Origin of the sequence: Pseudomonas vanderleydeniana (assembly GCF_014268755.2) — a bacterium.
In the GTDB taxonomy this organism is placed as follows: Bacteria; Pseudomonadota; Gammaproteobacteria; order Pseudomonadales; family Pseudomonadaceae; genus Aquipseudomonas; species Aquipseudomonas vanderleydeniana.
This window is the reverse complement of the sequence record NZ_CP077093.1, coordinates 114,344-341,179: the sequence shown is the minus strand read 5'-3', so window position 1 is coordinate 341,179 and position 226,836 is coordinate 114,344. Positions and strand designations below refer to the sequence as shown.

General features: G+C 63.6%; 211 protein-coding genes and 2 pseudogenes (2 of these 213 only partly in view). 111 read left to right on the top strand and 102 right to left on the bottom strand.

Going from position 1 to position 226,836, the window contains the following annotated elements:
• From HU752_RS01575 to HU752_RS01530, 10 genes are all read left to right on the top strand, one after another.
• Positions 1–527, top strand: partial view of a DUF7844 domain-containing protein gene (locus tag HU752_RS01575; protein WP_186689106.1) — the final stretch only. Its footprint begins 1,435 nt before the window's first position; 527 of the gene's 1,962 nt are visible here — the last part of the coding sequence; its start codon lies beyond the left edge, outside the window; the stop codon is at positions 525–527.
• A gap of 574 nt (positions 528–1,101) precedes the next feature.
• Positions 1,102–2,409, top strand: a complete 1,308-nt coding sequence (locus tag HU752_RS01570; RefSeq protein WP_186689103.1) for a CitMHS family transporter — start codon at positions 1,102–1,104, stop codon at positions 2,407–2,409.
• A 69-nt stretch (positions 2,410–2,478) separates the two neighbouring features.
• The gene (locus tag HU752_RS01565) at positions 2,479–3,249 is read left to right on the top strand and encodes a TerC family protein (RefSeq protein WP_186689101.1); all 771 of its coding nucleotides are present in this window, start codon (positions 2,479–2,481) and stop codon (positions 3,247–3,249) included.
• A 210-nt stretch (positions 3,250–3,459) separates the two neighbouring features.
• Positions 3,460–5,118, top strand: a complete 1,659-nt coding sequence (locus HU752_RS01560; protein WP_186689099.1) for a Na/Pi cotransporter family protein — start codon at positions 3,460–3,462, stop codon at positions 5,116–5,118.
• A gap of 55 nt (positions 5,119–5,173) precedes the next feature.
• A complete protein-coding gene (locus HU752_RS01555) occupies positions 5,174–6,550 on the top strand; it encodes a M16 family metallopeptidase (RefSeq protein ID WP_186689097.1) in 1,377 nt (458 codons plus the stop codon).
• Positions 6,551–7,111: 561 nt separating this feature from the next.
• Complete coding sequence (locus HU752_RS01550) at positions 7,112–8,143, top strand: DUF5924 family protein (protein WP_186689293.1); 1,032 nt, start codon at positions 7,112–7,114, stop codon at positions 8,141–8,143.
• A 64-nt stretch (positions 8,144–8,207) separates the two neighbouring features.
• Positions 8,208–9,353 carry an ABC transporter permease gene (locus HU752_RS01545; protein WP_186689290.1) on the top strand — a complete coding sequence of 382 codons (1,146 nt, stop codon included), beginning with the start codon at positions 8,208–8,210 and terminating at the stop codon, positions 9,351–9,353.
• Complete coding sequence (locus HU752_RS01540) at positions 9,350–10,153, top strand: ABC transporter ATP-binding protein (RefSeq protein ID WP_186689289.1); 804 nt, start codon at positions 9,350–9,352, stop codon at positions 10,151–10,153. The genes HU752_RS01545 and HU752_RS01540 overlap by 4 nt, the downstream gene beginning before the upstream one ends.
• A gap of 1 nt (position 10,154) precedes the next feature.
• Positions 10,155–11,093, top strand: coding sequence for an MlaD family protein (locus HU752_RS01535; protein WP_186689286.1), 939 nt, complete (start codon positions 10,155–10,157; stop codon positions 11,091–11,093).
• Positions 11,090–11,722: an ABC-type transport auxiliary lipoprotein family protein gene (locus HU752_RS01530; protein ID WP_186689284.1), complete on the top strand. Its 633-nt coding sequence runs from the start codon at positions 11,090–11,092 to the stop codon at positions 11,720–11,722. The genes HU752_RS01535 and HU752_RS01530 overlap by 4 nt, the downstream gene beginning before the upstream one ends.
• Positions 11,723–11,881: 159 nt before the next feature.
• Here HU752_RS01530 and HU752_RS32005 read toward each other — a convergent pair.
• The 6 genes and pseudogenes from HU752_RS32005 to HU752_RS01505 form a co-directional block, all read right to left on the bottom strand.
• A pseudogene (locus HU752_RS32005) lies at positions 11,882–11,959 on the bottom strand (spore maturation protein); the annotation flags it as partial.
• 219 nt (positions 11,960–12,178) lie between these two features.
• A complete protein-coding gene (locus tag HU752_RS01525; protein ID WP_186689281.1) occupies positions 12,179–13,408 on the bottom strand; it encodes a nucleoside recognition domain-containing protein in 1,230 nt (409 codons plus the stop codon).
• A 351-nt stretch (positions 13,409–13,759) separates the two neighbouring features.
• Positions 13,760–15,061, bottom strand: a complete 1,302-nt coding sequence (gltP, locus tag HU752_RS01520; RefSeq protein WP_186686998.1) for a glutamate/aspartate:proton symporter GltP — start codon at positions 15,059–15,061, stop codon at positions 13,760–13,762.
• A gap of 670 nt (positions 15,062–15,731) precedes the next feature.
• Positions 15,732–16,199, bottom strand: coding sequence for an inhibitor of vertebrate lysozyme family protein (locus HU752_RS01515; protein WP_186686996.1), 468 nt, complete (start codon positions 16,197–16,199; stop codon positions 15,732–15,734).
• 2 nt (positions 16,200–16,201) lie between these two features.
• A complete protein-coding gene (locus HU752_RS01510; protein ID WP_017902664.1) occupies positions 16,202–16,366 on the bottom strand; it encodes a DUF1328 domain-containing protein in 165 nt (54 codons plus the stop codon).
• 89 nt (positions 16,367–16,455) lie between these two features.
• Entirely contained in the window at positions 16,456–16,740 is a 285-nt protein-coding gene (locus tag HU752_RS01505) for a hypothetical protein (protein ID WP_186686993.1), read from the bottom strand.
• A 418-nt stretch (positions 16,741–17,158) separates the two neighbouring features.
• Here HU752_RS01505 and algB point away from each other — a divergent pair, with 418 nt between their 5' ends.
• Positions 17,159–18,505 carry a sigma-54-dependent response regulator transcription factor AlgB gene (gene algB / locus HU752_RS01500; protein ID WP_186686990.1) on the top strand — a complete coding sequence of 449 codons (1,347 nt, stop codon included), beginning with the start codon at positions 17,159–17,161 and terminating at the stop codon, positions 18,503–18,505.
• A gap of 10 nt (positions 18,506–18,515) precedes the next feature.
• Positions 18,516–20,291, top strand: a complete 1,776-nt coding sequence (locus HU752_RS01495) for an ATP-binding protein (protein WP_186686988.1) — start codon at positions 18,516–18,518, stop codon at positions 20,289–20,291.
• A gap of 168 nt (positions 20,292–20,459) precedes the next feature.
• Here the strand turns inward: HU752_RS01495 and HU752_RS01490 are convergent, their stop codons facing one another.
• The 7 genes from HU752_RS01490 to HU752_RS01460 all read right to left on the bottom strand — a co-directional run bounded on the left by HU752_RS01490 (position 20,460) and on the right by HU752_RS01460 (position 27,888).
• Positions 20,460–22,076 carry an EAL domain-containing protein gene (locus tag HU752_RS01490; RefSeq protein WP_186686979.1) on the bottom strand — a complete coding sequence of 539 codons (1,617 nt, stop codon included), beginning with the start codon at positions 22,074–22,076 and terminating at the stop codon, positions 20,460–20,462.
• Between the two features lie 76 nt (positions 22,077–22,152).
• The gene (locus HU752_RS01485; protein ID WP_186686977.1) at positions 22,153–22,935 is read right to left on the bottom strand and encodes an N-acetylmuramoyl-L-alanine amidase; all 783 of its coding nucleotides are present in this window, start codon (positions 22,933–22,935) and stop codon (positions 22,153–22,155) included.
• 99 nt (positions 22,936–23,034) lie between these two features.
• The gene (locus tag HU752_RS01480) at positions 23,035–25,215 is read right to left on the bottom strand and encodes a GGDEF domain-containing protein (RefSeq protein ID WP_186686975.1); all 2,181 of its coding nucleotides are present in this window, start codon (positions 25,213–25,215) and stop codon (positions 23,035–23,037) included.
• Between the two features lie 19 nt (positions 25,216–25,234).
• Positions 25,235–26,092, bottom strand: coding sequence for an endonuclease/exonuclease/phosphatase family protein (locus tag HU752_RS01475; RefSeq protein WP_186686952.1), 858 nt, complete (start codon positions 26,090–26,092; stop codon positions 25,235–25,237).
• Between the two features lie 12 nt (positions 26,093–26,104).
• Entirely contained in the window at positions 26,105–26,755 is a 651-nt protein-coding gene (locus HU752_RS01470) for a thiol:disulfide interchange protein DsbA/DsbL (protein ID WP_017902581.1), read from the bottom strand.
• 192 nt (positions 26,756–26,947) lie between these two features.
• The gene (locus HU752_RS01465; RefSeq protein ID WP_186686942.1) at positions 26,948–27,553 is read right to left on the bottom strand and encodes a c-type cytochrome; all 606 of its coding nucleotides are present in this window, start codon (positions 27,551–27,553) and stop codon (positions 26,948–26,950) included.
• A 44-nt stretch (positions 27,554–27,597) separates the two neighbouring features.
• Positions 27,598–27,888, bottom strand: a complete 291-nt coding sequence (locus tag HU752_RS01460) for a c-type cytochrome (protein WP_186686940.1) — start codon at positions 27,886–27,888, stop codon at positions 27,598–27,600.
• Between the two features lie 201 nt (positions 27,889–28,089).
• Between HU752_RS01460 and yihA the strand changes: the two genes are divergently transcribed.
• Positions 28,090–28,734: a ribosome biogenesis GTP-binding protein YihA/YsxC gene (yihA, locus tag HU752_RS01455; RefSeq protein ID WP_186686938.1), complete on the top strand. Its 645-nt coding sequence runs from the start codon at positions 28,090–28,092 to the stop codon at positions 28,732–28,734.
• Between the two features lie 638 nt (positions 28,735–29,372).
• Here the strand turns inward: yihA and polA are convergent.
• The gene (gene polA / locus HU752_RS01450; RefSeq protein WP_186686935.1) at positions 29,373–32,177 is read right to left on the bottom strand and encodes a DNA polymerase I; all 2,805 of its coding nucleotides are present in this window, start codon (positions 32,175–32,177) and stop codon (positions 29,373–29,375) included.
• 74 nt (positions 32,178–32,251) lie between these two features.
• On the opposite strand from polA, the gene HU752_RS01445 reads away from it, so the two are divergent.
• Together HU752_RS01445 and HU752_RS01440 are read left to right on the top strand one after the other, a co-directional pair.
• Positions 32,252–32,542 carry a DUF2782 domain-containing protein gene (locus tag HU752_RS01445; RefSeq protein WP_186686932.1) on the top strand — a complete coding sequence of 97 codons (291 nt, stop codon included), beginning with the start codon at positions 32,252–32,254 and terminating at the stop codon, positions 32,540–32,542.
• Between the two features lie 59 nt (positions 32,543–32,601).
• A complete protein-coding gene (locus HU752_RS01440) occupies positions 32,602–33,552 on the top strand; it encodes a homoserine kinase (protein ID WP_186686929.1) in 951 nt (316 codons plus the stop codon).
• 138 nt (positions 33,553–33,690) lie between these two features.
• On the opposite strand, the gene HU752_RS01435 is transcribed toward HU752_RS01440, so the two are convergent.
• Positions 33,691–34,620 carry a zinc ABC transporter substrate-binding protein gene (locus HU752_RS01435; protein ID WP_186686926.1) on the bottom strand — a complete coding sequence of 310 codons (930 nt, stop codon included), beginning with the start codon at positions 34,618–34,620 and terminating at the stop codon, positions 33,691–33,693.
• Between the two features lie 57 nt (positions 34,621–34,677).
• Between HU752_RS01435 and zur the strand changes: the two genes are divergently transcribed.
• The 4 genes from zur to HU752_RS01415 are packed head-to-tail and all read left to right on the top strand — an operon-like array spanning position 34,678 to position 37,483.
• The gene (gene zur / locus HU752_RS01430; RefSeq protein WP_186686913.1) at positions 34,678–35,160 is read left to right on the top strand and encodes a zinc uptake transcriptional repressor Zur; all 483 of its coding nucleotides are present in this window, start codon (positions 34,678–34,680) and stop codon (positions 35,158–35,160) included.
• Entirely contained in the window at positions 35,160–35,948 is a 789-nt protein-coding gene (znuC, locus tag HU752_RS01425; RefSeq protein ID WP_186686911.1) for a zinc ABC transporter ATP-binding protein ZnuC, read from the top strand. The genes zur and znuC overlap by 1 nt, the downstream gene beginning before the upstream one ends.
• Positions 35,941–36,729: a zinc ABC transporter permease subunit ZnuB gene (gene znuB, locus HU752_RS01420; protein WP_186686909.1), complete on the top strand. Its 789-nt coding sequence runs from the start codon at positions 35,941–35,943 to the stop codon at positions 36,727–36,729. Before znuC ends, znuB begins: the two co-directional genes overlap by 8 nt.
• A gap of 37 nt (positions 36,730–36,766) precedes the next feature.
• Positions 36,767–37,483, top strand: coding sequence for a PA5502 family lipoprotein (locus HU752_RS01415; RefSeq protein WP_186686906.1), 717 nt, complete (start codon positions 36,767–36,769; stop codon positions 37,481–37,483).
• A 675-nt stretch (positions 37,484–38,158) separates the two neighbouring features.
• Here HU752_RS01415 and katE read toward each other — a convergent pair.
• Positions 38,159–40,297, bottom strand: a complete 2,139-nt coding sequence (katE, locus tag HU752_RS01410; protein ID WP_186686904.1) for a catalase HPII — start codon at positions 40,295–40,297, stop codon at positions 38,159–38,161.
• Between the two features lie 253 nt (positions 40,298–40,550).
• Here katE and HU752_RS01405 point away from each other — a divergent pair, with 253 nt between their 5' ends.
• From HU752_RS01405 to HU752_RS01395, 3 genes are all read left to right on the top strand, one after another.
• Entirely contained in the window at positions 40,551–41,558 is a 1,008-nt protein-coding gene (locus tag HU752_RS01405) for a methionine ABC transporter ATP-binding protein (protein ID WP_186686902.1), read from the top strand.
• Positions 41,558–42,232 carry a methionine ABC transporter permease gene (locus HU752_RS01400; RefSeq protein ID WP_017902568.1) on the top strand — a complete coding sequence of 225 codons (675 nt, stop codon included), beginning with the start codon at positions 41,558–41,560 and terminating at the stop codon, positions 42,230–42,232. Before HU752_RS01405 ends, HU752_RS01400 begins: the two co-directional genes overlap by 1 nt.
• A 90-nt stretch (positions 42,233–42,322) precedes the next feature.
• Positions 42,323–43,096 (top strand): MetQ/NlpA family ABC transporter substrate-binding protein, encoded by a 774-nt coding sequence (locus HU752_RS01395; RefSeq protein WP_186686901.1) that lies wholly within the window; start codon positions 42,323–42,325, stop codon positions 43,094–43,096.
• A 291-nt stretch (positions 43,097–43,387) separates the two neighbouring features.
• Here the strand turns inward: HU752_RS01395 and HU752_RS01390 are convergent, their stop codons facing one another.
• Entirely contained in the window at positions 43,388–44,242 is an 855-nt protein-coding gene (locus tag HU752_RS01390; protein WP_186686899.1) for a LysR family transcriptional regulator, read from the bottom strand.
• A gap of 144 nt (positions 44,243–44,386) precedes the next feature.
• On the opposite strand from HU752_RS01390, the gene HU752_RS01385 reads away from it, so the two are divergent.
• Complete coding sequence (locus HU752_RS01385; RefSeq protein ID WP_186686898.1) at positions 44,387–44,812, top strand: VOC family protein; 426 nt, start codon at positions 44,387–44,389, stop codon at positions 44,810–44,812.
• A 135-nt stretch (positions 44,813–44,947) separates the two neighbouring features.
• On the opposite strand, the gene HU752_RS01380 is transcribed toward HU752_RS01385, so the two are convergent.
• Genes HU752_RS01380 through HU752_RS01360 form a run of 5 tightly spaced genes read right to left on the bottom strand, consistent with a single transcriptional unit; the run spans position 44,948 to position 48,862 of the window.
• The gene (locus HU752_RS01380) at positions 44,948–45,583 is read right to left on the bottom strand and encodes an SCO family protein (protein WP_186686887.1); all 636 of its coding nucleotides are present in this window, start codon (positions 45,581–45,583) and stop codon (positions 44,948–44,950) included.
• The gene (cyoE, locus tag HU752_RS01375) at positions 45,580–46,479 is read right to left on the bottom strand and encodes a heme o synthase (RefSeq protein ID WP_186686884.1); all 900 of its coding nucleotides are present in this window, start codon (positions 46,477–46,479) and stop codon (positions 45,580–45,582) included. The genes HU752_RS01380 and cyoE overlap by 4 nt, the downstream gene beginning before the upstream one ends.
• Complete coding sequence (locus HU752_RS01370) at positions 46,467–47,546, bottom strand: COX15/CtaA family protein (RefSeq protein ID WP_186686882.1); 1,080 nt, start codon at positions 47,544–47,546, stop codon at positions 46,467–46,469. Before HU752_RS01370 ends, cyoE begins: the two co-directional genes overlap by 13 nt.
• A 10-nt stretch (positions 47,547–47,556) precedes the next feature.
• A complete protein-coding gene (locus HU752_RS01365) occupies positions 47,557–48,150 on the bottom strand; it encodes a PA_0111/PP_0108 family redox-active disulfide protein (RefSeq protein ID WP_186686880.1) in 594 nt (197 codons plus the stop codon).
• Entirely contained in the window at positions 48,116–48,862 is a 747-nt protein-coding gene (locus tag HU752_RS01360; RefSeq protein ID WP_186686878.1) for an SURF1 family protein, read from the bottom strand. Before HU752_RS01360 ends, HU752_RS01365 begins: the two co-directional genes overlap by 35 nt.
• Positions 48,863–48,933: 71 nt before the next feature.
• Between HU752_RS01360 and HU752_RS01355 the strand changes: the two genes are divergently transcribed.
• Entirely contained in the window at positions 48,934–49,137 is a 204-nt protein-coding gene (locus HU752_RS01355; protein WP_186686876.1) for a twin transmembrane helix small protein, read from the top strand.
• A 13-nt stretch (positions 49,138–49,150) separates the two neighbouring features.
• Here HU752_RS01355 and HU752_RS01350 read toward each other — a convergent pair whose 3' ends face one another.
• Genes HU752_RS01350 through coxB form a run of 4 tightly spaced genes read right to left on the bottom strand, consistent with a single transcriptional unit; the run spans position 49,151 to position 53,419 of the window.
• Positions 49,151–50,047 (bottom strand): cytochrome c oxidase subunit 3, encoded by an 897-nt coding sequence (locus HU752_RS01350; protein ID WP_186686874.1) that lies wholly within the window; start codon positions 50,045–50,047, stop codon positions 49,151–49,153.
• Between the two features lie 34 nt (positions 50,048–50,081).
• A complete protein-coding gene (locus tag HU752_RS01345) occupies positions 50,082–50,630 on the bottom strand; it encodes a cytochrome c oxidase assembly protein (protein WP_186686872.1) in 549 nt (182 codons plus the stop codon).
• Positions 50,631–50,646: 16 nt separating this feature from the next.
• Complete coding sequence (ctaD, locus tag HU752_RS01340) at positions 50,647–52,236, bottom strand: cytochrome c oxidase subunit I (protein ID WP_186686870.1); 1,590 nt, start codon at positions 52,234–52,236, stop codon at positions 50,647–50,649.
• A gap of 55 nt (positions 52,237–52,291) precedes the next feature.
• Positions 52,292–53,419 carry a cytochrome c oxidase subunit II gene (coxB, locus tag HU752_RS01335; RefSeq protein ID WP_186686869.1) on the bottom strand — a complete coding sequence of 376 codons (1,128 nt, stop codon included), beginning with the start codon at positions 53,417–53,419 and terminating at the stop codon, positions 52,292–52,294.
• A 360-nt stretch (positions 53,420–53,779) separates the two neighbouring features.
• On the opposite strand from coxB, the gene HU752_RS01330 reads away from it, so the two are divergent.
• Positions 53,780–54,430 (top strand): hypothetical protein, encoded by a 651-nt coding sequence (locus HU752_RS01330; protein WP_186686867.1) that lies wholly within the window; start codon positions 53,780–53,782, stop codon positions 54,428–54,430.
• A 158-nt stretch (positions 54,431–54,588) separates the two neighbouring features.
• Here the strand turns inward: HU752_RS01330 and HU752_RS01325 are convergent, their stop codons facing one another.
• The 3 genes from HU752_RS01325 to HU752_RS01315 form a co-directional block, all read right to left on the bottom strand.
• Positions 54,589–56,127 (bottom strand): SulP family inorganic anion transporter, encoded by a 1,539-nt coding sequence (locus HU752_RS01325; RefSeq protein WP_186686865.1) that lies wholly within the window; start codon positions 56,125–56,127, stop codon positions 54,589–54,591.
• A gap of 176 nt (positions 56,128–56,303) precedes the next feature.
• Positions 56,304–57,035 carry a carbonic anhydrase gene (locus HU752_RS01320; RefSeq protein ID WP_186686862.1) on the bottom strand — a complete coding sequence of 244 codons (732 nt, stop codon included), beginning with the start codon at positions 57,033–57,035 and terminating at the stop codon, positions 56,304–56,306.
• 253 nt (positions 57,036–57,288) lie between these two features.
• A complete protein-coding gene (locus tag HU752_RS01315) occupies positions 57,289–58,347 on the bottom strand; it encodes a PA0069 family radical SAM protein (RefSeq protein WP_186686859.1) in 1,059 nt (352 codons plus the stop codon).
• Between the two features lie 171 nt (positions 58,348–58,518).
• On the opposite strand from HU752_RS01315, the gene HU752_RS01310 reads away from it, so the two are divergent.
• Positions 58,519–59,169 carry a phosphatase domain-containing protein gene (locus HU752_RS01310; protein ID WP_186686857.1) on the top strand — a complete coding sequence of 217 codons (651 nt, stop codon included), beginning with the start codon at positions 58,519–58,521 and terminating at the stop codon, positions 59,167–59,169.
• On the opposite strand, the gene HU752_RS01305 is transcribed toward HU752_RS01310, so the two are convergent.
• The 3 genes from HU752_RS01305 to prlC form a co-directional block, all read right to left on the bottom strand.
• Positions 59,146–61,380, bottom strand: coding sequence for a M3 family metallopeptidase (locus HU752_RS01305; RefSeq protein ID WP_186686852.1), 2,235 nt, complete (start codon positions 61,378–61,380; stop codon positions 59,146–59,148). The two genes, HU752_RS01310 and HU752_RS01305, sit on opposite strands and share 24 nt — an antisense overlap.
• Before the next feature lie 106 nt (positions 61,381–61,486).
• Positions 61,487–61,768 carry a YheV family putative zinc ribbon protein gene (locus HU752_RS01300; protein ID WP_186686850.1) on the bottom strand — a complete coding sequence of 94 codons (282 nt, stop codon included), beginning with the start codon at positions 61,766–61,768 and terminating at the stop codon, positions 61,487–61,489.
• Positions 61,765–63,864, bottom strand: a complete 2,100-nt coding sequence (gene prlC, locus HU752_RS01295) for an oligopeptidase A (RefSeq protein ID WP_186686847.1) — start codon at positions 63,862–63,864, stop codon at positions 61,765–61,767. The genes HU752_RS01300 and prlC overlap by 4 nt, the downstream gene beginning before the upstream one ends.
• Positions 63,865–63,918: 54 nt before the next feature.
• Between prlC and HU752_RS01290 the strand changes: the two genes are divergently transcribed.
• Positions 63,919–64,467, top strand: coding sequence for a gamma carbonic anhydrase family protein (locus HU752_RS01290; protein WP_186686844.1), 549 nt, complete (start codon positions 63,919–63,921; stop codon positions 64,465–64,467).
• Positions 64,468–64,495: 28 nt separating this feature from the next.
• Positions 64,496–65,140, top strand: a complete 645-nt coding sequence (locus tag HU752_RS01285) for an HAD family hydrolase (protein WP_017902545.1) — start codon at positions 64,496–64,498, stop codon at positions 65,138–65,140.
• Between the two features lie 243 nt (positions 65,141–65,383).
• Here the strand turns inward: HU752_RS01285 and HU752_RS01280 are convergent, their stop codons facing one another.
• Entirely contained in the window at positions 65,384–66,463 is a 1,080-nt protein-coding gene (locus HU752_RS01280) for an aminopeptidase (RefSeq protein WP_186686842.1), read from the bottom strand.
• A gap of 133 nt (positions 66,464–66,596) precedes the next feature.
• Between HU752_RS01280 and HU752_RS01275 the strand changes: the two genes are divergently transcribed.
• A complete protein-coding gene (locus tag HU752_RS01275) occupies positions 66,597–67,010 on the top strand; it encodes a PA0061/PA0062 family lipoprotein (protein ID WP_186686840.1) in 414 nt (137 codons plus the stop codon).
• A 3-nt stretch (positions 67,011–67,013) separates the two neighbouring features.
• Here the strand turns inward: HU752_RS01275 and HU752_RS01270 are convergent, their stop codons facing one another.
• Together HU752_RS01270 and HU752_RS01265 are read right to left on the bottom strand one after the other, a co-directional pair.
• Positions 67,014–67,253: a DUF1161 domain-containing protein gene (locus tag HU752_RS01270; protein ID WP_186686838.1), complete on the bottom strand. Its 240-nt coding sequence runs from the start codon at positions 67,251–67,253 to the stop codon at positions 67,014–67,016.
• 185 nt (positions 67,254–67,438) lie between these two features.
• Positions 67,439–67,870 (bottom strand): OsmC family protein, encoded by a 432-nt coding sequence (locus HU752_RS01265; RefSeq protein WP_186686836.1) that lies wholly within the window; start codon positions 67,868–67,870, stop codon positions 67,439–67,441.
• Between the two features lie 218 nt (positions 67,871–68,088).
• Here HU752_RS01265 and HU752_RS01260 point away from each other — a divergent pair, with 218 nt between their 5' ends.
• A complete protein-coding gene (locus HU752_RS01260) occupies positions 68,089–69,096 on the top strand; it encodes an LLM class flavin-dependent oxidoreductase (protein ID WP_186686834.1) in 1,008 nt (335 codons plus the stop codon).
• Between the two features lie 53 nt (positions 69,097–69,149).
• Here HU752_RS01260 and HU752_RS01255 read toward each other — a convergent pair whose 3' ends face one another.
• Both HU752_RS01255 and HU752_RS01250 read right to left on the bottom strand, forming a co-directional pair.
• Entirely contained in the window at positions 69,150–69,383 is a 234-nt protein-coding gene (locus HU752_RS01255; protein ID WP_186686832.1) for a DUF1161 domain-containing protein, read from the bottom strand.
• Between the two features lie 135 nt (positions 69,384–69,518).
• Complete coding sequence (locus tag HU752_RS01250; RefSeq protein ID WP_017902537.1) at positions 69,519–69,734, bottom strand: dodecin; 216 nt, start codon at positions 69,732–69,734, stop codon at positions 69,519–69,521.
• A 161-nt stretch (positions 69,735–69,895) separates the two neighbouring features.
• Here HU752_RS01250 and HU752_RS01245 point away from each other — a divergent pair, with 161 nt between their 5' ends.
• On the top strand, positions 69,896–70,222 hold the full coding sequence (locus tag HU752_RS01245) for an ElaB/YgaM/YqjD family protein (protein WP_017902536.1): 327 nt from the start codon (positions 69,896–69,898) through the stop codon (positions 70,220–70,222).
• 6 nt (positions 70,223–70,228) lie between these two features.
• Here HU752_RS01245 and HU752_RS01240 read toward each other — a convergent pair whose 3' ends face one another.
• On the bottom strand, positions 70,229–71,122 hold the full coding sequence (locus HU752_RS01240; RefSeq protein WP_186686830.1) for a LysR family transcriptional regulator: 894 nt from the start codon (positions 71,120–71,122) through the stop codon (positions 70,229–70,231).
• 110 nt (positions 71,123–71,232) lie between these two features.
• Here HU752_RS01240 and trpB point away from each other — a divergent pair, with 110 nt between their 5' ends.
• The 5 genes from trpB to HU752_RS01215 all read left to right on the top strand — a co-directional run bounded on the left by trpB (position 71,233) and on the right by HU752_RS01215 (position 76,327).
• Positions 71,233–72,453, top strand: a complete 1,221-nt coding sequence (trpB, locus tag HU752_RS01235) for a tryptophan synthase subunit beta (protein WP_017902534.1) — start codon at positions 71,233–71,235, stop codon at positions 72,451–72,453.
• Entirely contained in the window at positions 72,453–73,262 is an 810-nt protein-coding gene (trpA, locus tag HU752_RS01230) for a tryptophan synthase subunit alpha (RefSeq protein WP_186686827.1), read from the top strand. The genes trpB and trpA overlap by 1 nt, the downstream gene beginning before the upstream one ends.
• 244 nt (positions 73,263–73,506) lie before the next feature.
• A complete protein-coding gene (locus tag HU752_RS01225; protein WP_186686825.1) occupies positions 73,507–74,493 on the top strand; it encodes a hypothetical protein in 987 nt (328 codons plus the stop codon).
• Between the two features lie 95 nt (positions 74,494–74,588).
• Complete coding sequence (locus HU752_RS01220) at positions 74,589–75,695, top strand: hypothetical protein (protein ID WP_186686823.1); 1,107 nt, start codon at positions 74,589–74,591, stop codon at positions 75,693–75,695.
• 173 nt (positions 75,696–75,868) lie between these two features.
• Complete coding sequence (locus HU752_RS01215) at positions 75,869–76,327, top strand: anti-virulence regulator CigR family protein (protein WP_186686822.1); 459 nt, start codon at positions 75,869–75,871, stop codon at positions 76,325–76,327.
• 87 nt (positions 76,328–76,414) lie between these two features.
• On the opposite strand, the gene HU752_RS01210 is transcribed toward HU752_RS01215, so the two are convergent.
• Complete coding sequence (locus HU752_RS01210) at positions 76,415–76,741, bottom strand: DOPA 4,5-dioxygenase family protein (RefSeq protein WP_186686820.1); 327 nt, start codon at positions 76,739–76,741, stop codon at positions 76,415–76,417.
• A gap of 38 nt (positions 76,742–76,779) precedes the next feature.
• On the bottom strand, positions 76,780–77,730 hold the full coding sequence (locus tag HU752_RS01205; RefSeq protein WP_186686817.1) for a choline sulfate utilization transcriptional regulator: 951 nt from the start codon (positions 77,728–77,730) through the stop codon (positions 76,780–76,782).
• A 115-nt stretch (positions 77,731–77,845) separates the two neighbouring features.
• Between HU752_RS01205 and betC the strand changes: the two genes are divergently transcribed.
• The 3 genes from betC to HU752_RS01190 all read left to right on the top strand — a co-directional run bounded on the left by betC (position 77,846) and on the right by HU752_RS01190 (position 82,161).
• Positions 77,846–79,360, top strand: coding sequence for a choline-sulfatase (betC, locus tag HU752_RS01200; RefSeq protein WP_186686814.1), 1,515 nt, complete (start codon positions 77,846–77,848; stop codon positions 79,358–79,360).
• Between the two features lie 18 nt (positions 79,361–79,378).
• Positions 79,379–80,299 carry a choline ABC transporter substrate-binding protein gene (gene choX, locus HU752_RS01195; protein ID WP_186686811.1) on the top strand — a complete coding sequence of 307 codons (921 nt, stop codon included), beginning with the start codon at positions 79,379–79,381 and terminating at the stop codon, positions 80,297–80,299.
• A 293-nt stretch (positions 80,300–80,592) separates the two neighbouring features.
• Entirely contained in the window at positions 80,593–82,161 is a 1,569-nt protein-coding gene (locus tag HU752_RS01190; protein WP_186686800.1) for a SulP family inorganic anion transporter, read from the top strand.
• Between the two features lie 415 nt (positions 82,162–82,576).
• On the opposite strand, the gene aroE is transcribed toward HU752_RS01190, so the two are convergent.
• Positions 82,577–83,398 carry a shikimate dehydrogenase gene (gene aroE, locus HU752_RS01185; RefSeq protein ID WP_186686798.1) on the bottom strand — a complete coding sequence of 274 codons (822 nt, stop codon included), beginning with the start codon at positions 83,396–83,398 and terminating at the stop codon, positions 82,577–82,579.
• 283 nt (positions 83,399–83,681) lie between these two features.
• On the bottom strand, positions 83,682–84,593 hold the full coding sequence (gene hemF / locus HU752_RS01180) for an oxygen-dependent coproporphyrinogen oxidase (RefSeq protein ID WP_186686796.1): 912 nt from the start codon (positions 84,591–84,593) through the stop codon (positions 83,682–83,684).
• 168 nt (positions 84,594–84,761) lie between these two features.
• Between hemF and HU752_RS01175 the strand changes: the two genes are divergently transcribed.
• Complete coding sequence (locus HU752_RS01175; RefSeq protein ID WP_186686794.1) at positions 84,762–85,739, top strand: NADPH:quinone reductase; 978 nt, start codon at positions 84,762–84,764, stop codon at positions 85,737–85,739.
• 455 nt (positions 85,740–86,194) lie between these two features.
• Here HU752_RS01175 and tsaC read toward each other — a convergent pair whose 3' ends face one another.
• The 3 genes from tsaC to HU752_RS01160 all read right to left on the bottom strand — a co-directional run bounded on the left by tsaC (position 86,195) and on the right by HU752_RS01160 (position 89,021).
• Positions 86,195–86,752 carry an L-threonylcarbamoyladenylate synthase type 1 TsaC gene (tsaC, locus tag HU752_RS01170; protein WP_186686579.1) on the bottom strand — a complete coding sequence of 186 codons (558 nt, stop codon included), beginning with the start codon at positions 86,750–86,752 and terminating at the stop codon, positions 86,195–86,197.
• 38 nt (positions 86,753–86,790) lie between these two features.
• Complete coding sequence (gene dprA / locus HU752_RS01165; RefSeq protein ID WP_186686577.1) at positions 86,791–87,894, bottom strand: DNA-processing protein DprA; 1,104 nt, start codon at positions 87,892–87,894, stop codon at positions 86,791–86,793.
• A gap of 104 nt (positions 87,895–87,998) precedes the next feature.
• Complete coding sequence (locus tag HU752_RS01160; RefSeq protein WP_186686567.1) at positions 87,999–89,021, bottom strand: LysM peptidoglycan-binding domain-containing protein; 1,023 nt, start codon at positions 89,019–89,021, stop codon at positions 87,999–88,001.
• Between the two features lie 151 nt (positions 89,022–89,172).
• Here HU752_RS01160 and def point away from each other — a divergent pair, with 151 nt between their 5' ends.
• The 5 genes from def to HU752_RS01135 all read left to right on the top strand — a co-directional run bounded on the left by def (position 89,173) and on the right by HU752_RS01135 (position 94,018).
• The gene (gene def / locus HU752_RS01155; RefSeq protein ID WP_186686565.1) at positions 89,173–89,679 is read left to right on the top strand and encodes a peptide deformylase; all 507 of its coding nucleotides are present in this window, start codon (positions 89,173–89,175) and stop codon (positions 89,677–89,679) included.
• A gap of 149 nt (positions 89,680–89,828) precedes the next feature.
• Positions 89,829–90,773, top strand: coding sequence for a methionyl-tRNA formyltransferase (gene fmt / locus HU752_RS01150; protein ID WP_186686563.1), 945 nt, complete (start codon positions 89,829–89,831; stop codon positions 90,771–90,773).
• A complete protein-coding gene (gene rsmB, locus HU752_RS01145; RefSeq protein ID WP_186686560.1) occupies positions 90,770–92,080 on the top strand; it encodes a 16S rRNA (cytosine(967)-C(5))-methyltransferase RsmB in 1,311 nt (436 codons plus the stop codon). Before fmt ends, rsmB begins: the two co-directional genes overlap by 4 nt.
• Positions 92,081–92,117: 37 nt before the next feature.
• Positions 92,118–93,491 carry a Trk system potassium transporter TrkA gene (trkA, locus tag HU752_RS01140; protein ID WP_186686557.1) on the top strand — a complete coding sequence of 458 codons (1,374 nt, stop codon included), beginning with the start codon at positions 92,118–92,120 and terminating at the stop codon, positions 93,489–93,491.
• A 203-nt stretch (positions 93,492–93,694) separates the two neighbouring features.
• Positions 93,695–94,018 (top strand): tetratricopeptide repeat protein, encoded by a 324-nt coding sequence (locus tag HU752_RS01135; RefSeq protein ID WP_186686554.1) that lies wholly within the window; start codon positions 93,695–93,697, stop codon positions 94,016–94,018.
• On the opposite strand, the gene HU752_RS01130 is transcribed toward HU752_RS01135, so the two are convergent.
• The 3 genes from HU752_RS01130 to HU752_RS01120 all read right to left on the bottom strand — a co-directional run bounded on the left by HU752_RS01130 (position 94,005) and on the right by HU752_RS01120 (position 95,813).
• Positions 94,005–94,250 carry a PilZ domain-containing protein gene (locus HU752_RS01130; RefSeq protein WP_017902513.1) on the bottom strand — a complete coding sequence of 82 codons (246 nt, stop codon included), beginning with the start codon at positions 94,248–94,250 and terminating at the stop codon, positions 94,005–94,007. The genes HU752_RS01135 and HU752_RS01130 overlap by 14 nt on opposite strands.
• A gap of 74 nt (positions 94,251–94,324) precedes the next feature.
• Complete coding sequence (locus tag HU752_RS01125) at positions 94,325–95,212, bottom strand: lysophospholipid acyltransferase (RefSeq protein ID WP_186686552.1); 888 nt, start codon at positions 95,210–95,212, stop codon at positions 94,325–94,327.
• Positions 95,213–95,249: 37 nt separating this feature from the next.
• Positions 95,250–95,813 carry a DNA-3-methyladenine glycosylase I gene (locus tag HU752_RS01120; protein ID WP_186686549.1) on the bottom strand — a complete coding sequence of 188 codons (564 nt, stop codon included), beginning with the start codon at positions 95,811–95,813 and terminating at the stop codon, positions 95,250–95,252.
• Between the two features lie 82 nt (positions 95,814–95,895).
• Between HU752_RS01120 and glyQ the strand changes: the two genes are divergently transcribed.
• The 4 genes from glyQ to HU752_RS01100 are packed head-to-tail and all read left to right on the top strand — an operon-like array spanning position 95,896 to position 100,300.
• A complete protein-coding gene (gene glyQ / locus HU752_RS01115; protein WP_186686546.1) occupies positions 95,896–96,849 on the top strand; it encodes a glycine--tRNA ligase subunit alpha in 954 nt (317 codons plus the stop codon).
• Complete coding sequence (gene glyS, locus HU752_RS01110; protein WP_186686543.1) at positions 96,846–98,903, top strand: glycine--tRNA ligase subunit beta; 2,058 nt, start codon at positions 96,846–96,848, stop codon at positions 98,901–98,903. Before glyQ ends, glyS begins: the two co-directional genes overlap by 4 nt.
• Before the next feature lie 9 nt (positions 98,904–98,912).
• On the top strand, positions 98,913–99,446 hold the full coding sequence (gene gmhB, locus HU752_RS01105; protein ID WP_054056417.1) for a D-glycero-beta-D-manno-heptose 1,7-bisphosphate 7-phosphatase: 534 nt from the start codon (positions 98,913–98,915) through the stop codon (positions 99,444–99,446).
• Between the two features lie 59 nt (positions 99,447–99,505).
• Positions 99,506–100,300, top strand: coding sequence for a lysophospholipid acyltransferase family protein (locus HU752_RS01100; RefSeq protein WP_186686540.1), 795 nt, complete (start codon positions 99,506–99,508; stop codon positions 100,298–100,300).
• A gap of 222 nt (positions 100,301–100,522) precedes the next feature.
• On the opposite strand, the gene HU752_RS01095 is transcribed toward HU752_RS01100, so the two are convergent.
• From HU752_RS01095 to HU752_RS01080, 4 genes are all read right to left on the bottom strand, one after another.
• On the bottom strand, positions 100,523–100,831 hold the full coding sequence (locus tag HU752_RS01095) for a DUF2845 domain-containing protein (RefSeq protein ID WP_186686537.1): 309 nt from the start codon (positions 100,829–100,831) through the stop codon (positions 100,523–100,525).
• Between the two features lie 43 nt (positions 100,832–100,874).
• A complete protein-coding gene (locus HU752_RS01090; protein WP_186686535.1) occupies positions 100,875–101,981 on the bottom strand; it encodes a hypothetical protein in 1,107 nt (368 codons plus the stop codon).
• A 297-nt stretch (positions 101,982–102,278) separates the two neighbouring features.
• The gene (locus HU752_RS01085; RefSeq protein ID WP_186686526.1) at positions 102,279–103,901 is read right to left on the bottom strand and encodes an MFS transporter; all 1,623 of its coding nucleotides are present in this window, start codon (positions 103,899–103,901) and stop codon (positions 102,279–102,281) included.
• A 225-nt stretch (positions 103,902–104,126) separates the two neighbouring features.
• Positions 104,127–105,764, bottom strand: coding sequence for a GMC family oxidoreductase (locus HU752_RS01080; protein WP_186686523.1), 1,638 nt, complete (start codon positions 105,762–105,764; stop codon positions 104,127–104,129).
• A gap of 134 nt (positions 105,765–105,898) precedes the next feature.
• On the opposite strand from HU752_RS01080, the gene HU752_RS01075 reads away from it, so the two are divergent.
• Positions 105,899–106,786 (top strand): LysR family transcriptional regulator, encoded by an 888-nt coding sequence (locus HU752_RS01075; protein WP_186686521.1) that lies wholly within the window; start codon positions 105,899–105,901, stop codon positions 106,784–106,786.
• A 56-nt stretch (positions 106,787–106,842) separates the two neighbouring features.
• On the opposite strand, the gene gyrB is transcribed toward HU752_RS01075, so the two are convergent.
• The 4 genes from gyrB to dnaA are packed head-to-tail and all read right to left on the bottom strand — an operon-like array spanning position 106,843 to position 113,072.
• Positions 106,843–109,260: a DNA topoisomerase (ATP-hydrolyzing) subunit B gene (gene gyrB / locus HU752_RS01070; RefSeq protein WP_186686520.1), complete on the bottom strand. Its 2,418-nt coding sequence runs from the start codon at positions 109,258–109,260 to the stop codon at positions 106,843–106,845.
• A 4-nt stretch (positions 109,261–109,264) separates the two neighbouring features.
• Positions 109,265–110,368, bottom strand: a complete 1,104-nt coding sequence (gene recF / locus HU752_RS01065; RefSeq protein WP_186686519.1) for a DNA replication/repair protein RecF — start codon at positions 110,366–110,368, stop codon at positions 109,265–109,267.
• 35 nt (positions 110,369–110,403) lie between these two features.
• Positions 110,404–111,507: a DNA polymerase III subunit beta gene (dnaN, locus tag HU752_RS01060; protein ID WP_186686518.1), complete on the bottom strand. Its 1,104-nt coding sequence runs from the start codon at positions 111,505–111,507 to the stop codon at positions 110,404–110,406.
• Positions 111,508–111,545: 38 nt separating this feature from the next.
• On the bottom strand, positions 111,546–113,072 hold the full coding sequence (gene dnaA, locus HU752_RS01055) for a chromosomal replication initiator protein DnaA (RefSeq protein ID WP_186686517.1): 1,527 nt from the start codon (positions 113,070–113,072) through the stop codon (positions 111,546–111,548).
• Positions 113,073–113,638: 566 nt separating this feature from the next.
• Here dnaA and rpmH point away from each other — a divergent pair.
• From rpmH to HU752_RS00945, 22 genes are all read left to right on the top strand, one after another.
• Positions 113,639–113,773, top strand: a complete 135-nt coding sequence (gene rpmH, locus HU752_RS01050; protein WP_080635311.1) for a 50S ribosomal protein L34 — start codon at positions 113,639–113,641, stop codon at positions 113,771–113,773.
• 16 nt (positions 113,774–113,789) lie between these two features.
• A complete protein-coding gene (gene rnpA, locus HU752_RS01045; protein ID WP_217838500.1) occupies positions 113,790–114,191 on the top strand; it encodes a ribonuclease P protein component in 402 nt (133 codons plus the stop codon).
• Positions 114,184–114,429: a membrane protein insertion efficiency factor YidD gene (gene yidD, locus HU752_RS01040; RefSeq protein WP_039792602.1), complete on the top strand. Its 246-nt coding sequence runs from the start codon at positions 114,184–114,186 to the stop codon at positions 114,427–114,429. The genes rnpA and yidD overlap by 8 nt, the downstream gene beginning before the upstream one ends.
• A 2-nt stretch (positions 114,430–114,431) precedes the next feature.
• Entirely contained in the window at positions 114,432–116,108 is a 1,677-nt protein-coding gene (gene yidC / locus HU752_RS01035) for a membrane protein insertase YidC (protein ID WP_186686514.1), read from the top strand.
• Between the two features lie 81 nt (positions 116,109–116,189).
• Positions 116,190–117,560 carry a tRNA uridine-5-carboxymethylaminomethyl(34) synthesis GTPase MnmE gene (mnmE, locus tag HU752_RS01030; RefSeq protein ID WP_186686512.1) on the top strand — a complete coding sequence of 457 codons (1,371 nt, stop codon included), beginning with the start codon at positions 116,190–116,192 and terminating at the stop codon, positions 117,558–117,560.
• A 654-nt stretch (positions 117,561–118,214) separates the two neighbouring features.
• The gene (gene mnmG, locus HU752_RS01025) at positions 118,215–120,113 is read left to right on the top strand and encodes a tRNA uridine-5-carboxymethylaminomethyl(34) synthesis enzyme MnmG (RefSeq protein ID WP_186686510.1); all 1,899 of its coding nucleotides are present in this window, start codon (positions 118,215–118,217) and stop codon (positions 120,111–120,113) included.
• Positions 120,110–120,754 (top strand): 16S rRNA (guanine(527)-N(7))-methyltransferase RsmG, encoded by a 645-nt coding sequence (rsmG, locus tag HU752_RS01020; protein WP_186686507.1) that lies wholly within the window; start codon positions 120,110–120,112, stop codon positions 120,752–120,754. Before mnmG ends, rsmG begins: the two co-directional genes overlap by 4 nt.
• 18 nt (positions 120,755–120,772) lie before the next feature.
• Positions 120,773–121,567, top strand: coding sequence for a ParA family protein (locus HU752_RS01015; RefSeq protein ID WP_017902425.1), 795 nt, complete (start codon positions 120,773–120,775; stop codon positions 121,565–121,567).
• 9 nt (positions 121,568–121,576) lie between these two features.
• Positions 121,577–122,449 carry a ParB/RepB/Spo0J family partition protein gene (locus tag HU752_RS01010; protein WP_186686504.1) on the top strand — a complete coding sequence of 291 codons (873 nt, stop codon included), beginning with the start codon at positions 121,577–121,579 and terminating at the stop codon, positions 122,447–122,449.
• A gap of 148 nt (positions 122,450–122,597) precedes the next feature.
• On the top strand, positions 122,598–123,005 hold the full coding sequence (locus HU752_RS01005) for a F0F1 ATP synthase subunit I (RefSeq protein WP_186686500.1): 408 nt from the start codon (positions 122,598–122,600) through the stop codon (positions 123,003–123,005).
• 16 nt (positions 123,006–123,021) lie between these two features.
• Positions 123,022–123,894: a F0F1 ATP synthase subunit A gene (gene atpB, locus HU752_RS01000; protein WP_186686497.1), complete on the top strand. Its 873-nt coding sequence runs from the start codon at positions 123,022–123,024 to the stop codon at positions 123,892–123,894.
• A gap of 148 nt (positions 123,895–124,042) precedes the next feature.
• Positions 124,043–124,300, top strand: coding sequence for a F0F1 ATP synthase subunit C (gene atpE, locus HU752_RS00995; protein WP_002555987.1), 258 nt, complete (start codon positions 124,043–124,045; stop codon positions 124,298–124,300).
• Positions 124,301–124,352: 52 nt separating this feature from the next.
• Positions 124,353–124,823 (top strand): F0F1 ATP synthase subunit B, encoded by a 471-nt coding sequence (locus tag HU752_RS00990; protein ID WP_186686494.1) that lies wholly within the window; start codon positions 124,353–124,355, stop codon positions 124,821–124,823.
• A 12-nt stretch (positions 124,824–124,835) separates the two neighbouring features.
• On the top strand, positions 124,836–125,372 hold the full coding sequence (locus tag HU752_RS00985) for a F0F1 ATP synthase subunit delta (RefSeq protein WP_017902419.1): 537 nt from the start codon (positions 124,836–124,838) through the stop codon (positions 125,370–125,372).
• Between the two features lie 21 nt (positions 125,373–125,393).
• Positions 125,394–126,938, top strand: a complete 1,545-nt coding sequence (atpA, locus tag HU752_RS00980) for a F0F1 ATP synthase subunit alpha (RefSeq protein ID WP_017902418.1) — start codon at positions 125,394–125,396, stop codon at positions 126,936–126,938.
• A gap of 50 nt (positions 126,939–126,988) precedes the next feature.
• Positions 126,989–127,849 (top strand): F0F1 ATP synthase subunit gamma, encoded by an 861-nt coding sequence (gene atpG / locus HU752_RS00975; protein ID WP_186686491.1) that lies wholly within the window; start codon positions 126,989–126,991, stop codon positions 127,847–127,849.
• A gap of 27 nt (positions 127,850–127,876) precedes the next feature.
• On the top strand, positions 127,877–129,253 hold the full coding sequence (gene atpD, locus HU752_RS00970) for a F0F1 ATP synthase subunit beta (protein ID WP_017902416.1): 1,377 nt from the start codon (positions 127,877–127,879) through the stop codon (positions 129,251–129,253).
• A 45-nt stretch (positions 129,254–129,298) separates the two neighbouring features.
• On the top strand, positions 129,299–129,724 hold the full coding sequence (locus HU752_RS00965) for a F0F1 ATP synthase subunit epsilon (protein ID WP_010447599.1): 426 nt from the start codon (positions 129,299–129,301) through the stop codon (positions 129,722–129,724).
• Between the two features lie 113 nt (positions 129,725–129,837).
• The gene (gene glmU / locus HU752_RS00960; protein ID WP_186686489.1) at positions 129,838–131,205 is read left to right on the top strand and encodes a bifunctional UDP-N-acetylglucosamine diphosphorylase/glucosamine-1-phosphate N-acetyltransferase GlmU; all 1,368 of its coding nucleotides are present in this window, start codon (positions 129,838–129,840) and stop codon (positions 131,203–131,205) included.
• 371 nt (positions 131,206–131,576) lie between these two features.
• On the top strand, positions 131,577–132,344 hold the full coding sequence (locus HU752_RS00955; RefSeq protein ID WP_186686479.1) for a DeoR/GlpR family DNA-binding transcription regulator: 768 nt from the start codon (positions 131,577–131,579) through the stop codon (positions 132,342–132,344).
• Positions 132,345–132,355: 11 nt separating this feature from the next.
• The gene (gene glmS / locus HU752_RS00950; protein ID WP_186686476.1) at positions 132,356–134,191 is read left to right on the top strand and encodes a glutamine--fructose-6-phosphate transaminase (isomerizing); all 1,836 of its coding nucleotides are present in this window, start codon (positions 132,356–132,358) and stop codon (positions 134,189–134,191) included.
• Between the two features lie 419 nt (positions 134,192–134,610).
• Positions 134,611–135,882, top strand: coding sequence for a carbohydrate porin (locus HU752_RS00945; RefSeq protein WP_186686473.1), 1,272 nt, complete (start codon positions 134,611–134,613; stop codon positions 135,880–135,882).
• Here the strand turns inward: HU752_RS00945 and HU752_RS00940 are convergent.
• A complete protein-coding gene (locus HU752_RS00940; protein WP_186686470.1) occupies positions 135,879–136,832 on the bottom strand; it encodes a LysR family transcriptional regulator in 954 nt (317 codons plus the stop codon). The two genes, HU752_RS00945 and HU752_RS00940, sit on opposite strands and share 4 nt — an antisense overlap.
• Before the next feature lie 140 nt (positions 136,833–136,972).
• Here HU752_RS00940 and HU752_RS00935 point away from each other — a divergent pair, with 140 nt between their 5' ends.
• Positions 136,973–137,497, top strand: coding sequence for an NAD(P)H-dependent oxidoreductase (locus HU752_RS00935; protein WP_186686467.1), 525 nt, complete (start codon positions 136,973–136,975; stop codon positions 137,495–137,497).
• A gap of 34 nt (positions 137,498–137,531) precedes the next feature.
• Entirely contained in the window at positions 137,532–137,834 is a 303-nt protein-coding gene (locus tag HU752_RS00930; protein WP_186686464.1) for a DUF1330 domain-containing protein, read from the top strand.
• A 3-nt stretch (positions 137,835–137,837) separates the two neighbouring features.
• On the opposite strand, the gene HU752_RS00925 is transcribed toward HU752_RS00930, so the two are convergent.
• Entirely contained in the window at positions 137,838–138,242 is a 405-nt protein-coding gene (locus HU752_RS00925) for a hypothetical protein (protein WP_186686461.1), read from the bottom strand.
• Positions 138,243–138,682: 440 nt separating this feature from the next.
• Here HU752_RS00925 and HU752_RS00920 point away from each other — a divergent pair, with 440 nt between their 5' ends.
• Positions 138,683–139,087, top strand: a complete 405-nt coding sequence (locus HU752_RS00920; protein WP_186686458.1) for a hypothetical protein — start codon at positions 138,683–138,685, stop codon at positions 139,085–139,087.
• Positions 139,088–139,322: 235 nt separating this feature from the next.
• Here HU752_RS00920 and HU752_RS00915 read toward each other — a convergent pair whose 3' ends face one another.
• Complete coding sequence (locus HU752_RS00915) at positions 139,323–139,820, bottom strand: type II toxin-antitoxin system PemK/MazF family toxin (protein WP_225920200.1); 498 nt, start codon at positions 139,818–139,820, stop codon at positions 139,323–139,325.
• A gap of 16 nt (positions 139,821–139,836) precedes the next feature.
• Here HU752_RS00915 and HU752_RS00910 point away from each other — a divergent pair, with 16 nt between their 5' ends.
• The 4 genes from HU752_RS00910 (at position 139,837) to HU752_RS00895 (ending at position 144,468) form a co-directional block, all read left to right on the top strand.
• Positions 139,837–140,652 carry an alpha/beta fold hydrolase gene (locus tag HU752_RS00910; protein ID WP_186686456.1) on the top strand — a complete coding sequence of 272 codons (816 nt, stop codon included), beginning with the start codon at positions 139,837–139,839 and terminating at the stop codon, positions 140,650–140,652.
• Between the two features lie 76 nt (positions 140,653–140,728).
• Positions 140,729–141,631, top strand: a complete 903-nt coding sequence (locus HU752_RS00905; protein WP_186686445.1) for a LysR family transcriptional regulator — start codon at positions 140,729–140,731, stop codon at positions 141,629–141,631.
• Between the two features lie 139 nt (positions 141,632–141,770).
• Positions 141,771–142,400 (top strand): glutathione S-transferase family protein, encoded by a 630-nt coding sequence (locus HU752_RS00900; RefSeq protein WP_186686443.1) that lies wholly within the window; start codon positions 141,771–141,773, stop codon positions 142,398–142,400.
• Between the two features lie 22 nt (positions 142,401–142,422).
• Positions 142,423–144,468, top strand: coding sequence for a 2Fe-2S iron-sulfur cluster-binding protein (locus tag HU752_RS00895; protein ID WP_186686440.1), 2,046 nt, complete (start codon positions 142,423–142,425; stop codon positions 144,466–144,468).
• A gap of 201 nt (positions 144,469–144,669) precedes the next feature.
• Here the strand turns inward: HU752_RS00895 and HU752_RS00890 are convergent, their stop codons facing one another.
• Complete coding sequence (locus HU752_RS00890) at positions 144,670–146,172, bottom strand: aldehyde dehydrogenase family protein (protein WP_186686430.1); 1,503 nt, start codon at positions 146,170–146,172, stop codon at positions 144,670–144,672.
• Positions 146,173–146,264: 92 nt separating this feature from the next.
• Positions 146,265–146,891, bottom strand: a complete 627-nt coding sequence (locus HU752_RS00885) for a LysE family translocator (protein WP_186686427.1) — start codon at positions 146,889–146,891, stop codon at positions 146,265–146,267.
• A 148-nt stretch (positions 146,892–147,039) separates the two neighbouring features.
• Here HU752_RS00885 and HU752_RS00880 point away from each other — a divergent pair, with 148 nt between their 5' ends.
• Complete coding sequence (locus HU752_RS00880; RefSeq protein ID WP_186686584.1) at positions 147,040–147,522, top strand: Lrp/AsnC family transcriptional regulator; 483 nt, start codon at positions 147,040–147,042, stop codon at positions 147,520–147,522.
• Here HU752_RS00880 and lpdA read toward each other — a convergent pair.
• The 8 genes from lpdA to HU752_RS00840 form a co-directional block, all read right to left on the bottom strand.
• Entirely contained in the window at positions 147,519–148,919 is a 1,401-nt protein-coding gene (lpdA, locus tag HU752_RS00875; protein WP_186686424.1) for a dihydrolipoyl dehydrogenase, read from the bottom strand. The genes HU752_RS00880 and lpdA overlap by 4 nt on opposite strands.
• 448 nt (positions 148,920–149,367) lie before the next feature.
• The gene (locus tag HU752_RS00870) at positions 149,368–150,300 is read right to left on the bottom strand and encodes a phosphatidate cytidylyltransferase (protein WP_186686421.1); all 933 of its coding nucleotides are present in this window, start codon (positions 150,298–150,300) and stop codon (positions 149,368–149,370) included.
• A 1-nt stretch (position 150,301) separates the two neighbouring features.
• The gene (locus HU752_RS00865) at positions 150,302–150,922 is read right to left on the bottom strand and encodes a lysophospholipid acyltransferase family protein (protein WP_017903007.1); all 621 of its coding nucleotides are present in this window, start codon (positions 150,920–150,922) and stop codon (positions 150,302–150,304) included.
• Between the two features lie 9 nt (positions 150,923–150,931).
• Positions 150,932–151,387 carry a hypothetical protein gene (locus HU752_RS00860; RefSeq protein WP_186686419.1) on the bottom strand — a complete coding sequence of 152 codons (456 nt, stop codon included), beginning with the start codon at positions 151,385–151,387 and terminating at the stop codon, positions 150,932–150,934.
• The gene (locus HU752_RS00855) at positions 151,377–152,738 is read right to left on the bottom strand and encodes a phosphatase PAP2/dual specificity phosphatase family protein (protein ID WP_186686416.1); all 1,362 of its coding nucleotides are present in this window, start codon (positions 152,736–152,738) and stop codon (positions 151,377–151,379) included. The genes HU752_RS00860 and HU752_RS00855 overlap by 11 nt, the downstream gene beginning before the upstream one ends.
• Positions 152,735–154,492, bottom strand: a complete 1,758-nt coding sequence (locus tag HU752_RS00850; protein ID WP_186686413.1) for a bifunctional alpha/beta hydrolase/class I SAM-dependent methyltransferase — start codon at positions 154,490–154,492, stop codon at positions 152,735–152,737. Before HU752_RS00850 ends, HU752_RS00855 begins: the two co-directional genes overlap by 4 nt.
• A 55-nt stretch (positions 154,493–154,547) precedes the next feature.
• Positions 154,548–155,168 carry a CDP-alcohol phosphatidyltransferase family protein gene (locus tag HU752_RS00845; RefSeq protein ID WP_186686410.1) on the bottom strand — a complete coding sequence of 207 codons (621 nt, stop codon included), beginning with the start codon at positions 155,166–155,168 and terminating at the stop codon, positions 154,548–154,550.
• Between the two features lie 237 nt (positions 155,169–155,405).
• Positions 155,406–155,744, bottom strand: coding sequence for a hypothetical protein (locus HU752_RS00840; protein WP_186686407.1), 339 nt, complete (start codon positions 155,742–155,744; stop codon positions 155,406–155,408).
• 683 nt (positions 155,745–156,427) lie between these two features.
• Here HU752_RS00840 and hflK (HU752_RS00835) point away from each other — a divergent pair.
• From hflK (HU752_RS00835) to cfaB, 5 genes are all read left to right on the top strand, one after another.
• Positions 156,428–158,380 (top strand): protease modulator HflK, encoded by a 1,953-nt coding sequence (gene hflK, locus HU752_RS00835; RefSeq protein WP_186686404.1) that lies wholly within the window; start codon positions 156,428–156,430, stop codon positions 158,378–158,380.
• Complete coding sequence (gene hflC, locus HU752_RS00830; RefSeq protein WP_437182319.1) at positions 158,377–159,450, top strand: protease modulator HflC; 1,074 nt, start codon at positions 158,377–158,379, stop codon at positions 159,448–159,450. Before hflK (HU752_RS00835) ends, hflC begins: the two co-directional genes overlap by 4 nt.
• Positions 159,447–160,505 carry a protease modulator HflK gene (gene hflK / locus HU752_RS00825; protein ID WP_186686401.1) on the top strand — a complete coding sequence of 353 codons (1,059 nt, stop codon included), beginning with the start codon at positions 159,447–159,449 and terminating at the stop codon, positions 160,503–160,505. The genes hflC and hflK (HU752_RS00825) overlap by 4 nt, the downstream gene beginning before the upstream one ends.
• Complete coding sequence (locus HU752_RS00820; RefSeq protein WP_186686398.1) at positions 160,502–162,412, top strand: cation-translocating P-type ATPase; 1,911 nt, start codon at positions 160,502–160,504, stop codon at positions 162,410–162,412. Before hflK (HU752_RS00825) ends, HU752_RS00820 begins: the two co-directional genes overlap by 4 nt.
• Before the next feature lie 842 nt (positions 162,413–163,254).
• The gene (cfaB, locus tag HU752_RS00815) at positions 163,255–164,439 is read left to right on the top strand and encodes a C17 cyclopropane fatty acid synthase CfaB (protein WP_186683753.1); all 1,185 of its coding nucleotides are present in this window, start codon (positions 163,255–163,257) and stop codon (positions 164,437–164,439) included.
• Positions 164,440–164,447: 8 nt separating this feature from the next.
• On the opposite strand, the gene HU752_RS00810 is transcribed toward cfaB, so the two are convergent.
• Positions 164,448–164,867, bottom strand: coding sequence for a hypothetical protein (locus HU752_RS00810; RefSeq protein ID WP_186683752.1), 420 nt, complete (start codon positions 164,865–164,867; stop codon positions 164,448–164,450).
• A 121-nt stretch (positions 164,868–164,988) separates the two neighbouring features.
• Positions 164,989–166,428 (bottom strand): cardiolipin synthase, encoded by a 1,440-nt coding sequence (gene cls, locus HU752_RS00805; RefSeq protein WP_186683751.1) that lies wholly within the window; start codon positions 166,426–166,428, stop codon positions 164,989–164,991.
• Between the two features lie 130 nt (positions 166,429–166,558).
• On the opposite strand from cls, the gene HU752_RS00800 reads away from it, so the two are divergent.
• Positions 166,559–167,074 carry a DUF3617 domain-containing protein gene (locus HU752_RS00800; protein WP_017903020.1) on the top strand — a complete coding sequence of 172 codons (516 nt, stop codon included), beginning with the start codon at positions 166,559–166,561 and terminating at the stop codon, positions 167,072–167,074.
• A gap of 211 nt (positions 167,075–167,285) precedes the next feature.
• Here HU752_RS00800 and thrS read toward each other — a convergent pair whose 3' ends face one another.
• The 8 genes from thrS to folE2 are packed head-to-tail and all read right to left on the bottom strand — an operon-like array spanning position 167,286 to position 174,864.
• Positions 167,286–169,178: a threonine--tRNA ligase gene (gene thrS / locus HU752_RS00795; RefSeq protein WP_186683750.1), complete on the bottom strand. Its 1,893-nt coding sequence runs from the start codon at positions 169,176–169,178 to the stop codon at positions 167,286–167,288.
• Between the two features lie 31 nt (positions 169,179–169,209).
• Positions 169,210–170,547 (bottom strand): dihydroorotase, encoded by a 1,338-nt coding sequence (locus HU752_RS00790; RefSeq protein WP_186683749.1) that lies wholly within the window; start codon positions 170,545–170,547, stop codon positions 169,210–169,212.
• A gap of 2 nt (positions 170,548–170,549) precedes the next feature.
• Positions 170,550–171,110, bottom strand: coding sequence for a gamma carbonic anhydrase family protein (locus HU752_RS00785; RefSeq protein WP_186683748.1), 561 nt, complete (start codon positions 171,108–171,110; stop codon positions 170,550–170,552).
• A complete protein-coding gene (gene hisI, locus HU752_RS00780; RefSeq protein ID WP_186683747.1) occupies positions 171,107–171,541 on the bottom strand; it encodes a phosphoribosyl-AMP cyclohydrolase in 435 nt (144 codons plus the stop codon). Before hisI ends, HU752_RS00785 begins: the two co-directional genes overlap by 4 nt.
• Entirely contained in the window at positions 171,538–172,425 is an 888-nt protein-coding gene (locus tag HU752_RS00775) for a metal ABC transporter substrate-binding protein (protein ID WP_186683746.1), read from the bottom strand. Before HU752_RS00775 ends, hisI begins: the two co-directional genes overlap by 4 nt.
• An 11-nt stretch (positions 172,426–172,436) precedes the next feature.
• On the bottom strand, positions 172,437–173,303 hold the full coding sequence (locus HU752_RS00770) for a metal ABC transporter permease (protein WP_189656674.1): 867 nt from the start codon (positions 173,301–173,303) through the stop codon (positions 172,437–172,439).
• The gene (locus HU752_RS00765; protein ID WP_186683745.1) at positions 173,303–173,971 is read right to left on the bottom strand and encodes a metal ABC transporter ATP-binding protein; all 669 of its coding nucleotides are present in this window, start codon (positions 173,969–173,971) and stop codon (positions 173,303–173,305) included. The genes HU752_RS00770 and HU752_RS00765 overlap by 1 nt, the downstream gene beginning before the upstream one ends.
• On the bottom strand, positions 173,968–174,864 hold the full coding sequence (gene folE2, locus HU752_RS00760) for a GTP cyclohydrolase FolE2 (RefSeq protein WP_186683744.1): 897 nt from the start codon (positions 174,862–174,864) through the stop codon (positions 173,968–173,970). The genes HU752_RS00765 and folE2 overlap by 4 nt, the downstream gene beginning before the upstream one ends.
• A 131-nt stretch (positions 174,865–174,995) precedes the next feature.
• Between folE2 and HU752_RS00755 the strand changes: the two genes are divergently transcribed.
• Complete coding sequence (locus HU752_RS00755) at positions 174,996–176,228, top strand: N-acetylmuramoyl-L-alanine amidase (RefSeq protein ID WP_186683743.1); 1,233 nt, start codon at positions 174,996–174,998, stop codon at positions 176,226–176,228.
• Positions 176,229–176,524: 296 nt separating this feature from the next.
• Here the strand turns inward: HU752_RS00755 and HU752_RS00750 are convergent, their stop codons facing one another.
• The gene (locus tag HU752_RS00750; protein ID WP_186683742.1) at positions 176,525–176,914 is read right to left on the bottom strand and encodes a glutamine synthetase; all 390 of its coding nucleotides are present in this window, start codon (positions 176,912–176,914) and stop codon (positions 176,525–176,527) included.
• Between the two features lie 124 nt (positions 176,915–177,038).
• Between HU752_RS00750 and dksA the strand changes: the two genes are divergently transcribed.
• Genes dksA through HU752_RS00735 form a run of 3 tightly spaced genes read left to right on the top strand, consistent with a single transcriptional unit; the run spans position 177,039 to position 179,332 of the window.
• A complete protein-coding gene (dksA, locus tag HU752_RS00745) occupies positions 177,039–177,443 on the top strand; it encodes an RNA polymerase-binding protein DksA (RefSeq protein WP_186683741.1) in 405 nt (134 codons plus the stop codon).
• A 27-nt stretch (positions 177,444–177,470) separates the two neighbouring features.
• The gene (gene zigA, locus HU752_RS00740; protein WP_186683740.1) at positions 177,471–178,682 is read left to right on the top strand and encodes a zinc metallochaperone GTPase ZigA; all 1,212 of its coding nucleotides are present in this window, start codon (positions 177,471–177,473) and stop codon (positions 178,680–178,682) included.
• Positions 178,682–179,332 carry a DUF1826 domain-containing protein gene (locus HU752_RS00735; RefSeq protein WP_186683739.1) on the top strand — a complete coding sequence of 217 codons (651 nt, stop codon included), beginning with the start codon at positions 178,682–178,684 and terminating at the stop codon, positions 179,330–179,332. Before zigA ends, HU752_RS00735 begins: the two co-directional genes overlap by 1 nt.
• Before the next feature lie 159 nt (positions 179,333–179,491).
• Here the strand turns inward: HU752_RS00735 and HU752_RS00730 are convergent, their stop codons facing one another.
• Complete coding sequence (locus HU752_RS00730; protein ID WP_186683763.1) at positions 179,492–179,848, bottom strand: NADH:ubiquinone oxidoreductase; 357 nt, start codon at positions 179,846–179,848, stop codon at positions 179,492–179,494.
• Positions 179,849–179,883: 35 nt separating this feature from the next.
• Here HU752_RS00730 and HU752_RS00725 point away from each other — a divergent pair, with 35 nt between their 5' ends.
• Positions 179,884–180,858 carry a CobW family GTP-binding protein gene (locus HU752_RS00725; RefSeq protein ID WP_186683738.1) on the top strand — a complete coding sequence of 325 codons (975 nt, stop codon included), beginning with the start codon at positions 179,884–179,886 and terminating at the stop codon, positions 180,856–180,858.
• A 4-nt stretch (positions 180,859–180,862) separates the two neighbouring features.
• On the opposite strand, the gene HU752_RS00720 is transcribed toward HU752_RS00725, so the two are convergent.
• Positions 180,863–181,267 (bottom strand): DUF3301 domain-containing protein, encoded by a 405-nt coding sequence (locus HU752_RS00720; protein ID WP_186683737.1) that lies wholly within the window; start codon positions 181,265–181,267, stop codon positions 180,863–180,865.
• A gap of 114 nt (positions 181,268–181,381) precedes the next feature.
• Here HU752_RS00720 and pdxY point away from each other — a divergent pair, with 114 nt between their 5' ends.
• The gene (gene pdxY, locus HU752_RS00715) at positions 181,382–182,254 is read left to right on the top strand and encodes a pyridoxal kinase PdxY (protein ID WP_186683736.1); all 873 of its coding nucleotides are present in this window, start codon (positions 181,382–181,384) and stop codon (positions 182,252–182,254) included.
• Between the two features lie 114 nt (positions 182,255–182,368).
• On the opposite strand, the gene HU752_RS00710 is transcribed toward pdxY, so the two are convergent.
• A complete protein-coding gene (locus HU752_RS00710; RefSeq protein WP_186683735.1) occupies positions 182,369–182,854 on the bottom strand; it encodes an acyl-CoA thioesterase in 486 nt (161 codons plus the stop codon).
• A gap of 282 nt (positions 182,855–183,136) precedes the next feature.
• On the opposite strand from HU752_RS00710, the gene HU752_RS00705 reads away from it, so the two are divergent.
• The gene (locus HU752_RS00705) at positions 183,137–184,900 is read left to right on the top strand and encodes a cation:proton antiporter (protein WP_186683734.1); all 1,764 of its coding nucleotides are present in this window, start codon (positions 183,137–183,139) and stop codon (positions 184,898–184,900) included.
• A gap of 33 nt (positions 184,901–184,933) precedes the next feature.
• Here the strand turns inward: HU752_RS00705 and HU752_RS00700 are convergent, their stop codons facing one another.
• The 3 genes from HU752_RS00700 to uvrD form a co-directional block, all read right to left on the bottom strand.
• A complete protein-coding gene (locus tag HU752_RS00700; protein WP_017903741.1) occupies positions 184,934–185,341 on the bottom strand; it encodes an SMI1/KNR4 family protein in 408 nt (135 codons plus the stop codon).
• Between the two features lie 133 nt (positions 185,342–185,474).
• Positions 185,475–186,350: a Tim44 domain-containing protein gene (locus HU752_RS00695; RefSeq protein WP_186683733.1), complete on the bottom strand. Its 876-nt coding sequence runs from the start codon at positions 186,348–186,350 to the stop codon at positions 185,475–185,477.
• 348 nt (positions 186,351–186,698) lie between these two features.
• Positions 186,699–188,882, bottom strand: a complete 2,184-nt coding sequence (uvrD, locus tag HU752_RS00690; protein WP_186683732.1) for a DNA helicase II — start codon at positions 188,880–188,882, stop codon at positions 186,699–186,701.
• A 262-nt stretch (positions 188,883–189,144) separates the two neighbouring features.
• Between uvrD and HU752_RS00685 the strand changes: the two genes are divergently transcribed.
• The 3 genes from HU752_RS00685 to HU752_RS00675 all read left to right on the top strand — a co-directional run bounded on the left by HU752_RS00685 (position 189,145) and on the right by HU752_RS00675 (position 193,378).
• Positions 189,145–192,024, top strand: a complete 2,880-nt coding sequence (locus HU752_RS00685) for a putative bifunctional diguanylate cyclase/phosphodiesterase (RefSeq protein ID WP_186683731.1) — start codon at positions 189,145–189,147, stop codon at positions 192,022–192,024.
• A gap of 209 nt (positions 192,025–192,233) precedes the next feature.
• Positions 192,234–193,100 carry a transcriptional regulator HexR gene (hexR, locus tag HU752_RS00680; protein WP_186683730.1) on the top strand — a complete coding sequence of 289 codons (867 nt, stop codon included), beginning with the start codon at positions 192,234–192,236 and terminating at the stop codon, positions 193,098–193,100.
• An 86-nt stretch (positions 193,101–193,186) separates the two neighbouring features.
• Positions 193,187–193,378, top strand: a complete 192-nt coding sequence (locus HU752_RS00675; protein WP_186683729.1) for a PA3496 family putative envelope integrity protein — start codon at positions 193,187–193,189, stop codon at positions 193,376–193,378.
• Here HU752_RS00675 and HU752_RS00670 read toward each other — a convergent pair.
• Positions 193,320–194,282, bottom strand: a complete 963-nt coding sequence (locus HU752_RS00670) for a LysR family transcriptional regulator (protein WP_186683728.1) — start codon at positions 194,280–194,282, stop codon at positions 193,320–193,322. The two genes, HU752_RS00675 and HU752_RS00670, sit on opposite strands and share 59 nt — an antisense overlap.
• Before the next feature lie 316 nt (positions 194,283–194,598).
• On the opposite strand from HU752_RS00670, the gene HU752_RS00665 reads away from it, so the two are divergent.
• From HU752_RS00665 to HU752_RS00650, 4 genes and pseudogenes are all read left to right on the top strand, one after another.
• The gene (locus tag HU752_RS00665; RefSeq protein WP_186683727.1) at positions 194,599–196,014 is read left to right on the top strand and encodes an acetyl-CoA carboxylase biotin carboxylase subunit; all 1,416 of its coding nucleotides are present in this window, start codon (positions 194,599–194,601) and stop codon (positions 196,012–196,014) included.
• A gap of 11 nt (positions 196,015–196,025) precedes the next feature.
• Positions 196,026–197,834 carry a sodium-extruding oxaloacetate decarboxylase subunit alpha gene (oadA, locus tag HU752_RS00660; protein ID WP_186683726.1) on the top strand — a complete coding sequence of 603 codons (1,809 nt, stop codon included), beginning with the start codon at positions 196,026–196,028 and terminating at the stop codon, positions 197,832–197,834.
• A 168-nt stretch (positions 197,835–198,002) separates the two neighbouring features.
• Positions 198,003–198,494, top strand: a pseudogene (locus HU752_RS00655) (HipA domain-containing protein); the annotation flags it as partial.
• Positions 198,491–198,769, top strand: a complete 279-nt coding sequence (locus HU752_RS00650) for a helix-turn-helix transcriptional regulator (protein WP_186683725.1) — start codon at positions 198,491–198,493, stop codon at positions 198,767–198,769. The pseudogene HU752_RS00655 and the gene HU752_RS00650, both read left to right, overlap by 4 nt.
• 54 nt (positions 198,770–198,823) lie before the next feature.
• On the opposite strand, the gene HU752_RS00645 is transcribed toward HU752_RS00650, so the two are convergent.
• From HU752_RS00645 to HU752_RS00630, 4 genes are all read right to left on the bottom strand, one after another.
• Entirely contained in the window at positions 198,824–200,074 is a 1,251-nt protein-coding gene (locus HU752_RS00645) for an autotransporter outer membrane beta-barrel domain-containing protein (protein WP_186683724.1), read from the bottom strand.
• Between the two features lie 163 nt (positions 200,075–200,237).
• Positions 200,238–200,915, bottom strand: coding sequence for a GNAT family N-acetyltransferase (locus HU752_RS00640; protein WP_186683723.1), 678 nt, complete (start codon positions 200,913–200,915; stop codon positions 200,238–200,240).
• Between the two features lie 16 nt (positions 200,916–200,931).
• Positions 200,932–201,378 (bottom strand): GNAT family N-acetyltransferase, encoded by a 447-nt coding sequence (locus HU752_RS00635; RefSeq protein WP_186683722.1) that lies wholly within the window; start codon positions 201,376–201,378, stop codon positions 200,932–200,934.
• 9 nt (positions 201,379–201,387) lie between these two features.
• Positions 201,388–202,011: an FMN-binding negative transcriptional regulator gene (locus HU752_RS00630; protein WP_186683721.1), complete on the bottom strand. Its 624-nt coding sequence runs from the start codon at positions 202,009–202,011 to the stop codon at positions 201,388–201,390.
• Positions 202,012–202,101: 90 nt separating this feature from the next.
• Here HU752_RS00630 and pdxR point away from each other — a divergent pair, with 90 nt between their 5' ends.
• The 3 genes from pdxR (at position 202,102) to HU752_RS00615 (ending at position 208,506) form a co-directional block, all read left to right on the top strand.
• On the top strand, positions 202,102–203,652 hold the full coding sequence (pdxR, locus tag HU752_RS00625; protein WP_186683720.1) for a MocR-like pyridoxine biosynthesis transcription factor PdxR: 1,551 nt from the start codon (positions 202,102–202,104) through the stop codon (positions 203,650–203,652).
• 43 nt (positions 203,653–203,695) lie between these two features.
• Complete coding sequence (locus HU752_RS00620; RefSeq protein ID WP_186683719.1) at positions 203,696–204,907, top strand: YeeE/YedE family protein; 1,212 nt, start codon at positions 203,696–203,698, stop codon at positions 204,905–204,907.
• A 173-nt stretch (positions 204,908–205,080) separates the two neighbouring features.
• Positions 205,081–208,506, top strand: a complete 3,426-nt coding sequence (locus HU752_RS00615; protein ID WP_186683718.1) for a dermonecrotic toxin domain-containing protein — start codon at positions 205,081–205,083, stop codon at positions 208,504–208,506.
• 41 nt (positions 208,507–208,547) lie between these two features.
• On the opposite strand, the gene HU752_RS00610 is transcribed toward HU752_RS00615, so the two are convergent.
• From HU752_RS00610 to aspA, 9 genes are all read right to left on the bottom strand, one after another.
• Entirely contained in the window at positions 208,548–209,648 is a 1,101-nt protein-coding gene (locus HU752_RS00610; protein ID WP_186683717.1) for a polyamine ABC transporter substrate-binding protein, read from the bottom strand.
• Between the two features lie 12 nt (positions 209,649–209,660).
• Positions 209,661–210,692 (bottom strand): histone deacetylase family protein, encoded by a 1,032-nt coding sequence (locus tag HU752_RS00605; RefSeq protein WP_186683716.1) that lies wholly within the window; start codon positions 210,690–210,692, stop codon positions 209,661–209,663.
• A gap of 159 nt (positions 210,693–210,851) precedes the next feature.
• Positions 210,852–211,844, bottom strand: a complete 993-nt coding sequence (locus HU752_RS00600; protein ID WP_186683715.1) for an AraC family transcriptional regulator — start codon at positions 211,842–211,844, stop codon at positions 210,852–210,854.
• Between the two features lie 80 nt (positions 211,845–211,924).
• Positions 211,925–212,197, bottom strand: coding sequence for a type II toxin-antitoxin system RelE family toxin (locus HU752_RS00595; protein ID WP_017902220.1), 273 nt, complete (start codon positions 212,195–212,197; stop codon positions 211,925–211,927).
• A complete protein-coding gene (relB, locus tag HU752_RS00590) occupies positions 212,181–212,405 on the bottom strand; it encodes a type II toxin-antitoxin system RelB family antitoxin (protein ID WP_186683714.1) in 225 nt (74 codons plus the stop codon). Before relB ends, HU752_RS00595 begins: the two co-directional genes overlap by 17 nt.
• Positions 212,406–212,501: 96 nt before the next feature.
• Positions 212,502–212,903, bottom strand: coding sequence for a DUF6124 family protein (locus HU752_RS00585; RefSeq protein WP_186683713.1), 402 nt, complete (start codon positions 212,901–212,903; stop codon positions 212,502–212,504).
• Positions 212,904–213,464: 561 nt separating this feature from the next.
• Positions 213,465–213,920: an SgcJ/EcaC family oxidoreductase gene (locus HU752_RS00580; RefSeq protein WP_186683712.1), complete on the bottom strand. Its 456-nt coding sequence runs from the start codon at positions 213,918–213,920 to the stop codon at positions 213,465–213,467.
• A gap of 484 nt (positions 213,921–214,404) precedes the next feature.
• On the bottom strand, positions 214,405–215,838 hold the full coding sequence (locus HU752_RS00575; RefSeq protein ID WP_186683711.1) for an alanine/glycine:cation symporter family protein: 1,434 nt from the start codon (positions 215,836–215,838) through the stop codon (positions 214,405–214,407).
• 431 nt (positions 215,839–216,269) lie between these two features.
• Positions 216,270–217,694 (bottom strand): aspartate ammonia-lyase, encoded by a 1,425-nt coding sequence (gene aspA / locus HU752_RS00570; protein WP_186683710.1) that lies wholly within the window; start codon positions 217,692–217,694, stop codon positions 216,270–216,272.
• Between the two features lie 180 nt (positions 217,695–217,874).
• Here aspA and HU752_RS00565 point away from each other — a divergent pair, with 180 nt between their 5' ends.
• The 5 genes from HU752_RS00565 (at position 217,875) to HU752_RS00545 (ending at position 221,675) form a co-directional block, all read left to right on the top strand.
• The gene (locus HU752_RS00565) at positions 217,875–218,792 is read left to right on the top strand and encodes a LysR substrate-binding domain-containing protein (protein ID WP_186683709.1); all 918 of its coding nucleotides are present in this window, start codon (positions 217,875–217,877) and stop codon (positions 218,790–218,792) included.
• 329 nt (positions 218,793–219,121) lie between these two features.
• Positions 219,122–219,613 carry a 5-(carboxyamino)imidazole ribonucleotide mutase gene (purE, locus tag HU752_RS00560; RefSeq protein ID WP_186683708.1) on the top strand — a complete coding sequence of 164 codons (492 nt, stop codon included), beginning with the start codon at positions 219,122–219,124 and terminating at the stop codon, positions 219,611–219,613.
• Between the two features lie 11 nt (positions 219,614–219,624).
• Positions 219,625–220,707, top strand: a complete 1,083-nt coding sequence (locus tag HU752_RS00555; RefSeq protein WP_186683707.1) for a 5-(carboxyamino)imidazole ribonucleotide synthase — start codon at positions 219,625–219,627, stop codon at positions 220,705–220,707.
• A 106-nt stretch (positions 220,708–220,813) separates the two neighbouring features.
• Positions 220,814–221,059 (top strand): GlsB/YeaQ/YmgE family stress response membrane protein, encoded by a 246-nt coding sequence (locus HU752_RS00550; RefSeq protein ID WP_017901751.1) that lies wholly within the window; start codon positions 220,814–220,816, stop codon positions 221,057–221,059.
• Between the two features lie 79 nt (positions 221,060–221,138).
• Positions 221,139–221,675: a DUF3299 domain-containing protein gene (locus HU752_RS00545; protein WP_186683706.1), complete on the top strand. Its 537-nt coding sequence runs from the start codon at positions 221,139–221,141 to the stop codon at positions 221,673–221,675.
• Positions 221,676–221,988: 313 nt separating this feature from the next.
• Here HU752_RS00545 and HU752_RS00540 read toward each other — a convergent pair whose 3' ends face one another.
• Complete coding sequence (locus tag HU752_RS00540) at positions 221,989–222,891, bottom strand: D-hexose-6-phosphate mutarotase (RefSeq protein WP_186683705.1); 903 nt, start codon at positions 222,889–222,891, stop codon at positions 221,989–221,991.
• 55 nt (positions 222,892–222,946) lie between these two features.
• Positions 222,947–223,348, bottom strand: coding sequence for an acyl-CoA thioesterase (locus tag HU752_RS00535; RefSeq protein WP_186683704.1), 402 nt, complete (start codon positions 223,346–223,348; stop codon positions 222,947–222,949).
• 544 nt (positions 223,349–223,892) lie between these two features.
• Here HU752_RS00535 and HU752_RS00530 point away from each other — a divergent pair.
• The 3 genes from HU752_RS00530 to HU752_RS00520 all read left to right on the top strand — a co-directional run.
• Positions 223,893–225,182 carry an MFS transporter gene (locus HU752_RS00530; protein ID WP_186683703.1) on the top strand — a complete coding sequence of 430 codons (1,290 nt, stop codon included), beginning with the start codon at positions 223,893–223,895 and terminating at the stop codon, positions 225,180–225,182.
• 159 nt (positions 225,183–225,341) lie between these two features.
• Entirely contained in the window at positions 225,342–226,334 is a 993-nt protein-coding gene (locus HU752_RS00525; RefSeq protein WP_186683702.1) for a phosphate ABC transporter substrate-binding protein PstS, read from the top strand.
• A gap of 448 nt (positions 226,335–226,782) precedes the next feature.
• Positions 226,783–226,836, top strand: the beginning of a protein-coding gene (locus HU752_RS00520) for an ABC transporter permease subunit (protein ID WP_186683762.1). Its footprint extends 1,980 nt past the window's final position; 54 of the gene's 2,034 nt are visible here — the first part of the coding sequence; its start codon is at positions 226,783–226,785; its stop codon lies beyond the right edge, outside the window.

Sequence of the window (226,836 nt, the reverse complement as noted above, 5' to 3'; positions counted from 1 at the left end):
AAGTGCTGAAGCAGCACCTGCCGATCAAACAGGAGACCGTCGAGGACTGGCTGACCCTGCGCCCCGAGGAACGCCGCCCGTGGTTCGCCCAGGCCGACCTGCGCACCAGTGCCGCCTTGCTGCTGCTGGAGCAGGCGGGCTATCGCCGGCAGTTGCTGCTGGCCCAGGACGAGGTCAAGCAGAAGTACCTCGGCGGGCGTGACATCCAGGACAGCGGCATGGACCAGGCCAACCGCACCCTGCAGGCGATCCTCGCCAACAGCGGCTTCCTCAGCCGCCCGGCGGAACTGCTGGGCAGCGGCGGCTACGGCCTGCCACAGCCGGGCGAGTGGCAGCGCCTGGAAGCCGAGAGCGCCCAGCGCCAGCAGCAGTTGCAGCGCCTGACCGGCGACCTCGACAAGGAAGTGCGCAAACTGCTCGACCCGGCGCGCGAAGCCGAGATCGAGGCCAGCGAAGCCAACCTGAAGATGGTCGGCGAACACCTGCGCAGCCTGCACAAGGCGGCGGGCGGCCTCGAACTGCCCTGATCCGGAAGCGGTGGTGGCCGTTGCGCCCCTTTCGCGAACAAATCCTGCTTTCATGGTGATCGGGCCTATGTGGCGAGTGGGCTTGCCCGCGCTCGGCTGCGAAGCAGTCGCAAGCCCGGCAAAGCCGGTTTTGCCTGGTACACCGCGTGGGTCGACTCCAGGGCCGCTCCGCAGCCCAGCGCGGGCAAGCCCGCTCGCCACATAAGCCCCACTGCCATACAAACCCGCTCGCCACAGTAATCTTGTCAGACACCCATGCCATGAGCGCCGCCAACCCTGTGGGAGCAGGATTCATCCGCGAAAAAGGAGACACCCTTCAGAAACCAACCTTCAGCCACGAAAGCTGGCTGAAAGCTTCCCCCATTAGCATCGCCTCACCACCGGCAACCAGACCGGTCGGCCGGGTCGTGCCCCACAGGCGCGCCCAAGGCCCAATCAACAACAACAATGGTGATACCGATGTCCGCTACGACCCGCCTGTTCGCTGCAAATCCGCCCGTAACGCCCGCGCCCGCCCTGCGCTGACCCCAGCCGCTTCGCCTTTCCCTAGCCGCGTTACGCCCGGAGTACCCCCATGCTGACTTTCCTTGGCTTCGCCATGGTCATTACCTTCATGTACCTGATCATGACCAAGCGCCTCTCGGCGTTGATCGCCCTGATCATCGTACCGATCCTCTTCGCCCTGTTCGGCGGCTTCGGCGCCACCATCGGCAAGATGATGATCGAAGGCATCACCAAGCTCGCGCCGACCGGCGTGATGCTGATGTTCGCCATTCTCTACTTCGCCCTGATGATCGACTCCGGCCTGTTCGACCCGGCCGTGCGCAAGATCCTCAAGCTGGTCAAGGGCGACCCGCTGAAGGTCTCGGTCGGCACCGCCGTGCTGGCCCTGGTGGTCTCGCTCGACGGTGACGGCGCCACCACCTACATGATCTGCGTCGCCGCCATGCTGCCACTGTACAGCCGCATCGGCATGAGCCCACGGATCATGGCCGGGCTGATCATTCTCGCCGGCGGCGTGATGAACATGACCCCCTGGGGCGGCCCGACCGCGCGCGCCGCCAGCGCGCTGCACGTCGACCCGTCGGACATCTTCGTGCCGATGATCCCGGCGATGTGCGCCGGCGTGCTGGCGATCCTGCTGATCGCCTACTTCTACGGCAAGCGCGAGCGGGCCCGCCTGGGCGAGCTGCACATCCTCGGCGACGACATCGACCACAGCGAAATCAGCGTCTCGCAGTTCCCCGAGGCGCGTCGGCCGAAACTGATCTGGTTCAACGGCGCCCTGACCCTGGGCCTGATGTGCGCGCTGATCGCCGGGCTGCTGCCACTGCCGGTACTGTTCATGGTCGCGTTCAGTATCGCCATGATCGTCAACTATCCCTGCCTGCAACAGCAGAAGGACCGCATCGCCGCCCACGCCGGCAGCGTCCTGGCCGTGGTCGGTTTGATCTTCGCCGCCGGCATCTTCACCGGTATCCTGTCCGGTACCGGTATGGTCGACGCCATGTCCAAGAGCCTGCTGGCGGTGATTCCACCGGCGCTCGGCCCGTACCTGGCGGTGATCACCGCACTGGCGAGCATGCCGTTCACCTTTTTCATGTCCAACGATGCGTTCTACTATGGTGTACTGCCGGTCCTGGCCGAAGCCGCCAGCCACTACGGCATCAGCGCGGTGGAAATGGCACGTGCCTCGATCGTCGGCCAGCCCGTCCACCTGTTGAGCCCGCTGGTCCCGTCGACCTACCTGCTGGTGGCACTGGCCGGCATCGAATTCGGCGACCATCAGCGCTTTACCCTGAAATGGGCGGTACTGGTCTGCTTGTGCATACTGGTAGGAGCACTGCTGCTGGGGACATTCCCGCTCTTCGGCAGTCTATAAAGACAACGATTCACCGCCCGCCCGGCAAGCACCACCAGGCGGGCCCAACACTCGAGCAAAGGAACACACATGGATTGGCTGACCAACCCGGAAATCTGGGTTGCCTTCTTCACCCTGACCGCCCTGGAGATCGTCCTGGGCATCGACAACATCATCATGATCTCGATCCTGGTCAGCCGCATGCCCAAGCACATGCAGCAACGCACCCGGATCTTCGGTCTGGCCCTGGCGATGATCACGCGGATCATGCTGCTGCTGTCGATCACCTGGGTCATGCGCCTGACCGACGATCTGTTCGTGGTCCTCGGCCAGGGCATCTCCGGGCGCGACCTGATCCTGTTCTTCGGTGGCCTGTTCCTGCTGTGGAAAAGCTCCCAGGAGATCTACCACGGCCTCGAGGGCGAGGATGAAGAGGCCGGTGAAGGCCCGGCAGGCAAGGGCGGCAACTTCCTCTACACCATCATCCAGATCGCGATCATCGACATCGTGTTCTCCCTGGACTCGGTGATCACCGCCGTGGGCATGGTGTCCTTCGTACCGGTGATGGTCGCGGCAATCATCGTCGCGGTACTGGTGATGATGCTGGCCTCGAAAACCATCGGCGACTTCATCGACAAGCACCCGTCGCTGAAGATGCTCGCCCTGTCGTTCCTGATCGTGGTCGGCACCGTGCTGATCGCCGAAGCGTTCGACGTGCACGTGCCGAAGGGCTACGTCTACTTCGCCATGGCGTTCTCCCTGGCGGTCGAGGCGATCAACATCAAGATGCGCACCGCGATCGCGAAAAAGAAAGCCCAGCAGGATCCGGTGAAACTGCGCAAGGATGTTCCGGGTCAATAGACCCGACGCGCCAGCGAAACAGCAGGAAGGGGCCGCATGGCCCCTTTTTTTTGTCTGTTCTTCATGACAGTTTTGTTTCAGGAGCGCCGGCAACCATGCGATGCTGGCGCTTGTCCCGATAGCCGGCTAAAGCTTAAGGACAAGACGTAGACAAGCACGCGAGACATCCAACTTGCCCCCTTGGGGCACCAGCATCCCAGGGGGCCCACCATGCTGACCCTGCTCAATCTGCTTTCCGCCGTGACCCTGCTGATCTGGGGCACGCACATCGTCCGTACCGGCATCCTGCGGGTCTACGGCTCCAACCTGCGCCAGGTGATCGGCCAGAACATGGCCAGACGCCCACTGGCGTTCATCGCCGGTATCCTGGTCACCGCCCTGGTACAAAGCAGCAACGCCACGGCGATGCTGGTGACCTCCTTCGTCGGCCAGGGCCTGATGGCACTGACCCCGGCCCTGGCGACGATGCTCGGTGCCGACGTCGGTACCGCACTGATGGCCCGGGTACTGACCTTCGACCTGTCCTGGCTGTCACCGCTGCTGATCTTCCTCGGGGTGATCTTCTTCCTCTCGCGCAAGCAGACCCGCGCCGGGCAGCTTGGCCGCGTCGGCATCGGCCTGGGGCTGATCATCCTCGCCCTGCAGCTGATCGTCGAAGCCGCCGCACCGATCACCCACGCCCAGGGCGTCAAGGTGGTCTTCGCCTCGTTGACCGGCGACATCCTGCTCGATGCCCTGGTCGGCGCGCTGTTCGCGATGATTTCCTATTCCAGCCTCGCCGCCGTGTTGCTCACCGCGACCCTGGCCGGCGCCGGGGTGATCGGCCTGCCAGTGGCGATCGGCCTGGTGATCGGCGCGAACATCGGCAGCGGCGTGCTGGCCTTCCTCGGCACCAGCATGCAGAACGCCGCCGGCCGCCAGGTGGCGCTCGGCAGCCTGCTGTACAAACTGATCGGCCTGCTGTTGATCATTCCGGTGCTCGGCCCGCTGGTGCACTGGCTCGACGGCCTGGACTTCCGCCCCCAGGAGTTGGTGATCGGCTTCCACCTGCTCTACAACACCGTGCGCTGCCTGATCCTGCTGCCCAGCGTCGGGCCAATGGCACGGCTGTGCAGCTGGCTGCTGCCGGAGCGGCCGGAGGCCAACGGCAAGCTCAAGCCGCGTCACCTCGACCTCGCGGCCCTCGACACGCCTGGCCTGGCACTGTCCAACGCCGCCCGCGAAACCCTGCGTATCGGCGACCTGATCGACAACATGCTCGACGTCATGCTGGATGTGCTGCGCGGCAAGCAGACCACCGTGTCCATCGAGATGCGCCGCCTGAGCGACGACGTCGAGGTGCTCTACAACGCGGTCAAGCTCTACCTGGCGCAGATGCCCCGCGAGGACCTGGGCGAACAGGACAGCCGGCGCTGGGCGGAAATCATCGAGCTGGCGATCAACCTGAAGCTGGCCGCCGACCTGGTCGAGCGCATGCTGCGCAAGGTCCAGCAGCAGAAGACCGCCAAGCGCCGCTCGTTCTCCGAGGACGGCCTGGAAGAGCTGGCCGGCCTGCACAGCCAGCTGATCGACAACCTGCGCCTGGGCCTGTCGGTGTTCCTCAGTTCCGATGCGGAAAGTGCCCGGCAACTGCTGCGGGAAAAACGCCGGTTCCGCGCCCAGGAACGGCGCCTGGCCCACGCCCACGTCAGCCGCCTGCAGCGCAAGATCGTGCAGAGCATCGAGACCAGTTCCCTGCACCTGGAGCTGATTGCCGACATGAAGCGCCTGAATTCGTTATTCTGCAGCAGTGCCTACGTGGTCCTGGAAACCTCCGAGACCGGGGCGCTGGCCTCGGAAGAAACGGCCGATATCACTCACTCGCCTTGAACGTCCACGGCTCGACCGTTGTCTGTGCGTAGGAACCTGTCCGCGGAAGTTGGTTATGCGTTGCCTGCTGTTCGTTTGCCTGCTGTTCACGCTGCTCCCCGCCCAAGCCCTTGATCGTTTCCAGGTCGAGGGCTATCAATTGCCCAACGGCCTGCAACTGCTGCTCAAGCCGGGCAGCGAACGCGGGCACGTGTCGATCCGCCTGGTAGTGGGTGTCGGCTTCGACGACTTCGCCTGCGCCGACAAGGAACTGCCGCACCTGCTCGAACACCTGCTGTTCAGCGGCATCGACGCCGGCGGCGAAGGTGGCCTGGAGGAGCGCATGCAAGCCCTGGGCGGCGAGTGGAATGCCTATACCAGCGACGCCGATACCACCTTCGTGATCGAGGCGCCGGCCAGCAACCAGCGCAAGATTCTCGACCTGCTGCTCGCCGTGCTGACCAAGACCCATTTCAGCGATGCCGATATCGCCGCCGCCAAGCAGGTGGTCGAACGCGAGGACGGCGGGCACTACTCGCACCTGCAACGTTGGCTGGACATCCAGGAAACCGGGCATCGCAGCAGCGAACAACTGGCCGTCGAGCTCGGGCTGAAATGCCGCGAGCGGGCCGGGGTAGCGCACCTGAGCCGGGAGCAACTGGAGGCGGTGCGCAAGAACTGGTACGCGCCGAACAACATGACCCTGATCATGGTCGGCGAACTCGACCGCCTGCTGCCGGCCTACCTGGATCGGGTATACGGCGCACTGGAGCCGGTCGAACCCAACGACCACCTGCCGCTACCGCAGATCCTTCACCACGGCGCCGCCCAGCGCGACCTGATCCGTGGCTGGGTCGGCAATGGCGCGAAGATCCACTGGCTGTTTCCCGAACCGGTGCTGGAAGACCAGCCCGACGCGGCCATCGACCTGCTCAAGGATTACCTGGACTGGGCGCTGTATCGCCAACTGCGCCTGGCCCACAGCCTGTCCTATGGGCCCTGGAGCGAGCGTGAGGTGCTCGGCGGCGTCGGTTTCTTCAGCCTCAATGCCGATGTCGAACGGGACAATCTCGACCAGGCCAGGCAGGTACTGGCCGACCTGAAGGCGCAGTTGCTCAGGGACGGTCTCGACCCGGCCACCTTCGCCCGCCTGCAGCAGGCCGCGATCGCCCGCCAGGCCTGGGCGGTGCAGGGTAACAGCGCGCTGGCCGACTACTACTGGGGCGCCCTGGGCGATTACGAGGACGGCCACTTCAGCAACCCGGCCAAGACCCTGCAGGCGGTGACGCTCAAGCAAGCCAACCAAGCCCTGCGCAAGCTGTTCGAACAGCCGGGCTACCTGCGGATCGAGAAGCCGCTGCTCAGCTATGACCAGTTGATGTGGCTGGGGGTGGGGCTGCTGGCCTTGCTGATCATGATCCCGCTGGGTTGGCGAGCCTGGCGCCGGCGCTAACAGCACCTCCATGTCCGATCGTTCCCATGCTCCGCGTGGAATGCCTCCCTGGACGCTCGGCGTCTGCTCTTGTGACGCAGAGCGTCACAGGCTGCGTTCCCACGCGGAGCGTGGGGACGATCAGGCAAGGGGGACCGCCAGGCAGCGGGATTGCTCCCATCCCTTGCGTTAAAACTGTATTGTCCGATCGTTCCCACGCTCAGCGTGGGAATGTCTCCCTGGACGCTCGGCGTCTGCTCCTGTGACGCGGAGCGTCACAGGCTGCGTTCCCACGCGGAGCGTGGGGACGATCAGGCAAGGGGGACCGCCAGGCAGCGGGATTGCTCCCATCCCTTGCGTTAAAACTGTATTGTCCGATCGTTCCCACGCTCAGCGTGGGAATGCCTCCCTGGACGCTCGGCGTCTGCTCCTGTGACGCAGAGCGTCACAGGCTGCGTTCCCAAGCGGAACGTGGGAACGGTCAGGCAAGGGGGACCGCCAGGCAGCGGGATTGCTCCCATCCCTTGCGTTAAAACTGTATTGTGTCGGGCCATTTCGCCCGCCAGTCCAGTGAACCGCCGCATGACCCAGCTGACCCTCCTCATCCAACGCGTCCTCGAACTGATGAAGCGTTACCCGGGAGCCATCGCCGCCTTCGGTTTCTGCTCGGGCATCGCCAGCTTCATCCTGATCGACCGCCAGCAGAGCAAGGCCAGCCTGATCGCCATCGTGCTGTTGCTGAGCTGGGTCTGGCTGATGCTGGAAAACACCCTGACCCAACTGTTCAGCCGGCTGTTCAAGCGCGAAATCCCCGAACCGCTGCTGCGCTACGCAACGCAGCTGATCCACCAGGAAAGCCTGTTCTTCGTCCTGCCATTCTTTTTCATCACCACCACCTGGAACAGCGGCCAGCTGATCTTCACCAGCCTGCTCGGCGCGGCGGCGCTGGTGTCGATCACCGACCCGCTGTACTACAAGTGGCTGGCGCCCAAGCGCTGGCTGCTGCTGGGCCTGCACACCCTGACGCTGTTCGCGGCGATGCTCACCGCATTGCCGATCATCCTCCACCTGACCACGGCGCAGAGCTACAAGCTGGCGCTGGGCACCGCGCTGCTGCTGTCGATCCCCAGCCTGGCGGTGAGCCTGCCCCTGCGCAGCCTGCGTGGCTGGCTGATGCTGGTCAGCGTCACCCTGGCCATCGGCGGCGCCGGTTGGCTGCTGCGTTCCTGGGTGCCACCGGCGACCCTGTGGATGACCGAAGTGGCGGTGACCACGCAACTGCAGGACCGTACCCCCGGCGCCAGCCTGGAACAGGTCGACGCCGCCCAGGTGCGCAGCGGCGGGCTCTATGCCTATACCTCGATCAATGCACCACGCGGCCTGGACGAACGGATCTACCATGTCTGGGAATTCAACGGCCGCGAGGTCGACCGGATCGCCCTGGATATCCATGGCGGGCGCAAGGAGGGTTACCGCGCCTGGACGCACAAGCAGAATTTCCCCGCCGACCCCAGCGGCAGCTGGCTGGTCCGGGTGCTGACCGAGGACGGGCAGATGCTCGGCGTGCTGCGTTTCGAGATCACCGCCCCGGCAAAGACCGCACAAGGGTCCTAGTGATTTGTCAGACTCTCGTGCTATTACAGAGGTTTGCGTAAACACCTGTTAAGCCCGGAAGCCCATGATCATCAGCACGATGGCCGGCAATGCCCAGCTGGACACCTCGACGAGCCCCGCGCGCCTGCGGATCAGTGGCGACTGGACGCTGGCCCACTACAACGCCCTGAAACGCCGCAGTGCCGAGCTGCTCGGCCAGTACGACGCGGCGACCACCGTCGACCTCGATCAGCTGGGCGCCCTCGACACCGCTGGCGCCTCGCTGCTGGTGGAACTGCTGGGTGCCCAGCGCCTCGGGCAATTGGCCGAGCACAGCGAACACCTGTCCGCCGCCGACCGCGCACTGTTGCAGACCGTCTACTGCTCGCTGGCCGACTTCTGCGTACCGGTCAAGGAACCGGAGCAGGCCGCCGGCATGCAACTGCTCGAACGCATTGGCCGAGCCGTCGACAAGGTCTGGCAGGACACCCGGCAACTGCTCGGCTTCGTCGGCCTGATCCTCGAGACCCTCGCTCGCGGCCTGCTGCGGCCGTCGCGCTGGCGGCTCACGCCGATGGTCGCGCATATCGAGCAGACCGGTCTCGACGCCGCACCGATCATCGCCCTGCTGACCTTCCTGGTCGGCGCCGTGGTGGCGTTTCTCGGCGCCACGGTGCTGGCCAGCTTCGGCGCCAGCATCTTTACCGTGGACCTGGTGGCCTTCTCCTTCCTGCGTGAGTTCGGCGTGCTGCTGACCGCCATCCTGATGGCCGGCCGCACCGCCAGTGCCTTTACCGCGCAGATCGGCTCGATGAAGGCCAATGAAGAGATCGACGCCATTCGCACCCTCGGCCTGGACCCCATGGAACTGCTGGTGCTGCCGCGGGTGCTGGCGCTGCTCGTCGCCCTGCCGATGCTGACCTTCCTCGCCATGCTCTGCGGGATCATCGGCGGTGGCGTGGTTTGCGCACTGTCGCTGGGCATCTCGCCGGCGATGTTCCTGTCACTGCTGCAGGCCGACATCGGCATCCAGCATTTCTTCGTCGGCCTGGTGAAAGCACCGTTCTTCGCTTTCCTGATCGCCGCCGTTGGTTGCCTGGAAGGCTTCAAGGTCAGCGGCAGCGCCGAATCGGTCGGCGCCCACACCACCTCCAGCGTGGTCCAGTCGATCTTCATCGTCATCGTGCTCGACGCCGTCGCGGCGCTGTTCTTCATGGAGATGGGCTGGTGAGCCGGGTAGTGCGGGCGCCGAGCGAAGCGGTGATCCAGGTCCGCGGACTGTGCAACCGCTTCGGTGCGCAGAGCGTGCACGAGAACCTCGACCTGGACCTGTACAAGGGCGAGATCATGGCGGTGGTCGGCGGCTCCGGTACCGGCAAGTCGGTGCTGATGCGCAGCATCATCGGCCTGCGCCAGCCCAGCGACGGGCAGGTGCGGGTATTCGGCCAGGACCTGACGAGCCTGCCGGAACAGGCAAGATCCCAGGTCGAGCGGCGCTTCGGCGTACTGTTCCAGCAGGGTGCGCTGTTTTCCTCCCTGACCGTGGTCGAGAACGTCGCCCTGCCACTGATCGAGCACGCCGGCCTGAATCGTGCCGACGCCGAACACCTGGCCTGCGTGAAGCTGGCGCTGGCCGGCCTGCCGCTGTCGGCCGCCAACAAGTACCCGGCCTCGCTGTCCGGCGGGATGATCAAGCGGGCCGCCCTGGCCCGTTCCCTGGCACTGGACCCGGACATCCTGTTCCTCGACGAGCCCACTGCCGGCCTCGACCCGATCGGTGCGGCCGCCTTCGACCAACTGATCCTGACCCTGCGCGATGCCCTCGGCCTGAGCGTATTCCTGATCACCCACGACCTCGACACGCTCTACACCATCACCGACCGGGTCGCGGTGCTGGCGCAGAAACGCGTGCTGGTGGCCGACGCCATCGACCGGGTCGCCGAAACCGACGACCCCTGGATTCACGAATATTTCCACGGCCCACGTGGCCGCGCCGCCTATGACGCGGCAACAGCGCTCAAGGAGGGATGAGATGGAAACCCGTGCCCATCATGTGATGATCGGCCTGTTCAGCGTACTGGTGGTGCTCGGTGCACTGCTGTTCGGCCTGTGGCTGGCCAAGTCCAGCGTCGACACCGCGTTCAAGGACTACGAAGTGGTCTTCAACGAGGCGGTCAGCGGCCTGTCCCGCGGCAGCCCGGTGCAGTACAGCGGGATCAAGGTCGGTGACGTGCTGCAGCTGAGCCTCGATCCGAAGGACCCGCGCCGGGTGCTGGCGCGCATCCGCCTGGCCGGCGACACCCCGATCAAGGAAGACACCCGCGCCAAGCTGGCCCTGACCGGGATCACCGGTACCTCGCTGATCCAGCTCAGTGGCGGTACGCCGCAGAGCCCCGAGCTCAAGGGCAGGGACGGCAAGCTGCCGGAGATCATCGCCAGCCCCTCGCCGATCAGCCGCCTGCTCAGCGACAGCAGCGACCTGATGAGTGGCATCAACGTGTTGCTGCACAACGCCAATGAGCTGTTTTCCGCGGAAAACGTCGAGAATGTCAGCAAGACCCTGGACAACCTGCAGCAGACCACCGGGGCCATCGCCGGCCAGCGCGACGACATCCGTCAGGTGCTGCAGCAGATGACCGTGCTCAGCAGGCAGGTCAGCGGCACCCTGGAGCAGACCTCGCAGCTGATGCGCAACGCCAACAACCTGCTCGACAAGCAGGGCACCCAGGCGCTGGGCAGTGCCGAGCGCGCCATGCAGTCGCTGGAGCGCAGCAGCGCGACGCTCGACAAGCTGCTCGCTACCAACCAGGACTCGGTCAACAGCGGCCTGCAGGGGCTCAACGAGCTGGCGCCGGCGATCCGCGAACTGCGTGAGACCCTGAGCAGCCTGAAGACCGTTTCGCAGCGCCTGAACGCCAACCCCAGCGGCTACCTGCTGGGCCGTGACACGAACAAGGAATTCACCCCATGAGGCTTGCCCATCGCGCCCTGAGCCAACTGACCCTGATCGCCGGCCTGGCATTGGGCAGCGCCTGCTCGATCCTGCCCCAGGCCGAGCCGGTGGACGTCTATCGGCTGCCGACCACGCAGGGCAGCGCCACAGCTTCAGCGGTACAGCCGGTCGAGTGGTCGTTGCGGATTGCCAAGCCGATCGCCGGCGAGGCGCTGAACAGCCCGAATATCGCCGTGATCCCCCAGGGCAACCTGCTCAGCCACTACAAGGCCTCGCGCTGGAGCGACCCGGCGCCAGTGCTGCTGCGCAACCGCCTGCTCGATGCGTTCCAGCGCGATGGCCGGGTGCGCCTGCTGAGCACTGACGACAGCAACCTGCGCGCAGACTTCGAACTGGGTGGTGAACTGCAGGCGTTCCAGACCGAGTACCGCGGGCAGGACGCCGAGGTGGTGATCCGCTTCGATGCACGGCTGGTGCGTGACAACGACCAGCGGATTCTCGCCAGCCGGCGCTTCGAAGTGCGCCAGCCGCTGGGCGACAAGCAAGTGCCGGGCGTGGTGGCCGGCTTTGGCCAGGCCGGGGACAAGCTGACCACGCAGGTGATCGGCTGGGCGGTGCAGCAGGGCCAGATTTCAGCTAAACGCTGAAGACTCCTGTGGCGAGCGGGCTTGCCCGCGCTGGGATGCGCAGCAGCCCTAAAGCCAGACACCTAGCTCGGTCAGATACACCGGGTTTTCTGATGTTGGGGCTGCTTTGCAGCCCAGCGCGGGCAAGCCCGCTCGCCACCAAAGCCAGCGTTGGCCCCAGCCAAAGAACCAGTAGCAGACCCCGATCGCCGCAACCACCCCGGCCAGTTCCGCCAGCAGGGCACAGCCCACCGCATGGCAGCCGCAAATCGGCTACCGCGTTGTATCAGGCAGGACATGCATGCTGGTGTCAGGGCCGCTTCGCGGCCCAGCGCGGGCAAGCCCGCTCGCCACTCAGTCAGCCAACCAGTTAGCCGTTAGCCGTTAGCCGTTAGCCGTTAGCCGTTAGCCGTTAGCCGTTAGCCGTTAGCCAGCATCCTACAAGGAATGAGGTGAAACCTCACACCACGGCAGGCCTCAGCCAAAGAACCAGTAGCAGACCCCGATCGCCGCGACCACCCCGGCCAGTTCCGCCAGCAGGGCACAGCCCACCGCATGGCGGGCGCGCTGGATGTTCACCGCGCCGAAATACACGGCCAGCACATAGAAGGTGGTCTCGGTGCTGCCCTGGATGGTCGCCGCCGCCAGGGCCGGGAAACTGTCCACGCCCTGGGTCTTCATGGTTTCGATCAGCATCGCCCGGGCGGCACTGCCGGAGAACGGCTTGACCATCGCCGTCGGCAACGCGTCGACGAAACGCGTGTCCCAGCCGGCCCACTGCACCAGGTGACGAATGCCGTCGAGGCCGAAATCCAGCGCCCCGGACGCCCGCAACACACCGATCGCACAGAGCATCGCCACCAGGTACGGCAGCAGGTTCTTCGCCACGTCGAAGCCTTCCTTCGCGCCTTCGACGAAGGCCTCGTAGACCTTGACCTTGCGCAGGGCACCCACCACCAGGAACAGCATGATCAGGCCGAACAGCGTCAGGTTGCCGAGGATCGACGACAGGCTCGCCAGCGCCGTGGCCGACAGACCGGCCAACACCGCCATGAAGCCACCGAGGAGCAACGCCCCTGGCACCAGGTAGGCCAGCACCACCGGGTCCCACAGGCGCAGGCGCTGCATCACCGCTACCGAGAGCAGGCCGACCAGGGTCGAGGCACTGGTCGCCAGCAGGATCGGCAGGAACACCAGGGTCGGGTCCGGCGCCCCCTGTTGGGCGCGGTACATGAAGATGGTCACCGGCAACAGGGTCAGCGACGAGGCGTTGAGTACCAGGAACAGGATCTGCGCGTTGCTCGCCACGGTCTGGCTCGGGTTGAGCTCCTGCAGCGCGCGCATGGCCTTCAGGCCAATGGGCGTGGCGGCGTTGTCCAGGCCCAGGCCGTTGGCGGCGAAGTTGAGGGTGATCAGGCCGATGGCCGGGTGGCCGCGTGGCACTTCCGGCATCAGCCGGCTGAACAGCGGGCCGAGGGCCTTGGCCAGCCAGTCGACGATCCCGGCCTTTTCGGCGATGCGCAGGAAACCGAGCCAGAGGGTCAGGGTACCGAACAACAGGACCATGACCTCCACCGAGAGCTTGGCCATGGCGAAGATGCTTTCGACCATGCTGGCGAAGATCGCGTGATTGCCACCCACCAGCCATTGCGCTAGCGCCGAGACGGTCGCCACCACGAAAAAGCCAAGCCACAGGCCATTGAGCATCGGGAAAACTCCTTGAAGATGCGGCGAATGATAGCGGTAGGGCCAGAAACAACAAACCCCGGAGAGTCCGGGGTCTGTCATTCGATCAGAGATGATTCGATCGTTCCCACGCTCTGCGTGGGAACGCATCCCTCGATGCTCCGCGTCGCCAAGCTGAAGCGGAACGCGGAGCGTCCGGCGAGGTGTTCCCACGCAGAGCGTGGGAACAATCGGCGTCAATCAGGCCTTTCGATCGTTCCCACGCTCTGCGTGGGAATGCATCCCTCGACGCTCCGCGTCGCCAAGCTGAAGCGGAACGCGGAGCGTCCGGCGAGGTGTTCCCACGCAGAGCGTGGGAACAATCGGCGTCAATCAGGCCTTGCTGCGCCAGTGCGGCAGCGAGTTCCAGTAGCGCTCGCCCTTGGCATCGTCGTACAGGCCTTCCCAACGGGCGATGACCAGCGCGGCCAGGGCGTTGCCAACCACGTTCAGGGCGGTACGCGCCATGTCCATGATGCGGTCGACACCGGCGATGAAGGCCAGGCCTTCCAGCGGAATGCCGACGCTGCCCAGGGTGGCCAGCAACACCACGAAGGAAACGCCCGGTACCCCGGCGATGCCCTTGGAGGTGACCATCAGGGTCAGCACCAGCAGCAGTTGCTGGCTGATGGACAGGTCGATGCCGTAGAGCTGGGCGATGAAGATCGCCGCGATGCTCTGGTACAGGGTCGAACCGTCGAGGTTGAACGAGTAGCCGGTCGGCACCACGAAGCTGCAGATGGCCTTTGGCGCACCATAGGCTTCCATCTTCTCGATGATCCGCGGCAGGGCGGTTTCCGAGCTGGCGGTGGAGTAGGCCAGGATCAGCTCGTCCTTGAAGATGCGCATCAGCTTGATCACCGAGAAGCCGAACAGGCGGGCGATCAGGCCGAGCACGACAAAGGCGAAGAAGATCACCGCGACGTAGACCAGCACCACCAGCTTGGCCAACGGCAGCAACGAGGCGAAACCGAAGTTGGCCACGGTCACGGCGATCAGGGCGAACACACCGATCGGCGCGTAGTTCATGATCATGTGGGTGACCTTGAACATGGTTTCCGAGACGCCCTGGAACATCTTCACCAGCGGGTCGCGCAGTTCGGCCTGCAGGCTCGACAGACCGAGGCCGAACAGGACCGAGAAGAAGATGATCGGCAGCATTTCGCCACGCGCCATGGCAGCGATGACGTTCGACGGGATCAGGTTGAGAATGGTCTCGATGAACGCATGCTCATGCTGGACTTCGGCCACGGTGGCCTTGTACTTGGAGATGTCCACGGTGCCCAGGGTGCTCATGTCGATGCCGGCACCCGGATGGACCACGTTGGCCAGCACCAGACCGACGAGGATGGCGATGGTGGTGACGATCTCGAAGTAGATGATGGTCTTCAGACCGATGCGTCCCAGTTGCTTCGCATCACCGACGCCGGCGATGCCGACCACCAGCGAGGAAATGACGATCGGGATCACGATCATCTTGATCAGGCGGATGAAGATATCGCCTGCCGGTTGCAGCACGTTACTGATCCACCAGGCCTTCTCGGCACTGAAATGGTTGAGCAGCGCACCGAGTGCAATCCCCAGTACCAGACCGATGAGGATCTGCCAGGCGAGGCTGAGCTTTGCCTTCTTCATATTATTACCCTTGCTTCAAGTGGACTTGGGCAAATGCGTCCTGCCAGCACGCCCAGGCATGCGGGAAGACCCCATCTGCCCTCCATGGAAGGTCACCCCCAGCGAGCCGAAAGCTCTCTGGCTGGCGAAAAAAGGCGCAACTATTGCGGCGCAGGGGAGGCACGTCTAATGCCGTAAACGACTACCCCATGCCGAATCGGCATAAGTTTTGTCCGACAATAGGTCAGCCAGAGGGGGCTTGAAGAAGACATTTCGGCCGCCATGATGGCCGTAATCCGGCCATCACAGAGTGATTAGTATCATTCCGAAGAGGAGTAAACCCGCCTTTGGGTTCTCGAAAAACCTTACAAATTCGGGCTTTGACCTGGGTCATTGGAAAAGGTTTTTCTGGATGTACGGTCGCATCGACGAATGGATCCGATACTAATCCGCACTTAATGTCTGAACGACATAAGACGACAGCAGTGGTAGACCACAGGGACCGCCCTGCAATCTACCGACTGCCGCCTTCACCTGACCCGGCCCTTGCGCAGGCACTCCCTGTACCCGTAGGTCGCTCCGATCCTGCAACAATCAGAGCATCCCGGCCCCCTGGTCATGCATTCGCCGTCCTCGGGCGATGCAGGGGTAGAAGCTCTCGACGAGCTCCTGCTCTTTCAATCCGCCGAACTCAGTACCAGTTCGGGTCCTTCTTCAGTTGTTCCTTCAACAGCCCCTGCATGCCTTCATCCGGCTTGCCGAGGAAGCGGTAGTCGGCGTGGCGGGTCGGCGACTTGTCGGCCGGCAGGCCCGAAGGCACCTCCACCAGCATCGCGTAGGCGTGCTGCTTGTCGAGACTGAAGGCCACGATCAGGCGCTTGTTCCGGCAAGTATCAGCGGCTTCGCACAAGGGACCGACCAGATACTTGTCGCCGTCTTCCTCGACTGCGTTCATCTGTTCGGAACTGCCCGACAGGTTCATCACCCATTCCGGCAGGCGCTCTTCCTTCTGTACGACCTTCTGCCAGGCCTCGCGATACTCGGGAGCCGAACTCAACAGCTCGTTGACCCGCGACTGCCCGTCGTTGGCGGCCAGCGCCGCGGCGCCACTGCCCAGCAACAGGGCAGCGACCACGGCTTTCAGGGTTGGCTTGAACATGTTCAGCCCCGACCGCGACGACCGAACAGGAACGACGCGATGAACATCACCAGGAACACGACAAAGAGAATCTTGGCGATGCCTGTGGCGGTACCGGCGATACCACCGAAGCCCAGTACGGCGGCGACAATGGCAATGATCAGGAATGTGATAGCCCAACTCAGCATGATGACTCTCCTTACCTTGGTCCTGCGATTTTTGGCTTTTTTGCCTTTTACTGCTTACCGCGCCAGGCCCGGGGGCTGGCACCTGTTGCCTAGAACACCCAACGCTCCTGCCGTGGCAGTTCGTCCAGCGGTTCGGCTTGGTCCACTGGCGTCAGGCGATAGTCCACCGGGGCGCTTGCGGCGCTGCCGATGGCACTGAAATGGGTTTGCACGGGAGCCTGGAAGAACACACGCTGCGGCTCGACCGCTGGCTGGGTCCAGCGCATGAAGGCCTGGCCGACGACCAGGGTGATCAACAATGCCAGGAGCGCGAACAGCCCTTGCTGTACGTGGAGCGGCGAGATACGCAATGACGCGGCAAGTTGGCGATTCATCCTGAAACTCCTCCGACACAGTCTTTTGTCTTTATTCCGGACTGGATCGGCGCACTGCCGATCCAACCTTGCGTAAGAGGGATATTGCAGAGCGCATGCCAATTTTTTTGTCAGAAAAAACTCAATAAAATCATATAGTTATAAACACATATCGACTTGTGTGGACAGCATCCTGCACGATCGCCCGGTTTACCATCGTGCACAATGCACGACAGGCCCGCCGCACTCGGCCTAAGATGCCGGAGTCGCCACGCGGAAAATCCGCAGGAATTTGCCGGAGTGTCGGTTGTCGGAAGCGTAGGGCGACAAAAAATTCCCCAAATCAGCGGGTTAGCAGACAGCGGAAGGCCGGCTTCTGCAGGCTGCCCGGCTCGTCCGGGACCATCGGGAACATTCATCTATAAAAGGAGCGCGGGTCATGGAATCAGCCCCGGAACACCAAGGCCGTATTCTGCTGGTGGACGATGAGTCCGCCATCCTTCGCACCTTCCGCTATTGCCTGGAAGACGAGGGCTATAGCGTCGCCACCGCCAACAGCGCGGCCCAGGCCGACGCCCTGTTGCAACGCCAGGTGTTCGACCTGTGCTTCCTCGACCTGCGCCTGGGCGAGGACAACGGCCTGGATGTGCTGGCCCAGATGCGCATCCAGGCACCGTGGATGCGGGTCGTGATCGTCACCGCCCACTCCGCCGTCGACACGGCCGTCGACGCGATCCAGGCCGGCGCCGCGGACTACCTGGTCAAGCCGTGCAGCCCCGACCAGCTGCGCCTGGCCACCGCCAAGCAGCTGGAAGTGCGGCAACTGTCGGCCCGCCTCGAAGCGCTCGAGGGCGAAGTGCGCAAGCCCAAGGACGGCCTCGACTCGCACAGCCCGGCGATGATGGTGGTGCTGGAAACCGCCCGCCAGGTCGCCGGCACCGACGCCAACATCCTGATCCTTGGCGAGTCCGGCACCGGCAAGGGCGAGCTGGCCCGGGCCATCCACGGCTGGAGCAAGCGCGCGAAGAAATCCTGCGTCACCATCAACTGCCCGTCGCTGACCGCCGAGCTGATGGAAAGCGAACTGTTCGGCCACAGCCGCGGCGCCTTTACCGGCGCCAGCGAGAGCACGCTGGGGCGAGTCAACCAGGCCGATGGCGGGACACTGTTCCTCGACGAGATCGGCGACTTCCCGCTGACCCTGCAGCCCAAGTTGCTGCGCTTCATCCAGGACAAGGAATACGAGCGGGTCGGCGACCCGGTGACCCGCAGGGCCGACGTACGCATCCTGGCCGCCACCAACCTCAACCTGGACGACATGGCACGTGAGGGGCGCTTCCGCGAGGACCTGCTCTACCGGCTCAATGTCATCACCCTGCACCTGCCGCCCCTGCGCGAACGCAGCGAAGACATCCTGACCCTGGCCGACCGTTTCCTTGCACGCTTCGTCAAGGAGTACGCCCGGCCGGCCCGGGGTTTCAGCGAGGAGGCCCGCGAGGCGCTGGTCAACTACCGCTGGCCGGGCAATATCCGCGAACTGCGCAACGTCATCGAGCGCGCCAGCATCATCTGCCCGCAGGAACGAGTGGAGATCAGCCACCTGGGCATGGGCGAGCAACCGGTCAACAACGCTCCGCGCATCGGCGCGCCGATGAGCCTGGACGAACTGGAGAAAGCCCATATCGGCGCAGTACTGGCCACCAGCGACACCCTGGACCAGGCCGCCAGGACCCTGGGCATCGATGCCTCGACGCTGTACCGCAAACGCAAACAGTACAACCTGTGAGCCGTACCCCATGAAGCTTGCGATGAAGTTGCGCACCCGTCTGTTCCTGAGCATCTCGGCGCTGATGACCGTGGCCCTGCTGGGGCTGCTGCTGGGGATGGCCAGCGTGGTGCAGATGAGCAGGAGCCAGGAGACACTGATCCGCGACAACTTCATCACGCTCGACCTGGGGCTCAAGCTGCGCCAGAGCCTGGGCGACCAACTGGTCATCATGCTCCGCGACAACCCGGACCAGGCCGCCTTGCAGGCCGCAGAGCAGACCTACCGGCAGTTGCTGGACGAAGGTGTCGAACACGAACAGGAACGCAGCGTACGTGGCGGATTCGCCCAGGCGCGGATCGACTACGAAAACTTCCTGCAGGCCTTCGACTCCCGCAGCAAGACGACCAGCAACAGTGACATCACCGAGCGCTTCAACACCCTGCGCAACGGTCTGCTCAGCGCGCACAAGCAGGCCCTGGCGGATATCAGCAGGGCGGAAAGCGGCGCCCGCAGCAGCGCCATGCTGATCGCCGGGCTGCTCGGACTGGTCGCCCTGGCGGTACTGATCATCGGTTTCATCACCGCCCATGGCATCGCCCAGCGTATCGGTGCTCCCATCGAGGCGCTGGCCAAGGCGGCGGACCGGGTCGGGCAAGGCGACTTCGAAGTCACCCTGCCGATCTCCTCGTCCACCGAGATGAACCAGCTGACCCGGCGCTTCGGCCTCATGGCCGAGGCCCTGCGCCAGCATCAGGCAACCAATGTCGATGAGCTGCTGGCCGGCCAGCAGCGCCTGCAGTCGGTGCTCGACAGCATCGATGACGGCCTGCTGATGATCGACCGCCAGGGCCGCCTGGAACACCTCAACCCGGTAGCCCAGCGCCAGCTCGGCTGGGACGCCGCGCGCCTCGGCCAGGGCCTGGGCGAAGCCCTCGGCCGGCCGGAACTCGACGAGCAACTGAGCCTGATCCTGCGCGGCGGTAGCCTGGAACGGGCACCGGAAGACCTTGAGGTCGAAGTCGATGGCGAGTCCCGCCTGCTGACCTACAGCCTGACGCCGGTCAGCCATCCCCAAGGCCACATTCTCGGCGCGGTGATGGTGTTGCGAGACGTCACCGAACAGCGTGCCTTCGAACGCGTGCGCAGCGAATTCGTCCTGCGCGCCTCCCATGAGCTGCGTACGCCGGTAACCGGCATGCACATGGCGTTCGGCCTGCTGCAGGAGCGCGTGCACTTCGACAGCGAGTCGCGTGAAGCGGACCTGCTGAACACGGTCAACGAAGAAATGCAGCGGCTGATGCAACTGATCAACGACCTGCTGAATTTCTCGCGCTACCAGAACGGTCTGCAGAAGCTCACGCTGGTCCCGTGCGACATCGGCCAACTGCTGGATAAGGCCCGCGAGCGTTTTCAGCAACAGGCCCAGGGCCTGGACATCGACCTGCAGATCGAGATCCAGCCGCCGCTGCCACGCCTGCATGCCGACCCCGGGCAACTGGAGCGGGTACTCGACAACCTGATCGACAACGCCATGCGCCACACCGCCCGCGGCGGGCAGATCCGCCTGCAGGCCCGGCGTCATGGCGAACGGGTGATCGTCAGCGTCGAGGACAATGGCGAAGGCATCGCCTACGGCCAGCAGGGACGGATCTTCGAACCCTTCGTCCAGGTCGGACGCAAGAAGGGTGGAGCCGGCCTGGGCCTGGCCCTGTGCAAGGAAATCGTCCAGTTGCACGGCGGGCGCATGGGGGTCTATTCACGGCCGGGGCAGGGCACCCAGTTCTACATGGCGTTACCGGTCTAGGCTGTGTACGAAATTGTTTGAAACGCAGGTTAGGCAAGGCAAAAACCGGCGAGGAACGGCCGGGGTCGCGCCCGACTTTACTGGAGTAAATGAGCATTCCGAGCCGGTTTTTAACGCCGCATAACCAAGTTTCAAGCGATTTCGTACATAGCCTAGCAAGGACAGGAGTCAGGCCTCGTCATCCAGCCGGCGGACACCCAGGCGTCGCCCGCGAGTGATCATCTCGACGAACTGCATGGCCGTCAGCGCCTGGGCGAACAGCCAGCCCTGCCCGTAGCTGACGCCTTCGCTGCTGAGCAGCATCGCCTGGGACTCATGCTCGATCCCCTCGGCAATCACCCGTAGCTGCAGGGCATGGGCCATGCGGATGATATGCGGTGCCACACCGCTGCTGGCCGCATCATGGCCGAGGGCGTCGATAAAGGCCTTGTCGATCTTCAGGCAGTCCACAGGCAAGGTCTGCAGGTAGGCCAGGCTGCAGTAGCCGGTACCGAAGTCATCGATCAACACCTGGTGCCCGACACTGCGCAGCGCCTGCAGGTTGTCCCGCGCCACCACCACGTCGATCAGGCCGCGCTCGGTGACCTCGAAGGCAATCTGTCGGGGTGCCACCCGATAGGCCCGCAGCAGCCGGCTGATCACCTCGCCGACGCGCGGCACCATCACGTCGCAGGCTGCCAGGTTGACCGAGATGTACAACTGCGGATTGGCCCGTAGCAGCGGCCCGAGTTGTTCCAGCAGGCGCTGCAGGACAAAATCGGTGATCTGGCGGATCTGCCCGGTGTCCTCCGCCAGCGGAATGAACAGGTCGGGGCTGGTCAGCGTGCCGTCCGGACGACGCCAGCGGACCAGTGCCTCGGCGCCGACGCACTGCCGGCTGCGCAGGTCGAAGATCGGCTGGTAGAACACCTGCAGCTCACCCCGGCGCAGCGCCCCCTGCAACTCACCGTTGAGCGACTGGCGCTGGCGAGCCAGTTGCAGGACCAGGCCGCCGATGCAGGCGGCAACCACCAGGCTGGCCGGCAACAGCCACCACCACAGCGGGTTGAAGCGCAGTTGCATCGCACTGCGCGGTGCAACCATCACCAACTGGTACTCGGGGGTGCTGGTAGGCATGCGATAGATCAGTTCCCGATCGGTGATCAGCAACGGGTCACGCCCGCGGCTGGTCCAGCCTTGCGGCGGCCAGGCCTGCAACGGTCCCAGGACCGGGATCGCCCGCCGACCATGATTGACCACCACCAGCAGGCTCGCGTCGGGCGGCAGTTCGACGACATCACTCAGGTGGCCCCGCGAGGTCGAGACCCGGAAGTTGCCACGCCCGAGCATCAGTGCCGCCAGGTTGTCGTTCGGCTCGGTCGAGGTATTGAGCCAGTAGCTGTAGGTGGGGCCGCGGATGTCCGGCTCGCGGTAAGAGAGCTGCGAATCCTGGCGCGGCCAGTTGGAACAGGACTCGGTGGGATCGGTGTAGAAGGCGGAGTAGATGAACCGGTAACTGAAGCTCAATTGCTGCAGGGTCTCGATCATCTGCCCACTGCAACCTCGCAGCGGCTGCGCCTCGAGCACATCGAGGCCTTCGCGCAACTGGCCAAACAGTTGCTCCAGGCGCTCGAGGAAACGCTGGCCCTGGGCATTCATCTGTTCGCTTTCCTGCTGCCGGACCTGGTGCACCACCACGGCCAGGCTGCCGCCCAGCAGCAGCAAGGCACTGAGCGAGGCAGCCAGCAATGCCTGCGACCAGGGACGATGAAACCAGGCGGGCAACGTCTCACGGGTGGCCGGCATCGTGGAATATCCGAAGGATTACCAATGAGTTATAGCAACTGATTGGCAAGATCGCCCGGACCGTCCGGCGGTGACGTTATTTTGACCGATTGAGGACCTGGAGGATCGCCGCACTCTGCGCATCGGCCACGCCATCGAAGCGCGCCGGACGGAAATGCATCTGGAACGCCGCCAGCGCATGCCGCGTGCCCTGATCCCAATCCCCCGTCTGCGGCGTGGTGGTGTAGCCCAGGTAACGAAGCTGCTGCTGGAACCAGCTGGCCGTCGGCAACTGGTAGGCATACACCTGCTGCTGGGCGACCACTGCCCGCTCATCCGGCCAGACGCCCAGGCCCTCGGCGGCCAGGCGTTTCCAGGGAAACAGCGGCCCCGGGTCCTGCTTGCGCATCGGCGCGATATCGCTGTGGCCGATCACATGGCGCGGCTCGATGTTGTTGCGCTTGACGATGTCCTTGAGCAGGACGATCAGCGCCTGGATCTGCGCTTCGCTGTAGGGGTACCAGACACGCCCGGCGGGCGTGTCACGGAACCCCGGGTTGACGATCTCGATGCCGATGGAGCTGGAGTTCAGCCAGGTACGGCCTTGCCACTCGCTTTCGCCGGCGTGCCAGGCACGCTGGTTTTCGTCCACCAGCTTGTAGATGGTCGCCGGGTTGTTGTCGCCGATCAGGTAGTGGCTGCTGACCTGGCCATGGGTCAGCAGGCGCAGGGAGTTTTCCATGTTCGCCGAGGTGTAGTGGACGATGACGAACTGCGCGCGGCTGTCGTGGTTGACCGAAGGGTGGCTGGTGTCGAGGCGCGGGCCGCTGGCGCAGCCCGCGAGCAACAGGCCCGCGATAAGGAGAGGGAGCAATTTCATGACGGAAACGAAAACCAGGGCAGTAACGCTCTAGCATAACGTACCCGGGCCTTCGACACCGGCCCAGGCAAGATTCCGTGACAAAAAGACAGCTGCGGTTCAGCCCAGCTCCACCCGGTTGCGCCCAGCGTTTTTCGCCCGGTACAGCGCCTCATCGGCTCTTTTGAGCACATGATCGCTACGCTCGCCGGCCTTGAACGCCGAAACCCCCAGGGACACGGTGATGGTGACCCGCTCTCCCCTGAAGTGGAACGGGCAGGCCTCGATGGACGCCCGCAGGACCTCGGCCAGCTTGAGGCCAGCCGCCACCGGCGTCGCCGGCATCAGCAGGACGAACTCCTCGCCACCGAAACGGGCGATGAAATCCGTACCGCGCAGATTCTTGCGCAGCACCGTGGCAATGATCTTCAGCACCTTGTCGCCGGCCAGGTGCCCGTAGCTGTCGTTGATGCGCTTGAAGTGATCGAGGTCGAGGATGGCGATCAGCAGGGTGTTGCCATGCTGCTGCCACTGCGCGACCTCGTGATCCAGGCGCTCGCCCCAGGCGGCCCGATTCGGCAGGCCGGTGAGCGGGTCGATCAGGGCCTTCTGCCGTTGCTCCTCGAGGTGATCGCGATAGCCCTGGGCTTCCTGCTCCATGTGCGCCACGCGCTCGGACAGGCTCTGCAGGCGCGCGGCGACTTCCTGTTCGCGGATGTCGCGCTCCTGCTGATGCTTGTCCATGGTACCCAGCAGGTCTTCGAGACGGTTTTCCAGCACGTGCTTGAGGCTGTCGAGGTCCGCTGCGGCCTGGACGCTGCTCTGCAGCACATCGACATGCTCGCGCAATTGGCTATGCAGGTCGTCGGCTGCCGAACGGCCCTCGGCATGGCCTTCACTGGCGGCTCGCAGGTTGCTCTGGAAGGATTCAAGGCGTTCGTTGAGTTGCTTGAGGTAGACCTCGAACTCATGCTGGCCGCTGTCGTTGATCGCCAGCATCAGCACCGCCAGGTCATCGAGGATCGGCAGCAGTTCGTACCAGTTCAACCCATGTTCGAGGCGATGTCGCATACCCTCGGCATGCGGCCGATGGCGTTCGGGCAACGACAGCTCGTCCAGCAGGCCAAGCAGCGTCGACTCGATGTGCTCGGCCACCGAACTGTAGGAAGGTTCCGGGGATTCAGGCAGGGCATAGAGCACGTCCTGCTCGTTGTCCTCGGGATGCACCGCGGCCAGGGCTTCGGCCATCACCGGCGGCAGAGGCAGGCTGTCGAGGAAGGGCAGGGCGGTCGCCGGGGTGACCGCTTCGGGCTGCTCGGTGAGTTCAGCCTTGGGCTCGGGTACGGGCTCGGTCGCACTCCGTGGCGCCTGCGCGGTATCGGCCTGCGCTGCCGTTTCGGGCACAGGCTCCGGCGCGCCCGCTGGCACGTCCGGTTCGGCAATCTGCGCCACGGCCTCCGGCTCGGCCGCGACCACGGGCGGTTTGTAGGTCGCGACCTCGGCAGGTGCAACCACCGGCGCAGTCTCGGCAACGGCTTCGACAACCGTCGCAGCCGGAACGGGGGCCTCAACCGTCGACGCCACCCCCTCGACTGCGGGAGCGGGCTGGACGACCGGCGCAGCGGCCGGCGCCAAGTTCTGCGCGAGCGGCGCGGCAGGCTCGTGCGGCTCGTCGTCTTCATCCTCGTCCGCGGGGACGGGAGCTGGCGCAGCAGGCGGGACCACTCCAGCCTGGGTCACGACCGGGGCACCTTCAGGACTCGCCTCGGCATTCTCCTTCGAACCGAACAGGCGCTGCAGCAGGCCGGGACGGGCGGCTTCGGCAGGATGGTCGAGTTCCGTCAGGGCCTTGCCCTGCAGGTTGCTCAGTTCGCTGAGCAACAGGGGAATCTCACGGGCCTGGCTGACCCGGCCATCGAGCTGCTTGGCAAAATTCTTCAACGGCCGGCGCACATCGCGTGGCAGGGGCAAGGCCTGCAACTGGGTCACCAGCGCCGTCAGCGCCGTCCCCATCTGTTCGACCCGGGTCTCGCGCCGCTGCTCGGAATCGAGCACGGCCTTTTCCAGGCGTGGCAGCAGGTTGGCCAGGGCCGCATCCATGTCATCGGTGCGGATCACCTCGCGCATTTCCTTCATGCACTGGTCGACCGCCTTGTCGGTGCCTTCGGCCGCCAGGGTACTGCGCACCAGCCCGCGCCGGAGCAAGTCGAGACGAGCGTCCCAGCGCCGTTCGAGCTTTTCCTGTTGTTCGATGCTTTTAAGGTACTTCTCTTTCCAGCGCTGGGCTTCTTCGCTGCTCATTGCAGGGTGTCCGTGAGATTCAACGACTCAAGACGGGCAACGTATCAGAACCGATGGAACCTGGCAGGCGAATTTCAACGGCAACCGGCAAATGGTCGGAAATAGGCTGGTCCAGCACCTGGACCCGCTCCAGCGCCAGGCTCGGGCTGAGCAGGATATGGTCAAGGCAACGCTGTGGTCGCCAGCTCGGAAAGGTCGCCTCGACCTGCGGTGCCAGCAGCCCCAGGTCGCGCAACGGCGAGTGTTGCAGCAGGTCGGCAGCATGGGTGTTCATGTCCCCCATCAGCACCTGGTGCTTGAAACCACCGATCAGCTCGCGGATGTACGCCAACTGCCGGGTCCGCGTACGGGCGCCCAGAGCCAGGTGCATCATGACCACCACCAGCGCCTGCGGACCTTCGCCGAAACGCACCAGGATCGCCCCGCGACCGGCTGGCCCGGGCAACGGATGATCCTCGATCGCCCAGGGACGCAGGCGGCTGAGCACACCATTGCTGTGCTGGGCCAGGCGGCCGAGATTGCGATTGAGCTGCTGGTACCAGTAGGGAAAGGCGCCGAGCTGCGCCAGGTGTTCGACCTGGTTGATGTAGCCCGAGCGCAGGCTGCCCCCGTCGACCTCCTGCAGGGCCACCAGGTCGAAGTCACCGAGCAGGTTGCCGATTTTCTGCAGGTTGTCGGCCCGCCCGGTGTGCGGCAGCAGGTGCTGCCAGCCACGGGTCAGGTAGTGTCGATAGCGCTGGGTGCTGATACCGACCTGGATGTTGAAGCTGAGCAGCCTCAGGCGGTTGTCCGCCGGCAGGCCGCTGGATTGCAGGTGGTGTTCGTTGACCTTCGGCTGATGAAGGCCAACGATGCGTTCCGATCCCCAGCGAGCCATGGCCGGGGCGCCTTACTTGCCGGCAGTCGCGCCAGCCGCTCGCTCCTTGGCGATCAGTTGGTCGGCGACGTTCAATGCGGCCTCGGGCCCGCCAGCGGTGCCCAGGTCAAAGCGATACTTGCCGTTGACGATCATGGTCGGTACGCCACTGATCTCGTACTTCTTGGCCAGCTCGCGGGCGGCAACGATCTTGCCCTTGATGGCGAAGGAGTTGTAGGTGGCCAGGAATTTCTCCTTGTCGACACCCTGGGTGGCGACGAAGTCGGCCATGTCTTCAGGTTCGAGCAGCTTCTTGCCTTCCTTCTGGATGGCGTTGAACACCGCCGAGTGCACCTTGGTCTCGACGCCCATGGCGTCCAGGGTCAGGAACAGTTGGCCGTGCTTGTCCCATGGGCCACCGAACATCGCCGGAATGCGCACGAAGTGCACGTCGGATGGCAGTTTCTCGATCCACGGGTTGATGGTCGGTTCGAAGGCGTAGCAATGCGGGCAGCCGTACCAGAACATCTCGACCACCTCGATCTTGCCTGGCTCCTGCACCGGCACCGGGGTCTTGAGTTCGACATAGGTCTTGCCGGCTTCGAGCGGCACGTCCGCGGCCTGGGCCGTCATGCCGAACAGGCTGGCGGTGACGAGTGCGGCGCTGAGGATCAGATTACGCATGCTTTACTCCTGGGTATTTAGAAGTCGCCTCCGTCGCGACCTGTATTTCTGACAGACCGAGCGGGCTCTTGGTTCGATTAGTTTAACGGCAGCGGCCACAAAAAAGGGCGGCCAAGGCCACCCTTTTATCCTTGCAACCAAGGATTAATCGATTATTAACGCGGGCCCGCCGCGTCAATCCTCGCGCAGACCTCAGTGCAGGCCCTGCACGTAGCTGGAAACGGCCTCGATGTCCTTGTTGCTCAGCTTGGCGGCGATGCTCTGCATGATCTTGGTGTCGCCGTCGTTGGTACGCACGCCTTCGCGGAAGTCGGTGAGCTGCTTGGCCACGTACTGGGCGTGCTGGCCACCCAGGTGCGGGAAGCCGGCAGGGGCGTTGCCCGCGCCATTGGGCGAGTGGCAGCCGGTGCAGGACGGCATGCCCTGGTCGAGCTTGCCACCGCGGAACAGTTCTTCACCACGGGCCACGAGTTTTGGATCGGCTGCGCCGACGCTGCCCTTCTGGCTGGAGAAGTAGGCGGCGATGTCGGCGATGTCCTGATCGCTGAGGTTGGTCAGCAAGCCGGTCATTTCCAGGACGGTGCGCTTGCCGGACTTGATGTCGTGCAGCTGCTTCTCCAGGTAACGCTCACCCTGGCCCGCCAGTTTCGGAAAGTTGGGCGCCATGCTGTTGCCATCAGGACCATGGCAGGCGCCACAGACGGCGGCCTTGCCCTGGCCGGCGGCGGCATCGCCGGCGGCATGGGCGAGACCGGTGATCCCCAGGGTCAACAGCAGACTCACGATCAATTTGTTCATCAGCTAATCCAATACGGCTAAGGGTTAAGAGTTATGGACCGGGCTCACTCGCTCATCCACTGGATGATGCTTCGGTAATCCTCGGTACTGCAGTCCATGCACAAACCACGCGGCGGCATCGCCTTGAAACCCTGAGTCACGTGTTGCACCAGCACATCCATGCCTTGGGCCATTCTTGGCTTCCAAGCGGCCTGATCGCCCTTCTGTGGGGCCATCGGCAGCTGTCCGGCATGACAGGCACTGCAAACACGGTTGTACACGGCTTCCGGATCCTGTGCAGCCTGAGCGCCGTGAAGCGGGATCAGGACACTGGCAGCTAGCAGCCATCTGTTCATGATCGGAACGTTCCAGTCACGAACTTCAGGGTTGGGAACGTGCCGCGTTCTAATGCGCAGCCTAGGTCAATCGCTCCCGTATGCGTCATCCTACGTTGGGACAAAGCACACACTAAATCTGCGGCATTATATACTGGCGTCCATGAAACGGAAACGACACAGCTTGTCGCGCCTCCCGGCACCGCCCACATTGGAAATCCCATGCAACTCAAAAATCCCATTCTCGGCCTGTGCCAACAGTCCACCTTCATGCTCAGCGCTGCCAAAGTCGACCAGTGCCCGGACGACGCCGGCTTCGAAGTGGCCTTTGCCGGCCGTTCCAATGCTGGCAAATCCAGTGCACTGAACACCCTGACCCACGCCAGCCTCGCGCGCACCTCGAAGACCCCGGGTCGCACACAGCTGTTGAATTTCTTCAAGCTAGACGATGAACGCCGTCTGGTCGACCTGCCGGGCTACGGTTATGCAAAAGTTCCGATCCCGCTCAAGCAGCACTGGCAGCGTCACCTGGAGGCTTACCTGGGCAGCCGCGAGAGTCTCAAGGGCCTGATCCTGATGATGGACGTGCGCCACCCGATGACCGACTTCGACCGGCTGATGCTCGACTGGTCGATCGCCAGCGGCATGCCGATGCACGTCCTGCTGACCAAGGCCGACAAGCTGACCTACGGCGCGGCGAAAAACACCCTGCTCAAGGTCCAGTCGGAAATCCGCAAGGGCTGGGGCGGCACGGTGACCATCCAGCTGTTCTCGGCGCCCAAGCGCATGGGCCTGGAAGAGGCATACACCGTGCTGGCCGGTTGGCTGGGGTTGATGGAGGACGGGAGCGAGGAAGAGGCGGAGTAACGTCGCGCAAGGTAGGGGGAGGATGGCCGCCTGCGGCGGTTCGCGGATAAATCCGGCTCCCACGGGATTTGTGTCGCACGTCCATTTTGTGGGAGCAGGATTTATCCGCGAAGACTTGGGTGGCCTTGATGCCCTGCTCGCGGATGAATCCGGCTCCCACGGTCGTCACACAGGCCACCACGGACTCTGCGGCGCACGCCAAACGGCCTGTGGTGCGTTCAGGCAAGGCGAAAGCGCGGCTCGAAAGCGGAGTTTAGTGGTCTAAATGAGCATTTCGAGCCGCGCTTTCAACGCAGCATGAACGCATCACAGACCGTTTGGACAAAAAAAACCCCGGACTTCGTATGGGGAGGGGAAGTTCGGGGTCCAAGTTCCGGACCGCTAGGGCGGGGTCCAGAATATCTGCCAACACTTAACACAACATAGGAGCATCGAAGGGCTTCACCAGCCATTCAGTAACTCTGAGTAGCCGGGTGCCGATTTAGTTCAAAAATCTTCAAAAACTATTTGGCATAGCCACTGAGGATTTCAGAACCAAAGCCCTTCGCGGGGGTGCAAGGCTTGCGGGCCTGTTCGCGGCGGTGCGGCGTCCCGACAAGCCCGCGAACCGCCGCAGGCGGCCATCCACGGCAACCGAATCAGTGCGCCTCGTCCCAGTTGTTGCCCACGCCCACTTCGACCAGCAGCGGCACATCCAGCTGCGCCGCACCACTCATGTGTTCGCGGATCTTCTCGCTGACCTCGGCCACCAGGTCCTCACGTACCTCCAGCACCAGTTCGTCGTGGACCTGGAGGATGACCTTGGCGTCCAGGCCGGAACCGGCCAGCCAATCGTCGACCTTGACCATGGCCTTCTTGATGATGTCCGCCGCAGTCCCCTGCATCGGCGCGTTGATCGCCGTACGCTCGGCTGCCGCGACCTCCTGCGGCTTGTTCGAGTGGATATCCGGCAGATACAGGCGACGACCGAACAGGGTCTCGACGTAACCCTGTTCCGAGGCCTGGGCCCGGGTGCGATCCATATACTCGCGAACCCCCGGGTAACGGGCGAAGTACACGTCGATGTAGGCCTTGGCGGTCTTGGTGTCGACGCCGATGTCCTTGCCCAGCTTCTGCGCACCCATGCCGTAGATCAGGCCGAAGTTGATCGCCTTGGCGCTGCGTCGCTGATCGGAAGTGACCTCGCCCAGCTCGACCTTGAACACTTCGGCCGCAGTGGCGGTGTGCACGTCGAGGTTGTCACGGAAGGCGTTGAGCAGCCCTTCGTCCTTGGACAGGTGCGCCATGATCCGCAGCTCGATCTGCGAATAGTCCGCCGCCAGCAGCTTGTAGCCCTTGGGCGCGACGAACGCCTGGCGGATGCGCCGGCCTTCGGCGGTACGCACCGGAATGTTCTGCAGGTTCGGGTCGCTGGAGGACAACCGGCCGGTCGCCGCCACCGCCTGGTGGTAGGAAGTATGGATACGCCCGGTACGCGGGTTGATCTGCTCCGGCAGGCGGTCGGTGTAGGTGCTCTTCAGCTTGCTCATGGAGCGGTACTGCATCAGCACCTTGGGCAGCGGATAGTCGTCCTCGGCCAGCTTGGCCAGCACCTCTTCGGCGGTGGACGGCTGGCCCTTGCCGGTCTTCTTCAGTACCGGCAGGCCGAGCTTCTCGTAGAGGATCACGCCCAGCTGCTTGGGCGAGCCGAGGTTGAATTCCTCGCCGGCGATCTCGAACGCCTGGCGCTCCAGTTCGGCCATCTTGTCGCCCAGCTCGATGCTCTGCACGCCGAGCAGCTCCTTGTCGACCAGCGCGCCCTGGCGCTCGATACGCGCCAGCACCGGCACCAGCGGGATCTCGATGTCGCTCAACACGCAGGCCAGGCTCGGGATTGCGGCCAGCTGTGCGTGCAGCGCCTGGTGCAGGCGCAAGGTCACGTCGGCGTCCTCGGCGGCATAGTGGCCGGCCTGTTCCAGGGGGATCTGGTCGAAGGTCAGCTGCTTGGCGCCCTTGCCGGCGATGTCCTGGAAGCTGACGGTGTCGTAGCCCAGGTACTTCTTCGCCAGGCTGTCCATGTCGTGCCGGGTCGCGGTCGAGTTCAGCACGTAGGATTCGAGCATGGTGTCGAAGGCGATGCCACGCACGGTGATACCGCACTCGGGGTCGCCGCCGATGGCGCAGTTGGCGAGGATGTTCATGTCGAACTTGGCGTGCTGGCCGATCTTGAGCTTCTGCGGGTCTTCCAGCAGCGGCTTCAATGCCAGCAGCACGCGGTCGCGGTCCAGCTGCTCCGGCGCGCCGATATAGGAATGAGTCAGCGGGATATAGGCCGCTTCGTTGGCCTGCACCGCGAAAGACAGGCCGACCAGCTGTGCCTGCTGGGCGTCGATCCCGGTGGTCTCGGTATCGAAGGCGAACAGTTGGGCGTCCCGCAGTTTTTTCAGCCAGGCCTCGAAGCGTGCCTGGTCCAGGATGGTTTCGTACTGCGGCTCGGCAGCGACCGGCGCGGCCGTTTCCGCAGCCGCGTCCTCGACCACCGGCTTGGCCGCGGCGGCCGCAGCTTCCTGCAGCCCCGCACGCTTGGCCTCGCGCTGCAGCTCGTCGAGCCAGCCCTTGAACTCCAGCGAGGCGTACAGCTCGAGCAACTGGTCCCGGTCCGGCTCGCGCAAGTGCAGGTCATCCAGGCCGACCTCCAGTTCGACGTCGACCTTGATGGTCGCCAGCCGGTAGGACAGGAAAGCCATTTCCTGGTGTTCGAGCAGCTTGGCCGGCAGGGTCTTGGCCCCGCGGATCGGCAGGGTCGGCACCAGGTCGAGGTTGGCGTACAGCTCCTTGAGGCCACCGTTGACGCCGACCAGCAGAGCCACGGCGGTCTTCTCACCGACGCCCTTGACCCCGGGGATGTTGTCCGCCGAGTCCCCCATCAGTGCCAGCAGGTCGATGATCTGCTCGGGCGCGACGCCGAACTTGGCCTTCACGCCCTCCACGTCCATGGACGTCTCGGACATGGTGTTGACCAGCGTGATGTGGCCGTCGACCAGCTGCGCCATGTCCTTGTCGCCGGTGGAAATCACCACCGGCCGGTCCGCCGCCGCGCTGCTGCGCGCCAGGGTGCCGATCACGTCGTCGGCCTCCACGCCCTCCACGCACAGCAGCGGGAAGCCCATGGCGCGCACGCTGGCGTGCAGCGGCTCGATCTGTACGCGCATCTCGTCGGGCATGCTCGGCCGGTTGGCCTTGTAGTCGGCGAACATCTCGTCGCGGAACGTCCCGCCCTTGGCATCGAACACCACGGCGAACGGGCTGTCCGGATACTGCTTGCGCAGGCTGCGGAGCATGTTCAGGACGCCCTTCACCGCGCCGGTCGGCACACCCTTGGAGTTGGTGAGCGGCGGCATCGCGTGAAACGCGCGGTACAGGTACGAAGAACCGTCCACCAGGACGAGGGGAGCTTGGCTCATGAGTATGATCAACCTTTTCGGCGGGTCCAGCGGTAGAATGATGGGACCGTTGACGACAAAGGGACAAGGTTATCATGCGTACGCTCAATCGATTGTTGTTGGCCGGCCTGTTTGCAATCACTCCGTTGGTGGCGATCGCCGCGGATGACGCGCCTGCAGCCGATCCAGAAGTAACCATTCGCACGGAAGGCGATAAAACCATCCAGGAATACCGGCAGAATGGCTTTCTGTACGCCATCAAGGTCACCCCGAAAGGGGGCAAGCCATACTTTCTGGTACGCGCCGACGGAACTGATGCAAACTTTATCCGCTCGGATCAGCCCGATATGCTGATTCCGTCATGGAAGATCTTCGAGTGGAAGTAACCCTTTAACCCTAATCGGCGCCGGCTCGATCGCGGCGCCCGGACTGGCAGCTCTTAAACATGTCTGTGTTCACCCCGCTGGCTCGACCCGAGCTGGAAACCTTTCTCGCCCCCTACGGGCTCGGTCGTCTGCTCGATTTCCAGGGAATTGCCGCCGGCAGTGAAAACACCAATTTCTTCATTAGCCTGGAGCAGGGCGAGTACGTCCTGACCCTGGTCGAACGCGGCCCGGTGCAGGAGATGCCGTTCTTCATCGAACTGCTCGACGTGCTCCACGACGCCGACCTGCCGGTGCCCTACGCCCTGCGTACCACCGATGGCCAGGCCCTGCGCGAGCTGGCCGGCAAGCCGGCGCTGCTGCAACCGCGCCTGGCCGGCAAGCACATCAAGCAGGCCAACGCCCAGCATTGCGCCCAGGTTGGTGAACTGCTCGGCCACCTGCACCTGGCGACCCGTGAGCGGATCATCGAACGCAAGACCGATCGCGGCCTGGACTGGATGCTCGAGGAAGGCAACAAGCTCAAGTCGCACCTGGAGCCGGCCGCCCACGACCTGCTGGAAACCGCCCTCGCGGAGATCGAGCGCTGCAAGGAAAAGATCCTCGCGTTGCCACGGGCCAACCTGCATGCCGACCTGTTCCGCGATAACGCCATGTTCGAAGGCACGCACCTGACCGGCCTGATCGACTTCTACAACGCCTGCTCGGGGCCGATGCTGTACGACGTGGCGATCTCGCTGAACGACTGGTGCTCGGATGACGACGGCCTGCTCGATGGCCAGCGGGCGCGGGCGTTGCTAGGTGCGTATGCGGCGTTGCGGCCGTTCACCGCGAGCGAGGCCGAGCTATGGCCGACCCTGCTGCGGGTGGCTTGCGTGCGTTTCTGGCTGTCACGGCTGATCGCCGCCGAGTCCTTTGCCGGACAGGACGTGCTGATTCACGATCCGATGGAGTTCCAACTGCGCCTGGCGCAGCGCCAGCAGGTAAGTGTGCCGCTGCCGTTCGCGCTCTGATCGACAGAAGGATCTTTGGCGCCCTTCGGGGCCCTTTCGCGGGCAAGCCCGGCTCCTACAGTAATGTGGCGTACACCCATTCTGTGCACGACACCGTACTGTAGGAGCCGGGCTTGCCCGCGAAGAGGCCGGCCCTGCCTACAAGGACTCCAGGCAACCCGCCAAATCGTTACCGAGTTTTTCCAAAACCTGCTCATAGCCATGGGCAGCCGCTGGCGTATAACCGCCCAACGCATCCAGCTCCGCCAGTTTCACCGGCAACCCGGACACCAGCGTCTCGGCCAACCGCGGCCGCAGCGGCGGCTCGCTGAACACACAGGTCTTGCCGACTTCCTGCAGCCGCGCGCGCATCGCCGCGACATGCTGGGCCCCCGGCTGCACCTCGGCGGCCACGCTGAACACCCCGGCGTGCTTGAGGCCGTAGGCGGCCTCGAAATAGTCGAAAGCCTCGTGGAACACGAAGTACGGCTTGTTCGCCACACCGGCCAGGCGCGCCTTGAGCCGCGCATCCAGGGCATCCAGGCGCCCGGAGAAGGCTTCGGCGTTGTGCCGGTAGCGCTCGGCGTTGGCCGGATCGGCCTTGGCCAGGTCGTCAGCCATGCGGGCGGCTATCACCCGCGCATTGACGGTCGACAGCCACAGGTGCGCATCGAGCGAGCCCGGACGGTGGTCGTGGTCATGCTCGTCGGTATCTTCAGCATGGGAGTGGCTATCTTCGGCGAATCGGCGGAGTTTCATGCCCGGAAGATCCTGCACCGCCACGGTCGGCAGGCTACGGCCCTTGAGTACCCGCGGCAGGAAGCTCTCCATGTCCGGGCCGATCCAGTACAGCAGCTCCACCGACTGCACCTTGCGCACATCGGACGGACGCAGCGCGTAGTTGTGCGGCGAAGCGCCCGGCGGCAGCAGCACTTCAGGCGTATCGACGCCGTCTTCCACCGCGGCGGCGATCAACTGCAGGGGCTTGATGCTGGTCAACACGCTGACCTGGGCCTGGGCAGGTCCAGTCACGAACAAACCGGCGCTTATAGCGACAAAAAAGGCAAAAAGACGGGGCACGATGGACACTCAAGGCGGCAGGAACAGGTAACATAATAACGTCTCTCACAACAATCGTCGCCGCTCATGCCTAAAACCCCTCTCGCCAGCCGACCCCACGATCACTCTCACTGCGTGCACAGCGCGCTGTCCGAGGCCGATGCCCTGTGTGCGCGCCAGGGCCTGCGCCTGACCGCCCTGCGGCGGCGGGTGCTGGAGCTGGTCTGGCAGAGCCACAAGCCATTGGGCGCCTACGACATCCTTGCCGTGCTCAGCGAACAGGACGGCCGCCGCGCCGCGCCGCCGACGGTGTACCGCGCGCTGGACTTCCTGCTGGACAACGGCCTGGTCCACCGCATCGCCTCGCTCAACGCCTTCATTGGCTGCAACAACCCGGAACACGCCCACCAGGGCCAGTTCCTGATCTGCCGCAACTGCCACGCCGCCATCGAACTGGAGCAGAAGAGCATCAGCGATGCGATCGTCCAGGGCGCCCGGGACGTCGGTTTCGTCGTCGAGGGCCAGACCGTGGAAGTGGTCGGCCTCTGCTCGGGTTGCCAGGGGGCCTGATGAGCACTGCGCTGATTCGCCTCGACCAGGTCGGCGTCACGTTCGCCGGGCAGGACGTGCTGGACAACATCCACCTGAGCGTCGAGCCCCGGCAGATCGTCACCCTGATCGGCCCCAACGGCGCCGGCAAGACCACCCTGGTGCGGGCCGTGCTCGGCCTGCTCAAGCCGACACGCGGCAGCGTCTGGCGCAAGCCGAAATTGCGCGTCGGCTACATGCCGCAGAAGCTGCACGTCGACCCGACCCTGCCGCTGTCGGTACTGCGCTTCCTGCGCCTGGTGCCGGGCGTCGACCGCGCCCGGGCGCTGGCGGCCCTCGGCGAAGTCGGCGCCGAGCAGGTGATCGACAGCCCGGTACAGAGCATTTCCGGCGGCGAGATGCAGCGCGTGCTGCTGGCCCGTGCGTTGCTGCGCGAACCGGAACTGCTGGTGCTCGACGAGCCGGTGCAGGGCGTCGATGTCGCCGGGCAGGCCGAGCTCTACAGCCTGATCACCCGCCTGCGCGACCGCCATGGCTGTGGTGTGCTGATGGTCTCCCACGACCTGCACCTGGTGATGAGCACCACCGACCAGGTGGTCTGCCTCAACCGCCACGTCTGCTGCTCCGGGCATCCCGAGCAGGTCAGCGGCGACCCGGCCTTCGTCGAGCTGTTCGGCAGCAACGCGCCGAGCCTGGCGATCTACCACCACCATCACGACCACGCCCATGACCTGCATGGCACGGTGGTCAGCGAAGAGGCCGCACCGGCCCACGTCCACGTTCACGGAGATGGCTGCAAGCATGGCTGATTTTCTGCTCTACGCCCTGCTTGCAGGCCTGGCCCTGGCACTGGTGGCGGGCCCGTTGGGATCATTCGTGGTCTGGCGGCGCATGGCCTATTTCGGTGACACCCTGTCCCACGCCGCCTTGCTCGGCGTGGCCCTGGGCTTTCTGCTGGACATCAGCCCGACGCTTGCAGTGACCGTTGGCTGCCTGCTGCTGGCAGTGCTGCTGGTCACCCTGCAACAGCGCCAGCCACTGGCCTCCGACACACTGCTGGGGATTCTCGCGCCGAGCACGCTGTCGCTCGGCCTGGTGGTGCTGAGCTTCATGCATGAAGTGCGCATCGACCTGATGGCCTACCTGTTCGGCGACCTGCTGGCCATCAGCAGCACCGACCTGGCCTGGATTCTCGGCGGCAGCGCGGCGGTGCTGGCGCTGCTGGTCGCGCTGTGGCGGCCGCTGCTGGCGATCACCGTGCACGAGGAACTGGCCACCGTCGAGGGCCTGCCGGTGGCGACGCTGCGCATGGCGCTGATGTTGCTGATCGCGGTGGTGATCGCCGTGGCGATGAAGATCGTCGGCGTGCTGCTGATCACCTCGCTGCTGATCATCCCGGCTGCGGCGGCCCAGCGACATGCCCGTTCGCCCGAGCAGATGGCCCTCGGCGCCAGCTTCCTGGGCGTTCTTGCCGTGTGCGGCGGGCTGGCGCTTTCGTGGTTCAGGGACACCCCCGCCGGGCCATCCATCGTGGTGGTTGCGGCCGGCCTGTTTCTGCTGAGTTTTGTCCTGCCACGCAGAGGGGTGTAGACTTGCTCGTTTTTTGCGCAATTAGAGAGTCGCAGGAATGAAGCTTTCCGCCTCCCGTTATCTGCTCCTTGCCGCATTTTCCCTGCTGTTGGGTGCCTGCCAGAGCACCCCGCCGGCCGACACCGCCGTACCCGATGCGCGGGCCACGGCGATTGCCGCGCTGGAACAGAGCATCAACAGCAACGAACTGGCCACCGCCGAGGACCAGCTGGCTGCCTTGCAGGCGCAGTCCGCGGACGACCCGCAGTTGGTCCAGTACCAGCGGCAACTGGCCGAAGCCTACCTGCAGCGCAGCCAGATCGTGCTGCAGAAGGGTGACGTCAATGCCGCTGCCACCGCCCTGAGCCGCGCCCGCGCGCTGATGCCCAAGGCCCCGGCGCTGACCGGTGGTGTCAACGGCGCCATCGCCCAGGCACGCAAGGCCGAGCTGGAGAAGGCCGAGGCCGAGCTTCAGGCTGCCGAAGCCAGGCCGGCGGCCAGGCTGATCGACCCGAGCGCCGAAAGCAGCACCATCGCCCTGAACATCCAGGACATCGCGCTGCTGCGCAAGCAGATGGATGCGCTGGCGGCGGACGCGGTCAATTACCAGTGCGCGGTGACCTTCCAGGTACCACGGACCCAGGATTACCCGTGGCTTGCGACCCTGCTGGGCAAGCGGGTGAAGAAGCTCGATCCGAACTTCGACCTGAAGATCGACAAGCAGATCGACCGCAAGGTGAAGGCCCAGGTCGTGCTGAGTCCGCGCAAGCCCTGAGATCGCCGAGCGCCAGCAAGCGGAGCGCCGCCCGGCCGCCTCCCACAAAAGCTCGCGTGCTCTGCAGGACTGTCGATCGTTCCCACGCTACGCGTGGGAACGCAGCCCATGTCGCTCTGAGTCACAAGAGCGGACGCTGAGCGTCCGGAGAGGCATTCCCACGCGGAGCGTGGGAACGATCGGCGCCGTAGCAGCCCGGCTTGCCCGCGAATCAGCTGTCAGGCCAGCACGGCCTTGGCCCGTTCCTCCCGCTCCCAGACCCGATGCCCGCCCTGCGCAGCAATGAAAGACTTGAGTGATCGATCGTACCCACGCTCCGCGTGGGAACGCAGCCCGTGTCGCTCTGCGTCAAAAGAGCGGACGCCGAGCGTCCGGAGAGGCATTCCCACGCGGAGCGTGGGAACGATCGGCGCCGTAGCAGTCCGGCTTGCCCGCGAATCAGCTGTCAGGCCGGCACGGCCTTAGCCCGTTCCTCCCGCTCCCAGACCCGAGACCCGGCCAGCGCCGCGATGAAGGCCTTCAACGCCTATCGATCGTACCCACGCTCCGCGTGGGAACGCAGCCCGTGTCGCTCTGCGTCACAAGAGCGGACGCCGAGCGTCCGGAGAGGCATTCCCACGCGGAGCGTGGGAACGATCGGCGCTGTAGCAGTCCGGCTTGCCCGCGAATCAGCTGTCAGGCCGGCACAGCCTTTGCCCGTTCCTCCCGCTCCCAGACCCGGTGCCCGGCCAGCGCCGCGATGAAGGCCTTCAACGCCTTGGCATCACTGCCCACTACCAACCCCGCGTCCGCCTGTAGGTGCAGCTTCTCAAGCAACGGCTCGGCGTCCCCATGCACGGCGATCGGCTTGAGGTGCTTGTAGGCCTCCAGCAGGTAATGCAGCGCCACGCCGTTACCGCCGAGCGCCTTGACCGACTCGGCCCCGCCCGGCACGTACACCGCATCGAACGCCACCGACGGCAGGCCCTCCATCGAGGCATCCACCGCCAGGCTAGCACCGCCAGCCATGGTAATCGCCGCCGACGTCGGGCCAAGCAGCCGCGCATGGGCACCTTCCGTTTCCAATAGCTTCTGCACTGCCTCGATCGCCGCACCATCGACGCCATTCGCCGCAAGAATCGCCACCTTGCGTGTCTTGATATTCCCGGCCAGCAGGTTCGCCTGGCTCAGCGCCGGCGATTGCTCCAGCGCGGTCTTGCGCGGCGCCACCGTACCCGCCTGCGGCGCCGGCAGCCCGAGGTTGGCGGCAACCCGCGCGGCCAGTTCCAGGTCGATGTTGGCAAGAATCTCGTTCACCTGCCGGGCGCGGATATGTTCACGCTCGACCTTGCCCAGCTCGAAACTGTAGGCGGCGATGATGTGCTCCTTCTCGGGCTTGCTCATGCTGTTGAAGAACAACCGGGCCTGGGAGAAGTGGTCGGAGAAGGACTCGCTGCGCTGGCGGATCTTGGCCGCATCGATCCGCTCGGGATAACTCTCGAAGCCACCGTCGCGGGCCGCTGGAGGGGTTTCCCGGGGCCAGCCGCCATCGATCGAGTTGGGCTCGTAGGACGCCCGCCCCCGGTCGATCACCGAACGGTGCTGGGCATCGCGCTGGCTGCTGTGGAAGGGCGCCAGCGGCCGGTTGATCGGCAACTCATGGAAGTTCGGCCCACCCAGGCGGCTGATCTGGGTATCGGTGTAGGAAAACAGCCGGCCCTGCAGCAGCGGGTCGTTGGAGAAGTCGATCCCCGGCACGATGTGCCCGGGGCAGAAGGCGACCTGCTCGGTTTCAGCGAAGAAGTTGTCGGGATTGCGGTTGAGCACCATCTTGCCCAGCGGCGTGATCGGCACCAACTCCTCGGGAACCAGCTTGGTCGGGTCGAGGATATCGAAGTCGAAACCGTGCTCGTCCTCCTCGGCGATGACCTGCACGCCCAGCTCCCACTCGGGGTAGTCGCCGCTTTCGATCGACTCCCAGAGGTCGCGCCGATGGAAATCGGTGTCCTTGCCCGCCAGCTTCTGCGCTTCGTCCCAGACCAGCGAACAGGTCCCGACACTGGGCCGCCAGTGAAACTTGACGAAACGCGAACCGCCCTCGGCATCGACCAGGCGGAACGTGTGCACGCCAAAGCCCTGCATGCTTCGCAGGCTGCGTGGAATCGCCCGGTCGGACATCGCCCAGATCACCGCGTGGGCCGACTCCGGCACCAGCGAGACGAAGTCCCAGAAGGTATCGTGGGCCGAGCCGCCGGTGGGGATTTCGTTATGCGGCTCGGGTTTTACCGCATGGACGAAGTCGGGGAACTTGATCGCGTCCTGGATGAAAAAGACCGGCACATTGTTGCCGACCAGGTCGAAGTTGCCTTCCTCGGTGAAGAATTTCACCGCAAACCCGCGAATGTCGCGCACCGTGTCGCCGGAGCCCCGCGGCCCCTGTACCGTGGAGAAGCGCACGAACACCGGGGTCTTGCGCCCGGGGTCCTGGAGAAAGCCGGCCTTGGTCAACGCCGCGTGGCTCTCGTAGGCCTGGAAGTAGCCATGGGCGGCGGTGCCCCGCGCATGCACGATGCGCTCGGGGATCCGCTCATGGTCGAAATGCGTGATCTTTTCACGCATGATGAAGTCTTCCAGCAGTGAAGGCCCGCGTGCGCCGGCTTTCAGGCTGTTCTGGTTGTCGGCGACCTTGACCCCCTGGTTGGTCCGCAGTGCCTGCCCGGTGGCGTCGGAGCGAAACGGCTCCAGGCTTTGCAGCTTGTCATTGGTGTTGCCGCGATCCAGCGTATCGGTTCCAGCCAGTTGGCTCTGGGTGGCCGTAGGTTTCTTGGTACTCATCAGACAGATTCCTCGGTTACGGTCGCCGGAAACATGCCGTTAATCGGCAGGATCCCGGGATCAGGATTCGACATGCCTAACGAGTGACTGCCCGTGCTCCAAGGCCGTTCCTTTTTTCTGACCACTGATCGTGTTATTGCCAAATTGCAGGTTGCATGCGAAATAAATGCTAATAGCCTCTATACGGACAGGCTAAAATGCGCGCCCGGCTAACCGCTGACCCCTTTCCATTGCGCCCCACAAGGTTCGCTACGTGATCGAGTTTCATAACGTCCATAAAACCTACCGGGTCGCCGGTAAGGAAATTCCCGCCCTGCACTCGACCCACCTGCGTGTCGAGGCTGGCCAGGTGTTCGGCCTGATCGGCCATTCCGGCGCCGGTAAAAGTACCCTGCTGCGCCTGATCAACCGCCTGGAAGCGCCCAGCGGCGGCAAGATCGTCGTCGACGGCGAAGAAGTCACCGCGCTCGACGCCAATGGCCTGCGGCGTTTCCGCCAGCAGGTCGGGATGATCTTCCAGCACTTCAACCTGCTGGCCTCCAAGACCGTCGCCGACAACGTCGCGCTGCCGCTGACCCTGGCCGGTGAACTGTCCCGCCGGGAGATCGACCAGCGCGTCGCCGAACTGCTGCAACGCGTCGGCCTGGCCGACCATGCCAAGAAGTACCCGTCGCAACTGTCCGGTGGGCAGAAGCAGCGCGTCGGCATCGCCCGCGCCCTGGCGACCAAGCCGAAGATCCTGCTGTGCGACGAGGCCACCAGCGCCCTCGACCCACAGACCACCGCCTCGGTCCTGCAACTGCTGGCCGAGATCAACCGCGAACTGAAACTGACCATCGTCCTGATCACCCACGAGATGGACGTGATCCGCCGCGTCTGCGACGTGGTCGGCGTGATGGACGCCGGCGTGATCGTCGAGCAGGGCCCGGTGGCCGAGGTGTTCCTCCACCCCAAGCACCCGACCACCCGGCGTTTCGTCCAGGAAGACGAGCAGGTCGACGAGAACGAGCAGCGCAACGACTTCGCCCACGTACCGGGGCGCATCGTGCGCCTGACCTTCCAGGGCGAGGCCACCTACGCGCCGCTGCTGGGTACGGTGGCCCGCGAAACCGGCGTCGACTACAGCATCCTGGCCGGGCGCATCGACCGCATCAAGGACACCCCGTATGGGCAACTGACGCTGGCCATCACCGGCGGCGACCTGGACGCCGCCTTCGCCCGCTTCACCGCGGCTGACGTCCATATGGAGGTACTGCGCTGATGGACCTGTTCCTGAGTTTCTTCGCCAACATCGACTGGTCGGACATCTGGGAGGCCACCGGCGACACCATGATGATGCTCGGCGGCTCGCTGCTGTTCACCGTCCTGCTCGGCCTGCCGCTGGGCGTGCTGCTGTTCCTGTGCAGCCCGCGCCAGTTGCTCGAGCACAAGCCGACCTATTCGGCGCTGTCGTTCGTGGTCAACGTGGTGCGTTCGCTGCCGTTCATCATCCTGCTGATCGTACTGATCCCCACCACCGTGTTCCTCACCGGCACCTCGCTGGGCGTGGCCGGCGCCATTCCGCCGCTGGTGATCGGCGCCGCACCGTTCTTCGCCCGCCTGGTGGAGACCGCGCTGCGCGAGGTCGACCGCGGCATCATCGAGGCGACCCAGGCCATGGGCGCGACCACCCGCCAGATCGTCTTCAATGCGCTGCTGCCGGAAGCCCGTCCGGGTATCCTGGCGGCGATCACCGTGACCACCATCACCCTGGTAGGCTATACCGCCATGGCCGGCGTGGTCGGTGCCGGCGGCCTCGGCGACCTGGCAATCCGCTATGGTTACCAGCGGTTCCAGAACGATGTGATGCTGGTCACCGTGGTCATGCTGGTGGTGCTGGTGCAGGTCCTGCAGACCATCGGCGACAAGCTCGTGGCGCGGTTCTCCCGCAAGTAACGGGCAACACCCCAAAACGCTTTCGCAACCTACTGATCGCCGGCCCCGGGGCCGGCAGATGCCAAGCGGCATCCCACATGGAGTCGTTCGATGAAAAAACTGATCGCTGCCTTCGCCGCCGTCGCGGCGTTCTCCGCTCACGCAGCGGAAACCCTGAGCGTGGCCGCCAGCCCGGTACCACACGCGGAAATCCTCGAATTCGTCAAACCAACCCTGGCCAAGGAAGGCGTGGACCTGAAGATCAAGGTCTTCACCGACTACGTGCAGCCCAACGTACAGGTGGCCGAGAAGCGCCTGGACGCCAACTTCTTCCAGCACCAGCCGTACCTGGATGAGTTCAACAAGTCCAAGGGCACCCACCTGGTCAGCGTTGCCGGTGTGCACATCGAGCCGCTGGGCGCCTACTCCAACAAGTACAAGAAGCTCGAAGACCTGCCCGGTGGCGCCACCGTGGTGATCCCGAACGACGCCACCAACGGTGGCCGCGCGCTGCTGGTGCTGGAGAAGGCCGGCCTGATCAAGCTCAAGGACGCGCACAACATCCTGTCGACGCCGAAGGACATTGCCGAGAACCCGAAAGACCTGAAGTTCCGTGAACTGGAAGCGGCGACCATCCCACGCGTGCTGACCCAGGTCGACCTGGCGCTGATCAACACCAACTACGCGCTGGAAGCCAAGCTCGATCCGGCCAAGGACGCGCTGTTCATCGAAGGCAAGGACTCGCCGTACGTGAACATCCTGGTAGGCCGTCCGGACGACAAGGATTCGGATGCCATGAAGAAGCTGGTTACCGCGCTGCACAGCCCGGAAGTGAAGGCGTTCATCCTCGAGAAGTACAAGGGCTCGATCGTTCCGGCGTTCTGACCTTTGCCTTGTGGCGAGCGGGCTTGCCCGCGCTCGGCTGAGAAGCAGCCGCAAAACCGATCACTCTGCTCCACATGACACACCGCGATCATCGGTTTGAGGGCTGCCTCGCAGCCCAGCGCGGCGGTGCGGCGTTCCGACAAGCCCGCTCGCCACGACACCGCTCATGCCGATCGTTCCCACGCTCCGCGTGGGAATGCAGCCGGTGACGCTCTGCGTCACAAAAGCGGACGCCGAGCGTCCAGGGAGGCATTCCCACGCCGAGCGTGGGAACGATCAGCGCGGGCCGTTTCAGGCCTGCAGGCACTCCAGCAGGCAATCCAGGGCCGGCTGGCGCTGGGCGCGACGCAATACCGCGATCAGCTGACGCTCGAAGGTCAGCTCACCCAGCTCGATGACCCGCAACTGATCCACGCGCTGCAGCCAAAGCCCGGCCCTGGGCACCAGCGACACTCCCAGCCCGCATTCGACCATCCGCGCAATCGCCTCGATCTCGTCCAGCTCCAGCACATCACGCACCTGGATCCGTTGCTCGCGCAGGAACTGGCTGACCAGCCGCCCACCGAACGAACCCCGGTCATAACGCACGAACGGCTGCTCGGCGAGCAGTTGCCGCGGGTCGTCGCCCGCGACCTGCCGGGGCGCGATCAATACGAAGGCCTCGCTGGCCAGGGGAATCGCCAGCAACTCCTTGGGCAGTTCGAACGGCGGCTTGATCAGCAACGCCAGGTCCAGTTCCCCGGCGTCGATCTGGCTCAGCAGGTTGAGCGAGACCCCGGGGACCAGCTTCAGGTCGACCCGTGGCGCCGCCTCGCGAAACCTCGGCAGGGCCTGTGGCAGCAGGCCGGTCTGTACCGTGGCAATGGCGCCGATGCGCAGCTCGCCCTGCCACTCCGCCGCTGCGGTCGGCAACGCCATCGCGCCATACAGGCTGAGGATCTGCTCGGCCAGCGGCAGCGCATGGCGCCCGGCGGCATTCAGCACGGCCGCTCGACCGCTGCGGTCGAACAGGCGTACGCCGAGGTGCTGCTCCAGCACCCGCATCTGCGCGCTGACCGCCGACTGGGTCAGCCCCAGCTGCTGCCCGGCGGCGACGAAGGTGCCCTCTCGGGCCACGCGGATGAAAGTCTTGAGTTCTCGCAGCATCGGGCTCGTCCGGCGGTGGAAGGGAACAGATCGGGGAGGGCAGGATACGACAAAATAATTTGGGCTCGCCGGCAAGAATATGCGCTTTTCAACAAAATAATCGTCTCTAGACTGAAAGCTCACTTCTTACGGTTGGTATCCGCCATGGCGCTTTCTCCCTTTCATCTGGCAATTCCTGTCCATGACCTGGCTGCGGCCCGGCGCTTCTACGGTGAGGTGTTCGGCTGCCCGGAAGGGCGCAGCAGCGACCACTGGGTCGACTTCGACTTCTTCGGCCACCAGTTGGTGATCCACTACCAGGCCCGGACCGCCGCCCAGGAACAGGCCATGAGCAACCCGGTGGACGGCCACGACGTGCCGGTCCCGCATTTTGGCGTGGTGTTGGGCTGGGAAGAATGGGAAGCGCTGGCCGAGCGGCTGCGTGCCCGGCAGACCCGGTTCGTGATCGAACCCTACGTGCGCTTCAAGGGCCAGGTGGGCGAGCAGGCGACCATGTTCCTGCTCGATCCCTGCGGTAATGCGCTGGAGTTCAAGGCGTTCAAGGATATCGGGCAGTTGTTCGCGAAATAGCCTGGCGGTGGCCTTTGGGGCCTCTTCGCGGGCAAGCCCCGGCTCCTACAGGGTTTGTGTCGTACCTGGACTCCGCGCCCGCCCCCAACTGTAGGAGCAGGGCTTGCCCGCGAAGAGGCCCTCAAGGCCACAGCACTAGTTGCGCTTGAGCATGCTCGGCAACTGCGCCACCAGCTTCTGGTTGTTCAACGGCGCACGGATGAAGCCACGCTGGTTGCCATCAGGCCCGACGATCGCAAGGTTGCCGCTGTGGTCGACCGTGTAGTTCGGCTTGCTGGTGTCGGCCGGGATGAACGGGATGCTCACCGCGTTCGCCAGCTTCTGCAGGTCCTCGATCGAACCCGCCGTCAGCCCGCGAAACTGCGGATCGAAATAGCCCAGGTACTGCTTGAGCTGCTTGGGGTTGTCCCGGTTGGGGTCGACGCTCACCAGGATGACCTGCAGCTTGTCCACCGCCTCCTTGGGCAGCTCGCTCTTGATCTGCCGCAGCTGCGCCAGGGTGGTCGGGCAGATGTCCGGGCAGAAGGTGTAGCCGAAGAACAGCAGCGTCCACTTGCCCTTGAGCTGGTCGACCTGCACCGGCTGGCCGTCCTGGTCGGTCATCTTCACGTCCGGCAGCGTACGGCTCTGCGGCAGCAGGATGATGCCGGCATCGATCAGGGCGGTGGTATCGCCCTGGCCCTTGCCATTGAGCACCTTGTTGACGGTCAGCCCCAGGACCAGGGCCACCAGGGCGACGAGGATGAAGACGGTTTTCTGGATTCGAGTCATAGATTCAACAGTAGGTAGTGATCGACGAGCAGCGCGATGAACAACAGGAACAGGTACCAGATAGAGTACTTGAAGGTGTCGATCGCCGCATGCGGCCGGCTGCCACGGTACAGCAGCCAGGCCCATTGCAGGAAGCGCGCGCCCAGCGCCAGGGCACAGACCAGGTAAAGCGTGCCGCTCATGTGGATCACGAAGGGTAGCAGGCTGACCGCCAGCAGGGCGAAGGTGTACAGCAGGATGTGCACCTTGGTGTAGTGCTCGCCATGGGTCACCGGCAGCATCGGGATGTCGGCCTTGGCGTACTCTTCCTTGCGATGGATCGCCAGGGCCCAGAAGTGCGGCGGGGTCCAGGCGAAGATGATCAGCACCAGCAGCAGCGGCTCGGCGCTCATGTGCCCGGTGGCCGCGACCCAACCCAACAGTGGCGGGGCCGCGCCGGCCAGGCCGCCGATGACGATGTTCTGCGGCGTGGCACGCTTGAGAAAGCCGGTGTAGATCACCGCGTAGCCAAGCAGCGAAGCCAGGGTCAGCCAGGCCGTCAGCGGATTCGTGAAGGCCAGCAGCAGGGCCTGGCCGAGCACCGCCAGCAGTAGGGCGAAGGCCAGTGCCGCCGGTGGCGAGACGCGCCCCTCGGCAAGCGGGCGCTTGTGGGTCCGGGCCATCACCGCATCGATGCGCCGGTCCACCACATGATTGACCGCCGCCGCACCGGCCGCGCACAGGCCGATGCCGAGGTTGCCGAACACCAGCACCGGCCACGGCACCCCGGCGCGAGTGGCGAGAAACATGCCGACCACTGACGTGATCAGCATCAGCACCACCACCTTGGGCTTGGTCAGTTCCAGATAGTCGCGCCAGATCGCCTGGCGCCGCCGTTCACCGGTCACAGTCGCCATGGCATCTCTCCCTTGATGGTGATGGGCCCGTGCACCACGCCACGCGGGCTGAATCGCCAGCGGGCGGGAGCCTGCCGGCGTACCCGGACCAGGGCGGTCCGGGCGTGGTAATTGATCAGTACCAGGGTCAGCAGCAGTATCGCGCCGCCAGCGTTGTGAGCCACGGCCACCGGCAGCGGCAGGTGGAAATACACGTTGCTCAGGCCCAGGCCAATCTGCGCCGCCAAGGCACACAGCAGCAACCCGGCCAGGCGGGTCATGCCGACCACCCGCAGTTGCCAGGCCAGCCCCAGCAGCACCAGGGTCACCAGCAGCGCCCCGACGCGGTGAGTCAGGTGGATCGCCGTGCGGGCCTCGCTGTCGAGCTGGCCGCCCAGGTAGTTCGGGCCGATGTGCTGGGTCAGGTGGAAGCCGTTGGCGAAGTCCGCCGCCGGCCACCACTGGCCGTGACAGGTCGGCAGGTCGATACAGGCCACGGCGGCATAGTTGGAGCTGACCCAGCCACCCAGGGCGATCTGCAGGATCACCAGCAGCAGCCCGGCCGTCGCCCAGCGTTGCAGGCGCCGCGGCACCGCCAGCGCCGGCAGCACGCCGGACAGGCGCAGGGTCAGCAGGAACAGCAGGCTCAGGGTGGCGAAGCCGCCGAGCAGATGGCCGGTCACCACCTGCGGCCAGAGCTTGAGGGTCACCGTCCACATGCCGAACGCGGCCTGGGCGAACACCACGGCCAGGAGGAACAGCGGCAGTTTCAGCGGTTGCCCTTCACGCCGGCGTTCCATCCAGGAACGGGCCGCCAGGACGATGATCGACAGCGCCAGGCTGCCGGCGAAATAGCGGTGGATCATCTCGTTCCAGCCCTTGTGCGCCTCCACCGGCGTATCGGGGAAGTGCCGTTCGGCATGCGCCAGCTGGGCTTCGCTCTTGGGCACGCTGATGAAACCGTAGCAGCCCGGCCAGTCGGGACAGCCGAGGCCGGCATGGGTCAGGCGGGTGTAGGCGCCGAGCAGCACGACGATCAGCGCGAGCAGGGTGGCAAACAACGCGAGGCGGAATCCGGGCTTGGCCATGCCGTTCTCCTTAGCCGATGTTCGACAGTTTCAGCAGTTGGCGCAGGTCATTGAGCAAGTCCTTGCCCTTGACCCGGGCGTCATAGCGCAACACCAGGTTGCCGTGGGGATCGATGATCCACAGTTGCGGCCCGGTGCTGCCCCTGGCCTCCCGGGTGTAGGCCGGCAGGTCGAGGCCATAGCGCTGCAGTTGCGGGTATTCGCGTTGCAACTTGGCGGCATAGTCGCCGGCCAGCGGCTGCGCGGTCGCCAGCGCGTGGCTGGCCCGCGCGGCATCGCGCCCCAGGCCGATATGGATCTGTCGTGCCAGGTAGACCAGTTGCTGGCAGTCCACCGAACAGTCCTGCGGCGCGGTCACCAGCATCTGCCAGCGGGTTTCGTCGGCCTGCACGCCGAGGTCGGCACGGCCCTGGCCGTTGCCGATCAGCTCGCCGTGGTAACTGCGGCTTTCCGGGACCCAGAACTGCAGCTTGTACATGCCGGTGGCGAGGATCATCGGGCCGACGACCATGAGCACGATGAGGATCAGTTGCCAGCGACCCCGGGCGCGCGCTCCCGGCTGGCGGGGTTCAGTGGTGTCGAATCGATTCATGGCCGCTCCCATGCGGTTTCTCCCTTGCGTTATGCCATCCGAGGTAGAGATAGAGACCGAGCAGCGCCAGGGCCATGGCGAACCACTGCACGGCATAGCCGAGGTGCTTTTCCGGGCCCATGCCTGGCGCCACCACCGGCCAGCCGGTCTCGTAGCTGCCAGGGCCGGGCTCCTGGCGCAGTTCGTAGGTGAAGCCTTCGCGCCCCAGCTCCTTCCACAGCTTGTCCGGTTCGATCGCGGTCACCAGCCGCGGCCAGGTGGCATCGGCCGGATCGGCATGCAGCTGAAAGGTCGCGCCCGGCGCCACGTAGACCCAGGCATCGATATTGAGCACCTGCTCCGGCGTGCTGAACACCGGCGGCGTGCGCCGTTGCGGCCAGGGCAGCCAGCCACGGTTGACCAGCAGCCAGAGCCCGCTGGCCTGGTCATGAAACGGCTGGATCAATTCGACACCGACCTGGCCGTTGTGGATGCGGTTGTCCAGCAGGTAGCTGTGCTGGTCATCGAACTGGCCGCGCAGGCGCACCCGGCGAAAAGCCGGATCGGCACTGCCGTGCAGTTGCCCGACACTCAGTGGCTCGGCCATGCGCCGCTGGGCGTAGCTCTCCAGCAGCAGGCGCTTCTCCTCGCTGCGGTGCAGTTGCCAGAACCCCAGCGACACCAGCACCGGCAGCAGCAACAGCACCACCAGCGTCGGGGCCACGCCAAAGCGGAAGCGCCTCATGCTGGCGCCCCCTGGACGGCAAGCGGGCTCGCTATACTCAAATACATGCGCATCTCCCCCGGAGTCTCACCATGCTCAAAGCGGCGATTGTCCTGATGCTGATTGCCACGGTGGTCAGTCTGTTCAGTGGCCTGTTCTTCCTGGTCAGGGACGAGGGTCCATCCCATCGCCTGCTGACCGCGCTGACCATTCGTGTCGGCCTGGCCGCTGCGACCCTCGCGTTGATCACCTGGGGGTTCTACAGCGGCCAACTGGTCTCCAGCGCCCCCTGGTAGGCGGGCGCCGCGTTCACAGCACGTAGACGAAAACGAACAGGCCGATCCAGACCACATCGACGAAGTGCCAGTACCAGCTCGCCGCCTCGAAGCCGAACTGGTGCTCGGCATCGAAGTGCCCGCGCAGGATGCGCATCAGCATCACGAACAGGATCAGCGTGCCGATGGTCACGTGCGCCCCGTGGAAGCCGGTGAGCATGAAGAACGTCGCACCGTAGATGCCCGAGCCGAGGGTCAGGCCCAGTTCGTGGTAGGCGTGCAGGTATTCCTTGGCCTGGAAGCCGAGAAACGCCAGCCCCAGCAGCACCGTCAGCGCCAGCCAGGCCTTCAGGGCGCCGCGGTGACCCTTTTTCAGCGCATGGTGGGCGAAGGTCACCGTCACGCTGGAGCTGACCAGCAGCACGGTGTTGAGCAGCGGCAGGCCCCAGGGGCTGATCGTTCCCTTGGGTGCGGGGAAGAGTTTCGGATCCGGGTTGTTCAGCAGCGGCCAGGCCTTCTGGAATTCCGGCCAGAGCAGGTGCGCCAGGCCCTTGGCACCGCCTTCACCAGCCAGCCACGGCACCGACATGTGCCGCACGTAGAACAGTGCACCGAAAAAGGCGATGAAGAACATCACCTCGGAAAAGATGAACCAGCTCATGCCCCAGCGGAACGACCGGTCCATCTGCGCGCTGTACAGACCGGCACGGCTCTCGCGGATCACCGCGCCGAACCAGCCGAACAGCATGTAGGCCAGCAGCAGGCCGCCGACGAAGAAGATCAGCGGGCCATGGGATTCCGGGCGCGCCGCCTTCAGGTCATTGAACCAGGTGCCCAGGCCGTAGACGGTGATCAACATGCCCAGGGTGGCAATGATCGGCCACTTGCTCTGGGCGGGGACGTAGTAATGCTCGTGGGTGGGGGTCGCCATTTTATTGTTCTCCTTGTCGGGCACGCCGACTGGCCTACCCGCCCGTGTGGGCCACGGGTGGGTTGCGGGCGGTGATGTCGAACAGCGTGTAGGCCAGCGTCAGGTGCTTCACGTCCTTGGGCATGTCGCGATCAACGATGAAACGCACCGGCATCTCGATCCGCTCGCCGGGCTTGAGCGTCTGCTGGGTGAAGCAGAAGCACTCGGTCTTGTGGAAGTACACCGCCACGTCGCCTGGCGAAATGCTCGGGATCGCCTGGGCCTTCATCACCCGGTCGGTAGGGTTGTAGGCGACGAAGATCATCTCGTTCACCGCACCGGGGTGAACGTCGATCCGGTCGGCCTTGGGATAGAACTCCCAGACCATGTCCACCGCGTTGGTGGAGAGAAACTGCACGCCGACCTGGCGTGACGCATCCACCACCTGTTCACCCTCGTACTGGCCGGCGGTCTTGCCATTGATGCCGAACGCCTTGCACATGACGTCGTAGATCGGCACCAGGGCGAAGCCGAAGGCGAACATCGCCACCACCACCAGCAACAGCCGGGTGATCAGGCGCTTGAGTGAAACCGAATCGCTCATGGGACGATCCTCCCCGTCACTTCACTTCCGGTGGCGTGGTGAAGGTGTGGTACGGCGCCGGCGAAGGAATGCTCCACTCCAGGCCCTCGGCACCATCCCACGGCTTGGCCGGTGCCGCCGGGCCACCACGGATGCACTTGATGACGATGAACAGGAACAGCAACTGGGTGGTACCGAACATGAAGCCGCCAATTGACGAGACCATGTTGAAGTCGGCGAACTGCAGGTTGTAGTCGGGAATCCGCCGCGGCATGCCGGCAAGGCCCACGAAGTGCATCGGGAAGAAGGTCAGGTTCATGCCGACGAACGACAGCCAGAAGTGCAGCTTGCCCAGGGTTTCGTCGTACATGTGGCCGGTCCACTTCGGCAGCCAGTAGTAGGCCGAGGCGAAGATGCCGAAGATCGCCCCCGGCACCAGCACGTAGTGGAAGTGCGCCACCACGAAGTAGGTGTCCTGGTACTGGAAGTCCGCCGGGGCGATCGCCAGCATCAGCCCGGAGAAGCCACCGATGGAGAACAGGATCACGAACGCCACGGCGAACAGCATCGGCGTCTCGAAGGTCAGCGAGCCCTGCCACATGGTGCTGACCCAGTTGAACACCTTCACCCCGGTCGGCACCGCGATCAGCATGGTCGCGTACATGAAGAACAGTTCGCCCACCAGCGGGATGCCGACCACGAACATGTGGTGCGCCCAGACGATGAACGACAGGAAGGCGATGCTCGCCGTGGCGTAGACCATCGAGGTGTAGCCGAACAGCGGCTTGCGCGAGAAGGTCGGGATGATCGCGCTGACGGCACCGAAGGCCGGCAGGATCATGATGTACACCTCGGGGTGACCGAAGAACCAGAACACATGCTGGAACAGCACCGGGTCGCCGCCGCCGGCGGCACTGAAGAAGCTGGTGCCGAAGTGGATGTCCATCAGCATCATGGTCACGCAGCCGGCCAGCACCGGCATCACCGCGATCAGCAGGAAGGCGGTGATCAGCCAGGTCCAGACGAACAGCGGCATCTTCATCAGCGTCATGCCCGGGGCACGCAGGTTGAGGATGGTCGAGACCACGTTGATCGCGCCCATGATCGAGCTGATGCCCATCAGGTGGATGGCGAAGATGAAGTAGGTGACGCTTTCCGGTGCGTAGGTGGTCGACAGCGGCGCATAGAAGGTCCAGCCGAAGTTCGGCCCGCCACCGGCGGTGAACAGGGTCGAGACCAGCAGGCCGAACGCCGCCGGCAGCAGCCAGAAGCTGAAGTTGTTCATCCGCGGCAGGGCCATGTCCGGCGCGCCGATCATCAGCGGGATCATCCAGTTGGCGAGGCCGACGAAGGCCGGCATCACCGCGCCGAAGACCATCACCAGGCCGTGCATGGTGGTCATCTGGTTGAAGAACGCCGGCTGCACGATCTGCAGCCCGGGCTGGAACAGCTCGGCGCGGATCACCATGGCGAACGAGCCGCCGATCAGGAACATGGCGAAGCTGAACCACAGGTACAGCGTGCCGATATCCTTGTGGTTGGTGGTCAGCACCCAGCGCATCAGGCCCTTGGCGGGACCGTGGGCGTGGTCACCGGCGTGACCATGGTCATCGATCACAGCACTCATGTCCTGTCTCCTGCAGAGGTTTGAACCCGGCGGCCGGGGAACGCGATAGGCCCGGTCATTTGCTTTCTGCCTGTTTCAGCGCCAGCACGTCTTTCGGCGTGACCATGTCGCCCTTGTTGTTGCCCCAGGCGTTGCGCTCGTAGGTGACGACCGCGGCGATATCGACTTCCGACAGTTGCTTGCCGAAGGCCGCCATGGCCGTGCCAGGCTTGCCGTAGAACACCCGATGCAGATGGTCTTCCTTCGGCCCGGTGGCGATCGGCGAACCCTTGAGCGCCGGGAACATCGGTGGCAGGCCCTGGCCCTCGGCCTGGTGACAGGCCACGCAGGTCGTGTGATAGATCTTGTCGCCACGGGCCACCAACTCGTCGAGGGTCCATTCCTTGCTGGTCAGTTCCTTGAGCTTGGCGGCCTCGGCCTTGCGATCGGCCAGCCAGGCATCGTAGTCGGCACGGGACTTCACCTCGACGACGATGGGCATGAAGCCGTGGTCCTTGCCGCACAGTTCGGCGCACTGGCCGCGGTAGATGCCGGGTTTGTCGACCTTGGTCCAGGCCTCGTTGACGAACCCGGGGATGGCGTCGCGCTTGACCGCGAACGCGGGCACCCACCAGGAATGGATCACGTCGGCGGCGGTCACCAAAAAGCGCACCTTGACCCCGGCCGGCAGTACCAGCGGCTGGTCGACCTCGAGCAGGTAGTGCTCGCCCTTGGCCGTCTGGTTGTGGATCTGTTCCTGGGGCGTGGCCAGGTTGCTGAAGAACTCGACGTCCTGGCCCAGGTACTTGTAGTGCCACTTCCACTGGTAGCCGGTGATCTGGATGTCCACGTCCGATTCGCTGGTGTCGTACATCCTGATCAGCGTGGCGGTGGCCGGAATCGCCATGGCCACCAGGATCAGCAGCGGCACGATGGTCCAGAGGATCTCCACCGTGGTGCTTTCATGGAATCGGGCGGCGACCTGGCCGGTGGAGCGGCGATGGATGATCATCGACCAGAACATCGCCCCGAAGACGATGACGCCGATCACCACGCAGATCCAGAAGATGGTCATGTGCAGGTCGAAGACCGCGTGACTGACCTCGGTCGCCCCCTGCGTCATATTCGTGGTCCAGGCCGCTTGCGCCTGGCTGAATAACGACCACAACAGCAGGCCCATCCAGACCCGTGGATGTCGCATCATTGCGCGTTCCCCTTATCGTTCTTGTTATCCCGTCGGCTTTCACCTGGGGCAAAGGGGAATGGTCGGACTACGCACGCGGACCATTCGGTCTTGCCGATACATAAAGCCGGACGTCATCAGCTAACTCCGTACAAAACCGAGTATAGACAGCGACCGGGACCACGCAACGCGATAGAAAAAATGAACCTGTCATTTTGCTGAACGCCACGAACGGCGTGGCCTGGAGCGGAATGATGGCAAATCAATATAACGCAGACATATAACCATGAAATAATTATTACAAATACGTCTTAACAGCTTTTATAACCCAGCTACCTTATGGTCTCCCTTTTTCCCTTTGTAATACCCATTGGAGTCTTCATGAACACCGCCGCATTGCGCGAGCAAATACAAAAAGCCCATCAACACGAAGCCGAAACCGGCCAACTGACCCGACAACTGGAAGTTCAACTGCCACACCTGCACCCTGCCATCCAATTACCGGAGATAGATGCCACGGGAGTCATGACCCGCTTTGTAACCGCCTACATCGACCTGGTCCCCGACCTGCTGGATGCCGCCAACTCGGTCGCCCGCGAAGCGGGTATCGAGTCGCAGATCAAGCCGGTACTGAAAATCGCCGAGCAGTTCTTCCTGCAACCACCGAGCATCCTCGAAGGCCATGTCGGCCTCGACAGCCTGCTGGACGAGGCGTACCTGGCGCATCGCCTGGTGGAGGAAGTGAATGACCTGTACATCGTGCATTTCGGCCAGTCATTGATCCCGTTGAACACCACCGTGGCCAACCTGATCGCCCACCAGTTGATCGGCGAAGCATTCGCCAACCAACTGGATGAAGCGGTGCATCACGCTGTCGATGAAATGCTCGACGAAGAGAGCTTTGCGCTCGAGTCGGTGGAAGCCTACCGCGACCGCCTCAACAGCCCGGACACGGAAGCGGCGTGGAAACGCTGGCCTTGCCTGTCCCGCCAACTGGGCGTCGAGCTGGAACTGGAACAGCCCGCCGCCTGACCTTGCCGCTGCGCACCGTGGGTCTGTACGAAATGCTTTCGAGCGAAGGCCAGGCAAGGCGAAAACCGGCGAGCAAGCGCAGTTGACTGGAGTCAATGAGCATTGCGAGCCGGTTTTCAACGCAGCCTGGGCGAGCACAGATGTATTTCGTACAGAGCCTAAGTTGTCGACCCGATACCGGTCGTGGTGCGCAGGCGACCCTCCAAGCGCCGTTTCAATCGACGCGATTCGATCACCAGCCGCGAGCCCTTGGCCGCGTTGGCGCGCCCCCATTCCTCGAGCAGTTCCAGGCAGGAATGGTCGATGTAGGTCAGATTGTTCAGCGGCACGTGCACCGTGGTTCCCGGCGGCACCTGCGACAATACCTGGGTCAGTGCCGGTACCTTGAGAAAGGTCGCCGCCCCGGTCAGGCGCAGTTCCTGTTCCCCTTCACCCGGCAGGTCGACCAGGCTGACCTTCAGTCGCGAAGCCTTCCAGGCCAGTTTCGCCAGGGTCAGGCCGAAGCCGATCAACACCCCCGTCAGCAGGTCGGTGAAAACGATCGCCAGGGCCGTCGCGGCATAGGTGAACATCGGCATCCGGCCATAGCGTCCCAGGCTACGGAAGACCTTGAGGTCGACCAGCTTCAGCCCGGTGAACACCAGCACGCCGGCCAGGCTCGCCACCGGAATACTCTGCAGCACACTCGCCAGCAGCAGCACGAACGCCAGCAGCCAGAGGCCATGGAACATGGTCGACAGCCGGGTGCGGGCACCGGCCTGGACGTTGGCCGAACTGCGCACGATCACCCCGGTCATCGGCAACGCGCCGAGCAGGCCACAGAGCATGTTGCCAACCCCCTGTGCCGACAGCTCGCGGTCGAAATCGGAGCGCTGTCCGTCGTGCATGCGGTCGACCGCCGCCGCCGAGAGCAGGGTCTCGGCACTGGCGATGAAGGCCACGGCAAAGGCGGCGATCAGGATTGCCGGATCGGCGAGGTTGAGCAGGTCGGCCGGGCGCAGCCAGTCGATGGCCTCGGCCAGGTTGTCCGGTACCTCCACGCGCCGCACCGGCAAGGCCAGGCCGATGCTCACCAGTGTCGCCAGGCCTACGCCGAGCAGGGCACCCGGTACGAAGCGCAGGCGCTGCGGCTTGAACTTCTCCCAGCACCACATCACCAGGATCGTCAGCAGGCCCAGCAGGCCGGCCTGCCAGCCGATACCGTCGCCGACCATCGGCAGCGCCTGGCCCAGGGCCTGGGGAAAGCCCAGCAGGTTGGCCAGACCCGAAGGCAGGGGCGAGGCATCGAACATCACATGGATCTGCGAGAGCACGATCAGCACGCCGATCCCGGCGAGCATCCCGTAGACCACCGCCGGCGCCGTGACCCGGAACCAGCACCCCAGGCGCAGGCGCCCGGCCAACAGTTGCAGCAGCCCGGCCAGCAGCAGGATCGGCCCGAGCATGGCGAGGCCGTGCTGGCGCACCAGCTCGAACACCAGCACCGCCAGGCCCGCCGCCGGACCGCTGACCTGCAGCGGCGAACCGGCCAGCCAGCCGACCACCAGGCCACCGATGATGCCGGTGATCAGGCCCTTGGCCGGCGGCACGCCGGAGGCGATGGCGATCCCCATGCACAGCGGCAGGGCGACCAGGAACACCACCACGGAAGCCAGCAGCTCCCGGGGTAAAACAGCTTTCAGTTGCGCAGCACGCATGACGAATCTCCTGAGGTTTTCTTCAGGCATGGCAAAGCCAGACCGCTCTGTGGCAGTCATGGCAGAACCCTATCGATTGGGAAAAGCTTTAGGCTTAAGTGCCCCGTCCCGGCAATATCGATCCCCTCTGACGGCGCCAAATGCCGTCAAAAGGGCGAATATTGGCGGGAAAAGGTCTAGAAACGGGCCTTTGGCGTCGCGCTGGGGATTGGATGGGTGCCATCCAGGGGCAGGAAATCACCCCGATCCGCGTCGTAGGCTTTGATTTCGCTGGTTTCGATGTTGTAGACCCAGCCATGGATGAACAGATGGCCACTGGCGATGCGCGAGGCCACCGAAGGGTGGGTGCGCAGGTGCTGCAGTTGGGCGATCACGTTTTCTTCGGTCACCACGTGCATGCTTTCACGCTCGTCGGCGCAATTGCAGTTGTCGTGGACCATGGTCCGCGCCACTTCGGCATGCTGCAGCCAGGCCTTTACCGTGGGCATCTTTTCCAGGGTGTGGGGATTGAGCACCGCGCGCATGGCGCCACAGTCCGAATGGCCGCAGATGATGATGTGCTGCACGCCGAGGGCCAGCACGGCGTACTCGATTGCCGTGGACACACCACCGTTCATCTGGCCGTAGGGCGGCACGACGTTGCCGACGTTACGGGTGACGAACAGATCGCCAGGACCGGTCTGGGTGATCAGTTCGGGAACGATGCGCGAGTCGGCGCAGGTGATGAACATGGCCCGGGGAGCCTGGGCCGTGGCGAGTTTCTTGAAAAGCTCTTCCTGCTGCGGAAAGACTTCATGGTGAAAACGCAGAAAACCATCGACGATATGTTGCAATGCTGCATCGGCGCTTTCGGTCTCGGGGAGCACTGAAGCCGACGCAGCCAGCGGCTGTTTATCCTTGTCACTCATGATTCATCCTCTTTTCTGGCGGATTTAAGGGGATTTTCCTGATTTGGCTTGCTCAGGGCCAGCGTTCTTCGGGTCAGTACGCCCGATTCCTTGAACACTACCTGCAAAAAGGCAGGCCCGGTCACCATAACCGTGGAAACTTAACTCAAACTGAATCAGAGGCTCTAGGACGGGCGTTCCACATCGCCCCAGGGCACTCTGGCGGCGTCCTTGCGATGAGAAATTCCAGGGTATTGCTCCTTCAAAGCTTACGTCAGAGCAGCGACATCTGCGCTCCCGGCGGGCAGAAAAGGCTGCAGTCGAGGTTGAACCCTTCCCGTCGATCCAGCCCCAGTCGCTTGAGCGCCCTGGCGAAACGCTGGGCCAGCAGGTCGGCGAATGGCCCTTCGCCACGCATGCGCGCACCAAAGCGGCTGTCGTAGAGTTCGCCGCCACGGCTCTGGCGAATCAGGCTCAGGACATGCGCCGCCCGTTGCGGGTAGTGTGCCGCCAGCCACTCCTCGAACAGCGGCGCCACCTCCAGCGGCAGGCGCAGCATCATGTACGCCGCACTCCGGGCCCCTGCGGCATGCGCTTGGGCCAGCAGGCTTTCGAGTTCACTGTCGTTGATCATCGGAATCATCGGCGAGCACAGCACGCCGACCGGGATACCCGCCTCGCACATCACCCGGATCGCCCGCAGGCGAGCCTTGGGTGCGGCGGCACGGGGTTCGAGGATGCGCTTGAGTTCGTCGTCCAGGGTGGTCAGGCTGATCATGACCGCCACCAGCCGTTGCCGGGCCAGCTCCACCAACAGGTCGAGGTCGCGCAGGATCAGCGCCCCCTTGGTCACGATCGTCACCGGATGCCGGTAGCGCAACAGCACTTCGAGGGTCTGCCGGGTGAGCCGGTGCTCGCGCTCGATCGGCTGGTACGGATCGGTGTTGGAACCCAGGTTGATCGGCGCGCAACGGTAGCCAGGCTTCGACAGTTGCTGCTCGAGTACCGTCGCCGCGTTGCTCTTGGCGATCAGGCGGGTCTCGAAATCCAGCCCCGGCGACATGTCCCAGTAGGCATGGCTGGGCCGGGCATAGCAGTAGATGCAGCCATGTTCGCAGCCGCGATAGGGGTTGATGGAGCGGTCGAAGGGCAGGTCGGGCGAGGCATTGCGGGTGATGATGGTCTTCGCCGTCTCGATGCGCACCTCGGTGCCCTGGGTCGGCGGCACCTCCTGGTGCCAGCCGTCGTCCTCGATCACCGAGCGGTTCGGCGCGAAGCGGTTGTGCGGATTGCTCGCGGTGCCACGGCCGCGCGGCGGGAGAGGGGTGGACATCGGCAGAACCCTTTGACTGTATTTATATACAGTAATCGAGCGAACTCGATCTGCCTAGCACCGCCCGGCGGCTCACCCAGGCAACAAAACTTTGACATGAACCTCACAGGCTTTTGATCCGTCGCCGGTCATGCTGCGTGTCAGTCTCCCCTCTCTCTCGGGTCATCTGTCATGTCCATCACTCGCACACTCTCGATCCTGTGCATCGCCCTGAGCAGCCTGTTCCTGGTCGCCCAGGCCCAGGCCGCCGACAGCGGTTTCGTCCGCCCGCCGCAGTGGGCTCAGCCGGTCGGCGACAAGTACAACCTGAACCAGATGAGCCCGACGCTCTACCGCAGCGCCCTGCCGGACGCCGATGCCCTGCCGATCCTGGAGAAGCTGAAGATCGGCACGGTGATCAACTTCCTGCCGGAGTCGGACGCCAGCTGGCTGTCGACCCCCAACGTGAAGCAGGTGCAATTGCCCTATCGCACCAACCACGTCGATGACGCCGACGTGCTGGCCGCCCTTCGGGCGATCAAGGACGCGGAAGGCAAGGGCCCGGTGCTGATGCACTGCAAGCACGGTTCCGACCGTACCGGCCTGATGGCCGCCATGTACCGGGTGGTCGTGCAGGGCTGGAGCAAGGAGGACGCGCTGGCGGAAATGACCCAGGGTGGGTTCGGCGAAAGTTCCCACCACAAGGACGGCATTCGCTACATGATGAAGGCCGATATCGACAAACTGCGTACGGCCCTGGCCAATGGCGATTGCAGCACCAGCCCGTTCGCCACCTGCAATGTGCAGAACTGGTTCAAGTCAGCTTCGACCGACACCCACTGAGTTCGGCGCCGGGGCGGCACTCGCCCGCGGCGTCTTCAGCGCGGAACCGAACATCATGGCCGCCCAGGCCGGCACCGAGCGGGGCTGGACCGGCTGTGCGGGGTCGCTTCCGGTACCGCTGTCCCGGTCATCGGTTTCCCCGCTCTGTACCTTGGCCAACCGCTTCATCAGGTCGACGAACGCCGGGTCGCTCGAGTCGCGCATGGCGGCTTTCGCCGGCCGTCCCAGGAAGGCCGCCACGGAATCCGTCAGCGCGCGGGTGGCCGCCGGCGCGAACAGCTCGGCGCGTAGGCGACGCCCCTCCACCGCATCGAACAGGCCTTTTTCCTCGAAGCGGGCAAACACCTCCGTCGCCAGCTCCAAGCCCCAGAGATAAGTGAAATAGCGCGCTTCGTAACCCGTGACCAGGTGGGTGAAGGAGTAGATGAAGCGCTCGTGCATGGGTCTGGGCCAATGGGCGAGGTTTTCCTTCATCAACAGGCGGATGTGCTCGGCATCGACCGGCTGGAGCAGGTGCAGGAAGAAGTCCGCCCCCGAATACATCAGTTGCGCGCTGTCGTGCAGCCAGGCCTGGCTTTCCAGGAAGATCCGCAGGCGCCGGGCCTGGTCGGCGGACAGACTGGCTCCGGTCTGGTGATGACGGCTCATGTCGACCAGGAAATCGACGCTGTAGCTCCAACGCTCCATCAGCCGGGAGAAGAATTCCCGGACATCCAGGCCCGAATGCTCGATACACGACAGTTGCCAGGTTTCCGAGGGGTCGAGCAACTGGTGCAGGCAATGTCCGAACTCATGAAACAGCGTGCGCAGCTGCCCATGCTTGAGCAACACCGGCTCGTCGGTGCCATTGGCTGGCAGGGCACAGGACAGCACCGCCACCGGCACCTTCACCTCACGCCCTTCGACCGACAGCAGGCGATGCCCGAGGGAAAAGGTGGAGGCGGACTTGAACAGCTTTTCAGCGCGGTTGAACAGGTCGAGGAACAGATAGCCGAGGGTTTGCCCGCCCTCGCGAACCTCGAAGGTGCGAATGCTCGCGTGCCAGGTGTCGACCTCCTGGCGCTCGACGAACTCGATGCCGAACAGCCGCGTGGGCAGGTCCAGCATCTTTTCCAGGACCCGTTCGAGCCTGAAATGGCTGCGGAACTCGTCCTCACCCAGTGCTCCGCCGTTGAGGCGTACCTGCTGCCCGTAGAACGAGTAGTCCCAGGGCTTTACCGCCGAATCGGGGGCCAGCGCGACCAGCTCCGCTCGCTGCGTGATCCAGTCGGGAGCCTTGTTCGCGATCTGCTGGTGCAGGAACCACAGCACACGGGACGTATCGCGTACCGACAGGCGTTGCAGGGCCAGTTCGGCGGAACTGCCAAAGCCCAGCATCCGCGCCTGTTCCAGGCGCAGCCTGAGCAACTGTTCGAGCACGACGCTGTTGTCGAAGGTCTTGCAGTCCGGCAGGCCCTGGTCGGAGGCCAGGGCCCCACGACGCTGGTAGAGCTTCTCGCGCAAGGCCGATGCACGGGCATCGGTCATGATCGTCCTGACCAGTTCCGGATCGCTCATGTCGACCTGCCAGCCCAGCAGCGTCTTGTCCCGATAGCGGGCCATGGCCGCCTTGTCGTGGGCGGACACTCCGTCCAGCAGCGCCTCCTCCTCTACACCGATCTGCCAGCTGGCACAGCGGGAGGCGGCGGCGACATTACTGAGAAAGCGCTGGCGCAGCTCATCGATCGTCTCGCCCAGTTCCCGGAACCGCTGGCGTTGCTCGACCGACAGTTCCTGGCCCATCAGGCGATAGCGTTGCAGGACCCTCTCGAGCAGCACCTGCCGCGGACGGCTGAAGTGCCTGGCCTGCGCACTGGTCGCCAGCTTCCGATACAGGGCATGCAATTGCGCGTTGCCCCAGAGCAATTGATCGAACTGCACCTCGATCCGCGAACAGCGCAGGAACGCCTTGTTCCACTTGTCCCCGGAGCGCGACCGTGACAGGGCCAGGAGCGTGCCGACATACCAGGCCATGCGCGCACCGAGCACGTCGAGCGGCACCACGAAGTCGTCCCAGGTGGGCAGCTCGCGCTGGCTGATGAGGATGGCCTGGATCGTGCTGCGGGCCTCGTTGCGCACCTGCAGAAACGCCGGGACCAGGTGATGGGCACGCACGGACGAGTAGGGCGGCAGTTCGCCGCAATGGTGCAGCAGCGGGTTGTAGATACCCATGGTTCACTCCTTGAAAGACGCGGCCCCGGAAGGGGCCACTCAAGGAGCGAGCCTATGTGGCATGAGCCTGGCGCTGGACCTACATAGATAGGGCCGGCGGCGCGGATTACTCGCTCGGCTTTTTCAGCTTGGGATTGGGGAAGAACTGCACGGTCTGGACCGTCTTGTCGGCGACCTTCGCCGCCGGCGTGTTGACCCGCGTGCCAAGTTCCTTCGGAACCGACAGCCCCTGCTCGTTGAGCGTGTCGGCATAGCCGCACGCCACGCACTCGCGGTGCGGGACATCGTCCTCGCTCCACATCATCAGCTTGTCCTGCTCGCTGCACGCCGGGCAGACCGCCCCGGCGATGAAGCGTTTCTTGGTCTTGGTCACGACTACCTCACTCATGCCGCCGCGTCCTCGCTCAGGCCGCTGTGGCGCAACAGTGCGTCAATCGAAGGCTCACGGCCACGGAAGTCGACGAACAGCACCATCGGCGCCTGGGAGCCACCGCGGGCCAGGATCGCTTCGCGGAACGCGCGACCGGTCTGGGCATTGAGTACGCCTTCCTCCTCGAACCGCGAGAAGGCATCCGCCGACAGCACTTCGGCCCACTTGTAACTGTAGTAGCCGGCCGCGTAGCCACCGGCGAAGATGTGCGCAAAGCTGTTGGGGAAGCGGTTGTAGGCGGGTGGGCGCATCACCGAGACCTCGTCGCGTACCGCCTCGAGCACCTGCGCGACGCTGCGACCGTCGCCATGGGTGGCGTGCAGGTCGAAGTCGAACAGCGAGAACTCAAGCTGGCGCACCATCATCAGGCCAGACTGGAAGTTCTTCGCCGCGAGCATTTTCTCCAGCAGGTCCTGCGGCAGCGGCTCGCCGCTTTCGTAGTGGCCGGAAATCAGCGCCAGGCCTTCCGGCTCCCAGCACCAGTTCTCCATGAACTGGCTTGGCAGTTCCACCGCGTCCCAGGCCACGCCGTTGATGCCGGAAACGCCGGCGTGCTCGACGCGGGTCAACAGGTGATGCAGGCCGTGGCCGAATTCGTGGAACAGGGTGGTCACTTCATCGTGGGTCAACAGCGCCGGCTTGCCGCTGTCGGCCGGAGCGAAGTTGCACACCAGGTTGGCCACCGGGCTTTGCAGCACGCCGTCGGCGGTGCGCCGACGGTCGCGGGCGCCGTCCATCCAGGCACCACCGCGCTTGTTCGCGCGGGCATACAGGTCGAAGAAGAAACGGCCGACGTGCTGGCCGTTCTCCTTGATCTCGAACAGGCGCACGTCAGGGTGCCAGGTGTCGAAACCGGTCTGCTCGGTGATCTCGATGCCGTAGAGTTTCTGCACGATGGCGAACAGGCCGCCGAGCACCTTGTCGATCGGGAAGTAGGCGCGCAGGGCTTCCTGCGACACGCTGTAGCGCTGCTCGCGAAGCTTCTCGCCGTAGAAGCCGCTGTCCCAGCTCTGCAGTTCGGCGCAGCCCTGCTCGGCGGCATAGGCCTTGAGCTGTTGCAGGTCCTGGGCGGCGAACGGCTTGCTGCGCTTGGCCAGGTCGCGCAGGAAAGTCAGCACCTGGTCGCTGGAGTCGGCCATTTTGGTCGCCAGGCTCAGCTCGGCGAAGCTGGCAAAGCCCAGCAGTCGGGCCAGTTCCTGGCGCAGATCGAGGATTTCGGCCATCACCGGGCCGTTGTCGAACTGGCCGGCATTCGGGCCCTGGTCCGAGGCACGGGTGCAGTAGGCGGCGTAGACCTCTTCGCGCAGGGCACGGTCTTCGGCGTAGGTCATCACCGCGTAGTAGCTGGGGAATTCCAGGGTGATCAGCCAGCCATCGAGGCCCTTGGCCTGGGCCGCGGCGGCCATCTGCGCCTTGGCCGAGGCGCTGAGGCCGGCGAGGCCCGCCTCGTCGGTGATGTGCTTGGTCCAGGCCTGGGTGGCGTCGAGCAACTGGTTGGAGAAACGGCTGCCCAGTTCCGACAGCTTGCTCTGCACCTCGGCATAGCGCTTCTGCTCAGCTTCGGGCAGGTCGATACCGGACAGGCGGAAGTCGCGCAGCGAGTGTTCGAGGATGGTTTTCTGCGCCACGTCGAAGCCGGCGGCCTCAGGGCTGTTGGCCAGGGCTTCGAAGGCCTGGAACAGCTCGCGGTTCTGGCCCAGCTCGGTGGAGTAGGCGCTCAATGCCGGCAGGCAGGCCTCGTAGGCTTCGCGCAGCTCCTGGCTGTTGCACACCGCGTTGAGGTGGCTGACCGGGCTCCAGGCGGCGCCCAGGCGGTCGTTGAGTTCGTCCATGGCCAGCACCAGGCCGGCCCAGCTCGGATTTTTCCCCTGGCTTTGCAGGATGCCTTCGATGGCCTTGCGGTTGTCGGCGAGGATCTGCTCGATGGCCGGTTGCACGTGCTCGGCACGGATCGCCGAGAACGGCGGCAGGTCGTAGGACTGCAGAAGCGGGTTGTTCGCGCTCACGGTGGACACCTTGGCTGAAAAAACATGTAGGAACAAAGATGGGGTCATCTTAATTACAATCAATGCCCACCGCAGCTATCAGCAACAGAGAGAGTGCCTATCGTGACCCTTCGCACCTACCAGAACCACACGCCGTCCCTGGGTTCCAGGGCTTTTGTCGACAACTCGGCGGTGGTGATCGGCGATGTCGAGATCGGCGACGACAGTTCGGTCTGGCCATTGACCGTGATCCGTGGCGACATGCACCGCATCCGCATCGGTGCGCGCACCAGCGTGCAGGACGGTTGCGTGCTGCACATCACTCACGCCGGGCCCTTCAATCCCGAGGGTTTCCCGCTGCTGATCGGCGATGACGTGACCATCGCCCACAAGGTCATGCTGCACGGTTGCAGCATCGGCAGCCGGATCCTGATCGGCATGGGCAGCATCGTCATGGATGGCGCGGTGATCGAGGACGAGGTGATCGTCGGCGCCGGCAGCCTGGTGCCGCCAGGCAAACAGCTGGCCAGCGGCTTCCTCTACGTCGGCAGCCCGGTGAAGCAGGTGCGGCCGCTGACGGACAAGGAAAAGGCCTTCTTCACCTACAGCGCCTCCAACTACGTAAAGCTCAAGGACCAGCACATCGCCGAAGGCTACGACCGCGCCGACTGATCATTTTTTGTACGGACTGGGACATTTCATGCACTACCAGACGATTCTGTTCGACCTCGACGGTACCCTGACCGACCCGCGCGAGGGCATCACCCGCTCGATCCAGTTCGCCCTGGCCAAACTGGGCATCGACGAGCCGGACCTGGGCAAGCTGGAACACTTCATCGGCCCGCCGCTGCTGCAGGCATTCATGCAGTTCTACGGTTTCGACGAGGCCAAGGCCTGGGAAGCGGTGAACTTCTACCGCGAACGCTTCAAGGTCACCGGCCTCTATGAAAACCGCGTGTTCGACGGCGTCGTGCCGCTGCTGGAAACCCTCGGCGGACAAGGGCGCACGCTGTACATCGCCACCTCCAAGCCCTGGGTCTTCGCCCGCGAGATCGCCCGGCACTTCGACTTTGCCCGGCACTTCAAGGTGATCTACGGCAGCGAACTGGATGGCACGCGCACCGACAAGGTCGAGCTGATCGCCCACCTGGTCGCCGAGGAAGGCCTGGAGCCGGGCAATACGCTGATGATCGGCGACCGCAAGCACGACCTGATCGGCGCCCGCCGCAATGGCCTGGCCGCGGCGGCGGTGGGGTATGGGTTCGGCAGCTTCGAGGAACTGAGTGCCGAGCAACCGGAGTATCACTTCCAGACGCTGGAGGAACTGCACCGGGCGTTCCTGTAACGCGTCGCCCTTTTCGCGGGCAAGCCCGCTCCCACAATGACCGCGCGTTCCTGTAACGCCACGGCACCGTGGCTCTTGCAGATTCCTGTGGCGAGCGGGCTTGCCCGCGTTGGGCTGCGGAGCGGCCCTGAATCCAGGGCATTCGGTGTGTCAGGCAAGTCTTGGTTACCAGGTTTGGGGGCGCCTTGCGCCCCAGCGCGGCGGTGCGGCGTCCCGACAAGCCCGCTCGCCACACATGCCCGCTCATCTCAATCGAGCGTGCTGGCGGCCATCCATCAACTTTTGCAACGCCGCCCGGCGCTCATCCGCCGGCAGACCACCCAGCTTCTCGACCGCCGTGAAAAACGCCGGCCAATCGCCGTTGACCTGTTTGAACAACGCGGCAAACGCCGGCACCCACTGGTCATACAGCCCGAACGGCAGCAGCTTGGCATTGTTCAGCGGGGTATTGATCCAGCCGTCGTAGCGCTTGTCGCCGGCCCATTGTGTCGCCTGCAAGCGCCGGTATTCCTGGCGCAGCCGCTCGAACTCGGCGGCCTTGCGCGCGCGCATCTGCTCGGCCGGCAGCGGTAGCGCGTAGAGCGCCTGCAAGCGCTTGCGGGTCTCCAGCACCAGCGTGATGAACTGATCCTTCTGCTGCGTCTCGTTGCCCAGGGTCGTCGGCAACCCCCGTGCCGCACGCCATTGGCGGGTGCCTTCCTGCTCGACGAAGTTGGCGTAGGACTCGTTGAACTCGGTGTCGTCCTTCACATAGAAACGCTGGTGCGCCAGCTCATGGAAGATCAGCGTTGCCAGGCGCTCCTCGCCCCAATTCATCATCGAACTGAGGATCGGGTCGTCGAACCAGCCCAGCGTCGAGTAGGCCTCGACCCCGCCGATGTAAACGTCCAGGCCCTGCTGGCGCTGCACGGCGGCCTCGCCACGAGCCGCACCCTGGCTGTAGTAGCCGCGATAGGCGACACAGCCGGCGATGGGGAAACAGTGGCTTTGCGGCGTCAGGGAAAACTCCGGCGTGGCGAACACATTCCACACCACATAGGGTCGCTTGATATCGGCATACAGCCGGTAACTGCGGTTGTCCGGCAGGTGCAGGTGTTCGCTGGCAAAGGCCCGCGCCTGCTGGGCATGGAGCAGGTGTTCGCGCAACGCCTGCGGCCGGCTGGGGTCGGCGATCACCTCGGCCACCGGTTCACGGGCGCGCAGGAGACCCAGTTGCCCGCTGGCCAGCTGGCTGTAGTAGTCCAGGCTGCTGCAACCCCCCACGAGCAGCAGCAGACCTGCCAGCCCAAGGCGTAGAATGGGAACGAGTGGCCGGTGCGGCATGCGGATCATCCAGTCGGGGTGTGCGGCAAGACTATCGCGTGGAACGAAAAATGTTCCATGAATGATTCGCCATCCTCGGGCGCAAGCGTCGATCACAGGTATGCTGAGCCCCTATCACCGAGCGAATTCCATCATGCGCAAGCTGCTTACCTTCCTTGTCCTCGCCAGTCTCGGCGGCTGTGCCGGACCATTGCCGGCGGTCGACCCAAACATGGCCTGGATCGACCTGGGCACGCATACCGGCACCCTGGTCATGGCCGAAACCCTGGACAAACAGCGTCTCGACGACGGGCGCTTCTTCCAGGTGTCACCGGGAGCCCATGAACTGACCGTACGCTTCGACTACGACGTGTACATCGGCGGCATGGCGATGAACACCGATCCGCTGCAGCGGATCTGCTACATCAGCATGAGCTACCCGAACTTCGAGGCCGGCCGGCGTTATCACCTGGAGGGTGTTGCCCTTGGCTTCCAGGCCAGTGCCCGGCTATACGACGACAAGGGCGTGCAGATCGCCTCGGATGAGCGGGTGATCTGCATCCCGTAGGGATCAGGCGTCGTTCTTCTGGTAGATGATCGCCTTGGTGCCGTTCTCGCAAGTGCCAACCACCATGGCGACATCATGCTTCTCAGCCTCCTCCCGGGAGACGATTTCCAGGGTGTAGGAGGGCACGGCGTTGGCCTGGATCTTCACCTCGATCTCACTCTTCAACTCCTGGCAGTCCTTCGGGGCCGCCAGTGCCTGCGCCGCCAGTACGCAACAGAAAATACCCAGGGCAATACGTTTCATGATCAGACTCCTTCTGGCGGCAACGCGTCGCAAGGGCGTACGCAATCAGTTGCCGCATGCTGATTCGACCACAAACCGCAGAACCAAGTTCTGACTCGCCTCACAACCTGAAGCAGAGGCAGTCATTGTGGGAGCCGGCTCCCACAGGATTGACTGCCTCCATAACGGCAGGGCAGGGCTGCGGATCAGCCCAGCAGCGTCGCGTCCAGGCTGATCTTCGCGTTCAGCACCTTGGACACCGGGCAGCCTTCCTTGGCCTTCCGGCTCAGTTCATCGAACTGCTGCTGGCTGGCACCGGGGATCTTCGCCTTGAGGATCAGGTGTACCGCGGTAATGGCGAAACCGCCATCGACCTGGTCCAGCGTCACCTCGGCGTTGGTATCGATGCTGTCGGCCTTGAGCCCGGCCTCGCCGAGGATCATCGAAAAGGCCATGGAAAAGCAGCCGGCATGGGCCGCGCCGATCAGTTCTTCCGGGTTGGTGCCACGTCCACCCTCGAAACGCGCCTTGAAGCCGTAGGGTGCCTCGCGCAGCACGCCGGTTTCGGTGGAGATGGAGCCGATGCCGGTTTTCAGGTCGCCTTCCCAGTGAGCCGATGCTTTCTTCTTGATACTCATCACAGCCTCCTAAAGAGCCGGCGCAGGTTCGCGCCAGACGAAAATTTTGAGGATAGTCGGTACCTCAAAGTTCATCTTGTAGGAGTTGTCTTTGATTTCTGCAGGCTAAAAATTCAGACTGCTCTTGAAACTCGGGTATATGCCCATATTGCCCAGAGCATCGACAGGTCCTTCGCCGCGCCTCGCAAACCTGTCCCTCAAAAAGGAGTAACAGGCTTATGAAGCGCTTGTCCGACGTCAAGTTTTCCACCCTCGACCTGGTGCCCGTGCGCCAGGACGGCGGCCCCGCACAGTCGCTGCGCAACTCGCTGGACCTGGCCCGGCACGTGGAGAAATGCGGCTTCACCCGCTTCTGGGTGGCCGAGCACCACAACATGGACGGTATCGCCAGTTCGGCCACCTCGGTGCTGTTGGCCTACCTCGCCGGCGGCACCTCGAGCATCCGCGTCGGCTCCGGCGGGGTGATGTTGCCCAACCACGCGCCGCTGGTGATCGCCGAACAGTTCGGCACCCTGGAGAGCCTCTATCCGGGCCGGATCGACCTCGGCCTGGGCCGCGCGCCCGGTTCCGACCAGATGACCGCCCACGCCCTGCGCCGCGAGCGTTCGGGCAGTTCCGACGACTTCCCGGAAGACGTCGCCGAGCTGATGAAGTACCTCGGCCCGCGCACCCCCGACCAGCGTGTGATCGCCGTGCCCGGTACCGGCACCCAGGTCCCGGTCTGGCTGCTCGGTTCGAGCCTGTTCAGTGCGCAACTGGCCGGCGAGCGCGGCCTGCCGTACGCCTTCGCCTCGCATTTCGCCCCGCGCTACATGCATGAGGCGATCCGCGTCTATCGCAACCACTTCAAGCCCTCGGACGTCCTCGACAAGCCCTACGTGATGCTCGGCGTACCGCTGGTGGCGGCCGACACCGACGAGCAGGCCGACTACCTGGCGACCTCGGTCTACCAGCGCATCCTCGCGCTGATGCGTGGCCAGAGCCTGGTGCAACGACCTCCGGTGCAGAGCATGGACGGCCTGTGGCTGCCCCATGAGAAAGAAGCCGTGTCCAGTTTCCTCGGCCTGGCGATGGTCGGCAGCCCACAGAAGATCCGTGCCCGCCTGGAAGTACTGGTCGAACAGACCCAGGCCGACGAGCTGATCTTCACCTGTGACCTGTACGAACACGCCGATCGGCTGCACTCCTACGAGCTGCTGTCGCGGGTGATGAAGGGCGAAGCCTGATCGACGCCCAAGAAAAAGCCGGCGCCTTGCGCCGGCCCTGATCCTGCTCGCGCTTACTTGCGCTTGTAGGTGATGACCTTGGTGCCGCCTTCACAGGTAGCTACCACCTTGCCATCGGCGCCTTTCTCGCCGGTGGCGCGGTCGAGGATCTGCAGTGCATAGCCGTGCACGCCCTTGGCCTCCAGCTTGTCCTTGATCTCCCTTTCCAGCTCTTCGCATGGCTTTCCGGCCGCAAGGGTCGTTCCCGCGATACTCAACAAACCCAGCGCCAACATCAGCTTCTTCATCGGTCACATTCCCTGGTCGGATCAAAAAAAGTGCGTCGGCTTTTGGGCGACGCACATGAGGCTTGATGGAGCCCTCTGTATAGCAATCATTATGGCAGTCGGCCAGTGCACTAGTTCACATTGGCCAGCATTTGCTCAACTGTTGGCGATCTTGAACCCGACCTTGAGCGTCACCTGGAAGTGCGCCGCCTTGTTGTCACGGATGTGGCCGCGGGTGTCCACGACCTCGAACCACTCCAGGTGCTTGAGGCTCTTGCCGGCCTCGGCCAGGGCGTTGTTGATCGCTTCCTCGATGCTGTTGGGCGAGGAACCGACCAGTTCGATCTTCTTGTAGGTGTGATGGTCACTCATGCTGTTCTCCTTGGGCTTTAAGGCTTCAGGGACAGCCTAGCAGTGATTCTCCAGGGGGCCGGAACCAGGGCCCGAACAGCGGTTTGCAGATTTTCTGCACTTTCTCCAACCGGTGCAGTCGGACCTCTCATACGCCATCCATCACTGAGAGGAGAGCCGATATGGCCAGTTCATCGTTGCGTAAAGCTGCACTGCAAAGCATGGAAGCGGAGATCGAGAGCCTGCTCAAGTCCCTGGAAAGCCTGAAGGACGACGCTTCGGACGAGTCGCGCAAGACCCTCAAGGCGCTCAGGAGCAACGCCGAGAGCGCCCTGCGGCACTCGCGCCATCTGCTCAGCGACGCCTACGAGGAGGTCAAGGTCAAGACCCGCGAGACCGGGATCGCCACCCGCGACTACGCCCAGGAACATCCCTGGACCACGGCCGGCGTGGCCGTCGGTGCCCTGGGGCTGCTGGCGGCCTACCTGCTGTGCAAGCGCGGGGATTGAGTCCCTTCAGGCGCCGTTGTCCAATTCGGCCTTGAGCCACTGCGCCAGCTGCAGGGCGCGCCCGTCCACGGCGCGCCCCGGCAGCCACAAGGCCAGTCGCCCGGGGGTTTCATTGAAACCCCACGGTGCGACCAGCCGACCCGCGCGCAAGTCGTCCGCTACCAGCGCCTGTGGCGCGATCGCCACGCCAAGCCCGGCCACTGCCGCTTCCAGCAGGTAGTACAGGTGCTCGAAACCCTGCCCATACTTCAAGTCGGCCACGTCGACACCCTTGCCTTGCGCCCAACTCGGCCACGCCTGCGGCCGTGAAGTGGTATGCAGCAGCGGCTCGCCCACCAGCGCGCGGGCCGGCGCCGTGCGCAACGCCTCATAACGGGAAAAGTGCGGGCTCATCACCGGGCCGATCCGCTCGCAGGCCAGCTCGTGCACCTGCATGTCCGCCGGCCATGGCGGCTCGGCGAACAGCAGCAGGGCATCGAGACCCGGCTTGCGCGGGTCCAGGTCACCTTCACCGGCCGACAGGTGCAGGCGCAGGTCCGGCAGGTCGGCGTTCAGCCGCCCGAGCCGCGGGATGAACCAGCGCGCCAGCAGGCTGCCGGAACAACCGAGGACGAACGGCGCATCGCTAGAATCGCGGGTCAGCTCGGCACAGACCGTGCGCAGCCGCTCGAAGGCCTCGGCGCTGGCATCGCGCAGACGGATACCGGCATCTGTGAGTTTCAGGCCACGCCCATCCTTGACGAACAGGCTCAGCCCCAAATGCTCCTCAAGCACCTTCAACTGCCGGCTGACCGCGCCATGGGTCACGTGCAGCTGTTCGGCAGCCTGGCTGACGCTGTTCAGGCGGGCGGTGGCCTCGAAGGCGCGCAAGGCATTGAGCGGGGGCAGGTCGCGGCTCATGATATCTGTGAGTTTTCCTGACAGGTTGTGGCGATCTTATCGGTTTTCATCCGCGCCTGTCGTGGTTAGAGTGAACCCATTGTTCATTCTCTCACCACCTGGAGCCTCCCATGACCCAGTCCACCCTGCGCAGCGGCCCCGATGCCAATGGCCTGTTCGGCGCATTCGGCGGCCGCTATGTGGCTGAAACCCTGATGCCACTGATCCTCGACCTGAACCGCGAGTACGAGGCCGCCAAGGCCGACCCGGCGTTCATCGAGGAACTGGCCTACTTCCAGCGCGACTACGTCGGCCGTCCGAGCCCGCTGTACTTCGCCGAACGCCTGACCGAACACTGCGGCGGCGCGAAGATCTACCTCAAGCGCGAAGAGCTGAACCACACCGGCGCGCACAAGATCAACAACTGCATCGGCCAGATCCTGCTGGCGCGACGCATGGGCAAGAAACGCATCATCGCCGAGACCGGCGCCGGCATGCACGGCGTGGCCACCGCCACCGTGGCCGCGCGTTTCGGCCTGCAGTGCGTGATCTACATGGGCACCACCGACATCGAGCGCCAGCAGGCCAACGTGTTCCGCATGAAACTGCTGGGCGCCGAGGTGATCCCGGTGGTCGCCGGCACCGGCACCCTGAAGGACGCGATGAACGAAGCGCTGCGTGACTGGGTGACCAACGTCGACAGCACCTTCTACCTGATCGGCACCGTCGCCGGCCCACACCCGTACCCGGCCATGGTTCGCGACTTCCAGGCGGTGATCGGCAAGGAGACCCGCGAGCAGCTGCAAGCGAAGGAAGGGCGCCTGCCCGACAGCCTGGTGGCCTGCATCGGCGGCGGCTCCAACGCCATGGGCCTGTTCCACCCGTTCCTCGATGACACCAGCGTCGAAATCATCGGTGTCGAAGCGGCCGGCCACGGCATCGAAACCGGCAAGCACGCCGCCAGCCTGAACGGCGGCGTACCGGGCGTACTGCACGGCAACCGGACTTTCCTGCTGCAGGACGACGACGGCCAGATCATCGACGCCCACTCGATCTCCGCCGGCCTGGACTACCCCGGCATCGGCCCGGAACACGCCTGGTTGCACGACATCGGCCGCGTCCAGTACACCTCGATCACCGATGACGAAGCGCTGGCCGCGTTCCACCAGTGCTGCCGCCTCGAAGGCATCATCCCGGCGCTGGAAAGCTCCCACGCCCTGGCCGAAGTCTTCAAGCGCGCGCCGAACCTGCCCAAGGATCACCTGATGGTGGTCAACCTGTCCGGTCGCGGTGACAAGGACATGCAAACCGTCATGCACCACATGCAACAGTCCCAGCAGGAGAAACACTGATGAGCCGCCTGCAAGCCCGCTTTGCCGAGCTGAAACAACAGAACCGCGCCGCCCTGGTGACCTTCGTCACCGCCGGCGACCCGGGCTACGACACCTCCCTGGCGATCCTCAAGGGGCTGCCCAAGGCCGGTGCCGACGTGATCGAGCTGGGCATGCCCTTCACCGATCCAATGGCTGACGGCCCGGCGATCCAGCTGGCGAACATCCGCGCCCTGGCCGCCAAACAGAACCTGGCGAAAACCCTGCAGATGGTTCGCGAGTTCCGTGCCGAGAACAACGATACCCCGCTGGTGCTGATGGGTTACTTCAACCCGATCCACTACTACGGCGTGGCACGCTTCATCGAAGAGGCCAAGGCCGCCGGTGTCGATGGCCTGATCGTGGTCGACCTGCCGCCGGAACATAACGGCGAACTGTGCGACCCGGCCCAGGCCGCCGGCCTGGACTTCATCCGCCTGACCACCCCGACCACCGACGACGGCCGCCTGCCGACCGTCCTGAACGGCAGTTCGGGCTTCGTCTACTACGTCTCGGTCGCGGGCGTGACCGGTGCCGGTTCGGCCACCCTGGAACACGTCGAGGAGGCGGTCACCCGCCTGCGTCGCCACACCGACCTGCCGATCAGCATCGGCTTCGGCATCCGTACACCGGAACAGGCTGCGGCCATCGCCCGCCTGGCGGACGGCGTGGTGGTCGGCTCGGCGCTGATCGACCAGATTGCCAAGGCCGAGACCGGCGAACAGGCCGTCGACGGCGTGCTGAGCCTGTGCGCGGCACTGGCGGAAGGCGTGCGCAGCGCGCGCCACTGATCCAGCGAACATTCGCGACCCCCAGGGGCTTCAGTGCTACGGCACCGAGGCCCTTTTTTGTGGGCGCAATAATCCTTTGCCTACCCCGTGTTCAGAGGTGCTAACCGATTCAGCGGCAATGGGCGTTTAATGGAAGTGCACACGCCTTCAAGCGCCAACCATTCGACGCGCGTACCGCCCTTTTGAACGGCGGATCGCGCCAGTACCCAGGTACTGGATCGTCTTGATCTCAGAATGGGCCCTCATGATGCATCCCTTCGCCCCCCTATCAGGTCTCCCAACCCTTTTCCCTGGGCTGTTGCAGAGCGAGCACGCGGGAAAAGCCTCAAAGATCAGCCTGCAGATACAGGCTGGAAAAAACGCTCCCGATCAGAGGGAATCCAACAAGCAGCTTGGAGTTCTCAGACAGCTACATGCAGATATGAAAGACCTCAAGGATCCGCTGCAAAAGATCGTCCTCAAACATCGACTGGAAAAGGTCGAAAACCAGCCCGGGAAAGCCTTCCTGCATTACTCGAGGAAAAATGATGAGTGGATCGTCAGCGGTAGCCTCAGCTTTTCCAAAAAACTGGCTATGAGACTGGGACTCAACGATGGTGGATATTCGAAAGCGCCCTTCAACCCGAAGTCGCACAACATTGCCAGCCCTGGCCAGAGAGTGCGGCTTGAGGATATGGTCGAGCGCTTGGAGAAGAGTCAACGACAGACCCTGAACCAAATCAATTTTGATGAAATGCTCAACTCCGGAGCTGTAGGGGACGATGACGACGAACCGCCACCGTTCATACCAGACCCGCCACCTGAAGCCGCCAGCGTCCTGAGCCCTGTCGCACCGCAAAACCCGGTCCCCAAAGCGCTGGCGCCCCCCAAACCACCCCGAAAACCCAAGCCTGACGCTTGCGTCCAGGTCATCCTAAACGAACCGCCAGCGGTGGTTCCTGACCGACCTGACAACGGGATAAGCCCTGGAAACGCCACAGACCGAGCGTTCGATGAACTATTCAACTCAGACCCAACGCTTGCCCAGATGTCTGCCGCCGCGATAGAGAAGAAATTTTATGAAACATTCAAAGACGAACTTAGTCCACGCTTGACAGATATTCTGAAAGAGAAAAATTCGACCCAGGTCGATTTCGTCGACGACAGACGGGTAATAAACAAAGGTAAAGTCAGTGAACTTACCTCCTTCTGGAATTCAAACCCATTTAACCGGGCCGCTACCAAAACATAACTCACCAGAGTCTGCCAGGACACTCAGGAAGTGGGCCATTCTCGACAGGAATGGCCTGTTGCCAGGTTATTTTAATTCTGCACACAGGAGAAGGCATGCCATTCGGAATCGGAAACAGGAATGTTCAGAACATCCTGAACGCTCCCAACGATCTTCATAAATGCCAGAAAAAGATTAACGGATTGGTCGACGGGCTTGCTCATGTTCACAACCGGGAAAGGATATTTCGTGAGCAGGAGCAGCGTATAACCGAGCACCAGGCGATCGCCAACGAATTGAAAACAGCCATCGAACATTACAAATCACATTGCAGCAGATACCGAAAATTCACGTCATTCTGGAAGTTGAGTGAAAATAAACGGCCTTTCGTGCGCCATAAGGACGATCACATATATATAACACCACGAAAAGGGGTGAAAATCTATTGGGCTGAGAAATACGACAAGATTTTCAATAAAAAAACTACAGTCGCACCCTCAGAAAAATATGACGGCGGCTACAACCAAGCCTCTGCCAAGATAACCAAGCTTAACGAGTACATCGGTGCAAGGATCAACAGTGTCGGCAAACGAACGGACATCACGATATTGGAAGAGATATCGAACGTCGACATCCAGCGCAAGGCCCTGGAAAGCAACATCGTCAGTATGAAAAAATATCAGGATGCTCTGGATGAAACCTATGTACAGCAACAAAAATATCAGGATCGGGTAGAAATAAAAAAGGCAATGACGAAATCCGCCTTCGAGCTTTTCATCAAGCCGGGGGCGGTCGACTACATCAACAAGGAGACGAGTAAGAAACCGGCTTTTCCGGAAAATCTCAAGAATATTTCCCATAAGGATCTGACCCGACTCCTGAATGATGGTTTTTCAGAACAGGTCTGCGAACGAACCGACTCCTATCGCTACGAAACGTTCATGTCCGAGAAGGAAATCGCTCTCTATAAAAACCGGCTGGTGGATAAGGGATCCGTGCCCATCAACAAGTTTCTACCGGTAGATCCGGCGCCCTCTGGCAGGGCAGGTGCCAACGTTGTCCTTGTCATCGAAGGCAACCCCAGCGAAGCGCAGGCCGGCGAGACCCGCTACAAGGTGTTCCGCCAGGGCTGCCGATACATCACTACCTCGATAGTGGATGGAGGCGACGGCAAGACTCATATTCACCTGCAACAAGTACGAAGTTCAGCCTCCGGAAGTTGAACCACAGAGTCTGTTCTTGCGGCATGGAAAGGTGCTTTAGCAGCGAGAGTAAAGTTCCTGATACAAAGGAATCTATGCCTGCCCACGCAGACTAAGCCAGTGAGACCCAGGAGGTTTGAAGCCCCTTCTTCGAACCTCCTTCCGCTGTATTGGCTGTAGTGAGGAAAGCCACGATGAAAATGTCCAAACGCCTGGTCGCCGGCCTTGGTGTGTTGATGCTGGGTGCCAGTTCGCTGTTGCAGGCGGCGCCACAATACGATGGCCGTGGTCCGGACCACGACCGCGGTGGCTACGATCACCCGGATCCGGGAAGAGGGCCGGACAGGGGGCCCGACCGTGGCCCGGGCGAGCCCAACTGGCGGCGTCCACCGCAGGACTTCGGGCCGGTGCGGCAGATCATCCATGACCACCGTGAACACTTCACCCGGGGTGCACCGCCACCGCCCGGTATCCATATCGTGCGCGGCCAGCCGCTGCCCCACGGCTATTACGGTGAGCGCCTGGACCCACGTGCCGTGGCGCGCCTGCCGGCCTACCACGGCTATGAATGGCGCCGGGTCGGTGGCGATGTGGCGCTGATCGCGATCGGCACCGGGATCGTCTATGAAGTGCTGAACAACGTGTTGTACTGATCCCGCGGATTGGCGGCGGTGACAGGACCGTTATCGCCAGCAAGCCGGCTTGCTGGCGAATCCGCCGAAGGCGACCATTCCTACCGATCAGAAGATCGACAGATCCAACGGCCGCACCGCGCCCATCCAGATGGCGTGGTCGCGGTGATCCGCCAGGTCATCGCCTGTCAGCGGGTGAGTGAACACCACCAGGCCCTGGCGATTGAGCGCCAGCCACGGCACGACGGCACCGAACTGCTCGGCATCGAACGCCAACTGGCAGCTCCAGTCCGGATGCGGCCCCACCAGCCGCTCATGCACCCGCCCCATCTTCAGCGCAAACGTCGCCGCTGCCCGCTCGCACAGCTCCCGGGCCTGGGCGAGGGTCGAGGCATCGAAGTAGACGTGGGCGTGATAACCCTTGATTGCTTGCATACCGCTCTCTTTCGTCGATTCTGACTGATCGCCCCACGCTACACCGCAATCGACGGCAAGCCCAGCCCAACCAGTGATTGCGCACTGTTGGCCTGCTCGGCCATCAACCAGTCGAAGAAACGCTGGATCAATGATCCGCGCCGTTTGCGCGGCGGCAGCACGACGTAGTAGCCGAAGGTCGACAGCACCGTCTGGTTGATCGGCCGGCACAACAGGCCCTGCTCCAGCAGGTTATCCACAAGGTGGCGCCAACCGATGGCCACGCCCTGGCCGCCGATCGCCGCCTGGATCAGCAGGGTGTAGTTGTCGAAGCGCAATTGTCCCGGTGCCGGTGCGCTGGTCAGGCCCAGCTCGCGAAATACCCCGCTCCAGTCGAACCAGTGGCTGCTGCTCTCACCCTTGAGGTGCAGCAGCGGAAACTCCAGCAAGGCTTCGGTCGCCAGCGGCCGTTGGCGGCCGTGGAGCAATTGCGGGCTGCACACCGGGAACACTTCCTCGCTGAACAGCCAGTGGCTTTCGCCCTGCTTGAAGCGGCCCTGACCGAACAGCACGGCCACGTCGATATCGGTACGCAGCATGTTGTGGCTGCGTTCACTGGTGACCAGGCTGACGTCGACCAGCGGATTGGCCGCGTGGAAGCGGTGCAGGCGCGGCATCAGCCAGTAGGCGGCAAAGGCGAAGTCGGTAGCGACCTGCAGCACCTCATGCCGGCTGTGGGCGGTCACCGCGCTCAAACCGCTGTCGATACTCTCGAGCCCGGCCTGGACCTGCTCGAACAGCAGCGACCCGGCCTCGGTCAGCTCGATGCCGCGGTAGATGCGGTCGAACAGCCGCGTCGCCAGCTGCTCCTCCAGGCGCTTGATCTGCTGGCTGATCGCCGGCTGGGTGGTACCCAACTCCACCGCCGCGGCGGTGAAGCTGCGATGACGGGCCGCCGCTTCGAACACCCGCAGCAGGTCGAGGGACAGGTCACCCAGCGCATCAAACATAAGCTGTACTTATCCTAGTCATTGTGTGGCGTGGGCTTTACCGGCAACAGGTGCTGGCTACATCCTCGATCGCAGCACTATCGCATAACAATTGACTATGGAACGCCGCGATACCATGAAGCGCAAGAACATTCTCTTCATCATGGCCGACCAGATGGCCGCCCCGCTGTTGCCACTCTACGGCCCGTCGCCGATCAAGCTGCCGAACCTGAGCCGGCTGGCGGCCCAGGGCGTGGTCTTCGACGCCGCCTACTGCAACAGCCCGCTGTGTGCACCCTCGCGCTTCACCCTGGTCAGCGGCCAGTTGCCGAGCAGGATCGGCGCCTACGACAACGCCGCCGATTTCCCCGCCGACGTCCCGACCTATGCCCACTACCTGCGCCGCCTGGGTTATCGCACCGCGCTGTCGGGCAAGATGCACTTCTGCGGCCCCGACCAGCTCCACGGCTACGAGGAACGCCTGACCAGCGATATCTACCCGGCCGACTACGGCTGGGCGGTGAACTGGGACGAGCCGGACGTACGCCCCAGCTGGTACCACAACATGTCCTCGGTGCTGCAGGCCGGGCCCTGCGTGCGCACCAACCAGCTGGATTTCGATGAAGAGGTGGTGTTCAAGGCCCAGCAATACCTGTTCGACCACGTGCGCGAAGACGGTGACCGGCCGTTCTGCCTGACCGTGTCGATGACCCACCCGCATGACCCGTACACCATCCCCAAGGCGTTCTGGGACCTGTACCGCGACGAGGACATCCCGCTGCCGCACACGCCGGCCCAGGACAGCCTCGACCCGCACTCGCAACGCCTGCTCAAGGTCTACGACCTGTGGGACAAGCCACTGCCTGTGGATAAGATCCGCGACGCCCGCCGTGCCTATTTCGGTGCCTGCAGCTACATCGACAGCAACGTCGGCAAGCTGCTGCAGACGCTGGAAGACGTGGGCCTGGCCGACGACACCATCATCGTGTTCTCCGGCGACCACGGCGACATGCTCGGCGAGCGCGGGCTCTGGTACAAGATGCACTGGTTCGAGATGTCCGCCCGGGTACCGCTGCTGATCAGCGCACCGGGGCAGTTCGCCGCCAACCGGGTTGGCGCCGCGGTATCCACCGCCGACCTGCTGCCGACCCTGGTGGAACTGGCCGGCGGCAGCGTGCAGGCCGACCTGCCGCTCGACGGTCGCTCGCTGCTGCCGCACCTGACGGGCGAGGGCGGGCACGACGAGGTGTTCGGCGAATACATGGCCGAAGGCACCGTCAGTCCGTTGATGATGATCCGCCGCGGCGCCTACAAGTTCGTCTACAGCGAAGACGATCCGTGCCTGCTCTACGATATCCACAACGATCCACGCGAAGAGGAAGAACTCAGCCAGTCACCGCTCCACCAGACGCTGTTCAACGACTTCCTGGCCGAAGCCCGGGCGAAATGGAATATCCCGGCGATCCACCAACAGGTGCTCGCCAGCCAGCGACGCCGGCGCTTCGTCGCCGACGCCCTGACCCTCGGAAAGCTGAAGAGCTGGGACCACCAGCCGATGGTAGACGCCAGTCAGCAATACATGCGCAACCACATCGACCTCGACGATCTGGAGCGCAAGGCTCGTTATCCACAACCCTGCCAAAATCAATAACGAACAGAAGGGGAAGCCATGAAGAAGTTATCCACAATCCTCTGCGCCGGACTGCTGGCCGCGAGCAGCCTGGGCGCCTACGCCGACCCGGCCTGCGACACGGTGAAGATGGCCGATCCGGGCTGGAGCGACATCGCCGCGACCAACGCCATCGCCAGCCTGCTGCTCGACAGCCTGGGCTACAAGGCCAAGGTCGACACCCTGGCGGTGCCGATCACCTACGGCGGGCTCAAGGACGGCCAGGTCGACGTGTTCCTCGGCAACTGGATGCCGGCGCAGCAGGGCTTCTACGACAAGTTCATCGGCAGCGGTGACGTCACCCAACTGGCGAAGAATCTCGAGGGCACCGAATTCACCCTGGCGGTCCCGGATTATGTGTGGGACGCCGGCGTGCATGACTTCGCCGACCTGCACAAGTTCGCCGACAAGTTCGACAAGAAGCTCTATGGCATCGGCTCCGGCGCGCCGGCCAATGCCTCGCTGGCGCAGATCATCAAGAACAACGAGTTCGACCTGGGCCAGTGGAAACTGGTGGAGTCCAGCGAGCAGGCGATGCTGGCCGAGGTCGGCCGGTCGATCAAGAAACAGAAGTTCGTGGTGTTCCTCGGCTGGACGCCGCATCCGATGAACGTGCAGATCAAGATGCACTACCTCAAGGGCGGCGAGAAGTACTTCGGCGATACCGGCAGCGTCTACACCGTAACCCGCAAGGGTTATGCACAGGCCTGTCCGAACGTCGGCAAGCTGTTTTCCAACCTGGGCTTCACCCTCGACATGGAAAACAGCATCATGGCCGAAGTCGCCAACAAGAAGCTGAGTAACGCCGATGCGGCCAAGGGCTGGATCAAGGCCAACCCGGCGGTGCTGGACAAGTGGCTGGACGGGGTGAAGACCGCCGATGGCCAGGATGGACTGGCCGCGGTGAAGGCCAAACTCTGAGCTTCATTCAAGTGCACCGATCGTTCCCACGCTCGACGTGGGAATGGCTCCCTGGACGCTCGGCGTCCGCCCTTGTGACGCAGAGTGTCACGGACTGCATTCCCACGCGGAGCGTGGGAACGATCAAACCTGTGGGAGCCGGACCTGTGGGAGCCGGATTTATCCGCGAAAAAGCCCTTGAGATCGCTAAAAAGTTTCGCGGATAAATCCGGCTCCCACAGGTTCCGCATCCACAACTCAAGTGTCGGCCTGGCAAACTGTCCCCGACACCGACTCATCCAACCGAGAGACCCATGGGCTGGACCAACCGCCACGCATTCCTGCCATTTCTCAGCTGGCTGCCCAGGCAGACCCGCGCCAGCGTCAGCCGAGACCTGATCGTCGGCCTGAGTGGCGCCATCCTCGCCTTGCCGCAATCGGTCGCCTACGCCCTGATCGCCGGTCTGCCCCCGGCGTACGGGCTCTACGCGGCGATTGTCCCGGTGTTGATCGCCTGCCTCTGGGGTTCGTCCTGGCACCTGATCTGCGGCCCCACCGCGGCGATCTCCATCGTCCTGTTCGCCAGCGTCAGCCCGCTGGCCGTCCCCGGCAGCCAGGACTACATCACCCTGATCCTGCTGCTGACCTTCATCGCCGGGATTTTCCAGTGGCTGCTGGGCATGCTGCGCTTCGGCGCGCTGGTGAACTTCGTTTCGCATTCGGTGGTGCTCGGCTTCACCCTCGGTGCCGCCGTGGTCATCGCCCTCGGGCAATTGCCCAACCTGATGGGGATCGATGTTGCCAGCCAGGCCACCGCGCTCAACGGCCTGCTGGCGCTGATCCAGCATCTCGGCGAGCTGGACCGGCCCTCGCTGGCCCTGGGCCTGGGCACGCTGGTGGTGGGCCTGGTGCTCAAGTCGCTGCTGCCGCGCTGGCCCACGCTGCTGATCACCCTGGTGCTGTCCAGCCTGCTGGTCTGGCTGTGGCCCGGGATGTTCGGCCACGTACAACTGGTCAAGGGCTTCGCCGGGCGCCTGCCGCCGTTCAGCCCGCTGCCACTGGACCTGGAAGCGTTCCTGCGGCTGCTGCCCAGCGCGGTCGCCGTGGGCATGCTCGGCCTGGTGACGAGCCTGTCGATCGCCCGTTCGTTGTCCACCCGTTCGCAGCAGTTGCTCGACGCCAACCAGGAAGTCCGGGCCCAGGGCCTGTCGAACATCGTCGGCAGCCTGTTTTCCGGCTACCTGTCCGCCGGTTCGTTCACCCGCGCCGCCCTCAGCTACGAGGCCGGGGCCTGTTCACCGCTGGCCGGGGTGTTCTCGGCACTGTGGGTGGCGCTGTTCGCGGTGTGCGGCTCGGCGCTGATCGCCCACATCCCGATTCCGGCCATGGCTGGCAGCATCCTGCTGATCAGCTGGGGGCTGGTGGATCATCGCGGCATCCGCGCGCTGCTGCGGGTCAGCCATGCGGAATTCGTGGTGATGGCGCTGACCTGCGTCGCGACCCTGCTGCTGGAGCTGCAGACGGCGATCTACGCCGGTGTGCTGGCCTCGCTGTTCTTCTACCTCAAGCGCACCTCGCAACCACGGGTACAGCATTGGCGCGATGGCGACGAGGAAGTGCTCAGGGTCGGCGGGTCGATCTTCTTCGGCGCCAGCCATTACCTGCAGGTGCGCCTGCAGCGGCTCAAAGGTCCCCGAGTGGTGATCGAGGCGCAGCAGATCAACTTCATCGACTATTCCGGGGTCGAGATGCTGCACCAGGAAGCACGCCGGCTGGCCCGGGAGGGCCGCAGCCTGACGCTACGCAAGGCGCGGGCGCAGGTGGTCGAGGAACTGGTCAAGCTCGAGGGTGTGGATAAGTGCCCGATCCGCTTCGAGGATTGAGTCCTTCCACTAACGAGTCGGGCAATTAACGAGACTGTATGGCGGACGCAGTCCTATGGCGAGCGGGCTTGTCGGAACGCCGCACCGCCGCGCTGGGGCGCAAGGCGCCCCCAAACCCTGAGCATGCGGTGCATCAGGCAAACCGGGGCGTCAGGTTTTAGGGCCGCTTCGCGCCCCAGCGCGGGCAAGCCCGCTCGCCACAAAAGCCCATTCACAAAAAGAGCCTACTCACCCGAGGTTTCTCCGCCCTGGAGGGCCTTAGGCTGTGTATGAAATTGCTTGAAACGCAGGTTAGGCAAGGCAAAAACCGGCGAGGAACGGCCGGGGTCGCGCCCGACTTGACTGGTTGTCAATGAGCATTCCGAGCCGGTTTTTAACGCCGCATAACCAAGTTTCAAGCGATTTCATACATAGCCTAGGCGGCCAGCAGGCGCCGCAGCTCGGCCAGTACCGGCGCTGTATCCGGGCGCACGCCACGCCACAGCTCGAAAGCCACCGCCGCCTGCTCGGCGAGCATGCCCAGGCCGTCCAGCGCGACCGCCGCGGACCGCTCGCTGGCCCAGCGGCAGAATGCGGTTGGCTCCTTGCCATACATCATGTCGTAGCAGACGGTCTTGCCGGGCTCGACCAGGCTCGACGCAATCGGCGGTACATCGCCGGACAGGCTGGCCGAGGTGGCATTGATGATCAGGTCCACCGGCTCCTGCAACCAGTCGAAACCACTGGCGGACACCGGCCCCAGGTCAGCGAACAGCTCCGCCAGCAACTCGGCCTTCTCGACGGTGCGGTTGGCGATCACCAGCGAAGCCGGCTGCTGCGCCAGCAGCGGCTCCAGCGCCCCGCGTACCGCGCCACCGGCGCCGAGCAGCAGGACACGCTTGCCCTGCAGGCTGAAGCCGGCGTTGACCTCCAGGTCACGCACCAGGCCGGCACCGTCGGTGTTGTCGCCCAGCAGGCTGCCATCGGCCAGCTTGCTCAGGGTGTTCACCGCCCCGGCACGACGCGCCCGATCGGTCAGGCTGTCAGCCAGGCGGAACGCCTCTTCCTTGAACGGTACGGTGACGTTGGCTCCACGGCCTTCCTGGAAAAACGCCCGGGCACAACCGGAAAAATCGTCGAGCGGCGCCAGCAGCGTGCTGTAGTCCAGTTGCTGGCCGGTCTGCTCGGCGAACAGACGGTGAATCAACGGCGACTTGCTGTGGCCAATGGGATTGCCGAAGACAACGTAACGATCCATCAAACAGGGTCCTGTGTGGGCTGGCAGGCAGCGGTCAGATCAGTAGGGTGGGATTCTATCGTTGCAGGCACAGCTTGGGGGGCCCTTGTTCGCGGATGAATCCGGCTCCCACAAGGCTGGAGGCAGCCACCAGTTCCGTATGCGGCACAAAGCTGTGGGAGCCGGATTCATCCGCGAACAGGGCCCCCAAGGCCGCTTATCAATGACAAACCAAAGACAGCCTGCTTCCATGGGCATGGTGCCTGACCGGCGACAGCGATCGCACCATCCCGCAGGATACCGGCTAGAGCGCCAGCCAATCGCGATCCTGCAGGAAGTACTCGGTCAGCCGCGCCTCTTCGCTGCCCGGCTCGGCCTTCCAGTCATAGCCCCAGCGCACCTGCGGCGGCAGCGACATCAGGATCGACTCGGTACGCCCACCCGATTGCAGGCCGAACAGGGTGCCACGGTCGTACACCAGGTTGAACTCCACGTAACGCCCCCGGCGGTACTCCTGGAACTCGCGCTGCTGCTCAGTCCAGGCCTGCGCCTTGCGGCGCTGCACGATCGGCAGGTAGGCCTCGATGTAGGCATCGCCGATCGCCCGCATGAAGGCGAAGCAAGTGTCGAAATCCCACTCGTTCAGGTCATCGAAGAACAGTCCACCGATACCCCGTGGCTCGTTGCGGTGCTTGAGGTGGAAGTAGCTGTCGCACCAGGCCTTGTAGCGCGGATAGACGTCGGCCCCGAACGGCGCGCAGGCCTGCTCGGCGACGCGGTGCCAGTGCACGCAGTCTTCCTCGTTGCCGTAGTAGGGCGTCAGGTCGAAACCGCCACCGAACCACCAGACCGGCTCCTCGCCTTCCTTCTCGGCAATGAAGAACCGCACGTTCGCATGGGAAGTCGGCACGTGGGGGTTGTGCGGGTGAATCACCAGCGACACGCCCAGCGCCTCGAAGCCGCGCCCGGCCAGTTCCGGCCGGTGGGCGCTGGCCGACGGCGGCAGGCCGGCACCGAAGACGTGGGAGAAATTCACGCCGCCTTTCTCGATGACCTGCCCATCGGCGATCACTCGGGTCCGGCCACCGCCACCGGCAGGGCGGGTCCAGGCATCCTCGACGAAACGCGTACCGCCGTCCTCGGTTTCCAGCGCAGCGCAGATACGGTCTTGCAGGTCGAGCAGGTAGGCCTTAACGGCCTCGGTGCGGGTAGTCATGGCATCACCTTGGATCGGGCAAAGCTACGCGGCACGTCGGACGGCCGCCGGCAAAGGGCCCGTAGCATAACACCGCGCCCGTGACAGTCGCAGTTGACGAAGATCAAGCGAAGGAGTCCGATAGGCAGTCCTCAGGCTTTGCAATGAATCAGTTCAAGGAGTGTATCGATGGCCAAGCGAATCCAGTTCCGTGCCCATGGTGGCCCCGAAGTCCTCGAGTATGTCGACTACACCCCTGCCGAACCGGGGCCGCAGCAGGTGAGGGTACAGAACAGGGCCATCGGCCTGAATTTCATCGACACCTACTGGCGCAGTGGCCTGTACTCGCCGCCGAGCCTGCCTTCCGGGCTGGGTGGCGAAGGCGCGGGGATCGTCGACGCGGTCGGCAGCGAAGTGACCCGTTTCAAGGTCGGCGACCGGGTCGCCTACGGCACCGGTCCGCTGGGCGCCTACAGCGAGTTTCACGTGCTGCCGCAAGCGCACCTGGTCAAGCTGCCGGAGCAGCTCAGCTTCGAACAGGCCGCCGCGGTCATGCTCAAGGGCCTGACCGTGCAGTACCTGCTGCGCCAGACCCACGAACTCAAGGCGGGTGAAACCGTGCTGTTCCACGCTGCCGCCGGCGGTGTCGGGGCGCTGGCCTGCCAATGGGCCAAGGCCATCGGCGCCAAGCTGATCGGCACCGTGAGCTCGGCGCAGAAAGCCGCCTATGCCAAGTCCCTGGGGGCCTGGGAAACCATCGACTACAGCCATGAGGACGTGGTGAAGCGGGTACTGGAGTTGACCGACGGCAAGAAGGTCCCGGTGGTCTACGATGGGGTCGGCAAGGACACCTGGCTGACGTCGCTCGACTGCCTGTCGCCACGCGGCCTGCTGGTAAGCTTCGGCAACGCCTCGGGCGCGGTGGAAGGGGTCAACCTGGGGATTCTGTCGGCCAAGGGCTCGCTGTACGTGACCCGGCCGACCCTGGGCACCTATGCCAGCAACCCGCAGCAGTTGCAGGCGATGGCTGACGAGTTGTTCGGGCTGGTGATCGGTGGGCAGTTGAAGATCGAGATCGGCGCGCGGTATGGGTTGGCCGAGGCGGCGAAAGCGCAGATCGAGCTGGCGGGACGGCGGACGACCGGCTCGACGGTGTTGCTCCCCTGAGATAGAGGCGCCGTGGGGAGCAGGCACGCCCTGTAGCAAGCGCGCTTTGTGGCGAGCGGGCTCGCCCGCGCTGGGGGCGCAAGGCGCCCCCAAAGCCTGGGTACACGGTGTGTCAGGAAAAACGAGGCGGTAGGTCTCAGGGCCGCTTCGCGCCCCAGCGCGGCGGTGCGGCGTTCCGACGAGCCCGCTCACCACAAAAGCGAGCTCACCGTTGACTGCGTGTACACACGCTACGACGAGCGTGGGCAGGCGAGCCCTGTAGCAAGCGCGCTTTGTAGCGAGCGGGCTTGCCCGCGCTGGGGCGCAAGGCGCCCCCAAAGCCTGGGTACACGGCGTGTCAGGAAAAACGAGGCGGTAGGTCTCAGGGCCGCTTCGCGCCCCAGCGCGGCGGTGCGGCGTTCCGACGAGCCCGCTCACCACAAAAGCGGGCTCACCGCTGACTGTGTATACACATGCTACGAAGGGCGTACGACCTTGCCCGTCGCCAGGTCGCGGATCAGGCTCGGGTTCTTGCGCCCACCCAGGTGACCGCCCAGCACCAGGTCCAGCTGCCCACGGAAGTACTGCTCCACCCGCAGCCGGGTCCTGGCCGCCGGCCGGCCCTGGGGGTTGGCGGAGGTGGAGATCAGCGGCCCGACCAGCGAGCACAGGTCACGCACCAGCGGGTGATCGCTGACCCGCACGGCCACGGTATCGTGAAGGCCGGTGACCCACTCCGGCAGCAGGTCCTGGTGCGGCACCAGCCAGGTGTTGGGCCCCGGCCAGGTACTGGCCATGCGATCGATCCACTCCTCGGGGAAATCCTCGAACAGGAAGTCGAACTGGCGGATGTTGTCCGCCACCAGGATCAGGCCCTTGTCCACCGAACGATTCTTCAGCGCCAGCAACCGATCCACCGCCTCTTCGTTCCAGGGATCGCACCCCAGCCCCCAGACCGCTTCGGTTGGATAGGCAATCACCGCTCCTGCGCGAACTTCTCGTGCGGCTTCTTGCACACGCCAACTCTTGACCATTGCTTGCTCTCCGGATTCAACGCTGCCCGCAGTTTACCTCAGGTCGGGCTGCGAGCTAACCAGCGTCCACCATCATTGGCCACCCGGCCCTCCAGCTCCAGTTCGGTCAGGCCCGCCAGCACCCGCGCCAGGCTCCAGCCACAGGCCCGGGCCAGCGCTTCGCTGGTCTGCGGCGCGGCATGCAACAGGGCCAGCAGCGGGTGGATTGGGGCCTCGGGCAGCACGCTGGACGGCATGCGCTGCCAGCCGCGCAGGTTCTGCAGGATGTCATCGACCGTTTCCACCAGCACTGCGCCATCGCGGATCAGCTGGTGGCAACCGCGCGCGCCGGGATGGTGGATGGAACCGGGGATGGCATAGACCTCGCGCCCCTGTTCCGCCGCCAGCCGGGCGGTGATCAGCGAGCCACTGCCGACGCTGGCCTCGACCACCAGTACGCCGAGGGACAAGCCGCTGATGATCCGGTTGCGCCGTGGAAAGTTGCCAGGCTGCGGCGGGGCGTCCAGGGGAAACTCGGACACCACGGCGCTGCCCTGGGCAATCATGGCCTGCGCCAGGCTGCGGTGCCGCTGTGGATAAAATTTCTCGAGCCCGGTCCCGAGCACGCCCACCGTCCGCCCGCCGACGTCCAGGGCAGCCTGGTGGGCGGCACCGTCGATGCCCAGGGCCAGGCCGCTGGTGATGACAAAACCGGCGGCGGCGAGGCTGCGTGAGAAGGCGGCGGCGGTGTCAATGCCCGGTCGGGAAGCCCGCCGGCTGCCGACCAGTGCCAGTTGCGGCTTGTCCAGAATGGTCGGATCACCGGCGACGAACAGCAGTGGCGGGGCGTCATCCAGTTCGGCCAGCAGGGCCGGGTAGGCGGCCTGGTCCCACATCAGCAAATGCTGCTCCGGACGCTCTAGCCAGGCCAATGCAGCGCTGGCCCCATCGCGCACGGACGGGCTGCGGCGCGCCTCGGCACTCCCTGCGGGCAACCCCAGCGACCGCCAGGCGGCGGCCGGGGCGCTCAGGGCGCAAGAGGCCGAACCAAAGGTGTCGATCAGTTGAAGAAAGCGCCGGGGGCCGATTTCCGGCAGGCGATGCAGACGCAGGCGGGCTTCCAGCTCCGCCGGCGACAGGGTGTTGCACACAGACCGTGACATCCACTCATCCTTGATCCGAGGCGGTCGTGCACAAGCCTGGACAAGCTGTGGATAACTCTGTGAGTAACCTGTTCGGCAAGCTGCCGCAGACGCTGCGGCAAGCGTTACGGATTGCGTACCTTGTCCTGCACTGCCAGCGACCGCGTGGCATTGAGTACCAAACCATAGCTGAGCTTTTCGTAGGTGCGGAACACCATCAGCAGGCCGGAACGTTCGTCGGGAATCTTCACCGGTTGCCCGGTGACCCGGTCGCGAACCGTCTCGCCGGTCTTGAACACCGCGAGAACATTGCCTTCGGCCAGCCCGTCGCGGCGTCCCTTGTCGATCGTCACCACGTCCATGACGCCGATCTGTGTAACACCTCGTGGCACATCTATGATCACGCCGTTGACCTGAGACTGGGGCGCACTCGGCATGAAGGTCGAGGTGATCGGCCGCTCCTCGCTGACGAACAGCCGGTCGCCGAGGCGCACTTCCTCGGTGGTGCGACGCAGCGTCAGGGTGCCGACATCGCCCTCGGTGGCCAGCAGCTCGCCGGTACCGATGTCATCGGCGTTGATGCCGAGGAATTCCTTGGTCTGCGGGTCGGTGTAGACCTTGCCCTGGCGGAACAGGCCATACACGTTGTGCGTCGGGTCGAAGGCGCCACGCGCGTAGATCCGGTCGCCCATGCCGCTGAGTACCCGCTCGTTGTTGCCGGCCAGGATGTACGGCGCGCGCTTGAACTCCTCGACGCTGTCGACGATGCGGTTGCTCAGCAGGAAGGCGTTGATCTTCTCCAGCGGAATGCTCGGAATCGCCTCGGCCACCGGCGAGCGGCGCACCTGCGGCGACAACTTGATGGTCCCCCGGGACGCGCCACGCTCGACCACCAGCCGTGGCTGGCCGTCGACGAACTGCAGGGTCAGGGTGTCGCCGGGGTAGATCAGGTCGGGGTTGGCGATCTGCGGATTGGCATGCCAGATCTGCGGCCACTTCCACGGTTCGCGGAGAAACTTCCCGGAAATGTCCCAGAGCGTGTCACCGCGCACCACGGTGTAGCGCTGTGGATAACCATCCTTGAGTTGCACTTGCGCCTGCGCGACACCGGTAAAGGCCAGCAGCAGGGCGAGTAGTGTTTTCCTCATGCAGTGAATCCCTTTATCATGTGTCTTCGCGTGAAACGCCAGAGCCCCGCGGCTCGCTCCCAGGGAGAACGTTTTACAACGGTAGCCGATCCCGCCGTGACGTTTCGGCAGCCGTCTCTGACTTTACCTCACATGTGCAGCAAATACGCCTATGGCCATTTTAAACATCCTCGAATTTCCAGACCCGCGCCTGCGCACCATCGCCAAACCCGTGGCCGAGGTGGACGACAAGGTTCGGCAACTGATCGATGACATGTTTGAAACCATGTACGAAGCCCCGGGCATCGGCCTTGCCGCGACCCAGGTCAACGTGCACCAGCGTATCGTGGTCATGGACCTGAGCGAGGATCGCAGCGAGCCACGGGTGTTCATCAACCCCGAGTTCGAACCGCTGACCGAAGAGAAGGACCAGTACCAGGAAGGCTGCCTGTCGGTGCCGGGCTTCTACGAGAACGTCGATCGCCCGACCCGCGTGAAGATCAAGGCGCTGGACCGCGACGGCAAGCCGTTCGAACTGGAAGCCGATGGTCTGCTGGCGGTGTGCATCCAACACGAATGCGACCACCTCAACGGCAAGCTGTTCGTCGATTACCTGTCGACGCTCAAGCGCGACCGGATCAAGAAGAAGCTGGAAAAGCAGCACCGCCAGAACGCCTGATCCCATCCTGTGTAGGAGCGTGGCTTGCCCGCGAAGCTTTTAGCGCTCTCAAGGGCCCATTCGCGGGCAAGTCGGATCGCCGCACCGCCACCTCCTACAGAAAGCGACATTATGACAATGTCCCGTCCTCTCTCAAGCGAGCCCTATCCATGACTGAGCCACTGCGCATCGTCTTCGCCGGCACCCCCGAATTCGCCGCCGAACACCTCAAGGCCCTGCTCGACAGCCCCCATGAGATCGTCGCCGTCTATACCCAGCCGGACCGGCCGGCAGGACGCGGGCAGAAGTTGATGCCGAGCCCGGTCAAGCAGTTGGCGCTGGAACACGGCATCACCGTCCTGCAACCGCCAACCCTGCGCAATGAAGACGCCCAGGCCGAGCTGGCGGTGCTCAAGCCGGACCTGATGGTGGTGGTCGCCTATGGCCTGATCCTGCCGCAGGTGGTACTGGATATCCCGCGCCTGGGTTGCATCAACAGCCACGCCTCGCTGCTGCCGCGCTGGCGCGGTGCGGCGCCGATCCAGCGCGCGGTGGAAGCCGGCGACGCGGAAAGTGGCGTGACCGTGATGCGCATGGAGGCCGGCCTCGACACCGGGCCGATGCTGCTCAAGACCGTCACCCCGATCAGTGCCGAGGACACGGGTGGCACCCTGCATGACCGCCTGGCCGAACTCGGCCCACCGGCAGTCATCGAGGCCATCGCCGGCCTGGCCGCCGGTACGCTGGTCGGCGACGTACAGGACGACAGCCTGGCCACCTACGCCCACAAGCTGAACAAGGATGAGGCGCGCATCGACTGGCAGCGCCCGGCCGTCGAGCTGGAACGGCTGATCCGTGCCTTCAACCCATGGCCGATCTGCCATAGCAGCCTCGACGGCGAAGCCCTGAAAGTGCTGGCCGCCAGCACCGCCGAAGGCCAGGGCCAGCCGGGCGAAATCCTTGCCGCGAGCAAGGACGGCCTGATCGTAGCCACCGGCCAGGGCGCGCTGTGCCTGACCCGCCTGCAATTGCCCGGCGGCAAGGCGCTGAATTTCAGTGACCTGTTCAACAGCCGCCGCGAGAAATTCGCCCTCGGTACGGTACTCGGCCAATGAACCCGCGCCTGGCCGCCGCCAAGGCACTGGCCGCCGTCCTCAGCGGCAAGGCCTCGCTCAACAGCTCCCTGCCGGCGCAGCTGGACAAGGTCGAGGCCCGCGATCGTGGCCTGACCCAGGACCTGGCGTTCGGCGCCGCCCGTTGGCAGCCACGGCTGTCGGCGCTGGCGGCCAAGCTGCTGCAGAAGCCTTTCAAGGCCGCCGATGCCGATGTCGAGGCGCTGTTGCTGGTTGGCCTCTACCAGTTGCTCTACACCCGCATCCCGGCCCACGCCGCCATCGGCGAGACCGTCGGTTGCGCCGACAAGCTGAAAAAACCCTGGGCCAAGGGCCTGCTCAATGCCGTGTTGCGCCGCGCGCAGCGCGAAAGCACCGAGCTGCTGGCCGAGCTGGAACGCGACCCGGTGGTGCGTACCGCCCACCCGCGCTGGCTGCAGAAATCGCTGAAGGCGTTCTGGCCCGAGCAGTGGGAAGCCATCTGCGCCGCGAACAACGCCCACCCGCCGATGATCCTGCGGGTCAACCGCCGCCATCACAGCCGCGACGCCTACCTCAAGCTGCTGGGTGACGCCGCGGTCGCGGCCCGGCCGTGCACCTACAGCCGCGACGGCATCGTCCTCGACGAAGCCTGCGACGTGCGCAACCTGCCAGGCTTTGCCGAGGGCTGGATCAGCGTGCAGGACGAGGCCGCGCAACTGGCCGCCGACCTGCTGGACCTGGCGCCCGGCCAACGGGTGCTGGATGCCTGCTGCGCGCCAGGCGGCAAGACCTGCCATATCCTCGAAGCCCAGCCGCAACTGGCCGGGGTGGTCGCCGTCGACCTGGAGGCCAAGCGCCTGCTGCGGGTACGCGAAAACCTCGACCGCCTGGGGCTGGAGGCCGAACTGATCGCCGCCGATGGCCGCGACACCGCCAACTGGTGGGACGGCAAGCCGTTCCAGCGCATCCTGCTCGACGCGCCCTGTTCGGCCACCGGCGTCATCCGCCGCCACCCGGACATCAAGCTGACCCGCCAGGCCGACGACATCGCCGCCCTGGCCAGCCTGCAGGGTGAATTGCTGGACGCGATGTGGGCGACCCTGGAAGTCGGCGGCATCCTGCTCTACGCCACCTGCTCGACCCTGCCGACGGAAAACACCGAAGTGATCGAGGCATTCCTGGCCCGCACCTCCGGTGCCCGCGAGCTGGACATTGCGGGCAGCTTCGGCGTCAAGCAGCCCCATGGCCGGCAACTGCTGGCACAGGAAGGTGGCCACGATGGTTTCTACTACGCCAAACTGATCAAGATCGCCGCCGCACGCGGCTGAGCGGGTCGAACGGAGCCACAGGGATGAAAGCCACCCGATGAAAATCATCATTCTCGGCGCCGGACAGGTCGGCGGCACGCTGGCCGAACACCTGGCCAGCGAGGCCAACGACATCACCGTGGTCGACACCGATGGCGAGCGCCTGCGCGACCTCGGCGACCGCCTGGACATCCGCACCGTGCAGGGCCGCGCCTCGTTCCCGACGATCCTGCGCCAGGCCGGCGCGGACGACGCCGACATGCTGGTGGCGGTGACCAACAGCGACGAGACCAACATGGTCGCCTGCCAGGTCGCCCATACCCTGTTCCACACCCCGACCAAGATCGCCCGGGTGCGCGAGTCGGCCTACCTGACCCGCACCGAGCTGTTCGACAACGACGCGATCCCGGTGGACGTGCTGATCAGCCCGGAACAGGTGGTCACCAACTACATCAAGCGTCTGATCGAAACCCCCGGCGCCCTGCAGGTGATCGACTTCGCCGAGGGCAAGGCCCAGCTGGTGGCGATCCGCGCCTACTACGGCGGCCCGCTGGTCGGCCAGCAATTGCGCCAGTTGCGCGAACACATGCCCAACGGTGACACCCGGGTGGCGGCGATCTTCCGCCGCGACCGGCCGATCATGCCCCGCGGCGATACGGTGATCGAGGCCGACGACGAAGTGTTCTTCATCGCCGCCAAGGCACACATCCGCGCGGTGATGAGCGAAATGCGCCGGCTCGACGAAAGCAACAAGCGCATCGTCATCGCCGGCGGCGGGCAGATCGGCGAGCGCCTGGCCGAGGCGATCGAAAGCCGCTACCAGGTGAAGATCATCGAGATGAATGCCGCCCGCTGCCGGCAGCTGTCCGACACCCTCGACAGCACCGTGGTGCTGCAGGGCAGTGCCTCGGACCGCGACCTGCTGATGGAAGAGAACATCAACGATGCCGACCTGTTCCTGGCGCTGACCAACGACGACGAGGCCAACATCATGTCCTCGCTGCTGGCCAAGCGGATGGGCGCGAAGAAGGTCATGACCATCATCAACAACCCGGCCTATGTCGACCTGATCCAGGGTGGCGACATCGACATCGCCATCAGCCCGCAACTGGCGACCATCGGCACCCTGCTGGCCCACGTGCGCCGTGGCGATATCGTCAGCGTGCACTCGCTGCGCCGGGGTGCGGCGGAAGCCATCGAGGCGATCGCCCATGGCGACATGAAGTCGAGCAAGGTGATCGGCCGGGCCATCGAGGACATCGCGCTGCCACCGGGCACCACCATCGGCGCGATCATCCGCGACGAGGAAGTGCTGATCGCCCACGACGACACGGTGATCCAGGCCGGCGACCATGTGATCCTGTTCCTTGTGGATAAAAAGCATATCCGCGACGTGGAGAAGCTGTTCCACGTGGGCTTGAGCTTTTTCTGACATCCTTATGATAAGCCGCCCCCAATTTGTGGCGAGCGGGCTCGCCCGCGCTGGGCCGCAAAGCGGCCCCAAACCCAGGCTACACGGTCTTTCAGTTAAACCAGCGTAAGCTGGATTTGCGGCTGCCTTGCAGCCGGGCGCGGGCAAGCCCGCTCGCCACAAAAGCTCTTTCGCCCTTAGTCATCGTCAACAGGAGGATCGCCATGCTCGAATCACTGGAAAAGATGCTCGCCAAGGGTGTGGATAACCCGCTGCTGCGCTTCGGCCTGGGCAAGGGTTACCTGGACCTCGGCGACCACGCCAAGGCTGCCGGACACCTGCAACGCTGTGTCGTCCTCGACCCCAGGTATTCGGCCGCCTGGAAACTGCTGGGCAAGGCCCAGCAGGGCGCTGGTGACCTGGCTGCGGCAAGGCTGGCCTGGGAACAGGGCCTGGAGGCCGCCCGCGGCCATGGCGACAAGCAGGCGGAAAAGGAAATGACGGTGTTCCTGAAGAAGCTGGAAAAGGCCGCGCTCAAAGATCAATGAAGCGCAGGCCGATGCCTTCGGCGTCGACCCGGATCACTTCCATGCGAATGCGCGGCGCAGCCACCGGCAGGTCCTGCACCTGGCCATAGACCACCGCCCCGGTGGGCAGCCGCGACAGCCCCGGATGCTGCACGTCCACACCCTGGCTGGACAGATTGCGTGTACGCCCCAGGCATTCGCCGATGCTCGGGTGCTGGATCTTGATACGCAGGTAATTCTTGTTTTCGGACATCTTTGCGCCCTTGGATAGATCGCTGTGGATAACATCGCCGTGACGTTATCCACAGACCCTGCCGATAAGTTGCTTCAGTACCAGCGCTGCTCGCCCGCCGGGCGCTTCTTGAAGCGTTTCATGCTCCACATGTACTGGCTCGGATAGGCCCGTACGTATCGCTCGACCACCTTGCTCATCGCCGCGGCCGAGACCTCGGCGTCGGTGCTGTACATCTCTTGCGGCGCCGCTTCGAGGATCACCTTGAAGCCCGAACCGTCGGGCAGGCGCAACGCGTGCAGGAACACCCCGACCGCCTTGCCGCCGGCGAGCATGTTCGGCACGAACTTGCTGGTCAGGGCCAGGGTGCCGAGGAACGGCACGAATACCCCGGCGGATTCGGCCGGTTCCGGGTCGGCGGGGATGCCGACCGAGCCGCCCTTGCGCACTTCCTTGATGACGCTGAGAATGCCTTCCTTGGTCGAGGCCGCCACTCGGTTGCCCAACTGCACCCGCTGCTTGCGCAGCAGCTCGTCGACCGCCTTGAGCTTGGGCGGACGATAGAAAATGATCGGTTTGCACTGGCTGCAGTAGAAGTGATTGAGCACTTCCCAGTTGCCCAGGTGGCTGGTGATACCGACCACGCCCTTGCCCGAGGCGAGGGCGTCCTTGAGCACGTCGAGACCCTCGACCTCGCGCACCAGCGCGATCGAGCGCTCGGCCGGCCAGATCCAGGCGCAGGCGCTTTCGGTCAGGGACTTGCCGATGTCCTTGAGACTCTGACCGACCAACTGTTCGCGAGCGACCGGATCGAGTTCGGGAAAACACTTGGCCAGGTTGATCCGCACCACCTCGCGGGAACGGTTGGGCAGCTTCCACATCACCCAGCCGATGGCCGCGCCGACACGCTGCACGGCACGCCAGGGCAGCATCGCGAACAACCGCAACGCCCCCACCAGCATGGCGCCTTTAAACTTTTCCACAGGTCACTCCCGGTGTGCTTGGCTAATCGTCAGCCGGCTATTGTAGCCGTGGCGCGGCCAGCGCGGCATAGCTATCACAATCGGTGGTATGGTCCATGACCATGCCCGAGGCCTGCATGAACGCGTAGCAGATGGTCGGGCCGACGAAACCGAAGCCGAGCTTCTTCAGCGCCTTGCTCATCGCCTCGGCCTCGGCGGTGACGGCCGGGACCTCGCTGCGGTCCTTGAAGTGATGGATCTGCGGCGTGCCGCCGACGAAGGACCAGAGCAGGCTGACCGGGTCTTCCAGGGTCAGCCAGACGCGGGCGTTGCGCCGGGCCGCCTCGAGCTTGAGGCGATTGCGCACGATCCCCGGGTCGAGCAGCAGGTTTTCCAGGTATTGATCGCTCATTTCGGCGACTTTGCGCACATCGAAACCGAACAGCACCTGGCGGTAATGCTCGCGTTTCCTGAGGATCGTGATCCAGGAAAGCCCGGCCTGGAACCCTTCGAGCAAAAGCAACTCGAACAGTCGCTGCCCATCGCGCAGCGGTACGCCCCACTCCCGATCGTGATAGTCCTTGTACAGGGGATCATCGTTGCACCAAAAGCAGCGTGGCATAAGGCTCCAGGGAGGCGGAGGCGCGACCGAATCGGGTATACTCCCGCCTTTTGAATCGCAGCCCAAGTAACAGGTGAATTTCGTGAGCCAGCCTACGCCAGCCGTGCGTACCTTCCAAGACTTGATTCTCGCCCTCCAGCAATACTGGGCCGAGCAAGGTTGTGTGGTACTTCAGCCCTACGATATGGAAGTAGGCGCCGGGACTTTCCATACCGCTACGTTCCTGCGCGCCATCGGCCCGGAAACCTGGAACGCCGCGTACGTGCAGCCAAGCCGCCGTCCGACTGACGGCCGCTACGGCGAAAACCCGAACCGCCTGCAGCACTACTACCAGTTCCAGGTCGTGCTCAAGCCGAACCCGGACAACTTCCAGGAGCTGTACCTGGGCTCGCTCAAGGCCGTCGGCCTCGACCCGCTGGTGCACGACATCCGTTTCGTCGAGGACAACTGGGAATCGCCGACCCTCGGCGCCTGGGGCCTGGGCTGGGAAGTCTGGCTCAACGGCATGGAAGTCACCCAGTTCACCTACTTCCAGCAGGCCGGTGGCATCGAGTGCTACCCGGTGACCGGCGAAATCACCTACGGCCTCGAGCGCCTGGCGATGTACCTGCAGGGCGTGGATTCGGTCTACGACCTGGTCTGGGCCGACGGTCCGTTCGGCAAGGTGAGCTACGGCGACGTGTTCCACCAGAACGAGGTGGAGCAGTCGACCTACAACTTCGAACACGCCAACGTCGAGAAGCTGTTCGAACTGTTCGATTTCTATGAAAGCGAAGCCAAGCGCCTGATCGAACTGGATCAGCCGCTGCCGTTGCCGAGCTATGAAATGGTCCTCAAGGCCTCGCACACCTTCAACCTGCTGGACGCACGCCGGGCCATCTCGGTAACCGCGCGCCAGCAGTACATCCTGCGTGTGCGCACCCTGGCGCGTTCCGTCGCCCAAGCCTATCTGATGGCACGTGCCAAGCTGGGCTTCCCGATGGCAACCCCGGACCTGCGTGATGAAGTGTTGGCTAAGTTGGAGGCGGCACAATGAGTGCGCAAGATTTTCTGGTAGAACTGGGCACTGAAGAACTGCCACCCAAGGCCCTCAATACCCTGGCCGAGGCCTTCCTCGCCGGTATCGAGAAAGGCCTGCAGGCCGCCGGCCTGAGCTTCGAAGCCAAGCAGGTCTACGCCGCGCCACGCCGCCTGGCGGTGGTGCTCAAGCAACTGCAGACCCAACAGCCGGACCGCAGCATCAACCTCGACGGCCCGCCACGCCAGGCCGCCTTCGATGCCGAGGGCAACCCGACCCAGGCCGCCCTGGGCTTCGCCAAGAAGTGCGGCGTGGAACTGAGCGAAATCGACCAGAGCGGGCCGAAGCTGCGCTACAGCCAGAACATTCCCGGCAAGCCGACCGCCAGCCTGCTGCCGACCATCGTCGAAGACTCGCTGAACGACCTGCCGATTCCCAAGCGCATGCGCTGGGCGGCGCGCAAGGAAGAGTTCGTGCGGCCGACCCAGTGGCTGGTGATGCTGTTCGGTGACCAGGTCATCGACTGCACCATTCTCGCCCAGAAGGCCGGTCGCGAATCCCGTGGCCACCGTTTCCACCACCCGGAAAACGTCCGCATCGGTTCGCCGGCCAGCTACCTCGACGACCTGCGTGCCGCCTATGTGCTGGCCGACGCCAACGAGCGTCGCGAGTTGATCAGCAAGCGCACCACCGAGCTGGCGACGATGCAGGAAGGCACCGCGATCATGCCGGCGGACCTGCTCGACGAAGTGACCGCGCTGGTCGAATGGCCCGTGCCGCTGGTGTGCTCGTTCGAGGAACGTTTCCTCGACGTGCCACAGGAGGCCCTGATCACCACCATGCAGGACAACCAGAAGTATTTCTGCCTGCTGGACGTCGATGGCAAGCTGCTGCCGCGCTTCATCACCGTGGCCAACATCGAGAGCAAGGATCCCAAGCAGATCATCGCCGGTAACGAGAAGGTCGTGCGCCCACGCCTGACCGACGCCGAGTTCTTCTTCAAGCAGGACAAGAAGCAGCCACTGGCCGACTTCAACCAGCGCCTGCAGAACGTGGTGTTCCAGGAGAAACTGGGCAGCGTCTACGACAAGGCCGAGCGCGTGTCGAAGCTGGCCGCGTTCATCGCGCCACGCATCGGCGGCGACGCCCAGCGCGCGGCCCGTGCCGGCCTGCTGTCCAAGTGCGACCTGGCGACCGAGATGGTCGGCGAGTTCCCGGAGATGCAAGGTATCGCCGGCTACTACTACGCCCTCAATGACGGCGAGCCGGAAGACGTCGCCCTGGCGCTGAACGAGCAGTACATGCCGCGTGGTGCCGGTGCCGCCGAACTGCCAAGCACCCTGACCGGTGCCGCGGTGGCGATCGCCGACAAGCTCGACACCCTGGTCGGCATCTTCGGTATCGGCATGCTGCCAACCGGCAGCAAGGACCCCTATGCGCTGCGTCGTGCCGCCCTGGGCGTGCTGCGCATCCTGATCGACAAGAAGCTCGACCTCGACCTGATCGAGACCGTAGCCTTCGCGGTCAATGCGTTCGGTGCCAAGGTCAAGGCCGCGGGCCTTGCCGACCAGGTACTGGAGTTCATCTTCGATCGCCTGCGTGCCCGTTATGAAGACGAAGGCATCGACGTCGCCACCTACCTGTCGGTACGTGCCCTGAAGCCGGGCTCGGCCCTGGACTTCGACCAGCGCGTACAGGCGGTGCAGAAGTTCCGTCAACTGCCGGAAGCGGCGGCCCTGGCCGCGGTGAACAAGCGCGTATCGAACCTGCTGAGCAAGGCCGAGGGCAGCATTGCAGCCACGGTCGAGGCGAAGTACTTCGACAACGCCAACGAGTTCTCGCTGTACTCGGCGATCCAGCAGGCGGACCAGGCGGTCCAGCCGATGGCCGCCGCGCGCCAGTACAACGAGACGCTGGCACGCCTGGCCGCGCTGCGCGAGCCGGTCGACGCGTTCTTCGAAGCGGTGATGGTCAATGCCGAAGACGCCAGCGTACGAGCCAACCGCTACGCGCTGCTGGCGCGCCTGCGTGGCCTGTTCCTGGGCGTTGCCGACATTTCGCTGCTGGGCTGAGGACGCGACTTGAAGCTGCTGATACTCGATCGCGACGGTGTGATCAACCAGGACTCCGACGCCTACATCAAGTCGGTGGAGGAGTGGATTCCGATCCCCGGCTCGATCGAGGCCATCGCGCAGTTGAGCAGGGCGGGCTGGACGGTTGCCGTGGCGACCAACCAGTCCGGCATTGCCCGCGGCTACTACGATCTCGCGACCCTGGACGCCATGCACGAGCGCTTGCGCTCGCTGGTGGCACAACAGGGTGGCGAACTCGGGTTGGTGGTGTACTGCCCGCATGGTCCGGACGAGGGCTGCGATTGCCGCAAGCCCAAGCCGGGCATGCTCAGGACCATCGCCGCGCATTACGGCGTCGAACTGGCTAGGCTATGGTTTGTCGGCGACAGCCTCGGTGACCTGGAAGCCGCCAGCGCCGTCGATTGCCAGCCAGTCCTGGTAAAGACCGGCAAGGGCGAGAAGACCCTGGGGAAAACCCTGCCGGTGGGCACCCTGATCTTTGACGATCTGGCGGCCGTCGCGGCTGAACTTATCCACAACTAGCGCCTTTCTGACTTCCTGATCAAGGATGGTCCGGGGGTTCACTTATTAACAGGCGGGCAATGCCCGCAACGGTAAATGTCGCCATGTCGATCCTGCAGGCCATCAGAACCTTTTTCTTTTACCTGCTGTTGGGCACCAGTTCGCTGCTGTGGTGCTCCCTGAGCTTTTTCGTCGCGCCGTTCCTGCCGTTCAAGGCGCGCTACCGCTTCATCAACGTGTACTGGTGCCGCTGCGCACTGTGGCTGACCAAGGTATTTTTGAATATCCGGGTCGAGGTGAAAGGTGCGCACAACGTTCCCGAACGGCCCTGCGTGATTCTGTCGAACCACCAGAGCACCTGGGAAACGTTCTTCCTGTCGGCCTACTTCTCGCCACTGAGCCAGGTGCTCAAGCGTGAATTGCTCTACGTGCCGTTCTTCGGCTGGGCCATGGCCATGCTGCGGCCGATCGCTATCGACCGGGACAATCCGAAGGAAGCACTCAAGCACGTGGCAAAGAAGGGCGATGAGCTGCTCAAGGACAACACCTGGGTACTGATCTTCCCGGAAGGCACCCGCGTGCCCTACGGCACCGTCGGCAAGTTCTCCCGCGGTGGCACGGCCCTGGCGGTGAACGCCGGGCTGCCGGTACTGCCGATCGCCCACAACGCCGGCAAGTACTGGCCGAAGACCGGTTGGGCGAAAAAGCCCGGCACCATCACCGTGGTGATTGGCGCTCCGATGTTCGCTGAAGGCACCGGCCCACGAGCCATTGCCGACCTCAACGAAAGGGCACAGACCTGGAATGAAAACGCCCAGCGCGAGATGGGCTCACTGCCGCCGGCGACGGCTGCAGAAGCACCGGGCGCGGCCTGACCGATCTGTGGATAACTTGTGCACAAGATTTTGATATTTCTTGAAATAGTCTCGTAAGTAGATGATTTAACTACTTATTTCTATGTATGACTGTTCAGCGGAAATCGTGCATAAGTTTTTCCAAGCAATAAAAAATGCGCTGCTCATACCCTCCATGAGCTCGTAGGGTCCTGTGCCTTGCGTCCACTGAGCGCGACCTCCCCGAAGTGGTTTCGAAATCTGCTATAGACGCCTGGTCTCAACCTTGACCAGGCGCCCATCGATGAACCTGAGGAAGCTGCGCGCCCCATTTTCCGGTCCATAGACCCAAGTCTCGACCGTGACCGAATTTCTCACCGGATTGCCATTGGGCAGACGCGCGGGTTCAGTGACCTGGCGGTCGGCAGGTTCCCCACACTTCTTCAAGACCTCGAACGAGGTATCTCCCTCGCTGATCAGGCCATTGCTACAGCGCAGAGTGGCAGCATTGGCCTGATTGAGCCCCAGCGCTATGCCAGAGAGCAGGACAAGGATAAGACTAGCGGTGTTCATGCATCACCATTTCGGGAGAAGCCGCGAGCTGTGCAATCCGATCTCAGCCCGCCGAGCTGATTATCTGCAAGAGTGTTGTCAGTGAAGCGGATTCTGCGGATGTGAGTGTTACAGAGCTATTTGTCCCAGAAGCGGATACGGCTTGCTGGAGACTGCTTCCAGACAAACGAGTCCCATCAAAAGTCGCTGAAAAATTCCTTGTGTTTCCAGCCGCAGTGATGGCAGCAAGCAGAGAGGTGATATTTGCATGTTCTGCAGAGTTGACTGAAATCGCTGTATTTGCACCTGATGCCTCAACCGCTTGCTGAAGATGATTGGACGTAAGCTGTGCACCATTGAAATCTGCACTGAAGAACTTGTTGTGTCCTGAAATCTGTAAAATAGAGAGCAGCGTATTTATATTTACGGCTTGAGCGGTGTTAACATGAACTCTAACCAATGATCCTGCTGCAGCGACTGCCTGCTGCAAGTAATCAGAGGTTAATTGTGCCCCATTGAACTCAGCGGAGAACTGTTTGGAATTTCCGGCAGCCTGGATAACAGAAAGAAGATATCCAATATTAATTGCTTGGGCTGTGTTAGTCGAGATACGTGTGCGAATACCTGAGCTCTCAACGGCGAGCTGAAGTTGATTACCCGTGAGTTGTGCGCCATTGAAGGTAGCGAAAAAATTCTTAATATCTCCAGCAGTATTCAAAAGTGATAGCAGTGCAGATATATTTACCGCTTGTGCTGTGTTAACACCTATTCGAACCTGCTCACCTGCCAGTTCAACAGCTCTCTCCAGGTTTCTCCCGGTAAGTTGAGCACCATTGAATATCGCAGATAGCCGCTTGCTATTCCCTGCTGCTGAAATAACTTCCTCTAGTACATTCAGGTTAACGGCTTGAGCAGTATTTATTGAAATTTCAACATTAGTACCCGCAGCGGCTACTGCTTGCTGAAGGTTGTTGGATGTTAATCCAGCTCCATTGAAACCTACATCTAATAATTTACTGTTTCCTGCCGAAACCATGGCAGCAAGAAGCGTGTTTATATTGACTGCATGCGCACCCTCGATACTGATAGAGGTATTTATGCCTGAAGCACCAATCACTTGCTGAAGGACGTTAAGATTAACAGCATTGGTAAAAACCACATTCAGTTTCATTTCATGCCCCCATATCAACCGCTAAGCTGATATTAATGGTTAACGGCTTTGATTTTCGCCGCACTCGGGGAGCGTATTAAATATCTGGCAGGGGAGCCTGTAGGATGGTTTTGGTCTTCTCGTGAGTTATTTCGAGGTGAATTGACTTAAATTCCTATGCCTAACATATGAGCTTTCTAACTACCTATTGACTCAAATAGGAGAAATCATGAAGCACTCCGTATTTTCTAGGGATATCCCGGCGAAGCACAGAGGGTGACAGGTGACGGATACAGCGTCGTCACCTGTCGAAGCATTTCAGACCTTGTCGATGTCCACATCCCGGGTTTCTTTCAGGCAGAACAGCCCGACCACCAGGCTGATGCCGGTGATCAGCACCGGGTACCAGAGGCCGTAGAAGATATCCCCGGTGTAGACCACCAGCGCGAACGACACGGTGGGCAGGAAGCCGCCGAACCAGCCATTGCCGATGTGATAGGGCAGGGACATGGAGGTGTAGCGGATCCGGGTCGGGAACAGCTCGACCATCACCGCTGCCAACGGACCGTAGGTCATGGTCGCGATCAGGATCAGCAGGACGATCAGGAACACCACCATCGGTTCGTTCACCGCAGCCGTTTCGGCCTTGGCCGGGTAGCCGGCCTGGTTGATCGCCGTACGCATCGCCGCTTCATCAAAGCCGCTGATTTTCTGCTCGCCGACCCTGACGGTCACTTCGCTGCCCGACGCTGCGGACTGGGAGCTATAGGGCAGGCCCTGCTTGACCAGGAAGGTCTTGACCTTGTCGCATGGGCTGTCGAAACGCGCCTTGCCCACCGGGTCGAACTGGAAGGTGCAGCTGGCGGGGTCCGCCGTCACCACGATCGGTGCCTGGCGACTGGCGGCGTCGATCTGCGGGTTGGCGTAATGGCTCAGGGCCTTGAACAGCGGGAAGTAGCAGACGGTCGCCAGCAGCAGGCCGACCATCAGGATCGGCTTGCGCCCGACCTTGTCCGAAAGCCAGCCGAACAGCACGAAGAACGGCGCACCGATCACCACGCTGATGATCAGCAGGGTATTGGCCTGGCCCGGGTCCATCTTGAGCATCTGGGTCATGAAGAACAGCACGTAGAACTGTGCGGTGTAGAAGGTCACCGCCTGCCCGGCATTGATGCTGAACAGCGCGGTCAGGACGATCTTCAGGTTCTGCCAGGAACCGAAGGACTCGCGGATCGGCGAGCGGCTGGCCTTGCCCTGGGCCTTCATTTTCACGAACGCCGGCGACTCGTGCATGCTCATGCGGATCCAGGTGGAAATCGCCAACAGGACGATCGACAGCAGGAACGGCAGGCGCCAGCCCCAGGTCTCGAACTGGTCGCCGCTGATGTAGCGGCTGGCCAGGACCACCAGCAGCGACAGCAGCAGGCCGAGGGTGGCCGTGGACTGGATCCAGCCGGTGTGGAACCCGCGCTTGCCGGCCGGCGCGTGCTCGGCCACGTAGGTCGCGGCGCCACCGTACTCGCCACCCAGCGCCAGGCCCTGGAGCATGCGCAACAGCACCAGGATGATCGGTGCGGCGATGCCGATGCTGGCGTAGGTCGGCAACAAGCCGACGGCGAAGGTCGACAGGCCCATCAGGATGATGGTCATGAGGAAGGTGTACTTGCGGCCGATCATGTCCCCCAGCCGACCGAACACCAGCGCGCCGAACGGCCGCACCAGGAAGCCGGCGGCGAAGGCCATCAGGGCGAAGATGAACGCGGTGGTGTCGTTGACCCCGGCGAAGAACTGCTTGCTGATGACGGCCGCCAGGGCGCCGTAGAGAAAAAAGTCATACCACTCGAACACCGTCCCGAGGGATGACGCGAAAATGATCTTGCGCTCTTCCTTGCCGCTACTGCTGGAGACAGACGCCGACTGTTGCTGGATGTAGTCCGACATGAGTGATGTCCTCGGCCTCGTGGGCCACAGTGATTATTCTTGTTGTTCCACTGTGGATTCCGGCTGACTGCCACCGGGATCCGTGTCTTGCCTTGTTACTGATCTTCCTTGTGACCCCCATCACGATGAACGCCACGGTGTTGTAGGAGCGGGGCTTGCCCGCGAATGAGCCCTTGAGATCGCTAAAAGCTACGCGGGCAAGTCGGATCGCCGCACCACCTGCTTCTAGAGGATTGTGGATAACTGCGGCGTGCGCGCCTGCACATCCGCCAAAATCATCTGCGCGGCCTTCTCGGCAATCATCACCGTGGGCGAGCAGGTATTGCCCGAAGTGATCTGCGGCATGATCGAGGCATCGGCCACCCGCAGGCCCGGTACGCCATGTACCCGCAGGCGGGCGTCGACGACATCCTGCACACCATTGCCCATGCGGCAGGTGCCCACCGGGTGGAAGATGGTGGTGCCGATCTTCGCAGCCGCTTCGTGCAACTGCTCCTCGCTCTGCAATGCAGGGCCGGGCAGGTATTCCTCGAGGGCGAAGCGGCGCAGGGCAGGGGAGGCGACGATGCGCCGGGTCAGGCGGATCGACTCGGCGGCGACCTTCAGGTCCTCGGGGTCGCTGAGATAATTCGGGTCGATCAGCGGCGCGGCGCCCGGATCGGCGGAACGGATATCGATCCGTCCACGACTCTGCGGGCGCAGGTTGCACACTGAGGCAGTGAACGCCGGGAACCGGTGCAATGGTTCGCCGAAACGCTCCAGCGACAGGGGCTGCACGTGGTACTGCAAGTTCGCCGAAGCCTGTTCCGGACTCGATTTGACGAACGCCCCCAACTGGCTCGGCGCCATCGCCAACGGACCGCTGCGGTCGTAGAGATAACGCAGGCCCATGCCGGCCTTGCCCCACAGGCTGTTGGCCATCTGGTTGAGAGTGCGGGCATTGCTCAGCTTGTAGATCAGCCGCAGTTGCAGGTGATCCTGCAGGTTGCCACCCACCCCCGGCAGCTCATGGCGAACCCCGATCCCCAGGCTCTGCAGCAATGGCCGCGGGCCGATTCCGGAACGCTGCAGAATCCCCGGTGAGCCGACCGAACCGGCACACAGGATGATTTCCCGACGGGCCGGGAACAGGTGCTCTTCGCCTTGCCAGCGCGCCAGCACCGACGTGGCGCGACCGTGTTCCAGGTTGATCCGGTCGACCTGCACGCCGGTACGGATGGTCAGGTTGGGGCGCTTGAGCACCGGCCGCAGGAAGGCCTTGGCCGAATTCCAGCGCACTCCGGAACGCTGGTTGACCTGAAAGTATCCACAGCCCTGGTTATCCCCGGTGTTGAAGTCACTGACACTGGCAATGCCGTTTTCCGCGGCCGCCTCGCGGAACGCATCGAGAATCGGCCAGGAGTAGCGCTGCTGTTCCACGCGCCACTCGCCTGCGTCGCTGTGGAATTCGCCAGTCCCGGCAAAGTGGTTTTCGCTGAGCTTGAACAGCGGCAGCAGATCGTTCCAGGCCCAGCCCGGGTTGCCCTGTTCGGCCCAGTGGTCGTAGTCATTGGCCTGGCCGCGCATGTAGATCATGCCGTTGATCGAGGAGCAGCCACCGAGCACCTTGCCCCGTGGATAACTCAGGCTGCGGCCTTGCAGGCCGGGTTGCGATTCGGTCTTGAAGCACCAGTCGGTGCGCGGGTTGCCGATGCAGAACAGGTAGCCGACCGGGATGTGGATCCACGGATAGTTGTCGCGACCACCGGCTTCGAGCAGCAGCACATTGTTGTCCGGGTCGGCGGACAGCCGATTGGCCAGCACGCAGCCAGCGGGCCCGGCACCGACGATCACGTAGTCATAGGGCAAATGGGCAGATGCCATCGAGGACCTCGCCTTTATTGTTCTTGTATCAGCCCATGTTATTGATTAGTTTCGGGATGAAAACCTTCGTTTTTGCGCAAGTGCTGTGCGTTTTCAAGCAGGACCGTTAAACCCACGATGCACAAGGAAGCCCCATGTTCGACTGGAACGATCTGCGGTTTTTTCTCGAGCTGCAACGCAGCGGGCGCCTGCTGACGGCGGCCAAGCGGTTGAACACCACCCACAGCACCGTGGCCCGGCATATCGAGACCATCGAGCAGAGCCTCGGTACCGCGCTGTTCGTCCAGCATGCCCAGGGCTACGAGCTGACGCCCGCCGGCCAGGCCCTGCTCAAGCACGCCGAGGCCATGGAGAACGTCGCGCTGCTGGCCCAGGAGGAGATCACCCAGGCCATCGCGCCGCTGGGCAAGATCCGCCTGGGGGTCACCGAAGGCATCGGCATCATGTTTCTCACCTCGCGCCTGGGCGCCCTGTTCGAGCGCTATCCGGGGCTGGAAGTGGAGCTGGTGGCGGTGCCGCGCTTCGTCAGCATCCTCAACCGCGAGGCCGAGATCAGCATCCACCTCGACCGCCCCCACGCCGACATGCTGATCACCCGCAAGCTCACCGACTACCGCCTGGCGCTCTACGCCAGCCCGGCGTACCTGGCCCGGGCTCCGCGACTGAAAAACCGCGACGATCTTTCGCAGCACCAGTGGATCGGCTATGTCGATGACCTGCTGTTCAGCCAGGAGCTGCTGTTCCTCGATGACTTCTGCCGCTCACCGAACGTGACCCTGCGCAGCACCAGCGTGGTCGCCCAGCAGATTGCCGCGCGCGCCGGCCTGGGCATCGCGGTGCTGCCCAACTACATGGCCAAGGACGACCCGGAGCTGGTGCGGGTACTGCCGCAGGAAACGATCCAGCGCAGCTACTGGATCAGTACCCGCCGCGAATTGCACAAGTCGGTGCGGCTACGGGTGGTGTGGGATTTTCTACTGGAGCTGTGTGCTAGGGAGCAGGGGATGTTGTTGTCTGATTGAGACAATAGAAAAAGCCCGCTTACGCGGGCTTTTCCTGAGCAGTGGACCGCCTGGAATCAGAAGTCCAGGTTGGCCACCGACAGGGCGTTGCTTTCGATGAAGTCACGACGTGGTTCGACCGCATCACCCATCAGGGTGTTGAAGATCTGGTCCGCGGCGATGGCGTCTTCGATCGTCACTTTCAGCATCCGGCGCACGGTTGGGTCCATGGTGGTTTCCCACAGCTGATCCGGGTTCATCTCACCCAGACCTTTGTATCGCTGGATGGTGTGACGCTTGGTGCTTTCGCCCATCAGCCAGTCCAGGGCTTCCTTGAACTCGGTCACGGCTTTCTTGCGTTCACCACGCTGGATGTAGGCGCCTTCGTCCAGCAACGAGCCCAGTTGCGTACCCAGGGTGACAACGGTCTTGTAGTCGTTGCTGCCGAAGAAATCACGGTTGAAGGTGACGTAGCTCGACAAGCCATGGGAGATCAGTTCGACTTCCGGCAGCCACAGGTTACGCTCACGATCTTCACGCAGGCTGGCCTTGTAGACCAGGCCGGACTTCTCGCTCGAACGCAGGCGGGCGTCGTACTGGGTCAGCCACTCCTGCATGGCGGCCTGGTTGCCCAGTTGCTCCAGGCTCACCGCCGGCAGGTAGAGGAAGTGCTCGGTCAGCTCCTGCGGGTAGATACGCGACAGGCGCTTGAGGGTCTTCATCACCATACGGAAGTCATTGACCAGGCGCTCCAGCGCTTCGCCGGAAACGCCTGGGGCGTCTTCGCCCAGGTGCAGGCTGGCATCTTCGAGAGCCGACTGCGTCATGTACTCTTCCATGGCGTCGTCGTCCTTGATGTACTGCTCCTGCTTGCCTTTTTTCACCTTGTACAGCGGTGGCTGGGCGATGTAGATGTAGCCGCGCTCGATCAGCTCCGGCAACTGACGGAAGAAGAAGGTCAGCAGCAGGGTACGGATGTGCGAACCGTCGACGTCAGCATCGGTCATGATGATGATGTTGTGATAACGCAGCTTCTCGATGTTGTACTCTTCGCGGCCGATGCCACAGCCCAGGGCGGTGATCAGCGTGCCCACTTCCTGGGACGAGATCATCTTGTCGAAACGGGCCTTCTCGACGTTGAGGATCTTGCCCTTGAGCGGCAGGATCGCCTGGGTACGACGGTTGCGGCCCTGCTTGGCGGAACCGCCCGCGGAGTCACCCTCGACCAGGTACAGTTCGGAAAGGGCAGGGTCCTTTTCCTGGCAGTCGGCCAGTTTGCCCGGCAGGCCGGCGATATCCAGCGCGCCTTTGCGGCGGGTCATCTCACGCGCCTTGCGCGCCGCTTCACGGGCACGGGCAGCGTCGATCATCTTGCCGACGACCAGCTTGGCTTCGTTCGGGTTCTCCAGCAGGAAGTCGGAGAAGTACTTGCCCATTTCCTGCTCGACCGCACCCTTGACCTCGGACGACACCAGCTTGTCCTTGGTCTGCGAGCTGAACTTGGGATCCGGCACCTTGACCGAAATGATCGCGGTCAGGCCTTCACGCGCATCGTCACCGGTGGTGGCGACCTTGTGCTTCTTCGCCAGGCCTTCCTGCTCGATGTAGTTGTTCAGGTTACGGGTCAGTGCGGAACGGAAGCCCACCAGGTGGGTACCGCCATCGCGCTGGGGAATGTTGTTGGTAAAGCACAACAGGTTTTCGTTGAAGCTGTCGTTCCACTGCAGGGCGATTTCCACGCCGATGCCATCTTCACGCTGGACGTTGAAGTGGAACACCTGGTTGACCGTGGTCTTGTTGGTGTTCAGGTATTCAACGAAGGCACGCAGGCCGCCCTCGTACTTGAACATCTCTTCCTTGCCGGTGCGCTCGTCGCGCAGCAGGATGCCGACGCCGGAGTTGAGGAAGGACAGTTCACGAATCCGCTTGGCCAGGATATCCCAGCTGAAGTGGATGTTCTTGAAGGTCTCGGCGGAAGCCTTGAAGTGGATCTGGGTACCGGTGGTCTCGCTGTCGCCAACGATGGCCATCGGTGCCTGGGGAACGCCATGGACGTAGGTCTGTTCCCAAATTTTGCCACTGCGGCGAACAGTCAGTACCAGCTCTTCGGACAGGGCGTTCACTACCGACACACCGACACCGTGCAGACCGCCGGATACCTTGTAGGAGTTATCGTCGAACTTACCACCAGCGTGCAGCACGGTCATGATGACCTCGGCCGCAGAAACGCCTTCTTCCTTGTGCACATCGACCGGAATGCCGCGACCGTTGTCGCGAACGGAAATCGACTCGTCCGGGTGGATGGTCACGCAGATGTCGTCGCAGTAGCCAGCCAGTGCTTCGTCGATGGAGTTGTCGAGCACCTCGAACACCATGTGGTGCAGACCGCTACCATCGTCGGTGTCGCCAATGTACATACCGGGACGTTTGCGTACGGCATCCAAACCTTTCAGCACCTTGATGCTGTTCGAGTCGTACGTATTTTCTTCGCTCATGCCTTCACTCCCGATGGTCGTGGGTCTGGGTGATACAGCCCTGTTCCACGTGGAACAGCGCAACTGGCGTTTCCGTCTGCCAGCCTTCCCTCAGTAATTCGTGGTCTACACAGGTGATGAATACCTGGCAGCGTAATTCTTCAAGCAAACGACATAGTGCGCGGCGATGCTGGTCGTCGAGTTCCGACGGCAGGTCATCCACCAGATAAATACATTGTCCACGCCGGGCCTGGCTGACCAGGTGCCCTTGGGCAATGCGCAGTGCGCAGACCACCAGTTTCTGCTGACCCCGCGACAGAATGTCTGCGGCGTTGTGGGCGCCCAATCGAAGGCGCAAGTCAGCTCGCTGTGGTCCGGCCTGGGTATGCCCCATCTGCTGGTCCCGCTGCAGGGAGGAGGCGAGCACGGCGCTCAGTTCTTTTTCCTTGTCCCAGCCACGGTAATAGCTCAGCGTCAGCCCCTCGAGTTCAACCAGTTCACTCAAGGTCTGCTCAAAGACCGGTTTCAAGGCTTTGATATAGGCGCGACGGTATTCATCGATTTCGGCACTGGCCAGGCACAGTTCCCGGTCCCAGGCCGCTTGCGAAGCGGCGTCAAGTGTACCATGCCGCAGCCACGAGTTCCGCTGCCGCAGGGCCTTCTGCAGGCGCTGCCAGGTTGACATGAAGCGGGGTTCCACGTGGAACACACCCCAGTCGAGGAACTGTCGGCGAATCTTCGGCGCACCTTCCAGCAGGCGGAAGCTGTCGGGGTTGATCAATTGCAGGGGCAGGATTTCCGCCAGCTGGGCGGCGCTCCTGGCGTTCTGCCCGTCGATGCGAATCTGGAACTCCCCTTGGCGATCACGGGATATCCCCAGCGCGCTGTTTCCTCCTTCGGCCAGCTCGACCTGGCCGAACACCGTGCAGGCCAGTTGCTCATACTGGATCACCGGCAGCAGGCGGGTACTGCGAAACGAACGGGCCAGCCCCAGCAGGTGGATAGCTTCCAGCACGCTGGTCTTGCCACTGCCATTGGCGCCGTAGAGGATATTGATACGCGGGGAGGGGGAGAAGGTCACCGGGTGCAGGTTGCGCACCGCGGTGACCGAAACACGACTGAGAGACATCTAGCGTGTGCTGAACATAGGAAGGCGGGAAACGATCACAGGCGCATCGGCATGACGACGTAGGCCGAGTCATCGTTGTCCGATTCCTGCAGCAGCGCACTGCTGTTGGAGTCGGACAGGATCAGGCGAACCTGCTCGGTGGTCATCACGCCCAGTACGTCCAGCAGGTAGCTGACGTTGAAGCCGATTTCCAGGGAGCCGCCGTTGTAGTCAACGCCCACTTCTTCTTCCGCTTCTTCCTGCTCGGGGTTGTTGGCCTGGATCTTCAATTGGCCGCTAGCCAGTTGCAGGCGAATACCACGGTACTTCTCGTTGGACAGGATCGCGGTCCGGCTGAAGGCTTCGCGCAGTGCCTGACGATCGCCCAGTACCAGCTTGTCGCCGCCTTTTGGCAGGACACGCTCGTAGTCCGGGAACTTGCCGTCGACCAGCTTGGAGGTAAAGGTGAACTCGCCGGTGGTGGCGCGGATGTGGTGCTGGCCCAGAACAATGGCGACATTGCCTTCCGGCTCAGTCAGCAGGCGGGCCAGTTCCAGGATACCTTTACGTGGCACGATCACCTGGTGACGATCCGGCTGGCCGATGTCGGCCTGCATGGAGCACATTGCCAGGCGGTGGCCGTCGGTGGCCACGGCGCGGATCACGCCAGCGGACACTTCCAGCAGCATGCCGTTGAGGTAGTAGCGCACGTCCTGCTGGGCCATGGCGAAGCTGGTGCGCTCGATCAGGCGGCGCAGCTTGCTCTGCTCCAGGCTGCAGGTCAGCGAACCCGGGCCTTCCTCGACCGTTGGGAAATCGTTGGCTGGCAGGGTCGACAGGGTGAAGCGGCTGCGACCCGCCTTGACCACCAGTTTCTGCTCGTCGACCTTGATGTCGATCAGGGCGTCGTTCGGCAGGCTCTTGCAGATGTCCATCAGCTTGCGTGCCGGTACGGTGATCTCACCGGGCTCGGCAGGCTCTTCGAGCTGGACGCGACCGACCAGTTCGACTTCAAGGTCGGTACCGGTCAGCGACAGTTGCTGGCCTTCGACGACCAGCAGCACATTGGAGAGCACCGGCAAGGTCTGGCGGCGCTCGACGACGCCTGCGACCAGTTGCAGGGGTTTCAACAGGGCTTCGCGTTGAATGGTGAAATGCATGGTCTAGTCCCTTGCCTTAATAAGCTGCGCTGCAATTCTCAAGTGGTCAGTGTACGCAGCAGGTTCTTGTAGTCCTCGCGGATGTCCGCGTCGGATTCCTTTAGTTCGTTGATCTTGCGGCATGCATGCAAGACCGTGGTGTGGTCGCGTCCACCAAAGACATCGCCGATTTCCGGCAGGCTGTGGTTGGTCAGTTCCTTGGACAGGGCCATCGCGACCTGGCGCGGACGAGCCACCGAGCGCGAACGGCGCTTGGACAACAGATCGGAGATCTTGATCTTGTAGTACTCGGCCACGGTCCGCTGGATGTTATCCACAGACACCAGCTTGTCCTGCAGGGCCAGCAGGTCCTTCAGCGATTCGCGAATCAGCTCGATGGTGATCTCACGACCCATGAAGTGCGAGTGGGCGATTACCCGCTTCAGGGCACCTTCCAGCTCACGAACGTTGGAGCGGATGCGCTGGGCAATGAAGAACGCCGCATCATGCGGCAGCTCGACCTTGGCCTGGTCGGCCTTCTTCATCAGGATCGCCACGCGGGTTTCCAGCTCGGGCGGCTCGACCGCAACGGTCAGGCCCCAGCCGAAACGCGACTTCAGGCGTTCTTCCAGGCCTTCGATTTCCTTCGGATAGCGGTCACTGGTGAGAATCACCTGTTGGCCGCCTTCGAGCAGGGCGTTGAAGGTGTGGAAAAACTCTTCCTGGGAACGCTCCTTGCGGGCGAAGAACTGAATGTCGTCGATCAGCAGGGCGTCCACCGAACGGTAGAAGCGCTTGAATTCGTTGATGGCGTTCAGTTGCAGCGCCTTGACCATGTCGGCGACGAAACGCTCCGAATGCAGGTAGACCACCTTGGCATTCGGATTCTTCTTCAACAGGTGGTTACCCACAGCGTGCATCAAGTGGGTCTTACCCAGGCCGACGCCCCCATACAGGAACAACGGGTTGTAGCCGTGCTTGGGATTGTCCGCCACCTGCCAGGCCGCGGCGCGGGCCAGCTGGTTGGACTTACCCTCGACGAAATTCTCGAAGGTGAAGGTGCGGTTCAGGTAGCTGGTGTGCTTGAGCGCACCCTCGACCTGGACGGTGCGTTGTTCGGAACGCGTCGGCGCCTGCTGCGAAGCGGCACCCGCCATCGGATCGAAGCTCTCGCGGGACGGTTCTTCGCTGGCCTCGGCCGCTTCCTTCTGCACTGCAGCCGGAGCAGGAGGCGTCACCACTGGAGCGGCTGGCGCCGTAGCTGCGGCTGCAGCGGCACTGGCCGCCTGGGCTTGCGCAGCGGCCAGGGGAGCGTTCGGTGCGGCACGCGGAGCGGAACTGCGCTTGCTGCCTATTAATAAGGAAAGGGCAGGCGCCATGCCATTGCCATGCTCGTTCAACAGTTCGAGCAAACGTCCCAGGTACTTTTCATTCACCCAGTCGAGCACAAAACGGTTCGGTGCATAGACACGCAACTCGTCGCCTTCGGCTTCGACCTGTAGTGGACGGATCCAGGTGTTGAATTGCTGGGCAGGCAGCTCATCACGCAGAAGCTCCACGCACTGCTGCCAAAGTTCCACTGACACGGATATCCCCTAAGTTGAAAGCCGGTGAGGCAAAAACAAGCGGCCATTGTACCGGCAGGCCGAGCACTTATCCACACGTCGATTGCAGGGAGCACCCGGGGAATCAACATCTTATCTGTGAACAAGGCGACCAGTGGTATGTGAATAAGCCCTGTGGATAACCGCCCTTGAGGTCGTTGTACAAGTGGGATCGAAAGGCTGTGGGTAATCCGCCTGTGGATAACAGCCTTTTCCACCCACAACTTATTCGCGGGCGCAGCACAGGCAAGGCACCGTTTCCCCACCGTGTTGTCATTCTCTGTACAGTAGGCGTTTCCTGGCCTCAAGCTACTTATCCACAGATACCTGCGGGCTAAGCTTTTATAAGCTTTACAGAAAAGCTTTAAATAATTCGCTTCTTTATTTCTATGTCTGAAGCCCGTGTTGATCAAGCCTGGAGACACGAAATACCTATAGGAAGGAAAAGCTGGTTGGAAATTGACCTGCGGGCTTGCTTTCTCTAGAATCGCCGGTCTCTTAAAACGGGGGCCATTCCGGCCCGTTGTGACGAACCAGGTAGCAACGCCATGAAACGTACTTTCCAACCCAGCACTATCAAACGCGCCCGCACCCACGGTTTCCGTGCTCGCATGGCAACCAAGAACGGTCGTGCCGTCCTGTCGCGCCGCCGCGCCAAAGGTCGTGCCCGTCTGTCGGTTTGATAATCCGGCTTTGGTGGTGAGTCAGGACTTCAGTCGGGAAAAGCGTCTGCTTACTCCACGACATTTCAAGGCGGTCTTTGACTCCCCTACCGGCAAGGTTCCGGGGAAAAACCTCCTGCTCCTTGCGCGCAACAACGACCTCGATCATCCCCGCCTGGGGCTGGTTATCGGTAAAAAGAGCGTCAAGCTCTCCGTTGAGCGCAATCGCCTCAAACGTCTGATGCGCGAATCGTTCCGTCTGCACCAGGATTTACTGGCAGGCTGGGATATAGTTATCGTCGCGCGCAAAGGTTTGGGGGACGTAGAAAACCCCGAATTGATTCAGCATTTCGGTAAGCTGTGGAAACGCCTGGTTCGTAATGCACCAGCTGCCGCAGTCAAGACCGGTTCTGCAGGGGTAGACAGTCCAGATGCGTAAACTGGCACTCGTTCCGATCCAGTTTTACCGCTATGCCATTAGTCCCCTGATGGCCAGTCACTGTCGTTTCTACCCCAGTTGTTCCTGCTACGCGTACGAAGCCATCGAAACTCATGGACTCCTGCGCGGTGGCTGGCTGACCTTTCGTCGTTTAGGTCGCTGTCATCCGTGGAATGCCGGTGGTTATGACCCGGTTCCACCTATTCCTACCTCCCGTTCTTCTTCGATGGCCGAGTAATCATGGATATCAAACGCACGATCCTGATCGTCGCCCTGGCAATCGTGTCCTACGTCATGGTTCTGAAATGGAACCAGGACTATGGCCAGGCTGCCCTGCCGACTCAGAATGTTGCCAGCACCACCGTTTCCGGTCTGCCGGACTCCGCAACCGGCAGCAATGCCGCCAGTGATGACATTCCACGAGCCACCAATGACACCAGCGCTCCTGCCGAAGCGCCGCTGGCTGTCAGCAAGGACCTCATCCAGATCAAGACGGATGTCCTGGAACTGGCCATCGATCCGAAAGGTGGTGATGTCGCGCAGCTCAAGTTGCCGAAATATCCACGTCGCCAGGATCATCCGGACGTTCCGTTCCAGCTGTTCGACAACGGTGGCGAGCGTACCTACCTGGCACAAAGCGGCCTGATCGGTACCAACGGTCCGGACTCGAATGCCGCAGGTCGTCCCCTGTATGCTTCCGAGCAGAAAAGTTATCAACTGGCCGACGGCCAGGACCAACTGGTCGTCGACCTGAAGTTCAGCGCGAACGGCGTCAACTACATCAAGCGTTTCACCTTGAAGCGCGGCCTGTACGACGTAACCGTTTCCTATCTGATCGACAACGAAAGTGCCCAGCCATGGTCGGGTGCGATGTTCGCCCAGCTCAAGCGTGACGCCAGCTCCGATCCGTCCTCGAGTACTGCCACCGGCACCGCGACCTACCTGGGCGCCGCGCTGTGGACAAGTTCCGAGCCGTACAAGAAAGTGTCGATGAAAGATATCGACAAGGGCCAGCTGAAAGAAACCGTGCAAGGTGGCTGGGTCGCCTGGCTGCAGCACTATTTCGTGACCGCGTGGGTTCCTGCCAAGGGCGACAGCAATGTCGTGACCACCCGCAAGGACAGCCAGGGCAACTACATCATCGGTTACACCGGCCCTTCGCTGAACGTTGCGCCAGGCCAGAAAGCCGAAGTCAGTGCCGTTCTGTACGCCGGTCCGAAGATCCAGTCCGTGCTGAAGCAGTTGTCCCCAGGCCTGGAACTGACCGTCGACTACGGCATCCTGTGGTTCATCGCCCAGCCGATCTTCTGGCTGCTGCAACATATCCACAGCCTGCTGGGTAACTGGGGCTTCTCGATCATCGTGCTGACCATGCTGATCAAGGGCCTGTTCTTCCCACTGTCGGCTGCCAGCTACAAGTCGATGGCCCGCATGCGTGCCGTTGCTCCACGACTGGCGCAGCTCAAGGAACAGTTCGGCGACGATCGGCAGAAGATGTCGCAGGCCATGATGGAGCTGTACAAGAAGGAGAAGATCAATCCACTGGGCGGCTGCCTGCCGATCCTGGTGCAGATGCCGGTTTTCCTTTCGCTGTACTGGGTGCTGCTGGAAAGCGTTGAAATGCGCCAGACTCCGTTCATCCTGTGGATTACCGACCTGTCGATCAAGGATCCGTTCTTCATCCTGCCGATCATCATGGGCGCCACCATGTTCATCCAGCAGCGTCTGAACCCGACTCCGCCGGATCCGATGCAGGCCAAGGTGATGAAGCTGATGCCGATCATCTTCACCTTCTTCTTCCTGTGGTTCCCTGCAGGTCTGGTGCTGTACTGGGTTGTGAACAACTGCCTGTCCATCGCCCAACAGTGGTACATCACCAGCCGTATCGAAGCCGCTACCAAAAAAGCCGCTGCCTGACATACGCTGTGGATAACCACTCAAGACGCCCCCTAGTGGGGCGTTTTGCTATCTGCCACTTTTTGCTTGAGGCCCGCCTCCATGAACGTCCCTCGGGAAACCATCGCCGCCGTTGCCACCGCACAGGGTCGTGGCGGTGTCGGTATCGTCCGTATTTCCGGGCCGCTGGCGCAGGCTGCGGCACTGGCCATCAGCGGTCGCGAGCTGAAGCCACGGTTTGCCCACTACGGCCCGTTCCACGGTGAAGCCGGCGAGGTGCTCGACGAAGGGCTGGCGCTGTACTTCCCCGGGCCGAATTCATTCACCGGCGAAGATGTCCTGGAACTGCAGGGCCACGGCGGCCCGATCGTACTCGACATGCTGCTGCAGCGCTGCCTGCAACTGGGTTGCCGGTTGGCGCGACCGGGTGAATTCAGCGAACGCGCGTTCCTCAACGACAAGCTCGACCTGGCCCAGGCCGAAGCGATCGCCGACCTGATCGAGGCCAGTTCCGCCCAGGCTGCACGCAATGCCATGCGTTCGCTGCAGGGGGCGTTTTCCCAGCGTGTGCATAACCTCACCGAACAGTTGATCAGCCTGCGTATCTACGTCGAGGCGGCCATCGACTTCCCCGAGGAGGAAATCGACTTTCTCGCCGATGGCCATGTCCTGGCGATGCTCGATGCGGTGCGCGAGGAGTTGTCCACAGTGATTCGCGAAGCCGGGCAGGGCGCGTTGCTGCGTGACGGCATGACCGTGGTCATCGCCGGCCGGCCGAATGCCGGCAAGTCGAGCCTGCTCAATGCCCTGGCCGGGCGCGAAGCTGCGATCGTCACCGAGATAGCCGGGACCACTCGGGATATCCTCCGTGAACATATCCACATCGATGGCATGCCGCTGCACGTGGTCGACACCGCTGGCTTGCGCGATACCGACGACCATGTGGAAAAGATCGGGGTGGAACGTGCACTCAAGGCCATTGGTGAAGCAGACCGTGTATTGCTGGTGGTTGATGCCACGGCTCCCGAAGCGGTGGATCCTTTCGCCCTGTGGCCGGAGTTTCTCGAACAGCGGCCGGATCCGGCCAAGGTCACCCTGATCCGCAACAAGGCCGACCTGAGTGGCGAGAGGATTGCCCTGGAAGTCAGTGAGGATGGCCACGTCACGATCAGCCTCAGCGCCAAGGCGGCAGGCGAGGGCCTGGAACTGCTGCGTGACCATCTCAAGGCCTGCATGGGTTATGAACAGACTGCCGAGAGCAGCTTCAGCGCCCGGCGCCGACACCTGGAAGCCTTGCGTTTCGCCAGTTCGGCGCTGGAACACGGTCATGCCCAACTGACCCTGGCGGGAGCGGGTGAACTGTTGGCCGAGGATTTGCGCCAGGCGCAGCAGTTCCTGGGCGAAATCACCGGCGCATTCAGCTCCGACGACCTGTTGGGGAGAATTTTCTCGAGTTTTTGTATCGGGAAATGACAGCCATGCAACAGCATGGTTATCCACAATTCGCGATAGGCTTCTGCCTCGCGGTGAGCCGGGACGGTAGGTTCCACCCGGCTTCGCTGTCCTTCCTGCACCCGGTGACGGGTACTCGCACCGCCACCTGCGCGCTATCCCTGCCTGACCCCGTTATCAGCCATTTCTTGCGCTGACACACCACCTTTCCTTCGATCGATCCCGGCCACGGGAGGTTTTCCCCTGTCCGATCGTCGCCTCCCGGGCGATTTTGTGTGGATTAAGCCCTGTGAATAACCGTGCCTCAGCTCAGTTGATAACCGGGCCTGAAAACTGAGGATTAACCCGTCTGTGGATAACGACCACTTTAATCCACAGGCTTACACCGGTTATCCAAACCCCTCATGAGCACATGATCACAGAGTTATGAATCTCTGTACAGCTTGATAAATATGGCCTACAGCCCCTTATCCACAGATAGGGGGTGCCCTAAGAATAAACATAAAAACAAGGTTTTAATACATTTCCTTCTTTTTGATTTCTATTGCTCATGCTTATCCACAACTGGTTAAATTTTGTGCAAAGGGTTCTTTAGGAAGGGCGAATTCCCTATACTTGGTCATTCAGTCCAAATTTCTCTTATTTACCTACCTGGAAGCAGGCACGAGGTGCGTGGTGGATTTCCCTTCCCGTTTTGAAGTGATCGTCATCGGCGGCGGTCATGCCGGTACCGAGGCAGCACTAGCATCAGCACGCATGGGGGCAAAAACCCTGTTGCTGACGCATAACGTGGAAACCCTCGGTGCCATGAGCTGCAACCCGGCCATTGGTGGCATCGGTAAAAGCCATCTGGTCAAGGAAATCGATGCCCTCGGCGGCGCGATGGCGATCGCCACGGATAAGGGCGGCATCCAGTTCCGTGTCCTCAACAGCCGTAAAGGCCCTGCTGTACGTGCTACTCGTGCACAGGCCGATCGTGTGCTGTACAAGGCCGCTATCCGTGAAATCCTGGAGAACCAACCGAACCTGTGGATATTTCAGCAGGCTGCCGATGACCTTATAGTCGAGCAGGACCAGGTCCGCGGTGTCGTGACCCAGATGGGCCTGCGTTTCTTCGCCGACTCCGTGGTATTGACCACCGGCACCTTCCTCGGCGGACTTATCCACATCGGTTTGCAGAACTATTCCGGTGGCCGCGCCGGCGATCCGCCGTCGATTGCCCTGGCTCATCGCCTGCGTGAACTGCCGCTGCGTGTCGGCCGTCTGAAAACCGGTACGCCGCCGCGTATCGACGCGCGGTCTGTGGATTTCTCGGTAATGACCGAACAACCGGGCGATACGCCGATCCCGGTCATGTCGTTCATGGGCAACAAGGAACAGCATCCACAGCAAGTCAGTTGCTGGATTACCCACACCAATGCCCGCACCCACGAAATCATCGCGGCGAACCTCGACCGTTCGCCGATGTATTCCGCTGCCGGAGAAATCGAGGGCATCGGCCCACGCTACTGCCCGTCGATCGAGGACAAGATCCATCGTTTCGCCGACAAGGCGAGCCACCAGGTGTTCATCGAGCCGGAAGGCCTGACCACCAACGAGCTGTACCCGAACGGGATATCCACATCCCTGCCGTTCGACGTGCAGTTGCAGATCGTCCAGTCGATCCGCGGCATGGAAAATGCCCACATCGTTCGCCCGGGCTACGCCATCGAATACGACTACTTCGATCCACGTGACCTCAAGTACAGCCTGGAAACCAAGGTGATCGGCGGCCTGTTCTTCGCCGGCCAGATCAACGGCACCACCGGTTACGAAGAAGCCGGTGCCCAGGGCCTGCTGGCCGGGGCCAACGCCGCACTGCGCGCCAAGGGCAAGGACAGCTGGTGCCCGCGTCGCGACGAGGCGTACATCGGGGTACTGGTCGACGACCTGATCACCCTCGGTACCCAGGAGCCGTACCGGATGTTCACCTCGCGTGCCGAGTACCGCCTGATCCTGCGTGAAGACAACGCCGACCTGCGCCTGACCGAGAAAGGTCGCGAGCTCGGTCTTGTGGATGACGTGCGCTGGGCGGCGTTCTGCAAGAAACGCGAAGGCATCGAGCTGGAAGAACAGCGCCTGAAGAGCACCTGGGTTCGTCCGGGTACCGAGCAGGGCAACGCCATTGCCGAGAAATTCGGTACGCCGCTGGCTCATGAATACAACCTGCTGAACCTGCTGAGCCGTCCGGAAATCGACTACGCTGGTCTGGTCGAAGTGACCGGGCAGGGCGCGGAAGATCCACAGGTCGCCGAACAGGTCGAGATCAAGACCAAGTACGCCGGCTACATCGATCGCCAGCAGGACGAGATCGCTCGCCTGCGGGCCAGCGAAGACACCCGCCTGCCTGTGGATATCGATTACTCGACCATTTCCGGCCTGTCGAAGGAAATCCAGAGCAAGCTCGGCGCGACCCGTCCTGAGACCCTGGGCCAGGCTTCACGTATTCCCGGGGTGACGCCGGCGGCGATTTCCCTGTTGATGATTCACCTGAAAAAACGCGGCGCCGGCCGTCAGTTGGAGCAAAGCGCTTGAGTTCGTTGGTCACCACGCAACATGCCGAAGAATTATCCACAGGGGCTCGCCAGCTTGGCGTCGAGCTGACCGCGACCCAGCACGAACAGCTGCTGGGTTACCTGTCCCTGTTAATCAAGTGGAACAAGGCCTACAACCTGACCGCCGTGCGCGACCCGGACGAAATGGTCTCGCGGCACCTGCTCGACAGTCTGAGCGTGATGTCCTTCATCGAGGACGGGCGCTGGCTCGATGTCGGCAGCGGTGGCGGCATGCCCGGCATTCCGCTGGCGATCCTGTTCCCCGGCTCGCAGGTGACCTGCCTGGACAGCAATGGCAAGAAGACCCGCTTCCTGACCCAGGTCAAACTCGAACTCAAACTGGATAACCTGCAAGTTATCCACAGTCGCGTCGAAGCCTTCCAACCTGCACAACCGTTCACCGGTATCATTTCCCGGGCGTTCAGCAGCATGGAAAACTTCACCAACTGGACCCGTCGCCTGGGTGACCGCGACACACGCTGGCTGGCAATGAAGGGCGTCCATCCCGCGGATGAGCTGGTAGCATTGCCGGCAGACTTCCACCTCGATAGCGAACACGCCTTGGCCGTACCCGGTTGCCAAGGCCAACGTCATCTGCTGATACTGCGCCGCACGGCATGATTGGGAACACAAGCAAGAATGGCTAAGGTATTCGCGATAGCGAACCAAAAGGGTGGCGTGGGCAAGACCACCACCTGCATCAACCTCGCAGCATCCCTGGTGGCGACCAAGCGCCGGGTGCTGTTGATCGACCTCGATCCACAGGGCAACGCCACCATGGGTAGCGGTGTGGATAAACACGGCCTGGAAAACTCCATCTACGATGTGCTGATCGGCGAATGCGATCTGGCGCAGGCCATGCACTTCTCCGAGCACGGTGGTTATCAACTGCTGCCGGCCAACCGCGACCTGACCGCGGCCGAAGTGGTGCTGCTGGAAATGCAGATGAAGGAAAGCCGTCTGCGCAGCGCCCTGGCGCCGATCCGCGAGAACTACGACTTCATCCTGATCGACTGCCCGCCGTCGCTGTCGATGCTGACCCTCAATGCCCTGGTTGCCGCCGATGGCGTAGTTATCCCCATGCAGTGCGAGTACTACGCGCTCGAAGGTCTGAGCGACCTTGTGGATAACATCAAGCGCATTGGCGAGCTGCTCAACCCCGAGCTGAAAATCGAAGGTCTGCTGCGGACCATGTACGACCCACGTCTGAGTTTGATGAACGACGTTTCCGCACAGCTCAAGGAACATTTCGGTGACCAACTGTACGACACCGTGATTCCCCGCAACGTCCGCCTGGCCGAAGCCCCGAGCTACGGCATGCCGGCGCTGGCGTACGACAAGCAATCCCGTGGCGCCGTGGCCTACCTGGCCCTGGCTGGCGAGATGGTTCGTCGGCAGCGCAAAAATTCACGCGTCGCCGCACCGGCAACCTAAGGAGTCCCCATGGCCGTCAAGAAACGAGGACTCGGACGCGGACTGGACGCTCTGCTGAGCGGTCCGACCGTCAGCGCGCTGGAAGAACAGGCCGTACTGGCCGACCAGCGCGAACTGCAACAATTGCCACTGGACCTGATCCAGCGCGGCAAGTACCAGCCGCGCCGCGACATGGATCCCCAGGCACTGGAAGAACTGGCGAATTCGATCAAGGCCCAGGGCGTCATGCAGCCGATCGTGGTGCGCCCGATCGGCAGCGGCCGCTATGAGATCATTGCCGGTGAGCGTCGCTGGCGCGCCAGCCAGCAGGCCGGGCAGGAAACCATTCCGGCCATGGTCCGCGATGTGCCGGACGAAACCGCCATCGCCATGGCCCTGATCGAGAACATCCAGCGCGAAGATCTCAACCCGATCGAGGAAGCCCTGGCCCTGCAGCGCCTGCAGCAGGAGTTCCAGCTGACCCAGCAACAGGTCGCCGAGGCTGTGGGTAAGTCCCGCGTGACCGTGGCCAACCTGCTGCGCCTGATCGCGCTGCCGGAAGTGATCAAGACCATGTTGTCCCACGGCGACCTGGAAATGGGTCATGCCCGTGCCCTGCTCGGATTGCCGGATGATCGGCAGGTCGAAGGGGCGCGACACGTTGTCGCACGCGGCCTCACCGTACGTCAGACCGAGGCCCTGGTTCGCCAGTGGCTGAGCGGCAAGCCGGCCCCGGTCGAGCCACCCAAGGCCGACCCGGACATCAGCCGCCTCGAACAGCGGCTGGCCGAGCGTCTAGGCTCTGCGGTGCAGATTCGTCATGGACAGAAGGGGAAGGGTCAGTTGGTGATCCGCTACAACTCGCTCGACGAGTTGCAAGGTGTCCTCGCACATATCCGCTGAAACATTTCCTCATGTAGCGCGCAGTCGGAAAAGACTACCCGGCAGTTGAATAGGGGCTGAACCGCCCCTATACTCTGCGCGCATTTTGTCGGCACAATTTATGCCAAGTTATTGATTTGTGGCGGCCGACCCTTGAGGAGCGCAAGTGATGGAAAACCGCAGGCCAAACAGGTTGCCGTTCCATCGCTTGGCGGTATTTCCGGTTTTATTGGCTCAATTGGTCGTATTGCTGGTAGCTGCAGCGGCGCTTTGGCAATGGCGGGGTGTCGTTGCCGGATACTCGGGACTCTGCGGAGGCCTGATAGCATTGCTCCCCAATGCGTATTTTGCTCACAGGGCCTTTCGGTTTTCCGGCGCCCGAGCAGCCCAGTCCATCGTTCGGTCTTTTTATGCCGGCGAGGCGGGCAAGTTGATTTTGACGGCAGTGCTGTTCGCACTGACGTTTGCAGGTGTGAAGCCACTGGCGCCGATCGCGGTATTCGGCGTCTTCGTGCTGACTCAATCGGTCAGCTGGTTCGCACCCCTGCTAATGAAAACAAGACTTTTGAGACCTTAGGGCGTTTGAGGCAAACATGTCAGCAGAATCCGCTTCGGGCTATATCCAGCACCACTTGCAGAACCTGACCTTCGGTCAGCTACCTAACGGCGGCGGTTGGGGCTTTGCCCATTCCGCAGCAGAAGCCAAGGCCATGGGCTTCTGGGCATTCCACGTGGATACCCTGGGCTGGTCCGTGGCCCTGGGCCTGATCTTCATCCTGCTGTTCCGCATGGCGGCGAAAAAGGCGACCTCCGGTCAGCCGGGCGCCCTGCAGAACTTCGTTGAAGTACTGGTCGAATTCGTCGACGGTAGCGTCAAGGACAGCTTCCATGGTCGCAGCCCGGTCATCGCACCGCTGGCCCTGACCATTTTCGTCTGGGTGTTCCTGATGAACGCCATCGACCTGGTACCGGTGGACTGGATCCCGCAACTGGCTGCGCTGATCTCCGGCAACCACGAGATTCCGTTCCGCGCCGTATCGACCACCGACCCGAACGCCACGCTGGCCATGGCTTTCTCGGTATTCGCACTGATCATTTTCTACAGCATCAAGGTCAAGGGCATCGGCGGCTTCATCGGCGAACTGACCCTGCACCCGTTCGGTAGCAAGAACATCCTGGTCCAGGCGCTGCTGATCCCGGTCAACTTCCTGCTGGAATTCGTGACCCTGATCGCCAAGCCGATTTCCCTGGCACTGCGTCTGTTCGGCAACATGTACGCCGGTGAGCTGGTGTTCATCCTGATCGCCGTGATGTTCGGCACCGGCCTGCTCTGGCTGAGCGGCCTGGGCGTTGTCCTGCAATGGGCGTGGGCGGTGTTCCACATCCTGATCATCACCCTGCAGGCGTTCATCTTCATGATGCTGACCATCGTCTACCTGTCGATGGCGCACGAAGAAAACCATTAAGACCGGTCTCGGCCAGTCTGATGTCTCTCCCGGTCAAACGGGAGAGGGCCTCAAGCGGGAAACCGCGGCCAGGCCCGCTGAAACGATTTGTTTTACCGCTTTAAATTAAAAAAACCTAAACCATACGACGTAAAAGTCGGGAGGAAAGATGGAAACTGTAGTTGGTCTAACCGCTATCGCTGTTGCACTGTTGATCGGCCTGGGCGCACTGGGTACCGCAATTGGTTTCGGCCTGCTGGGCGGCAAGTTCCTGGAAGGCGCTGCTCGCCAGCCAGAAATGGTTCCAATGCTGCAAGTTAAAATGTTCATCGTGGCCGGTCTGCTCGACGCCGTTACCATGATCGGCGTTGGTATCGCTCTGTTCTTCACCTTCGCGAACCCCTTCGTTGGTCAACTCGCTGGCTAATCACTCGAATTTTCGAGTTGATTGATGGACAACGAACGAGCGAGGTGTTGGCGTGAACATTAATGCAACCCTGATTGGCCAGTCCGTTGCGTTCTTCATTTTTGTACTGTTTTGCATGAAGTTCGTGTGGCCTCCGGTCATCACGGCGCTGCACGAACGTCAGAAGAAGATCGCGGATGGATTGGACGCTGCCACCCGTGCAGCTCGCGACCTGGAGTTGGCCCAAGAGAAAGCGGGCAACCAACTGCGCGAAGCGAAAGCACAGGCAGCCGAGATCATTGAGCAAGCCAAGAAACGTAGCAATCAGATCGTCGAAGAGGCTGTTGAAAAAGCCCGCGTCGAAGCTGAGCGCGTGAAGGCTTCGGCTCAGGCCGAGATCGAGCAGGAACTGAACAGCGTCAAAGACGCGCTGCGCGCCCAACTGGGTAGCCTGGCCGTCGGTGGTGCCGAGAAGATCCTGGGCGCCACAATCGATCAAAACGCGCACGCGGAGCTGGTTAACAAACTGGCTGCTGAAATTTAAGCGAGGGCGATCATGGCAGAACTGACCACGTTGGCCCGACCTTACGCTAAGGCGGCCTTCGAGCACGCTCAGGCCCACCAGCAACTGGCCAATTGGTCAGCCATGCTCGGCCTGGCAGCAGCGGTGTCGCAAGACGACACCATGCAGCGCGTGCTCAAGGCCCCGCGACTGACGAGCGCAAACAAGGCCGCCGCGTTTATCGACGTGTGCGGCGACAAGTTCGATGCCAAGGCACAGAATTTCATCCACGTCGTTGCCGAAAACGACCGTCTCCAGCTTCTGCCGGAGATCTCCGCCCTGTTCGACCTGTACAAGGCCGAGCGGGAGAAGTCGGTAGACGTGGAAGTCACCAGTGCTTTTGCATTGAACCAAGAACAGCAAGACAAACTCGCCAAGGTTCTCAGTGCACGACTCGACCGGGAAGTGCGCCTGCAAGTTGCGGAAGATGCATCCCTCATCGGGGGTGTTGTCATTCGCGCCGGCGACCTGGTTATCGATGGCTCAGTTCGCGGCAAACTCGCGAAACTGGCCGAAGCATTGAAATCTTGAGTTTGAAGGGGCAGCAGAGCAATGCAGCAACTCAATCCTTCCGAAATAAGTGAAATTATCAAGGGCCGCATCGAAAAGCTCGATGTGACCTCCCAAGCCCGTAACGAAGGCACCGTCGTCAGCGTGTCTGACGGTATCGTGCGGATTCACGGTCTGGCCGACGCTATGTACGGCGAAATGATCGAGTTCCCGGGCGGCGTCTACGGCATGGCCCTCAACCTGGAGCAAGACTCCGTGGGTGCCGTGGTACTGGGCGCGTACACGACTCTGGCTGAAGGCATGAGCGCCAAGTGCACTGGCCGCATCCTGGAAGTTCCGGTTGGTAAGGAACTGCTGGGTCGCGTTGTCGACGCACTGGGCAACCCTGTCGACGGCAAAGGTCCGCTGAACAACACCGAGACCGACGCGGTCGAGAAAGTTGCTCCAGGCGTGATCTGGCGTAAGTCGGTAGACCAGCCTGTACAGACTGGCTACAAGGCAGTCGATGCCATGATCCCGGTAGGCCGTGGCCAGCGTGAGCTGATCATCGGTGACCGTCAGATCGGCAAGACCGCCATGGCGATCGACGCCATCATCAACCAGAAGAACAGCGGTATCTTCTGCGTATACGTCGCCGTTGGTCAGAAGCAATCGACCATCGCCAACGTGGTTCGCAAGCTGGAAGAAAACGGCGCACTGGCCAACACCATCATCGTTGCCGCCAGCGCTTCCGAATCGGCTGCCCTGCAGTTCCTGGCTCCGTACTCCGGTTGCACCATGGGCGAATACTTCCGCGACCGCGGTGAAGACGCCCTGATCGTTTATGACGATCTGTCCAAGCAGGCTGTGGCCTACCGCCAGATCTCCCTGCTGCTGCGTCGTCCACCAGGACGTGAAGCGTACCCAGGTGACGTGTTCTATCTCCACTCCCGTCTGCTGGAGCGCGCATCCCGCGTTTCGGAAGAGTACGTCGAGAAGTTCACCAACGGCGCAGTGACCGGCAAAACCGGCTCCCTGACCGCTCTGCCGATCATCGAAACCCAGGCTGGCGACGTTTCCGCGTTCGTTCCGACCAACGTGATCTCCATCACCGACGGTCAGATCTTCCTGGAATCGGCCATGTTCAACTCGGGCATCCGCCCTGCAGTGAACGCCGGTGTTTCGGTATCCCGTGTAGGTGGTGCCGCTCAGACCAAGATCATCAAGAAGCTGTCCGGTGGTATCCGTACCGCCCTGGCCCAGTACCGTGAACTGGCGGCATTCGCCCAGTTCGCTTCTGACCTGGACGAAGCGACCCGTAAGCAACTTGAGCATGGTCAGCGCGTTACCGAGCTGATGAAGCAGAAGCAATACGCGCCAATGTCGATCGCCGACATGTCGCTGTCGCTGTATGCCGCTGAGCGTGGGTTCCTGACCGACGTTGAAATCGCCAAGATCGGCAGCTTCGAGCAAGCGCTGATTGCTTACTTCAACCGCGATCACGCCGATTTGATGGCCAAGATCAACGTGAAGGGTGACTTCAATGACGAAATCGACGCTGGCCTGAAGGCTGGTATCGAGAAGTTCAAGGCCACCCAAACCTGGTAAGCCGCAGCGGGAGCCGCAAGGCTCCCGCTTGCTAACCTGATAGGTGTTACATGGCAGGCGCAAAAGAGATTCGCAGTAAGATTGCGAGCATCAAAAGCACGCAAAAAATTACCAGCGCCATGGAAAAAGTGGCGGTCAGCAAAATGCGCAAGGCACAAATGCGCATGGCTGCTAGCCGTCCTTATGCGGAGCGTATCCGCCAGGTAATTGGGCATCTGGCCAACGCCAACCCGGAATACCGCCACCCGTTCATGATCGACCGCGACATCAAGCGCGTCGGTTACGTCGTGGTGAGCAGTGACCGTGGTCTGTGCGGCGGCTTGAACACCAACCTGTTCAAGGCCCTGGTCAAGGACATGGCGGTAAACCGCGAAAAAGGCGTCGAGATCGATCTGTGTGTCGTGGGTAGCAAGGGTGCGGCCTTTTTCCGCAACTTCGGCGGTAACGTCGTTGCAGCTATCAGCCACCTGGGTGAAGAGCCGTCGATCAATGACCTGATCGGCAGCGTGAAGGTGATGCTGGATGCCTACCTGGACGGCCGTATCGACCGCCTGTCCGTGGTATCCAACAAGTTCATCAACACCATGACCCAGCAGCCTACCGTGGAGCAGTTGATTCCACTGGTGGCAACCCCGGATCAGGATCTCAAGCATCACTGGGACTATCTGTACGAACCGGACGCCAAAGAGCTGCTTGACGGCCTGATGGTGCGCTACGTGGAGTCGCAGGTGTACCAGGCGGTGGTCGAGAACAACGCTGCTGAACAAGCGGCGCGGATGATCGCGATGAAGAACGCTACCGACAACGCCGGTGATCTGATCAGCGACTTGCAGCTGATCTACAACAAGGCGCGTCAGGCTGCGATCACCCAAGAGATCTCGGAAATCGTCGGCGGCGCTGCCGCGGTTTAACGGTTCAAATATTCAGAGGATCCAGCTATGAGTAGCGGACGTATCGTTCAAATCATCGGCGCCGTCATCGACGTGGAATTTCCACGCGACAGCGTACCGAGCATCTACGACGCCTTGAAGGTTCAAGGCGCCGAAACCACCCTGGAAGTTCAGCAGCAGCTGGGCGACGGCGTGGTACGTACCATTGCGATGGGTTCCACCGAAGGCCTCAAGCGTGGCCTGGACGTGAACAACACTGGCGCAGCCATCTCCGTACCGGTCGGTAAAGCGACCCTGGGCCGGATCATGGACGTGCTGGGCAACCCGATCGACGAAGCTGGTCCGATCGGCGAAGAAGAGCGCTGGGGTATCCACCGCGCCGCTCCTTCCTTCGCAGAACAGGCTGGTGGCAACGAGCTGCTGGAAACCGGCATCAAGGTGATCGACCTGGTTTGCCCGTTCGCCAAGGGTGGTAAGGTTGGTCTGTTCGGTGGTGCCGGTGTCGGCAAGACCGTAAACATGATGGAACTGATCCGTAACATCGCCATCGAGCACAGCGGTTACTCCGTGTTCGCCGGTGTGGGTGAGCGTACTCGTGAGGGTAACGACTTCTACCACGAGATGAAGGACTCCAACGTTCTGGACAAAGTGGCACTGGTCTATGGCCAGATGAACGAGCCACCAGGGAACCGCCTGCGCGTAGCCCTGACCGGCCTGACCATGGCCGAGAAGTTCCGTGACGAAGGTAACGACGTTCTGCTGTTCGTCGACAACATCTACCGTTACACCCTGGCCGGTACCGAAGTATCCGCACTGCTGGGCCGTATGCCTTCGGCAGTAGGTTACCAGCCGACCCTGGCTGAAGAGATGGGCGTGCTGCAAGAGCGCATCACTTCGACCAAGCAAGGTTCGATCACCTCGATCCAGGCCGTATACGTACCTGCGGACGACCTGACCGACCCGTCGCCAGCGACCACCTTCGCCCACTTGGACGCCACCGTCGTACTGTCCCGTGACATCGCTTCCCTGGGTATCTACCCAGCGGTAGACCCACTGGACTCGACTTCGCGCCAGCTGGACCCGAACGTGATTGGCAACGAGCACTACGAAACCGCTCGCGGCGTTCAGTACGTGCTGCAGCGCTACAAGGAACTGAAGGACATCATCGCGATCCTGGGTATGGACGAGCTGTCGGAATCCGACAAGCAGTTGGTATCCCGCGCTCGTAAGATCCAGCGTTTCCTGTCGCAGCCGTTCTTCGTGGCTGAAGTCTTCACCGGTGCATCGGGTAAATACGTTTCCCTGAAAGACACCATTGCTGGCTTCAAAGGCATCCTCAACGGTGACTACGACCACCTGCCAGAACAAGCGTTCTACATGGTTGGCGGCATCGAAGAAGCGATCGAGAAAGCCAAGAAACTGTAATCCCGGCGCCCGGCAACGGGCGCTAATTTAGGTTGAGGCAATCAGATGGCTATGACAGTCCATTGCGATATCGTCAGTGCGGAAGGGGAAATTTTCTCCGGACTGGTCGAGATGGTGATTGCACACGGTGCACTGGGTGACCTGGGTATTGCCCTGGGCCACGCACCGCTAATCACCAATCTCAAGCCGGGTCCGATCCGCTTGATCAAGCAGGGCGGGGAAGCCGAGGTGTTCTACATCTCCGGTGGTTTCCTCGAGGTTCAGCCGAACATGGTCAAGGTTCTTGCCGACACCGTGCAACGTGCTGCCGACCTGGACGAAGCCTCCGCTCAGGAAGCCGTCAAGGCTGCCGAGAAGGCCCTGAATGAAAAAGGCGCGGACTTCGACTACGGTTCCGCTGCTGCACGTCTGGCCGAGGCCGCAGCTCAGCTGCGTACCGTCCAGCAGATCCGCAAGAAGTTCGGCGGCTAAGCCACCGCTTGTTGCGCGATTGATTAAAAAGGGTAGCCTCGGCTACCCTTTTTTCTTTTCCGATATTCATCACCTGGTCACACCCGCTGACCACCCAGGATTGGTAGCCAGTCATGTCTCTCGAAATCGTTATCCTTGCTGCAGGCCAAGGCACCCGCATGCGTTCGGCGTTGCCGAAGGTACTTCATCCGGTCGCCGGCAATTCGATGCTTGGACATGTTATCCACAGCGCCCGCCAATTGAATCCACAGCGCATTCACGTGGTGATCGGCCACGGTGCGGACCAGGTGCGTGAACGACTGGCAGCCGACGACCTGAATTTCGTCCTGCAGGACAAGCAACTGGGCACCGGTCATGCCGTGGCCCAGGCTGTTCCCTTCATCACCGCCGACACCGTGCTGGTGCTCTACGGTGACGTGCCGCTGATCGAAGTGGAAACCCTGCAGCGCCTGCTGCAGCACGCCACCCCTGAGCAGGTGGCCCTGCTGACCGTCGAGCTGGCCGATCCGACCGGCTATGGCCGTATCGTGCGTAACGCCGAGGGCAAGGCCTGTGCGATCGTCGAGCAGAAGGACGCCAACGAAGCACAACGCGCCATCACCGAAGGCAACACCGGCATCCTCGCACTGCCGGCCCAGCGCCTGGGTGACTGGATGAGCCGCCTGTCGAACAACAACGCCCAGGGCGAGTACTACCTGACCGACGTGATCGCCATGGCGGTCGCCGACGGCCTGGTGGTGGAAACCGAACAACCCCACGATGCGATGGAAGTGCAGGGCGCCAACGACCGCCGGCAACTGGCCGAGCTCGAGCGCCACTACCAGAAGCGTGCGGCCCTGCGCCTGATGGCCCAGGGCGTGACCCTGCGTGATCCGGCTCGCTTCGACGTGCGTGGCGAGGTCACCGTGGGGCGTGACGTGCTGATCGATATCAACGTGATCCTTGAGGGGAACGTGGTGATCGAAGACGACGTGGTGATCGGCCCGAACTGCGTGATCAAGGACAGCACCCTGCGCAAGGGCGTGGTCCTCAAGGCCAACACCCACCTCGACGGCGCGATCATGGGCGAGGGCAGCGATGCCGGGCCATTCGCCCGCCTGCGGCCGGGCAGTGTGCTGGGCGAGCGTGCCCATGTGGGTAACTTTGTCGAGCTGAAGAACGCCGTGCTGGGCAACGACACCAAGGCCGGCCACCTGGCCTACCTGGGCGATGCCGAGATCGGGGAGCGGACCAACATCGGTGCCGGTACCATCACCTGCAACTACGATGGTGCCAACAAGCACAAGACCGTGCTGGGTGACGATGTGTTCATCGGGACCAACAACTCCCTGGTTGCCCCTGTGGATATCTCCAATGGCGCGACCACGGCGGCGGGTTCGACCATCAACCAGAACGTCGAGGCAGGCCAACTGGGAGTGGCCCGTGCGCGCCAGCGCAATATCGACGGCTGGAAACGGCCGGTGAAGATCAAGAAGAGCTGAATTATCCACAAGCGTTTCCGAGGTTGTGGAAAGAGAGGGCTACCGTGGGTAGCCCTCTGTGTTTGTGGGTAAACTCCTTGTCCTGGCGTGTGGATAACTTCCCTTGTGGGAGCGCCGCCCGGCCTTCTCCCACAATGACCGCGCCAGGCTCGGAGGACCGCGCCCCTCTGTAGGAGCGTGGCTTGCCCGCGAACAGGCCCTCAAGTCTTGCCCACAACCATAGAGTCTCCCACAGGGGCGGATTGGAGAGCCGGTTGGCAGCAGTGGAAAAGTTACCCACAGCCCATTCGTTGACAACCTTTCACTTGACGAAGTTTCGATTTCAGGTTTTTATTGCCATCATTATCTTTCGAATCGAAACTTAACCAGTCATGTCGAAACGTAACACCCCGCAACGTCGCCACAGCATTCTTGCCTTGCTCAATGAACAGGGCGAGGTGAGCGTGGACGAGCTGGCCAGGCGCTTCGAAACTTCCGAGGTTACGGTTCGCAAGGATCTGGCCGCACTCGAAAGCAACGGCCTGCTGCTGCGCCGTTATGGTGGCGCGATCAGCATGCCCCAGGAACTGGTCAGCGACCTCGGTCACTCGGTCTCGAAGTACAAGCAGGCCATCGCCCGGGCTGCGGTCGGCCGCCTGCGCGAACACGCACGGATCATTATCGACAGTGGCAGCACCACTGCCGCGATGATCCCCGAGCTGGGCCTGCAACCCGGCCTGGTGGTGATGACCAATTCGCTGAATGTCGCCCGCGCCCTCAGCGAACTGGAACACGAACCGGTGCTGCTGATGACAGGTGGCACCTGGGATCCGCACTCCGAGTCCTTCCAGGGCCAGGTCGCCGAGCAGGTCCTGCGTTCCTACGACTTCGACCAGTTGTTCATCGGTGCCGACGGCATCGACCTGGAGCGGGGTACCACCACCTTCAACGAATTGCTCGGCCTGAGCCGGGTGATGGCTGAGGTGGCCCGTGAAGTGGTGGTCATGGTCGAGTCCGACAAGATCGGACGGCGCATTCCCAACCTGGAGCTGCCCTGGGGCAGCTTCCACACCCTTATTACCGATGAACGCTTGCCCCAGGAGGCACGCGAACAGATTCAGGCCCGCGGCATTCATTTGATCTGCGCGGCCGTCAGCTAGGAGAGAAGAGCATGTGCGGAATTGTCGGTGCAGTTGCTGAACGTAATATCACGGCCATCCTGGTCGAGGGTCTGAAGCGCCTGGAATACCGTGGCTACGACAGCGCCGGTGTGGCGGTCTTCACCCACAACGGTACGCTGGAGCGCACTCGCCGCACCGGCAAGGTCAGCGAGCTGGACCAGGCCCTGGCCGGCCAGCCACTGGCCGGTCGCCTGGGTATCGCCCACACCCGCTGGGCCACCCACGGTGCGCCGTGCGAGCGTAACGCCCACCCGCATTTCTCCGGTGCCGATATCGCCGTGGTGCACAACGGCATCATCGAGAACCACGAAGTTCTGCGTGAACAGCTCAAGGGCCTGGGCTACGTCTTCACCTCGGACACCGATACCGAAGTGATCGCCCACCTGCTGAACCACAAGCTCAAGGACCTGGGCGACCTGACCAAGGCCCTCAAGGCCACGGTCAAGGAACTGCACGGCGCCTACGGCCTGGCCGTGATCAACGCACAGCAGCCGGATCGCCTGCTGGCCGCCCGCAGTGGCAGCCCGCTGGTGATCGGCCTGGGCCTGGGCGAGAACTTCCTCGCCTCCGACCAACTGGCCCTGCGCCAGGTGACTGACCGTTTCATGTACCTGGAGGAGGGCGATATCGCCGAGATCCGCCGTGACAGCGTGCAGATCTGGGATATCAACGGCCAGGCCGTCGAGCGCGAAGCCGTGCAGTATCGCGATGGCGCGGAAGCAGCCGACAAGGGCGAGTTCCGCCACTTCATGCTCAAGGAGATCCACGAGCAGCCTTCCGTGGTGCAACGCACTCTGGAAGGCCGGCTGAGTCAGAACCAGGTACTGGTCCAGGCGTTCGGCCCGCAGGCCGCCGAGCTGTTCGCCAAAGTGCGCAACGTGCAGATCGTCGCCTGCGGCACCAGCTACCACGCCGGCATGGTCGCGCGTTACTGGCTCGAAGGCCTGGCCGGCATTCCGTGCCAGGTCGAAGTCGCCAGCGAGTTCCGTTACCGCAAGGTCGTGGTGCAGCCGGACACCCTGTTCGTCTCCATCTCCCAGTCCGGCGAAACCGCCGACACCCTGGCTGCCCTGCGCAATGCGAAAGAACTGGGCTTCCTCGGCAGCCTGGCGATCTGCAACGTCAGCATCAGCTCGCTGGTACGTGAGTCGGACCTGACCCTGCTGACCCAGGCCGGTCGCGAAATCGGCGTGGCTTCGACCAAGGCCTTCACCACCCAACTGGTCGGCCTGCTGCTGCTGACCCTGGCCCTGGGCCAGGTCCGTGGCACCCTGGGCGAAGGTGTCGAAGCCGAGCTGGTGGAAGAACTGCGTCGCCTGCCGACCCGCCTGGGCGAAACCCTGGCGATGGACGCCAAGGTCGAGAAGATCGCCGAGCTGTTCGCCGACAAGCACCACACCCTGTTCCTCGGTCGTGGTGCCCAGTATCCGGTGGCGATGGAGGGGTCGCTCAAGCTCAAGGAAATCTCCTACATCCACGCCGAAGCCTATCCGGCCGGCGAGCTCAAGCACGGCCCACTGGCGCTGGTCGACAACGACATGCCGATCGTCACCGTGGCGCCGAACAACGAGCTGCTGGAAAAGCTCAAGTCCAACCTGCAGGAAGTCCGTGCCCGTGGCGGTGAACTGATCGTCTTCGCCGACGAACAGGCCGGAATGAGCAATGGCGAAGGCACCCACGTCATCACCCTGCCGCACATTCACGACACCCTGGCGCCGATCCTCTACACCATCCCGCTGCAACTGCTGTCGTACTACGTGGCCGTGCTCAAGGGCACCGACGTCGACCAGCCGCGCAACCTGGCGAAGTCGGTGACGGTGGAGTAAGAAGGCTGTCGCTTTAGAGAATCAACGCTGTCGCAGGAGCCGGAGAGGTTTGCTCTCCGGCCACCTGTCCTGTCCCCTGTTCGTATCTCGCCAGATGCGGTTACGCATTCAAACGAGATGACGCTTCGTTCATGTTTCGCCGCACGCCCGGGGCGCCTTTATCCACGACGCGATCATACTTTCGTCGGAAAACCTGACCATCCTGAATCAGCGCAAATGAAACTTTTTCAGGAATTTCCCACCTGATTCAATGTTTTATCCGAACTTTTCGCGGGTTGATCCTTTGGACAACAGGCGCTTCTGAAAATGTACGAACCTGTTAATTCAATTTGCACGGGCATAAACTGCGCCGCCTTGCGCCTGCCAGTGGCTGGCAGGGCAGCCCGTTCACTGCTTTGAATCCAATCCGAGATACCGCAATGCCCCTCCCAATTAGACACGCCCCGACTGCCCTGCTGCTGGCACTGGCCAGTAGCACTGCCATGGCCGATGGTGAACCGCTGTACAGCGGCGCCATGACCGGTGACTGGGGCGGCCTGCGCCACCAACTCGAGGAAGATGGCGTCAGGTTCACCGGTGACTACACCGGCGAAACCGCCTACAACGCCAACGGTGGCCTGCGTCGCTCGACGCGCTACTCGCAGAACATCAAGCTCGGCGTGCAGTTCGACCTGTCGAAACTGTACGGTTGGGAAAATGGCGGCAGGGTCCAGTTGACCATCAACGACCGTCGCGGCAACAGCGCTTCGGAAGATCTGGTCGGTAACCGCCTGCCGATCCAGGAAAACTACGGTGGCCTGTACACCCGTCTCACGGAGCTCAGCTACGAGCGCACCCTGTTCACCCCGGCGCTCAACGTCAAGCTCGGCTACATGGCCATGGGCAACGACCTCGGCGGCCTGGACAGCGGCATCCTGTGCAACTTCATGAACGCCGGCTTCTGCGGCCACCCGCTGAACATGTCCGGTGGCAGCGGCTGGACCAACTACCCCAACGCCCACCTGGGCGCGCGGGTGAAGTACGACCTGTCGCGGTCCTGGCAACTGCGCGTGGCGGCGTTCAACGTCGACCCGCAAAGCAACGGCAACTCCAGCCGTGCCTGGCACCTGGGGCCCAAGCACACGACCGGTACCGTGCTGCCGGTGGAGCTGGTGTACAAGCCGCAGGGCGAACTGCCGGGTGAGTACAAGCTCGGTTACTACTACGACAGCTCCGACGTGAAGCGCATCGGCAGCAGCAAGGAAGTGTCCGGCCGCAGCGGCCATTACCTGCTGGCCGAGCAGGCGGTGTGGAACGATGCCGGATCGCCAGGCCGCAGCCTGCATGTCTTCGGTCAGTACTCGGCGTCGAGCGAGGCGGCTTCGCCGTTCACCAAGTGGTATGGCGCCGGCGTGGTGCTGTACAAGCCGTTCGAAGGTCGCCCGCGCGATACCGTGGCCCTGGGCTATGGTCGTGCCGTGCCCAACCCGCGCAGCCGCGACCTGCTGGAAGACGCGGCATTCAATGCCGGCCAGCCGTTCCCCAACATCGACAACGCCGAGCGGTTGATCGAGCTGAGCTACGGCTACCAGGCCACCCCGTGGCTGATCCTGCGCCCGGATGTGCAGTACATCATCGAGCCGGGGGCCTTCTCCGGGAAGGACATCGATAACGCACTGGTCTTCGGCCTGCAGGTCAAGGCCACGTTCTAAGCCTGATAGTCCTTCAGGGCCGCGAGCGGTACGTGCAACTCCTCGAGTTGCGCGAACCGCTCGAGCAGGTACTCCACCGTGACCCGCACACGCGGCGCGACCAGCGCGCGGTGCGGATACTGCAGGGTCATCTCGAAGCTGCCGGGGTGATGCACGTCCAGCAGCAGCACCTTGAGCTGGCCGCCCAGCAGGTACTTCCAGGCATGGTGCACGCCAATGTTGGCGATGCCGGCACCGGCCACGCACGCTTCCACAATCGCTTCCGGGGATGAGAGCTTCATCACGGCCGAACCGATGTCCTGGGTGATGATGCTGCCGTCACGGTTCCTGAAATCCCAGGGTACGACACGACCGCCAAGGAAACGCCGGGTGAGCAGCTGGTGGCGGGCCAGGTCGGCCGGGGTTTGCGGGATGCCATGGCGGTCGAGATAGGCGGGCGCTGCCACCAGCACCAGATTGAAGTCACAAATCGGCCGGGAAACCAGCGACGAATCGGGGATGCGTCCTCCCCTCAGGGCGATGTCATAGCCATCCTGGACGAGGTCGATGACACGATCGTCGAAATCCACTTCCACCGACAGGCCCGGGTACTTCTCCAGCAGGCCGGGTAGCACCGGGGTCAGTTGCTCACGCCCGAAACCGACGCTGGTCGAGATCCGCACGCTGCCCATGGGCGTTGCACTATGGGCAATGGCTGCCTGGGTGGCCGAGTCAAGGGCTTCGAGTCCTATCCGGGCCTGGTGCAGGAAGGCTTCGCCTTCTTCAGTCAGTTTCATGGTTCGCGTCGTGCGGTTCATCAAGCGCACGCCCAGGGCTTTTTCCAGCCCGGCAATGTTCTTGCCCACCGCCGCCGAGGAGATACCCAGCGCCCTGGCCGCTCCCGCGAAACTGCCGGCATCGGCCGCCTGAACGAAGGACAGAATGGCGCGTACACGCTGCGAGGAATCCATGGGGGGTCGATACCTGTGTGGGTTTACCGGTATTGGCAACCTTGAGTTGCATAATCATAAACCCAGTGACGCATTCTCGTATTGAATGCGTACGACGAGAATGAGCCCATCACTTACCTGGATGGACCACACGACTCGTCATGAAAACACTCGTCATCACTTCCCACCCTTATCCCGATCAGTCACGCGTCATCAAGGCCCTGCAGGACGCTGCGGTGACGCTTCCCGAGGTGACCCTGCGCAACCTGGAATCGTTGTACGGCCAGAACCTGGGCGGTTTCGACCTGGCGGCCGAGCAGAAGGCCTATGAGGCAGCCGAGCGCATCGTGTTCCTGTTCCCGATTCACTGGTTCAATCTGACGCCGATGCTCAAGGCCTACCTGAACGAGGTCTGGACCTATGGTTGGGCTTTCGGTCCGCAAGGGCAGGCCCTGCAGGGCAAGAGCATGCAGGTCGTGGTCTCGACCGGCGCCACCGCCCATACGTTCTCCCACCAGGGGCTGGTGCAAAGCACGATTGAAGAAGTGCTGACGCCGATGAAGGCCACCGCGCTCTACGTTGGCATGAACTACCTGCCGCCGCTGGTTTTCCACGAAGTGGTGGGCGCATCGCCGCAGCAAGTCGAAGGCTTCCAGCAACAACTCACCGAAATGCTCGTGGCCTGAGCGGGCCGGGAAAACGACTGAAGAGGAAAGAGCGATGGCAATCGAACAGCCCGGCTACCTGGTTGGCAACTTCACCATTACCGATCCGCAACTCATGGCCGAATATGGTGAGCAGGCCAGGCCATTGGTCCACCGGCATGGTGGTGTCATGACCCTGATGAATCACGATCTCGAGCCGGACGAGGGCGAGGCGCAGCCTGTTCTGGTGATCATCCGCTTCCCCACGTTCGAGGAGGCGAGGGCTTTCTACCAGGCACCGGAATACGCGCCGCTCAAAGCGCTGCGGCTCAAGGCCACGACTGGCGGGTTTCTTGCGCTGGTACCGGGGCTTGAGTGACTGCTAGCGCACCTGGGACTCGCCGCAACCGCGGTAGTCCCGATCCCCGACCTTGAGCAGCACGGTGGCTTCGAACTTCCTGCCGCTCATGTCGTCGGTGCAAGTGCTGCGGTCAATCAGCACCTGGATTTCGGTGCCGTCCGCCGCGTTGCCAAAAAAGCCGTCCGGGGTCGATTCGGTCTTGGCGACGTCGGTTTTCTGTTGGCCGTAGTTCATCTCCAGATGCAACGGTGGCGTTTCGCCCATGCCCACTTCGACGACCCAGCCCGGCTCGTTGCCGGTCGCCCGAAAACCGCCCTTGCGGGGCTCGGCGGTCGTTGCAGAAGCCCCACTGCTCGAAGATACCGATTGCTCGCAGCCGGCCAGCGACAGCAGCAAGGCGGCGCAGAGAAGTCCTGAGTAGTTCATGGAGACGATTTCGGTGCTGTAAAGGTACGAGGGTAGCTCAGCCAGCCAGTCCTGGCCGAAAACGAAGGTTTCAAAGTGTTAATGGATGGGCAGCGACTTATCCACAACTCGTCGGCTGACCTACTGATTCAGCTTGGTTTTGCCTACAATGCCGTCGGCTCTGGCTGACTTGTTGATCAGTCAGCCCGCCCTTTAGGCTCTGGTTCTCGTTGCCAAATCAACGAGCGGGTTTAGCGACCCGGGTGAATCAGAGCGTCGTGGTGCCAAGACTCCATTCAGGCAGTTTCATGTCCGAAGGAATGCTCTATGGCGGCTGTGTACGGGAGACCTTCGGGTCTGCCGGTTCTTTGGTTCCCGGTTCGCTAACCTGTGCACAGCTGCCACCCTCATTCGTTTAGCGACGTCTGGTGGCGGTTCACGAACCAAAGGAGCCGAACTTCATGAAAACCAAGATCGTTCCAGACCCGCCCCACACGTCTGTACTGGATGAAAAATGCGCCGTGGTACGCGATGTCATCGGCCGTTGCATCGACTATCTCGCCCCCGAGTCCGATCCCTCACAGCCCCCGCGCTTCGGCGTGATCGACAAGACCGCCGCACCGCCCACCGATTATCTCAACGCCCACAAGCTCCCGGTCTTCACGGTCCGTGAGGGTGTCGACGTAGAAGTGGCGCTGCAGCATGTGTCATTCCTGCTCAAGGCCGCCGAATACGTCGCCGATGACTTGGGCCCTTCCTCCGACGATTTGGTCAGGGATCAGATCTGGTCGATCACGCATTCAGTTGAAATGGCCAGGGCGGTGGTGGAGGCTTTGTTGCGTGGCGTACACCGATCAGGCGTCTGAACTTTTTATCAGAGCGCTCGTTGAAGCAACCGGCGTCGCTGGGGAATGGGTCTAGCCAGAAAGACAAAGGGCGCCTTTCGGCGCCCTACTCACAAACAGGATGGCTTGTCATCACCTTCTTCCTGCTTGGCTCTGCGATTGCTGGGGTAACCCAGGATCCTCAGAGTCTCACAAGCCCCTTTCGGGTACAGGTTGAATCTCTCAAAAATGAGCAACGAAGGCCAATTGATAATGCCTATAGGCGGTGGTGAAGATTGAGGCCTGCCAGAACGGCGACCTGGATGGCGGCGAAATGCTCGGCACTCATCGTCAGAACCTCATACTGTCGCTGGCCATGGCGGCCTTTTGTCTTGATGCGGTCCAGCCTGTCCATGCTTACGGTGTAGAGCATGTCGCATTTCGCCCAGCTTTTTTTTGCCTCGCTAGCCAGGTAGCACGGCAGTTCAACATGGTAGGCGCACAATCTTTCCGGTTGCGTGGTGCTGAGCGGGACAACGGTTACGAGGCGGCTGTTATGAGGATGCTTCCTCAAAATCACAACGGGTCTCTGCTTCACCATCTCCGGGGCCACGAAACCACTGAAATTGCAGATGAGAATACTTCCTTCCTTTGGCTGAAATCTCAATGGCATCCGGTATGCTCTCGGTTCCGTGTTGCGGGTGGCGAACCATCTTACGTTGATCTGCAAGGTCCACTCACTGCATACCATGTCAGCATTTGTCAGCTTATCCACACCCAAGGGGGATTCCATGCCAGTTGTGACTATCGATGGACAGCCGCTCCATTACCTGGACCAGGGGGAGGGCGAGGTGGTCGTCCTGGGCTCCAGTTACCTGTGGGACAGTGCCATGTGGGCGCCGCAGATCGCCGTGTTGTCCCAGCACTATCGCGTGATCGTGCCGGAGCTGTGGGGGCACGGCCAGTCGGGCCCCTTGCCGGCCAATACCCACAGCCTGGATGACTTGGCCAACCAGGTGCTGGCCCTGCTCGACGGGTTGGATATCCAGCGTTTCAGCCTGGTCGGCCTGTCGGTTGGCGGCATGTGGGGCGCACGCCTGGCGCTGGCTGCGCCGCAACGCATTCGTGGGTTGGTGCTGATGGACACCTATGCCGGTGCCGAACCGGAAGCCACCCGCCAGTACTACTTCTCGATGCTGAAGATGATCGAGGACGCCGGCAGCATTCCGCCACCGCTGCTCGATGCCATCGTACCGATCTTCTTCAAGCCCGGCATCGATCCGCAGACGCCGTTCTACCAGACCTTCCGCAGCTCCCTGACGGCCTACTCCCGCGAGCGTTTGCTCGACAGCATCGTGCCCCTGGGGCGCCTGATTTTCGGGCGTGACGATCGTCTCGCGGCGTTGGCCGCGCTGGATGCCGACACCACCCTGGTGATGTGCGGCGAGCAGGACAAGCCGCGGCCACCGAGCGAAGCGCGCGAAATGGCCGAACTCATCGGTTGCCCATACATCGGCATTCCCGAGGCCGGGCATATCTCCAGCATCGAGAACCCGCAGAGCGTCAACCAGGCGCTGTTGGCCTTCCTGGGAAAACTCTCCGGGTAATCGCGGCGGGTTTTCGATACGCTGAAAAGGGCCGCCGATGCGGCTCTTTTCTTTGCCGGTGTGCACAGGGGGCGGTGTGGACAGATTCCAGGAAATGCAGGTGTTTCTTGCCGTGGCCCAGGAGCAGGGTTTCTCGGCGGCCGCGCGGCGCCTGAACCTGTCGGCCCCCAGTGTCACGCGCGCCATAGCGGCCCTGGAGCAGCGTATCGGCGCGCAATTGCTGATCCGCACCACGCGCAACGTGCACCTGACCGAACCTGGGCAACGCTACTTCGAGGATTGCCGGCGGATCCTCGCCGAGCTGGAAGAGGCCGATGCCAGTGCCGCCGACAGCCACGCCCAGCCCAGCGGGCAATTGACCATGACCGCACCGGTACTGTTTGGCGAGCTGTACGTCACACCGGTGATGGTGCGGTATCTGGAGCAGTATCCCGCCGTTTCCATCAATGCGCTGTTGATCGACCGGGTGGTGCGCATGGTCGAGGACGGTATCGACGTCGCCGTGCGTATTGGCGAGCTGGCGGATAGCGGGCATCACGCGATACGGGTAGGGCAGGTGCGACGGGTGGTCTGTGCCTCTCCCGCGTATCTGGAGAAGCACGGCCGGCCCGGGCACCCGGATGAGTTGCGCCAGGCACGGATCATCATGACCTCGGGCGCTTCCCAGGTGCGCAGCTGGCAGTTCGTCGACGGTGACAAGCCGCTCAATGTCCGCCTGGAGCCGCGCATGGCGGTGACCGCGAACCAGGCGGCGATTCGTGCCGTCTGCCTCGGAGCGGGACTGACCCGGTTGCTGTCCTACCAGGTGGCGGACAAGCTGGCCTCGGGCGAACTGGAAGTGGTGCTGGAAGATTTCGAGCTGCCGCCGCTGCCAATTCATGTGGTGTACCAGGGCGGGCGCAAGGCTCCGATGCGGGTGCGCAGTTTCGTCGATTTCGTGGTGGCGGCCTTGAAGGAGAATCTGGCGTTGAAAGGATGATGTACCCAGATCCTGATTTATTTCACCTGCTGAAATAACGGATTGCCATTTCTGGTGATTCTGTTGTTTTCGTCACAGGCGGAAGATGACTCCACCGCGCGATCCATCCCGGATCGTCCTCGCGCCCCTGGAGTGTCCAATGTCCCAGCCTGCCATCAAGCTCTACAACTTCTCCCGTTCCGGTCATGCCCATCGTGCCGAGTTGATGCTGTCCCTGCTCGGCCTGCCGGTCGAACTGATCCATGTCGACCTGCCCAGCGGCGCGCACAAGAAACCCGAGTACCTGGCACTGAACGCATTCGGTCAGGTGCCGGTGATCGATGACCAGGGCGTGATCCTGGCTGACTCCAACGCGATCCTGGTGTACCTGGCGCAGAAGTATGGCAACGGCCGCTGGCTGCCGAGCGATCCGGTCGGTGCGGCACACGTGCAACGCTGGCTGTCGGTGGCGGCTGGGCCGATTGCTTTCGGTCCGGCACGGGCCCGGTTGATCACCGTGTTTGGCGCCAACTTCGATGCCGAGGAGGCGATCAGCCGTTCCCACGCGCTGCTCAAGGTGGTCGAGCAGGAGCTGAGCCATTCGCCGTACCTGGTCGGCAACCAACCGACCATCGCCGATGTCGCCGGCTACAGCTATATCGCCCATGCACCGGAGGGCAACGTCTCGCTGGCGGACTACCCTAACGTCAGGGCCTGGCTGGCACGGATCGAAGCCTTGCCGGGCTTCGTACCGATGCCACGCACCGTCGTCGGCTTGCAGACGGCCTGAGTCAGCCACGGGAGAGATCGCGATGAATCAGTCCGGTGCTTCACCCTGGCATGCAGGCGAACGGCAGATGCAGGAGCGGGTCGGTGTTGCCGAACGGATGGCCGAACTGGGCACCCGGGTGGTCCGCGACTACATGCCGGACCAGCATCGCGATTTCTTTCGGCAACTGCCGTTCATGCTGTTCGGGGCCGTCGACGAGGAAGGAAGGCCCTGGGCAAGTCTGTTCGAAGGCGAGCCAGGCTTCGCCTTTTCTCCCGACCCCAAGTGCCTGCGGATCGACAGTTTTCCCCAGCCCGAAGACCCGGCCCACGACGCCGTGCGGGCAGGGGCAGCCCTGGGCCTGTTGGGCATCGAACTGCACACGCGGCGGCGCAACCGGCTCAATGGGCGCATCCGCAGCCTGGGGGAGCAGGGCCTGGATGTCGTCGTGGAACACAGCTTCGGCAATTGCCCACAGTACATTCAATTGCGCCAGTTCGAGCGGGTGGCGCCGGTCGACCCGACGCAACGGATCGTCCAGAGAGGGACCCGCCTGGACCCGCCGGCGACGGCGATGATTCGCGCCGCCGACACCTTCTTCGTCGCCAGCTATGTCGATGTCGACGGAGCTCGTTCGGTCGACGTTTCCCACCGGGGCGGGCAAAGCGGCTTCGTCCAGGTGGAAGGCGACTGCCTGACCATCCCGGACTTTGCCGGCAACCTGTTCTTCAACACCCTGGGTAATCTGCTGGTCAATCCACGGGCCGGCCTGTTGTTCATCGACTTCGACACAGGCGACCTGCTGCAACTGAGTGGTCGCACCGAGATCATTCTTGATGGTCCCCTGGTGAAAGCCTTCCAGGGTGCCGAGCGTTTGTGGAAGTTCCACGTGGAACATTTTGTCCGGCGCCCGGCTGGTTCCACCTTGCGCTGGAAGTTCGAAGGTTTTTCTCCCAACAGCCTGATGACCGGTAATTGGCAGCAGGCCGCCGCGCGTTTGCAGGCTGAAGCGTTGGGCAATAGCTGGCGGCCGTTGCGCATCGAGCGGATCGTCGAGGAAAGCCGGAACATCCGCTCGCTGTATCTGCAGCCGACCGATGGGGCAGGGAGCCCGTTGTTCCTGGCCGGGCAGCATCTGCCGTTGCGGTTCAACATCGACGGGCAGACTCATATTCGGACCTACAGCCTGTCCGGAGCGCCATCTGATCCGTTTCTGCGGATCAGCGTGAAACGTGATGGGCGGGTGTCTTCGCATATCCACGATCACCTGCAAGTAGGCGATCTGCTTGAGGCGAGAGCGCCACAGGGACACTTCACCGTGGCGCCGAGTGCGCCGCGTCCGCTGGTGTTGCTGGCGGCAGGTGTCGGCATCACGCCGTTGCTGTCGATGCTGCGGGAGGTGGTGTACCAGGGCAAGCGCACGCGCCGAATGCGTCCGAGCGTACTGTTCCTCAGTGCCCGTTCACTGGCGGAGTTGCCCTTCACCGCGGAACTGGATGAGTTGCTGGTGCGTGCTGGAGAAACGGTACGGGTGGTGCGCCTGCTCAGCCAGCCCGAGGCGCAGGCAAGGCCGGGGACGGATTACGATCTGCCCGGCCGACTGAGTGTCGAGGTCATGCAGCAGGTACTGCTGATCGATGATTACGACGCGGTGGATTTCGTGCTTTGCGGGCCGGGCGGTTTTACCCAGGGTTTGTACGATCAACTGCGTGACCTGGATATTCGTGATGAGCAGATCCATGCCGAAACCTTCGGGCCCTCCACCCTGCGTCGGCGGTTGGACCCGGGCGCCCGGCAGATCGAGCAACCGCCGGCGGCGACCGTTGCGGTGCCAGTGTTGTTCCACGCCTCGGCGAAGGAAGCCCGTTGGCAACCGAAGGGCGCGAGCCTGCTGGAGTTGGCGGAGAGTCGTGGATTGCGTCCGGAGTTCAGTTGCCGGGGTGGCTCATGCGGCACCTGCAGCACGCGGTTGATCAGTGGTCAGGTGCATTATCCGCAACCCCCGTCGGAGATGCCGGGAGAAGGGCAGGTACTGATCTGTTGTGCGGTGCCGGCCCAAGGCGAAGAGCCGTTGGTGCTGGATCTCTGAACCATAAGGTTCTTCAGATCGTGCCCATGCGGAGCACCAGATCGTTCCCGCGCGGAGCACCAGATCGTTCCCATGCGGAGCACCAGATCGTTCCCACGCTCCGCGTGGGAATGCCTCTCAGGACGCTCGGCGTCCGCTCTTGTGACGCAGAGCGTCACGGGCTGGGTTCCCACGCGGAGCGTGGGAACGATCAAGCGGCGATCAGCGGCGCAGGCTGGTATCGACCTGGCTCATCCGGCTGCGCAGGGTGAACACCCCGTCACCCGAAAGAATCGCACCACGGGCGAACAAGCGGCCGTTCTCCCAGTTCGAGAGGCCCAGCTCCGGTTTGTTCAGTGCGTACTGGCCGTCGACCCAACGGGTGAATCCGTCGCCCACGAACGGCGCATTGATGCTGTTGTAGAAGTAGTCGTGAGCCTGGCGATCGGCGCTGAGCAGCGACACGGTGAACTGCGGGCTGTAGCGATTGAACAGGGCGATGGCCTGGTCCAGGTCGTCGACGATCTTCAGGCTGACTTCCGGCGTGTCCTCCCATTCCCACTCACGGCCCAGTTGTGCCTCGGGCAGGATTTCGACCTGGGCCTCTTCCTGGTCACCCTCGGCGCGGCGAACCGTCACCCGGGCCTGCAGCCACTGTTCGGGCAACACGCCTTCGTCGCCGCTGACCACGTGCAGCTTGCAGTTCTGGCCGCGGGCCTTGCCGGCCTCGCTCAGTGCCTGGAGGAACACCGGCACCAGTTCCGCCGCACGCTGGCGGTGGATCACGCAGACGTTCAGGGTGTTGCAGACCTTGCGGTCGAGGGAGTTGCGCACCACGTCGGCAAACCGGGCCGCATCGGCGTCCTGATGGGCGACCAGCCAGGCACCGCCAGTACCGTGCAGGCTGACGACGGTGCCGGCCTGTTGGGCGATGCCGCCGAGCTGTTTCACCGCATGGCCCGAGCCACGGGCGACCGCCAGGGACAGGCGGCGATCAGCGAACATCGCCCAGCCCGCCGCACGGTCGAGGCTTTCCACCAGTGACACCGCACCTTCCGGCAGGCCGGCTTCCCGCAGTGCGGGCGCCAGGGCGTGCCTGACGATTGCCTGGGCGGTGCCGAGGGCATCGCTGCCGATACGCAGCACGGCGGTATTGCCGGTGCGCAGGACGCCCGCGGCGTCGGCGAAAACGTTGGGCCGGCCCTCGAAAACGAACGCCACCACCCCCAGCGGCGCGACCACCTGTTCGACTTTCCAGCCTGCGTGTTCCACGGACTCGCGCACGCGTCCGCGAATCAGCGGCGCATCACGCCAGGCGCGCAGCCCGGCGATCATGTCGCGGCGCATGGCCTGGCTGGTCGCCAGGCGGGTGGTGGAGCGTCCCAGTGCCTGGGCACGGGCCAGGTCGGCCTGGTTGGCGGCCTCGATCAACGCCCAGGACGCATCGGTTTCCAGATGCCGGGCGAACAGGTCGAAGAAGTGACTGATGGCTTCATCCGAAACCTGTGCCAGCGCGGTGAAGGCGTTCTGTGCTGCACCGATGGCGTCGGCGGCGAGCTGTTGCACCGACTGTGGAATCAGCAGCAGTTCACCGCTGCCCTGATCGACCAGCAGGTGATCGCCCGGCTGGAAACGCTCGGCCAATTCCGGCGGGACCGGGGAAACCCGATTACCCGCGTAGAGAATGGGAGTGCCGGCGATAAGACGATCGAGCGTGCTGGTCATGGTGACTGGACTGCCTGAATAAATGAGGAATGAAATGTATAAGAAAAACGCCGTTGGCTCACCTGCTAACGGCGTTTGTCATGTAGGAAGGTTCAGGCTTGCTGGATGAAGGCCAGGCGCGCGGCGAAACCGATCAGCAGGCCGCCGAACAACCATTGCTGCAGGCGCTGGGCCCGCGGGTTGCTGTCCAGCCAGCGGCCGATCCAGGCGCCGGTCAGGGCATAGGCGCTGTCGAACAGCAGGCCGACCACCACCAAGGTAGCACCGAGCCCGAGGAACTGGGTTCCGACGCTCCCGGCCTGGGTGTCGATGAACTGGGGCAGCAACACCGAACAGAACAGCAGTGCCTTGGGATTCAGCAGATTGGTCAGCAATCCCTGGTGAAAGGCGGCCCGCCAACCGAGCTGGCTCGAACGTGCCGCCGGGTCCTCGATCCCGAGATTGCCCAGTGTGCCGGGGCGCAGCATGCGTACGCCGATCCATAGCAGGTAGGTGGCACCCGCCAGGCGTACCAGGTCGAAGGTCCATGGCGCCGCCTTGAACAACGCCGCCAGGCCCAGCGCGGCGAGACCGACATGGCAGGCCCGGGCCACGGCCAGCCCCAGTGCCGTGGTGAGAGCCAGGACGCGACCATGGCGGGCGCCGGTTTGCAGCAGCAGGATCATGTCGGGACCGGGGAGCAGATAAACCATCGCCAGCGCGAGCAGGTAGAGGAGCATCGTGGCCGTTCTCTGGGTTGAAGGTGGGAAACAGGAAAGAGTCTATGCTGGAAGGCCAGGGCAGGTGCTTGCGTATTCGACCCTGCACGGGCTTAGACTTGGCACAAAATGCCAACAGAGACAAACTAGGTAGCCAGATATGCCAAAAATCAAACTCGACGCCTACGACCGCAAGATTCTCGCCGCGCTGCAACGCGATGGCCGCCTGAGCAACGTCGAGCTGGCCGACGAGATCGGCCTGTCGGCTTCGCCATGCCTGCGCCGGGTACGCATGCTCGAAGAGGCCGGGGTGATTCGCGGCTACCAGGTGAACCTGGATCGGGATGAGGTCGGGCTGGGGCTGACGGTGTTCGTCGGGGTCAAGGTCGAGCGGCATCATGAAGCCGACGCCGAGGCATTCCGGCTGGCGGTCACGGCCTTGCCACAGGTGATCTCGGCGTTTCTGGTGTCCGGCGAGTCGGACTTCCTGCTGCAGGTGGTGGTCCCCGACCTGCGCGCCTACGAACGTTTTCTTACCGGCGAACTGCTGCGCCTGCCGGGTGTACGCGACATCCGTAGCAACTTCGCGATCCAGGCGGTGAAGACGCCCGGACCGCTGCCGCTTGATCATCTTCCCATGCGAGTCGACTAGATCTGCGTTGCCAGGCCTTGCACGTTCATCGCTGCCTGGCGCAAGGCTTCCGAGCGTGTCGGGTGCGGATGGCAGGTCAGGGCGATGTCCTCGGCCGAGGCCGAGAACTCCATGGCCACGCAGTATTCGCCGATCATTTCGCTGACGCTCGGGCCGACCAGGTGCACGCCGAGAATCTCGTCGGTCTGGGCATCGGCCAGGACCTTGGCGAACCCTTCGGTCTCGTGGTTGATCTTGGACCGGCTGTTGGCGCTGAAGGGAAACTTGCCGGTCTTGTAGGCACGGCCTGCGGCCTTGAGTTGTTCCTCGGTCTGGCCGACGCTCGCCAGTTCCGGGCGGGTGTAGATCACGCTGGGAATCAGCGCGTAGTTGACCTCGGCGGCCTTGCCGGCGATCCGTTCGATGCAGGCCATGGCTTCGTCCTCGGCCTTGTGGGCGAGCATCGGCCCCGACGTGACATCGCCGATCACCCAGATGCCCGGCACTTCGGTGCGATGCCCCTGGTGCGCGAGCAGGCCTCGCGGGTCGGTAGCGAGGCCGACGTTCTCCAGGCCGAGGCCGCGGGTGAAGGGACGGCGACCGATCGCCACCAGCACGTAGTCGGCCTGGATCAGCTCGGCTTCGCCGCCGGCGGCCGGTTCGACACTCAACTGCACGCCGCTGGCCGAGGGGGTGGCACTGGTCACCTTGGTGCCGAGCCTGAAGCCGATACCCTGCTTGGAGAGGGCGCGTTGCAGGGTCTTGCCGGTCTCCAGGTCGGTGCCGGGACAGATGCGGTCCAGGTACTCGACCACCGTGACCTGGCTGCCCAGCCGGCGCCACACCGAGCCCAGTTCCAGGCCGATCACTCCGGCACCGATCACCACCAGGTGGCGCGGTACTTCGGGCAGTGAAAGGGCACCGGTGGAATCGAGGATACGTTGGTTGTCGATCTCCACGCCGGGCAGCGGTGTCGGTTCGGAGCCAGTGGCGATCACGATGTCCTTCGCCTGCAACCGGCTCGTCTGGCCGTCGGCGGCCGTCACTTCCACTTGCCCGGGCCCGGTGATACGGCCCCAGCCCTTGATCCACTCGACCTTGTTCTTGCGAAACAGGTATTCGATGCCCTGGGTCAGGCTGGCGACGCTGTCGTCCTTCTGTTTCATCATTTGCGCCAGGTTGAGGCTGGGCGTCACCTCGATGCCAAGGTTGGCCAGTTCGCCGCGGGTGGCCGCCTCGTAGAGTTCGGAGGCGTGCAGCAGGGCCTTGGAGGGCATGCAGCCGACGTTCAGGCAGGTGCCGCCGAGGGTTGCGCGGCCTTCCACACAGGCGGCCTTCAGGCCCAGCTGCCCGGCGCGGACGGCTGCGTTATAGCCACCGGGGCCTCCCCCGATGATGATCACGTCGTAGTTACTCATGGTCGTTCTCCTGCCAGCGCATACATCAAGGGATATAAAATATTATAATCATAATATGAGCGCGTGGAAGGATGTCGGTCAAGCGCTTGTCTTGCCAACGCCGATCGTTCCCACGGTCCCCGTGGGAATGTCTCCCGGGATGCTCCGCGTTCGCACGGATGACGCGGAGCGTCAGGGGCAGCATTCCCACGCGGAGCGTGGGAACGATCGGATGCGCGCATCTGCGAACGCCGGTCAAGTTGCCAAGACCGCCACCCGGTGGCGAGCGGGCTTGCCCGCGCTCGGCGGCGAAGCCGTCGTGGGACGAGGCACCGGGTTTACCTGGGACACGGTGATCACTTTTTCAGGGCGCGCTTCGCGCGCCAGCGCGGGCAAGCCCGCTCGCCACAGGACCGTGTTCACCACAGGACCGTACTTGCTACCAGCTGTTATCGCCTGGGCGCCGCCTTCAGGTCCACCAGTAGCGCACCAGGTGGAAGAAGATCGGTGCGGCGAAGCACACCGAGTCCAGTCGGTCGAGCATGCCGCCGTGGCCCTCGATCATGTGGCCCCAGTCCTTGACCCCACGGTCGCGCTTGATCGCCGACATGACGATGCCGCCGGCAAAGCCCAGCAGGTTGATCAGCAGCGCGATCAGCAACGCCTGCCAGGGCTTGAACGGGGTGATCCAGAACAACGCGCCACCGATCAGCGAGGCCAGGGTGATGCCGCCGACGAAGCCTTCGACGGTCTTCGAGGGCGACAGGTTGGGGGCGATCTTGCGCTTGCCGAACAGCTTGCCGCAGACGTATTGCAGCACGTCCGACAGTTGCACCACGATCACCAGGTAGGCGATCAGCAGCAGGTTGCGGCCTTCGTAACCGGCGATATCGAGGGTCAGCAGGGCCGGTACGAACGACACGCAGAACACCGCGATCATCAACCCCCACTGGACCTTCGAGGCGCGCTCCAGGAAGTGCGTGCTGTCGCCACCGAGGGAAGCGAGGATCGGCAGCAGCAGGAACACGTAGACCGGGATGAAGATCGAGAACAGCCCGTACCAGTCGGAGTAGATCAACAGGTACTGCAACGGCAGCGCCAGGTAGAACGCCGCCACCAGCGCCGGGTAGTCGCTGCGCCGGGTCGGTGTCAGGGTCAGGAATTCGCGCAGGGCATAGAACGACACCGCGTAGAACAGCAGGATCACCGCGCCGGTGCCGAGCCAGAAAGCGGTGCCGATCACCAGCACCATCACCCACCAGGCGTTGATCCGTGCGTTGAGGTTGTCGATCACCGCGTTCGGCGTCTCGCCGGCGCGGCGCTTGAGGACGAAGCCGATCAGCGAAGCCAGGACCAGGATCATGCCGATCCCGGCGAACAACATCAGGGTTTGCCTATCCATCTCAGTGTTGCTCCGGAGCCAGGGCCAGCAGCGCATCGCGGCTGCGTTTCAGGAAGTCTTCCTTGCTTTCGTCTTCTTCGAGTCGTAGCGGTGCACCGAAGGAGGTGGTGCACAGCAGCGGCAGGGGCAGTACGCGGCCCTTGGGCATGACCCGGTTGAGGTTGGCGATCCACACCGGGATCAGTTGCGCCTGTGGATAAGCCCGCGCCAGGTGGAAAATCCCGCTCTTGAACGGCAGCAGGCCCTCGTCCTGGTTGCGGGTGCCCTCGGGAAAGATGATCAGCGAGTGGCCCTGTTCCAGCGCATCGAGCATCGGTTGCAGGGGGTTATCCCCAGGCTCCTTGCGCTCGCGGTCGATCAGTACACCGTTGAACACCCGGCGAATGATGTAGCGGCGCAGCGCGCTCCTGTTCCAGTAGTCGGCACCGGCGACGGGGCGTGTCAGTGCGCGCAGCGCCCGCGGCAGCGAGGCCCAGAGCAGCACGAAGTCGCCGTGGCTGCTGTGGTTGGCGAAGTAGATGCGCTGCACCGGGTCGGGCGCGCAACCTATCCACAGGCTGCGCGCGCCGGTGATCAGGCGCGCGGCAGAGGTGATGCTGGTGGCTACCAGGGGTTCGAGCATGACGATTCCTTATCCGGCGAAAGGCAGCCAGGGGCTGGCCAGGATGACGATCAGGGGCGGGAAGAGCTGTAGCGCCAGCCACAGCGCCTGGCGCTTGAGCAGGCGCAGCGCGCCGCGGCTACGCTCGCGCCAGGGGCGGTTCGGGGCCTGGCGCGGTTGCAGGCCAAGGTCCTGCAGGGCCGTGTCCAGCGCTTCGGTGCGGTCGCCCAGGGCGCTTGGGTCGCTGGCCATCAATTGGAACAGGTCGGCGTCGAAGGCCACCCGGAACGCCCAGTATTTCTGCAGCAACCCCGACAGCACCAGCCACAGGCCGAGGCCCAGGCACCAGGGGCTGAGCGTGCCGATCAGCAGCGGGGCCAGGCCCAGCAGGACGCCGAGCAGGGTCAGCCCTGTGGATAACTGATCCAGCGAGCGGCCCCGGCGCAGCAGGCTGGCGACGACATGCAGGGGGATATCAGCGGGCATCGACGATCCTCAGGCGGGCCGGAGGCTCGCCGGGTTGCAGGTGGATCATGGCTTCCAGCGCCTGGCGATGCGCCGGCTGCAGGACCACGTCCGGGCGGGCTGCGCGGATCAGCGCCAGGGCCTCGTCGATTTCCCGGGCCCGGCCGCTGTACAGCAGCCAGGCCGCAACGGCCGTGGCGCTGCGTGAATAACCAAGAGCGCAGCAGACCAGCAGCGGCCCGTGCTGGCGCAGTTGCTCGATGCTCAGGGCGGCTTCCCGGCACTGTTCGGCGGACGGCGCGACCAGGTCCAGCACCGGGATGTTCCGGTAGGCTCGACCCTCGGCGGCCAGGGGCAGTTCGGCGCACAGATCGACGATGGCCTTGAACGGGCTGTCGCGCAGCTCGGCGCGGCTGGGCAGGCGCCCGAGCCAGAGGTTATCCACAAGGTGATCGGGCTGTGGATGAGTTCTTGTCCACAAGCGTGAGTTGATCCAGGCGCTGGCCCGGTAGGGTGCGAACAGCCAGCGGGCAGCGGGGCTCAGGCTGCCATCGACCCGCTTCTGGAAGCCCTGGGCACCGAGCAGCGCGTAGTTGAGGGCCACCAGCAGCAGGGCCAGCGCCGGCCAGAACAGCCACAACGCGGCTCCGGCGAAATACCCGGCGGCAACGGCGAGCAGTACCGCGCCCAGCCCGTAGCGCGCCGCCAGGCGCAAGCGCTGCCCATCGCGGGCCAGGCGCGCCACCGCCAGCGGGCTGGGGCGATCGTCCGGCCACAGCCAAACGCACAGCCAGCCGGCCAGGGCGCCGGTGGGCACGTCGATGAAGTGGTGTTGATAGGTGGTCAGCACCGAGAGGCCGATCAGGGCGAACCAGCCGTGCACCAGCCAGCGCGAGGCGCCGTTGAAATGCCGGCGGTACATGACCCAGAGGATCACCAGCAGGGCGATGTGCAGCGACGGCGCCTGGTTGAACGGCTTGTCGAAGCCGGCCAGCACCGCGAACAGCCAGCCGAACAGGCCATCCAGCGGCGGCCGGGCGAAGGTGAAGGTCAGCGGCCAGAGCAGGAAGCACGACACCGCGATGACCTGCGCCGTCAGCAGGCGCAGGGCATGCCGGTCCAGCTCGCGCCTGCTGCGCGGCAGCAGCAGCGACAGGCCGTACAGCAGGTCGATCGACCAGTAGGGCACGATGGTCCAGGCCCAGAACGGTATCTGGCTTTCCCAGCCGAACACGTAGCTGCCGACGTCGCTGCGCTGGCTGGTGTACCAGGTGGCGAAGCCATAGCTGCCAAAGAACAGCGGTGCCAGCAGAAGCAGCCAGAGCACGGCGCGCTTGAGCAGGCCGGCCTCGCGCGCGGTGGCGTCCATCATTGCACCCGTTGTGCCAGGGACACGCTGAAGATCCCCCATTCATCAACCCGCTGGGTGATCTTGCGGAACCCGGCGGCTTCCACCAACTGGTCCATTTCCGCCTGGCTGCGTCGGCGCATCACCCAGGCCTGGCCCTGGCGATGGCTGGTCAGCGCACGGGCGATCAGCTCCAGTTGCGGGTGCCAGGGTTGCCCGGTGTAGACCAGGTAGGCCCCCGGTTCACAGGCCTCGGCCAACCCGGCGAGGGAGTTGCCGACCATGCCGTTGTCGGCGAACAGCTCGTAGAGCCCCGACACCACCGCCAGGCTGGGCTTGGGCTCCAGCGCGGCGAGGTCGGCGCGGTCGAAGGCGTCGCCCTTGACGAAGCGGGCGATCTCGCCCAGGCCCTTTTCGGCGATCAGTGCACTGCCGTCGCGCACGTTGATGTCGCTGTAGTCGCGCAGCAGGATCGATTCCGGCAGCGGCGTGACCCCCTGCAGCGCCTCGAGGATATAGCGCCCGTGGCCGGCGGCGATGTCGACGATGCGCACTTGGCGACCCTGCTCGCGCAGCCGGGCCATGGCCAGGCGCAGCAGTTCCTCGACATGCAGCTTGCGTTGGCGGATGCCACGCCAGCCGATCGAGTTCAGGTAGTTCTGGTCGATCATCCGGCCCAGCGGGCTGTGTCCGGTCGGCTGGTTGCGGTAGACATAGTCCAGGGTGCTGCCGGAGTCGAAGCCGGTGTCGAAGCCGAGCTTGACCCCGGCCGACAGCTTGCCGCCCACGGCCATGCCGGCGCGGGTCAGGCGCCAGTACAGGTCGCGTGGCGAGTTGTGCGGCAGCGGGGCGGCCAGTGCTTCCGACTCGGCGCAGGTTTCGCCGATGCGGTCGGCGTCGAGCAGGCTCGGGCGGTTAACCGGGCTGAGGAAGCCCTGCTCGATGAACCGTCGGGCCCGGCTGACCGCCAGGTGCCGGTCGCGTTCGCCGAGGGTGTCGTGGAAGAACCCCGGCAGCACGTGCAGTTCCTTTTGCAGGCTGCCCAGGCGCTGGAAGAACTGCTCCTGCGGCTTGCGGTGGACCACGAAGTCGGCGCCGGAAATCAGCACCTGGGTCGGCACCTGGATCGCATTGGCATCGGCGACCACCCGCTCGGCGGCCTCGTACAGGCCGAGCAGCACGTTGACCGAGATCGCCTTGGTGATCAGCGGGTCGCTGTCATAGGAGGCGATGCGTTGCGGGTCATGGCTGAGGAACTTGGCCTTGACGTAGCTGTTGACGAAGAAGTTGCCGCGAAAGCGTCGCAGCAGGGCCAGGCCCGGGCGGGCGAAGGGCACGTAGAGCTTGACCTTGAAGGCCGGCGAGGCGAGCACCAGGGCGCGGATCTTCGGCGCATAATCATGCACCCAGGTGGCGACGATCACCGCGCCGACGCTCTGGGCCACCACCGCGATGTTTTCCTCGGCAATACCGAAGGTCGTGCCCAGGTGATCGCAGAAGGTCTGCACATCGCGCACGCTGGTGGCAAAGCTCGGGCTGTCACCGCGTTCACCGGGCGACTGGCCGTGGCCACGTGCGTCCCAGGCAAAGAAATCGAATTCCGGCAGGTCCAGTTCGTCCACCAGGTGGGCGATGCGCCCGGAGTGCTCATGGCCACGGTGGAACAGCAGGATGGCCTTGCGCGGTTCACCGGCGACCGGTGCGGTGGCCGGCCAGTGGCGATAGAACAGCTCGACGCCATCGTGGGTACTGAAGGTCTGGGTTTGCTCGTCGCGCATCGCAATATCCTTGTGCCGTGTCGCAGATCGTTGGAGGACCCATGGGGCCCGCTTTCTATTCAGGTAGCTGTGAACTGGCTTCTTTCAGGCCCTGGCGGACACGATTGACCAGCGTGACCACCAGCAGTGCAGCAATCAGCAGGAACAGGCCGTTTATCCACAGGGGCTGGAGCAGGCCGAAGGTGACCCCGGTGGCGATCACGCCGAGGGCGAAGGCCCGGTCGCTCTTGCCCATCGGGCCGTCATAGCGACGCGAGACGCCGACCAGCGGTGCCATCACCCCGGCGTATTCGCTGAACAGCGCCAGCAGGGTCACCAGCAACACCGCCGGCAGGCTGATCCCGGGCAGCAGGGCAAACGGCAGGATCAACGCGCTGTCGGCGATGATGTCGCACAGCTCGTTGAGGTAGGCACCGAGCTTCGACTGCTGGCCGAACTCCCGGGCCAGCATGCCGTCGATGGCGTTCAGGGCCATGCGCAGGATCATCCACAAGGGGATGAGCAGGAAAACCCAGGCGTGATGGGCGAAGGTCGCCACCAGCGCGCCAACCAGCAGGGAAATCAAGGCGGCGCAGAGGGTGACCTGGTTGGCGGTGGTGCCATTGTCGAACAGGCGCTGGACCACGGGTCGCAACAGGTTCTGGAAGCGTGGTTTGAGCTGATAGATCGAGGGCATGAAAGCGACGGTCCTTGTCTGAGAGGGCTCGGGTCCGGAAGGGTGATGTCAGGCATAACCGTTTATCGGCAAAGTGAACGAATTATTGCCATAAATAACTGAGGCTGACATTAGCTTCCGGCTAAAAATCCGTGCGGCCATGCACATTCGAGAAACAAACTGGGAAAGGGCCCGCTACGAAGCAAGGGGCAAACCCTGAATCCAGGCTGGGGCGCCCGGATTCAGCGACGGCAGGGGTCAAATTGATAGCTTATTGCTAGTATTGCTCAGGGCTGGATCTTCCAGGTAGGTCACCTGTGGATAACGCGAATCGCTGTGGAAGCTGATACGCGGACCTCGGACGGTGATCAGGTTGGCGTCGACTTTTATGCAGAGGGTCTGGCCACTCCTGAAGGTCAGGCGATGGACTTTCTCGTTATCTTCCTGGCGTATCTCATGACTGATCACATCCAGCAGGTTATTCAGTGCCAGGCGTGAGCCGGGTTGGTTGATCGTCAGGCAACTGACTCCGCTGGAGGCGCCGAAAGGCCCGGAAGGCGGTTGGAAAAAACAATACTGGTTCAAATCACGACTCATGGCGGCTCCGTCGCTGGGGTGCGCGCTGAGTGTTGGTGATAGATACACCAGCACGCACGATGAGGTGTCAAGTGTGTTTGCCGTTTGGCCTGTCGTTATAATTTATTGCAATGTATTTATTTTAAGGGATGACCCGTCAGTATGAGTTGTCGCGTGGGCAACCGGCGGTAAAGCCACTGTGGTCTTTTATTGCAAGATTTCGGTAATTACCCGAGATTCCACTTTTAGTTTTATCGTTTTCAAGATAATAAAAGTGTGTTCCGGATAACGGGATGTTAGTCATTGGTGATTCGCCAATCAAGTCACACACTGGCTGGATTTTGTTACGTTGCCGCTGTTTATAATTATAAGAGCCGTTTTATCTGTAGGATTTATATATTGTGTATGTAAGTAATGTCTTGGGATATTTGAGTTAAACCGGAAAACAGCTTCTGCCTGGTTCAATCGGATTTGTCCCGGCTTCGTTGCGAGTCTCGCCAGGGGAGGGCTCACAGCGCTGGCCGGACCTGCTGACGCACTACAAAAAACGCCCTGGCGGACGAAAAATTCACCCTTTCTGTTATAAGGTAACTAAATGTTTCAGGGTGAAGGTGCCCGGTGACGCCATGGCCTGACGTCGCACCGGGAGACCGGCTCTTTTAGTGATGAATGACCTCGGTGGCTGCGCCGGGTCTGGAGTGGACATGCGAGTGGATCTTGAAGCGCTGGAGGCCGACCTCGACAGCCTGCCACGCTTCCAACGGGCGGGCGTGCAGGCCCGACAACTGCGGCGCCTGGGCATCGGCCTGACGGTGCTGGCGCTCAGCGGCCTGGTGCTGGGGTTCTTCGTCGGGCTGTTCGCCCCGGCGTCGATCTGGCCGACCCTGCTGAACAATAACGCTGCCGCCTTGCTGGTGCTGGTCGCGACCTTGCAGTCGGCGGCGGGCGTGGCGCGTTGGCGCGAGCAGGCCAGGGTGCCCGGTGAAGTCGAGCCGTCCGCGCCCGCGCCGGCCGAGCCGGAGGGTGCCTACGAGCGCCTGCTGGCGCGGCTGGACCGCCTGTGGCGCAACGCCCTGGCGCAGATCGGCCCGGCGACGCTGTGGCTCGCCGGCTGGGCCTTGCTGGCACTGGTGAGTGTCGAGCAGACCTGGAACCTGGCATTGGCCGGCGCGAGCCTGGGCCTGAGCGGCTCCGTGGCGGCAGCGCTGGGCCTGTTGCTGGCGTTTGCCCTGCTGGTGCTGGAGCGCCAGCTGGCCCAGGCGCATGCCGCCGAATGGCCGGAAGCCGAGGCCCTGGCCCAGCTCGTCCGGGTGGCAATCGGCGTGCAGGTGGCCAGTGCCCTGTGCCTGTTGTTCAGTGGACCGCAAAACCTCTGGCCGGTGCGCCTGCTGACGCTGATCGGCCTGTTGCCGGCACTGGTGGCGGCGGAGCTGCTGTTGCGGGCCGTGCTGTCTTTGTTCAGTCCGCGGCGCGATAGCCTGGAGCCGCGGCTGGTGGCGACCAGCTTCATCGCCGGCCTGCTGCGCTGGCCGCCACAGCCATTGCTGGCGCTGCAGGATGAGCTGCACAACCGCTTCGGTATCGACCTGCGCCAGGTCTGGGCCTTCAGCTACATGCGCCGGGCGTTCGCGCCGGTGCTGCTGGTGGTGCTGGCGGTCGGCTGGCTGTTGAGCGGAGTCAGCGAGGTGCCGTTGCAGGGGCGCGGCATCTACGAGCGTTTCGGCAAGCCGGTGGAGGTTTTCGGCCCCGGGCTGCACGTCGGCCTGCCATGGCCATTGGGACGGGTGCTGGCGGTGGAGAATGGTGTCGTCCACGAGTTGGCGACCAGCGTCGATGCGGCGGCGCCCGCGCTACCCGATCCCGCCGAGGGCGAGGCGCCGGCCAGCGCCAACCGCCTGTGGGACGCCAGCCACGTGAACGAGAAATCCCAGGTGATCGCCAGCAGCAGCGGTGACCGCCAGGGCTTCCAGGTGGTCAACATGGACGTGCGTTTTGTCTACCGTATCGGCCTGAGCGACCAGGCCGCGCTGGCCGCCACCTACAACAGCGCCGATGTGCCGACGCTGATCCGCAGCACCGCCAGCCGGGTGCTGGTCCATGATTTCGCCTCGCGGACTCTCGATGGCCTGCTCGGCGAACAGCGCACGGCACTCGCCGATGATATCGGTCGTGCGGTGCAGGCCGATTTGCAGCGCCTGGACAGTGGCGTGGAAATCCTTGCCACGGTGGTCGAGGCGATTCATCCGCCAGCCGGCGCGGCGAATGCCTATCACGCGGTGCAGGCGGCGCAGATCAGCGCCCAGGCCCTGATTTCCCGCGAGCGCGGTGCCGCCAGCGAGCAGGCCAACCAGGCGCAGTTGCAGGCCAGCATCGTCCAGGACCAGGCCCAGGCCAGCGCCCATGAGGTGCAGGCCACTGCCCGTGCGGCGGACCTGCGTTTCAGCGCCGAGCGCCAGGCCTATGCCCGGGCCGGCCAGGCGTTCGTGCTGGAACAGTACCTGGCGCAACTGAGCCAGGGGCTGGGCAAGGCCAGGCTGCTGGTGCTCGACCACCGCCTGGGCGCCAACAGCGCCCCCACCATCGATCTGCGTTCATTCACGCCGCCGGCCGACCCGATGCCCGCGCGTAAAGCCGTTCAGCCAGGAGTCACCCCTTGAGCCTGTCCCACTCTCATTCCCACGATCATCACGATCACGGCGACCACGATCATGCCGGTCATGCTCACCACCACGGGCACCACCATCATCATGGGCACCCTCACCACCATGGCGAGGCCGGCAGTGGCGGGCCGTTCCCGTGGCGGCGCATGGGCTGGGCACTGCTGCTGATCCTGTTCGCGGTCGCGGCGGCGAGCCTGGTGCAGGTGCGTTCCGGCGAGGCGACGGTGATCACCCGCTTCGGCAACCCGTCGCGGGTGCTGCTCGAACCGGGCCTCGGCTGGCGCTGGCCGGCGCCGTTCGAGGCGGCGATTCCGGTCGACCTGCGCCTGCGGACCACCTCCAGTGGCCTGCAGGATGTCGGTACCCGCGATGGCCTGCGCATCATCATCCAGGCCTACGTGGCCTGGCAGGTCCAGGGCGATCCGCAGAACGTCGAGCGCTTCATGCGCGCGGTGCAGAACCAGCCGGACGAGGCGGCACGGCAGATCCGCACCTTCGTCGGTTCGGCACTGGAGACCACTGCGGCCAGCTTCGATCTGTCGAGCCTGGTCAATACCGATGCCAGCCAGGTGCGCATCGCCGATTTCGAGGCGCAACTGCGCCAGCAGATCGACCAGCAACTGCTCTCGACCTATGGCGTAAAGGTCCTGCAGGTCGGCGTCGAGCGCCTGACGCTGCCTTCGGTCACGCTCTCGGCCACCGTCGATCGCATGCGGGCCGAACGGGAGACCATCGCCACCGAACGCACCGCGGTCGGCAAGCGCGAGGCCGCGCAGATCCGCTCCGCCGCCGAACGCGATGCGCGCATCCTGCAGGCCGATGCGACGGTCAAGGCCGCCGACATCGAGGCGCAGTCGCGGGTCGAGGCGGCGCAGATCTACGGCCGGGCCTACGCCGGTTCGCCGCAGCTGTACAACCTGCTGCGCTCGCTGGACACCCTCGGCACCCTCGTCACCCCGGGGACCAAGCTGATCCTGCGCACCGACGCGGCACCGTTCCGGGTGTTGGTCGACGGGCCGCCCACCGCGCTCGACAAGCATGATGGCAAGACCGGGTCGCAGCCATGAGTGAACACCCGGAACCGACAAGCGGCCTGGACAGCCCGTGGATCCAGGCCGGGCGCCTTGCGTTTCTCGGCCTGTACGGGGTCACCGTGCTGGCGGCGCTGGCCTGGGCCTTTTCCAACGTGCGGCAGATCGATCCGCAGGAGCGCGCGGTGGTTCTGCGCCTCGGGGCGCTGGAACGTATCCAGAACGCCGGGCTGCTGCTGGCCTGGCCACGCCCGTTCGAGCAGGTGGTGATCCTGCCGGCAGCGGACCGGGTGATCGAGCGACGCGTCGAAGGGCTGCTGCGTTCCGATGCGGCGCTGCAGGCCGATCGCCAGGCGACCCTGGCGACGCCGGTCAACGACGCTCTGGCCGGCTCCGGCTACCTGCTGACCGGCGATGCCGGTGTGGTGCAGCTGGATGTGCGGGTGTTCTACAAGGTTACTGATCCCTATGCCTTCGTGCTCCAGGCCGAGCATGTACTGCCGGCGCTCGACCGGATCGTCACCCGCAGCGCTGTGGTCCTGACCGCCGCGCGGGACCTGGACACCATCCTGGTCGCCCGGCCGGAGCTGATCGGCAGCGACAGCCAGGCCGCCGAGCGCCGCGAACGCCTGCGTGGCGATCTGCTGCAGGGGATCAACCGACGCCTGGCCGAGTTGGCGGCGAGCGGGCAGGGCATTGGCGTCGAGGTGGCGCGAGTCGACGTGCAGTCGAGCCTGCCGGGCCCGGCGGTGAACGCCTTCAACGCGGTACTGACCGCCAGCCAGCAGGCCGACAAGGCCGTGGCCAACGCCCATAACGAAGCGGCCAAGCTCGGCCAGTCGGCGACCCAGGAAGCCGATCGGCTGGTGCAGGTCGCCAAGGCCCAGGCCAGTGAACGGCTGGCCAAGGCCCAGGCCGATACGGCGACGGTGGCGAGCCTGGCCAAGGCCCAGCAGGACGGCAGCGATCCGGGCCTGTTGCTGCGTCTGTATCGCGAGCGCATGCCGAAGATTCTCCAGCAGGCCGGGTCGGTGACCACGGTCGACCCCCGGGACGATTCCCGCCTGATCATCCAGGGAGCAGAGCAATGAGTGCATCGACCACGGCCACTGCGCCGGCCAGCCTGCTGAGCAGCGCCGAACAGCGCAGCGCGGCGCGCCAACTGCTGCTGGCGATGCTCGCCCTCGGCCTGCTCGGGCTTGGGCTGGCGTGGCGCTGGCTGGCGCCTGGTCAGGTCGGGGTCAGCCAACTGTTGCTGGGCGTGGCCTCGGTCCTGGTGGCGGTGCCGGTGATGCGCTCGGCCTGGTACAGCCTGCGCTACCCGAGCCTGCATGGCATCACCGACCAACTGATCGCCCTGGCGATGCTCGGTGCCTGGGCCACTGGCGACCTGCTGACCGCCGCCTTGCTGCCGATCATCATGATCTTCGGCCACGTGCTCGAGGAGCGCAGTGTCATCGGCTCCCAGGAGGCCATCGGCGCCCTCGGCCGGCTGACCCGCAGCCATGCGCGGCGGGTCCAGGCCGATGGCAGCGTGATCGAGGTGGACAACGCCACGCTCAAGGCTGGTGACCAGGTCGAGGTCCGTGCCGGTGACCGGGTGCCGGCCGACGGCGTGGTGCTGTCCGGCCAGGCCAGCCTCGATACCGCGCCGATCACCGGTGAATCGGTACCGCTGGAAGCGAGTGTCGGCGTGCAGGTGTTCGGCGGGGCGATCAACCTCGACGGGCTGCTGCGCATCGAAGTGACCCGTACCGGCCACGAATCGACCCTGGGCAAGGTCATCGCGCTGATGCAGAGCGCCGAACGGGCCAAGCCGCCGATCACGCGGCTGCTGGAGCGCTATGCCGGCAGCTACATGGTGCTGGTGTTGATGATCGCCGCGGTCACCTGGTTCATCACCAACGACGCCCAGGCAATGCTGGCGGTGCTGGTGGCGGCCTGTCCCTGTGCGCTGGTGCTTTCGGCGCCGGCCACGGCGATTGCCGGGATCGCCGTGGCGGCGCGGCACGGCATCCTGATCCGCAGCTCGGCGTTCCTCGAGGAGTTGGCCGACCTGACCTCCTTGGTGGTCGACAAGACCGGCACCCTGACCTACGGCAGCCTGCGCCTGCAGTCGCTGCAGACCGAGATCAAGGACCGGGAGCCGCTGTTGCGGCTGGCGGCGAGCCTCGGTTCGGCCAGCAGCCACCCGGTCAGCCGGGCGCTGGCCGGGCTGGTGGAGCCGGCCGAACCCGTCCAATTGAGTGACGTGCACGAGCGCCAGGGGTTGGGCGTGGTTGCCCAGACCGCCCAGGGCCAGGCGGCGCTGGGGCGGCCGGAGTTGTTCAGCCAACTGGCGATCGCCACCACGCCGGTGCCGGAGCACGACGGGCCGATTGCCGGCCTGGCCCTCGACGGTCGTTTCCTGGCCTGGCTGCTGCTGGCCGACAGCACCAAGCCCGAGGCCCGGCATGCGCTCGGTGAGCTGCGCGAGCTGGGCCTCGGTCGGCAACTGCTGCTGACCGGCGATCGCCAGAGCGTGGCCGACAGCCTGGCGCGGGAGGTCGGGGTCAGCGATGTCGTGGCCCAGGCGTTGCCTGAGGACAAGCTAAAGCGTGTGCTCGGCGAGATCGACAGCGGCTTCCGACCGATGGTGGTGGGCGACGGCATCAACGATTCGCTGGCCCTCAAGGCCGGGGTGGTCGGGGTGGCGATGGGCGCAGGTGGCGCGGACATCGCCCTGGCCTCGGCGGACGTGGTGTTGATCGGCAGCGACCTGCGCCGCCTGGGTACTTGTGTGCGCCTGAGCCGCCAGTGCCGGCGGACCCTGCAGGTCAATGTGGTGATCGGCCTCGGCTGGACCCTGGCGATCGTCGCGGCGGCGGCCTTCGGCTGGCTGGGCGTGGCGGGGGCGATGATCGCGGCGGTGCTGCACAACCTCAGCACCCTGCTGGTGTTGGGCAATGCCGGGCGGTTGCTGCGGTTCCAGGAGCCGTTGCTCAAGCTCCCCGAGTGATTCCGGGCTTGGGCACTCACCTCTGTAGGAGCCGTGTTGGCTCCTCGACAGGAGGCAAACACCATAAACGTGATCGTTCCCACGCAGAGCGCGTGATCGTACCCACGCTCCGCGTGGGAACGCAGCCGTGACGCTCCACGTCACAAGAGCGGACGCCGAGCGTCCAGAGAGGCATTCCCACGCAGAGCGTGGGAACGATCTTGTGGGAGATAGCGGTGCGCCAGCAAGCAAACATCATAAATTGATCGTTCCCATGCAGAGCACTGATCGTTCCCACGCTCCGCGTGGGAACGCAGCCCGTGAAGCTCTGCGTCACAAGAGCGGACGCCAAGCGTCCAGAGAGGCATTCCCACGCAGAGCGTGGGAACGATCTTGTGGGAGATAGCGGTGCGCCAGCAGGCAAACATCATAAATTGATCGTTCCCATGCAGAGTGCGTGATCGTACCCACGCTCCGCGTGGGAACGCAGCCCGTGATGCTCTGCGTCACAAGAGCGGACGCCGAGCGTCCAGAGAGGCATTCCCACGCAGAGCGTGGGAACGATCTTGTGGGAGATAGCGGTGTGCCAGCAGGCAAACATCATAAATTGATCGTTCCCATGCAGAGTGCGTGATCGTACCCACGCTCCGCGTGGGAACGCAGCCCGTGACGCTCTGCGTCACAAGAGCGGACGCCAAGCGTCCAGAGAGGCATTCCCGCGCAGAGCGTGGGAACGATCTTGTGTGGGCGTGGTGCGCCAGCAGGCAAACACCATAAATCGGGTCTATCATCCCGATAGCCTGACAGTTCCCGTACATGCGCTACCCTTTAATCAGACTTCTGAAACAAGGGGGGGACCACTCATGCTCGCGCAACTTCCACCGGCCTTACAGAATCTTCAGCTACCGCTGCGCCTGAAACTCTGGGACGGCCATCAATTCGACCTCGGGCCGCAGCCCAGCATCACCATCACCGTGAAGGACCCGCAACTGGTCGCGCAATTCAGCCATCCGACGCTGGACCTGCTCGGCAGCGCGTTCGTCGAGGGCAAGCTGGAACTCGAAGGACCGATCAGTGAAGTCGTACGGGTCTGCGACGAGTTGAGTCAGGCACTGTTGGAGGACGAAGGGGATCATCCTGCACAGCGCCTGTCCCATGACAAGGAAACCGACGCGGCGTCGATTTCCTACCACTACGACCTGTCCAACTCGTTCTACCAGCTGTGGCTGGACCGCGACATGGTTTATTCGTGCGCCTACTTCGAACGAGGCGACGCCAGCCTGGAAGAAGCCCAGCAGGCCAAGTTCCGCCACCTGTGCCGCAAGCTGCGCCTGCAACCGGGCGAATACCTGCTGGATGTCGGCTGTGGCTGGGGCGGCCTGGCGCGCTTCGCCGCGCGGGAGTTCGGGGTCAAGGTGTTCGGTATCACCCTGAGCAAGGAGCAGCTGGCGCTGGCCAGGGAGCGGGTCGCCGCCGAAGGCCTGCAGGACAAGGTCGACCTGCAGTTGCTCGACTATCGCGACCTGCCGCAGGACGGCCGCTTCGACAAGGTGGTCAGCGTCGGCATGTTCGAGCACGTCGGCCACGCCAACCTGCAGCAATACGCCAATATCCTGTTCGGCGCGGTGCGCGAGGGAGGCCTGGTGATGAACCATGGCATCACCGCCCGGCACGTCGACGGCCGTCCGGTCGGGCGCGGGGCCGGTGATTTCATCGACCGCTACGTGTTTCCCAATGGCGAGCTGCCGCACCTGTCGATGATCTCGGCCTTCGTCAGCGAAGCCGGATTGGAGGTGGTCGACGTCGAAAGCCTGCGCCTGCACTACGCCAGGACCCTGAACATCTGGAGCCAGCGCCTGGAAAGCCACCTGGAGGCCGCGGGCAAGCTGGTGCCGGACAAGGCCCTGCGGATCTGGCGACTGTACCTGGCCGGCTGCGCCTACGCCTTCGAGAAGGGCTGGATCAACCTGCACCAGATCCTCGCGGTGAAGCCATTGTCCAACGGCGGCCACAACCTGCCCTGGACCCGCGGCGACCTCTACCGCTGACTATCCGCCTACCACTTGAGTGGGCGGGGGTCGGCGACCGGGTTGCTCTCCAGTCGATAGTGGCCGTGTTGGCGCGGTACGTTCTGGTCCGAAGGCAGGAGGGCCTGCTGCTCGAAGGTGGCGGTCTCCCGGTCGAAACTCAGGTCGTGCTGGGCGACATTGCCATACCAGTCGCTGGAGGGCAGCGAGATGTAGCTGATGGCATAGCGCAGATCGTCGAAGCTGCCCCTCACCACGTAGACGCCATAGTGCTCCTCGCCCGGCGAGACGATCTTGTACAGGCCGTTGTCGTAGTAGTAGAGGGCGGCTTCCTCGAAGGGCTTGTCCTTGTAGAGCACCTGGTAGTGCAGGTGATGGACATGGCTGGGCTTGCCGAATTCGACGCTGATCGACGGTGGGGTATTGGAACTGCCAGACGTGAACTTCATCGGGGGGCCTCCGGAAGATGGTTCGGCGAAACCCCGAGCTTAAAAGACCCTCGGTGTCGATCGCAGGGCCGTGGCAGCCTTTCGGAATGCTCCTACAGTGATCTGAAAATCGTCCTTCCCGTTACAGAATCGGCGAAATCAGCCGGGCGATACGCATGCCCAGTTGTTGCAGGCGGTGGGTTTCCCGGCTGTCTTCGTGGGTGACCTCGCGGGCCAGCTCGAAATCCTTGAGCAGCATGCTCTCGACCTCGCCGGCAAAGGCCGGGTCGACCGTCAGCAGCATCAGTTCGAAGTTCAGCCGGAACGAACGGTTGTCCAGGTTGGCGCTGCCGATGGCGCTGATCTCGTTGTCCACCAGCACCACCTTCTGGTGCAGGAACCCCGGGCCGTAGCGGAACACCCGGACCCCGGCCCGTACGGCTTCGAAGGCATAGAGGCTGGAGGCGGCGTAGACGATCCGGTGGTCGGGCCGCGAGGGCAGCAGCAGGCGCACGTCGACTCCGCGCAGGACCGCCAGGCGCAGGGCGGCGGACACCGCTTCGTCGGGGATGAAGTAGGGGCTGGTGATCCACACCCGTTCGCGGGCGGCATGGATCGCCTCGACGAAAAACAGCGAGCAGGTTTCGAACGGATCGGCCGGGCCGCTGGCGAGCAACTGGCAGAGCACGCCGTCGTCGGGGTAGGTGTCCGGCAGGATCAGCGGTGGCAGCTGGCGTGCGGCCCAGAACCAGTCTTCGGCGAACGATTCCTGCAGGCAGGCCACCACCGGGCCGCTGACCTGCACATGGGTGTCGCGCCAGGGGGACAGGGGTGGCTTGCTCCCCAGGTATTCGTCGCCGACGTTGTGCCCGCCGACGAAACCGACCAGCCCGTCGACCACCACCACCTTGCGGTGGTTGCGGAAATTCACCTGGAAGCGATTGAGCCAGCCACTGCGGGTGGCGAAGGCCTTCACCCGGACACCGCCCTCGCGCAGGCTGTCGACGTAATCGTGGGGCAGGGCGTGGCTGCCGATGCCGTCGTAGAGCAGGTAGACCTCGACCCCTTCGCCGGCCTTCTGGCGCAACAGGTTGTGCAGGCGCCGGCCGAGCTGGTCGTCGTGGACGATGAAGAACTGCACCAGCACGGCATGCCGGGCCTGTTCGATGGCCTGGAAAATCGCCTCGAAGGTGGCTTCGCCGTTGACCAGCAATTGCACCTGGTTGTTGGCCAGGCACGGCATGCGCCCCAGCTTGGGCATCGCCCGCAGCGCCGCGTAGGCCTGCGAGTTGCGGGCGGCGAGGGCCTCCTCGACCCAGGGGCGCCAGTTCAGGTCGGCGATGGCCTTGCGCATTTCCACGTTGGCCTGGCGCCGGGCCTTGATGTAGGCGTCGAAGGTACTGCGGCCGAAGACCAGGTAGGGAATCAGCGTGAGGTAGGGGATGAATACCAGCGACAGTGCCCAGGCGATCGAGCCTTGGGCGGTGCGAACGGTCAGCACCGCGTGGATGGCCGCGATCGTGCCGAGCGAGTGAATAAGGGCTATCAGATAGCCGAAGACATGGGGTCCGAAAAAATCCATGGGAAATCCTGGTCCTGAATCCTTAGACCCTAACAGACCATGTTCCAAGGCGATTGTCGCTATTTAATTCATCACGCAACCCAAGCATGATTCTGACGTCTAAGCAGGACCTTTCTTCAGGAGCTATACGATGAACCTTCGTCTGCCGGGGCTGGCCATTGCCTGTGCCTTCGTGATTCCCGTCGCCCAGGCACAAGTGCTGCAGCCCGGTCTGTGGGAGCTGACCTCCAGCAATGTGCAGGTCGAGAACCAGTCGCTGGATGTCAACATGCTGTTGGGCGTGCTCAAGCAGAACACCACGCCGGAGCAGCGCGCCGCCCTGGAAAAGCAGGGCATCAACCTGGGCGGGCAGGGCGTGCGGGTGTGCCTGACGCCGCAGCAGGTGGCGTCCGAGGCGATTCCGTTGACCGACCCGCAGTCCGGTTGCCAGCAGCAGATCACCGAGCGCAAGGGCCCGGACTGGAAGTTCCGCTTCAGCTGTCCGAAGGCCCAGGGCGCGGGTACGGCGCATTTCGTCAGTGATCGCGAGTTCACCACCAAGGTCAGCGGCACGTTCAATGCCACCGGCATCCAGCAGAACGGCAGCATGGACACCAAGGCCGTCTGGCTGGGCCAGGATTGCGGGGCGGTGAAACCGCGGTCCTGAGTGCCAGCACCACTCGGTGTCCGAGCCTGCTATATACGCTTGTGGGAGCCGGATTCATCCGCGAAGCCTTTAGTGGCCTCACCACTGTCTTCGCGGATAAATCCGGCTCCCACAGCTCTGTGGCGTCTGCTGGACTTCCCGTGAGCCTGCTTGGCCATTCATCGGCGAGAGTCTAAAGACCGCCGGCTCCCACGGGTTCGGTGTTACAGCTTCAGAGATCGAGATGCTGCAGCAACGCCTCGACCGTCATCGTCCCCAGGTCCTCTCCCGTCCGGCTGCGCACGCTGACCAGCCCCGCAGCCTTCTCCTTCTCGCCGACCACCAGCAGGTAGGGCACTTTCTGCAGGCTGTGCTCGCGAATCTTGTAGCCGATCTTCTCGTTGCGCAGATCCGCCACCGCGCGCAGGCCATGGGCCTTGAGTTGCCGGGTCAGCTCCTGGGCATAGTCGGCCTGTCCTTCGCTGATGTTCAGCACCACCGCCTGGCAGGGTGACAGCCACAGCGGCAGGGCACCGCTGTAGTGTTCGATGAGGATCCCGATGAAGCGCTCCAGCGAACCGAACAGCGCCCGGTGCAGCATCACCGGCCGCTGGCGTTCGCCGTTCTCGCCGATGTAGCCGATGTCGAAACGCTCCGGCAGGTTGAGGTCGACCTGCAGCGTCCCGCACTGCCAGTCGCGGCCGATGGCATCGCGCAGCACGAACTCCAGCTTCGGTCCGTAGAAGGCGCCTTCGCCGGGGTTGATCCGATAGTCGATGTCCATCCGCCCGAGGGCACCGATCAGTGCGCCTTCCAACTGGTCCCAGGTCTCGTCGCTGCCGATGCGGTTGAGCGGGCGGGTGGAGAGTTTCACCACCACGTCGCTGAAGCCGAACTCGCGGTAGATATCGAACACCAGCGCGATCGCTGTTTCACATTCGGCCTGCATCTGCGCCGGGGTGCAGAAGATGTGGGCATCGTCCTGAGTGAAATGGCGCACCCGCAGCAATCCGTGCAGGGCGCCGGAGGGTTCGTAGCGATGGACCTTGCCGAACTCGGCGATCCGTAGCGGCAGGTCGCGGTAGCTCTTCAGGCCATGGCCGAAGATCGACAACGCGCCCGGACAGTTCATCGGCTTGAGGGCGAACACCCGCTCGTCCTCGGTCGTGGTGGTGAACATGTGATCACGGTAGTTCTGCCAGTGCCCGGAGGTTTCCCAGAGGCCACGGTCCATGACGTCTGGCGTATTCACCTCGACATAGCCGGCCTGTTCCTGGCGCTGGCGCAGGTAGCCGATCAGTTGCTGGAACAGCGTCCAGCCCTTGGCGTGCCAGAACACCGAGCCCGGTGCGCAGTCGTCGAAGTGGAACAGGTCCAGTTGGGTGCCGAGCTTGCGGTGATCGCGCTTGCCGGCTTCCTCCAGGCGCGTGAGGTAGGCCTTGAGATCCGCGGGCCGGGCCCAGCAGGTGCCGTAGATGCGCTGCAGCGGCGCATGGCTGGCGTCGCCGCGCCAGTAGGCGCCGGCCACCTTGGTCAGCTTGAATGCTTGCAGGATGCCGGTCGACGGTACGTGCGGCCCGCGGCACAAGTCCTCGAAATCACCCTGGCGGTACAGCGACAGGGTTTCGCCTTCGGGAATGGCGCGGATCAGTTCGGCCTTGTAGTGCTCGCCCAGGTTCTCGAAGTGGGCGATGGCCGCGTCGCGCGGCAGGGTGCGACGGCGCACCGAGTGGTTGGTCGCGGCCAGGGCCTGCATCCGCGCTTCGATCAGTTCCAGGTCCTTGGGCGTGAAGGGCCGTTCGTAGGCGAAGTCGTAGAAGAACCCGTCCTCGATCACCGGGCCGATGGTGACCTGGGCCGAGGGATAGAGCTGCTTGACCGCCATGGCCAGCAGGTGCGCGCAGGAGTGGCGGAGAATCTCCAGGCCTTCGTCGTCGCGCGGGGTGACGATGCTCACCCGCGCATCCCGCTCGATGAGGGTGTCGCAGTCGACCAGCACGCCGTCGACCCGGCCGGCCACCGCTGCCCGGGCAAGGCCGACGCCGATGCTGGCAGCCACTTCGAAGACCGACAGTGGCTGGTCGTATTCGCGTTGCGAGCCGTCGGGGAGGGTGATGCGGATCATGGCTGGGGACCTCGGTCGCTGAGAGGGGGGATCAACGGAGAAACTGCAGGGGCAGGCCCTGGCAGCCGTCTTGAAGCTGCCCGGCATGCCAGGCGAGTTGCCCGCTGACCACGGTGGTGCGCACGTGGTGACGGAAACGGTGCTCGACGAAGGGCGTCCAGCCGCACTCGTAGAGGATCGGCTCGCCACCCACCGGGCGTGGCTGAGGCTGGCGATTGAGCAGGACCAGGTCGGCCCAGTAGCCCTCGCGCAGGTAGCCGCGTTCGGCGATGGCGAACAGGTCGGCGACCCGGTGGCTGGTCTTCTCCACCAGGGTGGTCAGTGGCAGCACCTTGTCCGCCACCAGCTCCATCAGCGCCGGCAGCGCGTGCTGCACCAGCGGCAGGCCGGAGGGTGCTTCCTCATAGGGGCGCTGCTTTTCTTCCCAGGTATGCGGTGCGTGATCGCTGCCGATCACATCCAGGCGGTTGCTCAACAGTGCCTTGCGCAGCGCGTCGCGGTCGGACGGGTGCTTGATCGCCGGATTGCACTTGATCCGGTTGCCCAGGCGTGGGTAGTCACGGTCGTCGAACAGCAGGTGGTGCAGGCAGACTTCGGCGGTGATCAGCTTTTCGCCCAGCGGCTTGTTTTCGAACAGCTCCAGTTCGCGCTCGGTGGTCAGGTGCAGCACGTGCAGGCGGGTGCCATGTTTTCTCGCCAGTTCCACCGCCAGAGACGAGGAGCGGTAGCAGGCCTCGGCATTGCGGATCAGTGGATGGGCGGCTGGCGGAATCATGCCGCCCAGCAGCTCCTTGAGGTTCTTCAGGCGCGTGTCGATGGTCGGCGTATGTTCGCAATGGGCCAGCAGGATCGTCGGCACCTCGGCGAACAGCCGCTCGAGGATCTGCGGATCATCCACCAGCATGTTGCCGGTGGACGCGCCCATGAACACCTTGACCCCGGCCACCTGGCGCGGGTCGAGAGCGGCCACGGTGTCGAGGTTGTCGTGGCTGACGCCGAAGTGGAAACCGTAGTTGGCCACCGAGGCGCTCGCCGCCCGGCGTTTTTTGTCGGCAAGGGCATCGAGGGTCAGGGTCGCCGGACGGGTGTTGGGCATGTCCATGTAGCTGGTGATGCCACCGGCCACCGCCGCGCGCGATTCGCTGTGGATGCTGCCCTTGGCTGGCGCACCCGGGTCGCGGAAATGCACCTGGTCGTCGATCATCCCGGGCAGCAGCCAGTCTCCGCCGGCATCGATTTCCACATCGGCGCTGGCGTTGCCGATCTCTGGGGCGATGCTGTCGATGCGGCCGTTGATCACCCGCACATCGGCATCGAACTGGCGACCCTCGTTCACCACGCGGGCATTGCGGATCAGCAGGCTGGCCATGTTCAGAACTCGTTCTGCAGGGCCTTGTAGCCCCGGACCAGGTCGACGTTGGTGCGTGCCACGTCCTCGGAGAATTCCGAGGCGCTGACACTGACCGGCGGGAATTGCGACAGGTCGGTATGGGGCCCGATGCGGGTGGTGGACGGTACGTAGAAGCCTGGCGGCAGGTCGCGGCCGTCGACCACCGAGTTGTGTCGCACCACGCTGCCGTCGCCGACCACGCAGTTGAACAGCACGCTGTTGAAGCCGATGAACGCCCGGTTCCCAACCGTGCAGGGGCCGTGGACGATCGAGCGGTGGGCGATGGAACTGAACTCGCCGATGGTCACGGCTGCGCCGGACTTGGAGTGGATCACCACGCCGTCCTGGATGTTGGAGTTGGCGCCGATGATGATCGGGTCCATCTCGCCGCGCTCGTTGACCTCGTCGGCGCGGATCACCGCATAGGGGCCGACGAAGACGTTGTCGCCGATCACCACCTTGCCGCAGATGATCGCGGTCTTGTCCACGTAGGCGGATTCGGCGATGACCGGCAGGTCGCCGGAAGGGTTCTTGCGGATCATGCAGGGGTCTCCTGGGGGGCGCTGATGACGTGCACCGCGCCATCGCGGATGGCGTTGTAGAAACAGCTGGGGCGGCCGGTATGACAGGCCGGGCCCTGCTGCTCGATCAGCAGCAGGACGGCGTCGCCGTCGCAATCGAGGCGGGCCTCGACCAGGCGCTGGCGATGCCCGGAGCTCTCGCCCTTGCGCCACAGCTGGCGACGCGAGCGCGACCAGTAGCAGACCTGGCCGCGCTCGAGGGTTTCGGCCAGGGCCTGGCGGTTCATCCAGGCCAGCATCAGCACCTCGCCGGTGTCGTGCTGCTGGGCGATGGCGGCGATCAGGCCGTCGTCGTTCCACGGCAAGGCGTCGAGCACGGCGGTGAGCGGCCAGCGGCTACCCAGGGCGGCGCTCTCCAGATCGAGCATCGACAAGGGTGGCCGGGCGATCATTGGCTCAGCGCCGCGTGCAGGGTGTTCATGTTGTATTCGAACAGACCGATGAAGGTGCTGGCCGGGCCTTCGGTCGCCAGGGCATCGGAGTACAGCGTGCCGCCGATCTTCGCGCCGCTTTCGTCGGCGATCTGCTTGAGCAGGCGAGCGTCCTTGATGTTCTCCATGAACACCGCCTTGACCTTGTCCTTGCGGATCTGCCGGATCAGTTCGGCGACTTCGGCGGCCGACGGCTCGCGCTCGGTGGACAGGCCCTGGGGTGCCATGAACTGGATGCCATAGGCCTGGCCCAGGTAGCCGAAGGCGTCATGGGAGGTGACGATGCGGCGGTTGCCGGCCGGCAGGTTGCCGAGCTTGATCTTGGCTTCGGCCAGCAGGCGGTAGATCTGCTTCAGGTAGTCCTGGCTGTTGCGGGTGTAGTCATCCTTGTGCGCCGGGTCGACCTGGATCAGCGCCTTGGTGATGTTGTTCACGTACAGCTCGGCGTTCGCCAGGTTGTGCCAGGCGTGCGGATCGGGAACGGTTTCGCCGTCCTCTTCCATGGTGTGCGAGAGCACGCCCTTGCTGGCGGTGACCACCGGGGCCTTGGTCTCGGTGCTGGTCACCAGGCGGTCGAGCCAGGGTTCGAACTCCAGGCCGTTCTTGACGATCAGCTTGGCCTTGAGCAGCGCCTGGGCGTCATCCGGGGTGGGTTCGTAGGTGTGGGCGTCGGCGTCCGGGCCGACCATCGCGGTGACCTGGATATGGTCGCCGCCGATCTGCTGGGTGATGTCCCGCAGGATACTGAAACTGGCAACCACCGGCAGCTTCTCAGCGGCCTGGGCGCTGGACAGCGGCAACGACAGGGCCAGCACGGAGCTGAACAGTACGAGTAAAGCGCGCATCGGGTGACACCTCATTGGGATGGCAGGGGCGGGCGGCGCAACAGCCCGTGCACCGGACCGAAGACCACGGACAGCAGGTACAGGCAACCGGCGACCAGCACGATGGCCGGGCCGCTGGGCTGCGAGTAGTAGAACGACAGCAGCAGGCCGACGCTGACCGAAATGCAGCCGAGCAACGCGGCGATCAGCATCAGCACCGGCAGGCGGCGACTCCAGAAGCGCGAGGCGATCGCCGGCAGCATCATCAGGCCGACCACCATCAGCGCGCCGATGGCCTGGAACCCGATCACCAGGTTGAGCACCACCAGGGTCAGGAACACCCCGTGGGCCAGCGGGCCGAGACGGCTGACGGTTTGCAGGAACAGGGGGTCGAGGGTGTCGAGCATCAGTGGCCGGTAGATCGCCGCGAGCAGCAGCAGGCTGACACCGCAGACCCAGAGCATGCCGGTCAGGGTCGGACCGTCCACTGCCAGCGCCGAACCGAACAGCAGGTGCAGGAGGTCCAGGCGCTTGCCGGCGATGCCCAGCAGCAACACGCCGCTGGCCAGTGAGATCGGATAGATCGCCGCCAGGCTGGCGTCTTCGCGCAGGCCGGTGCGGCGGGTGATCCAGGCCGACAGACCGGCCATGCCCATGCCGGCCCCGAGGCCGCCGAGGGTCAGTGCTGGCAGGCTCAGGCCGGCGATCCAGAAGCCGATGGCGGCCCCGGGCAGGATACCGTGAGCCACCGCGTCACCGATCAGGCTCATGCGTCGCAGGATCAGGAACACCCCCAGCGGCGCGGTGCTGCAGGCCAGGACCAGGCCACCGAGCAGGGCGCGGCGCATGAAAACGAAGTCGTGGAAGGGTTGCCACAGGTGTTGGACGAACATCACCATCAGGCCACCTGCGTGATCGGTTGTTGCACGATCAGCTCGCGGCTTGGCGCGAGGAGGCAACCGCTGTCCTTGATCCTTAAGGCATCGGGAATGTGCTGGCGGACGGCGGCGAGGTCATGACAGACCACCACCAGGGTGCGCCCCGCCGCGTGCCAGGCATGGATGTGCTCCCACAGCAGCGCCTGGCCTTCCTCGTCGAGCGCGGCGTGGGGTTCGTCGAGCAACAGCAGCGGTGCTTCGGCCAGGCTCAGGCGGGCGAGCAGGGCACGTTGCAGTTGACCACCGGACAAGGCCATCAACGGTCGTTGCTCCAGGCCGGCGAGATTCCAGTCGGCGATCACCGCCTGCAGGCGTTCGTTACGCTGAGCTGGCGTCAGCTTGATACCCCAGAGTCCGGCAGCCACCAGTTCCTGCAGGTTGATCGGGAACTGGCGGTCGAGGTGCTGCTGTTGCGGCAGGAACGACAAGCCGCCGCGGCGTGGAACATCCAGGTGCACCTTGCCGGCCAGCGGTTTCTGCAACCCGGCGAGGACTTTCAGCAGGCTGCTCTTGCCGGTGCCGTTGGCACCGATCACCGCCGTCAGGCTGCCGGTCGCCAGTTCGAAATCCACCGCTGGCGTCAGCGGCTGGCCGGGCGGGCCCCAGCGCAGGGCCTGGCAGCGGATCATGCCGGCCTCCAGTTCCAGCGGCTCTCGGCCACGGCGTCATGGGCGTGCAGGCTTTCGGCGTGGACCACTCGCAGCTGGAAACCCTGCACCGCGTCCGACCGCTGGAGCGCCAGGTTCAGGCGGCGTGCCGCGTCTTCGCAGAACATCAGGTTCTGGCCATTGGCGAGGGCAAAGGCCTGCTCGTCGGCACGTTTCACGGCGGTCTGCACGGCGGTGCCGAGTGAGGCCTCGGCTGCATTGATCAGGTCCTCGAAGGGAAACCGATACGTTGTTTCATCAAGCCGGATTTGCAGGTGTGCAATGCTGCGCTGGCTATGAGGCGTAGCGACGATGCCTTGGGTACTGCCGAGCCAGTTCAGCACCTTGCCAGGGTCCAGTGGCTGGTTGGCGAAGTCCTGGTTGAACTGCTGCTGGATCAACTGGCGGGCGAGGGCGGCCGAGCACGGGCAGGTGGAGGAGTAGGCCACGTCAATTTTAAGTTCCACGTGGAACACTCCGCCTTTCAGTTCGGCTAACACACTGACGGGATAGGTTTTCCAGCCAGCCAGCGGACTGACCAGCGCCGGGCGCTTGAGCAGCAGGTCGGTGTGGATGCGCAGGTAGGCACTGCTGGACAGCCCGTCATGGCTGTCGAGGAATTGTTGCAGGACATCGCGGATCAGCGCCGGCGTCAGGTCCTGCTGTTGCAGGCGCTCCAGGGCCAGGTACAGGCGTGACATGTGAATGCCTCGCGCTTCACCGTCGTCGAGGCTGACCCCGGCGTCGGCTGTGGCGCTGAGGCGCTGGCCGTCGATTGCGACAGGTAGAGCAATGCCGCACATGCCCACCCACTCAAGGGGCAAGGCTTGCCGGGATGACTGCGCGGCGATATCCGGCAGCGTCAACGCGTTCATGAGCAGGTCCATCGTTGGAAATAAAATGTCATGTTATATTATAACAATTGATTCGACGAAGCCTTTTTTTGCCAGGGCTCTACACAGCCATATCGAGCAGGGACGCTCCCTCAATTTGTGGTTATCGGTTCATGCATAGACGTCAATTACTCAACTTCCTGCTGGCCAGTGCGGCCTTTATCCCGCTGGGTGTGTCGGCGGCACAGATCCAGAATGCCCGGCTGTGGCGTTCCGGCGACAAGCTGCGCCTGGTGCTCGATCTCAGTGGCCCGGTGCAGTACAAGACGTTTTCCCTGGCCGCGCCGGAGCGGCTGATCATCGACCTGAGCGGGGCGAAGCTGACGGGGGACTTCAGCCAGTTGGCCCTGAAGAACACGGTGATCCGCTCGATCCGTTCGGGGCATTTCGGCAAGGGCGATACGCGGATCGTCCTCGACCTGGCCAACCCGGTGCAGTTGACCAGCTTCCTGCTGCCGCCCGGCGACGGCCAGGGTCATCGGCTGGTGCTCGACCTGGCCAGCAACGGCAGCGCCGCCACGCCGCCCCAGGCCCTGGCCGCAGCGGCGGCAGCACCGCAGGCCCGGCATGAGCCGGCACCGGGCAAGGCCCACCCCAAGCGCGACATCATGGTGGTGGTCGACCCCGGGCACGGTGGCAAGGACCCGGGTGCGGTGGGGTCCAAGGGCCAGCGCGAGAAGGATGTGGTGCTGTCCATCGCCCAGCTCCTGGCCAAGCGGCTCAAGCGCGAGAAGGGCTTCGATGTGCGCCTGGTGCGCAACGACGACTTCTTCGTGCCGCTGCGCAAGCGCGTCGAGTTCTCGCGCAAGCACAACGCCGACATGTTCATCTCGGTGCACGCCGATGCGGCGCCACGGATCACCGCATCCGGGGCTTCGGTCTACTGCCTGTCGGAGGGTGGCGCGACCTCGACCACCGCGCGCTTCATGGCCCAGCGCGAGAACGGCGCCGACCTGATCGGCGCGCAGAGCCTGCTCAACCTCAAGGACAAGGACCCGATGCTGGCCGGGGTGATTCTCGACATGTCGATGAACGCGACCATCGCCGCCAGCCTACAACTGGGGCACACCGTGCTCGGCAGCCTGGAGGGCATCACCACCCTGCACCAGAAGCGCGTCGAACAGGCCGGCTTCGCCGTGCTCAAGTCACCGGACGTGCCATCGATCCTGGTTGAGACCGGCTTCATTTCCAACGTGCGCGATAGCCAGCGCCTGGTCACCGCCCGGCACCAGCAGGCGATCGCCGATGGGCTGTTCCAGGGCCTGAAGACCTACTTCGAGAAGAACCCGCCGCAGGACAGCTACATCGCCTGGCGCCAGCAGCAGGCGGGTGAGGTCGTGGTCTAGTGTCTCGTTGTGGTGTAGTGAATGGGGCTTGTTGTGGCAAGCGGGCTTGTCGGAACGCCGCACCGCAGCAGCAACCAGACGAGGTGCTGGCTTAGCACAACTCTGTGGCGAGCGGGCTCGTCGGGACGCCGCACCGCCGCGCTCGGCTGCAAAGCAGCCGTAAAACCAGCCAGCGCGGTCTAACCGATAGGCCGAGTTGCCTGGGTTTGGGGCCGTTTCACGGCCCAACGCGGGCAAGCCCGCTCGCCACAACCACAGAGTGTCCTGGCCACTTCATCGGGAGCCTCAGGCTCTGCTCAGCAGCCTACCAACCGATCACAGGTGAATTTCCTGCTCAGCCCGCCGGAGCTGGAAAAGCGGTTCACCGTGGTCCATCCCACCCGCCGGCTGTAACCCACCCAGACCTCGCCATCCGAGGCGATGCCGGTGAAGAAGGTCAGTTGTCCGTAGCGGCTGCTGGTCTGTGCCCAGTAGCGTTTGCCGATCACTTCGAACCCTTGCAGGTAGATCGTCTTGCCCACCGTGGCGACGCCATAGGCGTTGCCGGCGGCGTCCTTGCACGCCAGCAGGGCGGCGCTGCGGGTGCAGTTGGCCAAGGGGCCGGGGACCTGGGCCGAGGCGCCGGTGGCGCACAGCAACAGGCTCGACAGCAGGCTCGGCAACGCGTGCTTCAGGGTAGGGCGCATCGGCATTCTCAAGGGATCGGATCGGTTCCAGCATCACCCCCTTCGTCGTCGGGGGCAAGCAGGGATTGGCTAAAATGCATTGTTATAATATAACATTAAATAAATCCCCAACGGCGACCTCTCCATGACTGAAGACGAATTGCTCGCCCAGCCCGAGGCGGACTACATGAACGATGCCCAGCAGGATTTTTTCCGCGAGCTGCTGCTGCAGCAGCGACGTGAGCTGCAGGAGCGCATCAGCGGCGAGTTCGTCGTGCTGCGCGAGCAGGAACCCAACAGCGATCCGGCGGACATCGGCAGTGCCGAGGAGCAGCGCCAGTGGCAACTGCGCCTGCTGGAGCGGGAGAAGAAGCTGCTCGACAAGATCGACCAGACCCTCGACTGCCTGGCCCGTGGTGAATACGGCTGGTGCCGCGAGACCGGCGAACCGATCGGCCTCAAGCGCCTGCTGCTGCGGCCCACCGCCACCCTGTGCATCGAAGCCAAAGAACGTGAAGAGCTGCGCGAGCGCCATAAACGGGCGTTGTGACCCAGCCGACCTGATGAGGAACCCACCATGACCCAACGTCTTCCCGTGACCGTACTGTCGGGCTTTCTGGGCGCCGGCAAGAGCACCCTGCTCAACCATGTCCTGCGCAACCGCGAAAACCTGCGGGTAGCGGTGATCGTCAACGACATGAGCGAAATCAACATCGACGGCAGCGAGGTCCAGCGCGACGTCAGCCTCAACCGGGCCGAGGAAAAGCTGGTCGAGATGAGCAACGGCTGCATCTGCTGCACCCTGCGCGAGGACCTCCTGGAAGAGGTCGGCCGACTGGCCCGCGATGGCCGTTTCGACTACCTGCTGATCGAATCCACCGGCATCTCCGAACCGCTGCCGGTGGCTGAGACCTTCACCTTCCGCGACGAAAGCGGGCAGAGCCTGGCCGACATCGCCCGCCTCGACACCATGGTCACGGTGGTCGACGGCATGAACTTCCTGCTCGACTACCAGGCGGCGGAAAGCCTGGCCTCGCGCGGCGAGACCCTGGGCGAGGAGGACGAACGCTCGATCACCGACCTGTTGATCGAACAGGTCGAGTTCGCCGACGTGATCCTGATCAGCAAGATCGACCTGATCTCCAGCCAGGAGCGCGAGGAATTGATGGCGATCCTGGCACGGTTGAACTCCCAGGCCGAGATCATCCCGATGGTGATGGGCGAGGTGCCGCTGGCGAAGATCCTCAATACCGGCCGCTTCGACTTCGAGCGTGCGGCCCAGGCTCCCGGCTGGTTGCAGGAGCTGCGCGGCGAGCATGTACCGGAAACCGAGGAATACGGCATCGCCTCGACCGCCTACCGGGCGCGGCGGCCGTTTCATCCCGAGCGTTTCTTCGACTTCATCAACCGGCCCTGGGTGAACGGCAAGCTGCTGCGTTCCAAGGGCTTCTTCTGGCTGGCGAGCAAGTACCAGGAGGCTGGCAGTTGGTCGCAGGCCGGTGGCTTGATGCGCCATGGCTTCGCCGGGCGCTGGTGGCGCTTCGTGCCGAAGCAGCACTGGCCCCAGGATGAGGAAAGCATGGCGGCGATCATGCAGAACTGGACCGCGGCCACCGGCGACTGCCGCCAGGAGCTGGTGTTCATCGGCCAGGGTATCGACTTTGGAAAAATGACCGCCGAGCTGGATGGCTGCCTGCTGACCGACGACGAGATGGCCCTGGGCGTCGAGAGCTGGCGGTTGCTGCACGACCCGTTCGGGCCGTGGCACGATGAAGAGGCGGCCGCCTGATGTTGGCGCCGCGCCTGCAGGCGCTACCGCCGGTTCGCCAGATCGAGGGTGAGGCCCCGACAGTGCTCGGCGAGATCCTCGAGGACGGCGTGAACCTGGCGGTCTGGCAGCGCCGCCTGCCCAGCCATATCGCCGACTTCGCCCACTTGCTGCTGTCGCTGGGCGAGCCGCTGGCGGAGTCGCTGAGCCTGGAAATGCCGGATGACGAGAGCCTCCCCCAACTGCAGGGGCTGGCCTCGGGGTTCAGCGACCTGGAGGGCTACGAAGGCTTCATCAGCGACGTGTCCTGGCTGGTCGGCGCCTATGCCTGCCTGCTCGGCGCGCGGCGGATCGGCGTGCGCCTGCGGGTGCTGGACAAGGCGATGTGCCCGCGGTTTCACGTCGACCATGTGCCGGTCAGGCTGATCACCACCTACGCCGGTGCAGGCAGTGAATGGCTGGCGGAAGGGGCGATGGATCGCCGGCAACTGGGCAGCCCGACGGCGGAACCGATGGACGCCGGCTCGATCCATCAACTGGACAGCGGTGCAGTGGCCTTGCTCAAGGGCGAGCGCTGGCAGGGCAACGAGGGCTTCGGCCTGGTGCATCGTTCACCGCAGGTGGCGACAGGCGAGCGGCGGTTGATCCTGACGCTGGATTGGTTGGCCTGAGTTGAGGCGCCGGATCGGAAGGCGGTGGTTTCTGTACTGGTGCTTTCGCGGCGGTCCGACGTATCGGTGAATCCAGCTCCCGCAGTGACTGCGTCGGGCTTGTACCTTGTGGGAGCAGGATTCATCCGCGAAGCAGGCGCCATCAATCCCCAGCCCTGCTCAGGGCGCCTGCCACTGCCCGCCGCTCTGGCCTTCGCAAAACGGCTTGAGATACGCCGCATCCGTCGCCACGCCGTAATAGTGAATATTCTGCCGGTAGGGCATATTGGCAACCTGGGCGTTGCGGCAGACACCGAATGAACCGCCCGGGCACTGCTCGACGTATTCGACCTCGACTTTCTGCCCCGCCAGGCTCGGCTGGCAGAAGCCGTCGTTGAACAGCTTGGCCGGGATACTCACATTCTCCTGGCAGACCTTCACGTCGAGCCGTTCGCCATGGCTGTGGACCACGCAGGCCTGCGCCAGCGCCTGGTTCGAAGCCAGCGCCAGTAGCAGCGCCAGGCCCATCGACCGCATCATTTACCCACCTCTTCAGACCTGTCGGCCCGCTTATGTTGCAGAACATTCCCACGCATGTCATCGCCGGTCCCCTCGGTGCCGGCAAGACCAGCCTGATCCGTCACCTGCTGGCGCAGAAGCCTCAAGGCGAACGCTGGGCGGTGCTGATCAACGAGTTCGGCCAGATCGGCCTGGATGCCGCGCTGCTGACTCGCGCCGATGATGGTATCGCACTGGGCGAAGTGGCTGGCGGTTGCGTGTGCTGCGTCAACGGTGCGCCGTTCCAGGTCGGCCTGGGCCGGCTGTTGCGCAAGGCCCGGCCCGACCGGTTGTTCATCGAACCTTCCGGCCTTGGCCATCCGGTGCAGATCCTGCGGCAACTGGCGGCAGCGCCGTGGCTCGGGGTTCTGGCCCTGCAGCCTTGCGTGATGGTGCTGGATGCACAGGCCCTGGCCGCGGGCAAACCGCTGCCGGCCTCGCAGCAGGAGGCGCTGGCGCAGGCCGGCCTGCTGCTGTTGAACAAGTCGCAAGGGTTGAGCGAGGTCGAGCGTGCGCAGGTCGTGGCGCGCTTGCCGGATGGCCCGCTACGCTGGACCGAACAGGGCGCGCTGGAGCTGCACGAGCTGCTGGTCCTGCCGCCAGCCGGAGCGAATGAACCGGGCCCGGCGGGCGTGCTGCCGCCAGCATCGGCGGGCTTGACACTGCCAGCGCTGTGGACCGACCCGACCCAACCGATCTGCCAGGAACATGCACAGGAGGGTAACTGGAGCATCGGTTGGCGCTGGCACCCCAGCCAGCAGTTGGACCCGGAGCGGATTGCGCGCTGGCTGGCCGGCCTGGACTGGCTGAGGGCCAAGCTGGTTATCCACAGTCCCGTCGGTTGGCTGTCGAGCAACGCTGTGGATAACTTGCCGCTGGATTGGCAGCCCAGCGAATGGCGCAAGGACTCACGGCTTGAGCTGATCTTCAGCCAACCGGGAGACAGCGAGGGGTTGAAAGCCGGCATGCTGGCCTGCCGGCTGGGCTAGCCGCTCAGTGACGCGACTGGCTGTGATCCTTGGGGTGATCCTGGCGCCATTGGCTCAGTTCGATGATTTCCGCCGTCGGCTGTTCGGCCTTGACCTCGAACGGGTAGGGCGGCAGCTCGATCTGCGCGCTGTGGGCACCGAACTGGGTGATGGTGCCGATGTGGCGTTGCTCGCCGGTGACGGTGAACTCGAAGTGGTAGATCCGCGCCAGGCGGCGCCGGCCGTTGGCGTCGCGGACGATGCCGATGCGCTTGAGCGCCACGGCACCGTCGAGCAGCTCCAGGTCCAGCCGGGCGCAATGCTGCTTGACCCGCTCCAGCGCCCGTTCGCGCAGGCCGTGGTTGTGCCAGAGCCAGGCAGCGCCGGTGGCCAGCAACATCAGCACGAACATATTTCCCAGGGTCAGCATGAACGCCACTCCATCAAGTTGAGAGCAGCTTAACTGGCTCGCCGGTCTGTCGTACAGGCTCTGTTTAGTCGCATACTGCGTGGCTCGAATCTTTTTGCCTTGTTGGAATTTGGAATGAAACGCACTCCGCATCTGCTTGCCATTCAGTCCCATGTGGTTTTCGGTCATGCCGGCAATGGCGCGGCGGTTTTCCCCATGCAGCGGGTCGGGGTGAATGTCTGGCCGTTGAACACCGTACAGTTCTCCAACCACACCCAATACGGCCAGTGGGCCGGCGAAGTACTGGCGCCGCAGCGGATCCCGGAGCTGGTGGAAGGCATTGCCGCGATCGGCGAGCTGGGCAACTGCGACGCAGTGCTGTCCGGTTACCTGGGCAGCGCGGCGCAGGGACGGGCGATTCTCAGCGGCGTGGCGCGGATCAAGGCGGCCAACCCCAAGGCCCTGTACCTGTGCGACCCGGTGATGGGCCACCCGGAGAAAGGCTGCAGCGTGCCGGTGGAAGTCAGCGACTTCCTGCTGCAGGAAGCGGTGGCGCAGGCGGACATTCTTTGCCCCAACCAACTGGAACTGGACAGCTTTTGCGGTCGATCGCCGCAATCGCTGTTCGACTGCCTGGCGATGGCCCGCAGCCTGCTGGCGCGTGGGCCGAAGGTGGTGCTGGTCAAGCACCTGGCCTATCCGGGCAAGCCCGAGGATCACTTCGAGATGCTGCTGGTGACCGCCGAAGGCAGCTGGCACCTGCGTCGGCCGCTGTTGGCGTTTCCGCGCCAGCCGGTCGGCGTGGGTGACCTGACGTCCGGCCTGTTCCTGGCCCGGGTGCTGCTGGGCGACAGCCTGGTGGCGGCCTTCGAGTTCACTGCGGCGGCGGTGCATGAAGTGCTGCTGGAAACCCAGGCCTGCGCCAGCTACGAGCTGGAGTTGGTGCGGGCGCAGGATCGCATCGCGCACCCGCGGGTGCGCTTCGAGGCGTTGCCGATCAGCGTCTGATCTCCGGGCCCACGCCATGTCCCCGTGTGGGAGCGGGCTTGCCCGCGAATAGGCCCTCAAGTCTCGCGCCGCTTGAACGGACGCCGTCGCGGGCAAGCCCGTTCCTACAAGAGCTTAAAGCGCGTCGGCCTTGATTTCCTGGTAGCGCTTTTCCAGCTCCTGGCGGATCTGCCGGCGCTGCTTCGCCTGAGCGTAGCGGCGCTTGCCTTCGCTGGTTTCCGGCTGCAGCGGCGGCACCGCGACCGGCTTGCGCTGGTCGTCGACCGCCACCATGGTGAAGAAGCAGCTGTTGGTGTGGCGCACCGAACGCTCGCGGATATTCTCCGTCACCACCTTGATGCCGACTTCCATCGAAGTCGTACCGGTGTAGTTGACCGAGGCGAGGAAGGTCACCAGTTCGCCGACATGCACCGGCTCGCGGAAAATCACCTGGTCCACCGACAGGGTCACTACATAGCTGCCGGCATAACGTGCGGCACAGGCATAGGCGACTTCATCCAGGTACTTGAGTAGGGTGCCGCCGTGGACATTGCCAGAAAAGTTGGCCATATCCGGGGTCATCAAAACGGTCATCGACAGCTGGGCGTTTCCAGGTTCCATAGCACGCTCACGGTAGGTAGGGACAGGTTCAGGCACCTCTGCGGGCGCTTTGGGCATTTTCATGAGACACCTCGATTACGGGACGCCAGCCATGCGGGCATCGTCACGCGCCAAGCGATCTGTTTCTACATATTGCACCGGCTTTTTGTCAGAAGCCCGGGTGTTAACCTTCAAAAAGCCATGCCATAGAAAATTCTTACACCTGGAACGGTGATCGCTGACGGCTCGTAGGGAGCGGTGGGCGGTTTTTCCCGCGTCCGCCGACACAAGGAGCGTCACGCCATGCATGCGATCAGTTTTATTCAGGACCTGGCCGTGATCATGCTGGTGGCGGGTGTGGTCACCATTCTGTTCCACCGCTTCAAGCAGCCGGTGGTCCTCGGCTATATCGTCGCCGGTTTCATCATCGGCCCGCATACGCCACCGTTCGGCCTGATCCACGACGAAGATACGATCAAGACTCTGGCCGAGCTCGGGGTCATCTTCCTGATGTTCTGCCTGGGGCTGGAGTTCAGCCTGGGCAAGCTGTTCAAGGTCGGGGCGACGGCGTTCATCGCCGCATTCCTGGAGATCGTGCTGATGATCTGGATCGGCTACGAGATCGGCCGCTGGTTCGACTGGAACACCATGGATTCGCTGTTCCTCGGCGCGATCCTGGCGATTTCCTCGACCACCATCATCGTCAAGGCGCTCAACGACCTGAAGATGAAGAACCAGCGCTTCGCGCAGCTGATCTTCGGTGTGCTGATCGTCGAGGACATCCTCGGCATCGGCATCATCGCTCTGCTGTCGAGCATTGCCGTCAGCGGCACGGTGAGCTCCGGCGAGGTGTTCTCCACCGTCGGCAAGCTGTCGCTGTTCATGATTGTCGCCCTGGTCATCGGCATCCTGCTGGTGCCGCGCCTGCTGGCCTATGTCGCCCGCTTCGAAAGCAACGAGATGCTGCTGATCACCGTGCTGGGGCTGTGCTTCGGTTTCTGCCTGCTGGTGGTGCGGCTCGAGTACAGCATGGTGCTGGGCGCGTTCCTGATCGGCGCGATCATGGCTGAATCGCGCCAGTTGTTGAAGATCGAGCGGCTGATCGAGCCGGTTCGCGACCTGTTCAGCGCAATTTTCTTTGTCGCCATCGGCCTGATGCTCGATCCGGCAGTGCTGGTCGACTACGCCTGGCCGATCGCGGTGATCACCGTCGCGGTAGTCCTGGGCAAGATGGTCTCCTGTGGCCTGGGTGCCTTCATTGCCGGCAACGATGGGCGTACTTCGTTGCGCGTGGGGATGGGCCTGTCACAGATCGGCGAGTTCTCCTTCATCATCGCCGCGCTGGGCATGACCCTGCAGGTCACCAGCCACTTCCTCTACCCGGTGGCCGTGGCGGTATCGGTGATTACCACCTTGCTCACGCCCTACCTGATCCGTGCCGCCGACCCGCTGTCGTTGAAACTCGCCGCCGTGGTGCCACGGCGCATGGGCCGGGTATTCAGCCTGTACGGCGAGTGGCTGCGCAGTATCCAGCCCCAGGGCGAGGGCGCGCTGCTGGCCTCGCTGATCCGCAAGATCCTGCTGCAGGTCGGGGTGAATCTGGCGCTGGTGGTGGCGATCTTCTTTGCCGGCGGCTTTTTTGCCCAGCCGATCGCGGCCTATCTGGAAGGTTGGGTCGGCGAGCCGAGCTGGCACAAGGCGTTGATCTGGGGCGGCGCGCTGCTGCTGTCGCTGCCGTTCCTGATTGCCGCCTATCGCAAGCTCAAGGCGCTGTCGATGCTGCTGGCGGAGATGGGAGTCAAGCCGGACATGGCCGGGCGGCATACCCAGCGCGTGCGGCGGGTGATCGCCGAGGTGATTCCGCTGCTGTCGCTGCTGGTGATCTTCCTGCTGCTCTCGGCGCTGTCGGCGAGCATACTGCCCACCAACGAGCTGCTGGTGCTGATCGCCGTCGTTGCCGCGGCGGTGGCGGCGCTGCTCTGGCGCTGGTTCGTCCGCGTGCACACGCGGATGCAGGTGGCCTTGCTGGAAACGCTGGAAAACAACAAGGACTCGGCCGGGCACTGAGGCCCCAGGATACCCCGCCGGTCCTGGCGGGTATCAGCTTTCCAGCCAGACGTCCCGCGCCCAGTGCCAGACCGATTCCCAGGACTCTTCGGTGATCAGCTCTTCTTCGCCGGACCACAGCACCACGGTGCCGTCTTCCTCGACGCAGTAGTAGTCGTCACCGTCCTGGCAGATCGGGATCAGGTCCCGCGGTACGCCGCTGTCCCAGGCGTTGGCCGCCACTTCCGGCAGGTAGGTGTGCGATTGCGGGTCGGTGACGGTCACCGGCTCCAGGCTGCCATAGACCACGTCGCTGACGGTCAGCAGAAATTCCTTGAAGACGAAGGGGATGTTGATGAACAGCTCCTCCTCGATCTCGACCAACTGATCCTCGTCGGGCAACTCCAGTGGCACCGGTACGGGTTCGTTGGCTTCACGCAATTGTTCGATAACTTCTTCCACGGCCTCAATCCTCTTGCTGCATGGCGCGGTTGGGTATGACGCGTTTTATACAGTAGCTCGTTACAAGTGCAATCGTGAAATGCAAAACCCCGGACAAGTCCGGGGTTCTGGTGTATCAGACAACGCGTCGGGGTCAGCCGTTCTGGCGGATACCTGCGACCAGCCAAGGCTGGTTGTCGCCTTGGGCGCGTTCCATGTTCCAGCTTTCGCTGAACACTTCGCCCTGGTCGAAACGCGAGGTCTTCGACACGCCGCTGAAGGTCAGGGTGGCGATGGTCTTGTCGGCACGGTCATCCACGCCGTCCAGCTGCACCTGCAGGTTGTCGATGTAGGTGGACTGGAAGCCGTCGCCCAGGCTGGCGCGTTCCTGCTTGAGGAACTGCAGCATTTGCGGGGTGACGAACTCGGCGATCTTGTCCATCTCGTTGGCGTCCCAGTGCTGCTGCAGCGCCTGGAAGTGGTTGCGCGCGGCTTCCAGGAAGCTCTGCTCGTTGAACCAGGCCGGTGCGTTGATCACGCGGCGTGGGGCGGCAGGGGCGGCGGAACCACCGAAGATCGAGTTCTGCGCCGGGGCCGGTTGCTCGAACACTTCACGCTGGTACGGCGCGCCGGCCGGAGCCATGTGCTCCTGCTGCTTGCGGCGACGGGCGGCAATGAAGCGGAAGATCACGAAGGCGATGACCGCCATGATCAGGATGTCGAAGAACTGCATGCCCTGGAAGCCGCCGCCCATGAACATGGACGCCAGCAGGCCGCCAGCGGCGATACCGGCCAGTGGGCCCAGCCAGCGCGAGGCGCCACCGGCCTTGGCCGCCGCGCCTGCGGCACCGGCTGCGCCAGCAGTAGCGGCTGCACCGCCGGCAGCGCCAGCGGCAGGGGCCATCTGGCTGGTCTGGTGGGTTGGCGCCGAACCCATGCTTTTGCCACCGCCAAAGCGCTTGGCGTTGGCGTCGAGGCTCATCGTCAGGCCGATGCAGAGCGCCAGGGCGATGCTAAGAAAACGTTGCATAAAGGGTATTCCCGTTTGTGGAGTGCACGCGTGTCATACTGCACAGGTGAACTGTTGCTGGCTAGCGAGAGAGTGTTTCCAGCTTTTGCCTGAATCCTCTCACTTCTCAGTTGAATATTTCATGAATGCCTGTAAGACCGGTGCCTGCTGTGCTGTGGGGCTAGTCTCTAGGCGCAGCACAAAAGCCCGATTTGCCCCATTTCTGTAGGAGCCGGGCTTGCCCGCGAAGCTGTTGGCGATCTGAAGGCCCCCTTTGCGGGCAAGCCCGGCTCTTACGGGGGCGTGATGGTATCCGAGGCGTTCCGGCTCCTCACGGCGTGGGCAGCGGAAGGCCTCGCGCCCGGTTCTTCAGATGGCTTCCAGCTTGGCGTAGCCGAGCATCAGCCACTTGCTGCCCTCGCTGAAATTCACCTGGACCCGCGCCTGGGCGCCGGAGCCCTCGAAGTTGAGGATCACGCCGTCGCCGAAGAGGCTGTGGCGTACCGCCTGGCCCAGGCTGAACTCGGTCTGCGGAATGGCGCTGCCGCTGAACAGGCTGCTGCTCTGTTGCTGGCCGCCGCCGAAAGGCCGGCTGACGCTGTTGGACAGGCGCACTTCCTGTACCAGGCCTTTCGGAACCTCGCGTACGAAGCGTGACACCTTGTTGTAGGTCTCGCTGCCATACAGGCGACGGGTTTCCGCATAGGTCATGACCAGGTTCTGCATCGCCCGGGTGATGCCCACGTAGGCTAGCCGGCGTTCTTCCTCAAGGCGGCCAGGCTCTTCCAGGCTCATCTTGTGCGGGAACAGGCCTTCTTCCATGCCCACCAGGAACACGTAGGGGAATTCCAGGCCCTTGGCGCTGTGCAGGGTCATCAGCTGGATGCTGTCTTCATGCTCGTCGGCCTGGGCATCGCCGGCCTCCAGCGAGGCATGGCCGAGGAACGCCGCCAGCGGCGACAGGTCTTCCTCGCCCTCGGCGGCTTCGAAGTTGCGCGCCGCACTGACCAGTTCCTCGAGGTTTTCCACCCGGGCCTGGCCTTTCTCGCCTTTTTCCGCCTCGTGATAGGCGATCAGCCCGGATTGCTCGATGACGATCTGGGTCATCAGGTGCAGCGGGCTGTCCTTGGTCTTCGCGGCCAGGTTCTCGATCAGCTCGATGAAGGCCCCGAGCGCACTGGCGGCACGGCCGGTCACGCCCTTGTTGGCGATCAGCTGGGCCATGGCTTCCCACATCGACACGTCGCTGTGGCGGGCATGCTCGCGGATCGCCTCGACGGTTTTCTCGCCAATGCCGCGCGCCGGGACGTTGATCACCCGCTCCAGCGCCGCATCGTTGCCACGGCCTTCGAGCAGGCGCAGGTAGGCCATGGCGTTCTTGATCTCGGCCCGTTCGAAGAAGCGCTGGCCACCGTAGATCCGGTAGGGGATGCGCTCGCGCAGCAGGGCTTCTTCCAGCACCCGCGACTGGGCGTTGGAACGGTACAGAATGGCGATATCGCTGCGCGCCAGGCCGGTCTTCAGCGCGCTTTCGATGGTTTCCACCACGTAGCGCGCCTCGTCGTGTTCGTTGAAGGCGGCGTAGAGGTTGATCGCTTCGCCGTCACCGCCGTCGGTCCACAGCTCCTTGCCCAGGCGTCCGGTGTTGTTGGCGATCAGGGCGTTGGCCGCCTTGAGAATGCCGGCGGTGGAGCGGTAGTTCTGCTCCAGGCGGATGGTCTCGGCGTCCGGGAAATCGTCGGAATACTGGTAGATGTTCTCGATTTTCGCCCCGCGCCAGCCGTAGATCGACTGGTCGTCGTCACCGACCACCATCAGGCTGTCGCCGCCCTTGGCCAGCATCCGCAGCCAGGCGTACTGCACGGCGTTGGTGTCCTGGAACTCGTCCACCAGGATGTGCCGGAAGCGCTTCTGGTAGTGCTCGAGCAGGCCCGGGTGGTCGCGCCACAGGTCCAGGGCGCGCAGCAGCAGCTCGGAGAAGTCGATCACGTTGGCCCGGGCGCAGGCGGCCTCGTAGGCTTCGTAGATGCTGCGCATGGTCGCCAGGAACAGGTCGCCGCTGGCCTGGATGTGTTTCGGGCGCAGGCCCTCGTCCTTCTGCCCGTTGATGAACCACTGGGCCTGGCGGGCCGGCCAGCGCTGCTCGTCCAGGCCGAGGTCGCGGATCACCCGCTTGACCAGGCGCTGCTGGTCGTCGCTGTCGAGAATCTGGAACGTCTGGCTCAACCCGGCTTCCTGCCAGTGCGCGCGCAACAGGCGGTGCGCCAGGCCGTGGAAGGTGCCGACCCACATGCCGGCCGGGCTGATGCCCATCAACTGCTCGATGCGGTGGCGCATCTCGGCAGCGGCCTTGTTGGTGAAGGTCACCGACAGGATCGAGTAGGGCGACGCGTTCTCGACCTGGATCAACCAGGCGATACGGTGCACCAGCACCCGGGTCTTACCGGAGCCGGCGCCAGCCAGGACCAACTGGCGACCAACGGGGGCGGCTACGGCCTGGCGTTGGGCGTCGTTGAGGGAATTCAGCAGGAGGGAGAGGTCATCGTTGCGCATCGGCGCATTCTAGGGTGCCGGCTACGGGCGGGCAAACCCTAATGCCGGGCGGTCGCCGTGGCGAATGGAGAAAAAACTCGCACGAGGACGACCGGCGGGTCATTGTCCGCAGGTGGCGCAGGACCTGCCTTTGACTGTTTTGGGAAGGTCTATCGCGGGTCAATGCATTACATTTTATGACTTGGAGCAGTTTGGTCCGGCCGGAGGCTTGTGTATGCTCCTGCGACATTTATGGCTCAACCATTATAAGAACAATGCCCATATGACTCACAGCTCCGACGCGCTGAGCCCCTCCATGGAGGCCGGGCGGGTTATTCGCAAACAGTTCGCCACCGAGTTGGCGGTCGAGCGCACGCGCCTGTTGTACCAGGGCTCGTTGCTGCCCACGCTGTTCATGCTGATCAATGGTCTGGTCTGCGCCTGGCTGCTCTGGAGCCCGCAGCGTTACCTGCTGGTCAGCATCTGGATGGTCTGGCTGATGGCGCTGGTGGCCCTGCGCGTGATCCAGGTCGCGGCGTTCGAATCGGCCATTCCCAGCCGCCAGGCCCAGCCGATCTGGCGCCGGATGTTCCTGCTCGGTTCCGCGGTCAGCGGCCTGACCCTGGCCTGCGCCGGCATCGCCCTGGTGCCCACCGACAGCTTTCTCCAGCAGGCCTGGGTATTCGGCCTGATCGGCGCGGCGACCCTGTCCGCGAGTATCGCCTATGCCGTGAGTTTCCCGGCGTTCCTGACCTTCACCTTGCCCTGCCTGCTGCCCGCCATCGGCTACCTGTTCTGGGACGGTGATGGCGCCCGCCAGGGGTGGGGTTGGCTCGGGCTGATCCTGCTGGCCTCGCTGAGCGTGGTGGCGCTGCAGGTCAACCGGCTGATCCAGCGCGGCCTGCTACGACGTTTCCAGAACCAGGCACTGATCGAGAACCTCCAGCAGGCCCAGGCCCGCAGCGAACAACTCAACCAGGAGCTGGCACGCGAGGTCGAGCAGCGGCGGCGAGCCGAACTGGAGTTGCGCGAGGCCCAGGCCGACCTGGAAAACCGCGTCGCCCAGCGCAGCCTGGAGCTGGACAAGGCCAACCGCGCCCTGACCAAGAGCGAAACGCGCCTGGCGCTTGCCCTGCAGGCCAGTGAGCTGGGCCTGTGGGACTGGAACCTGCAAACCGACGAGGTGCACCACACCCAGATCAAGGAACTGTTCGGCCTCGATCCCGAGTACGTCACGGCGATGCTCAGCCATCTCAAGCCGCGCCTGCATCCCGAGGACCTGCCGGCGCTCAAGCGCGCCCTGGTGGAACACCTCAAGGGGCGCACCGAGGACTACGTCATCGAGTACCGTGTGCGCCATGGCGATGGTCACTGGGTCTGGATCGAGGACCGGGGCCGGGCGGTGGAACGTAGTGCCAGCGGACGCGTACTACGAATGGTCGGTACCCGGCGCGATATCAGCTCGCACAAGGAGCTGGAGGCCCAGCGCCAGCTGGCCGCGACGGTGTTCGAGGCCGCCAGCGAAGGCATCGTGATCTTCGATCCGAACTACGCGCTGCTGGCGGTCAACCAGGCCTTCAGCCGGGTCACTGGCTACCAGATCGAGGACATGCTCGGGCGCAACGTCGTCGAGCTGCCCTGCAGCCGCGATGCCCGCCGGCATTATTCGATGATCCACCAGTCCCTCGAACAGTACGGCAGCTGGCAGGGCGAGCTGGTGGAGGCACGCAAGAACGGCGAGCTTTATCCGCAATGGCTGCAGCTGAATACCGTGCGTGATAAGCGGGGAAAAATCAGTCATATAGTCGGCTTCTTCGCCGATCTGTCGGCTCGGCGTGAGTCCGAGGAGCGCATGCGCTACCTGACCCACTACGACGAGCTGACCGGCCTGGCCAACCGCTCGCTGTTCAAGGAGCGCCTGCGCGAGGCCAACCAGCGCGCCCGCCAGGAAGGGCGCAGCCTGGCGCTGCTGCATATCAACCTGGATCGTTTCAAGCTGCTCAATGACAGCCTGGGGCATGAAGTCGCCGACCAACTGCTGCAGAAGATGTCCCGGCGCCTGGTGAACGCCTTGCCGGAGGCGAACACCGTCGCCCGCCTGTCCGGCGACGAGTTCGCCGTGCTGTTCGATGCCTACGGCAACCTGTCCAGTCTCGCCAGGGTGGCGACGCGCCTGCTCGGCAAGCTGCGCCTGCCGTTGACGGTGGAAGGACACGAGCTGGTGGTCAGCGCGTCCATGGGCATCAGCCTGCTGCCGGACAGCGCCCGGGAAATCCCGGCGCTGGTCAGCCAGTCGAACATCGCCATGCAACATGCCAAGCACCTGGGCGGCAACAACTTCCAGTTCTACACCGAGAGCCTGCAGGCCAGCACCCTGGAGCGCCTGCAGCTGGAAAACCAGCTGCGCAAGGCCATCGAAGAACAGCAACTGAGCGTGTTCTACCAACCCAAGCTGTGCCTCGCCACCGGTCGCCTGAACGCCGCCGAAGCGCTGGTGCGCTGGGAGCATCCGACCATGGGCCGGGTGCCGCCCGGGGATTTCATCGGGCTGGCCGAGGAGACCGGGCTGATCGGTCCGATCGGCGAGTTCGTGCTGCGCCGCGCCTGCTGGCAGGCCTGCGAGTGGCAGCGCCAGGGCCTGCCGGCGATGCGCGTGTCGGTGAACCTCTCGGTGCACCAGTTGCGCCAGGGCAAGCTGGTCAGCCTGGTGCGCCAGGTTCTCGAGGAAAGCGGGCTGGCGCCCCATCTGCTGGAGCTGGAACTGACCGAGAGCCAGTTGCTCGACAGCGTCGAACACATCATCGCGACCTTCCAGCAACTGCGCGACCTCGGCGTGAAGCTGGCCATCGACGACTTCGGCACCGGCTATTCGTCGCTGAGCTACCTCAAGCGTTTCCCGGTGGACTACGTGAAGATCGACCAGGCCTTCATCCGCGGCCTGGACGAAGGCAGCGAGGACGCCGCGATCACCCGGGCGATCATCGCCATGGCCCACAGCCTGGGCCTGAAGGTGGTGGCCGAAGGCGTGGAGAACACGCAGCAGCTGGAATTCCTCAAGTTGCAGGGTTGCGACGAGGTGCAGGGCTACCTGATCAGCCGGCCAGTGGCGGCCGAGGAGCTGGTGCTACGGCTGCTGGAGGATCAGCGCGAGCGGCAGGCGTGAGTCGACCGGTCGTGCAAAGGGCCTGTTTTCGTCATGGCGCGAGCAGGCCGGCCAGTGCGGCTACATGACGGATTCGGCGGGTTGCCGGCGGTCCTGATTACGCAATGGAACAGGCAATGGACGAATTCATGTAGTATAACTACAAGAATGCTACATCCAAGGCCAATACCACCTCCCAGGCGTGGCCCATAACAAATCGAGTCCAGCCCTTGAATCTGTTGCAACACATCGCCCAGTCCCGCACCCTGCTTCGCAAATCGGAGCTCAAGGTTGCCGATCACGTGCTGCTCGACCCGGCGGCGGTGATGCACAGCTCCATGGCCGACCTGGCCCACAGCGTGGGGATCAGCGAGCCGACCATCGTGCGTTTCTGCCGGGCCATCGGCTGCTCGGGCTTCCAGGACCTGAAACTCAAGCTGGCCCAGAGCCTGGCGGCGGGCGCCAGTTTCGGCCAGTTCGCGATCCATGAAGACGACTCCGTCGCCGACTACAGCCTGAAGATCTTCGACACCACCCTGCACACCCTGATGGAAGTGCGCGAGAAGCTCGACCCGGCGGCCCTGCAGCGGGCGGTGACAGCGATGTCGGCGGCCCAGCGCGTGGAGTTCTACGGTTTCGGTGCGTCCGGCGCGGTGGCGGCGGATGCCCAGCACAAGTTCTTCCGCCTGCTGCTGACCGCGGCGGCCTATTCCGACCCGCACATGCAGGCGATGTCGGCGGTGACCCTCAAGCCCAGCGACGTGGCGATCTGCATTTCCCAGTCGGGGCGTTCCAAGGACCTGCTGATCACCGCCAACATGGTCCGTGAAAGCGGGGCGACGTTGATCACCCTGTGCCCGAGCCAGACACCGCTGGCCGAGCTGTCGACCATCAACCTGGCGATCGACGTGCACGAAGACACCGAGATCTACACGCCGCTGACCTCGCGTATCGCCCACCTGGTGGTGATCGACGTGCTGGCGATGGGCGTGGCGATGGCGCGGGGCCCGAGCCTGGTCAACCACCTCAAGAGCGTCAAGCGCAGCCTGCGCAGCTTGCGGCTGTCGCCCAAGTCGCTCAAGAGCCTCGAAGACTGAATTCATCTGCCTGTCACCCGGCTGCCGCCAAATCGTAACGACCCGAAGCCATCTTGGAGTCTCCAACCCAACCTGGGAGACTCGAAATGGCCCGGCACCACGAAGAGCAAAGCAGCGTCAAGACCCGTCGGCAGCAGGAAGACCAGCGCCGCATGGAGTTCCGTCGCGCAATCGAAGACCGCAACGAACTGCGCCAGCTGCAACAGGAAATCGCCGCAATCAATTACTGGCAGATGGACTCGGCAGTCGACCGTCGAAGCGCTCAACCAGCCCGCTGATCTGCAGCCGTTCACTTCGGATGAACCCCAGGAACGCATGCGCGACCGGTGACAGGCGTTTGTCCCTGGCCTGAACCACGCACCAACTGCGATAGAGCGGCAGTTCTTCCACCGGCAGTTCCCGGAGCACGCCGGTCGCCAGTTCCAGGCTCAGGGCGTGGCGCGTCAACAGCGCCAGGCCCAGCCCCGCTATCACGCTTTCACATTGGGCTTCGCCGGACGTCACCTCGAGCGTCTGCGAGAAGTGCACGCGCTTTTCCTTGAAGTACTCGTCGCAGGCCATCCGGGTCCCCGATCCGGGCTCGCGGATCAGCAACGGGTAGGGCTCCAGGTCCTGCAGGCGCAGTGGGCCCATGTGGCACAGTGGATGATCGGGCGGTGCCACCGCGACGATCGGGTTGTTGAGAAATGGCAGGAATTCCAGGCCCATGTCCTGCGGCACCATGGACATGATCAGCAGGTCGTCGCGGTTGTCCGAGAGTCGCCGCAGGGCCTGGGCGCGGTTGACCACCGTCAGGTGCAGGCTGACCTCCGGGTGCTGGCGCTTGAACGCGGCGAACAGGTGCGGCACGAAGTACTTCGCGCTGGATTCCACCGCCAGTTTCAGTTGCCCCTGCAGCGAACCCTGCATGTCCGAGAGCTGCATGTCGAGGTTTTCCAGGCGGCCGAAGATGTCCCGGCTCGCCCGCTGTAACGCTTCAGCCGCCTCGGTCATGTAGAGCTTTTTGCCGACATACTCGAACAAGGGCTGGCCAATCAGCTCTTCCAGCTGACGAATTTGCAGGCTGACGGCCGGTTGCGTAAGCGACATTTCTTCGGCCGCGCGGCTGTAGGAACGCAAATCGCAGACCTCATTGAAGATCTTCAATTGGCGTAATGTCATACGCATCAAGGACTTACGCATCTTTCGCGAACACTCTCGGGCAGCGGGTCAGCCAACTATAAGTCATTGCTTATAAGCGACCCAATAATTATTGATTTTAGTTTATCGATGGCCGGAGCTAGTGTGGTGACGCGACTGGCTTGAAACATTTGGTCACTCGTCGACCCGCTCTGTGGGACAGATATCGGGTCGTGGACATAGGGCTGGCCCGAGAGGCTTTTGGTGTTTTGACGGACATCATCGCGGGCCGGCCCAGGTCCTTCCGGTCCCTGTGCGTTCCCGAGATCGCATGGGGTTCCAGCAGGTTGTTTTGTTCCAGCGGCTTAGGAATTTCCAAGTGATAAAAAAGATCCTGATCGCCAACCGTGGTGAGATTGCCGTACGCATCGTGCGAGCCTGTGCCGAAATGGGCATTCGCTCGGTGGCGATTTTCTCCGACGCCGACCGGCACGCCCTGCACGTCAAGCGCGCGGACGAGGCCTACAGCATTGGTGCCGAGCCCCTGGCCGGCTACCTCAACCCACGCAAGCTGGTGAACCTGGCAGTGGAGACCGGCTGCGATGCCTTGCATCCCGGCTATGGTTTTCTCTCGGAAAATGCCGAGCTGGCAGAAATCTGCGCCGAACGTGGCGTCAAATTCATTGGCCCGTCGGCGGAAGTGATCCGCCGCATGGGCGACAAGACCGAAGCCCGCCGCAGCATGATCAAGGCTGGCGTACCGGTCACTCCAGGCACCGAAGGCAACGTCTCCGGCATTGAGGAAGCCCTCAGCGAAGGTGACCGCATCGGTTACCCGGTGATGCTCAAGGCCACCTCCGGTGGTGGCGGCCGCGGTATCCGTCGCTGCAACAGCCGCGAGGAACTGGAGCAGGCGTTCCCACGGGTGATTTCCGAAGCGACCAAGGCCTTTGGTTCGGCGGAAGTCTTCCTGGAAAAATGCATCGTCAATCCCAAGCATATCGAGGCGCAGATTCTCGGTGACAGCTTTGGCAACGTGGTGCACCTGTTCGAGCGTGACTGCTCGATCCAGCGCCGCAACCAGAAGCTGATCGAAATCGCCCCCAGTCCCCAGCTGACCCCTGAACAGCGTGCCTACATCGGCGACCTGTCGGTGCGCGCGGCCAAGGCGGTGGGCTACGAGAACGCCGGTACCGTGGAGTTCCTGCTCGCCGATGGCGAGGTGTACTTCATGGAAATGAACACCCGGGTGCAGGTGGAGCACACCATCACCGAGGAAATCACCGGGATCGACATCGTTCGCGAGCAGATCCGCATCGCGTCCGGCCTGCCGCTGTCGGTCAAGCAGGAAGACATCATCCATCGCGGTTTTGCCCTGCAGTTCCGGATCAACGCCGAGGACCCGAAGAACAACTTCCTGCCCAGTTTCGGCAAGATCACTCGCTACTACGCGCCGGGCGGCCCCGGCGTGCGGACCGATACGGCGATCTACACCGGCTACACCATTCCGCCGTTCTACGACTCGATGTGCCTGAAACTGGTGGTCTGGGCGCTGACCTGGGAAGAGGCGATGGACCGTGGCCTGCGTGCCCTGGACGACATGCGCCTGCAAGGCGTGAAGACCACCGCCGCCTACTACCAGGAAATCCTGCGTAACCCGGAATTCCGTAGTGGCCAGTTCAACACCAGCTTCGTGGAAAGCCATCCGGAACTGACCAACTACTCGATCAAGCGCAAACCCGAAGAGCTGGCCCTGGCCATCGCCGCCGCCATCGCCGCCCACGCAGGCCTGTGAGGATTATTACAATGAGCAAAAAGATTCACGTTACCGACACGATCCTGCGCGACGCCCACCAATCGCTGCTCGCCACCCGCATGCGCACCGAAGACATGCTGCCGATCTGCGACAAGCTCGACAAGGTCGGCTACTGGTCGCTGGAAGTCTGGGGCGGCGCGACCTTCGACGCTTGCGTGCGCTTCCTCAAGGAAGACCCGTGGGAGCGCCTGCGCAAGCTGCGCGCGGCGCTGCCCAACACCCGCCTGCAAATGCTCCTGCGCGGCCAGAACCTGCTGGGCTATCGCCACTACAGCGACGACGTGGTCAAGGCCTTCGTCGCCAAGGCCGCGGTCAACGGCATCGATGTATTCCGTATCTTCGACGCCATGAACGACGTGCGTAACCTGCGCGTGGCCATCGAGGCCGTGAAGGCCTCGGGCAAGCATGCCCAGGGCACCATCGCCTACACCACCAGCCCGGTGCATACCATCGAGGCGTTCGTGGCCCAGGCCAAGCAGATGGAAGCCATGGGTTGCGACTCCATCGCGATCAAGGACATGGCCGGCCTGCTGACCCCGTTCGCCACCGGCGAGCTGGTCAAGGCACTGAAGGCCGAGCAGTCGCTGCCGGTGTTCATCCACTCCCATGACACTGCCGGCCTGGCTGCGATGTGCCAGCTCAAGGCGGTGGAAAACGGTGCCGACCATATCGACACCGCGATCTCCAGCTTCGCCTGGGGCACCAGCCACCCGGGCACCGAGTCGATGGTCGCCGCCCTCAAGGGCAGCGAATTCGACACCGGCCTGGACCTGGAACTGCTGCAGGAAATCGGCCTGTACTTCTACGCCGTGCGCAAGAAGTACCACCAGTTCGAAAGCGAGTTCACCGCCGTCGATACCCGGGTGCAGGTCAACCAGGTGCCGGGTGGGATGATTTCCAACCTGGCCAACCAGCTCAAGGAGCAGGGCGCCCTCAACCGCATGAACGAAGTGCTGGCGGAGATCCCGCGGGTACGCGAAGACCTCGGTTTCCCGCCGCTGGTGACCCCGACCTCGCAGATCGTCGGGACCCAGGCGTTCTTCAACGTGCTGGCTGGCGAGCGCTACAAGACCATCACCAACGAGGTGAAGCTGTACCTGCAAGGCGGCTACGGCAAGGCGCCGGGCACCGTCAACGAGCAGCTGCGCCGCCAGGCGATCGGTAGCGAGGACGTGATCGACGTGCGCCCGGCCGACCTGCTCAAGCCGGAAATGGCCAAGCTGCGCAACGACATCGGCACCCTGGCCAAGTCGGAAGAGGACGTGCTGACCTTCGCCATGTTCCCGGACATCGGGCGCAAGTTCCTCGAAGAGCGCGAAGCCGGCACCCTGGTACCGGAAGTGCTGCTGCCGATCCCTGAGGCCGGTGGTGTGCGTGCGCCGGGCGGCGAGGGCGTGCCGACTGAGTTCGTCATCGACGTGCACGGCGAGACCTACCGTGTCGACATCACCGGTGTCGGCGTGAAGGCCGAAGGCAAGCGCCACTTCTACCTGTCCATCGACGGCATGCCGGAAGAAGTGGTGTTCGAACCGCTCAACGAGTTCGTCGGCGGTGGCAGCAGCAAGCGCAAGCAGGCCAGCGCTCCAGGCCACGTCAGCACCACCATGCCGGGCAACATCGTCGATGTGCTGGTCAAGGAAGGCGACAGCGTGAAGGCCGGCCAGGCCGTGCTGATCACCGAAGCCATGAAGATGGAGACCGAAGTGCAGGCCGCGGTCTCGGGCAAGGTCGTCGCCATCCACGTAGCCAAGGGCGACCGGGTCAACCCGGGCGAAATCCTGATCGAGATCGAGGGCTGATCGACAGCCTTCATCTCCCAACGTTTATCCTCGGGGAGGCGCATGCCTCCCTTTTTTTTGTTTGTTTTTTGAGCATGGTATAAGGATGTGCGTTGGCTTGATGCTTCGGAGCGATATGCACTTTACTGCGTATTTTTTTGCAGAACAGGGAAGTAAATGCATTTAGTGCCGGGTAGTTACCTCGATCACTTGGAGGTGATCACTCGCCTGGCCGCTCTTTGGCGCCAGGCTGGGCAGGACGAACAGGTAGAGGAACTGGTAGCGGACTATCTGCGGCGTGATCTGCTCAACAAGATCCTGGGTAATTCCGACAACCATGGACGTAACACATCGATCATCCGTGACCAGCGGGGATTTCGCCTGGCGCCGATTTATGACCTGGCGCCCATGGTAATGGATGATGAAGGCGTTACACGCAGTACCAAGTGGTCCAGGGATATCGAAAGGGGTGGGGAAGTGGATTGGCGCAAGGCGTGCGATGCGCTGGCGGGTCTGGTGGATTCTCAGGCGGCATTTGATCGGCTGCGGGCAGACGCGCGGCATTTGTTGGCATTGCCCGACATTCTGGCTGATGGCGGCTTGCCTGCGGTCACCATGAATCACCCCTTGATAGCCTTGAAAAGGCTCGGCCAGCGCTTGCAGGACTGGGGGCTGGCATGACGCTCAGTCTGGAGGTTCGTGCATTGTTGATCCAGACCATCCAGGAGGAGCTCGCCCAGGGCGTGATCACCATGGGCGCCGCGGTGAGGCGGCTGCGAGTCGAGGTGACCGGCTTGCAGCAGACCCAATTTGCGCGAATGTGCCGGATTTCGGTTCGCACCCTGGTACATATCGAGCATGACGAGGGTAATCCGACCCTCAAGTCGCTGAACTCGGTATTCAAGCCTTTCGGATTGCAGATGGGGGTGGTGCGGTTACGCAAAACGTCAGGCTGAGGTGTTCTGCGGTCAGGTCCGCATTCTTGAAACCTGACCTGAGGGTGGGGACGGTCAGAAGGCCAGCGTCCACTGCCCCATGAGGCCGTGGCTGCGATTGCGCTCGCCGAATTCGCCGCTGTAGCCGACGCCCAGGCTGTGGCGTGGTGACAGGTTCAGTTCGAGCCCGGCATCGATCACCAGGCTGTCCTTGTCCTCGGCGATGCCGCGAGTCATGAAGGTCATGCCGGTGGCCGGGTTCATCTGGACGGTGGGGTTGTCGAGTTTGCCGTACAGGTGTCTCCAGCCCGCGCTCAGTTGCGGGGCCAGGCTGAGGCCGCCACCCAGCTGCCAGGCGCCGGCGGCGTGCAGGCCAAGGGTTGTGCTGAAGTTGTCCTGAGCCTGGCCACTGTTGCGCAGCGCCGCCTCACCGCCTTTTTCCAGGTGGCCCTTGCGCGAGTAGCGTTCGTAGCCGAGCTGGGCAAAGGGTTCTGCACTCAGGTGGGCATGGCCCAGCGTGTAGCCGAATTCGGCGAAGGCCTGCTGGCTGGTGGCTGTGTAGTTGCCGGAGAGTCGATCCCGGTAACCGCTGAACGCCACGCTGCGTCGGGTGTCGCCGGCATGCTGGCTGTGGATCGCGCCCAGGCGCAGCGCTGCGGCACCTTCCTGGCGCAGGGCATAGGCGCCGGCATGCCAGCTGTCCAGCTCGCCCTTGAAGTGGCTGCCCTTGTGGTCGGAGCGGGATTTTCCGCCGACCAGGCCCAGGCGCCATTCGTTGCCCAGCGACCAGTCGGCGCCCAGCACCAGGCCCTGGGTGGTCTGGTGGAAGTCCTTGCGGCCTTGTGCCGGTTCGAATCGGCCGGTGTTGTTCAGGCTCTGCAGCCACAGGCGACTCCCGCCTTCGCCGGGCTGGCGCATGGCCGACAGGGCGCTGTCGCCGACCTGGCGGGCACCGCTGAGGGTGGCCTGGGCCAGGTTGGCGTTGTCGGCACCGGCCAGTTGGGCCAGGGCCGCTTCACGCTCGGCCGGGCCGAGTTTGTTCAGGGCATCGAGCAGTGGCGACCGGCTGATGGGATTGCCCGGGATCGTTGGCAGGATGTTGCCGCCTTGGCCGCCTTTCGCAGGCTCCCGTGCTGGCGTTGGCGAATGGGTTTCAAGGCTGGGGGAGGGCTCCACGGGCCGGGTCAGCAGCCAGTCCCAGTCGTAGATGCTGGGCGAACCGTAGTCGGCGTTTGGCGACGCGTGTTGGGCCTGGGCGAGTTGGGCCAGCAGCCCGTTGATCACCAGGGCCAGGGGGACGGCCAGGCGGGTGTTCTTGGGGATCATTCCATTTCATCCTCAAAATAGTCGAGGAGGAAATGTATCGATCCGCCAGGGCGGTAAATGTCGGGGTCTTTACCTGGACTTCGCAGGAGATGTCAGCAGCTTGCCGTTTATTTTCACCGTGACCGGTGTACGGTGGCCGGCCTCGGCCACCGCGTGCAGGCCATCAGGCCTGCCGGCATTCGGCCAGGGTCCGTACCTGGCCGGCCTCGCTCAGGTTGTCTTCCGACAGCCAGCGCTCGAACCCGGCATTCACCGCCGGCCACTCCGAGTCGATGATGCTATACCAGGCGGTGTCACGGTTTTTGCCCTTGACCACCATGTGCTGGCGGAACACGCCTTCGAAGCGGAAACCCAGGCGCTCGGCGGCCGCGCGGGAGCGGGCGTTGTCGTTGTTGCACTTCCATTCCAGGCGCCGGTAGCCGAGGGCGAAGGCCTCCCTGGCCAGCAGATAGACCGCCTCGGTGCTCTTGGGCGAACGCTGCATGGGCGCGCCGAAGGTGACATGGCCGATCTCGATACGGCCCTGGGCGGGCACGATCGACATCAGGCTGAGGATACCCTGGACTTCACCGCTGGCCTTGTCGATGACGGCGAAGAAGTACGGATCGCTGCTCGCCGCATGACCGGCGAGCCAGTTGTCGAAGGCGGGGCTGTGTTCCGGGAATGGGCCATAGGGCAGGTAGTCCCAAAGCTTCGGGTCGGCACCGGGCCCTTCGAGGGCACGGTACAGCTCGTCGCCATGGCGGGTGGCGTCGAGTTTTTCCAGGACGATGAAGCGCCCTTCGAGGCGTCGGGTGGACGGTGCCGGGGCGCCGTTCCAGTGGGTTACGGGTGTCGACATGGCGGGCTCCTGGGGCTTACAGGCCGTGGCGGAACTGAATGAAACCGGGGCGCTCGGCAATCCGCTCGTACAGCTGGATGGCCGTGGCGTTGGTCTCGTGGGTCAGCCAGTGCACCTTGCTGCAGCCGGCCTCGGCCGCCGTGGCATAGACGTGCTCGATCAGCTTGCGGCCCAGGCCGGTGCCGCGCACCCCGGGGGCAACGAACAGGTCCTGCAGGTAGCAGGAGTCCTGGATGCTCCAGTTCGAGCGGTGGTAGATGAAATGCACCAGGCCCACGGCCTTGCCGTCCTGCCAGGCGAGGGCGGCGTTGGTGGTCTCGGCCGGGTCGAGCAAGCGTTGCCAGGTCGACTGGTAGATGCTCTCCGACAGCTCGGTTTCATAGAACTCCAGGTAGGCCTGCCACAGGGGATGCCAGACGGCCTGGTCGGCGGCGGTCACCGGACGGATTTCGATCGAACTCATGCTGACTCCTTATTGCATCAATTGGGCGAGGGCTTGGTCCTGGCTGTCGGCACTGGCCGCCAGCCCTTGTTGTACGCCGGCGATATCGACGGCACTGCGGTTCTGGCTGAGCTTGCGCTTGCCTTCCAGGCGCTGGATCGGCAGGGCGATGCCGACGATGGCCTTGAGCATGCTGGCAATGTACGGCTCGGGCGCATCGTCGACCTTCCAGGGCGCGGCCCGGCCGGCTTCGTGACGGTCGGTGAGGGCGCTGACCAGCTGGCGCAGGCGCCCGGCATCGTCGAACACCTCGGCCTGACCGTAGGCGTGTACGGCCACGTAGTTCCAGGTGGGTACGACTTTGCCGTGCTCGGCCTTGCTGGCATAGAACGACGGGCTGACATAGGCATCGGCCCCCGGAAAGATCACCAGCGCCTCGGCGCCTTCGGCCAGTTCCCGCCACTGCGGATTGGCCCGCGCCAAGTGCCCGAGCAGGGTGCCATTGGCGCCCTGGTCCGGGTCGAGCAGCAGCGGCAGGTGGCTGGCCTGCAGGCCCTGGCTGCCATGGGTGACCAGCATGGCCAGGCGCGTGTCCCGGATGTGCCGGTGCAGGGTGGGCAAGTCGTGTTCGGCGAAGGCGCTGGGTGTGTACATGGAGATTTTCCTTGGCGAATACCGGCATCCTAGGCAGGCTATTGGTTGGTTGTAAGAGCCATTGTTGATGATTTTCATAGGTCCAATGACATGCCCAGTCCCTCGCTCCCCCTGTCGTTCGACCCTGCCGGTATCCAATTGGACCCGGCCAAGGGCCTCAGCCACCAGCTCTATCAGGCGTTGCGCCTGCGGGTGCTGGACGGGCGCCTGGCCAGTGGCAGCCGCTTGCCGGCCAGCCGCGACCTGGCCAGCGCTCTGGGCATCTCCCGCAACAGCGTGGTACGGGCCTATGACCAGTTGTATGCCGAGGGTTTCATCGAGGGGCGGGTCGGTGATGGCACCTACGTGGCACAGTTGCCGGACAAGGCGCTGCCGATCCGGAAGTTGTCCACAAAAGTATCCACAGGGTTTTCAACAAGCTTACCCACAGAGTTATCCACAAAATCGCTGGAAAATACTGGGATTTCATCCAGTAAAGTTATCCACAATCAGGCGCTTGAGCGCATCGAGCGTAATGCGATGTACGAGCCACCGGAGGGTCCGCCACGGGCTTTCCGGGTGGGCGTGCCGGCCTTCGATCTGTTCCCTTTTGGCGTCTGGGCCAAGCTGCAGGCGGCTTTCTGGAGAAAACCGGACCTGGGGCAGCTTTGCTACGGTGAGCCAGCCGGGGAGAGGCAGCTGCGTAGCCTGATCGCTGCGTATTTGCGCAGTTCGCGGGGTTTGTCCTGCTCGCCTGAACAAATTGTGATCACCAGCGGTGCACAACAGGGCATCAGCCTTTGTGCACAGTTGCTGGTGGACCCCGGCGCTGGCGTGGCTGTGGAAAACCCCGGCTACCGGGCAGCCCGGCTGGCGTTCGCGGTGGCCGGGGCGACGGTGCACGGCGTGGCGGTGGACGACGAGGGCCTGGATTGTGCCGCACTCGGCCGCCTGCCGGATTGCCGGCTGGCCTACGTGACCCCGGCCCACCAGTACCCCACCGGGGTGATCATGAGCCTGGCGCGGCGCCTGGAACTGCTGGCCTGGGCCGAGCGCACCGGTGGCTGGATCGTCGAGGACGACTACGACGGCGAGTACCGCTACAGCGGCGCCCCCCTGGCACCGTTGGCGGCGCTGGACCGGCAGGGGCGGGTGCTCTACGTCGGTACGTTCGGCAAGATCGCCTTTCCGGCGCTGCGCCTGGGCTACCTGGTGTTGCCGCCGACGCTGGTCGATGCATTCTCCCAGCGGCGTGCGCTGGACATGCGCCACTCGGAGGTCAGCACCCAGGCAGTGATGGCCGAGTTCATGGCCGCCGGGCATTTCCAGCGGCATATCCGGCGGATGCGCCGGGCCGCCCTGAGTCGGCGCAACGCCCTGCTGGCCCACTGGCCGAGCGGCATTCGCGGTTGCGGCAGCCTGCCGGAAGCGATCGCCGGCCTGCACCTGATGGTGCCGGTCGAAAGTCTTGCGCGCGAGCAGGAGCTGATCGCGCAGGCGGCGAGTGTCGGCGTCGAGATCAGCCCCCTGAGCAACTTCTGGATCACTCCGCCGCAGCCGCCGACGGATCGTCACGCCGGGCTGGTCCTGGGTTTCGCGGCCGTCCCGGAGGCGGACATCGAAGCGGCCCTGGGCCGCCTGCGCGAGGTGTGGCGGGACTGAGGGTTTATACTGCGGGCCATTTCGTTCCCCATCGAGAAGTCCCATGAGCACGACCCTCTCCGTCGCGCCCGAGCGTTCGTTCGGCGCCCCTCTCTTCGCGCTGGCCCTGTTGCTGCTGGGCATGTTGTTCCTGCAGAGCCAGGTCGGCGCCCACCAGGTGCTGTTGCTGGTCCTTGGTGCGGCCCTGGGCCTGACCCTGTACCACGCCGCCTTCGGCTTCACCTCGGCCTGGCGGGTGTTCATCCGCGACCGCCGTGGTGCCGGCCTGCGTGCGCAGATGGTCATGCTGGCGCTGGCCGTGCTGCTGTTCTTCCCGGCCCTGGGCGCCGGCACCCTGTTCGGTACTCCGGTCAGCGGACTGGTGGCACCGGCGGGTGTCTCGGTGATCGTCGGGGCGTTCATCTTCGGCATCGGCATGCAACTGGGCGGCGGTTGCGCCTCCGGTACGTTGTTCACGGTCGGCGGCGGCAACGCGCGGATGCTGGTGACGCTGCTGTTCTTCATCTGCGGTTCGCTGCTGGCTACCCACCATGTCGACTGGTGGTTCGCCTTGCCATCGCTGCCGCCGGTGTCGCTCGTCAAGAGCCTCGGCGTGGCGCCGGCGCTGCTGTTGAACCTGGTGCTGTTCGCGCTGATCGCCTGGACCACGGTACGCCTGGAGAAGGGCCGCCATGGCGTCCTGGAACTGCCGGCAGGTTCCGCGCGCAGTGGCTGGCGCCGCCTGCTGCGTGGCCCGTGGCCGCTGGTCTGGGGCGCGGTGGCCTTGGCCCTGCTGAACTTCGCCACCCTGGCCCTGGCCGGTCGCCCGTGGGGCATCACCTCGGCCTTCGCCCTGTGGGGCGCCAAGGTCGCCGGTGGCCTGGGGCTGGATGTCAGTGCCTGGGCGTTCTGGCAGATGCCGGGCAATGCCAAGGCCCTGGCGGCGCCGGTGTGGGAGGACGTCACCAGCGTGATGGACATCGGCATCGTCCTCGGTGCCTTGCTGGCCGCCGGCCTGGCCGGCCGTTTCGCCCCCAGCCTGAAGATCCCCGGGCGCTCGCTGCTGGCGGCGGTGATCGGTGGCGTGATGCTCGGCTACGGTTCGCGCCTGGCCTACGGCTGCAACATCGGTGCGTACTTCAGCGGGATCGCCTCGGGCAGCCTGCACGGCTGGCTGTGGCTGGTGGCGGCGTTCGTCGGCAACAGCGTCGGGGTACGCCTGCGGCCCTGGTTCTTCGCCGGTGAACGGCAGCCCCAGGGGCTCACCGGCTGCTGAGTCGGACCGGCTGGGGACGGGTTATTTAGTTACCGCGTCGCGGGTACCGGGCATGGCTATGGTCGTGGACGAGATTCTTTCATCCAGAGGCCTTTCGTCATGCCCGATGCCACACCCTCAACACTCCTCCAGCTGCCTGTGCGTCCTGTTCCTGCCTGCCGGGGGGACGACGCATGACGGCCTTTACGGTGACCGCAGCGGTCAGTGAAAGCGACCAGGCCCAACAAGTCTTCAACCTCGGCGACTGCCTCGCCACCCGCCCCAGCCTGGAGAGTGCCGCGGCCGATCTGGTGCAGGCGATGCTGGATGATCCCTTTCCGGGCTTTGAAAAACAGCTGCGCAATGCTGCCTTCATCAACCTGACGGTGAGCCCGAGTGGCGATGGCCCGGCAGCCTACCAGGTCATTCCGCTCAGCCAGCGGCTGATCGACTGCTGGCTGGGCCACGCGGCACCGGTTCATCCCCAGGGCAGCTACCTGGCACTCGACCCGGGTGGCAAGTACCCCTCGATGCTGGGGCTGCGGATCGACAGGGTGGAACAACTGATCAGCGAGTGGGCGCCAGCGTTGCTGGAGGCCTACAAGCAGAGCCTGGTCGATTTCTGGAGCTCACCGGCCTTGTCCCGGCAGATGCTCCCGCAGGCCTGGCGTTCGTCGTCGGCACAGGGTGTTTCACCCTGGCAGCGGCTCTCGGACTTCATCGTGGCCCAGTTACGCAAGGCCAGTACCGTGCTCACGGGGGATGAGCTGGACACGGTGGAAGCCGTACTCGACTACCCCGACTCCCAAACCCGTCGTCTGACGCTGGGAGAGGATTGCACGAAGGCCTGCATCACCCTTGTCGACACCGGTATTCGTGACCCCGAGCCGCTGTTCCAACAGGCCTTGGCCTTGACTCGTCGGGTCGGTGAACAGCAGATCGTGTTGCTGTACACGCTGCTCGGGGGGATCAAGGCGTTCGATTCGATTGACGCCCTGGAAACCGCCCTGGGATGGACGTTGAGTGACAGTGCCCCGAGCCTGGGAGACTACTCGCCGGACAATCATGTCTTCGATGCCCTGGCAGCCGCCTTGCTGATGCGGCAGTTGGAAAGCATCCGTGCAATCAGGCCGGGCGACTACAGTGACCGTGTGGCTCTCGACCAGCGCTTGCATGAGCTGACTGGCCCGCAGGCGCTGCTCGGTGCCTTTCGCTCCGGGCACGAGGCCCAGTTGCTGAAACTGCATGACCTGCTGCCCGACTGGCTGCGGCAGGCGTCGACTGTGGACCGTGCGCTGTATGGTCGCTACGTCAGCCGGTTATCGGAGGTGCACCGGCTCCGTGAAGGCGAGGCGTTTCTCGATGGCATCCCGCGCATTCTCGAATTTGCCGAGCGGGCGTTGGCCAAGAGCCTGGCCAAGCTGAATCCCAAGGCCGAGGGGGTGTCGGTTGCCCATATCCGCGTGACGCTCACGAGGGTCGACAACAGCCCGCTGGAAGCGACCGATCCGGGTTTCATCCCTTTTCTGGACCTGCGCACCGCTTCGTCCACCCGGAACTACACGGACATGGCGCTGGAGAACCTCGAGGCCTTTCCGCTCTCGGCGATCCCGCAGATCCACTACGACAAGCCGGCGGCAGACGGGGCGCCGGCATCCGCGCCGGAGTGGATGACCTACGAGCTGCTGCGTGCGGCCGTGAACGATGCCGACATCGGTGGCAACTATCCCGCCCTGCTCAAGCGCAACCTGCAGCGCTACACGGTCGAGCGGGCCCGGCAGAAAGAGCTTTTCACTCTCTACATGCAGGTGCTGTTGCCCATGCTCGCCCTGGAGCTGCGCCTGACCCAGAGGCTGACGGAGCGTGCGAGGCTATACGTCGGCGCTGTGATGGGCATGGACGCCAGGGTGCCGGTGGTGTCGGGGCTGTCCATCGTCGTCCGCCCCCTGGCGTTGCTGGCACATCCTGGCGCTGCCGCGGATCATGTACTCAATCATTTCGTGATCGGCCCGCGGATGATCGATCGAGGGCCGCAGGTGTTGTTGCGCCCGGGTGCGGAACAGCCCTTGCTCGAGTTTGCATCGCTGGCGCACCTGCTGGCGGCGATCCAGGCCGAGGAGGCCTTGCAGCAATCGATTCTGGCTGGCCTGGACGAGCACAGTCGCAGAATTTACGACCGGGGTGGTTTTCTTGAGCCGCATCTGACGCGGGTTATCCTCAGCGACTGGGATCTACCCGAGATTCCCGAACCGCCCACGCTGGATACGACGATCCTGTCCGAGCCGATCACCGAGGCGCTGTTCGTCGCCAGCGTCGAGGTGCTGGTCAGGCATGCCGAGACGATATCGGTGTCCAATGCCGAAGCGCGCCACAAGCGCCTCACCGACCTTGGCTGGGCCCTGTTCGGCCTGCTGATTCCATGGGCACCCACTGCCCTGGCAGGGCTGGGGCTGATCGTGCAATTGCTGCCCAGCCTCAAGGCGTTGGCCGATCACAATACCCCGAGCCCCTGGGCGGCTTTCGCCGATGTGTTGCTGAACCTGGCGGCCGTGCTGGTCTATCACCGCCGTCTGTGGCTGGGCCAATCGCCCGTTGCGGGTTTCGCTGACACGCTCGTCAAGCCAGCGGCAGGCGGGAGCAGGGGCCTGCTGGCCTACATCTGGAGCCGACGGGGGCGCGGCCTGACGGCCACCGAGCGGGAGCGGCTCGATCAATTCAGGCTGGCGGCCAAGGCTCCCTCCGATCTGCTGTTGATCGAGACCGGTGAGCGGAGAGGCCTCTATCAGCGTGGGGGGCTTTTCTACGCCTCGATCGACGGTGAGTGGTTCCATGTCCTGCACACGCTCGACGGCCTGAGAATCGCCGATGCCGCCCATCCGGCACGGCTGGGCCCCTGGGTGACCCGCAGTGCCTCGGGCGCCTGGCAGCTGGATCGTGGGCCGCTGTTGCTGGGGGGGGCTGGCGAACTGAGTGTGCGCGGCCGCAAGAAGCTCAAGTCGCTGGAGTTCCAGGCTCGGCAACTGCTCGACTCTCTGTCCGGCCGGCTGGCTGGTGGGGAGAAAAACCTGCTGACCGTCCACGGTCCCGCCGATATCGAGGACCTGCTCAAGCAGGATGCCGCGTTGTTCAGTGACCTGTCGCTCAAGTTGCAGGAGCTGACCCAGGGCATGGCGGAGTATCCGGAGGCGTTGTTGGGCAAGCTCGACGGCGCCGCGCAGCTCCTGCGGGCCCAAGGGGTACGCCTGCGTATCCAGAGAGTGAAGCTCGACCCGCCCTCGGTCATGGGGGTCTCGTACCTCAAGAGCCAGAAGCAGATCACTATTCGGCCGCTGGGACCGCGCAAGGATATTTCCGGCGGCAAGGGCCGGGATTTCCTGCAGGAGTACGAGATTGCCGACCTGCAGCGCGCACCGCTGTGGTACGCGCATTTTCACTACCCCAGCCTGGACACCGCAAAAGCCAGCTTTACCGCTGCCCATCTCAAGACGCCTGGGCAGCGTTTCCAGGGGATCCGGTTTCAGATGGCCCAGGAGCAATCCGGCCAGCGTGTCGACAGGATTCACCGGCCCAGGATCGACGCGAAATCGGCTGACGAGCTGTTCCTGTCACTGACCCGCTAGGCACCCGCCCTGTCGCCGCGGGGCGACGACAGGGCCGGCGTTCAAGTCCCCGACTTGATCCGCGTCCAGGCCCGGGTGCGGGCCCGCTCGGCCTTCTGGTCCAGCGGTTGCAGGGTGTAGAGGGTCTTCATCGCCGCTTCGCTCGGATACAGGTTGGGGTTGTGGCGGATCGCCGGGTCCACCATTTCGGTGGCGTCCTTGTTCGGGTTCGGGTAGCCGACGAAGTCGCTGATCGGGGCAATCACCTGCGGTTGCAGCAGGTAGTTGATGAAGGTGTAGGCATCCTCCGGGTCCTTGGCGCCCTTGGGGATCGCCAGCATGTCGAACCAGATCGGCGCGCCTTCCCTGGGCAGGCGCATGTCCACCACCACGCCGTTCTTGGCGTCCTTGGCGCGGTTGGCGGCCTGGGAGAAGCTGCCGGAGTAGCCGACGGCGACGCAGATGTCGCCGTTGGCGATATCGGCCATGTACTTGGACGAGTGGAAATAGGTGATGTACGGGCGGATCTTGAGCATCAACGCCTCGGCCTTTTCATAGTCCTTGGGGTTCTTGCTGTTGGGGTCCAGGCCCAGGTGTTGCAGCGCCAGCGGCAGGATTTCCGACGGCGAGTCGAGCAGGGCGACGCCACACTGCTTGAGCTTGCTGATGTTCTCTTCCTTGAAGATCAGGTCCCAGCTGTCCACCGGCGCGTTGTCACCCAGGGCGGCCTTGACCTTGGCCGGGTTGAAGCCGATCAGGATGGTGCCGTACATGTAGGGCACGGCGAATTTGTTGCCCGGGTCGTTGGCTTCCAGCAGTTTCATCAGCTTGGGATCGAGGTGGTTCCAGTTCGGCAGCTTGCTGCGGTCCAGCGGCTGGAACACCCCGGCCTCGATCTGCTTGGCGAGGAACACGTTGGACGGCACCACCACGTCATAGCCGGAGTTGCCGGTGAGCAGCTTGGCTTCCAGCGCCTCGTTGGTGTCGAAGATGTCGTAGACCAGCTTGACCTGGCTGTTCTGCGCCTTGAAGTCGTCCAGGGCCTTGGGCGTGATGTAGTCGAACCAGTTGTAGACCCGCAGGGTGCGGTCTTCGGCGTGCGCCGCGCCGCCGAGCACGGCGGCGCACAGGGCCGGGGCGATGAAACGCTTGAGTCTGTTCATTCTTCTAGTTCCTCATTGGGCGTTCTGGAAACCTTCGAGTACGTTCACGGCATTGATGCCGATTTCTTCCACCGCATAACCGCCTTCCATCACGAACAGCGTCGGCTTGCCCAGGCGGGCGATGCGTTCGCCCATGCGCAGGTAGTCGGGGCTGTCGAGCTTGAACTGGGAAATCGGATCGTCCTTGAAGGTGTCCACGCCGAGGGAGACCACCAGGACGTCGGCGTCATAGCGCTCGATTTCGCCGCAGGCCTGTTCCAGGGCCGCGCTCCAGCGCTCCCAGCCGCTGCCGGCGGCCAGCGGGTAGTTGAAGTTGAAGCCTTCGCCAGGGCCTTCGCCGCGCTCGTCGGCATAGCCGAGGAAGAATGGGAATTCGGCCTCCGGGTCGCCGTGGATCGAGGCGAAGAGCACGTCGCTGCGCGCGTAGAAAATCGACTGGGTGCCGTTGCCGTGGTGATAGTCGACGTCGAGGATCGCCACCTTGGTGCGGCCCTGGTCGAGAAACGCCTGGGCGGCGATCGCCGCATTGTTCAGGTAGCAGTAGCCGCCCATCAGGTCGCCGGCGGCATGGTGCCCCGGTGGCCGGCAGAGGGCGAAGGCACTGTGGGCGCCGTGCTGGATTTCGGCCTGGGCGGTGAGGGCGACCTGGGCCGCGCTGTAGGCGGCCTGCCAGGTACCGGCGGTGATCGGAGCACCACCGTCGAAGCTGTAGTAGCCGAGCTGGCCGTGCAGGCTCTTGGGCAGGACCTGGCGCAGGGTGCGGGCCGGCCAGGTAAAGGGCAGCAGGTCACCGTCCTGGCCGAGTTCGGCCCAGCGGTCCCAGGCGCCCTTGAAGAACTCCAGGTAGGCCTCGTCATGGATGCGGCGGATCGGCTCGAGGCCGAAGTCCTCGGGCTCACGCACCGGCCCCAGGGCCTGGTGGCGGACGCTGGCGAGCACGTGGTCGGCGCGCGAGGGCATTTCGAAGCAGGGCATCAGTTGCCCGTCGATCAGCTCGCAGCGGCCGTGGTGCAGGTGATGATCGTCTGAGTAGACCGTCAGCATTTATTGTTCTCCGTTGGCGTGGACGTGGACTCATTCTTGATGTCCGACGCGCTTCGGAGAACGGCAGGAGCGGCCAAAAGGGGATCGATGTGGCCAAAACCTCTGTCCTGATTTCGCCCCTGAATGAGGCAACGACGCACCGTTGGGTGGCACGAACGCTCAGGGGCGGAACTGGCTCGGGCTGACGCCACTCCAGCGCACGAAGGCATGGCGGAAGCTGGCGGTTTCGCTGAAGCCCAGTTCATCGGCGATCCGGTGGATCGGCCACTGGTCCTCGGCCAGCAATTGCTTGGCCCGCTCGAAGCGTAGCTCGTCGAGCAGTTCCTGGTAGCTGCAGCCGAGGTCGCGCAGGTGTCGGCGCAGGGTCCGCGCCGAGCAGTTCATCTGTTCGGCCAGGCCTTCCAGGCCGGGGGCGGTATGCAGTTGGGCAGCGAGCAACTGGCGGATCCGTCCCAGCCAGGCCTGGCGGCCGGTGAACTCCAGGTTCTGCTTGCGGCAGCGCTCGGTCATGGCCTGGTGGGTGATCGGGTCGGCCAGCGGCAACGGCTGGTCCAGCCAGGCGCGGTCGAAGGCGAAGGCGTTGCGGGTGGCGGAGAATTGCAGCGGGCAGTCGAAGCTCCTGGCGTAGTCGGCCTGGTAGTCCGGCGCATCATGTTCGAAGCGCGCGGCCAGCAGTGGCAGCGGTCGGCCAAGCAGGTCGTCGCAGATGACTTTCAGCGAGACCAGGCAGAACTCGACGTTGAACGTCGCCAGCACCGGGTTTTCCCGATAGTCCCCGGCGGTGAACCAGATGCGCTCGCCGTCTTGCTCCAGGCTCAGTTCGAAGAGTGTTCCCAATAGCGCCGGATAACGCAGGGCCAGGCGCAAGGCGTCACCGAAGGTGGCACTGGTGAGCAGGGCGTAACCGAGCATGCCGTAGGACGACACGTGCATGCGCCGGCCCAGTTCCAGGCCGATTTCCCGACGCAGGGCCACGGCATTGGCGCAGACCTGCATCTCCTGGTTGGTGGTGATGCGGGTGTCGGCGCGGCTCAGGTCGGCGGCGCTGATGCCGCTGCCGGCCAGCAGCGTGTCGGCGGGCAGGCCCTGTTCGCGGAAGGTGTTGAGCACCAGGGAGACGGCGTTGAGAGTGGTCAGGTGCGAGTGGAGCATGCTCGATTCCGGCCTTGGGAGGTGTGGGAATCGAGCAAGTTGCGTGCCGCTGCGGGGCAGGGAGCCCGTGGCACGGGCCGCTAGTGTTTGTAGACATCCCGTCGATTGCCGACGCGAACAATGAGGATACTGACGACTTCGTCCTGTATGTTGGCGATGATGCGGTAATCCCCGACCCGATACTTCCAGAACTGACCCAGCTTCGAGCCCTTGAGGGCTTCGCCGATACTGCGAGGGTCCTCCAGTGCCGCAAGGCGCTCCCTCAGGAATTTCAGAATTCGTAGTGCGGTCTGTTTATCGAGCTTGCCCAACTCTTTGGCAGCCGACGATTCGAATTCAATCCTCCACGCCATACTGTTGTTCCAGCTCTTCCAGGGTCATGGTCTTGCTTCGACCGGCGCGGACGTCCGCCAGGCGCTGTTCAGCCAGGTAGATGTCCTCGAGGTTGTCGATATGCTCGAGAATGGCTTGCCGGGCATAGAATGTCTTGGTGCGTCCAGTCGCGGCAGCAAGGGCTTCCAAGCGATTTTCAATGTCTTGAGGCAGACGGATAGCGAGCATGTCGTGAGCTCCGCAGTGATTTGCTATACGTGTATAGCGTAGCAGCATCGATCGGGAGAGTGAGGTGTCTCCCGATCGATGGCCGCCTCTTTTCGTTCAGGCCTGCGTGCAAGCCGGTTGTGAGCCTTCCAGCAACGCTTCCACCAGCGCCCGGGCCATTTCCACCGAATGCACCATCGACCAGATCAGCCCGCGTTCGATGCCGCTGCCCTGTTCGGTGATTTCATCGGAGACTTCTTCGGCGCAGCGCAGCAGCAGCGACACATGGTTGAGGGTGGTTTCGGCATTGATGCCAGCCTTGACGTCGAACAGCGAACGATGGCGGCCGTCGCGCAGGTTGCCGGGGCGGGCGGCGGTTTCCTTCAGGGCCCGGAGCAGCGGCGGTTCTTTGGGCTGGCTGTTGATGACTTGCAGGAGGTCGGCGTTGGCCTGTTGCAGGATCGCCGTGATGCGGCGGTGGGTGGCCTGGCTGGGTGGATCGGGGACCGGATTGTTCATGGTGTCACTCCTATTGCTGCATGGGAGCTGGCACCTGTCGCGACTAAACGAGTGGGTGGCAGCTGTACGCGGGTTAGTCGACCGGCCAATAGGAAACCGGCGCGCCCGGAGGCGCCCCACGCACAGCCGCCATGAAACTGGGGGCGTGAAAAAACGCCGGCCATGGACCATGGGGGCGCTGTGCGCCTATTGAGCGTGGGCGACTAAACCCGATCACCGCAAAACGGCGGTGACGCAACGAAGATAGTCACGCGGCTGGACAGGCGCAATACGTCGGGATTTTCTAGGAAATGTCCCTCAAGTAAAAGGGATTTGTCTTGAAACGCAATGTTTCAAGCATCGCGATTTGTCGGTGGTTGGGAGGGGGGCGAGGGGCTGTTGTGGCGAGCGGGCTTGCCCGCGCTGGGCCGCAAGGGGGCCCCAAGCCTGCACACGCGGTGTGCCGGGCGGACCGGGGGCTCAGGGTTTGCGACTGCTTCGCAGTCGAGCGCGGGCAAGCCCGCTCGCCACAAGATGGAGTCGCTCCTGGGGGTTTGGCTTAGCTTGCGGCCCCGGAACCCATCATTTCTCCGGCATCGCCGAAGAGTGGTGCGTCGAGATTTTCCAGCCGTTGGCGCTGCTCCAGGCGTAGGTGAAGGTGTAGCGGGCGGATACGTTCGGCTGGTCCTTGAACGCGAAGGTATAGGTGCCGGTGTCGATCGCCTCGTTGCAGCCGGTGCGGATGGTGCGGCTGTCGATGGTGCCGCTCGGCTTGTGGGCCAGGAAGTGCTCGAAGTAGTCGACCCGCTCGGCGTCGGTCAGGCGCGGCTTGTTCGATACAGTGGGTAGCAGCACGGCGTCATGGAGATACTGCTGCGCGACCTTTTTCGCATCACCGGTCTGCAACGCGGCGTTCCATTCGTCGAACAGGACTGCTATCTGCGCCGCCGTCACCGGCGTGCACATGAGGGGTTTGTCGGCCAAGGCCGGGACGGAAACGAGACTGCACAGCGCAGCCAGTACGATTTGCTTCTTCATGGTTTTCCCATGGCTGCATGGGCAGCCGTTCGCCTAAGAAAGAGCCAATACTTCCGTGACCGGCACACTTCATCCGTTCAGGGTTCAAGTCCCGTCCCGATTGGCTCGTGAGGTAATGGGCAGAGCCGGTGCATAAGGCTGTCGGCGCCTGTGTGCAGGCGTGACAAGGCATCGGCGTCTGACCCGAAGGTGCTACTGGAACGTAACAAGTTGCTCTATGTGTGCGATTGGCCTGGCAGGTTTCTTGTTGTGGGTGGACAGGGTGTTCAAACAACCGGCGAGCACTGCCTGTCGGTGCACGGCAACTTGGGGCAAGCCTAACCGAGGCGTTGTGGCGGGGTGTAGTGCCCGGACGGGCTATAGGAATTTCCCTACAGATATATCGGGAGAGTGTTGGTGGGGCCTGTAGGAAGGAGCAGTAACCCCAGTGGGCGCTGGCCCACCGGGGTACTGCGGACGGTCAGGTGCCGTCCGCTGGCTGCAGTCAGCGGTGTGTAGCTGGTACGCCTTGGGCGGCGGTCTCAACCGGCGGGTTGGCCGGCCAGGCGGCACGGTCCAGGTCCAGGTCGTTGAACTTGCTGGAGTCGAACACCGGTTGCTTGACGCCGGCACGACGCTGCTCGTCGTAGTCGCGCATCACGCGCAGGCCGACCTTGAACAGCAGGGCCAGGGCGACCAGGTTGACGAACGCCAGGCAGGTCATGGTGATGTCGGCGAAGGCGAACACGGTCGACAGGTCCTGCATCGAACCCCAGACCACCAGCGCCAGCACCAGGCCACGGAAGGCCATCAGCACGGCACGGTTGCGGCTGAGGAACTGCAGGCTGTTCTCGCCCAGGTAGTAGTTGTAGAGGATGCAGGTGAAGACGAACAGCGACAGCGCGACGCTGACGAAGATCCGGCCCCAGTCACCGACCACGGCGGCCAGCGAGTTCTGGGTCAGGACGATGCCATCCCCTTCGAAGCCCGGGGTGTAGAAGCCCGACAGCAGGATCAGCAGCGCGGTGCAGGTGCAGATGACGAAGGTGTCGAGGAACACGCTGAACGCCTGGACCACGCCCTGGGCGCCCGGGTGTTTCACGGCGGCTACGGCGGCCACGTTCGGCGCGCTGCCCAGGCCGGCTTCGTTGGCGAACACACCACGCTTCACGCCCATGACGATGGCGCTGCCGAGCAGGCCGCCGAAGGCTGGGTCGAGGCCGAAGGCGCTCTTGAAGATGGTTTCCAGCATGGCTGGCACGTGTTCGATCTGGGTGCCGATCACGTACAGGGTCACGCCGATGTAGGCCAGGGTCTTGATCGGTACCAGCAGGTCCGACACTGCCGCGATGCGCTTGATGCCACCGATGAAGGTGATGGCCAGCAGCACGGCCAGGACGATCCCGGTGTGGCGCGGGTCGAAGGCGAAGGCGTTCTGCAGCGAGTGGGTCACGGTGTAGGACTGCAGGCCGATGAAGGCGAAGCCGTAGGTGACCAGCAGCAGGACCGAGAACACGATGGCCATGCTCTTCAGCTTCAGGCCGTGCTGGATGTAGTAGGCCGGACCGCCACGATACAGGCCGTCGCCGTCGGCGCGCTTGTAGACCTGGGCCAGGGTGCATTCGAAGAAGCTGCTGGACATGCCGACCAGGGCGGTCACCCACATCCAGAAGACGGCGCCCGGACCACCGAGGGTCACGGCGATACCGACACCGGCGATGTTACCGGCGCCGACGCGGCCGGCGAGGCTGAGCATCAGGGCCTGGAACGAGCTGAGTTGGCCGGCCTGGCCGCGCAGGGATTCCTTGAACACCCCGAACATGTGGCCGAAATGGCGGAACTGGACGAACCGCGAGCGGATCGTGAAATAGCTGCCGAGCCCGACGATGAGCACGATCAGCAATTTACCCGAGAGGAAGTCGTTGATGACTTCAAGCATGAATGGATCCTCGCTTTTTTTTGCAAAGGCGGCTCGATGGGCCGGTCGCGTTGGCACCCGGTGTTGCGGGCAGTGTGGGCTGGCGACAGGTCTTCCCGAGCTTGCGCGGGTTGTTTTTAGTGTTGTTTCGCGTGTTTCAGTGCCGCTGTGCCGCGGATCGCTTACGCGAAGAGGGGCGGCACTATACCGATCAGGACTGCCAGCGTCTGCACAGCCTGTCATTTTTCATGATTTGCTCTGTAAGCGTTGTCCCAGACACCTCGTCAGTCGGATGACGAGTACTGCTGTCTGATAAACGAACTGCAGGGCGTTTTCACTATGAAAAATTCAGTCAAAAAAAAGGGCTTGAAGGGTGGCCCTTCAAGCCCTCAAAAGGTGAGAGGTGTCTAGTCCCTCGACCTGGTGAGCGTGTTGCGGTCGGGTGCTGAAGATCAGGCCTTCAGGGGCACCAGACGTGGAGCAATCATGTTTTCCGGACGCAGGATGTCGGCGAGCATCGCTTCGTCGAGTAGGCCTTCCTCGCGGACCAGTTCCAGTACGCCGCGGCCGCTTTCGAGGGCGACACGGGCGATACGGGTGGCGTTTTCATAGCCGATGTACGGGTTCAGTGCGGTGACCAGGCCGATGGAGTGTTCCACCAGCTCGCGGCAGCGGGTTTCGTTGGCGGTGATGCCGACGATGCAGTGCTCGCGCAGCATGTCCATGGCGCGCTGCAGCAGGCGGATCGAGTCGAAGATCTTGAAGGCGATCAGCGGCTCCATCACGTTCAGTTGCAGCTGGCCGCCTTCGGCCGCGATGGTCAGCGCCAGGTCGTTGCCGATGATCTGGAACGCCACCTGGTTGACCGCTTCCGGGATGACCGGGTTGACCTTGCCGGGCATGATCGAGCTGCCTGGCTGACGCGCCGGCAGGTTGATCTCGTTGATGCCGGTGCGTGGGCCGCTGGACAACAGACGCAGGTCGTTACAGATTTTCGACAGCTTGACTGCGGTACGCTTGAGCATGCCGGAGAAGAGTACGAAGGCGCCCATGTCGGAAGTGGCTTCGATCAGGTCGGCAGCCGGAACCAGCGGCTGGCCGCTGATGGTTGCCAGGCGTTCGACGGCCAGGTTCTGGTAGCGTGGGTCGGCGTTGATGCCGGTGCCGATGGCGGTACCGCCCAGGTTGACTTCGGTCAGCACTTCCGGCGCCAGGGTCTTCAGGCGTGCCAGGTCTTCGCTCAGGGTGGTGGCGAAGGCGTGGAATTCCTGGCCGAGGGTCATCGGTACGGCGTCTTGCAGCTGGGTACGGCCCATTTTCAGGACGTGGGCGAATTCTTCACCCTTGGCGCCGAAAGCCTGGATGAGGCTGTCGAGGCTGGCGAGCAGGGCGTCGTGGCCCAGCAGCAGACCCAGGCGAATGGCCGTCGGGTAGGCGTCGTTGGTCGACTGCGCCATGTTCACGTCGTTGTTCGGGTGCAGGTACTGGTATTCGCCCTTGCTGTGGCCCATGGCCTCCAGCGCGATGTTGGCGATGACTTCGTTGGCATTCATGTTGGTCGAAGTGCCAGCGCCGCCTTGAATCATGTCCACCACGAACTGCTCGTGGAAGTCGCCGCGGATCAGACGGGCGCAAGCCTCGCTGATGGCAGCGTGCTTGGCTTCGCTCAGGTGGCCCAGCTCGCGGTTGGCGTCAGCGGCGGCCTGTTTGACCATGGCCAGGGCCACGACGAATTTCGGGTAGTGCGAGATCGGAACACCCGAGAGGCGGAAGTTGTTCACCGCTCGCAGGGTCTGGATGCCGTAATACGCGTCGCCGGGTACTTCAAGTACGCCAAGGAGGTCTTTTTCTGTGCGGAAGGATGCAGCGGAGGACATGATAGAAATCATCTCGATATGAACCCGGTCGGTGCCGGAACGTCGCCAATGCTAGGCCTGGGCGATTTTTTGGGCCAATGCTGTTACACACTGCCCCATGCATAAACGGCATAATGCAGGTGTGACGTGGCTTGCGTGGCGAACGTGTGCGCCAAAATGGTGCGCGTGACGGAGAAGTTGATGAATCTCGAAAGCAAATGGTTGGAAGATTTCAGTGCCCTGGCGGCCACTCGCAGCTTTTCCCAGGCTGCCGAACGCCGCTTCGTCACGCAGCCGGCGTTCAGCCGGCGGATTCGCAGCCTGGAGGCGGCGCTGGGGTTGACCCTGGTGAACCGCTCGCGCACGCCGATCGAGCTGACGGCGGCGGGGCAGTTGTTCCTGGTGACGGCGCGCACGGTGGTCGAGCAGCTGGGTGAAGTGGTGCGTCACCTGCATCACCTGGAGAGCGGGCAGGGCGAGGTCATGCAGGTGGCGGCCGCGCACTCCCTGGCGCTGGGCTTCTTTCCGCGCTGGATCGCCCAGTTGCGCAACGAGGGCCTGAACATCGCCACGCGGCTGGTGGCGACCAATGTCGGCGATGCGGTGCACGCGCTGCGCGAAGGCGGTTGCGACCTGATGCTGGCCTTCTATGACCCGGATGCGGCGTTGCAGATGGATGCGGAAATCTTCCCGTCGCTGCACCTGGGGCATACCGAGATGCTGCCGGTGTGTGCGGCGGGGCCGGACGGCAAGCCGCTGTTCGACCTGGAAAGCGAGGGCAGCGTGCCGTTGCTGGCCTACAGCGCCGGGGCCTTCCTCGGTCGTTCGGTGAACCTGCTGCTGCGCCAGCGCAACCTGCGTTTCACCACGGTGTACGAGACGGCGATGGCCGACAGTCTCAAGGGCATGGCGCTGGAGGGCCTGGGGATTGCCTGGGTGCCGCAACTGAGCGTGCGCGCCGAACTGGCCCGTGGCGAACTGGTGGTGTGCGGCGGTGCGCAGTGGCATGTGCCGCTGGAGATCCGCCTGTATCGCTGCGCGCTGGTGCGCAAGGCCAACGTGCGGCTGCTGTGGCGCAAGCTGGAGAGTGGTACGGCGCAGGCGGCAGTGGCGGGCTGAGCTTGAGGTGCACTTGTCTGTGGGAGCCGGATTTATCCGCGAAGGGAGCGGCGCGGTTTCTCCGGGTTACGGCGTCGTGCTTCTTCGCGGATGAATCCGGCTCCCACAAAGACGGCGTTCGAATTGACCTGAAAGTCAGGTAAACCGGCCCTCAGCGGCTGAAATCGACCTGTCGACAAAGGTGCGTCAAACGCGCTTTTTTCGGTATACTGCGCGGCCTTCGGTCGGTTTAGCCCGGCCATTATTCGTATGACAAGCCACGCCGGTCCTCCCGCGTGGCTTGTTGTTTTTTGACGCGCCTGCGGGCGCCCAAGAGAAGAGGCACGACGATGAGCGCACTGGTTGGCGTGATCATGGGCTCCAAGTCCGATTGGTCCACCCTTAGCCACACCGCCGATATGCTGGAAAAGCTCGGTATCCCCTACGAGGTGAAAGTGGTATCGGCCCACCGCACCCCGGACCTGCTGTTCCAGTATGCCGAAGAGGCCGAAGGCCGCGGTATCGAGGTGATCATCGCCGGCGCTGGTGGCGCGGCCCACCTGCCAGGCATGTGTGCGGCCAAGACCCACCTGCCGGTGCTGGGCGTACCGGTGCAGTCGTCGATGCTGTCGGGCGTGGACTCGCTGCTGTCGATCGTGCAGATGCCGGCCGGCATTCCGGTCGCTACCCTGGCCATCGGCAAGGCCGGCGCGATCAACGCCGCGCTGCTGTCGGCGAGCATCCTCGGCGCCAAGCACCCGCAGTTCCATGCCGTGCTGAAAAAATTCCGTACTGAGCAGACAGACAGCGTCCTGGACAATCCAGACCCACGCGTCGCCTGAGGTTTTTGACGATGAAGATCGGTGTAATCGGTGGCGGCCAACTGGGCCGCATGTTGGCGCTGGCGGGCACTCCGCTGGGGATGAACTTCGCTTTCCTCGACCCGGCGCCGGATGCCTGTGCAGCCGCCCTGGGCGAACATCTGCGAGCCGATTACGGCGATCAGGATCACCTGCGCCAGTTGGCCGACGAAGTCGACCTGGTGACTTTCGAGTTCGAAAGCGTGCCAGCGGAAACCGTGGCCTTCCTGTCGCAGTTCGTCCCGGTCTACCCGAGCGCCGAAGCCCTGCGCATCGCCCGTGACCGCTGGTTCGAGAAGAGCATGTTCAATGACCTGGGGATTCCGACCCCGGCCTTCGCCGACATCCAGTCCCAGGCCGACCTCGACGCGGCAGTGGCCAACATCGGCCTGCCGGCCGTGCTCAAGACCCGCACCCTGGGTTACGACGGCAAGGGCCAGAAGGTCCTGCGCACCGCGGCCGACGTGGTTGGCACCTTCGCCGAGCTGGGCAGCGTGCCGTGCCTGCTGGAAGGCTTCGTGCCGTTCACCGGCGAAGTCTCGCTGATCGCCGTGCGCGCCCGTGATGGCGAAACCCGTTTCTACCCGCTGGTGCACAACACCCACGAGAACGGCATCCTCAAGCTCTCGGTGGCGAGCACCGACCACCCGCTGCAGGCCCTGGCCGAAGACTATTCCAGCCGGGTGCTCAAGCAGCTGGACTACGTCGGCGTGATGGCGTTCGAGTTCTTCGAGGTCGACGGTGGCCTGAAGGCCAACGAGATCGCCCCGCGCGTGCACAACTCCGGGCACTGGACCACCGATGGCGCCGAGTGCAGCCAGTTCGAGAACCACCTGCGGGCCGTGGCCGGCCTGCCGCTGGGCTCGACCGCCAAGGTCGGCGAGAGCGCCATGCTCAACTTCATCGGCAGCGTGCCGCCGGTGGAGCGCGTGGTGGCGATCGCCGACTGCCATCTGCACCACTACGGCAAGGCCTTCAAGGCCGGGCGCAAGGTCGGTCACGCCAACCTGCGCTGCGCCGACCGCGCCACGCTGCAGCAGCAGATCCTGCGGGTCGAAGCGCTGATCGCCGAGTAAAAGTTATCCAGGCGGGCGGGAACCATCGGTCCCCGCCGTCCTCTGATGGCAAGATGCCGAGGCCGAACTAGGCTTTGGTTGGGGGCAACCATTCAGAGGAAACGTCATGGGTATCATTGGAACCATCTTCATCGGCTTGATCGTTGGCCTCGTGGCACGTTTCCTCAAGCCGGGCGATGACAGCATGGGTTGGATCATGACCATTCTGCTGGGTATCGGCGGCTCGATCGCCGCGACCTACGGTGGTCAGGCACTGGGTATCTACCATGCCGGGCAGGGTGCCGGTTTCATCGGGGCTGTCGTCGGTGCCATCGTCCTGCTGGTGATCTACGGGATGATCAAGAAGAGCTGAGCCGACCCGATAATCCCCTCTGCGCGTCCTGCGCAGAGGGGCTAGAATGCCCGCCTGATTCCCTCCTGCCGAGTTCCTCATGCGTCGTCTCCTGTTGACACTTCTCCTGCTGGGCAGCGGCCTGGCCCATGCGGCCGAGCTCCCGGAAACCGACTGGCTGGAACTGATGCCCAAGTCGGACCAGAAAGCCCTCGAGCAAATGCCGGAAATCGATCACAACTCGCCCGAGGCCCAGGGTACGTTTACGGCCAAGGGTGGCTTGAAGCAGAGCAAGGGTCTGCCGGCGGTGATGTATTCGACCAAGACCGTCGCGGCCATGAACGGCAAGGACATCCGCATCGGCGGTTATCCGGTGCCGCTGGAAACCGACGCCAAGGGCCGTAGCACGCTGTTCTTCCTGGTTCCCTACCCGGGCGCCTGCATCCACGTGCCGCCGCCGCCACCGAACCAGCTGGTGCTGGTGCGTTACCCCAAGGGGCTGAAACTGGATGACATCTACACGCCGCTGTGGGTCGTTGGTACGCTGAAGATCGAAAAGGTCAGCAATGACTTGGCCGATGCGGCGTATGCGCTGGATGCGGCAAAGGTGCGGGTGGTGAAGGAATCGGATCTGTAGGTTTTCTTGATCGTTTGCTGATCGCTGATCGTTCCCACGCTCCGCGTGGGAATGCCTCTCAGGACGCTCAGCGTCCGCTCTTGTGACGCAGAGCGTCACGGATTGCGTTCCCACGCGGAGCGTGGGAACGATCGGGAAGGAGTCGGATCTGTAGATTGCACGTTTCTCATTGTGGCGAGCGGGCTCGCGCGCGCTGGGTCGCGAAGCGGCCCTCGACGCTATGTACCCGGCGTGTCAGGCACACCGAGTACATAGGTTTTACGACTGCTTGCAGTCGAGCGCGGGCAAGCCCGCTCGCCACAGGCGCGAATCTTCAGCCCAGGCGGCGGCTGCCGATGGTCACGCCCAGCACATGGCTGGCCCCCGGGGCCAGGGTCACCACATCGTTCATCACGTTCGCCGTCTCGATGCAGAGCATCTTCTGCCAGCCATCGTCGGCCATGTCGGCCAGTTTGCTGGCGCGCTCGATCCACGGGTTCCAGATCACCGCCGAGCGCGAGCCCTCGGCCGTCAGCTCGATCCGCCGTTCCCAGGTCGGGTCGACGATGCTCAGTTGCGTCGGCGTATCCAGGTAGATGCGGTCGGTTTCGCCGCTGAAATGCAGTTCGCCCTGCTGTTGGACGGGCTTCCAGTCATCCGTGGTGTCGATGTAGGTCAGGCCGTCGAGGCCTTCGACATGGACGTTGCGTACGTCGCTGACCGCGAAGTAGGTATGCAGCGCCTGGCTGAGGGTGACCGGGTGATCGTCGAGGTTCTCGCTGGTGAGGCGGATGTGCAGCTTCTCGCCCAGGTGCGCCGCCAGCTTCAGCCCGACCTTGTGCGGCCAGCCCGGTAGGCCCGCCTCGGGCAGCGGCAGGGTGAATTCGGCCAGCACGCCGTCGGCGTCGGCCTGGATGCCGAGCAGGCTCCACTCCAGGGTCCGGACGAAACCGTGGGCGGTTGGCTCCTCGCTGCTTTGGCGCATCGCCTGGACGCTGTCGGGGTTACGTTGGAACACGCCGAACCACGGCCAGCACACCGGGACGCCGGCGCGAATGCTCTTGCCGTGCTTGAACTGGGCCTGGTCGTTCAGCCAGATGACGGGCTGTTCGCCGGCCAACTGATAGCTGAGGATGTGTGCTCCCTGCTGGGCAACCAGCAACTCGGCCTGGCCGTGGCTGATCTTCCAGCAGTTGAGTTCATCCAGCTTGACCGTTTCAACGTGGGGCGTGCTCATGGTGTTCTCGCTCGGCAATTTGGACTGCAATGGACCGCAAAAAAACGCCGCGGGTTCAGGCGCGCCGTGGCACGGAACGGGTGCGGCCGCTGCCGTCGATGGCGACGAACACGAATACCGCCTCGGTGACCTTGCGCCATTCGCTGGACAGCGGGTCGTCACTCCACACCTCGACCATCATCCGGATCGAGCTGCGGCCGATTTCCAGGGCCTGGGTATAAAAGGACAGTTGGGCGCCGACCGCGACCGGCACGAGGAAGGCCATGCGGTCGATGGCGACGGTGGCGACGCGACCACCGGCGATCTTGCTGGACATGGCGGTGCCGGCCAGGTCCATCTGGTTGACCAGCCAACCGCCGTAGATATCGCCGAAACCGTTGGTTTCACGCGGCAAGGCGGTGATTTGCAGGGCAAGGTCGCCTTGCGGGATGGGGTCTTCTTGTTCGAGTTCGATCATATTCAGGGCCTCTGACCCATGACGCTACGTGGGTATTGCAGGTGAATAGCCGTCTTCAGGAAAAACGATTCAGCCCGAACATGCTACGTTCGTCACGTTTCTCTAAGGCGTACTAAAGGGAAACTCTGCGAAACCGGCTGGAAGGATCTTCCAACGACGTTTTGGCACAGCACCCCTCGCAGGGACAGCCACCAGTATATCGAGCGACCCGCTTGACTACGACCGTCGCAAAGCCCTTTCGATCGCTCTATATCGGGACATTACTTACTTTCTGAAACATTTTATTATCTTTTCCCGACCTTTCGCCCGCCTGTAGCGCCCGGGTGGCCCTGGCCCTCGGCAAAAGATTTTTCCGCTCGTCGGGCTTTGCGGTGCCACGCAGTCTGTCGGCCGTCAGGACAACGCCTTGCCCACTGTCGACATGTTTTACCGGTTTATCGTTTTACTACAACCGTGCTTGTGCGATCTTTGCCGGATCGACGCCGGTGACGTTGCGACCGGGCCGCGCGGATCTATCAGCCAACCTATATAAGAGAAGCCTTGCATGAGTACTGTGTCTCCCAGCCTTGCGCAGCCCGCGCGCCCGCTGACCCGAAATGACTACAAGACCTTGTCGCTATCGGCCCTGGGAGGCGCGCTGGAGTTCTACGACTTCATCATCTTCGTGTTCTTCGCGGCGGTGGTCGGCAAGCTGTTCTTCCCGGCCGAGATGCCGGAATGGCTGCGCCTGATGCAGACCTTCGGGATCTTCGCCGCCGGTTACCTGGCGCGGCCGCTGGGCGGCATCGTCATGGCGCACTTCGGTGACCTGCTGGGCCGCAAGAAGATGTTCACCCTGAGCATCTTCATGATGGCCGTGCCGACCCTGATCATGGGCCTGCTGCCCACCTATGCGCAGATCGGCATCTGGGCGCCGATCCTGCTGCTGTTGATGCGGGTGATCCAGGGCGCCGCCATTGGTGGCGAGGTACCGGGCGCCTGGGTGTTCGTCGCCGAGCACGTACCGGAGCGGCAGATCGGCTTCGCCTGCGGCACCCTGACCTCGGGCCTGACCGCCGGTATCCTGCTCGGCTCGCTGGTCGCGACCCTGATCAACAGCCTTTATAGCCCGGTGGAAGTGAGCGACTACGCCTGGCGTATCCCGTTCCTGCTGGGCGGGGTGTTCGGTCTGTTCTCGGTGTACCTGCGCCGCTGGTTGCACGAGACCCCGGTATTCGCCGAGCTGCAGCAGCGCAAGGCACTGTCCGATGGCATTCCCCTGGGCGCGGTACTGCGTGACCATCGTGGTGCGATCATCATCTCGATGCTGCTGACCTGGCTGCTCTCCGCCGGCGTGGTGGTGGTGATCCTGATGACCCCGACCGTGCTGCAGACCCTCTTTCACTTCACTCCGACGGTATCGCTGCAGGCCAACAGCCTGGCCACCGTGTGCCTGACCCTGGGTTGCATCGCATCCGGTGCCCTGGCCGACCGCTTTGGCGCGGGCCGGGTGTTCGTCATCGGCAGCCTGGCGCTGATGGCGACCTTCTGGACTTTCTACAGCACCGTGGCCGCCCATCCCGAGTGGCTGTTCCCGCTGTATGCGCTGAGCGGCCTGTTCGTCGGCACCATCGGCGCCGTGCCTTATGTGATGGTCAAGGCCTTTCCGGCGGTGGTGCGCTTCAGCGGCCTGTCGTTCTCCTACAACCTGGCATACGCGATCTTCGGCGGCCTGACCCCGATGGTGGTGACCCTGCTGCTCAAGGAGAGCCCGATGGGCCCCGCGTATTATGTTGCAATAATTTGCAGCGTCGGCGTTCTGGTGGGTGGCTATCTCTGGTCGAAGTCCCGCTAAGCCCCGTATTTCAAGGGCTCCAGCCGTTTCAATGAGAAAGGCCAGCAATCCTTGCGGATGCTGGCCTTTCATCTAACTGTCACAAACTAGTCATAGAGTGTTCATGCGGCCTACTGATACTTGGCCCCGACTTACAACCCTCTCTGCTAGGAGCAAGGCATGAAACTGAAGCGTTTGATGGCGGCAATGACGTTTGTCGCTGCTGGCGTCGCGACTGCCCACGCGGTGGCCGCTGGTGTAGACCCGTCCATCCCCGCCTACACCAAAGTACAAGGCGTTTCGGGCAACCTGTCCAGCGTCGGTTCCGACACCCTGGCAAACCTCATGACCCTGTGGGCAGAGGGTTACAAGAAAGAATACCCGAACGTGAACATCCAGATTCAGGCCGCCGGTTCCGCTACCGCACCGCCCGCACTGACTGAAGGCACTTCGAACCTCGGCCCGATGAGCCGCAAGATGAAGGACACCGAACTGGCTGCCTTCGAGCAGAAGTACGGCTACAAGCCTACCGCTATCCCGGTGGCTGTCGACGCCCTGGCGGTGTTCGTCCACAAGGACAACCCGATCAAGGAACTGACCATGGAGCAGGTCGACGCGATCTTCTCCTCGACCCGCCTGTGCGGTGCCAAGTCCGAAGTCAAGACCTGGGGTGACCTGGGCGTGAAGGGCGACCTGGCCAACAAGCCGGTTCAGCTGTTCGGTCGCAACTCGGTATCCGGCACCTACGGCTACTTCAAGGAAGAAGCCCTGTGCAAAGGCGACTACAAGCCTAACGTGAACGAGCAGCCGGGTTCGGCTTCCGTGGTGCAGTCGATCAGCTCCTCGCTGAACGGTATCGGCTACTCGGGTATCGGCTACAAGACCGCCAGCGTGAAGACCGTGGCCCTGGCCAAGAAAGGCAGCACCGACTTCATCGAAGACAGCGAAGAAAACGCCCTGAACGGCAAATACCCGCTGTCGCGTTTCCTCTACGTCTACGTCAACAAGGCTCCGAACAAGCCTCTGGCCCCGCTGGAAGCCGAGTTCGTGAAGATGGTCCTGTCCAAGCAGGGCCAGGAAGTCGTAGTGAAGGACGGTTACATCCCGCTGCCAGCCAAGGTTGCCGCCAAGGCACTGGCTGAACTGGGCCTGAGCGAAGGCGCCAAGAAGTAAGCATCGGGCCGGGGCCTTGAGCCCCGGTATGTGGGGGCGGGCCTGCCCGCGCAAGTGATCCTGGAAGGACACTTCGCAGACAGCCCGCCAGCCACACACATAATTTCCGAATCCGCTGCCAGCCACGCTGGGCGGCGGCTTCCGTGCGTCACTGCACTGTCATCTTTCTGTCATACAGGATCGCTAGGGTGTGCGCATGAACGATCTGGCCAATTCCACCATGACTACGACTTCCCCTCCCAAGCGCATTGATTTCAATACGCCTGAACTCAAGCGCAAGCGCCAAATCCGTGCGCTCAAGGACCGTCTGACCCGTTGGTACGTGTTCGTCGGCGGCCTGGCCGTGCTCGCGGCCATCACGTTGATTTTCTTCTTCCTGGGCTATGTGGTCATGCCGCTGTTCCAGGGTGCCTCGCTGACGGCGGAAAAAGCTGTCAGCCCAGCCTGGATGCGCGATGCCGGCAACCCGCTGATGATCTCACTGGAAGAACAGAACCAGGTG

Bases quoted from the DNA above. Each gene is read 5' to 3' on its own strand.
- HU752_RS01570 (WP_186689103.1), top strand. From the start codon at position 1,102: ATGCTGACTTTCCTTGGCTTCGCCATGGTCATTACCTTCATGTACCTG.
- HU752_RS01565 (WP_186689101.1), top strand. From the start codon at position 2,479: ATGGATTGGCTGACCAACCCGGAAATCTGGGTTGCCTTCTTCACCCTG.
- HU752_RS01560 (WP_186689099.1), top strand. From the start codon at position 3,460: ATGCTGACCCTGCTCAATCTGCTTTCCGCCGTGACCCTGCTGATCTGG.
- HU752_RS01555 (WP_186689097.1), top strand. From the start codon at position 5,174: ATGCGTTGCCTGCTGTTCGTTTGCCTGCTGTTCACGCTGCTCCCCGCC.
- HU752_RS01550 (WP_186689293.1), top strand. From the start codon at position 7,112: ATGACCCAGCTGACCCTCCTCATCCAACGCGTCCTCGAACTGATGAAG.
- HU752_RS01545 (WP_186689290.1), top strand. From the start codon at position 8,208: ATGATCATCAGCACGATGGCCGGCAATGCCCAGCTGGACACCTCGACG.
- HU752_RS01535 (WP_186689286.1), top strand. From the start codon at position 10,155: ATGGAAACCCGTGCCCATCATGTGATGATCGGCCTGTTCAGCGTACTG.
- HU752_RS01530 (WP_186689284.1), top strand. From the start codon at position 11,090: ATGAGGCTTGCCCATCGCGCCCTGAGCCAACTGACCCTGATCGCCGGC.
- HU752_RS01525 (WP_186689281.1), bottom strand. From the start codon at position 13,408: ATGCTCAATGGCCTGTGGCTTGGCTTTTTCGTGGTGGCGACCGTCTCG.
- gltP (WP_186686998.1), bottom strand. From the start codon at position 15,061: ATGAAGAAGGCAAAGCTCAGCCTCGCCTGGCAGATCCTCATCGGTCTG.
- HU752_RS01515 (WP_186686996.1), bottom strand. From the start codon at position 16,199: ATGTTCAAGCCAACCCTGAAAGCCGTGGTCGCTGCCCTGTTGCTGGGC.
- HU752_RS01510 (WP_017902664.1), bottom strand. From the start codon at position 16,366: ATGCTGAGTTGGGCTATCACATTCCTGATCATTGCCATTGTCGCCGCC.
- HU752_RS01505 (WP_186686993.1), bottom strand. From the start codon at position 16,740: ATGAATCGCCAACTTGCCGCGTCATTGCGTATCTCGCCGCTCCACGTA.
- algB (WP_186686990.1), top strand. From the start codon at position 17,159: ATGGAATCAGCCCCGGAACACCAAGGCCGTATTCTGCTGGTGGACGAT.
- HU752_RS01495 (WP_186686988.1), top strand. From the start codon at position 18,516: ATGAAGCTTGCGATGAAGTTGCGCACCCGTCTGTTCCTGAGCATCTCG.
- HU752_RS01490 (WP_186686979.1), bottom strand. From the start codon at position 22,076: ATGCCGGCCACCCGTGAGACGTTGCCCGCCTGGTTTCATCGTCCCTGG.
- HU752_RS01485 (WP_186686977.1), bottom strand. From the start codon at position 22,935: ATGAAATTGCTCCCTCTCCTTATCGCGGGCCTGTTGCTCGCGGGCTGC.
- HU752_RS01480 (WP_186686975.1), bottom strand. From the start codon at position 25,215: ATGAGCAGCGAAGAAGCCCAGCGCTGGAAAGAGAAGTACCTTAAAAGC.
- HU752_RS01475 (WP_186686952.1), bottom strand. From the start codon at position 26,092: ATGGCTCGCTGGGGATCGGAACGCATCGTTGGCCTTCATCAGCCGAAG.
- HU752_RS01470 (WP_017902581.1), bottom strand. From the start codon at position 26,755: ATGCGTAATCTGATCCTCAGCGCCGCACTCGTCACCGCCAGCCTGTTC.
- HU752_RS01465 (WP_186686942.1), bottom strand. From the start codon at position 27,553: ATGAACAAATTGATCGTGAGTCTGCTGTTGACCCTGGGGATCACCGGT.
- HU752_RS01460 (WP_186686940.1), bottom strand. From the start codon at position 27,888: ATGAACAGATGGCTGCTAGCTGCCAGTGTCCTGATCCCGCTTCACGGC.
- yihA (WP_186686938.1), top strand. From the start codon at position 28,090: ATGCAACTCAAAAATCCCATTCTCGGCCTGTGCCAACAGTCCACCTTC.
- polA (WP_186686935.1), bottom strand. From the start codon at position 32,177: ATGAGCCAAGCTCCCCTCGTCCTGGTGGACGGTTCTTCGTACCTGTAC.
- HU752_RS01445 (WP_186686932.1), top strand. From the start codon at position 32,252: ATGCGTACGCTCAATCGATTGTTGTTGGCCGGCCTGTTTGCAATCACT.
- HU752_RS01440 (WP_186686929.1), top strand. From the start codon at position 32,602: ATGTCTGTGTTCACCCCGCTGGCTCGACCCGAGCTGGAAACCTTTCTC.
- zur (WP_186686913.1), top strand. From the start codon at position 34,678: ATGCCTAAAACCCCTCTCGCCAGCCGACCCCACGATCACTCTCACTGC.
- znuC (WP_186686911.1), top strand. From the start codon at position 35,160: ATGAGCACTGCGCTGATTCGCCTCGACCAGGTCGGCGTCACGTTCGCC.
- znuB (WP_186686909.1), top strand. From the start codon at position 35,941: ATGGCTGATTTTCTGCTCTACGCCCTGCTTGCAGGCCTGGCCCTGGCA.
- HU752_RS01415 (WP_186686906.1), top strand. From the start codon at position 36,767: ATGAAGCTTTCCGCCTCCCGTTATCTGCTCCTTGCCGCATTTTCCCTG.
- katE (WP_186686904.1), bottom strand. From the start codon at position 40,297: ATGAGTACCAAGAAACCTACGGCCACCCAGAGCCAACTGGCTGGAACC.
- HU752_RS01400 (WP_017902568.1), top strand. From the start codon at position 41,558: ATGGACCTGTTCCTGAGTTTCTTCGCCAACATCGACTGGTCGGACATC.
- HU752_RS01395 (WP_186686901.1), top strand. From the start codon at position 42,323: ATGAAAAAACTGATCGCTGCCTTCGCCGCCGTCGCGGCGTTCTCCGCT.
- HU752_RS01390 (WP_186686899.1), bottom strand. From the start codon at position 44,242: ATGCTGCGAGAACTCAAGACTTTCATCCGCGTGGCCCGAGAGGGCACC.
- HU752_RS01385 (WP_186686898.1), top strand. From the start codon at position 44,387: ATGGCGCTTTCTCCCTTTCATCTGGCAATTCCTGTCCATGACCTGGCT.
- HU752_RS01380 (WP_186686887.1), bottom strand. From the start codon at position 45,583: ATGACTCGAATCCAGAAAACCGTCTTCATCCTCGTCGCCCTGGTGGCC.
- cyoE (WP_186686884.1), bottom strand. From the start codon at position 46,479: ATGGCGACTGTGACCGGTGAACGGCGGCGCCAGGCGATCTGGCGCGAC.
- HU752_RS01370 (WP_186686882.1), bottom strand. From the start codon at position 47,546: ATGGCCAAGCCCGGATTCCGCCTCGCGTTGTTTGCCACCCTGCTCGCG.
- HU752_RS01365 (WP_186686880.1), bottom strand. From the start codon at position 48,150: ATGGGAGCGGCCATGAATCGATTCGACACCACTGAACCCCGCCAGCCG.
- HU752_RS01360 (WP_186686878.1), bottom strand. From the start codon at position 48,862: ATGAGGCGCTTCCGCTTTGGCGTGGCCCCGACGCTGGTGGTGCTGTTG.
- HU752_RS01355 (WP_186686876.1), top strand. From the start codon at position 48,934: ATGCTCAAAGCGGCGATTGTCCTGATGCTGATTGCCACGGTGGTCAGT.
- HU752_RS01350 (WP_186686874.1), bottom strand. From the start codon at position 50,047: ATGGCGACCCCCACCCACGAGCATTACTACGTCCCCGCCCAGAGCAAG.
- HU752_RS01345 (WP_186686872.1), bottom strand. From the start codon at position 50,630: ATGAGCGATTCGGTTTCACTCAAGCGCCTGATCACCCGGCTGTTGCTG.
- ctaD (WP_186686870.1), bottom strand. From the start codon at position 52,236: ATGAGTGCTGTGATCGATGACCATGGTCACGCCGGTGACCACGCCCAC.
- coxB (WP_186686869.1), bottom strand. From the start codon at position 53,419: ATGATGCGACATCCACGGGTCTGGATGGGCCTGCTGTTGTGGTCGTTA.
- HU752_RS01330 (WP_186686867.1), top strand. From the start codon at position 53,780: ATGAACACCGCCGCATTGCGCGAGCAAATACAAAAAGCCCATCAACAC.
- HU752_RS01325 (WP_186686865.1), bottom strand. From the start codon at position 56,127: ATGCGTGCTGCGCAACTGAAAGCTGTTTTACCCCGGGAGCTGCTGGCT.
- HU752_RS01320 (WP_186686862.1), bottom strand. From the start codon at position 57,035: ATGAGTGACAAGGATAAACAGCCGCTGGCTGCGTCGGCTTCAGTGCTC.
- HU752_RS01315 (WP_186686859.1), bottom strand. From the start codon at position 58,347: ATGTCCACCCCTCTCCCGCCGCGCGGCCGTGGCACCGCGAGCAATCCG.
- HU752_RS01310 (WP_186686857.1), top strand. From the start codon at position 58,519: ATGTCCATCACTCGCACACTCTCGATCCTGTGCATCGCCCTGAGCAGC.
- HU752_RS01305 (WP_186686852.1), bottom strand. From the start codon at position 61,380: ATGGGTATCTACAACCCGCTGCTGCACCATTGCGGCGAACTGCCGCCC.
- HU752_RS01300 (WP_186686850.1), bottom strand. From the start codon at position 61,768: ATGAGTGAGGTAGTCGTGACCAAGACCAAGAAACGCTTCATCGCCGGG.
- prlC (WP_186686847.1), bottom strand. From the start codon at position 63,864: ATGACCCCATCTTTGTTCCTACATGTTTTTTCAGCCAAGGTGTCCACC.
- HU752_RS01285 (WP_017902545.1), top strand. From the start codon at position 64,496: ATGCACTACCAGACGATTCTGTTCGACCTCGACGGTACCCTGACCGAC.
- HU752_RS01280 (WP_186686842.1), bottom strand. From the start codon at position 66,463: ATGCCGCACCGGCCACTCGTTCCCATTCTACGCCTTGGGCTGGCAGGT.
- HU752_RS01275 (WP_186686840.1), top strand. From the start codon at position 66,597: ATGCGCAAGCTGCTTACCTTCCTTGTCCTCGCCAGTCTCGGCGGCTGT.
- HU752_RS01270 (WP_186686838.1), bottom strand. From the start codon at position 67,253: ATGAAACGTATTGCCCTGGGTATTTTCTGTTGCGTACTGGCGGCGCAG.
- HU752_RS01265 (WP_186686836.1), bottom strand. From the start codon at position 67,870: ATGAGTATCAAGAAGAAAGCATCGGCTCACTGGGAAGGCGACCTGAAA.
- HU752_RS01260 (WP_186686834.1), top strand. From the start codon at position 68,089: ATGAAGCGCTTGTCCGACGTCAAGTTTTCCACCCTCGACCTGGTGCCC.
- HU752_RS01255 (WP_186686832.1), bottom strand. From the start codon at position 69,383: ATGAAGAAGCTGATGTTGGCGCTGGGTTTGTTGAGTATCGCGGGAACG.
- HU752_RS01250 (WP_017902537.1), bottom strand. From the start codon at position 69,734: ATGAGTGACCATCACACCTACAAGAAGATCGAACTGGTCGGTTCCTCG.
- HU752_RS01245 (WP_017902536.1), top strand. From the start codon at position 69,896: ATGGCCAGTTCATCGTTGCGTAAAGCTGCACTGCAAAGCATGGAAGCG.
- HU752_RS01240 (WP_186686830.1), bottom strand. From the start codon at position 71,122: ATGAGCCGCGACCTGCCCCCGCTCAATGCCTTGCGCGCCTTCGAGGCC.
- trpB (WP_017902534.1), top strand. From the start codon at position 71,233: ATGACCCAGTCCACCCTGCGCAGCGGCCCCGATGCCAATGGCCTGTTC.
- trpA (WP_186686827.1), top strand. From the start codon at position 72,453: ATGAGCCGCCTGCAAGCCCGCTTTGCCGAGCTGAAACAACAGAACCGC.
- HU752_RS01225 (WP_186686825.1), top strand. From the start codon at position 73,507: ATGATGCATCCCTTCGCCCCCCTATCAGGTCTCCCAACCCTTTTCCCT.
- HU752_RS01220 (WP_186686823.1), top strand. From the start codon at position 74,589: ATGCCATTCGGAATCGGAAACAGGAATGTTCAGAACATCCTGAACGCT.
- HU752_RS01215 (WP_186686822.1), top strand. From the start codon at position 75,869: ATGAAAATGTCCAAACGCCTGGTCGCCGGCCTTGGTGTGTTGATGCTG.
- HU752_RS01210 (WP_186686820.1), bottom strand. From the start codon at position 76,741: ATGCAAGCAATCAAGGGTTATCACGCCCACGTCTACTTCGATGCCTCG.
- HU752_RS01205 (WP_186686817.1), bottom strand. From the start codon at position 77,730: ATGTTTGATGCGCTGGGTGACCTGTCCCTCGACCTGCTGCGGGTGTTC.
- betC (WP_186686814.1), top strand. From the start codon at position 77,846: ATGAAGCGCAAGAACATTCTCTTCATCATGGCCGACCAGATGGCCGCC.
- choX (WP_186686811.1), top strand. From the start codon at position 79,379: ATGAAGAAGTTATCCACAATCCTCTGCGCCGGACTGCTGGCCGCGAGC.
- HU752_RS01190 (WP_186686800.1), top strand. From the start codon at position 80,593: ATGGGCTGGACCAACCGCCACGCATTCCTGCCATTTCTCAGCTGGCTG.
- aroE (WP_186686798.1), bottom strand. From the start codon at position 83,398: ATGGATCGTTACGTTGTCTTCGGCAATCCCATTGGCCACAGCAAGTCG.
- hemF (WP_186686796.1), bottom strand. From the start codon at position 84,593: ATGACTACCCGCACCGAGGCCGTTAAGGCCTACCTGCTCGACCTGCAA.
- HU752_RS01175 (WP_186686794.1), top strand. From the start codon at position 84,762: ATGGCCAAGCGAATCCAGTTCCGTGCCCATGGTGGCCCCGAAGTCCTC.
- tsaC (WP_186686579.1), bottom strand. From the start codon at position 86,752: ATGGTCAAGAGTTGGCGTGTGCAAGAAGCCGCACGAGAAGTTCGCGCA.
- dprA (WP_186686577.1), bottom strand. From the start codon at position 87,894: ATGTCACGGTCTGTGTGCAACACCCTGTCGCCGGCGGAGCTGGAAGCC.
- HU752_RS01160 (WP_186686567.1), bottom strand. From the start codon at position 89,021: ATGAGGAAAACACTACTCGCCCTGCTGCTGGCCTTTACCGGTGTCGCG.
- def (WP_186686565.1), top strand. From the start codon at position 89,173: ATGGCCATTTTAAACATCCTCGAATTTCCAGACCCGCGCCTGCGCACC.
- fmt (WP_186686563.1), top strand. From the start codon at position 89,829: ATGACTGAGCCACTGCGCATCGTCTTCGCCGGCACCCCCGAATTCGCC.
- rsmB (WP_186686560.1), top strand. From the start codon at position 90,770: ATGAACCCGCGCCTGGCCGCCGCCAAGGCACTGGCCGCCGTCCTCAGC.
- trkA (WP_186686557.1), top strand. From the start codon at position 92,118: ATGAAAATCATCATTCTCGGCGCCGGACAGGTCGGCGGCACGCTGGCC.
- HU752_RS01135 (WP_186686554.1), top strand. From the start codon at position 93,695: ATGCTCGAATCACTGGAAAAGATGCTCGCCAAGGGTGTGGATAACCCG.
- HU752_RS01130 (WP_017902513.1), bottom strand. From the start codon at position 94,250: ATGTCCGAAAACAAGAATTACCTGCGTATCAAGATCCAGCACCCGAGC.
- HU752_RS01120 (WP_186686549.1), bottom strand. From the start codon at position 95,813: ATGCCACGCTGCTTTTGGTGCAACGATGATCCCCTGTACAAGGACTAT.
- glyS (WP_186686543.1), top strand. From the start codon at position 96,846: ATGAGTGCGCAAGATTTTCTGGTAGAACTGGGCACTGAAGAACTGCCA.
- HU752_RS01100 (WP_186686540.1), top strand. From the start codon at position 99,506: ATGCCCGCAACGGTAAATGTCGCCATGTCGATCCTGCAGGCCATCAGA.
- HU752_RS01095 (WP_186686537.1), bottom strand. From the start codon at position 100,831: ATGAACACCGCTAGTCTTATCCTTGTCCTGCTCTCTGGCATAGCGCTG.
- HU752_RS01090 (WP_186686535.1), bottom strand. From the start codon at position 101,981: ATGAAACTGAATGTGGTTTTTACCAATGCTGTTAATCTTAACGTCCTT.
- HU752_RS01085 (WP_186686526.1), bottom strand. From the start codon at position 103,901: ATGTCGGACTACATCCAGCAACAGTCGGCGTCTGTCTCCAGCAGTAGC.
- HU752_RS01080 (WP_186686523.1), bottom strand. From the start codon at position 105,764: ATGGCATCTGCCCATTTGCCCTATGACTACGTGATCGTCGGTGCCGGG.
- HU752_RS01075 (WP_186686521.1), top strand. From the start codon at position 105,899: ATGTTCGACTGGAACGATCTGCGGTTTTTTCTCGAGCTGCAACGCAGC.
- gyrB (WP_186686520.1), bottom strand. From the start codon at position 109,260: ATGAGCGAAGAAAATACGTACGACTCGAACAGCATCAAGGTGCTGAAA.
- recF (WP_186686519.1), bottom strand. From the start codon at position 110,368: ATGTCTCTCAGTCGTGTTTCGGTCACCGCGGTGCGCAACCTGCACCCG.
- dnaN (WP_186686518.1), bottom strand. From the start codon at position 111,507: ATGCATTTCACCATTCAACGCGAAGCCCTGTTGAAACCCCTGCAACTG.
- rpmH (WP_080635311.1), top strand. From the start codon at position 113,639: ATGAAACGTACTTTCCAACCCAGCACTATCAAACGCGCCCGCACCCAC.
- yidD (WP_039792602.1), top strand. From the start codon at position 114,184: ATGCGTAAACTGGCACTCGTTCCGATCCAGTTTTACCGCTATGCCATT.
- yidC (WP_186686514.1), top strand. From the start codon at position 114,432: ATGGATATCAAACGCACGATCCTGATCGTCGCCCTGGCAATCGTGTCC.
- mnmE (WP_186686512.1), top strand. From the start codon at position 116,190: ATGAACGTCCCTCGGGAAACCATCGCCGCCGTTGCCACCGCACAGGGT.
- HU752_RS01015 (WP_017902425.1), top strand. From the start codon at position 120,773: ATGGCTAAGGTATTCGCGATAGCGAACCAAAAGGGTGGCGTGGGCAAG.
- HU752_RS01010 (WP_186686504.1), top strand. From the start codon at position 121,577: ATGGCCGTCAAGAAACGAGGACTCGGACGCGGACTGGACGCTCTGCTG.
- HU752_RS01005 (WP_186686500.1), top strand. From the start codon at position 122,598: ATGGAAAACCGCAGGCCAAACAGGTTGCCGTTCCATCGCTTGGCGGTA.
- atpB (WP_186686497.1), top strand. From the start codon at position 123,022: ATGTCAGCAGAATCCGCTTCGGGCTATATCCAGCACCACTTGCAGAAC.
- atpE (WP_002555987.1), top strand. From the start codon at position 124,043: ATGGAAACTGTAGTTGGTCTAACCGCTATCGCTGTTGCACTGTTGATC.
- HU752_RS00985 (WP_017902419.1), top strand. From the start codon at position 124,836: ATGGCAGAACTGACCACGTTGGCCCGACCTTACGCTAAGGCGGCCTTC.
- atpA (WP_017902418.1), top strand. From the start codon at position 125,394: ATGCAGCAACTCAATCCTTCCGAAATAAGTGAAATTATCAAGGGCCGC.
- atpG (WP_186686491.1), top strand. From the start codon at position 126,989: ATGGCAGGCGCAAAAGAGATTCGCAGTAAGATTGCGAGCATCAAAAGC.
- atpD (WP_017902416.1), top strand. From the start codon at position 127,877: ATGAGTAGCGGACGTATCGTTCAAATCATCGGCGCCGTCATCGACGTG.
- HU752_RS00965 (WP_010447599.1), top strand. From the start codon at position 129,299: ATGGCTATGACAGTCCATTGCGATATCGTCAGTGCGGAAGGGGAAATT.
- glmU (WP_186686489.1), top strand. From the start codon at position 129,838: ATGTCTCTCGAAATCGTTATCCTTGCTGCAGGCCAAGGCACCCGCATG.
- HU752_RS00955 (WP_186686479.1), top strand. From the start codon at position 131,577: ATGTCGAAACGTAACACCCCGCAACGTCGCCACAGCATTCTTGCCTTG.
- glmS (WP_186686476.1), top strand. From the start codon at position 132,356: ATGTGCGGAATTGTCGGTGCAGTTGCTGAACGTAATATCACGGCCATC.
- HU752_RS00945 (WP_186686473.1), top strand. From the start codon at position 134,611: ATGCCCCTCCCAATTAGACACGCCCCGACTGCCCTGCTGCTGGCACTG.
- HU752_RS00940 (WP_186686470.1), bottom strand. From the start codon at position 136,832: ATGGATTCCTCGCAGCGTGTACGCGCCATTCTGTCCTTCGTTCAGGCG.
- HU752_RS00935 (WP_186686467.1), top strand. From the start codon at position 136,973: ATGAAAACACTCGTCATCACTTCCCACCCTTATCCCGATCAGTCACGC.
- HU752_RS00930 (WP_186686464.1), top strand. From the start codon at position 137,532: ATGGCAATCGAACAGCCCGGCTACCTGGTTGGCAACTTCACCATTACC.
- HU752_RS00925 (WP_186686461.1), bottom strand. From the start codon at position 138,242: ATGAACTACTCAGGACTTCTCTGCGCCGCCTTGCTGCTGTCGCTGGCC.
- HU752_RS00920 (WP_186686458.1), top strand. From the start codon at position 138,683: ATGAAAACCAAGATCGTTCCAGACCCGCCCCACACGTCTGTACTGGAT.
- HU752_RS00910 (WP_186686456.1), top strand. From the start codon at position 139,837: ATGCCAGTTGTGACTATCGATGGACAGCCGCTCCATTACCTGGACCAG.
- HU752_RS00900 (WP_186686443.1), top strand. From the start codon at position 141,771: ATGTCCCAGCCTGCCATCAAGCTCTACAACTTCTCCCGTTCCGGTCAT.
- HU752_RS00895 (WP_186686440.1), top strand. From the start codon at position 142,423: ATGAATCAGTCCGGTGCTTCACCCTGGCATGCAGGCGAACGGCAGATG.
- HU752_RS00890 (WP_186686430.1), bottom strand. From the start codon at position 146,172: ATGACCAGCACGCTCGATCGTCTTATCGCCGGCACTCCCATTCTCTAC.
- HU752_RS00885 (WP_186686427.1), bottom strand. From the start codon at position 146,891: ATGCTCCTCTACCTGCTCGCGCTGGCGATGGTTTATCTGCTCCCCGGT.
- lpdA (WP_186686424.1), bottom strand. From the start codon at position 148,919: ATGAGTAACTACGACGTGATCATCATCGGGGGAGGCCCCGGTGGCTAT.
- HU752_RS00870 (WP_186686421.1), bottom strand. From the start codon at position 150,300: ATGGATAGGCAAACCCTGATGTTGTTCGCCGGGATCGGCATGATCCTG.
- HU752_RS00865 (WP_017903007.1), bottom strand. From the start codon at position 150,922: ATGCTCGAACCCCTGGTAGCCACCAGCATCACCTCTGCCGCGCGCCTG.
- HU752_RS00860 (WP_186686419.1), bottom strand. From the start codon at position 151,387: ATGCCCGCTGATATCCCCCTGCATGTCGTCGCCAGCCTGCTGCGCCGG.
- HU752_RS00855 (WP_186686416.1), bottom strand. From the start codon at position 152,738: ATGATGGACGCCACCGCGCGCGAGGCCGGCCTGCTCAAGCGCGCCGTG.
- HU752_RS00850 (WP_186686413.1), bottom strand. From the start codon at position 154,492: ATGCGCGACGAGCAAACCCAGACCTTCAGTACCCACGATGGCGTCGAG.
- HU752_RS00845 (WP_186686410.1), bottom strand. From the start codon at position 155,168: ATGCCCTCGATCTATCAGCTCAAACCACGCTTCCAGAACCTGTTGCGA.
- HU752_RS00840 (WP_186686407.1), bottom strand. From the start codon at position 155,744: ATGAGTCGTGATTTGAACCAGTATTGTTTTTTCCAACCGCCTTCCGGG.
- hflK (WP_186686404.1), top strand. From the start codon at position 156,428: ATGCGAGTGGATCTTGAAGCGCTGGAGGCCGACCTCGACAGCCTGCCA.
- hflK (WP_186686401.1), top strand. From the start codon at position 159,447: ATGAGTGAACACCCGGAACCGACAAGCGGCCTGGACAGCCCGTGGATC.
- HU752_RS00820 (WP_186686398.1), top strand. From the start codon at position 160,502: ATGAGTGCATCGACCACGGCCACTGCGCCGGCCAGCCTGCTGAGCAGC.
- cfaB (WP_186683753.1), top strand. From the start codon at position 163,255: ATGCTCGCGCAACTTCCACCGGCCTTACAGAATCTTCAGCTACCGCTG.
- HU752_RS00810 (WP_186683752.1), bottom strand. From the start codon at position 164,867: ATGAAGTTCACGTCTGGCAGTTCCAATACCCCACCGTCGATCAGCGTC.
- cls (WP_186683751.1), bottom strand. From the start codon at position 166,428: ATGGATTTTTTCGGACCCCATGTCTTCGGCTATCTGATAGCCCTTATT.
- HU752_RS00800 (WP_017903020.1), top strand. From the start codon at position 166,559: ATGAACCTTCGTCTGCCGGGGCTGGCCATTGCCTGTGCCTTCGTGATT.
- thrS (WP_186683750.1), bottom strand. From the start codon at position 169,178: ATGATCCGCATCACCCTCCCCGACGGCTCGCAACGCGAATACGACCAG.
- HU752_RS00790 (WP_186683749.1), bottom strand. From the start codon at position 170,547: ATGGCCAGCCTGCTGATCCGCAATGCCCGCGTGGTGAACGAGGGTCGC.
- HU752_RS00785 (WP_186683748.1), bottom strand. From the start codon at position 171,110: ATGATCCGCAAGAACCCTTCCGGCGACCTGCCGGTCATCGCCGAATCC.
- hisI (WP_186683747.1), bottom strand. From the start codon at position 171,541: ATGATCGCCCGGCCACCCTTGTCGATGCTCGATCTGGAGAGCGCCGCC.
- HU752_RS00775 (WP_186683746.1), bottom strand. From the start codon at position 172,425: ATGCGCGCTTTACTCGTACTGTTCAGCTCCGTGCTGGCCCTGTCGTTG.
- HU752_RS00770 (WP_189656674.1), bottom strand. From the start codon at position 173,303: ATGGTGATGTTCGTCCAACACCTGTGGCAACCCTTCCACGACTTCGTT.
- HU752_RS00765 (WP_186683745.1), bottom strand. From the start codon at position 173,971: ATGATCCGCTGCCAGGCCCTGCGCTGGGGCCCGCCCGGCCAGCCGCTG.
- folE2 (WP_186683744.1), bottom strand. From the start codon at position 174,864: ATGAACGCGTTGACGCTGCCGGATATCGCCGCGCAGTCATCCCGGCAA.
- HU752_RS00755 (WP_186683743.1), top strand. From the start codon at position 174,996: ATGCATAGACGTCAATTACTCAACTTCCTGCTGGCCAGTGCGGCCTTT.
- HU752_RS00750 (WP_186683742.1), bottom strand. From the start codon at position 176,914: ATGCGCCCTACCCTGAAGCACGCGTTGCCGAGCCTGCTGTCGAGCCTG.
- dksA (WP_186683741.1), top strand. From the start codon at position 177,039: ATGACTGAAGACGAATTGCTCGCCCAGCCCGAGGCGGACTACATGAAC.
- zigA (WP_186683740.1), top strand. From the start codon at position 177,471: ATGACCCAACGTCTTCCCGTGACCGTACTGTCGGGCTTTCTGGGCGCC.
- HU752_RS00735 (WP_186683739.1), top strand. From the start codon at position 178,682: ATGTTGGCGCCGCGCCTGCAGGCGCTACCGCCGGTTCGCCAGATCGAG.
- HU752_RS00730 (WP_186683763.1), bottom strand. From the start codon at position 179,848: ATGCGGTCGATGGGCCTGGCGCTGCTACTGGCGCTGGCTTCGAACCAG.
- HU752_RS00725 (WP_186683738.1), top strand. From the start codon at position 179,884: ATGTTGCAGAACATTCCCACGCATGTCATCGCCGGTCCCCTCGGTGCC.
- HU752_RS00720 (WP_186683737.1), bottom strand. From the start codon at position 181,267: ATGCTGACCCTGGGAAATATGTTCGTGCTGATGTTGCTGGCCACCGGC.
- pdxY (WP_186683736.1), top strand. From the start codon at position 181,382: ATGAAACGCACTCCGCATCTGCTTGCCATTCAGTCCCATGTGGTTTTC.
- HU752_RS00710 (WP_186683735.1), bottom strand. From the start codon at position 182,854: ATGGAACCTGGAAACGCCCAGCTGTCGATGACCGTTTTGATGACCCCG.
- HU752_RS00705 (WP_186683734.1), top strand. From the start codon at position 183,137: ATGCATGCGATCAGTTTTATTCAGGACCTGGCCGTGATCATGCTGGTG.
- HU752_RS00695 (WP_186683733.1), bottom strand. From the start codon at position 186,350: ATGCAACGTTTTCTTAGCATCGCCCTGGCGCTCTGCATCGGCCTGACG.
- uvrD (WP_186683732.1), bottom strand. From the start codon at position 188,882: ATGCGCAACGATGACCTCTCCCTCCTGCTGAATTCCCTCAACGACGCC.
- HU752_RS00685 (WP_186683731.1), top strand. From the start codon at position 189,145: ATGACTCACAGCTCCGACGCGCTGAGCCCCTCCATGGAGGCCGGGCGG.
- HU752_RS00675 (WP_186683729.1), top strand. From the start codon at position 193,187: ATGGCCCGGCACCACGAAGAGCAAAGCAGCGTCAAGACCCGTCGGCAG.
- HU752_RS00670 (WP_186683728.1), bottom strand. From the start codon at position 194,282: ATGCGTAAGTCCTTGATGCGTATGACATTACGCCAATTGAAGATCTTC.
- oadA (WP_186683726.1), top strand. From the start codon at position 196,026: ATGAGCAAAAAGATTCACGTTACCGACACGATCCTGCGCGACGCCCAC.
- HU752_RS00650 (WP_186683725.1), top strand. From the start codon at position 198,491: ATGACGCTCAGTCTGGAGGTTCGTGCATTGTTGATCCAGACCATCCAG.
- HU752_RS00645 (WP_186683724.1), bottom strand. From the start codon at position 200,074: ATGATCCCCAAGAACACCCGCCTGGCCGTCCCCCTGGCCCTGGTGATC.
- HU752_RS00640 (WP_186683723.1), bottom strand. From the start codon at position 200,915: ATGTCGACACCCGTAACCCACTGGAACGGCGCCCCGGCACCGTCCACC.
- HU752_RS00635 (WP_186683722.1), bottom strand. From the start codon at position 201,378: ATGAGTTCGATCGAAATCCGTCCGGTGACCGCCGCCGACCAGGCCGTC.
- HU752_RS00630 (WP_186683721.1), bottom strand. From the start codon at position 202,011: ATGTACACACCCAGCGCCTTCGCCGAACACGACTTGCCCACCCTGCAC.
- pdxR (WP_186683720.1), top strand. From the start codon at position 202,102: ATGCCCAGTCCCTCGCTCCCCCTGTCGTTCGACCCTGCCGGTATCCAA.
- HU752_RS00620 (WP_186683719.1), top strand. From the start codon at position 203,696: ATGAGCACGACCCTCTCCGTCGCGCCCGAGCGTTCGTTCGGCGCCCCT.
- HU752_RS00615 (WP_186683718.1), top strand. From the start codon at position 205,081: ATGACGGCCTTTACGGTGACCGCAGCGGTCAGTGAAAGCGACCAGGCC.
- HU752_RS00610 (WP_186683717.1), bottom strand. From the start codon at position 209,648: ATGAACAGACTCAAGCGTTTCATCGCCCCGGCCCTGTGCGCCGCCGTG.
- HU752_RS00605 (WP_186683716.1), bottom strand. From the start codon at position 210,692: ATGCTGACGGTCTACTCAGACGATCATCACCTGCACCACGGCCGCTGC.
- HU752_RS00600 (WP_186683715.1), bottom strand. From the start codon at position 211,844: ATGCTCCACTCGCACCTGACCACTCTCAACGCCGTCTCCCTGGTGCTC.
- HU752_RS00595 (WP_017902220.1), bottom strand. From the start codon at position 212,197: ATGGCGTGGAGGATTGAATTCGAATCGTCGGCTGCCAAAGAGTTGGGC.
- relB (WP_186683714.1), bottom strand. From the start codon at position 212,405: ATGCTCGCTATCCGTCTGCCTCAAGACATTGAAAATCGCTTGGAAGCC.
- HU752_RS00585 (WP_186683713.1), bottom strand. From the start codon at position 212,903: ATGAACAATCCGGTCCCCGATCCACCCAGCCAGGCCACCCACCGCCGC.
- HU752_RS00580 (WP_186683712.1), bottom strand. From the start codon at position 213,920: ATGAAGAAGCAAATCGTACTGGCTGCGCTGTGCAGTCTCGTTTCCGTC.
- HU752_RS00575 (WP_186683711.1), bottom strand. From the start codon at position 215,838: ATGCTTGAAGTCATCAACGACTTCCTCTCGGGTAAATTGCTGATCGTG.
- aspA (WP_186683710.1), bottom strand. From the start codon at position 217,694: ATGTCCTCCGCTGCATCCTTCCGCACAGAAAAAGACCTCCTTGGCGTA.
- HU752_RS00565 (WP_186683709.1), top strand. From the start codon at position 217,875: ATGAATCTCGAAAGCAAATGGTTGGAAGATTTCAGTGCCCTGGCGGCC.
- purE (WP_186683708.1), top strand. From the start codon at position 219,122: ATGAGCGCACTGGTTGGCGTGATCATGGGCTCCAAGTCCGATTGGTCC.
- HU752_RS00555 (WP_186683707.1), top strand. From the start codon at position 219,625: ATGAAGATCGGTGTAATCGGTGGCGGCCAACTGGGCCGCATGTTGGCG.
- HU752_RS00550 (WP_017901751.1), top strand. From the start codon at position 220,814: ATGGGTATCATTGGAACCATCTTCATCGGCTTGATCGTTGGCCTCGTG.
- HU752_RS00545 (WP_186683706.1), top strand. From the start codon at position 221,139: ATGCGTCGTCTCCTGTTGACACTTCTCCTGCTGGGCAGCGGCCTGGCC.
- HU752_RS00540 (WP_186683705.1), bottom strand. From the start codon at position 222,891: ATGAGCACGCCCCACGTTGAAACGGTCAAGCTGGATGAACTCAACTGC.
- HU752_RS00535 (WP_186683704.1), bottom strand. From the start codon at position 223,348: ATGATCGAACTCGAACAAGAAGACCCCATCCCGCAAGGCGACCTTGCC.
- HU752_RS00530 (WP_186683703.1), top strand. From the start codon at position 223,893: ATGAGTACTGTGTCTCCCAGCCTTGCGCAGCCCGCGCGCCCGCTGACC.
- HU752_RS00525 (WP_186683702.1), top strand. From the start codon at position 225,342: ATGAAACTGAAGCGTTTGATGGCGGCAATGACGTTTGTCGCTGCTGGC.